The sequence below is a fragment of the Balneola sp. EhC07 genome, assembly GCF_001650905.1.
GTDB lineage: Bacteria > Bacteroidota > Rhodothermia > Balneolales > Balneolaceae > Balneola.
The window spans coordinates 1-196,723 of record NZ_LXYG01000015.1 but is presented as its reverse complement, the minus strand read 5'-3'; the positions used below and the strand labels follow the sequence as shown (position 1 = coordinate 196,723).

General features: G+C 37.7%; 153 protein-coding genes, 1 tRNA gene and 1 pseudogene. 80 read left to right on the top strand and 75 right to left on the bottom strand.

Annotated elements, in window-relative coordinates:
- A pseudogene (locus tag A8B79_RS16145) lies at window positions 1-452 on the top strand (hypothetical protein); the annotation flags it as partial.
- 289 nt (window positions 453-741) lie between these two features.
- On the opposite strand, the gene A8B79_RS07480 reads toward A8B79_RS16145, so the two are convergent.
- From A8B79_RS07480 to A8B79_RS07435, 9 genes are all read right to left on the bottom strand, one after another.
- Entirely contained in the window at window positions 742-4,212 is a 3,471-nt protein-coding gene (locus A8B79_RS07480) for a methylmalonyl-CoA mutase family protein (RefSeq protein WP_082894105.1), read from the bottom strand.
- Between the two features lie 187 nt (window positions 4,213-4,399).
- On the bottom strand, window positions 4,400-4,681 hold the full coding sequence (locus tag A8B79_RS07475) for a helix-turn-helix domain-containing protein (RefSeq protein WP_066220362.1): 282 nt from the start codon (window positions 4,679-4,681) through the stop codon (window positions 4,400-4,402).
- Entirely contained in the window at window positions 4,678-5,028 is a 351-nt protein-coding gene (locus A8B79_RS07470; protein WP_066220360.1) for a type II toxin-antitoxin system RelE/ParE family toxin, read from the bottom strand. Before A8B79_RS07470 ends, A8B79_RS07475 begins: the two co-directional genes overlap by 4 nt.
- Before the next feature lie 163 nt (window positions 5,029-5,191).
- Entirely contained in the window at window positions 5,192-5,800 is a 609-nt protein-coding gene (locus A8B79_RS07465; RefSeq protein WP_066220357.1) for a hypothetical protein, read from the bottom strand.
- Window positions 5,801-5,930: 130 nt separating this feature from the next.
- Entirely contained in the window at window positions 5,931-6,806 is an 876-nt protein-coding gene (locus tag A8B79_RS07460) for a 6-bladed beta-propeller (protein ID WP_066220354.1), read from the bottom strand.
- Between the two features lie 284 nt (window positions 6,807-7,090).
- On the bottom strand, window positions 7,091-7,750 hold the full coding sequence (locus A8B79_RS07450) for a hypothetical protein (RefSeq protein WP_066220348.1): 660 nt from the start codon (window positions 7,748-7,750) through the stop codon (window positions 7,091-7,093).
- Window positions 7,751-7,920: 170 nt separating this feature from the next.
- Window positions 7,921-8,427 (bottom strand): hypothetical protein, encoded by a 507-nt coding sequence (locus A8B79_RS07445; protein ID WP_153038387.1) that lies wholly within the window; start codon window positions 8,425-8,427, stop codon window positions 7,921-7,923.
- A gap of 50 nt (window positions 8,428-8,477) precedes the next feature.
- The gene (locus A8B79_RS07440) at window positions 8,478-9,353 is read right to left on the bottom strand and encodes a mechanosensitive ion channel family protein (RefSeq protein WP_066220342.1); all 876 of its coding nucleotides are present in this window, start codon (window positions 9,351-9,353) and stop codon (window positions 8,478-8,480) included.
- Window positions 9,353-10,960 carry an Ig-like domain-containing protein gene (locus A8B79_RS07435; RefSeq protein WP_161485150.1) on the bottom strand — a complete coding sequence of 536 codons (1,608 nt, stop codon included), beginning with the start codon at window positions 10,958-10,960 and terminating at the stop codon, window positions 9,353-9,355. Before A8B79_RS07435 ends, A8B79_RS07440 begins: the two co-directional genes overlap by 1 nt.
- 148 nt (window positions 10,961-11,108) lie before the next feature.
- Here A8B79_RS07435 and A8B79_RS07430 point away from each other — a divergent pair, with 148 nt between their 5' ends.
- From A8B79_RS07430 to A8B79_RS07410, 5 genes are all read left to right on the top strand, one after another.
- On the top strand, window positions 11,109-12,404 hold the full coding sequence (locus tag A8B79_RS07430) for a hypothetical protein (protein ID WP_066220336.1): 1,296 nt from the start codon (window positions 11,109-11,111) through the stop codon (window positions 12,402-12,404).
- 30 nt (window positions 12,405-12,434) lie between these two features.
- Window positions 12,435-13,046: a penicillin-binding protein activator LpoB gene (locus A8B79_RS07425; RefSeq protein WP_066220334.1), complete on the top strand. Its 612-nt coding sequence runs from the start codon at window positions 12,435-12,437 to the stop codon at window positions 13,044-13,046.
- 85 nt (window positions 13,047-13,131) lie between these two features.
- Complete coding sequence (locus tag A8B79_RS07420; RefSeq protein WP_066220331.1) at window positions 13,132-14,535, top strand: nicotinate phosphoribosyltransferase; 1,404 nt, start codon at window positions 13,132-13,134, stop codon at window positions 14,533-14,535.
- A gap of 1 nt (window position 14,536) precedes the next feature.
- Window positions 14,537-15,163, top strand: coding sequence for a bifunctional nicotinamidase/pyrazinamidase (gene pncA / locus A8B79_RS07415; RefSeq protein ID WP_066220328.1), 627 nt, complete (start codon window positions 14,537-14,539; stop codon window positions 15,161-15,163).
- Window position 15,164: 1 nt separating this feature from the next.
- Window positions 15,165-16,256: an NAD(P)/FAD-dependent oxidoreductase gene (locus A8B79_RS07410; protein ID WP_066220326.1), complete on the top strand. Its 1,092-nt coding sequence runs from the start codon at window positions 15,165-15,167 to the stop codon at window positions 16,254-16,256.
- Between the two features lie 61 nt (window positions 16,257-16,317).
- On the opposite strand, the gene A8B79_RS07405 is transcribed toward A8B79_RS07410, so the two are convergent.
- The 8 genes from A8B79_RS07405 to A8B79_RS07370 all read right to left on the bottom strand — a co-directional run bounded on the left by A8B79_RS07405 (window position 16,318) and on the right by A8B79_RS07370 (window position 25,405).
- Window positions 16,318-17,829, bottom strand: a complete 1,512-nt coding sequence (locus A8B79_RS07405) for a DUF5723 family protein (protein ID WP_235603620.1) — start codon at window positions 17,827-17,829, stop codon at window positions 16,318-16,320.
- Between the two features lie 6 nt (window positions 17,830-17,835).
- Window positions 17,836-20,088, bottom strand: a complete 2,253-nt coding sequence (locus A8B79_RS07400) for a hypothetical protein (protein WP_066220323.1) — start codon at window positions 20,086-20,088, stop codon at window positions 17,836-17,838.
- A gap of 310 nt (window positions 20,089-20,398) precedes the next feature.
- A tRNA-Ser gene (locus tag A8B79_RS07395) sits at window positions 20,399-20,486 on the bottom strand.
- A 61-nt stretch (window positions 20,487-20,547) separates the two neighbouring features.
- Window positions 20,548-21,228: an energy transducer TonB gene (locus tag A8B79_RS07390; RefSeq protein WP_066220319.1), complete on the bottom strand. Its 681-nt coding sequence runs from the start codon at window positions 21,226-21,228 to the stop codon at window positions 20,548-20,550.
- Complete coding sequence (locus A8B79_RS07385; RefSeq protein WP_082894102.1) at window positions 21,225-21,950, bottom strand: lysophospholipid acyltransferase family protein; 726 nt, start codon at window positions 21,948-21,950, stop codon at window positions 21,225-21,227. The genes A8B79_RS07390 and A8B79_RS07385 overlap by 4 nt, the downstream gene beginning before the upstream one ends.
- 4 nt (window positions 21,951-21,954) lie before the next feature.
- Window positions 21,955-22,875, bottom strand: a complete 921-nt coding sequence (gene murQ, locus A8B79_RS07380) for an N-acetylmuramic acid 6-phosphate etherase (RefSeq protein ID WP_066220313.1) — start codon at window positions 22,873-22,875, stop codon at window positions 21,955-21,957.
- Between the two features lie 9 nt (window positions 22,876-22,884).
- On the bottom strand, window positions 22,885-24,369 hold the full coding sequence (accC, locus tag A8B79_RS07375) for an acetyl-CoA carboxylase biotin carboxylase subunit (RefSeq protein ID WP_201118518.1): 1,485 nt from the start codon (window positions 24,367-24,369) through the stop codon (window positions 22,885-22,887).
- A gap of 61 nt (window positions 24,370-24,430) precedes the next feature.
- The gene (locus A8B79_RS07370; protein ID WP_082894101.1) at window positions 24,431-25,405 is read right to left on the bottom strand and encodes a phytoene/squalene synthase family protein; all 975 of its coding nucleotides are present in this window, start codon (window positions 25,403-25,405) and stop codon (window positions 24,431-24,433) included.
- A 173-nt stretch (window positions 25,406-25,578) separates the two neighbouring features.
- Here A8B79_RS07370 and A8B79_RS07365 point away from each other — a divergent pair, with 173 nt between their 5' ends.
- The 14 genes from A8B79_RS07365 (at window position 25,579) to A8B79_RS15950 (ending at window position 36,047) form a co-directional block, all read left to right on the top strand.
- Window positions 25,579-26,595, top strand: a complete 1,017-nt coding sequence (locus tag A8B79_RS07365; protein ID WP_066220306.1) for a LacI family DNA-binding transcriptional regulator — start codon at window positions 25,579-25,581, stop codon at window positions 26,593-26,595.
- A gap of 1 nt (window position 26,596) precedes the next feature.
- Window positions 26,597-27,553, top strand: coding sequence for a phosphoribosylaminoimidazolesuccinocarboxamide synthase (locus A8B79_RS07360; RefSeq protein WP_066220303.1), 957 nt, complete (start codon window positions 26,597-26,599; stop codon window positions 27,551-27,553).
- Window positions 27,554-27,628: 75 nt separating this feature from the next.
- Window positions 27,629-28,108, top strand: coding sequence for a hypothetical protein (locus A8B79_RS07355; protein ID WP_066220300.1), 480 nt, complete (start codon window positions 27,629-27,631; stop codon window positions 28,106-28,108).
- Between the two features lie 250 nt (window positions 28,109-28,358).
- Window positions 28,359-29,411, top strand: a complete 1,053-nt coding sequence (locus A8B79_RS07350) for an adenylate/guanylate cyclase domain-containing protein (protein ID WP_082894100.1) — start codon at window positions 28,359-28,361, stop codon at window positions 29,409-29,411.
- A gap of 123 nt (window positions 29,412-29,534) precedes the next feature.
- Window positions 29,535-29,969, top strand: a complete 435-nt coding sequence (locus A8B79_RS07345) for a hypothetical protein (protein WP_153038384.1) — start codon at window positions 29,535-29,537, stop codon at window positions 29,967-29,969.
- A 177-nt stretch (window positions 29,970-30,146) separates the two neighbouring features.
- Window positions 30,147-30,620 (top strand): Crp/Fnr family transcriptional regulator, encoded by a 474-nt coding sequence (locus tag A8B79_RS07340; RefSeq protein WP_066220294.1) that lies wholly within the window; start codon window positions 30,147-30,149, stop codon window positions 30,618-30,620.
- A 120-nt stretch (window positions 30,621-30,740) separates the two neighbouring features.
- Window positions 30,741-31,118 carry a DoxX family protein gene (locus A8B79_RS07335; protein WP_066220290.1) on the top strand — a complete coding sequence of 126 codons (378 nt, stop codon included), beginning with the start codon at window positions 30,741-30,743 and terminating at the stop codon, window positions 31,116-31,118.
- Window positions 31,119-31,137: 19 nt separating this feature from the next.
- On the top strand, window positions 31,138-31,593 hold the full coding sequence (locus A8B79_RS07330) for a hypothetical protein (RefSeq protein WP_066220287.1): 456 nt from the start codon (window positions 31,138-31,140) through the stop codon (window positions 31,591-31,593).
- A 256-nt stretch (window positions 31,594-31,849) separates the two neighbouring features.
- Window positions 31,850-32,581: a DUF6090 family protein gene (locus A8B79_RS07325; protein WP_153038383.1), complete on the top strand. Its 732-nt coding sequence runs from the start codon at window positions 31,850-31,852 to the stop codon at window positions 32,579-32,581.
- 80 nt (window positions 32,582-32,661) lie between these two features.
- Entirely contained in the window at window positions 32,662-33,636 is a 975-nt protein-coding gene (locus A8B79_RS07320; RefSeq protein ID WP_066220281.1) for a Gfo/Idh/MocA family protein, read from the top strand.
- 146 nt (window positions 33,637-33,782) lie between these two features.
- Window positions 33,783-34,358, top strand: a complete 576-nt coding sequence (locus A8B79_RS07315; protein WP_066220278.1) for a YdeI/OmpD-associated family protein — start codon at window positions 33,783-33,785, stop codon at window positions 34,356-34,358.
- Window positions 34,359-34,384: 26 nt separating this feature from the next.
- Complete coding sequence (locus A8B79_RS07310) at window positions 34,385-35,413, top strand: serine hydrolase domain-containing protein (protein ID WP_066220274.1); 1,029 nt, start codon at window positions 34,385-34,387, stop codon at window positions 35,411-35,413.
- A gap of 187 nt (window positions 35,414-35,600) precedes the next feature.
- A complete protein-coding gene (locus tag A8B79_RS16025) occupies window positions 35,601-35,804 on the top strand; it encodes a hypothetical protein (RefSeq protein ID WP_153038382.1) in 204 nt (67 codons plus the stop codon).
- A 51-nt stretch (window positions 35,805-35,855) separates the two neighbouring features.
- Window positions 35,856-36,047: a hypothetical protein gene (locus A8B79_RS15950; RefSeq protein ID WP_082894099.1), complete on the top strand. Its 192-nt coding sequence runs from the start codon at window positions 35,856-35,858 to the stop codon at window positions 36,045-36,047.
- Between the two features lie 160 nt (window positions 36,048-36,207).
- Here the strand turns inward: A8B79_RS15950 and A8B79_RS07300 are convergent, their stop codons facing one another.
- From A8B79_RS07300 to A8B79_RS07270, 7 genes are all read right to left on the bottom strand, one after another.
- A complete protein-coding gene (locus tag A8B79_RS07300) occupies window positions 36,208-37,920 on the bottom strand; it encodes an ATP-binding protein (protein ID WP_066220272.1) in 1,713 nt (570 codons plus the stop codon).
- Between the two features lie 5 nt (window positions 37,921-37,925).
- Window positions 37,926-39,200: a hemolysin family protein gene (locus tag A8B79_RS07295; protein WP_066220267.1), complete on the bottom strand. Its 1,275-nt coding sequence runs from the start codon at window positions 39,198-39,200 to the stop codon at window positions 37,926-37,928.
- 83 nt (window positions 39,201-39,283) lie between these two features.
- Window positions 39,284-40,063 (bottom strand): enoyl-CoA hydratase/isomerase family protein, encoded by a 780-nt coding sequence (locus A8B79_RS07290; RefSeq protein ID WP_066220264.1) that lies wholly within the window; start codon window positions 40,061-40,063, stop codon window positions 39,284-39,286.
- A 3-nt stretch (window positions 40,064-40,066) separates the two neighbouring features.
- The gene (locus A8B79_RS07285) at window positions 40,067-40,954 is read right to left on the bottom strand and encodes a hypothetical protein (RefSeq protein ID WP_235603618.1); all 888 of its coding nucleotides are present in this window, start codon (window positions 40,952-40,954) and stop codon (window positions 40,067-40,069) included.
- A complete protein-coding gene (locus A8B79_RS07280; protein WP_066220261.1) occupies window positions 40,954-41,430 on the bottom strand; it encodes a hypothetical protein in 477 nt (158 codons plus the stop codon). The genes A8B79_RS07285 and A8B79_RS07280 overlap by 1 nt, the downstream gene beginning before the upstream one ends.
- Window positions 41,431-41,441: 11 nt before the next feature.
- The gene (locus A8B79_RS07275; protein WP_066220256.1) at window positions 41,442-42,185 is read right to left on the bottom strand and encodes a PspA/IM30 family protein; all 744 of its coding nucleotides are present in this window, start codon (window positions 42,183-42,185) and stop codon (window positions 41,442-41,444) included.
- Window positions 42,186-42,257: 72 nt separating this feature from the next.
- Window positions 42,258-43,601: a thymidine phosphorylase gene (locus tag A8B79_RS07270; RefSeq protein ID WP_082894098.1), complete on the bottom strand. Its 1,344-nt coding sequence runs from the start codon at window positions 43,599-43,601 to the stop codon at window positions 42,258-42,260.
- Window positions 43,602-43,638: 37 nt separating this feature from the next.
- Between A8B79_RS07270 and A8B79_RS07265 the strand changes: the two genes are divergently transcribed.
- Together A8B79_RS07265 and A8B79_RS07260 are read left to right on the top strand one after the other, a co-directional pair.
- On the top strand, window positions 43,639-44,460 hold the full coding sequence (locus A8B79_RS07265) for a hypothetical protein (RefSeq protein WP_066220253.1): 822 nt from the start codon (window positions 43,639-43,641) through the stop codon (window positions 44,458-44,460).
- A 23-nt stretch (window positions 44,461-44,483) separates the two neighbouring features.
- Window positions 44,484-45,605: an NAD(P)-dependent oxidoreductase gene (locus A8B79_RS07260; protein ID WP_066220250.1), complete on the top strand. Its 1,122-nt coding sequence runs from the start codon at window positions 44,484-44,486 to the stop codon at window positions 45,603-45,605.
- Here the strand turns inward: A8B79_RS07260 and A8B79_RS07255 are convergent.
- From A8B79_RS07255 to A8B79_RS07225, 7 genes are all read right to left on the bottom strand, one after another.
- Window positions 45,595-45,972 carry a hypothetical protein gene (locus A8B79_RS07255; RefSeq protein WP_066220247.1) on the bottom strand — a complete coding sequence of 126 codons (378 nt, stop codon included), beginning with the start codon at window positions 45,970-45,972 and terminating at the stop codon, window positions 45,595-45,597. The genes A8B79_RS07260 and A8B79_RS07255 overlap by 11 nt on opposite strands.
- On the bottom strand, window positions 45,973-47,463 hold the full coding sequence (locus tag A8B79_RS07250) for a M48 family metalloprotease (protein ID WP_066220244.1): 1,491 nt from the start codon (window positions 47,461-47,463) through the stop codon (window positions 45,973-45,975).
- An 18-nt stretch (window positions 47,464-47,481) separates the two neighbouring features.
- On the bottom strand, window positions 47,482-48,501 hold the full coding sequence (murB, locus tag A8B79_RS07245; RefSeq protein ID WP_066220243.1) for a UDP-N-acetylmuramate dehydrogenase: 1,020 nt from the start codon (window positions 48,499-48,501) through the stop codon (window positions 47,482-47,484).
- A gap of 5 nt (window positions 48,502-48,506) precedes the next feature.
- Window positions 48,507-49,892 (bottom strand): hemolysin family protein, encoded by a 1,386-nt coding sequence (locus tag A8B79_RS07240; protein ID WP_235603617.1) that lies wholly within the window; start codon window positions 49,890-49,892, stop codon window positions 48,507-48,509.
- 111 nt (window positions 49,893-50,003) lie between these two features.
- Window positions 50,004-50,465, bottom strand: a complete 462-nt coding sequence (locus A8B79_RS07235) for a single-stranded DNA-binding protein (RefSeq protein WP_066220238.1) — start codon at window positions 50,463-50,465, stop codon at window positions 50,004-50,006.
- A gap of 109 nt (window positions 50,466-50,574) precedes the next feature.
- Window positions 50,575-52,509: a DUF3857 domain-containing protein gene (locus A8B79_RS07230; protein ID WP_066220236.1), complete on the bottom strand. Its 1,935-nt coding sequence runs from the start codon at window positions 52,507-52,509 to the stop codon at window positions 50,575-50,577.
- On the bottom strand, window positions 52,499-54,415 hold the full coding sequence (locus A8B79_RS07225) for a DUF3857 domain-containing protein (protein ID WP_161485149.1): 1,917 nt from the start codon (window positions 54,413-54,415) through the stop codon (window positions 52,499-52,501). The genes A8B79_RS07230 and A8B79_RS07225 overlap by 11 nt, the downstream gene beginning before the upstream one ends.
- Before the next feature lie 201 nt (window positions 54,416-54,616).
- Here A8B79_RS07225 and A8B79_RS07220 point away from each other — a divergent pair, with 201 nt between their 5' ends.
- Together A8B79_RS07220 and A8B79_RS07215 are read left to right on the top strand one after the other, a co-directional pair.
- Entirely contained in the window at window positions 54,617-55,207 is a 591-nt protein-coding gene (locus tag A8B79_RS07220; protein WP_066220231.1) for a DinB family protein, read from the top strand.
- 131 nt (window positions 55,208-55,338) lie between these two features.
- Window positions 55,339-56,271 (top strand): S1/P1 nuclease, encoded by a 933-nt coding sequence (locus A8B79_RS07215; protein ID WP_066220228.1) that lies wholly within the window; start codon window positions 55,339-55,341, stop codon window positions 56,269-56,271.
- 14 nt (window positions 56,272-56,285) lie between these two features.
- Here A8B79_RS07215 and A8B79_RS07210 read toward each other — a convergent pair whose 3' ends face one another.
- Genes A8B79_RS07210 through A8B79_RS07200 form a run of 3 tightly spaced genes read right to left on the bottom strand, consistent with a single transcriptional unit; the run spans window position 56,286 to window position 61,421 of the window.
- On the bottom strand, window positions 56,286-58,133 hold the full coding sequence (locus tag A8B79_RS07210) for a DUF3857 domain-containing protein (protein ID WP_066220225.1): 1,848 nt from the start codon (window positions 58,131-58,133) through the stop codon (window positions 56,286-56,288).
- A 55-nt stretch (window positions 58,134-58,188) separates the two neighbouring features.
- Window positions 58,189-60,183 (bottom strand): DUF3857 domain-containing protein, encoded by a 1,995-nt coding sequence (locus tag A8B79_RS07205; RefSeq protein WP_066220222.1) that lies wholly within the window; start codon window positions 60,181-60,183, stop codon window positions 58,189-58,191.
- 44 nt (window positions 60,184-60,227) lie between these two features.
- On the bottom strand, window positions 60,228-61,421 hold the full coding sequence (locus A8B79_RS07200; RefSeq protein ID WP_066220216.1) for a phosphoglycerate kinase: 1,194 nt from the start codon (window positions 61,419-61,421) through the stop codon (window positions 60,228-60,230).
- Between the two features lie 164 nt (window positions 61,422-61,585).
- Between A8B79_RS07200 and A8B79_RS07195 the strand changes: the two genes are divergently transcribed.
- The 5 genes from A8B79_RS07195 (at window position 61,586) to A8B79_RS07175 (ending at window position 68,060) form a co-directional block, all read left to right on the top strand.
- Window positions 61,586-65,338, top strand: coding sequence for a T9SS type A sorting domain-containing protein (locus A8B79_RS07195; RefSeq protein WP_066220213.1), 3,753 nt, complete (start codon window positions 61,586-61,588; stop codon window positions 65,336-65,338).
- Window positions 65,339-65,450: 112 nt separating this feature from the next.
- Entirely contained in the window at window positions 65,451-66,611 is a 1,161-nt protein-coding gene (locus A8B79_RS07190) for a cysteine desulfurase family protein (protein ID WP_066220210.1), read from the top strand.
- Complete coding sequence (locus A8B79_RS07185) at window positions 66,608-67,153, top strand: TIGR00730 family Rossman fold protein (protein ID WP_066220207.1); 546 nt, start codon at window positions 66,608-66,610, stop codon at window positions 67,151-67,153. Before A8B79_RS07190 ends, A8B79_RS07185 begins: the two co-directional genes overlap by 4 nt.
- Before the next feature lie 2 nt (window positions 67,154-67,155).
- The gene (locus A8B79_RS07180; protein WP_066220204.1) at window positions 67,156-67,614 is read left to right on the top strand and encodes a DUF1499 domain-containing protein; all 459 of its coding nucleotides are present in this window, start codon (window positions 67,156-67,158) and stop codon (window positions 67,612-67,614) included.
- 5 nt (window positions 67,615-67,619) lie between these two features.
- Window positions 67,620-68,060, top strand: a complete 441-nt coding sequence (locus A8B79_RS07175; RefSeq protein ID WP_066220201.1) for a cytochrome B — start codon at window positions 67,620-67,622, stop codon at window positions 68,058-68,060.
- Here the strand turns inward: A8B79_RS07175 and A8B79_RS07170 are convergent.
- Entirely contained in the window at window positions 68,057-69,037 is a 981-nt protein-coding gene (locus tag A8B79_RS07170; protein ID WP_066220198.1) for a DUF4915 domain-containing protein, read from the bottom strand. The two genes, A8B79_RS07175 and A8B79_RS07170, sit on opposite strands and share 4 nt — an antisense overlap.
- Window positions 69,038-69,040: 3 nt before the next feature.
- On the bottom strand, window positions 69,041-70,924 hold the full coding sequence (locus A8B79_RS07165) for an AMP-dependent synthetase/ligase (RefSeq protein WP_066220196.1): 1,884 nt from the start codon (window positions 70,922-70,924) through the stop codon (window positions 69,041-69,043).
- Window positions 70,925-71,037: 113 nt separating this feature from the next.
- Here A8B79_RS07165 and A8B79_RS07160 point away from each other — a divergent pair, with 113 nt between their 5' ends.
- Entirely contained in the window at window positions 71,038-71,541 is a 504-nt protein-coding gene (locus A8B79_RS07160) for a Fur family transcriptional regulator (RefSeq protein ID WP_066220193.1), read from the top strand.
- Window positions 71,542-71,621: 80 nt separating this feature from the next.
- On the opposite strand, the gene A8B79_RS07155 is transcribed toward A8B79_RS07160, so the two are convergent.
- Genes A8B79_RS07155 through A8B79_RS07145 form a run of 3 tightly spaced genes read right to left on the bottom strand, consistent with a single transcriptional unit; the run spans window position 71,622 to window position 75,797 of the window.
- The gene (locus A8B79_RS07155; RefSeq protein ID WP_066220189.1) at window positions 71,622-72,503 is read right to left on the bottom strand and encodes a cell division protein FtsX; all 882 of its coding nucleotides are present in this window, start codon (window positions 72,501-72,503) and stop codon (window positions 71,622-71,624) included.
- Window position 72,504: 1 nt separating this feature from the next.
- Window positions 72,505-74,484 carry a putative porin gene (locus A8B79_RS07150; protein WP_066220186.1) on the bottom strand — a complete coding sequence of 660 codons (1,980 nt, stop codon included), beginning with the start codon at window positions 74,482-74,484 and terminating at the stop codon, window positions 72,505-72,507.
- Window positions 74,481-75,797, bottom strand: a complete 1,317-nt coding sequence (locus A8B79_RS07145) for a competence/damage-inducible protein A (protein ID WP_082894096.1) — start codon at window positions 75,795-75,797, stop codon at window positions 74,481-74,483. The genes A8B79_RS07150 and A8B79_RS07145 overlap by 4 nt, the downstream gene beginning before the upstream one ends.
- Window positions 75,798-75,846: 49 nt before the next feature.
- Here A8B79_RS07145 and pgsA point away from each other — a divergent pair, with 49 nt between their 5' ends.
- From pgsA to A8B79_RS07120, 5 genes are read left to right on the top strand one after another with little or no spacing between them, the layout of a single operon-like run.
- Window positions 75,847-76,437, top strand: a complete 591-nt coding sequence (gene pgsA, locus A8B79_RS07140) for a CDP-diacylglycerol--glycerol-3-phosphate 3-phosphatidyltransferase (protein ID WP_066220184.1) — start codon at window positions 75,847-75,849, stop codon at window positions 76,435-76,437.
- Window positions 76,434-76,901: a phosphatidylglycerophosphatase A family protein gene (locus tag A8B79_RS07135; protein ID WP_066220181.1), complete on the top strand. Its 468-nt coding sequence runs from the start codon at window positions 76,434-76,436 to the stop codon at window positions 76,899-76,901. Before pgsA ends, A8B79_RS07135 begins: the two co-directional genes overlap by 4 nt.
- A gap of 52 nt (window positions 76,902-76,953) precedes the next feature.
- Complete coding sequence (gene pyrE / locus A8B79_RS07130) at window positions 76,954-77,595, top strand: orotate phosphoribosyltransferase (protein WP_066220179.1); 642 nt, start codon at window positions 76,954-76,956, stop codon at window positions 77,593-77,595.
- A gap of 26 nt (window positions 77,596-77,621) precedes the next feature.
- Window positions 77,622-78,980 carry a tRNA (N6-isopentenyl adenosine(37)-C2)-methylthiotransferase MiaB gene (gene miaB / locus A8B79_RS07125; RefSeq protein WP_076782551.1) on the top strand — a complete coding sequence of 453 codons (1,359 nt, stop codon included), beginning with the start codon at window positions 77,622-77,624 and terminating at the stop codon, window positions 78,978-78,980.
- Window positions 78,981-80,384, top strand: a complete 1,404-nt coding sequence (locus tag A8B79_RS07120) for a hypothetical protein (RefSeq protein WP_066220173.1) — start codon at window positions 78,981-78,983, stop codon at window positions 80,382-80,384.
- A 272-nt stretch (window positions 80,385-80,656) separates the two neighbouring features.
- Here A8B79_RS07120 and A8B79_RS07115 read toward each other — a convergent pair whose 3' ends face one another.
- From A8B79_RS07115 to A8B79_RS07080, 8 genes are all read right to left on the bottom strand, one after another.
- Entirely contained in the window at window positions 80,657-83,809 is a 3,153-nt protein-coding gene (locus A8B79_RS07115; protein WP_066220170.1) for an efflux RND transporter permease subunit, read from the bottom strand.
- Between the two features lie 4 nt (window positions 83,810-83,813).
- Window positions 83,814-84,875 (bottom strand): efflux RND transporter periplasmic adaptor subunit, encoded by a 1,062-nt coding sequence (locus tag A8B79_RS07110; RefSeq protein WP_066220167.1) that lies wholly within the window; start codon window positions 84,873-84,875, stop codon window positions 83,814-83,816.
- 206 nt (window positions 84,876-85,081) lie between these two features.
- Window positions 85,082-88,156 (bottom strand): efflux RND transporter permease subunit, encoded by a 3,075-nt coding sequence (locus tag A8B79_RS07105; RefSeq protein WP_066220164.1) that lies wholly within the window; start codon window positions 88,154-88,156, stop codon window positions 85,082-85,084.
- Window positions 88,157-88,311: 155 nt separating this feature from the next.
- Entirely contained in the window at window positions 88,312-89,343 is a 1,032-nt protein-coding gene (locus tag A8B79_RS07100; protein ID WP_066220161.1) for a hypothetical protein, read from the bottom strand.
- A 431-nt stretch (window positions 89,344-89,774) separates the two neighbouring features.
- Window positions 89,775-90,935, bottom strand: a complete 1,161-nt coding sequence (locus A8B79_RS07095) for a 6-bladed beta-propeller (protein WP_066220158.1) — start codon at window positions 90,933-90,935, stop codon at window positions 89,775-89,777.
- A gap of 167 nt (window positions 90,936-91,102) precedes the next feature.
- Entirely contained in the window at window positions 91,103-92,167 is a 1,065-nt protein-coding gene (locus A8B79_RS07090; RefSeq protein WP_153038380.1) for a hypothetical protein, read from the bottom strand.
- A gap of 506 nt (window positions 92,168-92,673) precedes the next feature.
- Window positions 92,674-94,179 carry an RNA polymerase factor sigma-54 gene (gene rpoN, locus A8B79_RS07085; RefSeq protein WP_066220153.1) on the bottom strand — a complete coding sequence of 502 codons (1,506 nt, stop codon included), beginning with the start codon at window positions 94,177-94,179 and terminating at the stop codon, window positions 92,674-92,676.
- 2 nt (window positions 94,180-94,181) lie between these two features.
- Complete coding sequence (locus A8B79_RS07080) at window positions 94,182-94,766, bottom strand: DUF3109 family protein (RefSeq protein WP_066220151.1); 585 nt, start codon at window positions 94,764-94,766, stop codon at window positions 94,182-94,184.
- Between the two features lie 515 nt (window positions 94,767-95,281).
- Here A8B79_RS07080 and A8B79_RS07075 point away from each other — a divergent pair.
- The 8 genes from A8B79_RS07075 (at window position 95,282) to lon (ending at window position 109,769) form a co-directional block, all read left to right on the top strand.
- Window positions 95,282-97,180, top strand: a complete 1,899-nt coding sequence (locus A8B79_RS07075) for a mucoidy inhibitor MuiA family protein (protein ID WP_066220149.1) — start codon at window positions 95,282-95,284, stop codon at window positions 97,178-97,180.
- Window positions 97,181-97,248: 68 nt separating this feature from the next.
- The gene (gene creD / locus A8B79_RS07070) at window positions 97,249-98,583 is read left to right on the top strand and encodes a cell envelope integrity protein CreD (RefSeq protein WP_066220146.1); all 1,335 of its coding nucleotides are present in this window, start codon (window positions 97,249-97,251) and stop codon (window positions 98,581-98,583) included.
- Window positions 98,584-98,741: 158 nt separating this feature from the next.
- Window positions 98,742-100,064 (top strand): 16S rRNA (cytosine(967)-C(5))-methyltransferase RsmB, encoded by a 1,323-nt coding sequence (rsmB, locus tag A8B79_RS07065; RefSeq protein ID WP_066220143.1) that lies wholly within the window; start codon window positions 98,742-98,744, stop codon window positions 100,062-100,064.
- Window positions 100,065-100,178: 114 nt separating this feature from the next.
- Window positions 100,179-102,857 (top strand): valine--tRNA ligase, encoded by a 2,679-nt coding sequence (locus A8B79_RS07060; protein ID WP_076782548.1) that lies wholly within the window; start codon window positions 100,179-100,181, stop codon window positions 102,855-102,857.
- A gap of 46 nt (window positions 102,858-102,903) precedes the next feature.
- Window positions 102,904-103,263, top strand: a complete 360-nt coding sequence (locus tag A8B79_RS07055) for a hypothetical protein (RefSeq protein WP_066220140.1) — start codon at window positions 102,904-102,906, stop codon at window positions 103,261-103,263.
- Between the two features lie 10 nt (window positions 103,264-103,273).
- The gene (locus A8B79_RS07050; protein ID WP_066220137.1) at window positions 103,274-105,577 is read left to right on the top strand and encodes an ATP-dependent helicase; all 2,304 of its coding nucleotides are present in this window, start codon (window positions 103,274-103,276) and stop codon (window positions 105,575-105,577) included.
- 22 nt (window positions 105,578-105,599) lie between these two features.
- Window positions 105,600-107,123, top strand: a complete 1,524-nt coding sequence (locus A8B79_RS07045) for a DUF5723 family protein (RefSeq protein ID WP_066220135.1) — start codon at window positions 105,600-105,602, stop codon at window positions 107,121-107,123.
- A 120-nt stretch (window positions 107,124-107,243) separates the two neighbouring features.
- Entirely contained in the window at window positions 107,244-109,769 is a 2,526-nt protein-coding gene (gene lon, locus A8B79_RS07040) for an endopeptidase La (protein ID WP_066220132.1), read from the top strand.
- A 34-nt stretch (window positions 109,770-109,803) separates the two neighbouring features.
- On the opposite strand, the gene A8B79_RS07035 is transcribed toward lon, so the two are convergent.
- On the bottom strand, window positions 109,804-110,277 hold the full coding sequence (locus tag A8B79_RS07035) for a hypothetical protein (protein ID WP_066220129.1): 474 nt from the start codon (window positions 110,275-110,277) through the stop codon (window positions 109,804-109,806).
- A gap of 77 nt (window positions 110,278-110,354) precedes the next feature.
- Between A8B79_RS07035 and rsgA the strand changes: the two genes are divergently transcribed.
- Window positions 110,355-111,299 carry a ribosome small subunit-dependent GTPase A gene (gene rsgA, locus A8B79_RS07030; RefSeq protein WP_235603614.1) on the top strand — a complete coding sequence of 315 codons (945 nt, stop codon included), beginning with the start codon at window positions 110,355-110,357 and terminating at the stop codon, window positions 111,297-111,299.
- A gap of 84 nt (window positions 111,300-111,383) precedes the next feature.
- Window positions 111,384-112,490 (top strand): DUF6588 family protein, encoded by a 1,107-nt coding sequence (locus A8B79_RS07025; protein WP_066220126.1) that lies wholly within the window; start codon window positions 111,384-111,386, stop codon window positions 112,488-112,490.
- A 77-nt stretch (window positions 112,491-112,567) separates the two neighbouring features.
- Here A8B79_RS07025 and A8B79_RS07020 read toward each other — a convergent pair whose 3' ends face one another.
- The 8 genes from A8B79_RS07020 to A8B79_RS06985 all read right to left on the bottom strand — a co-directional run bounded on the left by A8B79_RS07020 (window position 112,568) and on the right by A8B79_RS06985 (window position 119,670).
- Window positions 112,568-113,281 (bottom strand): ABC transporter ATP-binding protein, encoded by a 714-nt coding sequence (locus A8B79_RS07020; protein WP_066220123.1) that lies wholly within the window; start codon window positions 113,279-113,281, stop codon window positions 112,568-112,570.
- An 8-nt stretch (window positions 113,282-113,289) separates the two neighbouring features.
- Entirely contained in the window at window positions 113,290-114,684 is a 1,395-nt protein-coding gene (locus A8B79_RS07015; RefSeq protein ID WP_066220120.1) for an efflux RND transporter periplasmic adaptor subunit, read from the bottom strand.
- 41 nt (window positions 114,685-114,725) lie between these two features.
- On the bottom strand, window positions 114,726-116,078 hold the full coding sequence (locus A8B79_RS07010; RefSeq protein ID WP_066220118.1) for a TolC family protein: 1,353 nt from the start codon (window positions 116,076-116,078) through the stop codon (window positions 114,726-114,728).
- A 120-nt stretch (window positions 116,079-116,198) separates the two neighbouring features.
- Complete coding sequence (locus A8B79_RS07005) at window positions 116,199-116,528, bottom strand: hypothetical protein (RefSeq protein ID WP_066220115.1); 330 nt, start codon at window positions 116,526-116,528, stop codon at window positions 116,199-116,201.
- Window position 116,529: 1 nt separating this feature from the next.
- Window positions 116,530-116,937 carry a phage holin family protein gene (locus A8B79_RS07000; RefSeq protein WP_066220113.1) on the bottom strand — a complete coding sequence of 136 codons (408 nt, stop codon included), beginning with the start codon at window positions 116,935-116,937 and terminating at the stop codon, window positions 116,530-116,532.
- 2 nt (window positions 116,938-116,939) lie between these two features.
- The gene (locus tag A8B79_RS06995; protein ID WP_066220111.1) at window positions 116,940-117,155 is read right to left on the bottom strand and encodes a hypothetical protein; all 216 of its coding nucleotides are present in this window, start codon (window positions 117,153-117,155) and stop codon (window positions 116,940-116,942) included.
- 68 nt (window positions 117,156-117,223) lie between these two features.
- Entirely contained in the window at window positions 117,224-118,447 is a 1,224-nt protein-coding gene (locus tag A8B79_RS06990) for an ABC transporter permease (RefSeq protein ID WP_066220107.1), read from the bottom strand.
- Entirely contained in the window at window positions 118,447-119,670 is a 1,224-nt protein-coding gene (locus tag A8B79_RS06985) for an ABC transporter permease (RefSeq protein ID WP_066220104.1), read from the bottom strand. The genes A8B79_RS06990 and A8B79_RS06985 overlap by 1 nt, the downstream gene beginning before the upstream one ends.
- Window positions 119,671-119,763: 93 nt before the next feature.
- Between A8B79_RS06985 and bshB1 the strand changes: the two genes are divergently transcribed.
- Both bshB1 and A8B79_RS06975 read left to right on the top strand, forming a co-directional pair.
- The gene (gene bshB1 / locus A8B79_RS06980; RefSeq protein WP_066220100.1) at window positions 119,764-120,492 is read left to right on the top strand and encodes a bacillithiol biosynthesis deacetylase BshB1; all 729 of its coding nucleotides are present in this window, start codon (window positions 119,764-119,766) and stop codon (window positions 120,490-120,492) included.
- Window positions 120,492-122,123, top strand: a complete 1,632-nt coding sequence (locus A8B79_RS06975) for a class I SAM-dependent methyltransferase (RefSeq protein ID WP_066220095.1) — start codon at window positions 120,492-120,494, stop codon at window positions 122,121-122,123. Before bshB1 ends, A8B79_RS06975 begins: the two co-directional genes overlap by 1 nt.
- Here A8B79_RS06975 and A8B79_RS06970 read toward each other — a convergent pair.
- Window positions 122,116-122,913 (bottom strand): inositol monophosphatase family protein, encoded by a 798-nt coding sequence (locus tag A8B79_RS06970; protein ID WP_066220092.1) that lies wholly within the window; start codon window positions 122,911-122,913, stop codon window positions 122,116-122,118. The two genes, A8B79_RS06975 and A8B79_RS06970, sit on opposite strands and share 8 nt — an antisense overlap.
- Window positions 122,914-123,008: 95 nt before the next feature.
- Here A8B79_RS06970 and rpiB point away from each other — a divergent pair, with 95 nt between their 5' ends.
- From rpiB to A8B79_RS06950, 4 genes are read left to right on the top strand one after another with little or no spacing between them, the layout of a single operon-like run.
- The gene (rpiB, locus tag A8B79_RS06965; RefSeq protein ID WP_066220089.1) at window positions 123,009-123,449 is read left to right on the top strand and encodes a ribose 5-phosphate isomerase B; all 441 of its coding nucleotides are present in this window, start codon (window positions 123,009-123,011) and stop codon (window positions 123,447-123,449) included.
- Between the two features lie 8 nt (window positions 123,450-123,457).
- Entirely contained in the window at window positions 123,458-124,756 is a 1,299-nt protein-coding gene (glyA, locus tag A8B79_RS06960) for a serine hydroxymethyltransferase (protein ID WP_066220086.1), read from the top strand.
- Window positions 124,757-124,783: 27 nt separating this feature from the next.
- Complete coding sequence (gene tatC, locus A8B79_RS06955; RefSeq protein WP_066220083.1) at window positions 124,784-125,611, top strand: twin-arginine translocase subunit TatC; 828 nt, start codon at window positions 124,784-124,786, stop codon at window positions 125,609-125,611.
- A 53-nt stretch (window positions 125,612-125,664) separates the two neighbouring features.
- Window positions 125,665-126,183, top strand: a complete 519-nt coding sequence (locus A8B79_RS06950) for an FKBP-type peptidyl-prolyl cis-trans isomerase (protein ID WP_161485148.1) — start codon at window positions 125,665-125,667, stop codon at window positions 126,181-126,183.
- On the opposite strand, the gene alr is transcribed toward A8B79_RS06950, so the two are convergent.
- Window positions 126,163-127,236 carry an alanine racemase gene (gene alr, locus A8B79_RS06945; protein WP_066220077.1) on the bottom strand — a complete coding sequence of 358 codons (1,074 nt, stop codon included), beginning with the start codon at window positions 127,234-127,236 and terminating at the stop codon, window positions 126,163-126,165. The two genes, A8B79_RS06950 and alr, sit on opposite strands and share 21 nt — an antisense overlap.
- Before the next feature lie 12 nt (window positions 127,237-127,248).
- Window positions 127,249-128,844, bottom strand: coding sequence for a phytoene desaturase family protein (locus A8B79_RS06940; protein WP_066220072.1), 1,596 nt, complete (start codon window positions 128,842-128,844; stop codon window positions 127,249-127,251).
- A 952-nt stretch (window positions 128,845-129,796) separates the two neighbouring features.
- On the opposite strand from A8B79_RS06940, the gene A8B79_RS06935 reads away from it, so the two are divergent.
- The 9 genes from A8B79_RS06935 (at window position 129,797) to A8B79_RS06895 (ending at window position 140,087) form a co-directional block, all read left to right on the top strand.
- Window positions 129,797-130,645, top strand: a complete 849-nt coding sequence (locus A8B79_RS06935; protein WP_066220070.1) for an MBL fold metallo-hydrolase — start codon at window positions 129,797-129,799, stop codon at window positions 130,643-130,645.
- 43 nt (window positions 130,646-130,688) lie between these two features.
- Window positions 130,689-131,663: a class I SAM-dependent methyltransferase gene (locus A8B79_RS06930; RefSeq protein WP_066220067.1), complete on the top strand. Its 975-nt coding sequence runs from the start codon at window positions 130,689-130,691 to the stop codon at window positions 131,661-131,663.
- A 288-nt stretch (window positions 131,664-131,951) separates the two neighbouring features.
- Complete coding sequence (locus A8B79_RS06925) at window positions 131,952-132,557, top strand: hypothetical protein (protein ID WP_066220065.1); 606 nt, start codon at window positions 131,952-131,954, stop codon at window positions 132,555-132,557.
- A gap of 222 nt (window positions 132,558-132,779) precedes the next feature.
- Window positions 132,780-133,571 carry a hypothetical protein gene (locus A8B79_RS06920; RefSeq protein WP_066220062.1) on the top strand — a complete coding sequence of 264 codons (792 nt, stop codon included), beginning with the start codon at window positions 132,780-132,782 and terminating at the stop codon, window positions 133,569-133,571.
- Between the two features lie 189 nt (window positions 133,572-133,760).
- Window positions 133,761-134,516, top strand: coding sequence for an isocitrate lyase/PEP mutase family protein (locus A8B79_RS06915; protein ID WP_066220059.1), 756 nt, complete (start codon window positions 133,761-133,763; stop codon window positions 134,514-134,516).
- Window positions 134,517-135,575, top strand: coding sequence for a bifunctional transcriptional activator/DNA repair enzyme AdaA (locus tag A8B79_RS06910; RefSeq protein ID WP_066220056.1), 1,059 nt, complete (start codon window positions 134,517-134,519; stop codon window positions 135,573-135,575).
- Between the two features lie 133 nt (window positions 135,576-135,708).
- Complete coding sequence (gene xrtK / locus A8B79_RS06905) at window positions 135,709-136,248, top strand: exosortase K (RefSeq protein WP_066220053.1); 540 nt, start codon at window positions 135,709-135,711, stop codon at window positions 136,246-136,248.
- Entirely contained in the window at window positions 136,232-139,051 is a 2,820-nt protein-coding gene (locus tag A8B79_RS06900) for an MSEP-CTERM sorting domain-containing protein (RefSeq protein ID WP_066220050.1), read from the top strand. Before xrtK ends, A8B79_RS06900 begins: the two co-directional genes overlap by 17 nt.
- A 130-nt stretch (window positions 139,052-139,181) precedes the next feature.
- Window positions 139,182-140,087 (top strand): DUF6263 family protein, encoded by a 906-nt coding sequence (locus A8B79_RS06895; protein WP_066220047.1) that lies wholly within the window; start codon window positions 139,182-139,184, stop codon window positions 140,085-140,087.
- 76 nt (window positions 140,088-140,163) lie between these two features.
- Here A8B79_RS06895 and A8B79_RS06890 read toward each other — a convergent pair whose 3' ends face one another.
- From A8B79_RS06890 to A8B79_RS06870, 5 genes are all read right to left on the bottom strand, one after another.
- Window positions 140,164-140,631 carry an EVE domain-containing protein gene (locus A8B79_RS06890; protein ID WP_066220042.1) on the bottom strand — a complete coding sequence of 156 codons (468 nt, stop codon included), beginning with the start codon at window positions 140,629-140,631 and terminating at the stop codon, window positions 140,164-140,166.
- Between the two features lie 102 nt (window positions 140,632-140,733).
- Window positions 140,734-141,735 (bottom strand): dTDP-glucose 4,6-dehydratase, encoded by a 1,002-nt coding sequence (gene rfbB, locus A8B79_RS06885; protein WP_066220039.1) that lies wholly within the window; start codon window positions 141,733-141,735, stop codon window positions 140,734-140,736.
- Entirely contained in the window at window positions 141,732-142,277 is a 546-nt protein-coding gene (gene rfbC, locus A8B79_RS06880; RefSeq protein WP_066220036.1) for a dTDP-4-dehydrorhamnose 3,5-epimerase, read from the bottom strand. Before rfbC ends, rfbB begins: the two co-directional genes overlap by 4 nt.
- A 2-nt stretch (window positions 142,278-142,279) precedes the next feature.
- Window positions 142,280-143,137: a dTDP-4-dehydrorhamnose reductase gene (gene rfbD, locus A8B79_RS06875; RefSeq protein WP_066220034.1), complete on the bottom strand. Its 858-nt coding sequence runs from the start codon at window positions 143,135-143,137 to the stop codon at window positions 142,280-142,282.
- A gap of 3 nt (window positions 143,138-143,140) precedes the next feature.
- A complete protein-coding gene (locus A8B79_RS06870) occupies window positions 143,141-143,842 on the bottom strand; it encodes a sugar phosphate nucleotidyltransferase (protein WP_066220030.1) in 702 nt (233 codons plus the stop codon).
- Window positions 143,843-144,040: 198 nt separating this feature from the next.
- Between A8B79_RS06870 and A8B79_RS06865 the strand changes: the two genes are divergently transcribed.
- The 13 genes from A8B79_RS06865 to A8B79_RS06805 all read left to right on the top strand — a co-directional run bounded on the left by A8B79_RS06865 (window position 144,041) and on the right by A8B79_RS06805 (window position 174,813).
- Complete coding sequence (locus A8B79_RS06865; protein WP_066220027.1) at window positions 144,041-147,685, top strand: T9SS type A sorting domain-containing protein; 3,645 nt, start codon at window positions 144,041-144,043, stop codon at window positions 147,683-147,685.
- Between the two features lie 102 nt (window positions 147,686-147,787).
- Complete coding sequence (locus tag A8B79_RS06860) at window positions 147,788-155,773, top strand: DUF2341 domain-containing protein (protein WP_153038379.1); 7,986 nt, start codon at window positions 147,788-147,790, stop codon at window positions 155,771-155,773.
- A gap of 115 nt (window positions 155,774-155,888) precedes the next feature.
- A complete protein-coding gene (locus tag A8B79_RS06855; protein WP_066220022.1) occupies window positions 155,889-163,403 on the top strand; it encodes a DUF2341 domain-containing protein in 7,515 nt (2,504 codons plus the stop codon).
- A gap of 101 nt (window positions 163,404-163,504) precedes the next feature.
- Window positions 163,505-164,008, top strand: a complete 504-nt coding sequence (locus A8B79_RS06850; RefSeq protein ID WP_066220370.1) for a DUF4402 domain-containing protein — start codon at window positions 163,505-163,507, stop codon at window positions 164,006-164,008.
- Window positions 164,009-164,048: 40 nt separating this feature from the next.
- Complete coding sequence (locus A8B79_RS06845; RefSeq protein WP_066220019.1) at window positions 164,049-164,699, top strand: hypothetical protein; 651 nt, start codon at window positions 164,049-164,051, stop codon at window positions 164,697-164,699.
- Complete coding sequence (locus A8B79_RS06840; RefSeq protein ID WP_066220016.1) at window positions 164,692-165,225, top strand: hypothetical protein; 534 nt, start codon at window positions 164,692-164,694, stop codon at window positions 165,223-165,225. The genes A8B79_RS06845 and A8B79_RS06840 overlap by 8 nt, the downstream gene beginning before the upstream one ends.
- Window positions 165,226-165,345: 120 nt before the next feature.
- Window positions 165,346-165,897 (top strand): hypothetical protein, encoded by a 552-nt coding sequence (locus tag A8B79_RS06835; RefSeq protein WP_066220012.1) that lies wholly within the window; start codon window positions 165,346-165,348, stop codon window positions 165,895-165,897.
- A gap of 125 nt (window positions 165,898-166,022) precedes the next feature.
- A complete protein-coding gene (locus A8B79_RS06830) occupies window positions 166,023-166,856 on the top strand; it encodes a hypothetical protein (protein WP_153038378.1) in 834 nt (277 codons plus the stop codon).
- A gap of 36 nt (window positions 166,857-166,892) precedes the next feature.
- Complete coding sequence (locus tag A8B79_RS06825) at window positions 166,893-169,874, top strand: tetratricopeptide repeat protein (RefSeq protein ID WP_066220007.1); 2,982 nt, start codon at window positions 166,893-166,895, stop codon at window positions 169,872-169,874.
- A 68-nt stretch (window positions 169,875-169,942) separates the two neighbouring features.
- Window positions 169,943-171,718 carry a FliG C-terminal domain-containing protein gene (locus A8B79_RS06820; protein ID WP_066220004.1) on the top strand — a complete coding sequence of 592 codons (1,776 nt, stop codon included), beginning with the start codon at window positions 169,943-169,945 and terminating at the stop codon, window positions 171,716-171,718.
- A 37-nt stretch (window positions 171,719-171,755) separates the two neighbouring features.
- Window positions 171,756-172,235 (top strand): hypothetical protein, encoded by a 480-nt coding sequence (locus tag A8B79_RS06815; RefSeq protein WP_153038377.1) that lies wholly within the window; start codon window positions 171,756-171,758, stop codon window positions 172,233-172,235.
- Window positions 172,236-172,270: 35 nt separating this feature from the next.
- Window positions 172,271-173,068 (top strand): motility protein A, encoded by a 798-nt coding sequence (locus A8B79_RS06810; protein WP_066219998.1) that lies wholly within the window; start codon window positions 172,271-172,273, stop codon window positions 173,066-173,068.
- 11 nt (window positions 173,069-173,079) lie between these two features.
- A complete protein-coding gene (locus A8B79_RS06805; RefSeq protein WP_066219995.1) occupies window positions 173,080-174,813 on the top strand; it encodes an OmpA/MotB family protein in 1,734 nt (577 codons plus the stop codon).
- Between the two features lie 55 nt (window positions 174,814-174,868).
- Here A8B79_RS06805 and A8B79_RS06800 read toward each other — a convergent pair whose 3' ends face one another.
- The 4 genes from A8B79_RS06800 to alaS form a co-directional block, all read right to left on the bottom strand.
- Window positions 174,869-176,137: a pyruvate dehydrogenase complex dihydrolipoamide acetyltransferase gene (locus tag A8B79_RS06800; protein WP_066219992.1), complete on the bottom strand. Its 1,269-nt coding sequence runs from the start codon at window positions 176,135-176,137 to the stop codon at window positions 174,869-174,871.
- Between the two features lie 24 nt (window positions 176,138-176,161).
- A complete protein-coding gene (locus tag A8B79_RS06795) occupies window positions 176,162-177,148 on the bottom strand; it encodes a pyruvate dehydrogenase complex E1 component subunit beta (RefSeq protein ID WP_268872933.1) in 987 nt (328 codons plus the stop codon).
- A gap of 20 nt (window positions 177,149-177,168) precedes the next feature.
- Window positions 177,169-178,269, bottom strand: a complete 1,101-nt coding sequence (pdhA, locus tag A8B79_RS06790) for a pyruvate dehydrogenase (acetyl-transferring) E1 component subunit alpha (RefSeq protein ID WP_082894093.1) — start codon at window positions 178,267-178,269, stop codon at window positions 177,169-177,171.
- Window positions 178,270-178,359: 90 nt separating this feature from the next.
- Entirely contained in the window at window positions 178,360-181,035 is a 2,676-nt protein-coding gene (gene alaS / locus A8B79_RS06785; protein ID WP_066219986.1) for an alanine--tRNA ligase, read from the bottom strand.
- A gap of 187 nt (window positions 181,036-181,222) precedes the next feature.
- On the opposite strand from alaS, the gene A8B79_RS06780 reads away from it, so the two are divergent.
- A complete protein-coding gene (locus tag A8B79_RS06780) occupies window positions 181,223-181,798 on the top strand; it encodes a DUF502 domain-containing protein (protein WP_066219983.1) in 576 nt (191 codons plus the stop codon).
- Window positions 181,799-181,826: 28 nt separating this feature from the next.
- Here the strand turns inward: A8B79_RS06780 and A8B79_RS06775 are convergent, their stop codons facing one another.
- The 5 genes from A8B79_RS06775 to A8B79_RS06755 form a co-directional block, all read right to left on the bottom strand.
- The gene (locus tag A8B79_RS06775; RefSeq protein ID WP_066219980.1) at window positions 181,827-182,750 is read right to left on the bottom strand and encodes an FAD-binding oxidoreductase; all 924 of its coding nucleotides are present in this window, start codon (window positions 182,748-182,750) and stop codon (window positions 181,827-181,829) included.
- Window positions 182,751-182,830: 80 nt separating this feature from the next.
- Window positions 182,831-183,403 (bottom strand): outer membrane protein, encoded by a 573-nt coding sequence (locus A8B79_RS06770; RefSeq protein ID WP_066219977.1) that lies wholly within the window; start codon window positions 183,401-183,403, stop codon window positions 182,831-182,833.
- Window positions 183,404-183,490: 87 nt separating this feature from the next.
- The gene (locus A8B79_RS06765) at window positions 183,491-184,174 is read right to left on the bottom strand and encodes a hypothetical protein (RefSeq protein ID WP_066219972.1); all 684 of its coding nucleotides are present in this window, start codon (window positions 184,172-184,174) and stop codon (window positions 183,491-183,493) included.
- A 66-nt stretch (window positions 184,175-184,240) separates the two neighbouring features.
- Window positions 184,241-184,606 (bottom strand): response regulator, encoded by a 366-nt coding sequence (locus A8B79_RS06760; protein WP_066219966.1) that lies wholly within the window; start codon window positions 184,604-184,606, stop codon window positions 184,241-184,243.
- 80 nt (window positions 184,607-184,686) lie between these two features.
- Window positions 184,687-185,535 (bottom strand): hypothetical protein, encoded by an 849-nt coding sequence (locus tag A8B79_RS06755; protein WP_066219964.1) that lies wholly within the window; start codon window positions 185,533-185,535, stop codon window positions 184,687-184,689.
- Between the two features lie 94 nt (window positions 185,536-185,629).
- Between A8B79_RS06755 and A8B79_RS06750 the strand changes: the two genes are divergently transcribed.
- A complete protein-coding gene (locus tag A8B79_RS06750; protein WP_066219961.1) occupies window positions 185,630-186,778 on the top strand; it encodes an FAD-dependent oxidoreductase in 1,149 nt (382 codons plus the stop codon).
- Here the strand turns inward: A8B79_RS06750 and A8B79_RS06745 are convergent.
- A complete protein-coding gene (locus A8B79_RS06745; protein ID WP_082894092.1) occupies window positions 186,768-187,172 on the bottom strand; it encodes a MerC domain-containing protein in 405 nt (134 codons plus the stop codon). The two genes, A8B79_RS06750 and A8B79_RS06745, sit on opposite strands and share 11 nt — an antisense overlap.
- 167 nt (window positions 187,173-187,339) lie before the next feature.
- On the opposite strand from A8B79_RS06745, the gene A8B79_RS06740 reads away from it, so the two are divergent.
- A complete protein-coding gene (locus A8B79_RS06740) occupies window positions 187,340-188,212 on the top strand; it encodes an alpha/beta fold hydrolase (protein ID WP_066219953.1) in 873 nt (290 codons plus the stop codon).
- Window positions 188,213-188,339: 127 nt separating this feature from the next.
- On the top strand, window positions 188,340-190,265 hold the full coding sequence (nagB, locus tag A8B79_RS06735) for a glucosamine-6-phosphate deaminase (protein WP_066219950.1): 1,926 nt from the start codon (window positions 188,340-188,342) through the stop codon (window positions 190,263-190,265).
- Window positions 190,266-190,276: 11 nt separating this feature from the next.
- Here the strand turns inward: nagB and A8B79_RS06730 are convergent, their stop codons facing one another.
- Complete coding sequence (locus A8B79_RS06730; protein WP_066219945.1) at window positions 190,277-191,365, bottom strand: GntR family transcriptional regulator; 1,089 nt, start codon at window positions 191,363-191,365, stop codon at window positions 190,277-190,279.
- A gap of 245 nt (window positions 191,366-191,610) precedes the next feature.
- Between A8B79_RS06730 and A8B79_RS06720 the strand changes: the two genes are divergently transcribed.
- The 3 genes from A8B79_RS06720 to A8B79_RS15945 are packed head-to-tail and all read left to right on the top strand — an operon-like array spanning window position 191,611 to window position 196,508.
- Window positions 191,611-192,906 (top strand): MFS transporter, encoded by a 1,296-nt coding sequence (locus tag A8B79_RS06720; protein WP_066219940.1) that lies wholly within the window; start codon window positions 191,611-191,613, stop codon window positions 192,904-192,906.
- A gap of 60 nt (window positions 192,907-192,966) precedes the next feature.
- Window positions 192,967-193,926 carry a PD40 domain-containing protein gene (locus A8B79_RS06715; RefSeq protein ID WP_066219938.1) on the top strand — a complete coding sequence of 320 codons (960 nt, stop codon included), beginning with the start codon at window positions 192,967-192,969 and terminating at the stop codon, window positions 193,924-193,926.
- 50 nt (window positions 193,927-193,976) lie between these two features.
- On the top strand, window positions 193,977-196,508 hold the full coding sequence (locus A8B79_RS15945; RefSeq protein WP_161485147.1) for an N-acetylmuramoyl-L-alanine amidase: 2,532 nt from the start codon (window positions 193,977-193,979) through the stop codon (window positions 196,506-196,508).
- Window positions 196,509-196,723 lie beyond the last annotated feature (215 nt).

The following is a 196,723-nucleotide window of genomic DNA, read 5'->3' as shown; positions in this document are numbered from 1 at the left end:
CCCTTACTGGAATAAGTTTACGAGATGAAGATTATATAGAAAGAATGAAAATATTCTTGGATACTTTTTCTCCAAATAGATTAAATTTTAGGCTTCTTCCGTTTAAAGAAAGAATTGATTTTCAAATTCTATCAAACTTAAAAGAAAAATATATCGTCGATGGAAATTTTGAGAATATAATCTATACATATGGTTCTAAACCCAATATAAAATTATCTATAATTGGTATTATTACTTCTGCTCCTAAAAAAGTAGATGATAGAGTAAATCCGAACGAAGAATTTGACTCACTTGATGATAATCTTACTGAAGAGCAAACTTATGACAGAGCTTTTAGAAATGTATTTGACTCATTTGAGAATTTCGAAAAATTTTTCTTTGTTCCTTCATACCCTAAAATTGCTATAAGTCCACTCGCAATTTACAGAGAGATCTTAATTAATAAAGACTAGAAAGCTTCCCCAACCTGGCGCCAGCGTATCGCTGGTGCGGTAAAGCATAATAAACAAGCGTATTGCTTAAACTAGTTCAAAGCTTTAAGCTAAATCCAGATTCCAGGCATACGCCGCGGAATGAGACAGTCTTATTCGAGTAGATTGCCGCGTCGGGTATTTTAAAACCCTCACTATTTCCAAGGCCTCCTCGCAAATGGGGCATCCTAAGTATGAATTTTGGATATCGTGAGGTTTACCAATTCCTAAACTTCACAAAGATCCTGAAACAAGTTCAGGATGACGGTCTTTACATATTACGCCTGTACTGCCCACCAACTTCATACAAAGCATGAGAGATCTGTCCCAGCGAAGCTACTTTCACGGTTTCCATGAGTTCATCGAATAAGTTTCCGTTGTTTCGGGCAACTTCCTTCAAGCGCTCAATAGCTTCAGCATTTCTGTCTTCATTTCGTTTCCAGAAGGCTTCTAAGTTGTCGATCTGTTGCTTCTTCTCTTCTTCAGTAGAACGGATCAGCTCGATCGGCTTTTGCTCTTCCTCACCGGCTCCTTCCTTCAGGAAAGTATTTACGCCGATGATCGGCAGTTCGCCGGTATGTTTCTTGGTTTCGTAATACAGGCTTTCATCCTGGATCTTTCCGCGTTGGTACATACTTTCCATTGCTCCGAGAACTCCACCACGTTCCGTGATTCGATCGAACTCGGTAAGAATGGCTTCTTCCACCATATCGGTCAATTCAGAAATGAAATAAGAACCTTGATTGATGTTCTCATTTTTCGCCGTTCCCATCTCTTTGTTAATGATCATCTGAATAGCTAATGCACGACGTACAGACTCTTCAGTCGGTGTTGTAATTGCTTCATCGTAAGCGTTGGTGTGCAATGAATTACAATTATCATAAATTGCTAATAATGCTTGTAATGTAGTACGGATATCATTGAACTGAATCTCCTGCGCATGCAACGAACGACCACTGGTTTGAATATGATATTTCAACTTCTGAGAACGATCATTGGCTTCGTATTTCTTTCTCATCGCTACCGCCCAAATGCGACGCGCTACACGCCCGATCACTGCATATTCAGGATCTAATCCATTACTGAAAAAGAACGACAGATTATGAGCGAAATCATCGATATTTAATCCGCGAGCTAAATAATACTCCACATAAGTAAATCCGTTTGCCAGTGTAAGTGCAGCCTGGGTGACCGGATTGGCTCCCGCTTCAGCGATATGATATCCCGAGATTGAAACAGAGTAATAATTACGAACTTTGTGCTCTGTAAAGTATTCCTGTATGTCTCCCATCATTTTAAGAGCAAATTCTGTAGAGAAAATACAAGTGTTCTGCGCCTGATCTTCTTTCAGGATATCAGCCTGAACAGTTCCACGAACTGACGAAAGTGTTTTTTCCTTGATCTGATTGTAGGTTTCAGCATCAATAACTTCGTCGCCTGTCATTCCAAGTAAACCTAAACCGAACTCATCATTCCCTGCAGGAATCTCATTTGAGTACTTCGGAACCGGTAATCCAAGCTTCTCATACTTCGCTTTAACATCCTTGATCGCTTGCTCCCATTTCCCTTCTGACTTCAGATATCTTTCTACTTCCTGATCGATAGCTGTATTCATAAACATAGCTAAGATCATTGGTGCCGGACCGTTGATAGTCATTGATACAGAAGTAGTTGGCTTGGTAAGCTCAAAACCGGAGTAAAGTTTCTTCATGTCATCCAGTGTACAAATGCTTACACCTGAATTACCGACCTTTCCGTAAATATCAGGACGATAACCGGGATCTTCTCCATACAATGTCACTGAATCAAATGCAGTGGAAAGTCGTGCTGCTTCCAATCCTTCGCTAACAAAATGGAATCGCTTATTGGTTCGCTCCGGAGTTCCTTCCCCTGCAAACATTCTGGTTGGATCCTCTCCTTCGCGCTTGAATGGAAATACACCTGCGGTATACGGAAAATAACCGGGGAGATTTTCTTTTAATGCAAACTTAAGCCTCTCTCCTTCGTGTTTGGTATCCGGCATTGCTACGCGAGGAATTTTTAAACCGCTTAAAGATTCTCTGTACAATTCATTTTTGATAACCCGATCTCGGATCTTTACATCAAAAGTCTCTTGTTTGTATCGTTCATACAGATCATCCCAACCATCTAAGATCTTTTTTGGAGCCACATCCAACTTAGAGATCCAGTGTTCTTTCATTTTCGAAAGATCGTTTTCCAATAATTCTTTATTATCTGGCTTCCAATTACTTAGTTGATTCAGCGTACCATTAACCTCAGATAATCTGGAGGCTATTTCAGATTGTTGTTCTGCCCAATCATGGTAATTTCTGATCGTCTCTGAAATCTCACTTAAATAACGAACTCTCTTTCCGGGAATGATCGCCTGGGCCTGAATATCTTCTGCAGGTGAAGCATCGGTATAGAGTTTAGGCTCCCATTCAAAGCTGTATCTTTCGTTGATCTTTTCAACAATAGCAGCAAACAGATTGTTAACTCCTTTGTCATTGAACTGAGCAGCTATCGTTGGATACACCGGCATATCTTCAGGTTTAGCATGCCATTCGCCACGATTACGAATCATTTGCTTACGAATATCTCTGTAAGCATCTAACGAACCTTTCTTTTCAAATTTGTTTAACACCACAATTTCAGCGAGATCTAACATATTGATCTTCTCTAGCTGTGTGGCTGCACCATATTCGCTGGTCATCACATAAATTGGTATATCTGATATATCTACGATCTCAGTACCACTTTGACCAATTCCACTGGTTTCTACGATGATCAGATCGAAACCAGCTTGTTTGTACAATTCAATTGCTCCTGTAAGAGCTGCACTTGTGCTTCTGTTCGACGCCCTGGTCGCCAGACTTCGCATATACACGCGTTCTGTGTCGATACTGTTCATTCTTATGCGATCACCAAGCAGCGCTCCTCCTGTCTTAATTTTGGAAGGATCTACAGAAATAATTCCGATGGTGATGTCTTCAAACTCTGTTAGAAAGCGTAATACGATTTCGTCTGTCAATGAACTCTTTCCTGCACCACCTGTTCCTGTGATTCCCAGTACAGGAATCGTTTTCTCAGATTTTGCTTTAAGAGGTTTTCCGTCTTCCTTTAACAGCTGTTTATCAGAGAAACTTAATAACTCTCCATTTCCGTTTTCCAGCGCAGTGATAGCTCTTGCAATCGCTTTTGGCTCTTTATCGAGTACTTTTTCAATATCTATCTCAGTTTTTGTAACCGGGTCATAATCGCACTCATGGATCATGTAATTGATCATTCCCTGCAATCCCATTTCACTTCCGTCGTCCACAGAAAAGATCCGGGAAACTCCTGCATTATGAAGATCGTCGATTTCATCCTGAACGATCACTCCGCCGCCGCCACCAAATACTTTGATATGTCCCGCTCCTTGCTCTTCCAACAATTCGATCATGTATTTGAAATACTCAACGTGCCCACCCTGATACGAGCTAATGGCAATTCCCTGAACATCTTCCTGAATAGCGCAATTAACAATTTCATGCACAGAGCGATTGTGGCCGAGATGAATAACCTCTACCCCACTGCTTTGCAAAATTCTACGCATGATATTGATACTGGCATCATGACCATCAAATAAACTGGCAGCCGTTACAAAACGAACCTTATGTGTAGGTTTATGAGGCTTTGTTAAGCTAAATGGATACTTATCTTCTTTAAGTTCTGTAGATTTTTTTTCTGTCTTGATCGACATACGTATGCTTTAATTATGATTTCATGGAAGCGATTCCAAAATACCAAAAAAAAGCCCCTTATTAAATAAGAAGCTGTAAAATGATTATCGAATAATCTATTGATAAAAAATGTGGAGGTGAGCTCCCATATTGAGTTCCGCAGCGGAGCTACGAAACGAGGCTAAAACGCCTTGTTATGTTTTGAATTTACTGGATTTCGAGCTTCACTTTTTTACCTAATGCCTTCGCATATTTGGTAAGCGTAGAAAGTTTAATATCCTCGGCATGATTTTCCATTCTGGAAATCACTGATTTCGTGGTGTTCAACTTCTCGGCGACATCAGCCTGAGTTGCTCCCATATTTTCACGGGCCTGACGAAGAATTACTCCAATCTTGAAATTGAGGTATCCTTCCTCAAAGTTTTCAGCAAACTCCGGGCTTTCGGCTTTCTTTTGATCAATAAAAATTTCTAAATCATCTTTACTCATTGTTCTTTCCTCCGGTAATAATCATGTTTACGTTCTTCGGCAGTCTCAATTTCCTGTTTTGGGACTTTATTTGTCTTCTTAGCAAAACCACTAGTTAATACAATTAGTTTTGGCCCGTCAAAGAATCCCAACAATCGAAAAGTGTTGTTTCCAAGCGTTGCACGAACTTCCCAAATATCATCGGTGCTTTTAAGCTTCTTCAAATACTGAGCGGGAACCTGTTCTAAATCACGAACAACACGAAGTGTCCAGGCCACTTTCTTGGATTGCTTATCAGGAAGACTTTGTAAAAAATCTTCGACAGGACAATTCCCGGTTTTTGTTCGGTAAAACTTGATAACGCGCATTTCTTAAAGTTAGCATATATGCGAACATTATCAAATAAATTTTATAGCGAAAGAATGGGGACGTAAATGAAGAACATAACGGCCCGGCGTTTATTCGGCAAGTCTGGTTTTAATTATTAAAGCTTTGTACCCTAAGTTAAAACACTTTTTAGGCATTTTCTCATTACTCTTCAAAGCAAAGGAGCTCAGTGTTTTCATAAGTGGTTTTCTCATTTATTATATGAAATTCCCGGGCGGGATAAAGCCCATAACTACCCGTTAATTCTTCAATAGTGATTACTGTTTTATTAGAATCAAGGTCTAGTTTCATAACTCCTTTTCCTTTCTCGATCATAACACTAATATCAAATGTCGCAAAAGTATAAGCATCAAAGTCCGATGAGTAGAGACTTTCGCTCCACTCTCCCAAAATTGTATATGCAGAATCATTAGATAAAAAATGTATTTCCAAACCAGATGGAATAATTTTAAAACTTGAACCGGACTCAGAAAAGAAATTTAAATGGGTATCATCAACCAATATAGAATCTTCAATTCCATCAGTTATACACGCGTCAATGTAGTCTTGGCGAGACAGTGTTTTTAACGAGGATAGCTCTTTTGGCATTTCTCCATGTTTTTTTTGAAATACTAATACAGCATCAATTAGATCACTAAAAGGTGTGTAGGGAATAAACTTTGGTTCGCCAAAAGGAGAAGTATCAAAATCCTCTTTTGATTCAGTGCAAGCAAAAGAGAATACCATTAAAAGTAAAAGAATAAGCTTGGGCATATTTAAAATAGCTAACGACCCTGCGTTTAAGCGGCGAGTCGTGTTAAAATTAAAAAAGTTTCGAACCAGCCTGCCCCGAGCATTCGGGGAGTCCGCTTGAAACGCTTGTTATTCGCAGAAATTAATTGGTTTAGTTTCTTGATATTGGAAATTTATAAATCTGAGCTTTATTATAATTAACTAGAAATATGTCAGATTTTGTATTAAACACAGGTTGATAATAAACCTGTTCTCTTTTGTGGTCAACTAACGTATGCTTGATTATCTCTGAACTTCGATCAAGTGGTATTTCATATAAATTCGATTTATATGCAACCCAGATCATATCGTCTTTATAAAAAATCTCTCTTATTAAAACTGAAACGGTAGTCGCTTCATTAATTGGACGAAGGTCAAATGTTGTATTCAATTCATCTAATTCAGATTCAGGTTCTAGATTAATCATTATTTTTCTACCATCGATATTCCCAAAAATAATTGGCGTGCCTTGATATGCGTATAATAAGATATTTTTAGACGGGACAATGTCATACGTAATATTATTATGCATACTTGGGTGATGTCCTTGAGGTATTAAACGTTTAATTAAATTCTTTTGAATATTTCCCAAAGAATCACGTATTGACAAAACATAAGGTTGGCGATAAGTAGGCCAAAGTAATTCGTTATTACTTAATATGGTTAACTTATTACCACCAAATGAATTCGGTAAATTCTTTAAATGATAACGAGTTTTTTCCACACCATTAGTATCTGAGACCATTATCAACTGCTGGTCAGTATCTAAAATATAGATATCGGAAGTTTGACTTAACGCAAGTGAAACCGGCCTCAGTATTTCAGATGGGCCTTTTCCTCGTCTAAACAATTCACGATTAAATTTTCCATCTGAATGAAACTCGAAAAGTTTTCCAGTGGTTAAGTCAGAAATCCAATACATCCCATTTGAAGTATATAGGATATCTGTTACCATGGATAAAATGGCATCATTATCATTATCATACAAAAATCGATGATTGTAGTATCAGTCTGAACATTAGCCCAATCTTGTGGAGTTAAATATTCAAAAGATTCAGAATCAGGTATTAATGAAATGTACTCAGGTACATGCTCTTTACAACTCAAAAAAAAAGCAATAAAGAAATAACAGCCAAAGAGGATGATAATAATTTTGACAATTTCTTCATTAGTAAGCACCTAACGACCCAGCGCTTAAACGGTGAGTCTGGTTTAGTTATTAAAGTTTCGAACCCTAAACGAGTCCGACTTGAAACACTTGTTATCTGTACTTTATAAATGTGTTTCAAATTTACTCTGTATTTCATTGATAACTTTATTAAAGCGTTCTTGAAATCCACCATTAGTGTTGTCTAAACCTGTGTCTTTCTCATATTTTCCAGGATAAATACCATATATGATGTTTTCGTATTTTTTGTGTTTAGTATCATCAAAGTTATTGTGATACTTATTTTCATGAAATAACTTTATTGCCCACCATAAATCAGAACAAATTTCGTCTAATTTGTCTAACAACTGCCTGTGATCTTTTCCAAATATAGCTTCTGCTTCAATTTTTAAAGAATACCACTCATCAAGTTGTTTTTGGAGTTCATTGAATCTATTTGTAAATGCAAAAAATGAATCAGAGGCTCTTTCTTGATACTGAGTTTCGTAACCTTTTTTTTCTCTGTCCTTAAATTCATGAATTGATACAAATGGATTTCGTACTTGATTGATACGATCTCGTATTTTGTAGGCAGTGGCTATTATATTTTTAGAAAGCTCAAATTTTGTTTTGCCCTTTAATTCAATTCTCCAAGTTCTAAATCCATAGATTGAGAGAACTGTAGCTAGTATTAAAATAATAGTGTCAAGAATATTCAGGAGAACATCTATAATGTCTTTATTCTGAATTAAGAAGTTTACAGGATGGTGAAGAAGTAAAATCATATCGCTTTAATTGTACACATAACATATTAATTACAACACAGGTTATCTTATAAGACGTCGCATAAAATTGAACCTCAAGATAGCAAAAGCATCAAATAAAACAAGCACTAAGAGCGACTGTAAATGTTTAGTCTTACTTAGTTAGGATTATTTAGAAATGAGATAATAAATCACTCTATAGTTGGCGGGTCAGAGATATTGCCGGCCATCCAATCGTTTAGCACTCTTATTTTCTCACGATATGGTTTTACTGCGGGCCAATTGTGCTTTGTAGCATCCACCATTTCCTGGCGTATTTCAAAAACCTTATACATTCCGTCCACGATCTCTTTTTTTTGCTCAGCAGTTAAATATTCATTCTTATTTACTGCGTCTACCTCAGATTGCAACTCTTTTTTTTCTTCGTCGATGGATTCCTGTTCGTCTATACCGGTTATGGTATCATAGATCGCGCTTTCAATATCTTTAAACTCCTGAACATCCCAACCATTCTTCACCAGATATTCATCTCTGGCTTTAAAGTAAGCTTCTACCACACTGTCATACTTCTCTGCGTTAGCCCTATATTCTCTCTCTAGTTTATGAGTTTCGATTCTGGTTTTCATCCAACTTTCAACTTCAGCGGTGCTAAGTGATCTAATTTCATGCTGTGCATTAACGTTCGTAGTCAGGACCATTAAAAATGCTACACATATTCCTGATTTGAAAAATTGTACACCCACCCTCATCATATCTTTTTGTTATTCTTGTTCTCTTTATAAACCAATGTCCTGTATGGGAACGGAATTTCAATTCCTTCTTTGTCGAAACGTTTTTTGATGCTTTCATTAAGATCTGTTCCCAATACAAATGCCTTCGGAGGATCTTCTGCCCATGCCCAGGCTCTGAGGTTTACGGATGAATCCCCAAAAGAAATAACTCTGACCGGTACTAAAGGTTCTCCCGCCTCTTTTTGTTCAGCATTTCTGCCATCAATAAAATTGGGATGAGCTTCTACCTCTTCCTGCATGATTTTTCGAGCCAGATCAATATCAGAGTCGTAGCTAATACCGAGATCGATCCATTTTATGATCTTATCATCTCCGTAATTCGAATTAATGAGCACTTCGTTACTGATTACCGAATTAGGAATAATAATGCGCTTGTTTTCAAAATTACGAATAACAGTATGTCTTAGGTTGATGTCCTCTACAACTCCATTTAAAGTAGTTTGCAGTGATAGTCTGTCGCCAATTTTATACGGTTTAAAAATGACTATAAAAATACCACTTACAATATTCGCAAGCGCTTGTTGAGCCGCAAAACCAATGGCAATAGCCAATAAACCGGCACTGGCAAACATCCCTTTTGCAACCACTCTGAACTCAGGAACTATGTAGATTGAAAAACCGATCCCAACCAAATAGATCAGAACGGTTACTCCTCTTTTCAGGAATTTTAAGTTGGTGAGATCTGAAAGCCCCTCTTCTTTTTCCGAGATCTTAATTGCTCTTCTGAAAAGTCTGGCTGATACAGCTGCAGCTAATATTGTTAAAAAGAGAATTATCCCGATGGATACAAGTATCAAGTACTGTTCCGGTATCAAGTCTTTAATCGCGTCCATTATCTAAAATCTATTTTTACTTCTGAAGTAAATCCACGCTGGATGTTAATGTTTTGCTGAATATAGTAAGGCTCCGGCTTTATATAGGGATCAACAGAACCGTAATCCCAGATCCCATTTCCATTCATGTCCTGAAATAGAACCAATGTATATTTTATGGGAGGTATATCTTCTATTGAGATAAAATTCGAGAAGGTAGAATCAATTGAAAATGTATTCTTATCATCATATAACTGAAGCCTGAATGCCTTTGTTGAATCTGGAGATGTTACATCGATTTCAATGCCCCCAAAATTAACCGGATCCCAGATATTAGGATCAATAAGTTGACGTCTTCTGCTTTTGGGATTCCAGACAAGGAATTTATAATCTACACCCTCTAACCAATTTTGCTGTGGCGGAATAGTGAGTTTATTATCCTGAACAGTGATATTCGGCCAATTCTTAAAATCTACATCTCCTTCAATTACTACCGTGGAATCAACAACTTCCTGTTGCGAAATTGGACGAATAAATTCCACAATCAAACTTTGATCAGGATAAAGACCGTTTTCACCATTAAAAGTTAAAATATCCTGACTTACCGTGTCTTCCTGATCACTTCCTAAAAAGCTTTCTTCCAGGCCTATTGCTTCATTTCCCGAAGGATCTGAAATTCCGGTAATATTCAGTCTGTAACTTGAATTGGCAGTTAGCGGTTGCCTTGCATATGCAAAAGCGATAAATGGTTCCTCTTCAGGAATATAAAGAGGGAAAGCTGTTGTATACTCATTTCCGGATGAGTCTTCAATTGAAATACTTGTTTGTGGCGTAAATCTGACTTCTTCCCCAAAACGCAATCTCATTCGCTGAGTAGAAAGCAAGCCTATGGCCTGTAGCTTTGGCTTTAATGTGTCTACCTCAAACCAGTATGCAACATCCAGCGTGTCTTTTCCATTATCAGATAAAGTGATGAACTCGGCATTCAACGGACGCGCAATTTCATTTTCAGCATCCCATATCTTATTTCTGTTTCTGTCTTCCAGAGCAAACGCCTTGTACCTTCCTTCACGTAAATACCCGAATCTGAAAACTCCACCGGTATCAGGTTCGGACGAATAATTGGCCGGCTTAGTTAGATCAAATGGCTCCCTGTATAATAAAACCTTTACTCCAGTTTGAGCTTCTCCTGTCTCAGCGTTTCGCAATCTACCTAATATCTCACCTTTGTCGATCTCATCCCCTGTTGATACCGCTAGTTGAATTGGCGCTCCAATTTTATTACTTCGCGTATCAGTAGTATTTCCTCCAACCGTTATGATCACTGTTGTTGAATCAGGGAGATCACTTTTAAATTCAACGGTAGCCGTTTTTCTTCTCCATTTAACTTCGTAATCAATACTCAGATCAGGCTCTATAATTAATTCTTTTTCGAAAGAAGATCTGTTAACAAATTCAGAAAACTCGAAACTGACTTCCCTTCCATCAAAGTTAACGGTTCCTGTTCTTGGGGAGGTTTCTTCTACCTTGGGACCAACTTTATCCGCCGGACCACCAGTTGGGGCAATGGGCGTAGCACAGGAAAAAAATAATGTTACAACAAGTAACACGTTTATGTGATGTATCAATCTCAATGATTTATCGTACTATGGTTTTGGGATTTATCTCGCTAATATAACAAGCGGTCAACAACTTATTTAATTTAGATTGCAACAACTTCGGAATTACATACTGAACCTCATTGAGTTAAAAAAATTGGGTATTCCCTGCTTTTTAATGATCGGACTTGTTTTTACAGGATGCCATTCTTACTTGCTTGATGATGCTCAATTCGATCTAAGAGATAGTTTTACCGCAGCAGATTATCAATCCTCTGAAGAACTGCTAAAGAAATTTAAGAAAAAAGATATCTACCGCTCCAAAGATCAGGTTTTATATAATCTTGAAAGCGGGATGATCTATCACTTTTCAAACAAATATGACTCCAGTAGTTTTTATTTATCCAATGCAGAAAATGAAATCGATCAGAATTACACAAAAAGTGTGAGCCGTGGAGTCGGTGCTTTTTTAACCAATGACAATAAGCTGGTATATGACGGCGAACCTTACGAAGATGTATACCTAAATGCATTTAAAGCTCTAAATTTTATTCATCTTCAGGATTGGGATGCGGCATTGGTGGAAACTCGTCGGATGACGCACAAAATGACTCAACTTGATGTAAAGATAAAAGGGTTGGCAAGTTCTTTCGCAAAATCCGATTCCACAGGTAAAACAGATTGGGAAACAGGTGATGTGAATATTCAGAATAGTGCTATGGGACATTATCTTTCAACTGTTCTTTATGCTAAAGCAGGCGATATTGATGATGCACGCATCGAAAGAGAGAAACTTGAAATTGCTTTAAAGGAACAAGCTAATTTAAGTTCAGGTAGAAATCATGTAAAAAGCGATCTATCAAAATTGCAGAACCCGAATTCATATAATGTACTGCTTGCCGGTTTTACAGGGAGAGCACCTTATAAAGTTCAGGAAGATGCCCGGGTCTTTATGGATGATTACGATGATAAAAAAGATGATGAATTCTATTTAAAATTCTCATTCCCTGTCCTCAAGACATATCATTCCGAAGTAAATTATGTACGTGCTGTAGTAAATGATTCTATTACCACCCAACTTGACCTTATTGAGCAAATGGATAAAGTGTCTGCTGAAGTATATAAAGCAAAGCAACCGATTATTTATTCCAGGGCTTTAGTACGTGCAAGCACAAAAGCCATTGGCACTAAATTAATTTCGGGAGCCGTCAGAGAAAAGAATGAGTTTCTGGGAGATTTGTTACAGATTTTAGGCTTTATAGCTCAGGAAACCACTGAAAAAGCGGATCTGAGAAGCTGGCAAACAATGCCCGGACAATCCTGGATGAAAACCATCAAACTTCCGGAAGGCATAAATACTGTACGCATCGAATATATCGGGAGAAATGGAAGAGTACGATATTTCGATGAATTTGAAGTAACCATTACTCCTAACACAGAGCTTGAATTGGTAGAATCTATCTACGCTAATTAAGAACTTAACTTTAAAACAAAACCTACTACTATGAAATATTCACTATTAACCGGATTGCTGCTAGCTTTTGTACTAGTTGGATGCCGGCCATCTCAAAAAATAACCCGTATAAATCCTAACACAACAACAGACCTTTCAGGCAAATGGAATGATACCGATGCACGTTTGGTAGCAGAAGAAATGATCACTGATGCTTTATCAAAGCCTTGGCTGAATCAATTCAACAGAAACAATCAGAAACCGCCTGTGGTAATTGTAGGACGTGTTCGCAACGAAAGCATGGAGCATATCGAAACCGAAGTATTCACTAAAGAACTTGAGCGGTCATTCGTGAACTCCGGGGAAATTTCTGTGGTAGCTAGTTCAGAAGAACGTGCAGATATTCGTGATGAAAGATTAGATCAGCAAGCCAATGCGTCTTATGAAACAACTAAGAAATTAGGACAGGAACTCGGTGCTGACTTCATGTTGATCGGAAACATAAACTCTATTGTTGATGAAGCCGTTGACAGCAGAACGCTTGCAGTATTCTACACTGTAAATCTGGAATTTGTAAATATTCAAACCAATCAAAAAGTTTGGATCGGTAACAAAAAGATCAAGAAATTCATAGAGCGTAGAAATTACAGAGGCATGCCATAAATTTTATAACTCTTTTTTTAAAGAATTAAATCAAAGGCTTTCAGTTTCTGGAAGTCTTTGTTTATTTTGGCATAATATTACAGATATGCTAAAAAACTACCCCGCCATTTATACCGACTATTATGAGCTTACAATGGCTCAGGGATATTTTTTATCCGGTCGTAAATCAGATACTGCCTGCTTTGATTATTTTTTCCGAAAACTCCCCTTTAAAGGTGGATATGCTGTGTTTGCAGGACTAGGTGATCTGCTGGAAATTCTAAAAGATTTTAAGTTTAGTGATACCGAAATAGATTATTTACGCTCACAGGGTTTTAAAAATGAATTTTTAGAATATCTGAAAAACTTTGAGTTAACCTGTGATATTCACGCAGCCAAAGAAGGAGAAATTGTATTTAATAATACACCTCTAGTCAGAGTAGAAGGAAATGTAATTGAAGCTCAAATTATTGAAACACTCCTGCTTAACATTCTGAATTTTGAATCTTTGATAGCTACAAAAGCTTCGAGACTTCGTGAAGTAGCAGGTGAAAGAGCTGTTCTTGATTTTGGGCTCAGACGTTCTCAAGGGTTCGGAGGTATACAAGCCAGCAAAGCATCTGTCATTGGCGGGCTAAATGGAAGCTCTAATGTTTATGCTGGATTGGTACATGGTTTGAACGTGAGTGGAACTATGGCTCATTCCTGGATTCAGTCTTTTCCGGATGAACTCACAGCTTTCCGTACATATGCGGAACACTTTCCTGAAAACACGATACTTCTCGTAGACACTTATGATACTTTGAATCAGGGTATCCCAAATGCTATTACCGTAGCAAAAGAGTTGGAAGAGTCCGGACACTCATTAAAAGCAATCCGCCTTGATAGTGGTGATCTGGCTTATCTATCCAAAAAAGCAAGAAAGCTACTTGATAAGGAAGGATTTAAAGATGTTAAGATCGCCGTTTCTAACCAATTGGATGAATATCTGATCAAAAGTTTACTGGACCAGAAAGCGCCTATTGACATTTTTGGTGTTGGCACAAAACTGGTAACCGCTTACGACGACCCTGCTTTGGATGGAGTTTATAAATTGGCTTCTGTTAACAGCCGGCCTACTTTAAAAATATCTGAAAATGTAGAAAAAATAACACTCCCCGGAATCAAAAAAGTAACCAGGTATTTCAACAAAGATGGTTCTTTCTATGCGGATGGTATTTCACTAAATCATGAAGATGAATTTTCAGTAATTGAGCATCCACATTTTCCGATTAAAAAAACCAAGGTTAATGATCTTGACTCTTCCCCCATTATGGAACGAGTGATGCAAAAAGGAAAAATAGAAATTGATATTCCATCTGCTAAGGAAAGTACTGAGTATTGCAAACAACAGTTACAAAAGTTAAATCCTGAGTATAAGCGATTTGATAATCCTCATGTATATAAAGTGGGAATCAGTCGTGAATTAAAATCGCTCAGAGATCAATTAATCGAAACAAATTCGAATTGATATGTACGCACTATTGATCATAGATGTTCAAAATGATTTCTGTCCGGGCGGGAAACTCGCAGTCCCCGATGGTGATGAAGTAGTTGCACCTATTAACAAACTGTCTCCTTTTTTTGAAAATGTAATTCAAACTCAGGACTGGCATCCCAATAACCATACAAGTTTTGCCTCAAATCATATGAACAAAGATCCATACGATACTATAGATCTGAATTACGGAGAGCAGGTTTTATGGCCCAATCACTGCGTACAGGAAAGCCGTGGAGCTGAATTCCATCCCGATCTCGAAACCATTCATACAAATATCATTATCAGAAAAGGATTCAGACCGGAAGTAGATTCCTATTCTGCTTTTTTTGAAAATGACAAAGCCACTAGCACCGGACTTAAAGGATATCTGGATTCATTAAATATTAGTACTGTTTTTATTTGTGGGTTGGCTACTGATTTCTGTGTTAAATGGACCGCTTTGGATTCCATAAAATCCGGATATAACACCTATTTAATTTGCGATGCTATCAAAGGAATAGATATTGATAATTCAGTACAAATTGCAATGAAAGAAATGTACGACGCCGGTGTAGAATTTATCTTGTCGGACTACTTAATTCCTCTTTTGGACAACTGATATGAAATATGACTTCTGCGTCTTAGGAGCTGGTTTAGCAGGACTATCCGTAGCTAAAGAAATAAGCTCTATTCCTGGTGTAAGTGTGATTGTTATTGACCCTCTTGGAATTGGAGGTGGAGCCTCCGGGTCTCCGATCGGACTGGCTAACCCTGCAACCGGACGATTTGCAACGAAATCGTGGAGAGCAGAAGAATCATTAGAGGCTATAAGATCAAATTTGAAGGAAGTCTCCCCATACAGTTCAGAGAAATTATTTTCTCGATCCGGTGTAATGAGACCTGCCATGGATTCCAAAATTGCCCGACGTATGCAGGAAAATCTTGAATCAAACAATTGGCCTGAAGATTGGTGTGAATGGCTTTCAGAAGATGAAATTAAAACCCGTTTTCCCGATTTACAATCTGAGTATGGTGGAGTTTGGGTTTCAACAGGAATCACGGTCGCTATTCCAAAATATCTTCAGGCTTTATCCGGTTATTTGAAAGAAAATGGAGTACAAGTACAGGAAAACAAGAAATTTGAACTTGATCGCTCGTCCGGTAACTGGAATTTCAAACTTAGTGATGGCACCCAATTTGAGGCTCAACATTTAATAACTACAGCTGGTATCAAAACCAAAGAATTCGATTTCTGGAAAGGACTACCTCTCCATCCTGTAAAAGGTCAGGTTGCCATATTTGAGTGCGAAGATAGCTTTCCTTATAAAGCTGCTATTTCTGCTTTAGGATATTTTGCATCACTAGATTCAAAGACCTTTGTGGCAGGCAGTACTTACGAACATAACTTTACTCATGAAGAAGTCGATCTGCAGGGAAAGGAATATATAGAGAAGAGAATGCTTAGAGTGATGCCTCAGCTTAAAGGAAAGTATAAATTAATTGATCAATGGTCTGGAGTAAGGGCTTCTACCCCTGACAGAATGCCTATAATTGGTCGTCATCCTTCTATAGAGAATTGTACTGTATTTACAGGATTGGGATCGAAAGGTTTACTCTACAGTAGTTTACTGGCTAACGAAATATCCCGATTTCTGATAGATGACTCACCTCTGTCTTCCGAAATATCACTGGAAAGGTTTAACTCAAAATAGTTGAAATAAAAAAAGGCTCAACTTTAAAAAAGATGAGCCTTTAAAAACATAACCAGTTCTTTTAGAATCTCAGAACCAGTCCACTAAAAGCAGCGGCAACAGAACCACCATTCTCGGTATCTTTACCAACTATAGAAGCACCAAATGATAATTCCAAAAAGTTAAGATCTATACCTGCTCCGGCAGAGTACACTGTTGAAGAATAACCACCAACTCTTGTACCAAAACGTAGAGGTACCAAGCCCAGTAGTCTGTATTCTAAACCAAGGTTTAATGTACTTCTTTTAGAATTATTACCACTTTCGTTGAAACCTACACCGTAATCAATAGAAGTTGTAAGTTTTCCCATGGTTAAAGAAGCTCCAAAATTATACATAGCCGGAAGTTCATATACTACACCTTCATTATCCTGAGCATCAAAATCACCATAGACTTCATTTTTCAGACTATCCGCAAGATCACTGTAAAAATCTCCGGGCTCGTCATCATTGCCTGCACCGGTGAAATCAAATCTTCCGCTTGCAACAAACGAAGTTGGGTTTTGGTCGTAGGTTATTTTTCCGATATCAGTAACAGACATTGAAACACGTAATGTTTTAGTCTTACCGAAAAACCCATCTATAATAGGTACACCGGAAATATCCATCTCCAATGTAGCTCCCATATCCAAGCCAAACCCGGAAGCATTTACGTTGGCATACTCGCCGCTTAAATAATCTCCCGGAGTTACTGAATTATCTTGTTCAAAAGCTGCTTCAAATTCTCTTAAATCAGCTGATACGTTGCCCACAGTATTCAATCGATAATCGAAATCATGGATTATTCTGTTTGCGTATTGACTATTTGTAGCTCGTTGTATTTCAATACTTGAATTGAAGTCGAGTGTAGAGTTTTGAATACCAATAATATATTTAGGCGCTACACCTGCATACAGCTTTACATTTTTTGCAAACAGAAGGTTTGGCAAACTTAATATTTGACGAGCATAGCCAACAGATATTTCTGAAAAAGCTACTGCACCAAAATCAAAGTTTACAGGTGTTACATCGTTCAACTCCTGAGGATCAAGTCCATACACTCCAACCTCAGCAAAACCTCTGTTCATAGTAAAGTTTTCTGTAACTCTAACTCTTGTTGCTAAACTTACAGCTGACTTTTTACCTCGATTCGAGAAACCAAAAGGAACAATACTAAACGTAGTTGATTGATTCCTTGTAAGGTCAGAGCTTGTTCCTCCAAAAAGGTCAGTAAGCATATTTTCTGCTACAGCTCCTTCTAAAGTTAAACCTTGTGTAAAGTACTCATCATAAACATCCAGGTTTATTAAGGTACCACCTGCTCTGAATCCTACCCCACCTACAAGCCCTAAACTTCTTTTAGGTCTTTTCTTAGTAGAATTGATCATCAGGTTAGCCGGGTTTACAAAGTTTGCATGATACCCGTCTAAATATGCGGTTCCTCCGCCTCCCATCCCTAAACTTCTGGAATCGTAATGTCTTGATTGGCTTAATCCCTCAAAAGAGGCCGCCAAAATAACTAATAAACTAACTGTTAAAACTTTTTTCATTTTCATAGTCCCCTATTTGCCACCAAATTTGTTTTCAATTTTTATCCGAGCTCCTAAGCTAATTCTGAATGAATCACTTGCTCTCAATCTCACAGCCTTGTTTTCAGATGATCTGAGGTTAATTGAAAACTCAACTATATCAGCTGTTTTTAACAGTCTTAACTGCTCCTCGGTTAAAGTTGCAACAAAGCTATTGTTTTCCGGTCCTCCGGTTGCAAATCCGGTTACATCATCTACAGGGGAGGCAACCAATCTATATTCATTGCCCGGATTAGGTAATGTAAATAATTCGGTATTGGTAGAATCCTGAAACGATAAAAAGACATTTAGCCCAATAGGAAGATCATTAGTATATAAAAAGAATATCTGTCCTTCTGTTATATCAGTGTCTTCTCCAAGATCCAAACTTATATCTGTGGTATCTGTAAAACTAGCAGGATTTCCAAGCTCAGTACTAAAAGCTAACGGAAGGTCTACATTAAGCCCCGGGTCAAATTCCAGCGGTGTAGTAATGGAAGCTTCGTTTTCACTTTCGTTCACTACGGCTCTTCCTACAAATCGAATATCGCTTGGAAGATTATTTAAGAAATCATCTACGTTAGTTGTATTGATATCAAATGGAATCTGACAAATATTATTTTGGCAATCACTAACATTGTCAATTGAGAATTTGATTAATTGGCTAGGTTGTAATTGTTGTCCATTTGCTACCAAACCTGTAATAGGATCTCCTGCAGTAACTTCGTTAGGACTTCCAGCCTTTCCTGATAAATAAACACTATTTCCATCTCCATCTACTCCAACCATAGCAGCATAGATCGTGGTCTCAATTTTTATATTGGTATTGTAATTGATGTTTATCGTTGGCTCAGTAAATTTAAAACCATCAATTTGTTCAGAAAAATCATCTAAACCATCTATAGTAGTAATCTCTGCCTCATTATCATTGAAAATATCAAGAATTTCTGATCCTGTATCATTACTAACGTCGTTATCGCCAAGTAAAACAGTTTGGGCAAGTACAATCCCAAAAGCAGATTCAATTGTTAAACCTGAAATATCAACACTAGCTGTAATTTCATCTGTTTCTGAAATTGTAACAGGACCGGCGTTTGGTCCGCTCTGAGTGTTCTCAGTAGCTGCTACAATGTTGTAACTAACTTCATTATTCTCCGCAAAAATTCTATAACCGGATAAGTCAATATTCATATCAGTTGCAGTAGAATTTGCAGCAATAAAAGGGTAACTCAACACAAGGCTATCTTCTACCCCAAAATCATCATTTCTGATTCCCGGAAAAGAGATCACAAGTGTTTCTATCCCAATCCCCATATTGTTAACAAGATTATTTACAGAAATCAGACCTGCATTCAACTCAACATAATGAGAAGGGTCAGTAAACCTGAATTCGGCATCATCAAAGGTAGATGTGCTCGTTGTACTGAAATCCTGTGGCTCAAGGTTTGCTGTAACAGAGGAAGCAAAAAGATCGTTACCACTTGCAGTATTAATGAGTAAGTCACCATCGTCTGCAGGATAATTAAATGCATCCCATGTTATAACTACATCAACCGTTATGTTATTCAGTTCATCCCCTTCCGAAAAAACTATACTTGCAGTCTCAGAAGCACCGTTAGAAAGGTTATTAAAAGTTGCAACTGAACCAACTTGTACCCCGGATGATAGTAAAGTTATATTTAAGCTTTGAATATCAAATCCAAGTTCATTGGTAACTCCAATATCAAGTGAACCATCTCTGATAGTTGCACTTGTAAAGAAATCCGAGCTTGCACCAATATCTATATTAACTGGCATTGCAGAGTTATCACCAGCAGGAACAGGAGTACCGGGGGGTGGAGTAGCACCACCCGTAATTTCTGCAAAGTTAGTGGAACCTAAGTCGCCCCCTCCGGATGAAAAGTCGCCGATCTCAATTTCGCCAACCTCAGAATTGAAAGAAGCACTCGTTCCATCTATTTCAGGAACAGCGTCATCCAAACTACCGAAATCAAACTCTTCATCTGTTGTAATTGAAATTAACCCGCTAGTGGGATCAACCACAAACAAAGAATCCAAATCTTCACTTGTAGAATCTACTAAAGCCCCTGTACTATCCCCTAGAAATACATAGGTCTTATTATTTATTATTGGTATTTCTACCGTGTGCGCCGTTGTAAAGTCCGGTTTTTCGGGTACACTTAGATCACAAGAAGCAAAAAGGCCTGTTATGATAAATGCAAATCCGAGTAATTTGAATTTAGCCATCTATATATTTTAATTTAAATTAGAGTCTAATTTATGATTGAAACCATATCAAAAAATTATACGTAGTTTTTTTTAGCAAATACATTAAGAATATGTAATAAAAAAAGGTACTGCCTTTTTAGGTGGTATCTAAGATTTATTTCAGATTACTCATCCTTAAAAAATTAAATGCCAACGATTAAATATAATTTTTAGGAATATCTTTTATCTATTCGGCTTAATCAATGGGAACACCTTCCCATTTCTATGGGTACTAGTACCTAGACAGAGTTGAATGAGGTGAGATCAAATTAACTTAACTTGATAAGTGCGGAGAGGGAGGGATTCGAACCCTCGGTACCCTTGTGAGGCACACACGCTTTCCAGGCGAGCCCGTTCGACCGCTCCGGCACCTCTCCGTTTAATCTATCAATTAGATTGGGCGTCAATGATATAGCTATTCTTAACTTATATCAACCTTTAAAAACCAAAAGAAAAAACCTGAGTTGTGTAGGCCTTAACAGGCTTTCCGTTATCTATAGCAGGATTAAACCGCCATTTCTTTGCAGCGGTAAGAGAAGCACCCATTATTCCATATCCAATTTGCTGAACAATTTCATAATCCCGAGCGTTTTTCTCGTATTTTCGGATACTTGAGATAAATATCTCCTCTACAATTCCTTGTTTGTCAACCAAAAATGTAACATACACTTCCGCTATCACTTCTGCATTTCGTGCTTCTTCCGGGGTGGCGGGTTCTATAATTTTCAGAGGCGTAGGTGATCTTTGAGGACTTGCCACCGGTTGATCCGAATCTCCTGTTTGGCCAACCTCTCCCTCTCCTAACTTTTCCAACGACAACATATCTTCAAAGTCTAGCAATTCGATATCTTCTTCTATTACTTCGTCTGTAGGGACGGGAACCGGAATCTGAGGTTTTGGCGGGCTGGCGGGAGTTGTCTCTTGTTTTGTTGCTATAGATTGCTCTACAAAAATTTCCTGAGTAGGTTCAATATAAACTTTATCAGTGTTTTCTGTTGCAAGGTGAGGCCATAATTTGAAGATCAGGATCATAATAATAAGCGAAAACATCAAACATAGCATTAACCTATGCTGATATTCCATTTGCTTATATATTTTATCAGGATCAAAAAAGCTCACTTAGACCTAATTCGTTTCAATTCTCGATCTATTAACTGATAAGTATGGTCTTTTAATATGTTAATATCTTCAAAATCAGAAGTATTTATTGGATCCAGAATAGAAATCGAAAATTTCACATTTGGTTCAACGATCTTGGAACCGGATTTCATTGCTAAATGTCCACCTTCTAAAACAATTGGTTGAATATTAAATCCGTATTCATGAGCTAACAGAAAAGCTCCGTTCTTAAATCGTCTAATTTGCCCATCTAATGTTCTGGTTCCTTCCGGGAATATCATTACGGGGATTTTATCTTTCAGTGGTTGAACCAGATTGTCTAATTTTTTTAATGCTGACTTACTACTTCTGTTGATTGTCAGGTGCCCAGTTAGCCATACTAACCACCCCATAACAGGAATCAAAGCAAGACTTCTTTTAGAAACCCATTTCATTTGCCATGGTAAATGATACGCCAGTGCCATATCCAAAAAGCTCTGGTGGTTTGCAACAAAAACAGTAGGCACTTCGGGATCAAACTTCTCTGTTCCCTCAATATCGATCTTCCATTTTGGACTGGCTTTCATCATAAGTTTTGCCATTATAGCAAGCACTCTGTTGGGAAGCTTTCTGTATGGGTCAAAAGGAAATGTAAATACAAACACGATCGAGATCAGTACAAAAAAGACAGCGAAAAGAAATGAAAAGTAAAGCCAGAGAAAAACACTGAATAATGCTTTCATTAATCTAGATATCTTTGATTGCTTTACGGATAAAGCCATTATGTTTTTTCAAAAGGGTTTCTGCGTGTTCCTTTTCAGTCTTCCCTAGCGCCATTACTATCGCTGTTTTAACATGATTATCAGCTTTTTTCAAATATTCAGTTGCCTCTTCGTAGTTCAGATCTGTGAATATCATAATGATCTTCTTAGCTCTTTCAACCAACTTTTTGTTAGTAAGCTGAAGGTCTACCATCACATTTTCGTACACTTTTCCTTGTCTGATCATCGCGCCGGTTGTAAGCATATTCAGAACCATTTTCTGAGCAGTTCCGCTTTTCATTCTTGTACTTCCCATAACTACTTCGGGACCTACAGGAACATCTATTATATAATCTGCATCCACATCAATTTGTTCTTTCGGAACTGTAGAAACCATTATTGTTTTACAGCCTCTCTTTTTTGCTTCATTCAAAGCTCCTACAACATAAGGCGTTCTGCCACTGGCAGCTAATCCGCAAACAACATCGGGTGGGAAGATCTCATTGTCTCTGATATCAGTGGCTCCGTTCTCCTCAAAATCTTCAGCGCCTTCCTTTGCCTCATACATAGCGTCTTTACCTCCCGCTATAAAACCCTGCACAAGTTCAGGATCTGATCCAAAAGTGGGTGGACATTCTGAAGCATCCACTACACCTAACCTGCCGCTGGTTCCTGCTCCGAAATAAAGTAGCCTGCCACCAAGGTTAAAGCTTTCACTGATTGCTTCAACGGCTTCCGCAATAATCTCAGAACGCAGGGAAACAAGTTTTGCTACTTTTTGATCTTCTTCATTAATAATGCGAACAATTTCTTCAGGTGAAGCAACATCTATTTTCATGCTGGCCTCATTTCTTTGTTCAGTTGCCAGCTTTGATATTTTATTGAATAGTGCTTGTTCTTCAGTCATATAATTTTGTTATCTCCTGTTTAGCCACCAATCGGAAGTACTGTTTCCGGCTGATAACATTTCCTTGGGGTCTTCTGTTTCAACTTGTTTTAATAATGTAGCGGCCAATGCCAGAATATCTTCGTCCACTTTGCTTTCAAGCTCTTCAGGATTGAAGTGATCTTTAACAAAGTGAGTATCATATTTGGCTTCAACAAAATCTTCGTGTCTTAATGTAAACTCGCAAAAAGGGATCGTTGTTTTACAACCAACTATTTCATATTCATCCAGGGCTCTGAGCATTTTACTGATTGCAGATTTTCTGTCTTTGCCATGCACAGTGAGCTTTGAGATCATCGGATCATAATTGATGGTTACCTCCTGCCCTTCTTCAACACCCGCATCTACACGAATTCCATCTCCTGTTGGTACACGATGTTTATGCAACATTCCGGTACTTGGTAAAAAATTATCTTCAGGATCTTCTGCATAAATTCTGCACTCGATAGAATGGCCATTGATCTTCAGGTCTTCCTGAGTAAAAGGAAGTTTTTTCCCTTCAGCTACTAAGATCTGAGTTGCAACCAGATCAACTCCCGAGATCATTTCCGTAACAGGATGTTCTACCTGTAGCCTGGTATTCATTTCCAGAAAATAAAAATCCAGGTGTTTATCTACTAAGAACTCAATGGTTCCTGCTCCGATATAATCACAACCTTTTGTAGCTTTTATCGCAGCTTCAGCCATTTTTTCTCTTAACTCCGGAGTAAGTAATGCACAAGGAGCTTCTTCGATTACTTTTTGATGTCTTCGTTGTATAGAACACTCCCTGTCAAAAACATGAACTACATTTCCGTGCATATCAGCCACTACCTGAAATTCTACGTGTCTTGGCTCTTCCAGATATTTCTCGATGTAGATCCTGTCGTCACCAAACGCATTCTTTGCTTCCGACTTAGCTGCCTTAATACTGCTTTCGAATTCATCCTTTTTATGAACAATTCTCATTCCCTTACCACCACCACCTGCAGCCGCCTTCACCAATATTGGATAACCGATCTCATCAGCGATGGTTGATGCTTCTTCCAGATCCTTTAATTCAGACTTCAATCCCGGCGGTGTTGGAATACCAAGCTTTGTAACCAATTCTCGTGCAGCCGTTTTATCACCCATAACTGTAATAGCATGTGGTTTCGGGCCGATAAAGATAATTCCTTCTTTTTCACAACGCTCAGAAAAAGCAGCGTTTTCGCTCAAAAAGCCGTATCCCGGATGAACAGCATCAGCGCCTGTTTTTTTAACTGCATCAATGATCTTATCCATTACCAGATAACTTTCTGATGAAGCTGCTTCACCTATAAATACAGATTCATCTGCGTGCAGGACGTGTGGCGAAGCTGCATCAGGTCTTGAATAAACGGCAACTGTTTTAATTCCTAGTTCTTTACAAGAATGAATTACTCGTAGTGCAATTTCACCACGGTTTGCAATAAGTACTTTCTTTATTTCTGGCATTTAAAAACGGTTTTTTATTTAAGGAATAATACCGCTTTACTAAGAGATTCTCCAAGTGGATTTATACTGCTTTTTTTAAGTCGAGCAACACTTTGGGAAGAATGTATAGTTTCTCCGATTGATTCAGATAGGCACGTTTATTAAAAACATCATAATCGTTTTCTTCAATCTTTTCGAGAATTCGACTATAATTTCTATGAGCAAGGTAAACAGGTAGACGACTATCTTTGTTCAGCATCTCAATTCCAGCAAAAGCACGATCATAATATTCACGGGCTCTTACAATCTGAAATTTCATAAGCTCAATAAAATTATCACTTTTATTTTTAGAAAAGAGCTCCTCTTCAGTAATGTTGAACTTTAAGAGGTCTTCTTTTGGAAGATAAATTCGTCCGCGTTCAAGATCCTCTCCAACATCTCTGAGAATATTTGTGAGTTGCATAGCTATTCCAAGATCAGTAGCTCTTTCAATAGCCTCATCAGAAGTATATCCAAAAACTTCGATAGTCATCAATCCCACTACAGAAGCAACCTTAAAAGAGTAATCGTATATCTCCTGAAAGTTTTTAAATCTTGTTATTTCAAGATCCTGGCGAACTCCATCTATTAGCAACAGAGGTAATTCTTTAGAAACTTTATATCTCTTTAAAGAATCGGCATATGCGCTAAGGATTGGATCATGAACAGTATACCCGTTGTAAACTTTATCCAGATCTTTTTTAAACTCATCCAACTTTTCATCTATTTGTGAGAGCGTGAGTTTTTCTTCTTTGATGAGATCTTCAGCTTCATCAACAAGGTTATCCAGATACCTGCACATTCCGTAGATTGCGAAAATACCTCTTTGCTTGTCGTTTGGCAGAAATCGGGTAGCTAAATAAAAAGTCTTTGCGTGATAACGGGTTATAGCTCTGCAATGACTATAGGCTTGCTTCAGCTCTTCATCGCTTACATCTTCAATCACTGATCTGTGAAACGAAGTCATTTCATAGATCGGCCTGAAAAGAGAATATGGTATTTGTAGAAGGTTTGTCATTTTACAGTAACTATAATGCTAAATTCTACGAAAAAAGTTCCTCTTCAGATTTAAAATTACCGTAATAAATATCTTTCAAAAAGTTCACTATCTTCATGCTCATTCAAAAGTGTGTTTTACAGCTTTGAAAATTAAAGATTAATGGGTGAGTTCATCTTACATCAGGAGTGTCTATGAATAAAAAAGTGACAATTTATGAGGTAGCTAAAAGAGCCGGAGTTGCTATCTCTACCGTATCGAGAGTATTGAATGGTTCTCAAAATGTATCTGAGGACACTAAAGTGAAGGTAAACGATGTAATTAAGGAACTGAATTTCCGTCCACAGGTAAATGCACGGAAACTGGCCAGCAAAGAACCACAGATGCTTGCTATTGCTGTACCTTCTTTTACCACTCCGTTCTTCAATGAAGTTTTGAAAGGTGTAAAAGATGAGATCAGTAAAATGGATCTGGATATCATCCTGTATAACACAGGATCAAAGAATCCTGAAGAAGCTGTTCACAATTTCTTTGACAGAGGAACAGCCGATGCACTCATACTTCTTTCCATTGATGTAACTGACAAAATTCATGAAGTTATGCAAGCCACACAAACACCCGTTGTATTGGTAAACTCTGCTCATGAAAGTTATAACTATTTTATGCTGAATGATTACAAAGGCGGATATATGTCTGGTGAACATTTGGTGAAAAATGGATTCCAAAACATTGGAATGATCAGTACGGTTACCAAAAACAAATCTTCTTCTGAACGAGAGCGAGGTTTTATTGACGCTTTAAAGAATTATAAAATGAATATTGATGATAGCCTTTTCATTACAGGCGATTCTGAAAAGCATGGTGGCTTTACGGAAGAAGCCGGATTTGAAGCCATAAATAAATATGCTGAAATGGGTAAATTTCCGGATGCTATTTTTTGCGCTAATGATACCCAGGCACTTGGAGCTATTCATGCCATCAATAAACTAGGAATGAGCGTGCCGGAAGACATCGCTTTGATGGGCTATGATAACATCAAGTTTTCAAAGTATATGGATCTGACTACAGTAAATCAGAAAATGTATTCCACGGGAGTTCAGGCTACTTCCAGATTAGCAGAAATTATTCGAAATCCTGATCAGGATCTCATTCAAACAACTATAGATCCGGAACTCATAGAACGAGGATCAACTAAAAATTCTAAAAAATAAAGTGAACGCAAACTTTACTACTCAGGAAGCACTCGATCATTGTATTACAGAAACAGCTGTTGAAGGATTACAATCCTACAAAGGAAAAGTCCGCGAGGTATATGATCTTGGATCAGATAAGCTAGGCATTGTTGTAACTGATCGCATCTCTGCTTTCGATTACATCATGAAACAAGCCATTCCTTTTAAAGGACAGATCCTGAATCAAATGGCTGCTTTTTCTTTTGATAAAGTAAAAGATATCGTTGCAACTCACATTATTGATGTACCTCATCCGAATGTGACGATCGCCAAAAAATGTGATCCGGTTCCTATTGAAGTTGTGATCCGTGGTTATTTAACCGGACATGCATGGAGAACTTACAAGTCAGGCTTGAGAGAATTATGCGGAGCACCGCTTCCCGAAGGATTGAAAGAGCATGATAAGTTTCCGGTACCTCTCCTCACCCCTGCTACCAAAGCTACGGAAGGTCATGATGAAGACATCTCAGAAGCCGATATTCTGAAGCGCGGAATCGTTGAGGAAAAACTTTGGAATCAGATCAGAGAAACTGCTTTTGAACTTTTTCAGCGAGGTACTGAAGTTGCAGCCAAACAAGGATTGATCCTAGTAGATACTAAATACGAATTTGGATTGTACAACGGTGAACTCACATTGATCGATGAAGTTCATACCACCGATTCTTCCCGTTATTTTTATTCAGATGGGTATGAGGAACGTCAGGCCAAAGGTGAGCCACAGAAACAGCTCTCTAAGGAATTTCTTCGGGAATGGCTGATGGAACACAACTTTCAAGGTTTAGACGGACAAACGCTACCCGATCTCCCCGACTCATTCCGAATGGAAGTATATGAGCGTTATGCTGAATTATTTGGTTTACTCACCGGAGATGAATTCGAGCCTAAGTTGGAGAAGGATTTTGATACGGTGCTGGGCGAGATTTTGAGTAAAACTTAAACATCAAACCGGGATATGATGAACAAAATGCGTCATATTCTTATGTTGTGTATAATTTGAGAAAAACTCACGAAAATGAAAAAAATAGTCGGAATAATATTAATAATTTTAGTGTTTATTTCCTGTAAGAATACGCCGAAAACCATAGCCGAAAACCAATCTTACTCTGAAAACTCAATCACTCAATCGGAATTAATAAAATCGGAATCGAATCAGACCGAATTGATTGCTCAAAAAATACTTGACCTTCCCAAACTTCAATGGATTTATCATCCAGAAGTAAAAGAAAGATTACCCGTAAAAGTTTTGGAATCTGAACTGATTGACAAAAGTTTGAATTTAAATAAATTCGGACAAAAAGTTAGAATATTATCAATGTCGGAATTGGAAAACGAAGGAATCAAAGACTATGTAATATTTGACAAAATAAAAATAGGAAAAGATACAACTGATTTTGAACTTCACTATAAAATAGAAGGTGCAGGTTGTAGTGGAAAGCTCTTAAACGAAAACGGAAAATGGAAAATTATCGATTATTCTGTTTGGGAAAATTAAAAAACTATGCACAACACCGTGTATAATTAATGGCTGGTTCTCGCCTACTTACGAAAATCCTCGCGGATTTTCTATTCGGTTTTTATTTGCTAAATTAGTTGCTTAAACCCCGCCACTAATCATACACAAAACCGTTGAAGATTATAAATCATCATTCGTATTTACCTAACATCGTCAACTTAATGTGAGAATATCCCCAAAAGCGAAAAGGAACATTTCAAGGATCATCCCCTTTGCGATTATCTGGTTATTGATTGGATGGATTATTGATATAACGGTGTTCGATGCAACGCGTAACCAAAATCTCAATCCAGATACTGATATTACATTCACCTTCCCGGTGCTGATTTTTGCTAGCCTGGCAAATGTCGTGGTTGGGCTTATTGTAGGAACTCTGGAAGTGGTTTATTTAGAAAAGAGATTCTCGAACCGAACATTGAGTGCCAAGTTTTTTTACAAATTCTTAATCTACCTTAGCTTATTTCTTACTGTTATAGTCATCTTATATCCTGTCGCATTTACGCTCGAAACAGGCACAAGTTTGCTGGAAATTGATACTTGGCAACAATTGTACAGATTCCTGATAAGTATTTCTTTCCTTATCACCTTATTTCATTTGTCTGTAAAGCTTATGGTTAGTTTGATATATTCAGCTATAAGTGAAAACTTAGGACATCAGGTGCTGTTAAATTTTTTTTCCGGTAAATATCATCAACCCAAAATTGAAAAGCGGATTTTTATGTTCCTGGATATGAAATCTTCGACTACCATAGCCGAAACTCTAGGACACATAAGATACTTCAAGTTACTGGACACCTATTACAATATTATGTCAGACCCCATCATCAATTCATTCGGTGAAGTCTACCAGTACATAGGAGATGAAATCGTGATTTCATGGAAACCCGGCAAGGGAACTAACCAGGCAAACTGCATCAAATGCTTCTTTGACATACAAGATCATCTCAATGAACAAAAAGAAGTTTTATTTCATGAATTTGGCTTTGAAATTGGTTTCAAAGCAGGGATTCATTTTGGTGAAGTCACTATTGGAGAAATTGGAGCCTTAAAAAAGGAAATCGTATTTACCGGGGATGTCTTAAATACGACCGCTAGAATCCAAAGTCTATGTAAGGAATTAGAATCTGACTTACTGATCTCAGGAGCAATTAAAGAATTATTACCCCATACTAACTATCAATATTTCTCTCAAGGAGAGATAGAACTGAAAGGAAGAAATAAGAAAGAAGAACTGTTTAGCGTAACTTTAGAAAAGAAGCCGACAATCACTTACAATATGTAAACAGAACGAAAAGAAACAATTATGTTCATTAATCTTAATTTTAACATCCAAAAAATGAAGAAAAAATATAATACTATCACATGTCTTCTGTTCATCTCATTATTTTTATGTAATACCTCAGGTATGGCTCAAAACAAAACCAGTAATGCTCTTAATGTATTACCGTCCGAAATAAATTCGGAAATATACTTTGGAATGAATTTGGCCGATTTCAAGAATGTAATTGGAAGCGATCTGGTATTAGAAACTAAGAACGATACTGATTTTAGACTTGTATACTCGCAAAAAACTACAATTCCTGAAATACCAACCGTGGTTTATTACTTTGATAATGAACAAAACAAACCACTCTACGAGATAATCATAAATTATCAAAACGAAGAGCAAGCTAAAAAGGCTGCTACCCTTCTTTTTGGACAACCTAACTTTAATCAAACCGAATGGAGAATTAAGATCCAGGGTTTTCCAGAAATTTGGAGTTGGGTTTATAAAAACAAACTTATAGTAGTCGCTAAAATTTATGGCAGCGAATGGATTGATGAATGGAATAAGGAATAGCTATTAAATTAATAATAGGACTTGTTGTTATCGGAATTTTGATTGATATCGAAAAGCAAATATAAGAGTACAAAAGCTAACGAAGTCATACCAAGTACTTAACATGTCAATCTCTCCCATTCGGTCGCCACATAAACTCCATTCACCCTTGAAGCATATTAAAACTATCCCGAGAACTTGAATAAAATTGAAGTAAAAAAAGGACAAATTCTACAAAGAAAAGGTGACTTAAACACTAAGGTTTATCAAGTTGAATCCGGGTTGTTGCGTAGTTATTCCATCGACGAAAAAGGAAAAGAACATATTTATATGTTTGCTCCTGAAAATTGGATCGTAGCAGATAGCCTTCCTCCGGAAAAACCCTGTGAATTGTTTATTGATGCTTTAGAGGATTCGGTCGTCATTCTAAATGATAAGAATGACCTATCCATCAACGATACAGAATCGAAAAAAATAATTAAACGATTTGGCGTACTTCAAAAACGAATAATTATGTTAATGAGTGCTTCAGCAATCGAGCGCTACGAACATTTTATCGAAACCTACCCGGATATCGTACAACGAGTTCCGCAAAAACTGATTGCCTCCTACTTGGGTATAACCCCTGAAGCACTTTCCGCTGCTAAAAGAACAAGAGCGCTCAAAAAGTAACTCGTACACCTCTTTTATTTCTTAATGTACATTAATGACATTGGTTGCTCTATGCCTGACATTTGTTTCTAGTTAAACAAAACGATCAATGATATTAATCAATCAAAAAAAATAGAAAATATGAATACAGCACTTTGGATTGTTCAAGGACTATTGGCTGCTATGTTTCTCATGGCCGGCCTGATGAAACTGGCTAAATCGAAAGAAGAACTAAAGCCCAAAATGGGTGACTGGGTAGATGTCGTTTCGACACCCGGATTCAAGCTAATAGGATTATTAGAATTTTTAGGTGCCGTTGGTATCGTATTGCCTATGGCGATTGATGTGCTACCGATACTAACACCTGTTGCAGCAATCGGTCTTGTCATGACCATGCTGGGCGCCATGGGTTTGCATATTCAACGAAAGGAATATGATGCAATCAAGAAAAACATACCGCTATTGCTTCTTGCACTATTTGTAGCCGTAGGCAGACTCATCATAATTCCTATTTCATAAGTTATAAATCACAAACAAAATGAAAACTTCTATACTGCTAAAGGCCTCTTCAATCTTGTGGATCATCTGGGGCATTGTTCACATATTAGCCGGAATAATGACCATGAAAGGAGTTTTAACTAATGATATTTCTTCCTCTGTGGCAGGTATTGCAGATGCAGTTGAACCAAGTCTTGTACAGATGGAATATTCAGAAGCATCAGGAGCAATAATTGGACAACACGGATTCAACCTTTTTTGGATTGGGATCGTGACTTTCATTGCAGCATTCTTTGTGTGGAAAGGAAACCGAAATGCAATTTTCCTTGCAGCTATTACCGGCGGACTTGCAGATTTAGGTTATTTCCTTTTTATGGATCTGGGTGGGTTTGTGAATTTCGTACCGGGAACTGTGATGACGATTGTTTCTTCATTAGCAATCATTTTGAGTTTTTACGTTTATTTTAAAACTAGGAATAAGGAACTTACCCAATAAAAAACGTGATTCAACATTGAGTTGATTTCTTTCACGATCAGTATTGGACGTTCCAAAGTACTCCCCTACTTTTTGGAAGCAATGACATTTTACTACTTATCGGTCAGACGGCTCTAAGCCGTCCGACCGATGCTAATTGATTCGGTCTTGGTAATTGAATTGCATTTATCCATATTAGCTCCACTATTTTAAAAATTACATAAAAAGAGTGGGTATAATGCCTTTGTTGTGCTTCATTATGACTAACCGATAACCAATGATAAAATTCTTTAGAAAAATTAGACAAAAGATGCTGACTGAAAACAAATTCAGTAAGTATCTTATTTATGCAGTTGGAGAAATCTTCCTTGTTGTTATTGGAATTCTGATAGCCCTGCAAATTAACAATTGGAATGAAGATCAGAAAAAGACTGCATTGGAAGTTCAATATTTAATTCGCTTAAAAGAAGAAGCAACATGGAATATCCAGCAAATAGAATCAAATAAGGAATTATATTTACATCTATCAAAAGAATTAAATGCTTTAATTAATAAAATTGAAAACAATTCTCAAGATTCTTCAAAAATTATAGCCAGACCTAATTATATCCATCCTTGGCAGTTAAAAACTGACACATATAATGAACTAGTTTCTACCGGAACATTAAATAATATAACTGATTTGAAATTACGAGACTTATTAAATCAAGCGGAATCTTTTTCAAATTTCAGTGATAAACAATTAGAAAATTGGAGGAATATTGCTGTTTCTCACGAAGCTGCTTTTATTCCATATAGAAATAGTGTTCTCATTAAAGAATCTGATAGTACATATTACGAGACTTTTATGGATTTTAATGAAATAGAGAATGATTCAAACATAATTGAACTTTTAAAATATTGGTCACAAGGTAATATGGTATTCTATGAAGGAATTAATAATCTTAAGACGATTTATACTGATATTCTGGATAGAATTGATTGTATTGAACTCAAAAACTGCCAATAAAATAACGAAAGTACAACAATGGTTATAAGTAATTGCTTGTTCTCGCCTACTTAGGAGAAGCATAAGGATAATTTTACCAAATGAATTCGGAAACTATACGTTGGGGAATTATTGGCTGCGGTAATGTAACAGAAGTTAAAAGTGGTCCGGCATACCAAAAAGTTGATGGCTTTGAGCTAATCGCTGTAATGAGGCGTGATGAAGAAAAAGTGAAAGATTACGCTGAGCGTCATAAAGTTAAAAAGCATTACACCGATGCTGATCTATTGATCAATGATGACGACGTTGATGCTGTTTATATCGCAACTCCTCCCGACTCCCATTTAGAATATGCGCTCAAAGTTGCAAAAGCCGGAAAACTGTGCTGTATTGAAAAACCAATGGCACCAAGCTATGAGGAATGCAAAGAGATTACACTGGCTTTCGAAATCGAAAAAATCCCTTTGTTTGTAGCTTATTATCGCCGGTCATTACCTCGTTTTCTTAAAATCAAAGAATGGCTTGATCAAAAGTATATCGGAGAGGTCAGGCATATAAACTGGAACTACTCCTGTCCTCCAAAGGATATCGATCTTCTTGGCACTTATAATTGGCGCACCGATGCCAAAATAGCCAAAGCCGGTTATTTCGATGATCTGGCTTGCCATGGACTAGATCTGTTCAGTTACTATTTCGGTTCTGTTCGAACAACTGAAGGAATAAGCACCAATCAACTCGGTTTATACACTGCTAAAGATGCGGTTACGGGTTCGTGGATTTACGAAAATGGAATCACCGGATCGGGAAGCTGGAATTTTGGAAGTTATCGTTATGAAGATGAAGTTGAGATCATCGGCAGTAAAGGAACGATCCGATTTTCTGTTTTTAAGAACGAAGCTATTGAACTAGATAGCGAAACCAAACAAGAGAAAGTCTTTATAGAACATCCCGAACACATTCAGTTTTATCATATTGAAAATATGAAAAGAGCGTTGATGGACAGGGACTTTTTGCACCCTTCTTCCGGAAATTCAGCTACTCATACTGCCTGGGTGATGGATCAGATCTTGAAATAGAGGATTCTTCTAAACTCCATACTACAATTCCTGTTAATTCAGATTTACTTTTCGGTTCTAACTAGACAAGATCAGATCAAACCCTTAAAATATTAGTAACAATTATTGGGTATTGGAGTATCCTTAGCGAAAATGCGAAACACAGTATGAAAGATGTTGAAGAGTTTTGTCCTAATGACAAAAAGGATTGGAGAGATTGGCTCGAATTGAATCACAATAAAAAAGAAGCTGTTTGGCTTATCTTTTATAAGAAAAAATCTCCGAACTATAATTTAAGCTGGAGTGAATCAGTAGATGAAGCGCTTTGTTTTGGCTGGATAGACAGCACCAAAAAAGCCATAGATAATGAAAAATACAGACAGTATTTCTGTAAGCGAAAATCAAAAAGTAATTGGTCTAAGATCAATAAGGATAAAGTTAAAACTTTAATGGATCTGGGACTTATGAAAGAAGCAGGTTACAAAACTATTGAAGTCGCAAAAGAAAACGGCTCCTGGACAATTTTAGATGAAGTTGAAGCACTTGTAATTCCTGAGGATCTGAAATCAGCATTTGAAAAGTATAATGGCTCAATGGAATACTTTAACAGCCTGAGTAAATCTGTTAAAAAACAACTCTTGTACTGGATAGTTTCTGCTAAAAGAGATGAGACAAGGCAAAAAAGAATTCAACAGATCGTAGAAGATGCCGGTCAAAACATGAAGCCAAAACAATTCCGGTAACAAAAAGATAAAAGCCCTGAAATCACATGAAAAAGAAACCCAAAAAACTTGTACTCAGAATAGTATTGCTGGTTGGCACTATAACTTCCTTATTCTTTGTGCCCTGGCTTTTAGTGTGGGCGTGGATATTACCTCTGCCCGACTCGGTTCAGGATCAAGCAAATGAAGCGATCGAACATGGTTTTGATGGAATAATAGTTTATGTAGATGAGGGGGGCAAACCTCCCGCTTTTTATGCAGCGGGCTTTCACAATAAGGAAAATAGAATACCCGCCAATCCTAAAGCTTTATTCAAGATCGCCAGTATCAGCAAGCTCTACACTGCGGTTTCTGTTACTAAACTGGTCAATGACGGTCGTTTGGATCTCGATGAAACTCTTGCTGATTACCTACCCGAACTTGATGGAAGGATCGAAAATGCAAGTACAATCACTTTGAGAATGATGGTAAAGCATCGAAGCGGTATTCCCAATTTTACAGATGCCCCGAATTTTTGGGCTGCTCCAACACAAACCTACGAAGAAAGTCTTGCACTGATTCTGGACAAACCGGCTAACTTTGAACCCGATGAAGACTACGAATATTGCAATACTAATTATCTGTTGCTCAATAAGATCATGGAAAATATTCTGGGTTATGAGACCTTTCAGTTCATTCAGAAAGAAGTTCTGACACCGCTGAATCTTAACAATACTTTCGCATCACTAGATGAAGTAAATATTGACAGCGTGATGAGCGGATATCACGTTGGACATCCTTTTGATTTAAAAGAAGACGAGCATGGTATGCTGGCCACCGCTGAAGATGTCGGGATCTTTCTGCGTGCATTGAATAATGGGACATTATTTGAAGAAGGAGAACAGGAAATCTACTCTTCAATTTATCAATATGATCACAAAGGATGGGTTCCCGGTTATCAGAGTATTGCCGAATACGACGAAGATATTGATGCAGTGGTTATTCAGTTTACAAGCACAACTGATCCCAAGTTATACAACTGGAATTTAGCGGATATTGTATATGGTCGAATTATTAAAATATTGGGCAAAAATTAGAAACTTAGGATTTATAAAGTAAACAGCTTGCTGCTCCGGAATCCAGACTTTCATTAAATCAATTACTTTTTTTAAACGATTACTTTCCGAATGTGATTAGAAATGATCAGATCAATTCCGTACAATATTAAACGTTATTTATTGGGAGCAGGAGCTCCTTTATTGCCATCCCAAGCAAGAACTTGGGATGGAAAAACTAAAATTAAGAAATGTGATTGAAATAGAATTCAGTAAACCAGTCAAAAATAAATGTGAATGTTTTGGGCATAAATCTACTACATTAACTCGATTTGTTTACAGTAACGGAAATGCCCATTCCGTTTATTACATTAAATTCACAGAGAATCATGATGATAAATTTGCCTTTGGGGTTATTAGTTTAGGTGATTGAGGAATCAATGAAATTCCTGAACATAGATTTGCATTCCCATTTGAAATAAGAATGGATCACGATAACTTTCAAATAGGAATGGTAAATAAAGAAAACTCCCCTTGGTCAAATGTTGAATTGCTTGGGAGATTCTTAGATCGTGAAGAATCACTTGAACATGAATGGATCGATGAAGTCTTTCACCTTACTGATCATATTTTGACGGAGGACAAGATAGTATTAGACTACTTTCAGAATCCATAGAGTAATCAAAAAAAGTATTGGGAGCAGGAGCTCCCTTCTAATAATCCCAAGCAAGAGCTTGGGATGGAGAAACATTCCAAACAAACGCTTTTGATGCAGAACCCGAAAACTACACTTTTGTAATTTGAAATTTGGGTTTTGTCTTTTGTTTCTAGAAACTTTAGCCTACTCTAAACTTCAATTCCTCGATTGTAGAAAGAATCTCATTTCTGTCCATCTCGCGATAGCGCTCTGGTAACAGTTCTTTTGAAGTACATTCGATCACTGCATTCAAAGTTTGTAATTCCACTTCCTCCGGATAGGTTGGTGGGATGAAATCTGCTAATGCTGCATCCAGAATTTCCGGTGTGACTTTCTTCCTGCCTTCTGCCGCTGCACGGAATTTTGCTCGTGTTAAAGCCGCTTCCATATCGGCTCCCGAGAATGTTTTTAAACCTTGCTGAACAACTGCAGGAATATAATCCTCAGTAAGCTTCAAGCTAGTCTTCTTAGCCATTGCTTCATACAGCTCAATTCGCTCTTCTTTGGTATGAGGTGGGAACAATGCTAAATGCTCTTCCGCCCTACCCTGTCGCTTTAAATCGATAGGCATCAGATCCGGACGAGCCGTCATCAAAAACCAAACAATTTTACCACGATTGGTGGTATCACTCATAAAAGTAGCGATCTGCGAAAACACACGGCTGGAAACTCCGCTGTCTCCTCCGGATGATCTATCGCCTAAATATGCGTCGGCTTCATCGATCATCACCGCTACCGGCGACATCGCTTTCAACAACGACAAGATCTTTTCGAGATTTCCTTCCGTTACACCCTGCCATTGGCTTCTGAAATTCTTCAGTTTTACCATTGGTATTCCAACTTCGCTTGCAAAACAAGTCACTAAAAAGGTTTTTCCCGTTCCTACCGGACCACAAACCAGATAACCCATCGGCATTACATCCTGTCGGCCTGCTTTAAGGGCTTTAACCGCCTGACGAAGGTGTTGCTTCACATGAGTATGTCCCGCTACGTTATCGAGCGAATACGGCGTTTCCACAAATTCTAACAATCCATATGCTTCCGCTTCGATCAGATCTTTCTTGTTTTCCGATAATCCATCGAAGGTGATCTTCTCCTGATTTTCACGAGCGTTCGAAAGCACACTTCGGATATTCACGTAATTCAATCCGGCCGTTTGCTGAGCTATGATCGCAGGAGAAACATCCGATAACTTTTTGAAATCGTCGTTTTGCGTCTCATATTTTACAAACGCCAGACGATCTTCCTCTCCCGGAATATTTATCTTGATCTCTGTGGTGTATGGATTCTGAACAATGGTTTTATTCAGATCTGCAAGATTTTCGGTGATCATCACACAAGTAAAATCTGAAGCTAAAAACATAGGGTCATGTGCCCATCGTGATAAATAAACCTGAGAAGTTCTGTCCTCGTTTCCGGTTGAACCGGCATCACTCATCGGTATGATGGTTTCTGCATAATCGATTATAAGCGCTATGCTTTTCTTTTGATCTAAACGAAGTCGGAAGTACTGTTCCAGTAAAGACATCACACGGACAGGATCCTTAGGCATCTTTTTGGCATAATCAGTTCCAACAATGCTGTCTCGGCCTGCTATAGCCTGATTAAAATCCTGTTGAGATTCTTTGTCTCTGAAGTAAATTCCGGAAGCTCTGTCGTAGAACACAACAAAATCACGGGCTCCAAAAAATTCATCTGACAGAAACGACTTCAAACGATTGAATTCTGTTCCTTCATCGGTTTTGAGTGCAACCATATCGTGCACGTTTCCGTGAATCAAAAAAGTATTTATGGTTCTGCTAAGGTATTTTCTCGCAAATTCCTGCGACCACTTCGGATAATGATCAAACATATGCCCTACTCAATAATAGTTAGTCTTATTGTCTCAATTCGGCTTTGAGTTGCCTTACTAATTATGAATTTATTGCCTTCAATCAGCACTTCTTCATTCACTTTTGGAATGCGCCCCAAATGATTGATAACATAACCCGCTACGGTATCATACTGAGAAGGTTCCAAAGGAATTTTAATTTCTTCGAAGGCATTCATTAACTCATCAATTTCAACATTTCCGCTTACCACAAAGTTGTTTGGCGCGATTCGTTTCATTACCTCACTATCGGTATCGTATTCATCCTGAATATCACCAACTACTTCTTCGAGGAGATCTTCGATGGTGATCATTCCTGCTGTTCCGCCATACTCGTCCAGAACAATTGCTACAGATAAATTAGACTGACGAAATTCCTGCATCAGATCTTTGGACTTTTTACTGGAAGGAACCAATTTTATTGGACGAATGATCTCATGCAACGACTTTGGGTTTTTGAAAAAATCGTGAGCAAATACAACACCAATGACATCGTCAATACTATCTCGGTACACCGGTAATTTTGAATGACCCGATTCGATCATGGTATTCAGCACATCTTCAATTGGCGTAGATTTATCCACAGCTTCAATATCGATGCGTGGGATCATGGATTCCTTAACGCGCATATTTGAAAGCTCCAGTACATTATGCAAGATCTCAGAATCATCTTCATCAATATCTTCACTTCCTCCGCTTTCCCTGAGTTCCTTTACGATCAGCTCCACATCCTGCCTTCGATAAAATTGTTCGGTTTTTTCAGCATCAGGAACCAACCATTTGATCAGCACATTGGAAGATCCGTTTGCAATAGCAATCAACGGTCTTAATATCCAGTAAAATAATCTCAATGGAAGTGCTATCACATTAACCATGATATCTGCTTGTGCTCTGAAAATAGCTTTAGGGAGTATCTCGCCAAAAAGCATAATAATGAGCGAAGCTATAAATGTTTGTATTGCCAATATCTGAAATGATGACGGCTCAACACCAAACCACAATTCAGTGTAATGCATAATGGGTTCTACAAGAAACAGAGCCATTAAAGTAGCATAAACAACATTTACGATGTTATTTCCAACAAGAGTAGTTGTGAGAAAAGTGTCCGGATTTTTAGTAAAAAAACCTATCGAACTTGAGATGAGATTGTTTTTTCTGGAAGCTACTTCAAGTTTGAGTTTGTTTGCCGTTACAAATGCAATTTCGGATCCCGAAAAAAATCCACTCAATAAAATAGTTCCGGTAATGAGAAGCCATTCCATAATTTATTTGGCTCCCTTTTCTACTTCTTTACAATATGTGAAACTCGATGGAGGTTCGTCTTTCATTAACGAAATGTTAGTTCTTATTTACCGGTAAAAGATGGTTTCCTTTTTTCCAGAAACGCACTTGTACCTTCTTTAAAATCATCAGTGTTGTACAATTCTCCAAATAAATTTGCTTCGGAATTATACCCTGACTCATTACCTGATTCCTTAATTGCCAAGATAGCATTTTTTAAAGCAAGTGGTCCTTGTTTAAGCATGCTTTTGACCATTTCTTTGGCTGACTCTAAAGCTGATTCTTCTGCTATCTGATTCACCAATCCAATTTCCTTGGCTTCTTCAGCTTTTACAAATCTACCTGTCAATGTCAATTCAAGAGCTTTAGCTTCTCCTACTAATTTAGGTAAACGCTGAGTCCCTCCATATCCCGGAATTAATCCCAGACTGACTTCAGGTAAGCCCAACAATGCATTTTCAGAAGCAATACGAACATGACAAGCCATTGCAAATTCACATCCTCCACCCAAAGCATAACCATTAACGGCTGCAATTACAGGTATAGTCAGGTCTTCCAGTTTCTGAAAAACTCTTTGCCCGCGAAGTGATTTCTTTTTTGCCTCAGAATCTCCCAAAGTGTTTAATTCTTTGATATCAGCTCCGGCTACAAAAGCTTTATCGCCGGCACCGGTTACAATAAGTGCCTTAATTTCTTTGCTCTCTCTGATATGATCCAGCGCTGAATCAAGTTCTTCAAAAACCTGATTATTTAACGCATTCATTTTATCGGGACGGTTTACAGTAAGTACACACACTCCAGATTCATCTACATCCAGAAGTAGTGTTTCAAATGATAAGCTCATGAATTATTCTTTAACTTGTTTCTTTGTGCTTGACACGTTTGATACATCATCAGAAAGTTCATCTAAAATAGAATCAAAGTCCAGTTCAGTTTCCCATTCCGTGGTATACTCAGGTAAGATATCCTGATCTAAGTCGTCAATCAATTGCGAAGTTTCATCCACTTCGGTTAACAAGTTATCTAATTGGAAGCCAATTTCTTCCGGATTACTCATGGTCATAGATTGCTCATAGATATATCTGACAGCATCTTCTATGGTTTCCAAATGAGTTTCACACACTAAATATTTCTCTTTAGCGATCTTAAATTTCTGAAGCCTTTTTTGCATGATCGCCACACGTCGTGCTTTTGTACGCTTCAGTTTTTCTGATTCGATCGTCTTAATTTCTTCTATTTGTCGGATTACTTCTTCCTTAAGATTTGTTTCCAGAGAAGTATTCAGATACACTTCATAGCGTTTTATCAGATCCAGAAGTGTGAGATAATTCCCCAACAGTTCTTCAATTTTCTTACCAATATTATCCAGCAATCCCTGTGAGCTGTACGGAAGTTTTTCGAAGTTTTCCTGCACCATTTTAGCAAGATGCTTAAGTACTAAAAAGCGTTTCTGGCTTGCAGAATCCAGCGATTGAAACAGATCTTTTTCATTACTGGAAGCGTGACGCTCCTTGATCTTTTTAAGTTCCGTCTTTTTTCTGAAACGAGGCAGCTTAGGAACTATACCCAAGTACATCAGCTCCAAACCAAACACTGTGGTTAGCATCACACTAGAAGCATCTCCAAAATCGCTGATGAAAAAAGCGGTAAGTGTTGCGATCAATAATCCTCCCAGGTTAATGGGATTCATAAATGCTTCGCGAGTATAATTGATGTTTAGTTCGTCTGCTGACATTACTCTTTTTCTGTATCGTTGCCTGGTGATGAATCGGTTTCTTTATTCTTTACCTGATCCTTTTTTGTCCCGATCGTTTTTTCCGTTTTTATTTCGTCTGCGGTTTTTTCGATCTCGGAATAAAGCATCCCCATTTCAGCCTTAACCTGTTGTAAAGTTTGTTTGGCCTTTTGCTTTTTTAACTCAGCTTCGTGCTGTTCATTCTTTATTTCTGTTTCAAGTTCAGAATCTTCATCCATGCTATCCATAGCAACGTCTAGCCTGGCTTCCGCATGAGTAACTTTATCGCGAACTTTTCCCAGAAACTCATCAACTGATTCCAGTAAATTATCCGGATTCATGTTGTTGACAGCCTGAGCGATCTTTCCTTTTTGCTCAGCCCTTTTACCACGCTCTTTTATTTCTTTGATGCGACGGTAATGCTCCTTGTATTCCTGCTTCAGGCGTTCGCGTTCTTCTTCACTTTTGTTACTCATAAGAGTCTCCGTTAGTTTTTCTCTTTATTACCAACAGATTTTTTTGGAGATTCTTCAGCAACAGGTTCTTCATCTATGTTGATCGAACCGGAAGATTCACCCATTTCTAACTTGAATTGCTCTACCAATGATTGAGCACGGATCTTTTCGGCATTCGCTTCAATTTCCATGGTCTCAGTATCGATACCATCTAACGCAATTTCCATTCGAGCTTCGTTCTTAGCCGTTTTTTCGTTTAATCGGTTGATCATCTCATCATGAGTCTGATCCATGCCACCAACTTCAAACTGCTCTAAAGTATCAGCAATTTTAGACTGCCATTCAGCTCTTTCGCTTGCACGCAAAGCTTCTTTAGCTTCCTGAATTTTGCGATCTTTTTCACGCATGAAAACTTTCTTCACTTTCAGTGCTTTGTCGTACGCTTTTTCAGCAAATACTAACTGATCTTTTGTGTGTGCAAAATTCTCTTTCGCCTTTTCTAGTTGAAGTGCATATCCCTCAGCAATATCATCACGATTTGCCTGAATTGCAGATTTGATCTTAGAAGTTAATTCACCGATCAGTTTTTCATTTCGGTTAGACTCCTTCTGAAGCATAATCAAGTTTGCTTTAACCGTCGCAATGTTTTCATTCATTTGCGGTATTTGATCGTTCAGATCACGAATGTTTTGCTCTAAAATTAATTTTGGGTCTTCCATGGAGCTTATTACTCCACCAAACATTGATTTTAATGCACGTATGAATCTTTTAAACATGATTTTTTTCCTTTTTTTAATGCCCTATGTTCATAGATACAAATTAACTGATTATTAGTGTAATTCAACATTTTAAAGCCGGAAATCCCGAACCCCGTTTTTGTCAACTACTTTCGTAACCAGAAACTCCTTTTCAGGTTTTGTATCTGAGATCGTTACTGCTCCATACAACTGTGCGGTCACAGGCTCGATCGTGGTTGGCTTGTTCGTATATGCCACTAAAATTGTTTCACCTTTTGTGATTTTATCTCCTACTTTCTTTTTTAACACAATTCCGGCCTGAGGATCCACGTCATCTTCTTTGACTTTTCTCCCAGCTCCCAGTTCAACAGTAGCGGTTCCTATCTCGAAAGCATCCATCTCAGAGATATATCCATCTTCAGATGATTTCAATTCAAACTCGTAATCAGCAGTCGGATATTTACCGGGATTGTTGATGTATGAAATATCTCCGCCCTGCTCTTCTACAATATCCAGCCACTTTTGAAAAGCTTCACCTTTTTCTACTTGTTGTTTACTGATTTCTATTCCTTTTTCAACTGAATCTGCTTTTCCGCCTAAATAGATCATAGTTCCGGAAAGCAGGTGTGAGATCTCCATTATATCTTCGGGTCCTTCACCTTTCAGAGCATCTATGGATTCCTCCACTTCAAACCAATTACCTATCTTGTATCCCAAAGGCTGTTTCATATTGGTAAGATACGCGATGGTTTCTTTTTCGAATTGCTCTCCAATACCAACCAAAGCCTGAGCGAGTTTTGTGGCATCTTCTTCTGTCTTCATAAATGCTCCGGAACCATATTTCACATCCAGTACTAAGGCATCAATTCCTTCGGCAAGTTTCTTACTCATAATACTGCCGGCAATTAACGGAATGGATTCTACCGTTGCAGTCACATCACGTAGTGCATAAAGTCTTTTATCAGCAGGTGCAATTTCTTCAGTTTGCCCAACGAGCACCAGATTCTGTTTTTCCAAAATCTCTTTATAACGAGCCAGATCTACATCCACATAAAATCCGGGAATAGATTCTAATTTATCCAAAGTGCCACCGGTATGTCCAAGTCCTCGACCTGATATCATAGGAACCGGAACTCCGGCACTTGCTACAATTGGTGCGAGTATAAGAGATAGTTTATCACCCACTCCACCGGTAGAATGTTTATCTACTTTCTTTCCTGATACATGCGAAAGATCCACAACTATACCTGAATGAAGCATAGATTCTGTTAATGCAGCGGATTCTTCGTCATTCAGTCCGTTGAGGAAAGCTGCCATCAGAAATGAACTGATCTGATAATCAGGAATTTCATCAGCAGTGTAAGAGTCAATTAAAAAACGGATCTCTTCTTTAGTAAGAACTTTTCCGTCTCGTTTTTTGCGAATTAGGGAAACAATATTGTACTTTGAATTCATAGCCCAAGTATAGCCAAAAAACTAATATTTCTTCTACATGAAGAGAGATTTTTCATACTTCAATTCCGGAAAAGCTTATACGCTCTTATTTTTTGGGATCTTATTTTCAACAGGATGTAGTTTTAAAACAATAGTTCATCCCTATCCTCAGAAATTAGAAGAAAGCATAAAGAGCTATAAAGACGACATAACGCTCCATAAAGATGGTAAACTTAAATATTTACCAAACAAAGATGATGCTGATACTTTTGAAGATCTGAATTATAAAGAAGGAACTTTATATGTTGATGCAGGACGTTTTTACCGTTTAAAAAAAGAAGATCAATTTTCAGATCCTTTTACGAACTCCGATTTTATTGTAACCTCAGAAGCATATTTTGATGACCAATTGAGAGAAGATGTATTCAAGGTGACTCTCCAAAAAAAAGAAAGATCAGAGTACAAATATATAGTTACAGGCACCTCTCAAAGCGCAACTATTACAAGATCAGATTCAATTAATTATCAAATTATTGCTAGGGATTTTTGGCCTCCATCAGTGAAGAAAGTAAAAGCAGAGGAAGGAAATGAATGGCACCACTATCCTTTGGGGGGAAGTTGGGATTACTTTGATGACTTGAATGAACAATATCTTGTGGTTCAGGGAAGTCCTGTTAAAAAGCGATTGGGAGCGGAAGCTAATTATGGACAATCCTTTACTTTATTTTCTAATACCGAACTTCCCAATGAATTTAAATCTGAATTTATAATTGTATTTTTAGGCTATTGGCATCTTTCCAACATTCAGTACTATTATGAAGTATGTGATTTTGAAGATCTATCTTCTGATGCCTGCCCGGGATCTGTAATCATTAAATAACCTTTTCACTCAACAGAGTAAATTTGCTTAAAATTATTGCTGATAAAAACATCTATAAGTTAGATCAATTTTTGAACGACAATGTGAAACTAACCACATTCGATCCAAATGATCCGTTACCGGGCTTAGAAACATACGATGCCCTCTTTGTCAGAACGGTGACAAAACTCAATTCTCAAAACTTAGAAAGAATACCCGAATCCTTAAAGCTCATTGGAACCGGCTCATCCGGAAGCGATCATATTGAGAAAGAGTATTTCAAATCAAGAGGTGTACAGGTTATTGATGCTAAAGGCTCAAATGCTGATGCAGTAAGTGAATATGTGATCACATCACTTTTACTCTGGTCTATAAAAAGAGGCAAGAAACTCACCAATTTAAAAGTTGGCATTATTGGAGCCGGAGCAACAGGAAGTGCCGTTGCTAATCAACTTTCCCGGTTCGAAATTCCTTTTCTGAGTTATGACCCTCCAAGAGAACAAAGAGACAAAAACTATAGCTCGGCTTCACTTAAAGATATTCTTGAGTGTGACATTCTTACTTTCCATGTTCCATTGGAAAAAGAAGGGGCTCATCCCACATTTCACTGGTTGGGTGACTCTAAACTCTCTGCCAATTCTTTTGAACTGATCATTAATGCCTCCCGAGGTGGAGTAATTGATGAACTAGCCCTTCTTAATGCCGTCCGTGAAAATACAGTTGGGGATATAATTATAGATGTTTGGGAAGCTGAACCGGACTTTAATACAGCAGTTGCTGAAGCAGCATTTATTGCTACTCCCCATATAGCCGGTTATTCCGAACAAGCAAAATTAAATGCGTCAAAAATGCTTATCGAACAGTTTTCTGAATTTTTTGATGTAGAAGTTCCCGATTCCTCAAAGCTTTACCGGTCAAAAGAAATAGATCTGGCTAATTTAAATTACACAGCTTATGAGTTACTTCTCAGATTACATCCCCTGAGAGAATATGATGCTGATCTTAGAGATCTGAATTTACGCCCGGATAAATCTATACTCTTCCAGAAGCTGAGAACAGATCGTCCATACAGATATGAATATCCCTATATCAGTTTGGATAAAACTTTGCTGGATGAATTTAATATCCTTAAAAAGCTGGGTGTTAAACCTCTGACTAATACTTAAGTTCTTTCAGCGATTTGTTCTTGTGATCCGGCTCAGGATCTTCCAGAAACTGAACTACTTTGATAGTTTCTTTCCCTTTCATCATAGCTTTCAGAATACGGTGCATGCCATCCATTACACTCCCATCTGAAGAAAGAATAACAGGATATTTAAAACTAGTTTTTTCTGCATATTCAATATGCTTCGCTATTTCACGTACTGATGGCACATCATCTTTACCCTGAAACCAAAAATTTTTGTCGATATCGTCAATCGATTCGATCATCACTTCTTTCGGCAAATAGTGTTCTGAAATTTTTACGAGTTTATCCACGTCCCATGCCAGAGTATCGCCATTAACTTCTCGAATATGATATTGTTTTCTCATTTATTGCTTTGGTATTTTTATCCAACTGCCAGCAGAGATATTCTGGTCCAATTGAACTTGATTAATAATTGCTATGTCTAACGGTTCAATATTCATCGGCAGGTTTGAAGGCAGAAAACTGGAAAAAGAACCTGATCTAGTTGTTTTTACCAGTTCCAGTCTTACAGGTTTTATATTCAGAATTGACGAGTCAGTAAGTCGGTCAAAACCATCAGGAACTGCAGCAAATTGTTTTTCATATTCGCCGAACTGCTGAGATGTAGTATAACTCAGAAACCTGTAAATATTTCCATTATAACTCAGAGCGGTGATATCTATGGTCAATGAAGTTCCGTCTTCCTGTTGGAGGTTAGCTTCGGCTTCGTAACCATTCAAACCGTTAGGATTGGTTGAGCTTTGCTTAGTAGTATTCACTCCTTCCTGATTCAAAAATGCCTTAACAGAAGCTTCCGGAGTTGAATTCTCATTGTCAATGGAAAATTGCACAATAGCATCCTGACTTTCATTTACCAATATAACCGCTGAAGCCTGATTGATGACACTGAAACCTGCAGGTACCGGAAATTGAAATTTTAGATCCGGATGGTAAAATATTCCATTCCGTTCAAACCCTTCTCTTGGGTTGGGGCCATACATGATGTTGTCGATCATGTTTAAATATTCTTCATTATCAACAATAGTTTGTTCGTATCCTTTTTGAGCCCATTCAGCAGCTAATTCAGGAATATTTTTTTCTCTTTCACCGGGATCAGGATGTGAAGATAAATGCGAAGGGATGCTCTGACCTGATTTCTCGGAAATTCTTTTCAGGGAAGTAAAAAACTCTCCTCCTTCTGCTGCTTTGTATCCTTTCATTGCAGAATACTCAACCCCTAGCTGATCAGATTCTCTTTCGTCATCTCTGCTATAGCTTAGAAATAATAATTGTGCAGTCTGACTACTTAACTGAAGAATATTCCCTCCATCTAATCCAATTGACTCTCCCAATACTGCGCCACCAATTATAGCTAATTGCCCAAATTGCTGTTCTGCAGCGCGTTGAGAAGCATGTCTTGCAGCTACATGACCGATCTCATGCCCCAATACAACCATTAACTGTGCTTCATTTTCTAAATGAGCCATTAAGCCTCTTGTCACATAAACGTATCCTCCGGGAAGTGCAAAAGCATTTACAACGGGACTCCCAAGTACTCTAAAAGTAAAATCCGTGTTTTTATATTCGTTTGGAGTGTCCTCTCTGCTGAAATGACTTACTTCAAGAAGTTCATTTCCCAATTTAGTCACATAATTCGCAAGTTCTTCATCATCATATAATCCATATTGCGCAATTATTTCTGCATCTGCTTCTTTACCGAGTTGTAATTCCTGTTCCCATGAATAACCATAAGCTCTTTTATTCCCGGAAACCGGGCTGGTTTGAATAGATACGCAGCTAGGAAGCACCAAAGCTGTAATTACAACAAGTATTGTTGTTTTAATAAATGAATTCATAATACCTTTTTGTTAATCTTAACCTATCAAATTTACTTCCGGAATTAGGTTTATTTCAAATTCAGTACTTATAGAAAGGCAAATTTCCGTTGCTAAGTTCCAAATTTCTTCTCCGGTGGCATTTCCATGATTTACGAGTACCAGAGCCTGCTTATCATGCACACCTGCATCTCCAATTCGTTTACCTTTCCATCCTGCTTTTTCAATCAACCAGCCTGCCGGAACTTTAACCTGTCTTTCAGTAACTGGATAACTTGGGAGATCCTGATATTCAGACTTTAACTGATTGAAGTGCTGCACAGAGATCACCGGATTCTTGAAAAAACTGCCCGTATTACCAATTTGCTTAGGATCAGGAAGTTTACTCTGACGAATTTCTATCACACAATCACTTATATCCTTGATATCAGGTTCGGAAATTCCTTTTTCTAACAACTTCTCCGATAAAGCTTTGTATGAAGTATTCACGGTGTGGTCTTTTGATAAGCGTAAAGTCACTGATGTAATAACGGCTTTTCCTTTAAGCTCTTTTTTAAAGATGCTTTCTCTATAACCAAACTTACACTCATCCTTGGTGAAAGTTTTTAATTCACCGGAATCGATCATAAATGCTTCAAGACTTAAAAACACATTTTCTAGTTCTACTCCATACGCCCCGATATTTTGGATTGGAGCTGCACCAACTGACCCGGGAATAAGTGACAGATTTTCGATACCACCCAAGCCATTTTCTACGCAAAATAAAACGAGTTCATGCCAGTTTTCACCTGAAGCAATTTTCAAATCTATTTCTGATAGAAAATCTCTTCCTTTGAGTGCATTATAAATTACCAGGCCATCAAAATCCTTTTTAAAAAGGATATTGCTCCCTCCTCCCAGAACCAAGATCTCCAGATTCTTGTCTTTAGCAAACTTAATGGCTTCCTGAAGTTCTGGAACAGAAGCTACTTCTGCGAAAAATGCAGCTTTTGAAGAAACTCCCATCGTGTTAAAGGAAGACAGGTCAAAATCTTTGTGAATAGAAAGCTTAGTAGACATTGAGGCTAATCTTCTTTTTCAGAGATTTCTTTTTGTCCCTCTACGAGCTTTACACGAACTTTTTTAATTCTGTTATTCTGAACGGAGTGAACTGTACATTCCAATCCTTTGTAGATCACTCTTTCTCCTACCGTTGGCAAGCTTTCCGTCAGATGATAGATCAACCCGCCTAAAGTTTCAAAATCATCATTTTCAGTACTCAACTCTAAATCTACGACGTCTTCCATATCATCAAGATCGATCTGTGCGTCAAAAATATAGATACCGTTTTTGAATTGTGTATATAACTGCTGGTCATCAGATGATTCGTCTGTGATATCACCTACTAATTCCTCCAGAATATCGTCCATGGTAACTATCCCTTCCGTGCCACCATATTCATCTACCACAACTGCTATGTGAGTTTTCTCTTGCTGAAAATCTCTCAAAAGATCGTCCAATTTTTTTGTGGCAGGTATAAACAGCGCGTTTCTGGAAATAGTCTTCCAGTTAAATGAGGGCTCCTCTCTCTGATCATTCAGGTATGGCAAAATGTCTTTTGCGTAAATTACACCCAGAATATTATCCAGATCATTTTCATATAGCGGCATTCTTGAGAGCGCTTTATCCTGAATAACACTTAGTATATCCGACAGTGAATCCTGAGTCGAGACTGCACTTATATTCACCCTTGAGGTCATGATCTCCCGAACGGTTATATTTCCGAACTCTATAACATTCTCAATAATTTCTCTTTCATCTTCTTTAATTGAACCGTCTTGTTCGCTCACCTCAGCCATAGTCCGGATATCATCAGTAGTCATCTTGTTTGATGGCTTTGGAAGATATTTTTCCATAAAAATAGTGCTGTCAGCAATCAATTTTGAAAACGGCTTAAGCAAAACAAAAAGCACATATATAAAAGTACTCCATCTTCTGGAAACTGTGAGAGGATCATTTATGGCAATAATTTTTGGGGTGATTTCACTGATGATCAAAATCATAAAAGTTAACACAACAACTTCAGCAGTAAATACAACTACTTCCGACAACCCAAAGTGAGCCACAAAAGAGCCTGTTATTACAGCAGCCATTACTGAAGCCACTATATTTGCAAAAGTATTCCCTATCAAAATGGTAGCTAACAATCGTCTTGGTTTATCCAGCATTGTTAAAATCCGGGAATCAGCTACGTGAGGGACTTCTGCACCAGTCAAACTTTCCAGTCGTGAGGAAAGAGAAAAGAAAGCGACTTCAGATCCCGAGAATATTGCTGATACCGCAAGCCCGAATATCATTACCACAAACTGTATGGAAATCACAACATAATCTATTTCTGCAGAAATGCCGGACACAGAAATATCTAAAAAAAGTGCTGAAATAAAATTATGAAACTCTAAGAGGGTGCTCAATTATATATAATTTTGATTGGGGGGAATTTAACTAGGTGAACGCTTCCTAACAAAAATAAAAAAAGGCGGTGAAAGTATGACTTCGCACCGCCTGAAATGTTTCAATTTTTACTAAAATGGAAGATCATCATCCATATTATCAAAATCTTTCCCAAGCTCAACATTGCTGGACATCTGTTGTTTTTGATTGCCGGCATTTTGATTTCCACCTTGATTACCACCCGGGTTTCCTCCGCCACTGCCTTTGCTGTCAAGCATGGTCATTTGAAGGGCTTTAATTTCAGTGGTATATCTTTTTTGACCTTGGTTGTCTTCCCATGATCTGGTTTGAATCGGTCCTTCAATATAAACCAATGAACCTTTAGTTAAATACTGCTGACAAATTTCAGCCAGTCTTCCCCATGCAACCACACGATGCCATTCAGTTTTTTCTTGCTGCTCGCCGTTACTGTCTTTATAACGCTCGCTTGTAGCTATGCTTAATGTAGCCACAGCTGTGTTTGATTGCGTGTATCTTACTTCAGGATCTTGCCCGAGTCTTCCGATTAATTGTGCTTTATTTAGTGAACTCATTACGTATTGGATTAAGTTATTTTGTTTGTAAAGTAAGACAAGCTCAGAAGAATTCCTTACAAAAAAAGTTTAAAAAAAAAATTCAAGTATTAATACTTGGGTATACATTTTATTCCAATACAAGTACCATTTGTTGATTATCTAATCGTGAAACTTCGTTCATAAAGTCTATAAAATCCGGATACTGTTCAGGTTTTAATTTTCTTGACTTAATACTGAAGATCCTTGTAAAAAGAACTTTGTTTGAGTCTAATTTTTCAAATGATCCATTGTAAGAAGCAAAACTGTTCTCAATATTTTCTGATTTCGGAATTCCTTCAAGGACAAAGCCTTCAGGTATATTAAAAATTGTGCTGTCTTTTTCCTGAAAAGTAACAGGTAACCAAACATCAAACTTTCGGTCTTCTTCATTAGAAAAACTAACGTTCCAATTGCTCAATACATTAACCGGCACAAACAAACGCTTTGAAGAAGCTGAAGCATAACTCTCTTTTTTAAAAGAAAAATCAAAATTGTAGTTAGGATCATCGTCTATAAGATCTTCAAAATTGATACCTATAATATCAGAATTGGGAATATCATAACTAGTTGATAACCATTCTACTCTTTCTTTTTCTGATTTGGGTAAGATTTCATGTAAAACCTGATCGCGAACAACCCCTTCACTTTTAATATTAACATTTATACTCGCTTCGCCATTTTTTGATAATAATACATGCGAGACGATTTCCTGATTATTTAGAGAATAAGGTCTTTTAGGCGTTTCAATTAGTTCTCCTCCTGTTGGAGTAACTAACAGAGCTTGTTTATTTTCATTCCCATTACCAATACTGCCAAAAGGCATGTATGCGCTTGTACACTCAAGCCAAATATGTTCTCCATCAGAAAGAGTAACTCTTAGAATAACGTGGTTGAACTGACTGCTTGGAAAGTCTGCTATTAGATCCGGTTCATCAGCACCATTTCTAATAAGTGCCGGATGAGATTCTATTCCTGCATACTCAAGTACAGCCTGCATAAAATTAGTTAAAGCTTTACAATCTCCGTATTCGTTATTAAAAACATAATCTGCAGAAAATGGTTTCCACCCCCCGATACCTAATTGAATGCTAACATACCTCGTTTTTTGCTGCAGGTATTTGTAAAGAGCTTTTACCTTCTGTTTTTCGTTTTCCACTCCATCAAGGACTGCATCTACCTCCTTTTTTGCTGCATCGCTCAATTCTCTCTCATTTTTACCCAAAAGATAATACCATTGACCAAATTCTTCCCATGAGCTGGTTGATCCATAGGTATTCTCTATTTCAAAAATTATGGGAGCAACTAAAACTTTTGGTAAGACCTCAGGTGCAGGCGGACTTAAAGGCTCATTCGTCATTGGCTCATCATTACTAAAATTCCATGTATAGATCTTCCCAATTGTGGAATCAGAAATGGTAGGCTTTTCATCAAAACCATCTGCATGATATTTTAAACTTCCATTGGTTCTATCTATGATCCTCAATTCTGACTGCTCTACAATTTGGTCATACCACAACGGATACCAAGTCGGTAAATTCAACAACCCGTTGTACTTGATCTGATAATCAGTAACTATTGTATATGGAAAGTCATTATGAAACAGCTCTAAAAGTTTTACCCTGCTATCAGAAAAGAAGGTGTAGCCATCTGCCGAACTGAAATCATAGGCATCATCCGAAGTAAATGATCTGACGAGATTACCATCTTTATCAATTATATTAGCATTTATGAAGTCGATACTTCTGAATTTATCATAGTGTAGATAGACATTAGCAAGATGTTTATCCTCTTTATCCAGAATTGTTATGGCTTCCTTCACTCTTAGAACAGCACTATTTTGGTTGATATATTCCAGTTCTGTTTCATGATTTCTGACAACTGAATTTACATCTTTATCCCATTCAGACATCTCGTAAGAATATGAAAGTGTTTCAGCTTCATAAATTTCTTGAGTTCCACCACAATTCAATACAAACAGAAATATCAGAATTGTGCTTAAACGGACATTAATTTTATTCTTCATTTTTCTTTAAAACTATTTGCTCAGATTGGTTTTCAATTAATGCTTTAAAAAAGTCTTTTAAGAACAAGTAGTCCTCAGGATTATAATTATGCTTACTGATACTAAATTTATACTGCATCATAATAGTATTTCCCGCTACCTGGAAAAGCTTTCTGTAATTTGCACTTTCATCAGGGGTTCTGAAAATTTTTGATGATGGAACTTCATCCACACTCCAGCCTTCCGGTATTGTGAATCTCAAAGTAACGGTTTCATCAAATGTATAATCAAAATCGATAGGAAATACGCGTTCTTCTTCCTTAAATGGATTGTCTAATAAACGCTCTACGATCATGGGATTTAAATAGATCACGTTTCCTGATATATTTGCTGAAACCTCAAAATGCGCACTGAATCTTAGATCCTCATGTAGTTCACTCTCTTTAACATTCGCAGAGTCAATTACAGTATTAACAGGGTCACTAAAAGTATTTTGCTTAATGCTTTCTTTTATATCGTCTTCATCTTCAAATTCTTCTCTGGTGTAATGTGCATAATATCCATTTGATTTGGAATTCAACACTCCAACCAATTTCCCATCTTCATTCAGCGAAGCATCTATATAAATACTCAGGTTGTTTTCATCCTTGTTTTCAATATTTATCCACTTAAACTGCTTTTTTGGAATATCGATCAAAAACCCAACACTATTTATAGAATTTGCGGGAAGTAAATTAAATGGCCTTTTCTCATTTTTTGCATCTAAAAAATAGAAGTCATTACCAATTTCTACATAACCAATAACATGATTGAACTGTGAAATCAAAGGGAACATCCGGATCACATCTCCATGATCAGTTGTACTCAAAACCACACTATGAGCACTTAACCCTGCCTCTTTAAGCATATTAACAAGCATCAAGTTGATGTCAGCACTATTCCCATCTCCTTCTTTATAAGAATCTTCCAGATCCTGTGAAGCATTAAATGAAAGCATCTCATTCCAATTCATATGGCTTGAAACATGACTATATATCTTTTTCATTTTCTCCAATTCAGAATCTTCCTCTGAAATAATGTCTTCCAAGACATTGGCTAAAAACTTATTCCTCTTGAGTGTTTTACCGTGGCTCGATGATTCCGCTAAAGCTCCCCCTACTCTTGGCCAATCAGATAAATAATCTTCATAAACAACACCCGGCACTGTTATATTGGCTAGTTGAAATTTAATTGCTGATCTATAATTATCTATAGATTTCATATAAGGAGCTTCTTCTATCGCGGGTATATCTTTCATGACCCAGGTAGATTCAGTACCAACATAATTTTGACGTCCTCCACTTTGGTAAGGTTTCTCTTCAATACTGAAGAATGGTTCATATCCTCTTGATACTTTTAAATATCTGAACCATTCCGGAATTCTGATCATGTATTCACTCCACATACTTGGGATTGACTTTTGAAAGTCCCAATCCGGTAGATCAAGTGGAGATTCAGATTCAAATAGATATTCATATTCTATAATTGAGCCCGGACGTAAGGCTGGCATCGTAAACTTTACTTCAGTATACCCATCCCCTTCTTTATCAATTAAGATGTCATCTTTATCCAGTTCAGTTTTTATAATCTCACCATTTTCCAGATTGTAAGTAGCTGCTTTTATCTTTGATATATCCTGTTCAGGTTTCTTTTCTATATACCTTTTTGAAAAATCTCCATATGTAAATCCTTCATCAGTCAAAATTTTGATCCTGATATGTCTTCTGAATTGAACTTCCAACCTATTGTCCAGCTCTGCGTCTCCTACGTCAAAGATCACAACTGCACTGGCTGTTGAATCTTTTTCGTATACATCCATTTCGATCATTTGCTTTGAAATATCGCCGAAATCCCTTTTTTGAGCTTCTGTTAGGTGCGGGATAAACATGAACAATACAATCAAGAACAGGGTAAAATTTTTAATCATCACAAGAGTAGTTAGCATATTTTTTTAGTTGATAGGCGAACATAATTAATTATTTACAGTTTTTCTTTAAGTTTTTTGTGTTCATAGTTATCTCTTTTTTTGTTTGTCCCCTTTTTATATAGTTAATTGTTACTCAGGTAACTATTAACTAATTCGAGCATCATGAAAAAACTACTACTAATTATTGGATTTGGGGTTTTAACAATGCCTTTAACGGCTCAGTTAAGTCAAGCCGAAAAAGATTTTGCTATCAATTATCTTGAAACAACGCATGCAAATATTGTTGAAGCTGTAAAAGATCTTCCGGAAGAGTCTTTTAACTATAAACCTGAAGATGGCGGCTGGTCTGTTTCGAATGCTTTAGAACATATCCTGCTTACTGAAACAGCATTCTTTGGAATGGCACAAGGAACATTAGCTAATGACGAAACAATGTCGGAGAAAGATCTTTCCGCTCAGGATGGAGCGCTGATCGGTATGCTGGCAAACAGAGGGACTAAAGTTAAAACAGCTCCACCATTCGAGCCTTCAGGGAAATGGTCTTCCAAAGCTGAAATGTTATCAGAATTAGAAAAGTCGAGAACTAAACTCGTTGAGTTCTTAAGCTCTACAGATGCTGATCTCAGAGGTCATGTTACGGCTCTTCCTTTCGGCGATGCAGATGTCTACCAGATCATGCTAATTATTGCCGCTCACAGCCAGAGACACACATTCCAGATGCAGGAAGTATTGGCAGAAATGAATGCGATGTAATTAGTTCTGGATCAATTCCTTTAAGCTCATTGTGAAAACAGTGAGCTTTTTTTATATAATTTTTGCCTTCTTTTAATGTTTTGATAATGGTTGTTTCGTATCCTTAGTGAAATTGAAATTAAATCAGGCTCATGAAAAAAATTCTAGCTTCTACACTCGCACTCTCATTTCTTCTAACGCTAACGTTAAATCCAACATCGGGTATTTCCTGGAATGCAACCGGTCATCGTGTAATTGCTGCTATTGCCTGGGATAATCTTACTCCTGTTGCTAAAGAGAATATTATGTTTATCCTCAAGCAAGCACCAGAGGACTCTGACCTGATGGAATTCTATGATGAGGAAAGTGAACATGCGGATAAATATTATTTTATGAACGCTGCGTATTGGCCTGATGTAGTTCGTGACAGAGATGAAAAAGCTCGTTATGACAAATACCATAAAGGTCCGTGGCATTATGTTGGCAGTTACTGGAAGCAGACAGAGGACGGTCCGGTTGATGCAGAAGGCTTTGTTGATGATGAGCACATTGTGGAGCGTATCGCTTTATTCAGAGAAACCCTCAACAGTTCTGAAGTATCTGCAGAAGAAAAAGCTATTCAAATTGCATGGGTTCTTCATTTAGTTGGTGATATTCATATGCCGTTGCATAATACTTCACGCGTGACTGAAGATACACCTGACGGGGACCGTGGCGGAAATAGTTTCAGATTTGGTGACAGCTGGCCATGGAATTTACACGCGTACTGGGATGGAATCATAGATGTAGCAAACCCTAAAGATGATGATGTTGACGATTTCGACTACTATCTTGCCAATGCTGAAATGATCGAAAAAAAGCATCCAAAATCAGAATTTAAAGTCTTAATAGATCTTCAGAATTCAACAGTTTGGAATAAGGAAGGAAAAGAGATCACAATGGAAAAAGTATATCCGGAAGATCTGAAACAAGATGAACAGCCTTCTCAGGAATACAAAGAAATGGCCTATAAGATCGCTCAAAAGAGAATGGCACTTTCTGGCTACCGTATGGCCGAATACCTAAATCAGATTTTTGGGGAGTGATTTAAATTCCTTGGTTAATCCTGATCGATCAATTTTTTAAATATTATATCCTTTTCATCTAATACATCTATTCGCTTTAAAGAAGCTTGAAGTTCTTCTATTTCGAATTTACTCTGTATTTCTTTTTTTAGAATAAAAGTTCTAATAATGGATAAAATATTTTTCTTTGTATCAACTTTTATGTGTAAAGAATAATCTACGAACCGGTTACTGATGCTAGTGTCCTTAGGGAGAACTTCAATTTTATAACCCACTGGTATTTTTACAGAGATAGAATCAACTTCTTTGGAGGGGTAATAAATTACTTTAGTATGTTCATTATATGCCCCCGGTTCTTTAAACTGATAGGTTGAAAAAAATATCCTGTCCCCCGATTTCCTGAAATAATCGTCAGTAGTTATTGAATAAGAAAATGAAACAGGGTTTTCTTTTCTATCAATAGCAGATGTTTCAATAGAAAAATAACGATCGGCCTTAATTTTAAAATTTTCATTGAGCCAACCTACTTTTTGCTGTTCTGTTTTATTAGCAAAACCGAAATAATATTTCTCTAAGTATTCTCCACTGGCTTTACTAATATTTCTTTGTATTACAGCATTGTTACTTTCTTCTAAGGATACAAAAGTAGATGAAAAAACATAGTTCGTTTCAGAAGTTAAAGATGGTGTTTTAATTAGCTCTCCACCTTCATTTGTAATCTTTAAACCATATCTATTTGCATTATAAGATGTTATATAATTGAAAGGCATTATTTGGCTTGTACATTCGAGCCATATCTCATCCCCTTTATTAGGGAGATATAAAATTACATGATTAAATTGATTGCTTGGAAAGTCCTCAATAAGTGGTTCTACATCCAATCCACTATTGATCAAAACAGGATATGCTTCAATACCCGCATACTCATACATAGCAAAAGTAAAATTGGTTAAAGCTTTACAATCTCCATACCCATTTTTTTCTACAAAGCTAGCCGGAAAAGTCTGCCATCCACCAATTCCCAATTGAATACTTATATATCTGGAATTCTCTTGAAGGTGATTATAAATTGTTTCTATTTTTTCTGATCGAGTTTTAGCTTTTGCAAGTATTTTATCTAGTTCTTTCTTTTTTTCATCGCTTAGTTCTTGTCGTCCCTGGTTTAATGTATGATACCAGTGTCCAAAACTCTCCCAATCTTTAAAACTCCCCTTATTGTTTGATACACTAAATTTTAGAGGCTGAATCAGTACCCTTTCTAATCCTTCACCTAATGCTCTGTTTTTAATACCCTTAGATTTTTTCCATTCAAGAATTTCTGATTTTTTTGTCTCAAATTCATTCAGGTTAAAACTTTTAGTCAAATCCTTGATATTAACTTTTAATCCTTTCGGGTATTCAAGCCTTAAAGAAACAGAATTTGTATAAATGTTTTGTTCTTCAGGAACCCAGTTTAATTTATAAAGAAAATTAGTACTGCTCTCTTCATACTCATATGCAATTATGTAAGGATATTTGTTATGATTAAAAGAGATATATTTAATTCTACTGTCACCAAAAGAGGATGCAGATTCTAATATTGGTAAGTCTCGTATATCATCAGCATCAATATCTTTGATCTTCACTCCATCAACTGAATAAATACTTGCTTTAATTTCTTCTATTTTAATAAATGAATCATAAAATAAAACTAGCTCAGACTCTCTTCTACCATTTTCATTAAGTACTACTATTTCTTTCCTGACAGTTTTTGTAACCTTATCGTCAGCTTTTATTTTAATTTCAGTTTCAGAGTTATTTACAAAAAAATCTTCTTCCTGAAATGCGCCAACTCTTTTATTCAATTCATTGATATACTGACTATCGTAAACTTTTTCCGTCATCCCATGATTCGAAGAGCATGTTACCAGAAAAAGTATTGAAATGAATATTGCGGACTTATTCACCAACTTTTTTAATTACTATTGTTTTCGGTGGTTTAGAAATAATAGAGAAAATTGACTTTACAGTAGGATAAGAATCACGAGGTAATTGATTATCCAAGCCCACTAAATTCTTTTCAACGATTACTACATTCTCTCTTTCACCATAATATTCCACATAATTGAAAATTTTATCCGGTACAACAATTGTTGTGTCATCGGGCAATCCATCAACTTGATACCCCTCTGGTAACTCAATTCTAAAATCAATTTTGCGAATAAATTTTGATGGGAATTCGATAGGTGAAACTCGATAACTATTAGTCAGTTCTTCTAATCCTAGAAATTGAAAAGATGCTGGATCAATATAAATACTTTCTTTGTTGCTTTCATTTGGTAAGGCTGTAACATTAAAATCAGCAGAGAAATTAATTGTCGGTTTATAAAAAGTACCACCCTCGAAATTGGTTTCCTCTATAACCAAATCTCTTCCTTCAAAACCCAAATATTCTTTTAATAGAGCCACAGAATCTTGATAAAATGACTTTTTAAAGTATAAGGCGTCCTCTCCTTCTAAAATTAGATTTATTGAGCCCTGTACTGAACTATCGTCTTTCAGTTTATAATCTACATCAACTTCTGTTTTACTTATGTCTGAATTGACAAGAGGTTCCCAAACTGCATTAAACTCTTTTACCCGTAAGCCTGCTTCATTTAAATTTTCTCGGCTAAGCATTGTAGTTTTAAATTCACTTGTAGCATCAAGAAAATATTTTTCTTCGTTTAAATTTACTACCGCAATAGTTTTATTGAACTGATCGGGGAGTATAAAGCCTTTAATAATTCGCCCATTGCTTCTTGTACTAAGAATTAATGGATCGGCATTAAACCCTGCTTCCCTTAATAAAAGAACCAACAAAAGATTTAGTTCTACAGAGTTACCACTCTTATCCTTATTTACATCTTGTAGATTTTTTGTTGTGTAAATTCTATTCGAACCATTCCAGTTGAAAGAATTTACATAACTAAAAATACTCTCTAATTGATGTTTTTTTGATTCAAAATCACCAATATTTTCTAAAACAGGTATTACCCAATTCCCTGTATTTAAACGTCCGCCATAATCTTCATCTTCGAGTAATGTATTACTTACTTCCTGCCATGAACTAGTATAATCTTCTTTAATACTATAATTTGGAATATCAATTCCCGTAAATTGAAGTAAAATATAAGACCTGTAGTTTTCATAAGAACTTAAATATGGTTCCGAAATTATAGGAGGAACATCTTTCATAGCCCATCTGAATTTCTGTGCAGGAGAAGACATTCTTAATTTCTTTGTTACGTAATTCGTATTTTCTGGCTTGTATTCATATCTGATCCCAATTTCAGTAGGTTTAGCTTCGTTTATATCTAGTTTGCTTGATATCCGGGATATTATATCAAACCTGTGGAAATTAGGAATTTCAGCAACTAATTCGCTCCATTTAACAGGTATGCTATCATCAAAATACCAGTTCGGAAGCTGTCCGGCGCTTCCTAATTCAAGTATGTAACGAATGTCTATAATTGTACCGGCCTTAGCTTGTGGCATCGTAAAAGAAACGCTTTTAAAACCACCTTCCATATCCTGAACAATCAAATTTTTATCGTCGAATTTAATTCTATCTACTTTACGTTTAGAATTAAGATTGAATGTAAAGGCTTCAACTTTATCTAATTTTTGATCATAGTCCCTGGTTGGATTATATACAAACCTAAAACTAGCTTCTCCTAATCCGTTTTCATTTAAAATTTTAATTCTTTTATGTCTTTCAACTGTATAAACGAAATCTTTTTCAATTGAATACTGACCGTAATCAAATAAAACAACCGCATTAAAATTTGAATCTGCTGCGCTAAATTTCTGGGTTAGCTCAGTAGCTGAAACTTTTCCAAACTTTTTAGGTTGCGCAACCAAAACTCCGGAGATTAAAAGAAAAAGAAATATAAAATTGATACGTGTTTTCATTAGGGCACTAGTTTTTAAATAATTAATAATAAATTACTTGATTATTAATTATCAGTCAACGAACTAACACCCGGAAGTTCCTTACCTTCCAGATACTCTAAACTGGCTCCACCTCCGGTTGATACATGAGAAACCTGATCATTCAATCCGGATTTTTTAATAGCGGCAGCTGAGTCTCCCCCACCTATGATCGTTGTTGCTCCAAACTTTGTAGCCTCAGCAAGCGATTCTGCAACGGCAAATGTACCATCCGCAAAATTACTCATTTCAAAAACACCCATCGGTCCATTCCAAAGTACCGTTTTCGCCATCTTGATCACATTACCATACGAAATAGCTGACTGTGGGCCAATATCAAGTGCCATCCAACCATCTTCTATCCCATTGTCATTTACAACTTTATGTTCGGCATCATTGTCAAATTCTTTGGCTACTACTGAGTCCATCGGCAACATTAATTTAACACCTGCTGTTTTAGCTTTTTGGATCAATTCTTTAGCCAGTTCGATTTTGTCTTCCTCTAACAAAGAATTACCAATTGGCAAACCTAACGCTTTATAAAATGTGTACGTCATTCCCCCGCCAATAATAATGGTATCTACTTTGTTCAGAAGATTTTCGATCACTCCGATCTTATCAGAAACTTTAGCTCCACCTAAAATTGCCACAAAAGGTCTATCGGGATTGTTTACGCTTTCACTTAAATATTTGATCTCTTTTTCCAGTAAAAAACCCGAAGCAGACTGCTCCATAAACTGAGTTACCCCTGCTACAGAAGCATGTGCTCTGTGAGAACTTCCAAATGCATCATTTACAAAAATATCAGCATGGCTGGCTAATTGACCACTAAAGATCTCATCGTTATCAGTTTCTTCTTTATGGAATCGAACATTTTCGAGTAAAACGATCTCACCAAAATTAGCTTGTTCTATTACCTTTTTAGCTTCATCTCCGATGCAATCAGTAGCAAAATGAACTTTAGCATCAACCAATGAAGCCAAATGATCCGCAACAGCTTTTAATGAAAACTCAGCATTTGGTTTACCATCAGGACGTCCTAAATGACTTGTTAATATCAATAAACCGCCATGTTCTACTACATAATTTATTGATGGTAAAGCCTGTACTATCCGATTGTCATCTGTGATCACTCCATCTTTCAAAGGCACGTTAAAATCAACGCGCATAAGTACTTTTTTATCTTTTACTTGAATATCGGTAAGGGTAAGTTTTTTCATTTTTTTTGTAAGGAATGTTGTTTTTAACTGTCTTATTTGATTAAATAAGATTCAATAACTCAATTGTACACTTTACTCATCAGCGACAACTTCGGGGTAAAATACACAGTTGTATTGTTCTTTGTGTTTTATTTTAGTTAATAAATCAAACTTATGGAGATCAAATGAAAAAACTGATACTATTTTTCCTTTTTATTGGAATTGGAACAAGTCTTTCAGCTCAAAACTTATTTGTAACAAGTACCAGCCCCGCCCACGGAGCTGAAGATGTTGATCAGGATTCGATCATGATCACTTTCAACAAAAAGATCGCTTTCAATGACAGCTCTTTTACAGAAGGATTTCAAATTCCTTTTCTAATCCTTCCTTTTGATTCAATTCAAATAAACCAGTTGAGACTAAGTGAGGATTCTTTATCCATGATCATTGATGGAGGTCTTGCTGACAATACAGACTTCACCTTTATTGTACTGGATGCGCACGCAAAAGATGGAGATAAACTTGGAGCGCCCTATCTGTTCAGATTTACTACTAATCCTACTGCAGGTGAGTTTGTTGTAAATGGTAAAATAACAGAAGAAGAAATGTCAAAATTGAAAGCTAATTCTTCAGCAGATCATTTAGGAGGATTAACGGTTATTCTAAGCGAAGAAACTCTGGATATCGGTTTAGATTTTGAAGGAACTGAAGAAGAGCCGAATGAAGAGGATGAAAATGATCCATTAGATGCAGCTCACATAGCATTCGTAAATCCGGAAACAGGAGAATATTCTATTGACGGTATCAGAGAAGGAGATTTTTTCGCATTTGGCCTTAATATCTTTTCTATTGAACAAGAGCAAGAAGGATTTCCGGAGCTATTTATTCACGATCCGAATGAAGACTACTCGTTGGATACTGTCAAAGTTAATAGTACTGATGTACCAACTGACACCCTACATAACATCGATCTGAGGAAGTTGCTTTTTGAACCGTTTACTTTTGGAGAAGCTTACAATCGAACTTCCAGTTTGAATTTTAGTGGCGATGTAGAAGCTAAAGCAGGAATCGCAGAAATACCCTTAGTTTTTGATTCTTTTGATAACCCTCAGCCAAAACAACTTTTCAAAGGAATTCCGGTAACTGCTTCTTTAGATGATCACCAGAATCCATTTTTTGATCCTGAAAAAGGAAAAAGCATAATCTGGAGTATGTTCTTTTACGATTCTGTAAAAGACTCTGTTCATTTAGTGGGAATCTCTCCATTCGGAGCACAATTAATTGAAACCGTTGCATCTGACGAACTCGATATACCCGTTTCAATCAGTACGGTAAACTCTTTACCTGAAAATATGATAGATAGTGATTCTGTGGCTGCTATAGCTGAAATGAATGGTGGTGCTCAGTTCAGACAGGAAGCGGGTAATGCCACTTTTGCCAGCGTTGAATTTGTTGCTGCTCAAGCATATTGGGAATATCCTTTAGATAATACTACTTCGGCTCCTACACATTGGAGAGTGGAGTATGAAGCTCAGAATTTTAATTTTGAATTCAAACAAACTAACGATCATGACGGTTTCGGTGAAGATTCTCTTGTTTTCTATATTGATATATCAACCGGAGACATTCTATACAAAGCCGGAAATAAAGTAGAAAACGGACCTTCCTTTAATGTTGTGAGTAGCTCTCCCTCTGATGGCGATGTTGCAGTCAGTAGCGACACTTCAACTGTTAGTATTACCTTTGACGCACCCGTAAAACTAAATGAATATGGGTTTTTCGGGGATGGGCTCGAAATAATACCATTCCCTCTTGATTCAATTGAGGTTGTAGATTTTACTTTAACGGATGTGGGCAGAACTCTCAACTTTAAGGTACTTCACTCCGCTGATACTGACTATACATGGTTAGTAAGTAAAGCCGAAAATACTGCAGGTGGAGTTCTCGAAAGACCTTATGTATTCAATTATACAACTTCATCTAGCTCAGTAAATCAATCTGTTTCAGGTTCTATTAATACAAATACTGATGCACCGGCCAAGACTGTTGAAAATGAATATGAGGGAGTAATGGTTGCGTTATTTACTTCAAACCCGTTTGTGGAAAATAAAAATGAGAGCGACTCTGAAGGGCCTGGCTTTACAATTGCTAAGGCAACTCTTGCAGATACCACAACAGGAACATATACTCTAAATGGTGTCCGAGACGGAGTTTATTTCCCTCTTTCAATTAATCTTATTAAAGATGGCTTTGATGACACACCTTCCGCCATTGGAATTTACGATCCTGATAGTGATGGCTCTTTGAACTCGATTACCGTTTCAGGTGGAAATCTGATAGATATTGATATTCAGTTCAAAGCATTTGAACCAATTTCTGCAAGTACTGCTGTTTCATTAGCAAATTCAGTAGCTGCAGAGTTAGATCCCGGATTGGAACTTTACTTCATGTTTACCGAAGAGGATCTGGTAGATTATGATGACTTCAATGATGAAGTCAATCAGAAAAAAGGACTACAGAAATATTCTTTCAGCCATTTTAAAATTGATGATGAGATAAACACTCCAACCGGTACCGGCGAAGAATGGGGTTTACTTTATTATAACTCTACAACTGAGGTAGCTTTAGCATTTAGAGTAAATCCTTTTGGAGTTGGATTCGTTGATACATTGGATACAGAAGAATTCCTTTACGATCTTGAATTAGAGGATGCCACTTTTGATGATCTGTCTCCACTCCCTTCTTCTTTCTTTGATTCCGATTCTGCAGCATTTGTAGCTGAAGAAAATGGTGGTAGCGACTTCAGGCAAGGAGATGCAGAATATCTTTACGTTGAATATATAGCAATAAATGCTCCTTCTCTTTTACCAGATGGTATTACTGCCGATGGTGCAGTTTGGGGGGTGATCTATTCCAAAGAGAGCTTTAATGAGCAAACCTTCAATTACGAATTTACCGGATTTGAAGTATTCCTGGATTTTGAAGACGGAACATTCCTGGGTTCAAATATTGATCAGGATGAACCAATTACTGCATTAGATGGCAGAGCTGCGGCCGACACCTTAGCTATAAATATCTATGATGATAACAAGCTTTACTTTATTGACGCCAGTGGAAATATATTTTCAAACCCAGCGCTCGATCAGCAGGAAAAAGCTCTGAAGAATAATGAGGAAAACTCTGACCTTCTTGAAGGAAAGTTCTTCTTTGTAGAATATAGATTTTACTCTGAAATAAATGATTCTGAGACACCAATATTTGTTGACGCAAGCGGTGAAGCATACTTCTCAGGAAATTCATTTGATATTATTCCTGAAGGAGTCAGTTACGCTGATCTGGCAAGCATTTCTGAAACTATTATTGATAGCGACTCTGCAGTGGCCATTGCAGATGCAGCCGGAGCCGCTGATTTCAGAGATGATCTGGGTGTTGATTTCGATCTGGTTCGACTCGACATTGAAGTTCAGGCAGGTAATCGCTTCTGGCTACACCCTGAAGGAGTTGATAGCTCATTGGTTACTTGGACTGTTCGCTTCTTAAGAACTTCAAGACACAAAACTACTGAGGAATACGAACATGAAAGTGCTGAATACCTTATCAATGCAGAAACAGGCGCTGTGATTGATGCAATGGTTATCACTTCGAATGAAGATGAACAGCTTACAGATATTCCAAATGAAACCACACTTGGACAGAATTATCCAAACCCTTTCAATCCTACCACAACTATTCCTTTCAGTTTAAAGGAAGCTGTGAATGTAGAAATCACTATCTACAATATGTTAGGCCAGAAAGTTACTTCTCTCGTTAATGAGAAATTCTCAGCAGGAAATCATTTTGCTACATGGGATGCTTCCTCTTTGGCCAGTGGAATGTATATATATCGTCTGAAAGCCGGGAATGTGGTAAAAACCAAAAAGTTAATGCTCATTAAATAATCATATTTGATCAGAGCTTCTAAAAGCCTTCTTCGGAAGGCTTTTTTTATGGGTGATATTCAACGCTATTTTGAATATTTTCACTGGTGATTTTAACTCTACATTCCGATCTATGAAAACAGTTTACTTCGACAATGCAGCAACCACTCCAATTGATGAGCGAGTACTGGAAACAATGCTTCCGTTTATGCGGGAAGATTTCGGGAATGCAAATTCTGCTCATCATTTAGGCCAAAAAGCCAAAGTCGCTGTAGAAGATGCCAGAGAGTTTGTAGCTTCAGTAATTGGTGCAGAACCGTCTGAAGTGATTTTTACTAGCGGTGGTACTGAAAGTGATAATGCAGCGATCAAAGGAGTTTTGGCTGTTGCCGGAGAAAAAGATGAGATCATTACTTCAGAACTTGAACATCATGCTGTTCTTCATCCTGTTGAAATGTCCAAAATGAAGGGATTTAAAAACCTTTTTGCTGAACCAATACAGTGTGGAACTATTACAGCATCGGCTGTAGAAGAAAAGATATCAGACAAAACTGCTCTTGTAAGCATAATGCATGTTAATAATGAGATCGGTTGTATAAATCATATCAAAGAGATCGCAGAATTATGCAGAGGCAAAAACATACCTTTTCATACTGATGCTGTTCAAAGCTTAGGTAAAATTCCTGTTGATGTGAAAGACTTGGGAATCGATCTTCTGAGTGGTAGCGGACATAAGATCTATGGGCCTAAAGGCGTAGGCATCATGTACGTAAGAAACGGAGCCAGATGGATGCCCTGGATGACAGGAGGATCACAGGAACGCAGACGTCGGGGAGGAACCTTAAATGTTCCCGGAATAGTTGGTTTTGCAAAAGCACTTGAGCTTATGACCAATGAAATGGAAGAGAATACTGATCACTATAAAAAATTAAGATCTCTCCTACTTTCGAAGATGGACGATGAATTAGATGTTGATTATAAGATCAATGGAAATCCTGAAACCGGTGTTGCTCATATTCTAAACCTTTCATTCTCGAATAAAGATGGACACTTTATTGACGGAGAGATGCTTCTACTGAATCTGGATATTGATGGTATTTGTGTTTCCAATGGTTCGGCTTGTACTTCCGGAGCTGTTGAGCCATCACATGTTTTGGCAGGAATTGGATTAAATGACAATCTGGCTAAATCAAGCATCCGGGTTAGCTTTGGAAAAAAGAACACCGAAGAGGATGTAATTTACTTTGTTGAGAAATTAAATAATGTATTAACCCGAATGTTCGCCACAGCATGAATATAAATATATGTGTGTACTGCGGATCAAGAATACCGGAAGACAAAAAATTTGAAAACCTCGCAAAACAAATAGGCTCCACAATAGCTTCTAAAAACTGGGGACTGGTGTACGGTGGTGGCAAGGTTGGTATGATGGGTGTAATAGCTGATGCAGCACTTGAAAAGAAAGGCGAAGTGATTGGTATCATTCCTACTGCTTTAAAGAGAGCAGAAGTCGTTCATACAGGTGTTTCAGAGATAATAGAAACTCCTGATATGCATACTAGAAAAGCTTTAATGGAGAAAAGATCATCAGCTTTTGTTGTGCTTCCGGGAGGCTTCGGAACTCTTGATGAGTTTTTCGAAATTCTTACATGGAGACAATTGGGAATTCATGATAAACCGATCATCCTTGTAAACGCTTTCGGATATTTTGATGGATTGTCTTCCTTTGTGGATACAGCTATAGATCACGATTTTGTTAGAGGAAATAACCGTGAACTATTTTCGATTACTTCAAATCTTGAGGAAACGATTTCAGTACTTGAGCAAAAGCTATAACCATGAAAATATTCTTCGCAGTTTTGGTTTTTCTGTCTTTTACTGTGATTATTAGCTGTAATAACTCTATTAAACCTATAAACTCAGAATTGAAAATTCCTGAAAACACTTTAGATCCCTGTCCGGAAAGTCCGAATTGCTTCAGGACAACTCAGACTCTTAAAGCCGCGCCTGAAACTGTTCAGGAAGCATTCCTGAAATCACTTAGCTCAAATAATGCTGAGAAAATAGAAGAAGTAAATATTTCTGATAAAAAACTGATCAATGCTGTTTTTAAAATCCCGATATTCGGATGGTTAGATGATGTTGTTATTCATGTTGATTCAAATTCATCGAATGCAGACATTACATTCGTCCATATTAAAAGCTCCAGCAGAGAAGGTTACTACGATCTGGGAGTTAACAAAAGAAGAGTAAACAAAATTTTAAAACACGCTCGAAAAGAGATTAACAAACCATAAAAGCCATGTATAATATACTATTACACTTACATTCAGTAAACAGATGGATCGTTTTAATATTGATAGTTTTGGCTTTGTATAAGGCTTTTTCAGGTTGGTTCGGAAAAAAAGAATTCACATCTTCAGATAAAAAAAGTGCTTTGTTTGCACTCATATTTACCCATATTCAATTGATACTCGGACTTGGCCTCTACTTCATTAGTCCTTTGGTCTCTTTTGAAGAGGGAGCTATCAAAAGTGAAATATTCAGATTTTATACAATTGAGCATTTTTCTATGATGATCATTGCAATTGTGTTGATTACACTAGGATTTTCATTATCCAAAAGAGCTCCGGAAAGTATTACAAAATTCAAAAGAGTAGCTGTATTCTACCTCATAGGTTTACTGATCATGCTATCCTCTATTCCATGGCCTTTCAGAATTACCGGTGCGGGCTGGTTCTAGGATAGAGATTCAAATTTAGACAACATTTCATTGTCTAAAATATACACGTTGTCTACTTGTTCGATGTTTGGGATTACAATTTCTCCTGAAGTCTTCCTTTTCTCCAAATCGACAGTAACTACTCGGTTGTGAAGATATTTACCGGTAGGAATTACCTTTAAATATCTTTTTCTGGTGGCAGAAAGTCCTATATAGCCAACGTTATCTTTTTCTGAAAAAGCCATTCCTCTTCCAAATCCGCCGAGTTCTATAGTTGACAATAACTTCCATTTCTGATCAAATATCTTAACAGATCTATCTCCACTATCCTGAATCCAATAATTTCCATTTATTAACCGAACTGAATGTGGACTTTGCAGTTTTAGCGGGAATACTTCTTGTGTATCCAGATTTAAAACACCTCCATCCCCTTGTTGTTTAACCAGCGCTTCAAAAAGAATCCTGTAGTACTGCCAGCCACTAACGTGATGAATTAATGCACACTTCTCATTTTTATAGTTCAGAAAGATCTGATTACAGTGAAATCTGTCTATTACTTTTTCCAGATCATCGCTCTTCTCATACTCTGTTCTAAACGAAGCTAAAGAAATTCTCTCTTTTACTTTATTAGTCTCAGGACTAAATCCAATTGCTTCATCGTGCTCAGTGTTAGATATCCACAGAATATCATCTAGAAAATGTATGTCATGGATATCCCCGGCTTTGCCGATGTCTAGAGATTTAAAAGATCTTGAAGCTACATTAAGCCTTCTTATTTCTTCATTTTCGGAAACAAAAAGTTCATCAGCATATCTTGAATCCCAGGCAATAGAGCTTACACCAACTTCACCCCAGGAATTGAAAAAATTCACTGGTTTAATTGAGCCATCTCTGTATAAAATTTGTACAGGCCTGACTTGCTCTCTGGTTAATTTTTGATCTTGTTCCTTAGCATTCTGAGATCCAAGAACAAGTAAGTCATGCTTTATTAAACCCATTGATCAGTTTTTGTCATCTTTATAGATATCAGCAATCTGATCTGCATATTTTTCTGCAATAACTCTGCGCTTTACTTTCATGGTTGGAGTGATCTCTCCTGTTTCCACTGTAAATTCATCGGGGAGTAATCTGAAATCCCGGATCTTCTCATGAGACGCCAGATCTTTCGAGAAAGCCCGAATCTCTTTTTTGAATAGTTCATTCACTTCAGGATGCGAGATCAACACTTCATTGGTTTTATATTCAAGTCCATTGTCTTTGGCATACTTTGCCAGAATTTCAAAGTCAGGCACTATCAATCCGGCCATAAAATTTTGAGCTTCTCCTACAACAACCATTTGATCGATCCACTTACTGGTCTTAAACATATCCTCAATTGGACCTGGATAAATATTTTTACCACCTGCATTAACGATCATATGCTTAATACGATCCGTAATCTTCAAATTTCCTTTTACAAAACGTCCGACATCACCGGTATGTAACCAGCCGTCTTCATTGATCATTTCTTTGGTAGCTTCTTCGTTACGCCAGTAACCTTTCATTACATTCGGCCCTTTACAAAGTATCTCTCCGGGCTCAGAAGAAAGTTCCGTAGGATAATCTTCTCCACTTATTTGAGCTATGATCTCGCCGGATTCCAGATCTTTAATTCCTACAGTAACTCCCGGTATCACGGCTCCAACAACTCCGGTTACTTCTTCACCTACTCTGTTTGCAGCCATTACCGGTGAAGTTTCTGTCAATCCATATCCCTGCAAAATGGTTAAACCCGCAGCTTTAAAGAAATCATCGATCTCAGGTGGCAAAGCCGCTCCCCCGGAAACGAATATCCTTACTTGCCCGCCTGTTCTTTCTTTCAGCTTATCAAAAACCAGTTTATCAGCGATCTTCTTTTGAATCGAAACCAAGCCTCTTTTCCCTGATGAGTACTTTCTTCCGGTATCAACAGCCCAGTTAAAAATCTTTTTCTTGGTGTCGCTACCCTCCTCTACACTTTTAACGATCAGATTATAGATCTTTTCGAAAAGTCTTGGCACACTTATCATTACCGTTGGCTTCACTTCAGGCATATTTTTTGAAACGGTATCTACACTTTCGGCATAATAGATCTCAGCTCCACAAGAAATTATTGCATAATAGCCGGCTGTTCTCTCAAAAGAATGACATAGTGGAAGAAATGAGAGAAGTCGATCTTTATCATCCCAATAAATATGTTGTGTAGCTGCTTTAACATTGCTTACAATATTTTGATGGGTAAGCATCGCTCCTTTTGGTCTTCCTGTTGTACCTGAAGTGTAGATCAACGTCGAGATATCTTCTACCGAAACAGCCTGTACTCTTTTTCTGATCTCATCTTTAAATTTCTCAGCTTGCTTTGCACCTTCATTCAGTACATCTTCGAAAAGAAGAACAAATTCCTTTTCGGCATGTTTTTTATTCTTCGGATTATCGAATGCAATAATCGTTTTTAAATGCTCACAATTATCATAAACCTCCACAGCTTTCTTTAACTGTATTCCTGTAGAAACGAAGAACATCTTAGCTTCCGAATCCTGTAAGATATATTCGCACTGACCCGCAGGAAGTGTAGTGTATAAAGATACATTGATTCCTCCGATCATTTGGATCGCAAGATCAACAACAGCCCATTCATATCTGTTTTCGCTTAGAATCCCTACTCTGTCTCCATGTTCAATTCCTTCAGAAAGCATATAAGATGCTAAAGAATGGACATCCTCGATCACCTGATCCCAATAAATGGGCGTGTACTCAGATTTAGGATCTGTTTTACGATGAAATACAGCTTTGTTATTTCCGGCAAATTTATTTGCCAGGTTTACAGGAAGTTCTGCTAATGTCTCGAACGGTACGATTGTAGGCATGCTTGTAAATTTTGATCAATATTTTTCCGATTGGAATATACTATATATAGAAAGAAATTCTTGTGTTTCAAATGCACCTATACAAGTCTTATATTAAAAGAAAAATTTCACAGATGGCACACCCGGCACACGAAGAAACAATTCAGTTAGTAAAAGAGATCTTCAGATCTTATTTGAAAGAGCATAAACAACGCCAAACACCTGAAAGGTTTATGGTTTTAGAAGAAATTTACCGTGCCGACGGCCACTTTGATGCGGATGATATTTTCTATCGAATGGAAGAAGTTGGGACTCGTGTATCACGCGCTACGGTGTACAACACACTTGATCTTTTAGTTGAATGCGGACTGGTTCAGCGTCAACAGTTTGGTAAAAGTCAGTACTACTATGAGCGCGCTTATGCTTACCAACAGCACGATCATATTATCTGTAATGATTGTGGGCATGTGTTGGAATTTTGTGATCCCAGAATTGGGGAAATACAGGAATTACTAGGTAAGATCCACGGTATGAATATCGACTCTCACTCTCTGCATTTCTACGGAACCTGTAAGGACGAAAAAGCCTGTGAAGCTCGTCAAGAAGAAAACACTAAAAAGGAAAGCGCTGAAGCGTAAAAGGATTAACAATGTTCAATTACCAATTAAGAATTGACATAAATCAATACTTAATTGAGCCATTGTTAATTCTTAATTGCTTATCCAGAGATATAAGTTTCAGCAATATACTTTCTTGAAGCGAGTCTGCTGCCCCACCAGCCCATCAAAACTGATAAACCGACCATCGCTCCAACTAAGAAGTACCAACGTCCGAATGGCCATGCTACAATTCCCACGTCAGGAATATAGATCGGGACCAAAAACTCAAAGATCGCAAATACACTCAGCACCGCTAAAGTACCGGCAATCAATCCCTGAATAATTCCTTCCACAATAAATGGACTTCTTATAAAACCATTCGTAGCTCCAACAAGCTTCATCGCTCTGATAAGATCCTTTTTTGCGTAGATAGTCAAGCGGATAGTATTGTAGACCAAAACCACAGCTGCCAATAAAATTAAGATTCCCAAACCGCTGCCAATCAAGCTGAAAATACTCAGGTTTGATTCCAGCGCTTTCAGCAGTGCTCTGTTATACTCTACTTCGTCTACTCCGCGGATGTTTTGAATTCGGGAGGCTAAACTTTCTACCAATTCAGATCCCGAATCAGTATTCACTTCTACTTTAAAAGAAGCAGGTAAAAAGTTCAATTCAATCAGTTCTGTAACGCCCGCCCCTAATTCTTTAGCTGCAATAACCGACGCACTATCTTTGGAAATATAAACCACATTCGTAACCAGCTCTTCGCCCTCGATTTGGTTACGCACTTCTTCTACCGAGCGCTCATCCATATCAAAAAGGAAAACTTCAATCTGGATCTCCTTCAAACTCATCGCTTGTGTATACACGTTGTACGATACACGCCCGAGAATACCCAGTAACAGCACTGCTATAAACAAGGAGAATATAGATGTAGTAACAGCCAATTTAGCGCGTTTAAAGCCTGCTGTTCCTTCCTTTATTACATATTTTAGACTCATATTAGTTCCTGAATTGGGCTCTTATTCCAACAATTAATCTTCGAGGTGGCATCGGAAATGATGACGCCTCAAAGTAGCCTGCCTGACCTAAACCGTCAAGTGCATTTTCCCATCTTATCACTACCATTATTGCACGAACTCTGGCAGAAAGTTCCGCATCCATTCTGAAAAATGCAGGTACAAATGATTGCATGCTTCCGTCATTGGTTAATGAATTGGATTGCCAATAGTCTAACTCTGTATTATAAAACTGACTTTCATAAGCGAATGGTGAGAGCAGCGTGCGCACACCGATCTTAACAAAAGCTGCCCTGTTGAACGCATAGTTCTTGTAAAATAGCGCATTTCTGATCCATAATTTTGTATCAACAGAACCAAATGTTGAGTGACTTTGATCTGATTCAAAACTCAACGTTGTTTCAAAAGCCGCGGAACTTTCGATCTCAAAATTGGGATTCTGAAATCTGACAAATCCTGAAATAAAAGCCAGATCCTGAGAATTTGTATTACTGAAAGTACTGTCTTCATCTAATACTATCCGGTTTTCAGTAAACTTGAGTCTACCCGAAGCTCCAGCTTTCCAGTAACTTCCAAGGGAAGAATTTACTTCACCATATAGAGATGTTATTTTCTCATTTTTAAGATTTGAATTCCCTGAGTAATCCTTCGATGACCAGTATAAAGTCTGAATGGTCGGAATCCTGCTTTCCACACCCACAGTTAACTTCAGATTCAAGTTATCAGGATCTCCGATGTTTATACCTGATGAAAATTCCGAACCGGAATGACCTGTATTTCTCGATATTACATTTCCTGAACCGATCAATTTTAATCCATCAAACAGCTCTAATTCAGTTGTTATTTTTGCTTCTGATGTAAACCAATTGTTCCTAGTAATGGAATTGCCCGACCTCATATCCGACATATTAATTGCGGCACCACCCTGTATTGAGAGTAAACCCAATTCCACTTTCTTGAAGATTTGAGCACCATGTGTTAGCAACTCTCTACTGAGTGTATCTGCACTAATTCGAACTACTCTGTCGTTCTTAGTTCTGTTAAATATCAATCCACCTGACTCAGCCGAAGCTGTATCCGATCTTTGGTAGAGACTCAGCTTTATATCATTTCTAAGTGTTTCTGAGTTTCCGGAACTGCTTACAGGATTTGAAGTAAACTCACCAAAACTAAAACTTGCAGGGTCATTAACTACATAACCACCGGATTCATCGTTATTAAAATCATTTCGTAGGATCAATCCCTGAATCTGATATTTCTCTCCTAAATGGTGGTAAATCCGTCCCATGATCTGACTTCCTTGAACGGAATTATTTGGATAAAAACCTCCGTCTCTCCTATCCCAGTACGACAGCTCAATATTAGTTCCGGGCGCCGTATTCTGTGCTACAAAAAACTCCAGATTCCTGTAATCATTAGAAGCTTCATCAAAGTTCAGGTAACTTACAGGTTCATTTATGTAGTAATCACGAATGTTCACATATGAATTTAGATCTCCGCTATAAGTCTGATACACTGTTCCGATCTTGTGATGCGGCACATAGTTGTAATTGATTAGCCCCGTAACCGGATCGTTCAGAAGAATATCATCCAGCCATAAGTTCTGTTCATATTGATCGTAGCCATTGATATTATATGCATCAGTCCTTCCGATTGTACCTTGCCTGTATGAAATCACGTTACCTTGATAGGCGTAAAAATCTCCCCAGTTCGGATAAATATTCCATCGCAAAAGACTGTCGGTAGTTATTTTCTCTGAAAATGCCGGGATACGATTCTTCCAGAGATTTATAGTTTTTACTTTTACTTCCTTTTTCTGCGATGCGATCACACTGTCGTTTTTGGCTTTTGTGTTAGAAGAAGTGATCTTAACCGAATCTGTTTTGGCAGAATCTGCAACCTGTGCAAATAATGCTGTTGAGCTTACAATCAATGCGATATAAAAGGATATAATAACTCTCAAGGATATTGTTTCTCCAGATTATAAGGCATTTCATCTATTCCCTTTAACTCTCTGCGCGCCATTTCCAAAGCCGTTCGCATACTTCGTTCCTTATTCAGCAACCGATCTTTTGTAAACAAAGCTTTTATGGCAAAATGTTCATCCTTGCTCCAGTATCCCATCCACACGGTACCCACCGGTTTTTCTTCCGATCCTCCGTCCGGACCGGCAACTCCAGTAGTTGAAATACCGATATCAGAATCAATTTTTTCTGCTGCTCCTTTTGCCATCTGTAATGCGACTTCTCTGCTTACTGCACCGTGATCATTCAAATCGTTTTCTGAGACACCTAATTGATTTATTTTTACTGAATTGGCATAAGAAACAATTCCACCCAACATATACGCGCTACTTCCGGCGATATTCGTAAGTTCATTTGCAATCATCCCACCCGTACAACTTTCTGCAGTAGCAATTGTTTTGTTTTGTTCGATCAAAATTTTACCAATAGCTTCTGATATGGTCAGGTGTTTGCCTTCTCCGATAATATACTTAGAAGCTTTTTTATAAATATGATCCGCAAGTTTATTTACTGATTCTTCTGCCTCCGATCTTGTTGCCCCTTTACCGTTCAATCTGAGAGTCACTCCTCCCGGCATCGGCAAGTAAGCCAGACTTACACCGTTGTTAAAAAAAGAATTCAGATCGCCTATAATATTATCACTTAAAGTACTTTCCCCGATTCCAACAGTTTTCAGATATCTGGAATGTAAGAAACCAACGTCGCCAAATACTTTTCTTAATTTCTGAGAAACTGCATTTTCCATCAAATATTTCATTTCATAAGGCACTCCCGGCATCGAAACCAGATAGCAATCGTTCTCATAAAACCACATTCCGGGCGCTGTTCCCATCTTGTTAAACAATACCTCGCAATTTTCAGGCACTTCAGCCTGTATCTTATTCGACTCCGAAAAAGGGATATTCCTGCTCTCAAATAATTTTTTAATATAATCCAGAACCTTTTTATCCGACTTCATGGTCACCCCGAACAATTCAGCGATCGCTGCTTTCGTAATATCGTCGTGTGTGGGACCTAATCCTCCGGTACAAAGCACAACATCAGCATGCTTCATTGAATAAGAGATCGTCGATTTGATGAGATTCAGTTCATCCGAGATAGTATGCACTTCTGTAACCTCAAAACCTAAACCGGTCATGAACTCGCCCATCCAGGTAGCATTGGTGTTTACAGTGTCTCCAATAAGTAATTCGTTGCCGATTGAGATGATCTGAACTTTCATACCTGTAAAATTCACAATTCCTTTGTCCAAAAGCTAGTTTTCATATTATTATATCCAATCTATTTCCTATCTTCGTTCAATGAAAAGTCTTCCGAACATTCTCAGCTCCCTTCGCATCATCCTTGCGCCGATATTTCTGTATCTGTATTTGCAGGGAGGACTGATCTGGGGAGGGTTAAGCATCCTGATCTTTACTATCGCTGCAATCACTGATTATTTTGACGGCCACTATGCCCGGAAATATCAGGTTGAATCTTCTCTGGGAGTATTTCTCGATCCGCTTGCAGATAAAGTGCTCACATTCAGTGCCTTTATTGTACTCCCATTTATCGATCCTTCTCAGTTTCCATGGTGGGCAGTTATTTTGATCATCATCCGTGATGTATTTATGACCGGATTACGTGTTTATGCAAATAAGAAGGATATGCAGATGAAAACCCGTTCTTTTGCAAAAACAAAAACGACCATTCAGCTTACATTCCTGTATATCGCTTTATTCCTTGGTGTATTTGAAGGAACAGGAAATATTCTGGCAGACTGGTCCGAAATCATTCTTTCAACCGGTGTTATGTTCTGGTTGATGATGTTTGTGACTTTCATCACAGTTTATTCCGGAATAGAATATGTGTTTACTAATAAAAAGCTATTTCGCAATTCGGCATCTTCATGAGATCGCTTAAACTTTTCATTGGGTCAGGATTCGGCTCGGGATTAATTCCTTTTGCACCCGGCACTTGGGGCAGTTTACTTTCATTAGTTCCCATCTACTTTCTGATGATATCCGGTAACATTTTTTTGGTACCGCTGTTTGTGCTAATAACTTCTCTCCTTTCGCTATGGGTGACTTCAGCTTGTGTAGAACAATGGGGTGAAGATCCCGGAAAACTTGTTATGGACGAATGGGCTGGTCAGGCGCTCACATTTTTATCAATTTCATCGACCGGTGTACTCGATTCAGATTTAATGATTTTAGGGATTGGTTTCATATTATTCCGGATTTTTGACATTTTAAAGCCTTTAGGTATCAATAAGCTACAAAAATACGACGGTGGAGCCGGTATTTTACTCGATGATTTACTTGCAGGATTATATGCGCTTATCTGTCTAAAAAGCCTTATTTTCTTTTGGTCGTAAAAAAAGACCTATTCTCGGGATTTCAGAAGAGAAAACAAGATTACAGACATTTATGATTATTAACGATTCATTTGCACGCGAACTAGCGGCAGACTTATTAGATATTGACGCAGTTATACTAAGACCGAATAATCCTTTTACCTGGTCGTCAGGATGGAATTCGCCAATTTATTGCGATAACAGATTAACTTTAAGACATCCGGAAGTACGAAAGAAGATCGCTCAGCAGTTTACTGTTTTTATCAGTGAAAAATTTCCAAATGTGGATGTCATCACCGGAACAGCAACTGCCGGTATACCTCATGCCGCATGGGTTTCGGAAGCTTTGGATAAACCAATGGCTTACGTTCGCGCTAAAGCGAAAGCTCATGGAATGGGAAATCAAATTGAAGGTGGTGTGGATAAAGGACAAAGCACTATCGTTCTCGAAGACCTGATCTCAACCGGTGGCTCGGCAATCTCTGTGCTTGAAGCGCTTCAGTTTGTTGGAGCTAATGTTGAAGCAGTGTTATCTATATTCACCTATGGATTTGCAAAAGCAGATGAACGTTTCCAAAAAGTGAACGTTCCTGTGTACAGCCTTACCGATTATAAAACACTGATCAATGTAGCTATTGAAAAAGGTATCGTTACAGGCGATGATCTGGATCTGCTTTCCAGCTGGAGAGACAACCCGGACACTTGGCCAAAATAGAATTTTAGTTTGAAAAGAGAAGTACAGTGAGTAACAAGAAATTTTTTATTGAAACCTACGGCTGCCAGATGAATTTCGCAGATTCGGAGGTGGTAAATTCAATTCTGATCGAAGACGGAATGCAGTTGGCCGAAAATCCGGAAAGCGCCGATGTTGTATTGGTTAACACCTGCTCTATCCGTGAGAATGCTGAAACCAAGGTGTGGAACCGGTTAAAAGAGCTTCGGAAGATCAAAAAATCGAATAAAGAACTTACCGTTGGTGTACTTGGCTGTATGGCTGAGCGTATTAAAGACAGAATTCTGGAACAGGAGCACTTGGTTGATATCGTAGTTGGCCCTGATGCTTATCGCGACATCCCCCGCCTGTTAGAAGAAGTGGACGACGGCAGAAAAGCAGTAAATGTATTGCTTTCTCTTGAAGAGACCTATGCTGATATCACTCCGGTAAGAACTGTCGGTAACGGCGTTTCTGCATTTGTTTCGATTATGCGTGGTTGCGACAATATGTGTTCTTTTTGTGTGGTTCCGTTTACACGTGGTCGCGAAAGAAGCCGACCGATGGAAAGTATTTTAAGAGAAGTTCGTCAGTTAAGTGAAGAAGGAATTAAAGAAATCACTCTGCTTGGACAGAACGTAAATTCCTACAAAGATGGTGAGAACTCTTTTGCTAAACTGATGTTGGCTTGTAGTCAGGTTAATCCTGAAATTCGCTTCAGATTCTCCTCTCCGCATCCAAAGGACTTCCCAATCGAATTACTTCATATCATAGCTGAGCAGCCAAATTTATGCAACTATATTCACATTCCGGCACAAGCTGGAAGTGATTCTATGCTGGAAAGAATGCGTCGCCCTTACACCCGTGAGCAATATTTGGAACTGATCGATCAGATGAGAGCCATTATCCCGGGAGTTTCTTTCTCTACCGATATCATTGCAGGTTTCTGCCACGAAACTGAAGAAGAACATCAGCAAACACTAAGCTTGATGAAAGAAGTTGGCTATGACCTGGCATATATGTTCGCATATTCTGAACGAGAACGAACATTAGCTCATCGTAAATTTGAAGATGACGTACCTGAAGAAGTTAAAAAGAGACGTCTATCCGAGATCATTACTCAGCAAATGAATATTCAGGGTGAACGAAACAAGAATGAGATCGGAGAACGCCATCTAGTGCTTGTAGAAGGAACCAGTAAGAAATCTGAAGAACAAATGAGCGGTCGTACCGATACAAATAAGATCTGTGTATTTGACCGAAGAGATTTTGAGTCTGGCGATTATGTAGAAGTTGAGATTACAGATTGTACATCTGCTACCCTTCTTGCTAAACCGATCAAAAAAAGCAGTATTTCTGAATTTTTCGGAGTAGCTGTAGAAGCATAAGTGAAAACCCGCAGAACATATCTTTTGCGGTGGGTGCTTTTTGTATTCTTTTTGATGTTCGGTCATTCCTTAAGCTATGCTCAAAAAAAGGTAGCTGTAGATTGGGAAAAGCCTGCTGATTCAGAAGCTTTTAATAGGGAGCTGGATTTCTTCAGCAATCACAATGTCTCATATCTGTTTGTCAGCCATCCGTTAACTGCAGATGAAATAGCTTCATTAGACAGCGCAGGAATCTCTTTCTTTGTAAAATTGGATCACAAATTTATAACTGAAAATGAATTTATTAACAATTCTGATCAGTATCTGAAATCTGTAAACGATGCCAAGGCTTATTACGATTCTTCTTCCGCTTTTAATGGGATCGTAGCTTTTACTCACAGCAATATTTCTCAAGCATATTTAGGTTCACATACATATTTAAATACAGAAGACTTTTTTGAAATAACTGGTAATAAGGTTTATTCTGTAAATATTCACTCACAACCACTCTTCAGTGTTGTTGAAACATCCAATTCATACGCAGAAAGTCTTTCCCGTTTAAAAGAACAGCTTATTAATTCAGAACTGATTCTGTTATTAGATAGTGAGTGGTACAAATCTGTATTAGCTCAGAATACCGATCTAAAAAGTACTTTTGAAGGCACTTCCGGAATGGATCCGACTACTATCGCAGTGCCTGACATCCCCGACCAAACTCCTCTTATTCATTGGTCAGTGTTGGTTCTGGTTTTGCTTTGGATTAGTCTTGCAGTAAACGTCGCTACCAATCCTACATATCTGGAAACTATTCCTCGTTATTTCACAGCGCATCGCTTTTATGTGGATGATATTATGAGCTACAGAGAGCGTTCATCTGCAAGTGCAGTATTTCTTTTATTTCAACATGCCATTTTTGGTGGCTTGGTAGTTTATATACTCTCTAAGATATTTATAAGTGATACCGGCTTAGAAGCTTTGTATTACTACATTCCTTATATAGCTATAATGGGAAAAAACTATTTCTCATTGTTTGTACTAAGCTCTGTTTTGGTTCTGATTGTAGAGCTCATTGCGCTGATCTGGTTGTATGTCCCGAATAAAGAAATGACACATTTTAATCAGGGATTGAATTTGTTTACCTCCATATTCCATCTTGATTTCATTATAGTAACCGCAATTGTAACCGGCTATTTTGGAGATTGGAATACTACTTTAATTTCTTTTCTGGCTTTGAGTTATCTGCTTATCTGGTTCTCAAGTTTTAATATCACTGCTTTTGATGCCTCCAAAAGACTGGGAATGCACCGCAATTCTTACCTTTTCAAAACCATTGGACTACATACTCTGGTAAGTGGTGCCCTTGTTGTACTGCTGGTTGTGTTTAATGAATGGTGGGATATTTTGAAATTAGCCGTCTCGGTTTAGGTTTTTGATGGTATCTCGTCCCGTACCTCAGGTGCGGAATGCCCCGGGAAGCTCTGCTTCCATTCGTCTTAGCTGCTTCAGGTGCATACCGCCGAGCCTGAAGGCTCTACTAGTTTAAAGCTACATATATATCACCGCTGAGCTTGATCTAATTAATGGAATCTAGGCTTCACAAAGATCCTGAAACAAGTTCAGGATGACCCGTATTTTTAGAAATTGAATAGTCCCAATCGAATGACTTTCCTCGTTCCATACCACCCGAAGCTCTGCTCCTACTTATCACGAATCAATTTTCTATCCCATAATCCCGAGAATAGAAATAATAATGTTGTACTGAATAACAGTCCCCAGATCACCACAATTGCTAAGTTTTCCCAGAATTCATCGGTTCCGAAAATAACCATGGGCAGCAATCCCATTACCGTTGTTGTGGTTGTGATCAAAACAGGTCTTAGCTTTTGCCGGAATACTTTGTACCAGGCTCTCACTCCTCCTATTCCTCTTTCGCTTTCCGTTTTCCTTTGATGAATTAACAGTATTGCATTGTTAACGACTACACCCACACACAACAAAGCTCCTGCTATTGCTCCGCGATCAAAACTTAAATCGTTAGCAAGTGTTCCCAACATAATTCCAACAGCGCTGAATGGAATGGTTAGTATAACAAACAATGATCCGGACCAGCTTTCCAATAATGCAGATATGATCATCCACACACTTAGAATACTTAGCATAGCAATCAGCCAAAGATTCTTTGTTTGTTCGTCATCGTTAAAGCTGAATCCTGAAAAACCATACTTTATTTTAGCTCCAACAGGAACCGGAACTTCTTCGAGCATTGTTTCCGTAAAGTTCTGAGCCATTCGATAATTGCCTAAGAAGTTAAATGTAATCACCCGCTCATAGGACTGATTCGCTCTGCGAATTTCAGTGAGCGCTCTTTCTTTGGTGATGGTTCCAAAAGCCTCCAGATCAAAGCTCAGATCCTTACTCTTCCGCATTCTTTCCATCAGATCCTCTTCATATAAACGATCGTTCTCGGTTCGGCTGATCAAATACATTTCCTGATCTTCAAATTCTACCTTTCCCAAAGAGTTCTCTCGGTTAATATCCATTGCTAAAGCACTCAACATTGTTCGTCTGTCGAGTCCGCTTGCAAGCAATTTTTTATCATTGAGTTCCAGATTATACTGATAGAAATCATCTCTGCTGTAATAAGAACTGTTGTTTATATCTACTTCTCTGACCCGTCGGTTTTTTTCGAGCCTGCGTTGAATTTCGCGTGCCAAATCATATAGTTCGTTATAAGCATATCCTGTAAGCGTAATTCTTTGGGATGATGAACCTCCTCCGAAGCCTGTACTGTGATTCTGCGCCAATCCGGATACAGATGTGGCAAAATTCCCGGTTTGAGCCGAGAGGTAAATGGCTTCAAATAAAAAATAGTATGGATCTACTTCACTCAAATACTCATTTTCCACCGAAAAAGTAAGATAGGCTCCAAAATCTTCAGAAAGTTGTGCCTCGTAATAGGAAAATGCATTGGTATATGGCTTAGCGATCGCTTCGTAATTCTTTACGATCTTATCAATTTCGCTCAATGGAGTTCCTTGGGGACTACGGATATACACCGATATCTTTTCCTCTGTATCACGCCTCCATGGACTTCCAAAATAGGTTTCTTTAGCAAATTTATATGTTAATCCACCAATCAGCGGATCAATATCATCCCGATTATCAAAATAGATCTGGGTCAATTCCGGCCATGAGGTATCCTCCCAATCATCCGGAGTTTCTATTACAAAAAGTGGATTTCCTATTACAGCAATTAGTAAAACCGGTAAAATCCATCTCAGTCTGCTTCTGAAGATCAGAGTCCGAAGCGCTATATGCTTTAAGCGACTGCTGATGGATTTCTTTTTGACCTTCGTTTTCTCTTTTTTTGAAACAGGTGTTAACCATATCAGTGCATAAGGAATCCAGGTAAATGCAATGATCACAGAGCATAATAAAGTAATAGTAAGAGCGACCGCTAATGGTACCAGAAACAGTCTCAATTCCTCCATAGCAAATAGAAGCGGAACAAAAATTCCGACTGTGGTTAGCGTACTGCCCAATACCGGAACAAATGATCCGGGCAACTCTTTCTTCACATGCTCCACTCTATCCAGGCGATCTTTTGGTAATCCCGGGTTAACCTGTTCAAAAACGACTACAGCATTGTCAATTAGCATTCCCAAAGCAATAGTTAACCCTGCCAGAGTGATCACATTCAGTGTATAATCAAATAGGTACAAAGCAATTATGCTCATAAGAATGGAAAAGAACACGCTTCCGACTATTACAATCGGAGCACGGATCTTTCTTATAAAAAGAAGCACCACCAGAAATACCAATAACGCACTGAAAATTGCCTGATTTGACAACTGATCGAATTGTTCGCGTAACTCTTCGGTAGAATCAACTTGTAATCTCAGTTCCATTCCATCCGGAAGAACACGTTCTATTTCTTCCATCTCTGCCAGCACTAATTCTGCTAAACCCATCGCATCAGCGCCCGGTTCTTTATTCAAGCGAATAGTGAGAGCTGTACTTCCATTTACTCTTCTGATGCTTTTCGAGGGATAATCGCTTACATAAACGGTAGCTATGTCGCTAAGTCTTAACTGACGAATGCTCCCCGGAAGAGAAAGCTTCAAATTTGAGATTTCTGTTGCATTTCGGAAATCAGGAGGCAACACTAAACCAAAGCGTGAACTTCCGGAATCAATATATCCTGAAGTTCTCCAACTAAGCTTCTCTCTTATTTCATTTGAAATTACAGATGCGACCAAGTTGTATTTTTCAAGTGCCTGCCGGTCATATTCAATGATCAAAGCCGGATCGTCTACTCCTTCAAGAACAACCTCTGAAATACCTTCAATACCCAGCAACTTTGTTTTTATAGACTGCCGGGCATATTCCAGCAATGCTTTGCCGTCCATATCCCCACTGAGTGTATATACAATAAACGTTTGTTGATCTTCCAGCTCTTCCGGTACACTTCTGGTGATTTGAGCAGGAGAAACGCTCGGAGGTAATGCTTGTTCAATGGAGACTAATTGTTCGCGCAATTCCAGCGATCGGAATTCAACCGGAGCATTCTTGTTAAATTCGATTGTGACTCTGGATCTTCCTGACTGTGTTAAAGACCGGATCTCTTTAACATCCCTCAAATTATTAGAAACGCTTTCAACTTTACGAGTGATCTCCTGCTCAACAATTTCCGGGGCTGTATTTCCCCAGCTGTAAAACACCGTAATTCTTGGGAGATTAAGTTCCGGTGCATTCTCAACAGGAATGATCATCCACGTAGAAAGCCCGACGATACAAACGATCAAATAAAAGAATGAGATCAGATATTTACGTCGCAGCAATTCTCTCATCACATTAGTTATCCATTAATGGAATTACCTTCTGTTGGTGGCTGATACTAAAATGTTTGTCGACAGCCAGAGTGTCGCCCGGGTTTATCTCTTCATGATCGATAAGCACCCATTCCGTATTCATTTCTTCCGGAGTTACATAGATCCATTCCACTTCGCCTTTGTTCAGCTTAAACACGAGCGTTCTGCCATCTCTGGCCAGCAAACTTTCTCTCGGCATTCTCACTTTGGATGTAGCACTTCGTACAAAAATTCTTCCTTCGATCGTCATTCCTGTTTTAAGTGAGCCATCAGGATTATCAACTTCAACGATTGCCTGTCCCGTTTTTGATTCCTGATCGATCTCAGGAGAAATGGCTGTGATCTTTCCAGTGTATTTTTCCTGAGCAGGCCCTTCCAGTTCTACTTCCATTCCGGGTTTCAGATCAACGATTTCTTTTTCAAGTACATCGAAGCGGATCTTTACGGTATTGGTATTAACAAAACTTCCCAATTCCTTACCTGCTCCTACATATGCCCCGTTTGTTACAACTTCTTTGGTTGAAATATATCCTGAAAACGGAGCCTTAATAGTTGTGTAACTAAGATCGAGTTTAGCTCTGTCGTAATTCAGTTCTGCTTCAGATAATCCCGTGTTTATCTTCATCAAAGAGTTCTGAGTGGTATCCTGATTGAGTTCTCCCCTTAGTCTGAGTTCTGTTTCGTACTCATTTTTCGCTTTTAGATATTTATTGTAGGCATCATTCTTTCTGAATTCCCATTCTTCTTTATCAAACTGAAGAATGATGTCACCTTTTTCCAGCCACTTACCGTCTGTAACATTATGAGTTTCCACAAAACCGCCGATACGAGGAGTGATCAATATTTTTTTGTCGGGCTCTACAACTCCTCTGCTTTCGATATAATAGCGAAGTGGCTCATCGTCAACAACGGTAAACACCACTTCCGGGAGAATCTCGATGCTGTCCAGATCCGGAGTTTCCACTTTTTCTTTTTTCCCTTTACAGGAGATCAATAGTCCTCCAAGGAATATTATTAAAAATGATGCTCTGAATATTTTTTCCATTTCGTATCCTTTACAATGCGGGTTAAAACCCTTTCCGGTTTACTGCTAAAATTTGATTTAATTCCATCGACCCTGAAAAGATCTCATGGTTTAAATTCATTCATAACTAACAAATTCCTGATTGAACCAATCTTAATTGATACATTCTTAATTGATACATTCTTAATTCTTAATTGACACATTCTTAATTCTTAATTGACACATTCTTAATTCTTAATTGACACATTCTTAATTGAACCATTCTTAATTCTCTTCCTCCCTTCAATCCATTTAAAAACCATTGGAATTAAATACAGAGTTAAAAGCGTGCTTGTTACCATCCCTCCCATCAAAGCAATTGCCAACGATTGTCTTAAAACATAGCCATCGCCGAACGGAATCAACATGGGGATCAGTCCTAAAATAGTTGTTAAACTGGTCATCACAACCGGACGGAATCTGTTTTTTCCTGCTTCTCTTACCGCTTCTTCCAGATTTCCGGTTTCTTCATAATAGCGTCGCATAAAATCCACTTTCAGGATGGAATCGTTTACCGCAATTCCGGTCAGGATCAGAATTCCCATAAAAGACAGTGCGTTTAAACTTACACCGCCAAGATAAAGTGCGAATACAGAACCAATCCAGGCAAATGGAATTGCCAGAATAATGATAAACGGATATTTTAGGTTTTCATACTGAATGGCAAGGATCAAATAGATCAACAGTACACTTATGGACAACAAAAGACCTAATTCTTTCAATAGGTTTATTAACTGAAGCGCGGTTCCTCCTATTTTGATTTCATGTCCTGTTCGTTGCATAAAATCATTTACCTGCTCTTGGATCTCATCCGAATTCCACCACCAATCCACAAAAGTAAAATCAGAATTGTATGTTAAGATCGCCGATTGTTCCAGCCGCTCTATCTGTTCTGCTTCATCTACAACGTTAATAATTGCAATTTCGGAAAGTGGAATCACTTTATTTTTTATGTTCAGCTTTATTTCCTGTGGATCTGTAAGATTTTCACCCTCTCCCAATAGCCGGATAGCAATTTGCTCATCCTGCCTGTTCCAGTCCGTTACATACATTCCCCGCGTTAGTGATTCCAGATAAGCAATTACATCCCGTTCACTGATCTCATAAAACAGCAAACGATCATTTTTAAGCTGTAATTGATAAGCTTCTACGGTCTGAGGAAATTTTTCTGAAAGTGACACTTCTTTAAAGCCCTTACTCATGTAATCTTCCAAAGCCAAACCGATCCTTTTACTGAAATTACGATCTATCCCAACTACACTGAACTGTACCGGGGCTTCTACAGATGAACTGCTCCCTCCAATACGTGAATCTCCTTGTTTACTGAACGACCACGTCTGATAAGTTTTCTGCAAGGATGAAAAAAGATCTTCAACCCGGTAAGCTTCCTGCCAGTTTTGTACCGGCACTGTGATCTTAAATTTATTGAGACCCTCATCCTGTATAGAACTTAAACTTGTGTTGTCGGTGTATCCACCAACCGACAGAATTTGAACAGAATCCGTCTCTCTTTTTATGAAATCTGTAATGGTTTTAGAAGCGTCTTTTGAAGATCGTAAAGAAGTATTTCCGGGTAGAGTTACCAGATATTCAACGCGTTCCGGTTCTCCTTCGGGCAAGGCATTTTTTTGAATATTTAAAAAAGCGAATCCGGCAATTACGCTTACTACTAAAGTAAAAAGAATAGGTAGAAGTGGTTTATTTATAGCCTTAGCTAAACTCCTCTCGTACTTTTGGATCACGGTGTCTAATCCGTAAGATATCCTCGAAAGAAAACCCGAAGTCCCTTTTCCACTGAATTGAACAACAAAAACCGGCAAGATCACTAAGGCAATCAGCAGTGATGAAAGTAAACTTATGGAAAGAGTGGCTGCAAGGTCCCTGAAAAAAGCACCCTCAAATCCACCCAAAAAAATGAGCGGAAGAAATACAGAAATAGTAGTAAACGTGGACGCTGTTACTGCCAATGCTATTTCTTTAGTCCCTTTGGATGCCGCTTCGTATTTATCTAATCCTTGTTTTTTATAACGATTGATATTCTCTAAAACCACAATGGAGTTATCCAGCAAAAGGCCGATCCCAAGAGTTAAACCACTCAGAGAAATGATATTCAATTGAATATCAAATAAATACATAATCACGAAAGTGAGAAAAATGCTGACAGGAATCGAAATCCCGATAGTAAAAGGGCTCCGAATATCATCCAGAAACAAAAACAGAACGATAAAAGCCAGTATTCCTCCAATGATCAGCGTTTGAAGCAGATTAGAAATGGAATTTTCGATGTACGTAGCGTCTTCACGGATGATCTGAATATCGAATTCAGGGTTTTGGGTTTTGATCTCGTTTACGGCATTCTGTAAAGTCTCAAACACTGTAACCGTATTGGCTCCGTATTCTTTTTTAACCAAAACATTCAAGACTTCCTGATTATCTAACAAAGCAAAAGAAGAAGGATCGGCTTCTCTGATCTCAACATCTGCAATTTCTGATAGTGTAAGTACGCGGCCGTTTGCCAATGAAATAACCGGAATCGATTCAATATCTTCGATGGTCTCAATTCGGCTTTGGATCTTTATTGCATAGCGATACCAGCCATCCCGAAGTTCCCCTGTGGAAGAAAACACGTTTGCATTGCTGATGATTTGCTGAACCTGAGTAAGTGTTAGCCCATAGCGATCCAATAATTTGGGATCGTAATTGATTTGTACTTCCGGTTCCACTTCTCCTACCAACAGTGCCTGCGCAATTCCATCCTGTTGCTCCAACCGACGCGTAAAAACTTGCTCTGCCCATCGCTTTGTAGCCAAGCGATTTCCGAAACTTTGGTTTTCTGCATCTTTTAAAGTGACTGCGATCGTAGCTATAGGCTCATCAGAAGCTGAAGAATATACCAGTTGAGGTCGTTCTGCATTTTGAGGAAGCAACGGTCTTGCCTGATCTAGTTTCTCCCTGACATTCAGAAATGCCAGATCCATATCCGTTCCCCATTTGAAAGTGAGGAAAATGAGACTTTGTCCCTGTCTGGAAAGACTTCGGGTTTCCTGAACTCCACGAACGGAGCCAAGCGTCCCTTCCAGCCGCTCATTGATTCGATATTCAACGTCAGCAGCGGGAGCACCTTTATATTCGGTACTGATTAACAGCGTGGGTGGGTTCACATTCGGAAGCAGCTCAATAGAAAGTCGTGACAGCGTAATCCCACCAAAAATGAGCACCGCTAAAACAAGAATAATAGAAGCTATTGGCTTTCGTAAGAGCAAACGAGATGATTAATTTATAGGCACTTAGGAGTATAGTATAAATTAATTGTATTTGAAAGCTTTTGAAAGAATTCCTAGTAGATTACATCTCATTCCAAACGCACCCTTCGGAACACTGTTATGAGGCCTTGTCTCTTTTGCATTCTCATTTGATACTAATAGCTATACTTTCTGAATACGGGCTTTTCCAGATCCCCTACTTTTTCTATAGTCAATATAGATCTCTCCTCTTCATATACATTGATTTTGTCAGGCACATCTATAGTTCGAAATGATTTAATATAAGAACCATCTTTGGAAGCATATACATCAATAAATGAAAAATCATTATCGCCATTGCTATATGGTATAACAAAAATGGATCCCTTTTTTACGTCAAAGTCTCTGGAAGAAAAGATTGCAGCAGGGCTTAAGCTGGTAGATCGACTATCATTGCTAATTACGGTAATATAATTAACCGATGTATCATAATTATCTAATGTAGATCTTGAATATATCTGTTCTCCATTTAGGTACTTTTTTATAAAAGGTTCGTAAGCTCCTAAATAATAAACAGTGTCTTTAACACTCTTAATATTTCCTTCTGTGCCAAAAGGATGTAAATCTTTTAAGTTTTCTTTAGCATAAGTATAATTTTTATCACCTAAGATTGTAATATTTTCTAGAAACCCATCTTTTAGATCATCAAAAAAAACTTCGTTCATTATATGCATAGAATTATCAGATGACAAACTTAGTCTATGTGGAATTTTTTCCTTTGTTTTAAATTCACGAATCAGATTACCATCATGATCAAATTGTAATATTTTTAATAGTTTATTATCCGCAACTACGATCATATCTTCGTTAGCATCAAAAGCCATGATATACTCAACCTCTTTAGGGCCTCTTCCTTCTTTTATTCTAAAAGACTTATTCAAATTCAGCGTAGTTTTATCCAAAAAAACTAATTCCGAACTTTCTTTTTTAGCAAGTAGGAAACTTGAATCAAGTTCAACGATGTTTTTATAGTTAAAAATATCTACATCATCTAAGTCTTTTTCGAATTCGAGATTAAGCTCACCAGACACCAAATTCCTTTGTTCCATATGTTGAACTTTAGTATCTAAAAAATGAGACTGTTCTTTCCTACTTTGACAAGAAATAAATTGTCCTAAAACGAGAAGTACTAAAAAGGCTTTTTTCATCTAAGTTTTTAAATTTGAAAAGGACACTTTATTGTGCCCTTTTATCTCTTCCAAACAAAATAAGTACAAGGGTAATATTGACGCTTATTTTGAAATCTATATTTTGTATGTCCTCCCTATTGTATTTACTTCAATTAAAATTAATTTAATCTTATATGCAAGTCATAGTTATACTTAGCTGATAGAGTTATGTTGTGTCCAAGCATATTTCTCTTAAATCTATGCTCACTTTCTCTTTCTTCTTACCCTCGTTCCGTACCTCCGGTGCGGAATGCCCCCGGAAGCTCTGCTTCCATTAGTAAAAAAGCTATTTCATGTGTATAGCGCCGATCCTGAAGGCTCTACTAGTTTAAAACCTACGTTACTAAATTATTATTGGAAAACAAGTAGGTCCACAGTCCGTTTGGTTGTGTTGATTATAATGCGGAAAATTATTCGTTCATTAGAATCTGATATTGGACCACTTCCTTTTCAAATGTTTTTGGATTTTCTTCAATAGTGTACAGCTTATTATTCCTAACGGTTTGAATTGGTTGATTTCTTGGCCATTCAAATTTATGTATTAGTTCCCCTGAGTTATCTAAAATCCACCATTCATATACTTCATCATTATCAACAATAGTTGAAACCCAAATACGATTTTCGTCATCAATAAACATATGATCTATCGCCGGCCAGATTTCAGGAAGGTTTTCTGCCTGCTCTATCATTTTTAAAGCTACTCCATCACCCAGATTGTATCCGTAATCCGTTTCCTTGTACCGATCTAAAACTTTACTCTTACTAAATATTCTATTCTCGAATTTATGTTCAATAGACCTTAAATAACCTCCGTTTGAATCATAAATATCGATCTTAAATTCTTTCGATTTCAATGCATATAAATATTCATCTTCTGAAATATCAAGAATTGTTTTTCCAAAAAAAGGAAAAGAATGTATAGCTATATATGGATACTCATCCTTCACTAAATAAGTTAAATTAGTGCGATCTTTCTGTTTGAAAATCGGCCCGGAAACAATTTTACCGAAAATATCCTGTACATAATACTTAATGTAACTTGTGCTGTCTTTATACTGATGTGGCGTTTTGTGGTAAGACACTAAAAAAGTCCCATCTTTTTGAGGAATCACTCTTTTGGGATAATGTCCTTTTAATTCTTCGTAATCGCCTCTGTTTTCAGCCAGGAGCTTTAGTGTATAATCGAATGAGAAATCCTGTAATGAAAAAACATGAGCTCTATGCGGAAAAAAGGTTTGGGTGTCTGTAATGAATAGTTTGTCTTGATGAATTTCTATTGAGGTATTAAAAGTAATAGCAGAAAATTCTCCCGGACCTTTACCTTCCCTGCCCATTGATTGGATATATGTACCATCAGGACTAAAAATGTGGATCGTTGTTTGAGTTCCGTCAGCGATAAAGACTTGTCCTTTAGCATCAACTGACAACGCAGTGACATCTCCTACAATTATTTCGTTGTTGGTCCCAAACTCAACTTGTTTTTGAAATTGTACGTCTGAATATTCGTTACCCTTTTTGGGTAAACCTGTTAGCAAAAGACTTACTAGAAAGGATGTAATTATTAATCTCATACTATACAGTATATCATTCTATGGATTAGAAGCAAATATCAATTAATAATAAACTTGACAATACGACTCTAGTTCGGAATGTGGTTTTGAGGCTCTGCCTTATCTTTTCAAGGTTTTTACTACATTCCAGAATTGAAATTAAGAAAGTTTGATTGGAGTCCTCATAATCATAAGTTTATCCAGAACAAATAATTATAATTATGTATGAAAACTCTTTCACCATCCGATCCAATTACCTTATTATAAATTCCGAAATACTTTTGATCAATTGATTCAGATGTAGGGTTGAATACCAATCTTTTAACAGGTTCATACATATCTGATTTATTCTTAGACAAAACTAACAACTCATTTCTTAGCCCTATAAATATATCCCCATTATCTACGACTTTAATATTTGTAATCGGGTTTCTCCCAAAATAACTTTTCCCCATTACTTCTTTCTCTATTTTCAATTGCCATGTATTGAGTGTATCAAAACTCGATTTAGAAAAAACAATCGTCTGCTTCGGTTCGAATTGATCATCAAATATAAATATCCAAGGAATAGCTGAATAAGCAGTAACTAAAACATTGTTATCATTAAATGAAAAATGTGTTCCATTAAGTGATCTTGGTTGATAACCTAATGGAACCAACCTTGGCATTAAAGTAGCTTTGTTTATATTAAAATCATCAATTTCCTTAACTATTATTAAGTCTCTAGCCCCATTGTATAGGGAGTTTTCTGATACAAAAAAGCTATCATTCACATAAAACTCATTTGAGTATATCTCTGTTTCAGTTCTAAAGAAATTAAGCTGCTGATCGTAAATATTTATCCTACGGTTTCCGCTATCCGACACATAGATATATTCCGAGTTTTCGTCTATGTGTCTTACATTGTTTACTTCTCCGGGACCTCTCCCTTCGTTTGCAAATGGTTTTGCTTCTTTCCCTTCAGTACTATAATTATATAGCCTTTTAGTACCCAAATCATAAAATACAAACCCATTAGTTACTTTAATGACAGAACCTAGTGTGGTAAGACTGTCAACTTCTTCGTCTAAATAGAACAGTATATTTTTAGCATCAATATTAATCTCAGTAATTGGTATATCATCTATGTTCACACTAGATACATTTACTTCATTAATAAAGGGCTCTAATTGTTTAAATGGCACCTCAATATCGTTATTGTTTGAAGTACAATTCATTAAGTATAAAACCAATACTATGTAATAGAATTTCATATAGAAGAGTTTATAGGTAAGAGAGAGAACCCGCACTAAGTTAATAAATAAATTTATAGACATTGTCCTCGTCCCGTACCTCCGGTGCGGAATGCCCCCGGAAGCTTTGCTTCCATTAGTAATAACTATTTCATGTGTATAACGCCGAGCTTGAAGGCTCTACTAGTTTAAATTCCTCAGTTACAGTTGGATCGTTCAAGCTTGTTAAGGAGTTTTTTGATCTAGTTAATGGAATCTAGGCTTCACAAAGATCCTGAAACAAGTTCAGGATGACCCTTCTTTTTATTGAGATTGAACAATCCCAATCAAACGATTTTCCTCGTTCCGAACGTCCCGTTCGGAATGCGGTTTTGAGGCTCTGCCTCATCTTTTTACCGCTTTTGCTACATTTCTGGAGCTGAGCTCCAACCGTTAGTTCCGCAGCGGAGCTACGGAACTAGGAAAATGGGCCTTACCAGATTACGCTGATGCAATCAGCGTAAAAGAAAATCAGCGCAATCAGTGATCTATATTTGTTTTCGAAGTCTTGCCACGGGCTCATTCAATTGCTCCCGATATTTGCTTACCGTTCTGCGGGCAACTTTATATCCCTTTTCATTGAGCTGATTTGCAAGATCCTGATCACTCATCGGACTTCGTTTATCTTCTTCATCAATAATAGTTTGAAGAATATTTTTAACCTCTCTGTTGGAAACCTCTTCCCCACTGTCCGTTTCCATTCCTTCATTAAAGAAATACTTTAGTTCATGCACTCCGAAATTGGTTTGCACATATTTCCCGTTTACTACTCTTGAGATCGTGGAGATATCCATCCCGATCCGCTCTGCAATATCTTTCAGGATCATAGGCTTCAGACTGTCGCCGTACTTGAAGAAATCTTCCTGAAGAGCAACCATGGTCTTCATCACATTCATCAACGTATTTTGTCGCTGTTTGATGGATTCAATGAACCAGTTAGCCGAATCGATCTTTCCTTTTATAAAATTCTGTGTTTGCTGATCCGGCTTCTCTCTTTTTTCTTTGATATCATTCCACATCTCTTTGTAGTCAGGGGAAATCCTAAGCGAGGGTGAATTTCTTTGATTCAGATTTATGAGGAATTCTCCTTTATCCAGATTCGATTCATCCGTATTTCTCCAGTACACTTCAAAATCGGGTTCAATGTAATTCTGGGATTCTTCCATTCCGGTTGATACTGCTCCGGGACGTGGATCCATTCCCTTGATCACATCAAAAGCGTCTTTTAGTTCTTCTTCTGATACATTGAATTTCTGAAGCAGTTTATTGAAGTGTTTCTTCTCAAAGGCTTGCCACGCATCTTTAACAATGTCGATAGCCAGCTCTCTTCCATCCAGTTCATTGGAGGATTGCTCTATCTGTACCAACAAACAATCCTGTAAACTCATAGATGCTATTCCGATGGGATCAAGCAACTGGATTTGCTTTCGGATTCGGTCTACATCTTCCACTTCCACATACACGCTGTGATTAAAAGCAATGTTGTCTGCCACAGCTTCAAGTTCTCGCCTGAAATAGCCGTCTTCGTCCAGCGATCCAAGGATCTGATCGGCTATCAATTCTTCTTCCTCGGTCAGATCTAGCAAACTCACCTGTTCTTCCAGTTCTTCCAAAAAGGATGCATGATAAGGATCGGGAAGATCCTGCCACTCCTGCATATCCGGATGTGTGGGAGTGGAATATGATTCTCCCTCAAATTCAGTATTGGTATCAAAATCATCCCAATCTACTTCGTGTTCTTCAAGCGTTTCCAGTCCGTCTTCTTTTTCCTGAGAAATCGGTTTTTCATCTTCAATTTCCACTCTCTCCTGACGAATTTCCCCCGGTTCCGCTTCTTCCAAAATGGGATTCAGTTCCAGCTCTTCTTTGATCCGTTGCTCCAGAGCTATAGTCGGTAACTGAAGCAACTTGATGAACTGTAATTGCTGTGGCGACAGTTTTTGCTGCTGCCCCAGTTGCTGCTTTTGGCTAATATTTTGTTGATTCCGAAGCATGCCTAGTCTACTTCCTGTTCTCGTATATAGTTACAAGCAGCTTTAAATTCGTCGTACCAATCTTCACCATAACGCCTGGTGAGTGGTTTTTCAAGAAAATCGGATAAATAAATTCCTTCTTTGCTTCCCTTGTCACATGCAGCCGAACACAAACTGTCTACATACTCGAAATTGGCGTAATCAAAGTCGGATATCTTCTTTAACCGTACCGGAAACAAGTGGCAACTCAATGGCTTTTCCCAGTCAATGCGTCCGTCAAAATAAGCTTGTTGGATGGAGCAATAAGACACATCGTCCTCACCGTATTTCACGAAAATGCATTCAGCTTCATTTACACAAGCGATCTCATATCCGGCTTTTTCACTTCCGATGACCACTCCATCTCGTTCGGCGACTTCTACCGCTTCCGGTCTCAGTTCATCTTTTAATAACCGATAGGCTTTATGTAATACAGGAATTTCGTCTTTTACAACAGGAGCTCCGGCATCTCCCACTACACAACATGCTCCTTTGCATCGCGGCAGATCGCATGCGAATTTCGTGGTTGCAATCTCTTCTGTAAGAATGGTGTCTTTGACTTTGAACATATCCAAAGATACAAATAGTGGATGGAATTTCTGTTGTTATTCATTAATGATTTTACCCTCACAAAACGCAGAGATAAATCCCATTCATTGCACCAATCGGACCAAAGTCCTCTCTGGTTAACTCGATGATCTTGAAACAATCAACAAATTCCATCAGGTTCACTAGCCAGGGATTCATCCCGCAGCTTTAAGAAACTATTCTAGTCTAAACTCCAACTTCCCTCCAATCGGACTGAAGTCCTCTCTGGTTAACTCGGTGACATTGAAACAATCAACAAATTCTATCAGGTTCACTAGCAAGGGATTTATCCCGCAGCTTTAAGAAACTATTCTTGTCTAAATCNNCATCTGGTTCACTAGCCAGGGATTTATCCCGCAGCTTTAAGAAAACGCATGCTCATTTTTTCTTCGTGAATCCCCGAAGCATACAACTAAGAATCTCGATAAAATTTATTTATGTAAAATATTACTGATTTCTTTTAAGTTAATGATCAAACTCAACCAAGTCTTCAGCTATGCTTTCATTGATTCTCCTATTGTTTACTATTTCGCCTTTTCAGCAAACCACATCAGATAGTGTGATCGTAAAATCAGAAATTGAAAATGTCACAGTTTTCAGGTCTCAGGCTCAAATTGAACGGGTTTCTGATGTTCAATTATCTCCCGGAAAAAATGTTGTAGTATTTACTGAATTGTCCGAATCAATGATTCCAAACAGTATTCAACTGAAAGGAAAAGATGCTTTTACTTTGCTCTCGATCACCCATCGTAATAATTTTATTGAGGAGACATCCAATAGTAAACTTGTTAATCAATTAACCTCACAAAGAGATAGTCTTCAGCGTTTGATTACATCAAAAAGAGCCCGAATAAATGTTATAAACAGCAATGTTTCTTTATTGAATTCAACCAATAACATTGCAAATAATCATAAACTATCGGCTTCAGAACTAGACGCTCTTCTGGATCTTAACTCAAAGCGATTATTGGAATTTGAAGAACAAAAGATCCTGCTTAATAATGAGATCAGTAACATTAATGATCGGGTTAGATTACTCAATAACCGAATACGGGAACAAGGCGGGAGTATCAGAAACAGGTTTAAAGAAGTAGTTGCTGAGATCGAAGTGGAATCCGCAAAAGAAATCGAATTTTCGCTTCAGTATTTGGTTTACAATTCCGGCTGGAATCCAAGCTACGATATTCGCTCGGAGAACATAAATGAACCTTTGGAATTCACTTATAAAGCCAACATTTATCAAAATACAGGATATGATTGGAATGATGTTCAATTTACCATCAACTCCGGCGATCCTTCTCAAAACGTGCAGAAACCGGAACTAGCTCCCAATTATGTAGGGTTTTACAATACCAGACAAAAGCCAAACAGAAGTTCCGGCGGAAACTCGGTAGCAACATTTAAACGCTCTGAAGATAATGGTCTGATTGAAGGAATAGTGATGGATCAAACTACAGGTGAGCCGTTACCCGGAGCAGTTGTGTTTATACCTGAACTCCAAAAAGGAATGAGTACCACTGTAGACGGTCTTTTTGAAATAGATAATGTTCCAAATGGCACCTATACGTTAAGGATCAATTATATTGGATATAAATCTTTGAATAAGAGATTCTCGGTAAATAATTCCGGACTAAACGTGTTTGCTTTATTAGCAGAAGATATTGTTGGTTTGGATGAAGTAGTTGTTACCGGCATTTCTGATCAATTACGTGGAAGAGTTTCCGGAGTTGCCATAGAGAATGAACAATTTGAAAGCTCAGCTCCAATTCAAAACCAAGAGATATCTAACCAAACTTCTTTCAGTTATAAAATAGAGCGTCCGTATTCGGTCCCTTCAGATGGCAAGGAACATACACTAGAGATCAAGAAAGAAACACCGCAAACTGACTACCTCTATGCATCGGTTCCGAAGTTGTCTTCCAATGCTTATCTGATAGGAAATTTAACGGATTGGGATGACCTGAACCTGATCGAGGGCGACGCAAATGTATATTTTGAAAACAGCTTTGTGGGTAGCACTTACTTAGATCCCTCTTCTCTTCTGGATACTTTGGAAATATCTCTCGGTAAAGATGAGCGCATTGTTATCGAAAGAAAAAAACTCAAAGACTTTGAAGAACGTCGCTTTTTCGGAAGTAAAACAAGAGAAAGTTTATCGTTTGAGATCAGCATCAGAAATACAAAATCTGAACCCATTGAAATCATAGTTGAAGATCAGATACCCGTTTCCACTGATGAAAGCATAAAGGTATCTCCTAAACAACTTTCCGGCGGAGAACTGGATGAACAAACCGGAATTATAAACTGGAAATTGAATCTGACACCGAATGAAACACGAAAAATAAAACTGAATTATCAAATTGAATATCCAAAAGGGAAAAGGATAAATCATTAATCTCAGGGAACTTCCTTGAAAATTAAAGGTACTAAAAGCTCACTAAAATAATATTAAATGGAGCTTTTATGCCTGAAAATAATCAAGAAGATGTACGTACTGACAGAGACTATTCTGTTCTGTGGAAAATGGGTACAATATTTGTAATTACACTCATTCTGCTGATACCCGCTTCACTGATCAAAGGGTTGGTTAATGAACGACAAAACACTAAATCAGAAGCAGTGGCTGAAGTCGGTGATAAATGGGGAACTGATCAAATAATTACCGGCCCTATACTGAGTATTCCCTACAAAACAAATCATTCAAATAGCTTTACCAATTACTTACACGTTCTTCCTGAAAGCTTGAATGTTAATGGAAAAATTATTCCCGAGACACTTAATAGGGGGATCTTTGAAGTTGCTGTTTACGATTCACAGTCGACTCTAACCGGACAGTTTCAGTTACCTGATCTTAAAAAACTGGAGATACAACCAGAAAACCTGATACTTGATCAGGCGAGGCTTAACCTTGGTATTTCTGATATGAAAGGTATTCAAGACGATGTAAAAGTGAAGTGGAACAATGCCGATATTTCTTTTGAACCCGGAATTAGCCACCTACATAAAGATGTTCTGAAAACCGGGATTTCAGCACCAATTGAGCTTTCACTTTCCCCCGTCGAACAAAACCTGAACAGCACTAATTTTCAAATTCAACTAAATATCAAAGGCAGCGAGAGCATCGCATTTGTACCTGTAGGAAAAGAAACGAACGTTCGTTTACTCTCTTCATGGAACTCTCCAAGTTTTAATGGCGATTTTGTTCCAAAAGAAAGAACCATAACGGAATCAGGGTTTAACGCGTCTTGGGTTGTAACTCATCTCAACAGAAACTTTCCTCAGTACTGGCAAAATTCCAGACCTGATCTGAACTCCGCTGCTTTTGGAGTTGATCTTTTTATTCCTGTGGATAATTATCAGAAATCTGAGCGCAGTATTAAATATGCTATTTTATTTATTGGATTAACATTTCTGGTCTTCTTTTTTATTGAAGTAAGAAATAAGCGCCCTGTCCATCCTGTTCAGTATTCCCTTATTGGGATTGCACTATGCTTCTTCTATTTATTACTCTTATCTGTTTCTGAACATCTGTCTTTCAATCTTTCCTATCTGATTGCCGGATCTTCAACCATAATTTTGGTTACCGGATTCACAAAATCAATACTAAAAAATACAAACCTTACCCTGATGATGGGCAGTATTCTGTCAACTCTTTACCTGTTTATCTTTATGCTTATACAGCTTGAAGAATATGCTTTGTTAACCGGAAGTGTAGGACTGTTTCTAATACTTGGGTTGATCATGTTCTTTTCGAGGAAAATCGACTGGTATAGATTAAATAATACAATGAAAATCTAAGTTCTAATTAGCAACTCCCCTCTTAATATTTTATCTTTAGGGATTCTACAAGCTGGCAAAAAACCAGCTTGTTTTATTTGACGCATTTATGCAACTAAAGGTGATTGGATCACCTTTTTTTATAAGCACCTAACTTGAATATTTAAATCCTGAGCATCTTGGAACCCGAATTATCAGCACGATCAGTCAGCGTAGAAATCTTAATTGAATTCGACCGTGAAAAAAACCTGGACTATTCACTTGCAAACGAGCTGGACACTCGTGAAAAAGCTCAGGTAAGAGAATACGTACAGAATATACTCCGAAAAAGAAGTTACCTAGATTTTATCATCGATCATTTCTCTTCAATCGGAATTGAAGAAATGAAGCCGGAACTTAAGAACATTCTTCGTCTTTCTATTTATGATATGCTGTTTATGGACAGCACTCCTGATTATGCCGCTATCAATGAAGCCGTTGAAATAGCTAAATTTATGCTCGGTTCTAAAACCGGCGACCTCGTAAATGCTATTCTCCGTAACATGCAACGTGAGGAAGGCGCTCTGCCAAAACCGGCTTTCAAAGACAGAACCAAATTAGTAGCTACTACTTTCTCTCATCCGGAGTGGCTGGTAGCCAGATGGAATAAACGTTTTGGAGAAAGAGAAGCGTTTCAGTTGTATCAGGCAAACAACAGCCGACCAAATTATTATGTTCGTGTAAATACGATCCGTACCAAGCCGGAAAATTTTGAGCTGCGTATGGAAAAAATGGGCATCGACTTTGAAGCAAGTGACTGGTTACCAAATTTCTATAAAGTAGATTCTGTTCAGCCGTTCATTGAAAAAGGCTTGTTTTCAAAAGGATTGTGCCACGTGCAGGATCTTGCAGCAGGATTTGCTCCGTTTATCTTAGATCCTCAGCCTGATGAGAAAATTTATGATCTCTGTGCTGCTCCCGGTACAAAATCAATTATGATCGCTGATCTGACTGAAGCTAAAAGTGATATCCTTTCTGTGGATATTTCAGCTGAAAGACTGGAGCTACTTGCAGAAAATGCGCTGAACTTTGGTGCTGAAAATATTAAAATTCGTCGCGGTGATATTCTGGAATTATCACTTCCTCTTGCGGATGCCGTTCTTTTAGACGCTCCTTGTACTGGAACCGGAGTATTGAGTAAACGTGCTGACCTTCGTTGGAGAAGAGACGAGCAAGGCCTTAAAAATGCAGTGGAACTTCAGGAGAAATTACTGGAAGAAGCAGCAAATATGGTAAAACTTGGCGGACGTTTAGTATACAGCACCTGTTCATTGGAGCCGGAAGAGAACATGGAGCAGATCCATAAGCTTCTGGAAAAAATGGACGATAACTTTGAGCTGCAACCGCTTGAGGATTTTGTTCCTGAAGAAATTCTTATTGAAGACGGTAAAGCGTATCAAACTTATCCTCACAAACACGGATGTGACGGACATTTTGGTGTATTATTGAAAAGAGTAAAGTAAGAAGAAGTGACAGAGTGATTTAGTTGCAAAGTAACAATGCACTCTGTCACTTTGATACTTAATAACTATGTCACCTAATTTTATAAAAGAGAAATTCCTTAATTAGTAGCTGAAGTGAGCGATTCAACGAACACAAAAAAAGAAATTCCCGCACAGTACGATCCTTCGCAAGTTGAAGACAAATGGTATCAGTATTGGATGGACAATAATTACTTCCATTCCACACCTGACGAAAGAGAACCATTTACAGTCGTAATTCCTCCTCCAAATGTAACCGGTGTTCTACACATGGGGCACATGTTGAACAATACCATTCAGGATGTATTGGTTCGTAAAGCCAGAATGCAAGGTTACAACGCCTGTTGGGTTCCCGGAACAGATCATGCTTCTATTGCCACTGAAGCAAAAGTAGTACGAAAGCTCCGTGAAAAAGGTGTTACCAAAAAAGATCTTACCCGTGACGAGTTCATGGAACATGCCTGGGAATGGACGCACGAACATGGCGGCATCATCCTTGAGCAACTTAAGAAATTAGGCGCCAGTTGTGATTGGGATCGCACCACTTTCACCATGGATGAGAAGTATTCTGAAAGTGTGATTGATACTTTTATCGATCTTTTTAACAAAGGAAAGATCTACCGTGGTGCCAGAATGATCAACTGGGATCCGGCTGCGAAAACAGCGCTCAGTGATGAAGAAGTAATTCATAAGGAAGTTAATTCCAAGCTGTATCACGTTCGCTACAAGATCGTTGACTCCGATGAATATGTAACTATTGCCACTACTCGTCCTGAAACTATTCTGGGCGATACTGCGGTTTGTATCAATCCTGATGATGAACGCTACACTCATCTTCACGGTAAAAAAGCGATCGTTCCGTTGGTAAATCGTGAAATTCCTATTATTCTGGATGACTACGTGGATATGGAATTCGGAACAGGTTGCCTGAAAGTAACTCCTGCTCACGATTTGAATGATTATGATCTGGGACAGCGACATAATCTGGAAACCATCAACATGATGAATGCCGATGGGACTGTCAGCGAAGAAGGCGAACTCTATATTGGAATGGACCGGTTTGATGTTCGTAAGCAGATCTCGAAAGATCTGGATGAAGCGGGCAATCTTGTTGAAGTAGAAGATTACAAGAACAAAGTTGGTTATTCTGAAAGAACGGACGCAGTTATTGAACCACGTCTTTCTCTTCAATGGTGGGTTGCAATGAAAGAGTTAAGCGAACCCGCTCTTGAAAATGTAATGAACGATAACATTCAGTTTCATCCGGAGAAATTCAAGAACACCTATCGTCATTGGATGGAAAACGTTCGTGACTGGTGTATTTCTCGTCAGCTTTGGTGGGGACACAGAATTCCTGCTTATTATTACGGCGAAGGTGATGATGACTTTGTTGTTGCTAAAACTTTGAAAGAAGCAGTAAAAGCTGCTAAAGAAAAATCCGGAAACAAAAAGCTTACAGCTGGTGACCTGAAACAGGAAGAAGATGTACTCGATACTTGGTTTTCATCATGGTTATGGCCTATTTCTGTGTTTGACGGATTCTATAAAAAAGATGAAGTAGATTACTACTACCCTACCAATGATCTGGTTACGGCTCCGGAGATCATGTTCTTCTGGGTAGCCAGAATGATCATTGCCGGATATGAATATCGCGGTGAATTACCATTCAAAAATGTGTATTACACCGGAATAGTTAGAGACAAACAAGGTCGCAAGATGAGCAAGAGTTTAGGAAACTCTCCTGATCCTTTAGAGCTTATCTCACAATATGGAGCGGATGGAATTCGGATGGGAATGTTATTTGCAACTCCTGCAGGAAACGACCTCCCCTTTGATTCGAAACTTTGTGAACAGGGAAGTAAATTCAGTAATAAGATCTGGAATGCATTCCGCTTTTTATCCATGAATATGGAAGAAGATGTGGAATACAATCCTACTACTGAAATAGATTCCGAAAATCTGGTTGACCGCTGGATGATGTCTCGAATCCATCAAACCATCAAAGAAGTTGAAGAGGATTTTCAGAACTATAAACTGAATGATGCTCTCAAGAAAGTATATTCATTGATCTGGGATGATTTCTGCGATTGGTACATCGAACTTGCTAAACCTGCGAATTACGGTGATAAGTTTGATAACGAACGACTCAATGTTGCATTAGGGATGTTTGAGCAATTGATGAAGCTACTCCATCCTTTTATGCCGTTTATCAGTGAAGAGATCTGGCAGCATATTGACGAAAGATCATCAGAAGAAGCATTGTGTATTTCAGATTGGCCTGAGTTCGATGACAGCAAGATCAATACTGAAGATGTAACTCTGTTCGAAAGTATGCAGGGAATGATTTCTGCGTTGAGAAATATCCGTTCAGAAATGGGTGTTTCACCTAAAAAAGACATTGAAGTACTTATTAAGACATCCAATGCTCAAAAAATTGAAGAAAACGAATGGATCCTCAGAAAGCTACAAGTTTTAAAGTCCTTGTTTATAGCTACTGATCTTAAAAAACCAAAAGCTTGTGCTTCTGCTCTTGTTGGAAATGATGAGATCTACGTTCAGATGTTTGATCTGGTTGATGTAGATAAAGAGATCGAAAGGATCCAAAAAGAAATACAACGAGTTGAAGGTTTCTTGAAAGGTGTAAACGGAAAGCTTAACAATTCGAATTTTGTAGACAACGCACCTGAAGCGGTTGTTCAAAATGAACGTAACAAAAAACGAGATGGTGAAGCCAATCTCGAAAAGCTTAAAGAACAGCTGAAAGATTTTCAGTAATTTAGCTCAGAACTATAAAATATAAATTCGGAGTGTTTTTCTGTTTATGAAAAACCTGTTGATCTTTTTACTAGCACTTTTAATTCTAAATGGTTGTTCATCTTCCGGAGATGATAGCTGTGCGGGTGAAATTATTGAGCTTGCACCACTTCCTGATATAGAACTTGTATTAGAGGAAAGCATTGATATAGATTTCTCCGAATATTTCGGTCAATCTGAAGATAAAATACTTAGCTTTAGAGCTTCCGAATCAAGTGGTTTCGTTGCTCTTAAGATTACTGATATTTCAGCAAATATCATTCGATTTAAAGCAATAAGAGACCTTAATACATCTGCTAATGTCATCATTTCTGATGGTTGCAATCAGAAAACAGATTCTTTTTTAATTGAGATAAGCTCAGAATAATTTTAGCTCGTTGAAAACTTTTACCCTACAATCTGAAGAACCTCAAGGAAAACCTGATTTCCTGAAAGGTCTTAACAAACAACAGAGAAAAGCTGTTACTCATACTAATGGACCGCTGTTAATTATAGCAGGTGCCGGTAGTGGTAAAACCCGGGTATTAACCTTTCGGATAGCTTACCTCCTTCAGCAATTTAAAGCTGCACCTAATGAAATTTTAGCTCTTACATTCACAAATAAAGCAGCTCGTGAAATGAAAGACAGGATCAAAGGATTGATCGGCGACAAAGCTTCCAAGCTCTGGATGGGTACCTTTCACTCTATTTTTTCAAAGATATTAAGGTTTGAGGCAGACAGGTTAGGCTATGGTAAAGACTTCACTATTTATGACACCAGTGATTCTGAAACAGTTATTAAACAGATCCTTCAGGAACTGAATTTTAATCCCAAGGAGATCAAGCCGAAAACTATCCGTAATAAGATCAGTGATGCAAAGAATCAACTTATCGATGCTGATACTTATCAAAACAAGTTTGTCGGCAGTACACTGGATGACATTACAGCACGAGTCTACAAGATCTACATCACGCGTTTAAAAGAAAGTAATGCCATGGATTTTGATGATCTGTTGATAAAGCCTATTCAACTGTTTGAAGAGTTTCCTGAAGTGCTGGAAGTGTATCAGAATCGCTTCAAATATATTATGATAGATGAGTATCAGGATACCAATCATGCTCAGTATAAGGTCACCAAAATGCTGGCTAAGAAGTACGGAAATATTTGCGTGGTTGGTGATGATGCACAAAGTATTTACTCGTTCCGTGGTGCTGATATTTCAAATATCCTGAATTTTCAGGAGGATTATGAGGATGCTGAAAGAGTTCCATTGGAACAAAACTATCGTTCCACAAAATCTATTCTTCAGTGTGCCGATTCTATCATCAAAAAGAACTCAAAGCAACTGGATAAAACTCTCTGGACCGAACAGGATTACGGCGATCCGGTTATTCTTTTGGATAACTATGATGAACGCGATGAAGCAAACAGAGTTGCCAGTTACATTCATGAGCTGAAAATAAGGCACGGATACAATAACAATGATTTTGCTATTCTTTATCGCACAAATTATCAATCCCGTGTTTTTGAAGAAGCACTGAGAAGACGTGATCTTGCTTATCAATTGGTTGGAGGTCTCTCCTTCTATCAACGTAAAGAGATCAAGGACGTACTTGCCTATCTGACTTTGTTGGTAAATCCAAACGATGAAACTAATCTCATCCGGATCATCAATGAGCCCTCAAGGGGAATTGGGAACAAATCAATTCAAGACCTTAGAAAAAAAGCACGCTCTGAAGGACGTTCTGTCTGGACCATTCTTCAGGATGTTGAAAACACAGATGTTTATAAACCGGCTAAAGTGCGCATTCGCGAATTTGTGGATATGATCAACCGGTTGCGTTCAGAAATGGAAAACGGTTTAAGTTTAACCGAATCGACCCGTGCAGTTCTGGAACAGTCGGGCTATGTAAAAGCTTTGGTTGAAGAAAATTCTCAACAATCTATGATGAGAAGAGATAACATCCTGGAATTCCAGAATGCGATCGCATATTATGAAAAAGGAAACTCTAATCCTTCTCTGAGTGCGTTTTTGCAGGAAATCAGCTTGATCACTGATGCTGATAAATTTGATGAGAATAAACCAGCCATTACACTTATGACTGTTCACGGTTCCAAAGGTCTGGAATTCCCTACTGTATTTGTAGTTGGGCTGGAAGAAAACCTCTTCCCTGTTGGAGCACGTGTTGGATTTGAAGTTGATATAGAAGAAGAACGTCGGTTGTTTTATGTTGCCATAACAAGAGCTGAAGAACGTTTATATTTCAGCCATGCCAGAAACAGGTATAAATTCGGAGAAGAACAACGACAGATTCGCTCCCGTTTTATCGATGAAGTTGATTCGGGAGTAGTTCGAACTGAAACCGGAGCAACTATCACTCAAAAAGCAGACCGATTTTCTTTGGATGAGTCTTCTTCATCCAATAAATCTACAGGTGCAACTTCTATAGAATATGATTGGGAAACACCCGTTAGTGGCAAGACTTACAAATCTGCCAGCGGAAATACTATTGAGTATGATCTGCAGGATGGAGACGATCCGTTTCAGGTTGGAGCTGTTGTTGAGCATGCAAAATTCGGCCCGGGAAAGATCATAAGCAGAACCGGATTAGGAATGGATACAAAAGTTGTTGTATTTTTCAAGTCAAGAGGACAAAAGAAGTTGATGCTGAAAGCAGCACCTCTTCAGGTAATAGGTTAGTAAAAGGACGGCTTTTAATACTATGTGGAAGGTTTTAACAACCATTTTTATGGGCTTTATGTGTGCAATTAATATTTTTGCGCAACCCGTTGTTACACCAAAGAATTTGGCTCTTGGTGGTGGTGGGACTACTTATATTACCGACTTCCATGCCAACTTCTATAACCCCGCAAACCTGTTAATTAATGACAGAACAAAAAAGGTGGATATTGGTTTTCTTTCAGGAACTTCTACTTTTAACGGGGTTTTGAACTTTGAGAATCCGTTAGATCAAAAAGATAATTATCTGAAGTATTTTAATAAATTCTCTTCCGGCGACTTTGATCTTACTCAGGCAAACAAAGATCTTATCATTGATACCCATTATAAAAGAGAAAGATTAAACTCTGTACATCAATCTCGATTTGATGCAACTACTTTTGGAGTTAACTGGATAAGTAATAACCGAGCTTATTCTATTGCTACCAGAACCAGAGTTGGTTCAACATTTGAAGCCGGACGAAACTGGTATACTGATCAATTGGTAGTAGAAAACAATGTCTCAATGTCTAATCAAGATCTCGTTCACCGATATCAGGTTCTGCACGAATTTTCTTTTGGTTATTCTGAGTCTGTTGGTCTAATCAATGGATTAAGCTCTCGTTTAGATAATTTCTTAATCGGATTTGCTCCAAAATTCATCCTTGCGGGACCTTATCAAAATACAGAATGGAGAAACGAGTATTCCCGAGAAAGTGGATCGACTGATATTAACAGATCTCAAGTTTTCAATCATCAGTCAGCCGGTAACTTAACTGAAGCCACGCAATCCTATATGAATGGGGTATTAGCAAATCAAGCAGTTAATCAGTCTCTGGAACCTTTTCAAGATGAACTTACCAATATTCATGGCTACGGAGCCGGCGTAGATGTCGGTTTTACTTACCTGTTAACTTTTGGAAGTGATCTATCCACTCTAAATAACAACCAACAGCCAATAAAGCGATCTGTCCGACTTTCATTCTCGATAAACGATATTGGCTTTGTACATTATTCAGACAAAACGCTACATCTTGAAGAAACCACGAATAATGGTACAACTGCTTCCTTTCCTTCCGAAGCTGATGAATACTTTGCAGGCGCTCCCGGACAATATCTGAGTTTTGTAGAACAACACGGTGATGGAGATCCCTTTGCAGATAATTCATCGAATTTTGAGACGGGTTCTTTTTCAACATTGTTGCCTACTTCATTCAATGGAGGAATTTTAATCGAACTAAACCGGATCAAGATCATGGGAGACATGAGTATCGGTATATCCAATAATGCTTTTAATTCTACCCGACTGGTTACGTCTTTAGGCGCAGAGCTCAGACCTTTAAACTTCCTTCCGTTACGAGGAGGATTACAATTTGGCCCAGGATTGCCAGGTTCTTTTAATGTAGGAAGTGCTATTGAAACCAGATTTTGGGATCTTTCTTTAGGACTAACTGTGTCTGCAAGATCTTTTACTACTGCTACAAATTTGTCGGGTGCGGGTGTAGCGGTACTCCAGTTTCATCTGTAACTGACACTTTGCCTTGGCTTACTGCCAGCAACTAAAAAAGTATGACGCTTTGCATTACTCCTGAGTTTGGCTTTGTATTTGCGTTAATTTGACTAATAAAGAAATTTTGAAATAATATTTATGAAAGACCGATTTAATACGTTTGATAGTTTTGATGAATCAGACGCTAGTTTTGATGATTTTGAACAAGCCATTCCATTAATGTCTGAGGAAGAGGAAAAGGAACTCACTGAATCTGTGATTCCTGATGAACTTCCTATACTTCCGTTAAAAAATACAGTTCTGTTTCCCGGAGTTGTAGTTCCAATTACCGTTGGCAGAGACCGTTCGCTTGCATTAGTGAAAGAAGCATATGCGGGTGATAAGATCATTGGTGTGGTTACACAGAAAGATGAAGATATTGAAGAACCGGAAGATAAAGATCTTCACCGCATCGGAACCATGGCTCGCATCATCAAGCTAATAAAAATGCCTGATGGCAGTAAGAGTATTGTGATTCAGGGAAAGTCCGGTTTTGAAGTGGAAGAATTCACTCAAAGCAGTCCTTTCTTTAAAGCCAAAGTGAAAGCATTTCCGAAAGAAATGGATATTCAGGGTGTAGAGCTGGATGCTTCTATCAGAAACATCAAAGAAACAGCAACGAGGATAATTAACCTGTCCCCTAATATTCCTTCTGAGGCGACAATTGCTGTAAATAATATCAACAGTCCTACTTTTCTGTTGAATTTTATTTCTTCAAACCTGAATGTAGGTATTGAGAAAAAGCAACAGTTGCTTGAAATTCAGAAATTCTCTGATAACCTTAATAAGGTAATGGAATTCCTTGAGCAGGAAGTTCAGGTGCTGGATATGAGTGAAAAGATCAGAACTAAGGTAAAATCTGATATTGATGATCAGCAGCGCGAATTTTATCTCCGTCAGCAAATGAAAGCCATTCAAGAAGAGCTGGGTGAAGACGCTGAACATCAGGAAGTAGAAAAGCTCAAAGAGAAATTAGCAGCCAAAAAACTTCCTGAAAACGTAAGAGAAGAAGCTGAAAAAGAGCTTCGAAGATTAGAAATGACTCCTAATGCATCCCCTAATTATGGAATCATTCACAGTTATGTAGAATGGATTCTGGATCTTCCCTGGGATGAATATTCTGAAGACAAATTGGATCTTAAATTTGCCAAAGAAGTTCTGGATGAAGATCACTACGGTCTTGATAAGGTAAAGAAACGTATTATTGAATATCTGGCGGTCTTGAAGTTGAAAGAAGATATGAAGGCTCCAATTCTGTGTTTCTACGGCCCTCCCGGTGTTGGTAAAACATCCTTGGGGAAATCTATTGCCAGATCCTTAAACCGTGAATTTGAACGTTTCAGCTTAGGTGGAATCAGAGACGAAGCAGAAATTCGAGGTCACAGACGAACGTATATTGGCGCCCTTCCGGGAAGAATTATCCGCTCTATGAAAAAAGCAGGAAAAGGTAATCCGGTTATCATGCTTGATGAGATCGATAAAGTAGGCTCTGACTATCGCGGAGATCCAACATCAGCTCTGCTTGAAGTTCTTGACCCTGAGCAGAACGACACGTTTAGTGATAACTATTTAGAGTTGGAATATGATCTTTCAAAGGTGATGTTTATTGCAACTGCGAATAGTCTGGATACGATCCCTGCTCCATTAAAAGACAGAATGGAGATCATAAACATAAGCGGTTATACTCTTGAAGAGAAAACTGAAATTGCTAAAAAATATCTGATCCCTAAACAGATCAAAGAAAACGGACTCAAATCTGAGCAAATTTCTATAGATGAAAAGTCTATCCACAAAGTGATCGATCAGTATACTCGTGAGTCTGGTGTAAGAAATCTTGAACGTCAGGTTGCGGGAGTATGCCGTGGAGTAGCGGCAAAAATTGCAAAAGGCGAAATAGAAGAATTTTCCGTAACCGAAGATGATGTTGAGGAGTTTCTTGGAAAACAGAAGTACTTCAGTGATGCTGCAGAAAGAACAACTGTTCCCGGCGTAGCCACAGGATTGGCATGGACCCCTTTTGGTGGAGATATCCTCTTTATTGAGGCAAGTGTATCCAAAGGTTCAGGAAAGCTTAACATTACCGGACAACTTGGTGATGTTATGAAAGAGTCAGCAATGCTGGCTATTTCTTATTTAAAAGCTCATGCTGAAGAAGTTGGTATCCCTGAGGAAGCTTTCAAATACTGGGATCTTCATATTCACGTTCCTGCCGGTGCTGTTCCAAAAGACGGCCCTTCTGCCGGTGTTTCACTGATGTCAGCCATTGCCTCTATTTTTACTCAAAGAAAAGTAAAAGGAACTATAGCTCTAACCGGAGAAATTACACTTCGTGGATTGGTATTGCCTGTTGGTGGTATTAAAGAAAAAGTTCTTGCAGCAAAAAGAGCGGGTATCAAACAAGTACTACTTCCTAAGAAAAACGAAAAAGATGTTGCTGAGATCGAAAAAGATGTGATCGGCGATCTAAAAGTGAACTATCTGGAAAGAATGGAAGAATTACTGGATCAGATGCTTGATAAAGATCCTGAAAACGATCCTAAAGAGTTTTTTAAAGTGAGTGATGCTCATAAAAGCTCCGTTTCAGGTAAAAACGGTAAATTAGAAAATGTAACCGTTTCAAAATAATTCGAACTAAAAAGACCCTTAATTGGGTCTTTTTTTATTTAATACTATTCCATTCATCTTCTGTAGCTACCGAAACCTGGTGCTCCATCAACAGCTTCCATTTTCCGCTCGCTTTTGTTAGTAACGCCTCAAAGTGAATATACACTGTGCTTTCTTGTTCACCTTTATTTTGAGAAGAATATTTAAATATTCCGGTTTCAAAAGATGTGGTTTCACTATAAAATCGCTCTGAAAATCTAAATTCAACACTGGCTTTCATCTTCCCTGCTTTAGTGTCTTCAAATCCTTTCTTCCAACCTTCCAAAGCATTAGAGATCGGATAACTATTCCCGGAAATTCCATTCACCAAAACCGCATCTTTATGAAAAGTATAGGCGTAACCTTTGAAATCTCCATCTTGTACAGTTCTTGAAGCTTCTTCCCAGAATTTGGTTAACTCTGATTCAGGATCTTGTACAGCGCTAAAAAGAACCAATATTATTAAAGGCAGAAATGAAATCTTGAACATAGTATCGATTTAAATGATAGAATTGATTCTTAAAGAACTTAAAAATCCGGAATTATCCAATATTATAAGTTTTCTTCTTGCCTATAGCATACTCTTCCGTATTTTCAGGAATGCAAAAAGGACGAGTATTAGAATCTACAGGAAGTTGGTATAAGGTCGATACCGGAAACGAGATCATAAACAGCAGACTACCGGGTAAATTCCGCTTAGATAAAAAAGAAGTCACCAATCCCATCACTGTCGGTGATATAGTTGATTTGGAAGTCAATAATGATGGTTCAGGTAACATTTTAAAGATTCATGATCGCGAAAATTATATCACAAGACAGGCAACCCATGGAAAGCGAGGCGAACATATTCTGGTTTCCAATCTGGATCAGGCTTTTGTGGTTCAATCCATCAGAAAACCAAAGCTGAATGAAGGATTTATAAACCGATTTCTGGTCACCTGTGAAGCATATGATGTATCTGCAGGAATCATCATAAACAAAATGGATCTGGCTAAAAAAGGAGATCATGATTTCGTGGAAGATATGATCGAAGTATATAAATCCATTGGTTACCCAGTGTATACTTGTTCAATAGAAGATAATAAGTCAATAGAGCAGCTTAAATCTTTATTTAGAGATAAAATATCTGCATTTATTGGTCCTTCAGGGGTTGGTAAGACAAGTATCTTAAATGCTATTGATCCAGATTATAACTTAAAAGTCGGAGAGATTTCCAGCTCATCCAATAAGGGAAAGCACACCACCACTTTTGCCCGTTTAATTCCTTTGGAAATAGGAGGATTCGTTGCTGATACTCCCGGAATCCGGGAATTCGGTCTGGTAAATATTGAAGACTGGGAATTATCGCTTTACTTCCCGGAGATGTTAGAGCCCAGAGAAACATGCAAATTCAATACCTGTACTCATATTCATGAACCAGGTTGTGGTGTGATTGCTGCTTTTGAAAATGGGGAAATAGATCCTAACAGATATCATTCATATATCAATATGTTGGAATCGCTGGAAGATTAAGATTTTCAAATACCTCAAAAAGGGTATTCAAACTCTCAAAAATAATACGGATATTAGCCTGTAAACATTAAAACAGGAGATTACATGATTCATCGCTACAAGACTATTACAAAACTTATTCTGAGCACATTGGTGCTGGGATTTATGGCCATTACCCCGGCCAAAGCGCAATTTGGAGATATCGGTGCATTCTTGGAAGCCGGTGCAAATGACGCATCCATTCTTACCAGAGAATACATTAAACCTTTTCCAACCGGTTTTGGAACTGGATTAAACGCTGGTTTCACTGAAAGTGCGGCACCAAAGAAACTATTTGGATTCAGCATTCAATTAAGACCTTCTGTTGCCGTAGTGCCTTCAGGCGACCAAAGTTTTGATATTTCAACTCTTAACTTAGAAAAAATACGAGTAGCATCAGGCGAAAACCCTGTTACTCAAACTATTTCCGGAAGTAAGGACGGTGGTCCACTTTTAGAGATCTTTGCTGATCCTAATGATCCCAATACAAAAATAGGTGAATTTGAAATGCCCGGAGGAACCGGATTCGCATTTGTTCCAGCACCAATCGTACAGGCAAGCATTGGCCTTATCAAGAAAACCGATGTTACTGTAAGATATCTTCCTGAAACTGATGTAAGTGATTTCGGAAGTATGAGTGTTTTAGGTGGTGCTGTTAAACATGAACTAACTCAATATGTACCCGGTGGAAAGCTACTTCCTGTAGATGTTTCCCTGATGGTAGGTTTTAATCAAATCTCTGTAGATGCTAACCTTGATCTCCAGCCTGATCAAAATGCTACCCGTGACCCTAATGACCCAGCTTTAACTTCCAATCCAAACCCTGATTTTTCAGCTCAGGAAGTTACAACCACTACTAATACATTTGTTGTTAATGCTTTAGTTGGAAAGTCATTGCCATTCATTTCAATATATGGTGGTGTTGGATACCAAAAAGCTGATTTTGAGCTAAGCATGGTAGGTGATTATCCGGTTGCTTCCTTCAATCCTACTACTCCACAGGAAGATTATAATGTAATTACTGATCCGTTTGCTCTTGAAATTGAAAGCGAAAGTAATGTCCACTTGTTAGGTGGTTTCAGACTTAGACTTGGTATTTTAGCATTCTATGGTGAAGCTACTTTAGCAAACTACTTTACTGCAAATGCTGGTGTTGGTATCAGTTTCAGATAATTTAATGCTGAATTAAGATCATAAAAAAAGCCGCTTATCAAATGATAAGCGGCTTTTTTTTTACTATTTCTTTTTGATCAATGTGCAGCTAGTACCGGGTTTGCAACTTTTTCATCCGACTCAATTACCCCATCTCTCAGTCTTACAATTCTTCGGGAATATTCTGCGATTTCGTTTTCATGAGTTACCAAGATGATGGTATTTCCTGCTTTGTAGAGTTCTTCAAACAAAAGCATGATCTCATCCCCTGTTTTTGTGTCCAGGTTACCTGTTGGCTCATCTGCCAATAATATTGACGGACTATTTACAAGAGCTCTTGCAATAGCAACACGTTGTCTCTGTCCACCCGATAATTCATTGGGTTTGTGATCTAATCTGTCACCTAATCCTACTTTAGACAGCACCTCAGAAGCTCGTTCTTTACGCTCTGAAGCCTTTACACCGGCGTAGATCAATGGTAGCTCTACATTTGCCAAACAAGTTGTTCTGGGAAGTAAATTGAAGGTCTGGAACACAAATCCGATCTCTCTGTTTCTTACTTCAGCAAGTTCAGCATCGTCCATTTGACTTACACGGTTATTGTTCAGAATATATTCTCCACCTGTGGGAGTATCCAAACAACCGATCATGTTCATCAATGTTGATTTACCTGATCCCGACGGCCCCATAATTGCAATATATTCATTCTCGAGTACATCAAAAGTCACGCCGTTGAGAGCTCTTACTTCGGTCTCTCCCATTTGATAAAATCTGGTAAGATCTTTGATCTGAATTATTGGTCTATTTGACATTGTGCCCTTTAGTTTATTGAAGCGAATGAATTTGAATTGTTATCCACTTTCACTTTATCGCCATTTTCTAAGTTTTTGGATAAGGTACGATAACTTCCGATCACAATTTCATCACCTGCATTTACGCCCGTCAGAATTTGAGTATGAGTGTTATCGCTGATCCCGGTTTCAACTTCATATCTTACTGCTGTTCCATTCTCTACGATAAACACCACCTTTCTGATATCTTCTTTCTTAATGATCAGGTTATCATCCATTTCTTCAGACGATTCTTCTTCTGAATTAGTTGAATCATCTTCAGAATTATCTTTCCTGTCTTTCTTATCCTTTGCAAAATCTCTTACAGTAACAGCCTGTATCGGAACAGATACCACATTCTTAGCTGTTTTGGTTTCAATATCAACTGTAGCTGACATTCCCGGCTTAAAGTTGGGCGAAAAATTCTCTTCAGGGTTCTCTGCAGTTTCAGATTGAACTAACTCTGCTCCCGACATTGAAAGGTTGTGAGGAGTGATAATTCTAACTTTAACCTGATAATTAGTTACTTGTTCATTAGATCCTGCACCGGTTATTCTGGCAGAATTTGCGATTTCAGTAACAATACCATTAAATCTTCTTTCCGGATAAGCATCCACTTCTATTCTTGTAGTATCAAGTGAAGAGATATTTACGATATCATTTTCGTTCACCTCAACCAGAACTTCCATTTTATCAAGTAAGGAAACACGCATCATCTCAGTTCCTGCCATTTGCGAGTTACCCAAAACTCTTTCTCCAAATTCTACAGCTAAGCCTGTAACCGTTCCATCCTGAGGGGCGCGGATAACCGTTTGCTGAAGTTCTTCTTCAGCTTTTCTCAACTGCGCTTCTGCACTCTGAACCTGATACTCAGAAGCTTTCAGACTTGCTTTTTGTGAGTCGTAATTCGATTTAGTTTGAATAAAATCCAACTCAGAAATAATGTCCTTCTCATAAAGCTCTTTGTTCTTTAAATGAGCTGCTTCAGCTTGAATCAGACTAGCTCTTGTTTGTTCTAAACGAGCCTTCTGGGTTAACAATGCAGCGGTTAACTCATCAATTCGGGCTTTAAAAATATCCGGCTTAAGACGAACCAAAAGATCTCCCTTACGAACAAAGTCGCCTTCGTTCACAGCAAGTTCAATGATCTCTCCGGAAACATCCGGACGTATAATAACTTCTACTTCAGGTTGAATTTTTCCGGAAGCTGATACAAGCTGAGTTATCGTTTTAAGTTTCGCCTTTTCTGTTTCTACTGAAGTCCCTTCCTCAGCTCCACCAATTACACCGGCTGCTCTTAATCCAAAGCCTGCACCAACTATAACTATCAAAAAAATTCCGAAGTATAAAAGTACTTTACCCGTTGATGATCCTTTTTTTGCCATTATTTCCCTACCCTCTTACTTAATTTGTATTAATTAATTTATTAAAAATTGATGTCGTCGCCGGAAAGTTTACCTACATAGTAGTCCAATAGTTTTTCCTGAAAGATCAGATTATAAAGAGCGCTCGTTCTTGCCGATTGAGCGTTAAAATATTGAGTTTGAGCCTGACTTAATTCTATAAGTGTACTTGCTCCAACATTATATCTTTCTTGTTGTGTTTCAAAAGCCTTTTCAGAGAATATTAACGACTTTTCAGCTGCTTTAAGCTGTGATGAGTATGATGAATAATCATTTAAAGCTTGAGTAATTTCTTGTATAACCTGCAATTTTGTGTTTTCCAGTCCGAGTTCAGCATTTTTTAAGTTCACTTGAGCAGATTGAATTTGCGTCATTCTGTTCCAGTTATTAAAAATTGGAAGATTCAATGAAAGACCAAGGGATTTATTCACTCTTTGATCAAAGAATTGCTCACTGAAATCACCTCTTGGATCCTGATCACTATAGCTTGATGAGATTGAAGCACTACCGCTTAAGGTAGGTAATAAACTTCCCTTAGAAATTTGAAGCTGATATTCTAAAGACTCAATATTAAACTCAGAACTTCGTATATCAGAACGATTTAATAATGCTTGTTCAACTAACGAATTAACATCCTGAGATACAGAAACAGAATTTTTTGCAGTTTCAGGGTCGAAATCAGGTACTGCAAATTCATAATCTTGTAAAGGATCGATCTGCAGAGATCGTATTAACTGAAGTTTTGATAATTTTAATGCATTCTCGCGTTGAGTTACGGTAAATTCATCATTTGCAACAGTAGCTTCCTGATTGTATAAATCTACGCTTGGTCTTGAACCTACTTCTACTTGAGCTTTAGTCTGTTCCAGTAATTTATTTGAAGTCTCAAGACTTTCTTTGGCATCTTCTAACTGTTGTTTATTTAATAAAACGGTTAGGAAACGTGTTGCCGTTTCAAAAATAATATTCTCTTTAGCTCTTTTAAGCGTTTCTTCATTAGACAATTTGTTTCTTTCACTTGACCTAAGTGTCAGTATATTTGAAAAACCGGTAAAAATAGGCACACTTGCACTTATTCTACCGTTCGCTCCTGATGAGGTAACATCAGTAAATGATAATGTTTCTTGTACAAACTGCTGTCCTGTTTGAGTTGAATATCCTGCACTGGAACTTATACTTGGAAGAAAATCAGCCTTCTCACTAATAATTCTGTATTCAGCCAGATCCAGATTATTTTCTGCTTGTTTAAGCTGATAGTTGTTTTCTAAAGCAAGTTGAATTGCTTCGTTAAGAGTAATAGTTCTTTTTTGTTGTGCTGTAATGGATGTGCTGATGAAGAGCACAGAAAATGCTGCTAAAAGAAAAAGTTTTTTCATTGAAATATTCTTTTTGTGTTTATGATTCGCTTTCACGAATTGATAAATATATAGTTTCAGTTTTTGAGGATATTTTTAAATAAAACTAAAACATCCCCATTGTTTAGGCGAGATTTATCTCTATTTCTCTCGGGAATTCATTTTTCCTTCGATGAGGTCACTAAGCATTGACAGCCCTTTTTTGGCAAGAGCTTTTTTTAGTTCCGAAGCAAGTAAAGAATTTGATGAAGATCCTGACGATTTTGGCTTCCCTATCAGAAAACCAACTAAAACAGAAGCACCCAACACATGAAGAGGATACTTTCTTATAATCGTTTTGGGATCAAGATTTTCTACTACTTCTTCCTTAACTCCGTCAATAGATTTATCTATTCCTTCTTGAATTCGTGCCAGTTCGTTTTCTAACTCGATTTTCTTTTTCTCTATTTCTGATACTCTTGAACTGCCCATTTTACGATTCCCTGTTTTTATTTTCTTCAAGAAATTTAATTTCTTCGGTATCTTTCTTAGCGTCTAAAGCTTCAATTACGTCATGCATGATCTGAGATTGAATTTTTCTGGATATATTTTTTGGTTTGGAGAGTATAAGGATCAATCCAACTAAAAATAAAAAGCCACCTATAATTCCAAAACCTACCGGCATACTATTTAAAAGTTCTCCTAAATAGAATCCAAGTGCTATCAATCCAAATAACAATCCGGTTCCGAGAATGATTAAATTGAAAGTATGCTGTATCAGATCACCTAACCAAAGCGTTCCTTTATCACTCAGATTTAGAATTAAAAGTTCAATGCGTGTTTCCACATATCCTTTTAATTCGTTTGACACTTGCTTAATACGTTGAGCTAGTTGGTCCATAATCACTCATCATCTCCTGAAAGAGCTTTACCCACTAAAAATCCAACCGCCAGACCTACTACAATACTTTTGATTGGATGTTTCCTGACAGTTTCCTCGGCTACATTTTTCAGGTCCTGAATTCTTTGCTGCACTTCTTCATCTTCAATAAGTTGTTTACCTCTTTCAAGCGCTAAATCAAGCTTATCGGTCACATTTTTTACAATTTCATCATTCATATTGATTGCCCTTTTTCTCTTAAGATAACAAATACGAACGGAAGCTTAAATCGTTCCTTTGCAAAAAGTTATTCGTAGCGTAAACTTTCGATCGGATCCAGCTTTGAGGCTTTAAAAGCAGGGTAAACACCAAAAATCAACCCTACAATCAACATGCCAAAAAAGCTAAGTAAAACCGAATAAATAGGAATTACCACTTCGGTATCAATTATAATGGCCATGACATTTCCTCCTGCTACACCCAAAATAAGACCAATTAAGCCTCCCAGCTGACAAATAAACACCGCTTCCATCAGGAATTGATTCACGATTGCTTTCCGAGTAGCCCCAACTGCTTTTCTGACTCCGATCTCTCTTGTTCTTTCAGTTACAGAAACTAACATAATATTCATAACCCCTACCCCCGCTCCAAGCAGTGTGATAAACCCAACAGCGAAACCGGCCAAATAGAGTATGGAAGTAAATTGATCAAAAGTTCCGGTAAGTGAATCATTGGTAACGATCTCAAAATCATTGTCTTCTGCCGGGTTTACTTTTCTGATCACCCTCATTATTCCGGTTACTTCGTCTATTGTTTGTTGAATCATTGATATCTCAGGAGATCGTAACTGAATTCCAATTCCTCTGTTTCCGCCATATGCATTAATTCCGGCTGTGTAAGGAATTACAACCATATTATCGAATGATTGTCCGAATATTTGACCCTTTTTCTCAAGAACAGCTATTACAGTATATGGACGCCCATCAATTCTTATTGTTTTCTGAAGGGGATATTCTGTTTTAAAAATCTCATTCTGAATATCTTTTCCAATAATGGCTACTTGTCGAGCGTACTGAATATCCTCTTCATTGAAATTTCTTCCATCTTCGATCTCGTATGCATTATTTGCAAAATACTCATTATTTCCACCCCTGATACTTACATTCGGATCCGTTTCATTGTCTTTGTAAACAACCTTTGTGAAACTAAAACTGGTAGCCGGTGTCATTCCTTCTCCGATTCTCATTCGCTCGTCCAGTTCTTCAGCATCTTCAAATTTGATCTGCTTTCTGTTTCTTAAACTGGCGTCTCTTGGCCCCATTTGAACGGCCGGGTTTCTCTGAACGGTGATCACATCACTTCCCAGAATACTCATAGTATTATTGAAGAAATTATCTAATACCGCCACAGCAGTAGTAGACACGATTACCGAAAAAACTCCTATAACCAACGCGAGAAGAGTTAGGAAGGAACGTATTTTATTTGCTCTTAGTGAGCTTGACGCTTGAGAAAAAGTTTCTTTAAAATTCATTATTCAAATCTAAGTGATTCTATTGGGTCCGATTTAGCGGCTCTGTACGCAGGTATAAAACCAAATACTACACCAACCATTGTGCAAATTAAGAACGCAAATCCAACCACTCCAAAATTCATCGTAGCAGTAAATGCTTTATCTATAAAAAATGTTGCTATTGCGGCAAGTCCCACACCAATTACCCCACCAGATACACAAATAGCAATCGCTTCAATTAAAAACTGACTCAGGATCTCCCAAGATTTTGCTCCTACTGCTTTACGAATTCCGATTTCTTTAGTACGCTCCCTCACGGATACAAACATTATATTCATAACTCCGATTCCTCCTATTAACAAAGAAAGCCCTACCAGCCCGAACCCAACTAAGTATAGAATTCTTTTAAATCCTTCCAGTAATTCTTTAAAAGCTTCGGGTTTATTTATAGCAAAATCATTTTCCGCTGTAGCATCTAATTGTCGAACCTGTCGCATAAGCCCTTCAATTTCATATTCTCCTTCTTGTAAAGCTGCTTCATCAGGAAATTTAACTCCCAATTGTATCCCTCTTCTTAAGCCATAAACCTCATTAAATGCATAAATTGGAATCAGAGCTACATTATCAGCATCCCCAAGCCCTAAAAAACTACCTTGCTTTTCCAATACTCCAATAACTATGAATCTTTGCCCTCCGATTCGAATTTGTTTTCCAAGTGCATCTTGTTCTTCAAAAAGAGCTTCTTTTAGTGACGCTCCCACTACAACTACATTTGCAGCAGTTCTTACCTCTTCCTGGGTGTACATTCTGCCCTCAGCAATATCCAATCCTTGCACATCCAGATGATTTGATGTAGTACCAGATAACTGTACACGTTCTGCATTTTTATCCTTATACCTGATATTCACATTAGTATTTGCAGAAGCGGAAATATTTGAGGCGTATTTAGTTCGTTCCGCCAAAAAATCTACATATTCAATTTTCATCTCTTTACGACCTGCAATTTCCCACCAATCCATATCATCATCCCAAGGCCATTTCTCAATATAAACCACATTAGTACCCAGCATTGCCATACTGTTATCGAAAGATTCATCCATTCCTGTAGTTACTGCATCAACCACAGAAACCATAGTAATTCCAATAATGATACAAAGCGCGGTAAGAAAAGATCTGGTTTTATTGATACTAAGTGCTAAAAAAGCAATCTTGATCCCTTCGAGCAAGCTATTTAAAAATCTCATAAGATAATTTGGTATAATTGTCGAGTTAGTACGGGCGTATTTCAATAACGTTACACTAACTTATGAATTAATTTTAGATGAAATTCTCATTTTATGAAATTAGACGTTTTGGTATTTGCAGCTCATCCGGATGACGCTGAATTAAATATTGGAGGAACCATTTGTGCGCTAACAGATCAGGGGAAAAAAGTTGGGGTAATTGATCTTACACTAGGTGAAATGGGAACCAGGGGAACTACCGAAACCAGGAAAAAAGAAGCTGAGCTTGCTTCCGAAATTTTGGGATTGTCATACAGACAAAATCTTAACCTTGGAGATTCAATACTTGAAAATACCAGAGCCAATCAATTAAAGATTATAGCCGAGGTAAGAAAAACACAGCCTTCTGTCTGTATTACCGGAGCTCCTCATGACCGTCATCCTGATCATGGAAAGTCTACTCAACTTGTTTTGGATTCTTTGTTCTATTCAGGGCTTAGGAAAATTGAAACCGATGGACTCAAAGAATGGCGCCCGAAGCATCTCTTACATTATATGCAGGACCGACCATTTGAACCGGATTTTATTTTTGATATTTCTGAGACTTGGGAATCTAAAAAGAAAGCGGTGTTAGCTTTTGATACACAATTCAATGTTGAGAGTGCAGGGCAAGAACCTGAGACTTATATCTCAACTCCATCTTACTTCAAACAGCTTGAAGCACGAGCCCGTTATTTTGGTCACTTGGCAGGATTCGAATTCGGTGAACCTCTGAAATACTATAACGGACCTGCTCCTTTATCTTCTTTTGATGAATTCTTTAGTAATAAAGCTAACAGCTGATGCTTAGCAAAGACGAACAAAAAATACACCGGAGCACAATTTTTCGACACTTAGATGGAATTGGAACCGCTCCTTCGGCTTTGATCCTTTTCAAAAAAGGGATTCTGGATCATCTGATCAAAAATGGAGAGGTATCGCTTTCTGATATTTCTGAGAAATTCGATGCTAATGAAGGGTACATGAATATTGCACTCAGAATACTCGCTTCACAAGGTTGGTTAGTTCAAAATATTGACAACAAAGCTGATAAAATTACTTTTGCTGTAAATGATAAAACCGAACTCGCTTGTAAATATATTCCCCTTTATGAAAACGCAGTAGAGCTCATCAATTATTACGAAGGGCTTCATCCCAAAAACTTCGGAGATGTACCTTTATCCAAGATGGGAAAAGCTTTCTCCGGATATCAGGAAAGCTATGGTATAGATCAAACCGTAAAAGGAATTGAAAAAGAAGTACAGCAGCAGATTTTAAAACATATTGAGGGAGTTCTTTTAGGGCCGGTTATCGTTTTTCTGGGAATGAGTGGAATGTTTCATAAATATTTTATGGAGGCAAACTTCCGTCCTGAGGAGTTTCATGAAGAACCGGAAAGATTCAAGAAGATCCTTGATATGTTACGATACTTGGGATGGTTCAAGGAAAAAAATGGCACTTATCAGTTTACAGATATTGGATTGTTTTTCGCAAAAAGAGCGAGTGCATACGGAGTTACTGTTTCTTACTTACCCATGTTCAGAAATATTGAAGAACTCATTTTCGGAGATCCTGAAAAAATTAGAGATACAAAGCCGGGTGAACCTGAAAAGCATGTGGATCGTGAAATGAATGTTTGGGGCAGCGGAGGAGCACATTCCGCTTATTTTAAAGTTGTGGATGAAATTATTATTGAGATTTTTAATCAACCCATAACCGATCAACCCAAGGGTGTGCTGGATATGGGTTGTGGTAACGGAGCTTTTATTCAGCATTTATTTGATGTGATCGAAAAGCATACTCTTCGCGGAAAAATGTTGGATGAACATCCGCTGATACTTGTAGGGTCAGATTATAACGAAGCTGCTTTAAAGATCACAAAGGCCAATCTTATTCAAGCTGATATCTGGGCAAAAGTTATCTGGGGAGACATTGGAAAACCAGACCTTCTTGCCAAAGAGTTAATAGAGAACTATGATGTTGATCTTAAATATCTTTTGAATGTCAGAACTTTTCTGGACCACAACAGGATCTACGAAGAACCTGAAATTAAAACTCAAAACAGAGTGAGTGAGTCCACGGGTGCTTTTGCATTTCGGGGAGAATGCATAAGCAACAATACAATTGAAGATTCTTTACTCGAGCATTTCAAAAAATGGGAGCCTTACATTAAAAAGTTTGGCTTACTGGTTATTGAACTTCATACCGTTCCGCCAAATGTAACAGCTAACAACCTTGGCAAGACTGCTGCAACAGCGTACGATGCCACTCATGGTTTTTCTGATCAATATATAGTAGAAGTTGAAGTGTTCAACAAAATTATTAATGAAGCAGGCTTGGTTGCCAATAACAAACTTTGTCAAAAATTCCCGGATACTGATTATGCAACAGTAACCATCAATTTATTACAAGGCAAAAACACCACACTTATTTGAAATACTGATTTATTTGAGTTTGTAAAAACTGAACTATTTCGGGGTTCCCGGAAATTATACTTTGTCCGAATAACCAGTCTTCTCCACTGTTCCAATCTGTTACTAACCCACCGGCTTCTTGTATGATTAATGCTCCGGCTGCCACATCCCACGGACTGAGTCCATATTCGAAAAAGCCGTCAAACCGCCCAGCTGCAACACAACAAAGATCATATGAAGCGGCTCCTGGTCTCCTTAATCCGTGTGTATTTTTCATAAGACTTTTTAGAAGATTTAAATAATCATCTACATGCTCAAAAGCAGTGTACGGAAAGCCCGTTCCAATTAAAGATCTAGAAGGGTCGGTTTGGTCTGATATTTTTATTTCTTTTCCATCCAGAAAAGCCCCTTCCCCTTCTATTGCACAAAACAACTCACCTTTTGCTACTTCTTTGACTAAACCAACTTTGGGAACACCGTCTACCCAAAGCGCAATTGAAATACAATAGATCGGAAAACCATGAGCGAAATTAGTAGTACCATCAATAGGATCTATGATCCAAACTCTCCCATCCGGCAATTTCGTTTTCGTATTCGATTCCTCAGCTAAGAAATCATCTTCAGGAAATTCATTTTTTATGATACGAATGATTTCTTTTTCTGAAGCCACATCTGCTTCTGTAACAAGATCATTTTTTCCTTTCAACTCTACACTAAATGATCTTGAAGAAGAATATTGGTGAATTATTTCAGAAGCTTTTTTAGCTGCTTCTTTAGCTGTTTCAAGTTCTTTCTGATATTTTTTTGACACTAGCCTGACTGTTAAACTATTTCCGAATTGAGTTCTTTAAACTAAGTGAAATTTTAGAGATATTTGAACTAATCATTTCACATTAATCTGATCCCATGATCATACCCATAGCAAGCGATCACGCAGGATACCCCGGCAAAGAAACCGTTAGAAAAATACTTGAAGAGATGGGACACACTCCTGTTGATTTTGGTACTCATTCTGAAGACTCAGTGGACTACCCTGATTTTGCTGTACAAGTAGCTAAAAGAGTAAATGACGGTGAATACGATCAGGGAATTCTGGTCTGTGGAAGCGGCCAAGGTGTATGTATGACTGCAAACAAGTATCCAAAAGTACGAGCGGGTTTAGTGTACTCTTCTCAATCTGCTGAGATGACCCGATTACATAACAATGCAAATATAATGTGTCTTCCGGGTCGCGAATTAGACGAAAATCAGATAAAAGAAATTTTAAAAATTTGGCTAGATACTGAATTTGAAGGTGGGCGACATGAGCGTCGTGTAAATAAAATTGAAACTCTTACGCAAAAGTAATTCTTGGAATGAAATCATTAAAGCAGCAGGATCCGGCAATCTTTGAACAACTCGAAAAAGAAACAAACCGACAAAATTTTAATCTGGAATTAATTGCTTCTGAAAACTTTGCTTCAAAAGCAGTGATGCAAGCTGCCGGTAGTGTTTTAACCAATAAATACGCTGAGGGTTATCCCGGAAAACGATATTACGGCGGTTGTGAATATGCTGATGTTGTAGAAGATATTGCCAGAGATCGTGCTAAAAAGCTATTTAATGCTGATTGGGTAAACGTTCAGCCGCATTCCGGTGCAACTGCAAATGCTGCCGTTTATCTTGCTTTCATGAAACCGGGCGACACACTGCTTGGTTTTGATCTTTCTCATGGCGGTCATCTAACTCATGGTTCTCATGTAAATTTTTCCGGAATTTATTTTAAGCCTGAATTTTATGGTGTAGAGAAAGAAACCGGAAGACTTGATTACAACAAGATCCGTGAAAAAGCTAAAGCTGTAAACCCAAAGATGATATCAATTGGAGCCTCTGCTTATTCCAGAGATTATGATTACGAAGCTTTCAGAAGTATTGCAGATGAGGTAGGCGCTTTTTTATGGATGGATATGGCTCATACTGCCGGATTGATAGCTGTCGGTAATTTAAAGAATCCCCTTCCACATGCTCATGTTGTAACTACTACCACGCATAAAACTTTACGCGGACCACGTGGCGGAATGATCCTGGTTGGTAAAGATGGTGAAAATGAATTAGGTGTGGTAGCTCCCAAATCAGGCAGAGTTAAAAACTGGAGTGAAGTGTTGGATTCAGCAGTGTTCCCGGGAACTCAGGGCGGTCCGCTGATGCATATTATTGCAGCAAAGGCAGTGTCGTATGGTGAGGCATTACAGGAAGATTTCAAAGAGTATCAAACTCAGGTTCAGAAAAATGCCAAGGCCATGTCAGCTCAGTTCGTGGAAATGGGTTACGAAATAGTAAGTGGCGGAACGGATAATCATCTCATACTGATCGATTTGAGAAATAAAGGAGTAACAGGAAAGATTGCAGAAGAAGCGCTCGGAAAAGCTGCTATCACTGTCAATAAAAACATGGTACCATTCGATACAGAAAGTCCTTTCGTAACTTCAGGTATCCGAATAGGATCGCCCGCAATGACAACCAGAGGATTTGGTGAAGCTGAGTTCAAACAAGTTGCAAAACTGGTAGATAAAGTGATACAAAGCCCAAACGATGAATCAGTTCACAATTCTGTTGCCAAAGAAGTAGAAGCACTTTGTGAAAATTTTCCATTGTATGATTTTGCAACTGTTTAAGGGGTAGATTTGGCAGAACGACAAATAATGGAAAAAAACCTCCCTAAAGCTCCAAAAGTGGAAGATCGAACTAAAGATATGTCGTTTCTGGAGCACTTAGAGGAACTCCGCTGGCGAATCATAAAAGGTATGGCTGGAGTTCTATTTGGAGTAATTATTGCGTTCTTCTTCTCAGACTTTTTTGTGAATGATATTCTGTTAGGTCCTACTAAATCAACTTTTTTCATGTATGATCTGATCCGGATCGATGCAATTGATCTTACTTTGCAAAGCAGAAGGTTGCCGGGACAATTTTTCACCTTTTGGGGAGTCTTATTTGTGGTTGGGTTTGTGATCGGATCTCCTGTCTTCTTTTATCAGATCTGGTCGTTCATTGAACCTGCATTTGAAGTTACGACCAAAAGAAAAACCTTTTTAACAGCTTTCTTTATCACTTTCTTTTTTGTGATCGGAATTTCATTCGGTTACTTAATTCTGGTTCCATTTGCGCTCCAGTTCTTTACTCAATTCCAGATCTCCGATGTGATAAGAAACGATTTTGATATAAACGCTTACTTTAGTTCTCTCACTACTTGGGTGATTTCCTGCGGAATGATTTTCCAAATTCCGATTATCAGTTATTCACTTAGCAAGATCGGCTTGTTAACCCCTGAACTCCTCAGAAAATTCAGAAGGCATGCTGTGATTGCCAGTTTGGTATTAGCTGCTTTTTTAACCCCACCTGATCCGGTATCTCAGATCCTGATCGGGATTCCTTTGCTTGTACTTTATGAGTTTTCTATTCTCATAAGCAGAGTTGCTGTTAAGCAAAGAAAGAAGAAGCTGGATAAAGCTTTTTCAGATAATGAAGACTAACCTTTTTCAGTTTCTTAATTATAATCCTTTTATCTTTCTGTGTAATAAACATCGTGCAGAAATGTTATACAGCACGAACTAATAATCAAAATACTTCTACACTCTTGAATCTTAGAAATACTTTTTTTGGCATCTTACTATTAGCACTGATCAGCTCTTGTGGCGACGATGATCCTTTCAGTTTTGAAGATGATTACTCTCTTGTTCCGGATCCATTTTCTGTTGAAAATATAACTCCTGACACCACTGAATCAGGACTAATTGTATATAGCTTGGAAGAAGGCAGCAGCGAATTAGAAGTAACTATTCGAGATATAGTAAGAGTATATTACACCGGCAGAAAAACAAACGGAGATATTTTTGACAGCTCTTATAAAAATCTTCAATTAGACCCTGCTCAGTTTGTTGTTTCTAATTTAATAGATGGGTTTACAGAAGGTCTGATTGGAATGAAAGAAGGTGAAAAAAGAGTGTTAGTTGTACCTCCTGAATTAGGTTATGCAGGTACAACCAACTCACTTAGAGAAGACACTTTGGTATTTGATGTAGAATTAGAGTCTATTATTTTTTAAATAACTCCTGTTAATTCTACTGTTTAAGCTTGTCGTAATTTCATAAGGTATCGTCTGCAGTACCTTTGCCCAGTTTTTTGGATTCAGCGTTTTTTCGTTAAAGATGTAGACTATATCTCCTTGTTTGATATTTGATTTCGAAGAATAGATGCCAAAGTAATCCATGCTGATTCGACCTACCTGATCGACCAGTATGCCGTTTACCTCAACTTGGAACTTCCCTCCTATTAATCTTTGAACACCATCCGAATAGCCTATCGGTATCGTTCCTACAATTCCATCCTCAGGAGCTTTCCAGGTTCCGCCGTATCCTACCGGTTCCCCCTTTTTAACAGCTCTGGTTTGCATAAAATACGATTTCCATTCAATAATGGGAGTTAGATCAGATGTCTCCGATTCTCCGGCCAGATAACCATATAAACAAACTCCGGGCCTAACCGCATCAAACTGAACATCCAGATCCTGATAATAAAAAATAGCTCCCGTATTGGCGGTGTGTTTCATCAACTGATCAGGAAAGCGACCAGCAAATGATCTGAATTTGTCTAATTGCTTAGTCACACTTTCATTATTCGGTTCATCCGCAGATGAAAAATGAGTGTATAATCCCGTGCAGATTAATTCGGTATGTTTATTGAATAAACCTAAAGCTGATTCAAGGTCTTCTTCAGGAATACCCAATCGTCTCATTCCGGTATCAAAATTGAGCTGATATTCTGTTCCTGCTTTTAAAATTTCAAATGTCGAAATATCTGCAACTGTAGCCGTAATACAATAGTCCAGATATTTGTCAGCATCTTGTACTTCCGGAATCTCAAATACAAGTATTGGAATTTCTATTCCTCCTTCCCGAAGCTCAATCGCTTCCGATAACGTAGCCACACAGAACCAGTCAACCTGTGAGCTTAAATGTCTTGCAATTGGAACAGCCCCATGACCGTACGCATTATCCTTAATTACAGCCATCACTTTTACGCCCGATCTTAATCTGGACTTTATAGCATTAAGATTTCCATCTAACTTTGCCAGATCAACGATAATTTCTGATCTCAATTATTCACTCCTTTAAAACCATTTCTTTTTGTGTTTTTTTAATATCACCGAAGCTGCATTTAGTCCCGCTGCTCCAAATACCCCGCCTCCGGGATGGCAAGAAGCGCTGGACAGATATAAATTCTCTATCGGTGTTTCATACTGACTCATTTCCGGTATCGGACGAAACATAAACATCTGATCAAAACTCATTTCAACGTGCATCACATTTCCACGAAGTAACCCGTGTTTTCGCTCTATATCCAACGGAGACTGAATATACCAATCTATGAGTTTATCTTTCATATTCGGAGCATAATCTACAACAACATCGTAAATTTTTTGAGCTTCTTTTTCTCTGATGTCATCCCAATTCATCCCGTTTGCCAATTCATAAGGATGCCACTGCGCCCATACAAACATGGTGTGGTTTCCATCAAGCGCTACGTCAGAATCGATTGCTGAGAAAGTCATAGCTAATGCAGCAGGTTTTTCAGGGGGAAACCCCTTGGTGTAATCACCGATCGCATTTTTCATGTATTGTACTGATGGAGCCAGTAACTGAATTCCGTTGTGAATATAAGGATCGTCAGGAGCTGCAGTGTATTGTGGCAGTTCTTTTACGGCACAACGAATCACCATTCCAAAACCATTACCAACATGAATATTTTCCACTTTTTTGAAGAGCGAATCATCCAGGTGATCCCGACCGACCATTTTCATCATGGTAGTTTGCACATGAGCGTTAGAGACGATGATCTCGGCTCTGAACTCCTCTCCACTTTCTGTTCTGGCACCAAATGCCTTGCCATTTTCAACCAGGATCTTTTCTACCGGATGGTCTGACCTTACTTCTCCGCCATGAGCTTCAATAAAATTCTTCATAGCCTGAGTGAGCATTCCACTCCCTCCTCTCGGATGTTTAGCTCCACTTTCATGAAGCATGGATTGCCACCCAACAAAATCCCCGGTAGCAGAATGATCCGGCAATGGTCCCGATTGGGCAGCAAACCACAGTAAAGCTGCCTTCATGTACGGATTTTCAAATGAGTCCTCCACTACTTTTCCATAGCTGGATAAGATCTTTTGCAATCCGGAAACCTGTTCCCCTTTTTTGAACATAGCTCCATCTTTGATCTGATTGAGTGCCATTTCAGCAAAAATATTCTTAGTAGAAGGGGGCGTCGTAAAGATCTTAAGAACGCCTTTATTGATCTTTCCCCAGAATTCTACGAACTCTTTGTAATTCTTAACGTCTTCAGGAGCTACTTTTGAAATGGATTCTAGTGTTCTGTCCAGATCTTTAAAAAAATGAATAACGCCTTTTCCTGTCGGCACGGGATACGACATGATGGGATCCATCTCAATATACTCAAGTCCATATTTCTCGAGTTCCAGTTCCTCTATAATTCCAGTTTGATGGATCATAATATGAACAGATGACCCAACATCCATTCTAAAACCATTGGGGTTTTCAGGCGATTTAAACATGGTCTCTGTACGAACTGCACCACCAATGGTATCGCATTTTTCCAGCACCAAAACTTTCTTGCCCGCCTTAGCCAGATAGCAACCTGTCGTTAATCCGTTGTGGCCTGAACCAATAATTATTGCGTCGTATTTATTCATGCGTCAAAGATAAAATGAATTGATCGAAACCAAAGATTTATTAAGCTGTTTAATAATCTTTTTTATAATAATGTCATCCTTGGAGATGTTAGGAAATTCGTTGACCGTTTAACGTGATAGCTCAAGAATAATTCGCCCTTAGTATTTAAGACGGAGAAGAGAGCGTGATCCGGACGCGTCTGCGAAGCAGGAATAATCCTTTCAGGTGAAGAGTGAAGTAATTTTCTCAGGATGAACGAAGACCTTTAGGATTATTCAGCGCAGGATCAGTGAACCCGTCTTAAATACTTCGGCTTGATCTTTTGCTACTTTTGTATCAAGACAAAAGTAGGTACCCTATTCTAATCTAAATGTGTATACAGGATTCAGTTACTTTGATGATGTACTTTTGTGCCGACAAAAGTACCAAAAGCTCCCGACAAGAATTATTGGCGCGAACTCCATTGCATCGACTAATCATTACAAAAGGTCGACGGTCGTATGATGCATATTCAAAAATCTGCCTGAGTGTAATGATTGCTCCTTCGGAGCCGTCGATTTCATTGCGTTCTTTTCTCGCCAATAATTCTAAAGGTCGGATTTAATTGTATTTTTTAAAAATCCAGAAGATTAATCTCTGTTATAAGACACAATAACTCAATATTGAGCTTATACATAGAGTTGGAGTCATCCTGAACTTGTTTCAGGATCTTCGTGAGGTTTATTTCTGGCTGTTATATCTAACACACCGATCAACGCTATGAGAACTTCCTTCACCCCGCTTTATGGTCATTCCTGCGAAGGCAGGAACCTGGATAGTTATCAAGAGTACAGCCTTCATATAAATCCAGATCTCGGGCATACGCCGCGAGATGACTGACTCGTTTTATATATAAGTCCTTTTCAACAAAACAGAACTATTTTTGTAAGTGAAATATCTAACATCTATTATCCCGAAAACAAAACAACTACAATGAAGATCGGAACATTCGAAATTGAACATTTAAGTGAGGGCATCTTTGAAGCCTTTGAAGATGGTACGTTTCGGAAAGTAGACTCAGGGACTATCACCGGTTCAAATGAAGATGGATACGGTAAAAATCTGACTGCTAAAATCGGTATTGATCCCATTCTTATTAAAACCGGAAAACAAAACATTTTAGTTGATACAGGCTTGGGCTGGGGACTGGATGCTAAAAGTTCTTATGTAAATACCTCAAACCTTAAAACCAATCTGGATATTTTTGGTTTGAATCCCGAAGATATCACACATGTTGTGCTCACGCATTTACATTTCGATCATGCCGGAGGATCCACTTATGTGGATAAATCAACCAGTACTCAGCCGACCATGTCCTATGCTAATTACTTTGTGCAAAAGAAAGAATGGGCGTACGCACTTCAGCAGATCGGACAAGAACAACTGCAGAAAGGCGGTCATTACGATCTGGATGAATTCTACAAACTTGCTGCAGATGAAAAACTGGTTTTTGTAGTAGATGCTCACTTTGAATTGGTTCCCGGAATTGAGTTAATACGAACCGGTGGCCATACACCCGGACATCAAATCGTTAAAATTCAGAGCGAAGGTGATACTGCATATATTTTAGGAGATCTGGTTCCAAGCGAAGATCATCTGAATCACTATGCCATGAAGCAGATGGACGTGGAGCCGTTGCAATCCAAAAAAGCCAAAACGCTTTTACTCCGACAAGCTTATGAGGAAAATGCCGTATTACTTTTCTATCACTCCATTCATACCAAAGCCGGAAGATTATTGAAGGATGTAGATCGAAAGTATGTACTGGAAGATGTTAAGTGATTCAGTTGAGAAGATTTAATGCCTTACTTGCAATAATTATAAAATGAAAAGAATTTTAACATTAGACGATATAATTGATGTTCTGCATAAGTTTAAACAAAGAGGATTGGGTTTTCTACTATCTAAACTCAACATCTATGGAATAAAGAGAACTGAGAAATCTTTTAACCAATTAGAATACGAAAGTGCAGATTGGTGGATAATTCCTAAAGTTAGGCAACGTTGGAACCTGCTTCTCACCGGTAGTAAAGATCTAGACTACAAAGAGTATTTAGTTAAAAATCATCTGCAACACAGAACTGGACTTAGATTAATTTCCTTAGGTAGTGGCACTTGTCATCATGAGATTGAATTAGCTAAGTATTCTATTTTTGAAGAAATCATATGTGTTGACATTGCAAAAGACAGAATGCTTGAAGCCGAAGCCAGAGCAAACAAACTTAAGCTTAAAAATATAGAGTTCGTTTGTGCTGATTTTAATGATTACAGTATTCCGAAAGAATATTTCGATATTGTTTTTTTCCATGCATCACTACATCATTTTGATAATATCGCGAGCTTCGTAGGGTCCACTATTAAAAACAGTTTAAAAACAAATGGACTACTGGTTATAAATGAATTTGTAGGGGCAACCAGACTTCAATTTCCAAAACATCAAATAAAAAAGATTAATGAGGCTTTAAAAATAATACCAAGAGAGTATAAAACCAGATACAAATCTAATCTGTTAAAAAAGAAGTATTATGGTTCGGGTATTATAAGAATGATTATAGCAGATCCTTCAGAATGTGTTGATTCTGCAAGCATATTACCAGCTATTCATTCAAATTTTCATACAATTATTGAAAAGCCTTATGGCGGAAACCTACTGATGAACGTGTTAAAAGACATCTCTCATCATTTTATAGATCTAGATTTGGAAAAAAATCAAATTTTAGAAAAACTCTTCTCACTAGAAGATGAATATTTAGCTAACAATTCTTCAGATTTCATTTTCGGAGTATATCAGAAACTTTAGTCCAAAAAAGATAAAACGCTTTTGCTCTGACAAGCTTATGAAGAAAATGAAGTGCTACTTTTTTATCACTCCATTTATACCAACACCGGAAGATTACTGAAGTATGTAGACCGAAAGTATGTATTGGAAGATGTTAAGTGATTTCGATGAAGGGATATAGCTGATAGAATAATTAATACTTATTAGTGATATTCTGCTATTATATTGGGATAACATAAATAGAACTTAACCATTAAACTGGGATATGATGAATACAATGCGTCATATTCTTATGTTAGGTATCATTAAATGAAACGAAGTATCAACATAGAAGATGAATTGAAAAGATTAAAAACTTCATTTCCAAAAACATTGGAGAATGAGATTGATAATCTTCTATCATTGATTAAAATTAAATCAGAACATAATGCTCACTGGGGTTATGAATTTAATCTTGAAGATAACCCATTTGAAATGCCTTCTAGAATTTATTGGGAAGAGCATAGACTATTGGAACCAAAAAGTTTATCACAGACATCAAGAACAATTTTAGCCTGTATATTGACTCGTCATCATAATGGATATGTAAGAGAAAAGTATTTAAATCAAATAATTGACAGTGATGAATACTGGACAACTCCTTATCTGGTTCAATTATTAGGAGAATATGTGGTCGAAATTCTCGAATTAGTCTGGGACAATTTTGACTCGGTTAACTCAAGTCATTTGGTTGATTTTGTTGAAGAAAATGAGATATACTGGTATAAAACAAAACAAAGAATTTCGAGTTATTGGGATTGTTATCACAGATACAAAAATCGCCCAAAAGAAGATTATATAGGTTTCAAGTTGATTGATAGGATTGAGGAATTAATAAAAAGAAAAACGATACCTAACACGGTATATAGCAAATAGGGCGTTTGGTGGTTTTCGAAAGTTCAGTGCTATTTACCAACACCGCCAAATCGTTGATTTGGCTTTTAAAATGAAAAAGATAAAAACAAAATACAACGTTTTGGCTCAGTGCAAACTTGAAAGTTTATCGCTTTCTACTGCCCTACTTGCCATATACTAAACGTTGAAGAAGAATTCGCTCCGCTCTTCTTCTTCAACGTGGCTAATTAAAAAATCTACCCATTGAGGAAAGTATTTAAGTTTATAATAATCATTTCACTTTTCGTTTTTCTAACAATTACGACTCAAATTGGCGGACTGATTTTACTACTAAGCCTATTCATTTCAGCTAAATGGAAAACACATTTTAAGTTTAAAAAAATGACAGTTTTTACGACTGTTTATTTACTTTCTACTTACATCATTATTCCTGTTTTAGCTCCAATGTTTGGTCGTCAAAAAATTCAAACAACCAATAACTTAAAACCTGCAACATATATGACTGTTTTGCTTAATCGCAATTATGTAAAACCACAGTTAAATAATGTATTACAACAGATTTCAAAGAATAGACAGATTCGTTTCTTAGACGCAAACTTTCCATTTATTAATAAATTCCCTTTACTACCGCATCTAAGTCATAATGACGGTAATAAAATTGACCTAAGTTTCATTTATGAAAAACAAAATGGAGAAATTACTGACTTGACTAAATCCACAAGTGGTTATGGTGTATTTGAATCTCCAAGAAAATCAGAATTTGACCAAATATCTGAATGTAAAAAACTAGGCTATTTCCAGTACGATTACCCTAAGTACTTGACTTTTGGAAAGAAAAACTCAGAGTTAAAATTTTCTGAAACAGAAAATAAAAAACTGATAAATGAAATTGTAAATAATAACCTGATTGACAAAGTGTTTATCGAACCACATTTAGTAAAGAGATTAAACTTAAAAAATGACAAAATTAGATATCACGGATGCAGAGCTGTTAGACACGATGATCATATTCACATTCAAATAAAAAATAACTAGGCGCAACAATGGCTATAAATAATGCGGGCTTTAGTGGTAAATCAAAGCTCCTACTCCCTCTTCCATCAAAACGTTGAAGAAGAATCCGCTCCGTTCTTCTTCTCCAACATTCCAAACAGAAAAATACTCGTCCAATTTTCGGTTGCCCACTAAATTTCATCGTGTTTACTTTGGATCAAAAATAGAAGGATGAGATTTAAAAACTTACACAATCAAAAAAAACCATTGCTAATCGGAAATGTTTGGGATGTTCCAAGTACAAGAACAGCCGAAAAATTAAACTTTCAAGCAATTGGAACTTCAAGTTCTGCCATCGCATCAATTTTGGGATATAACGATGGTGAAGAAATGGAATTTTCCGAATTGGAATATTTCGTAAAGAGAATTGCAGTTAACACAAATCTGCCTTTGTCTGTGGATTTGGAATCAGGATATAGTCGTAATCCAAAACAAATATTCGATCACATTAAAAGGTTAGTAGAATTAGGAGTAGTCGGAATTAACATTGAAGACAGTGTGGTCAACGAAAAACGGGTTCTATTAAACGCGACTAGTTTTGCGCAGACATTAACTGAAATAAAGGAATGTTTAGAAAAAGAAAGCATTGACTTATTTATAAACGTACGAACAGACACATTTATCCTGCTAAAAGAAAATGTAATTGAAGAAACAAAAAATAGAATTGAACTTTATCAAAAAGCAGGAGCAAACGGAATTTTCGTGCCTTGTATTGAGAGAGAAAATGATATTAAAACTATTGTCGATTCAACGAATTTACCAATTAACGTAATGTGTATGCCTGATCTTCCGGATTTTGAGACATTATCAAAATTAGGTGTAAAACGAATAAGTATGGGTAATTTTCTCTTTGACAAAATGTACAGCCAGTTTGAACAAACAACGAAAACAGTATTAAACCAAAAAACATTTAATTCAATTTTTTAAATGCTCATAACAGATAAAAAGAAAATAGAAGCCTATTACAAAGCATTGTTAGAAAGAAAAGAAAACTTTGTTGGAATCTTTTTTGTCGGTGTAAAAACTACATCTGTTTTTTGTATTTCAACGTGCCGTGCAAGGAAACCTAAAAGAGAGAATGTTGAGTTTTATACAACTTTTAAAGAAGCATTGAACAATGGCTACAGACCCTGTAAGGTTTGTAAACCAACAGAAAACGCAAATAAAGCACCTGAACAAGTTGAAAATGCGATCATTTTGGTTAAAGAAAACCCGAAAGAGAAAATAACTGACAATGATTTAAGACTAAAAGGAATTAGTCCGGAAGTTGTACGTAGATGGTTTAAGAAAAATTTTGGGATGACTTTCCAGACATACCAAAGAATGTATAGAATTAACAATGCATTTCAAGAACTAAAACAGGGAAAAAGTGCTACTACTACCGCGTTTGATACAGGTTATGAATCATTAAGTGGTTTTGGCTACACTTTTAAAAAACTTGTAGGCAAATCACCAAAACAAATAAAAGAAAAAGGCATAATCCTCATAAGTCGACTTACAACACCTTTGGGTCCAATGTTTGTTTGTGCCACCAAAAATGGAGTTTGTTTATTGGAATTTGTTGACCGACGAATGCTCGAAACCGAATTTAAAGATTTACAAAAACGTTTGAATGCCAACATCATTGCAGGAGAAAATGAACACATTAAACAAACGAAAAAGGAAATTGACGAATATTTTCAAGGAACAAGAAAAGCGTTTGACGTAAAACTTGAAACACCTGGAACTGACTTTCAAAATTTGGTTTGGAACAATTTGCAAAAAATAGACTACGGTAAAACATCTACATATCAACAACAAGCCGATAATATCAATAATCCAAAAGGAGTAAGAGCCGTAGCTTCAGCAAATGGTTATAATCGAATTTCAATCATCATTCCTTGTCATAGAGTAATTGGAAAAGATGGGAAACTAACAGGTTATGGAGGAGGATTAGAGCGAAAAGAATGGCTCCTGCAACACGAGAAGGAAAATGCCGGTATTTAACATTTTGAATATGTAATAGTGAGGAATTTAGAAGTTCAAAATTTTTCTTTTTATCCATTTTTGTATCAACTTTAACATTTAATACATAAAACCTGATACAGCTAGTACACATGATCGTTACCCACATACAAAAATGACAGTGCTCAGAAACACAAACATAACTTATTATTTTATAGCAGTAGGCCTTTTTATCTCACTGAAATTTGGTTTTACTCTTGCTGACAATAACGACTTGATCTTCCTTCTCAAACCGACCGACAAACTTGTTGGGCTTTTGACAGGCTCACATTCTATTTATCTCCCGGTTAGTGGATATTATCACGAACATCTGGATATCATTATTGACAAATCTTGCTCGGGTTTCAACTTTTGGGTTTTATCCTTTCTGCTATTTACTTATCTGACGTTAAAATACGTTGAAAGGACTTTAAGCAGAATTCTGACTATCCCGATTGCTTTAATTGGAGCTTATCTGCTGACGATATTTGTAAATACATCCCGAATATTTGCTTCAATCGTTGTGCAGAATCAGACAAAGAACATTTTTCTGAACCAACAACATATTGTACACGAAGCTATTGGCATAATTACTAATCTGTCATTTCTGATCTTGGCTTATGTACTAATTGAGAAATTATTAATCCACAAACGACAAAATGCGAAATTTGCTTAACCCAAAATGGCTATTTGTTATAAACACGCTGCCGTTGGTCGTGCTGTTTTTCATCTTCATTGGTCAGTTCAATATTATTAAAACTTTACTGGAAGAAAGCAGCATCCAACTCTGGAAGTCTTTTGGTATTTGGTTAGGAGTTCTTGGATCACTGAATTTTGCTTATACAGTTTATCTGAGTTTAAAGAAAAAGAATGTTTCTCTATGGTTTGGATTGGTAGCCCCGCTTTGCTACATCCCTTTCATTTATCTCTATAGTTATCATTTTGATAAATTCATTCCTTTTTCAATACCTCAATGGATGGTTTCGGATAACATCTTTTTATACGTTGGAACATTTCTGATGCCAACACTTGCTTATTCATTATTCGTTTTGGTTTCACATTTTACAGCTGAAAACAAAGAACACAAAGCTTGGGTAAATTTTCTAATAGCAATTTGTATACCGATTACCGGTTACTTATTTGCTCAAATCATCCTTCCTTTATGGCAACCAATTGACCAGGAGTTTAGCGTTCATGCAATGGTTGTTTTGGTTATTACTGCCACTTTAGTTTTCCTTTTCTTTTTAATTAGAGGCGTATTTATACTCGCCACTAAAAAAGCAGAAGCTTGGCAGAAATACCAACTAGCATGGAAAATTCCGATTGCAATAATTCTTCCATTAATTGGATTAGGAGTAAACAATGGACACTTATTTACTGATTTTGGATCCAGCGAATCAGGAATTTTTGGAGAATTTTATAATGCTTGGTTTTATATACTTGCCATTGTCAATGGGATAATGGTTTGCTTACCCAACCTTGAAAACAAAACATACCGTCTGCTTGTATTCATTGGAAGAAGCATAACATTTGCTTACACATTCTATTTCTTTTTAGTGTTTCTCCCCTTTTTGCCTTTATCAGTAATTGCAATTATTGCAATTGGAACAGGGTTTTTAATGCTAACACCTCTAGTTCTTTTCGTGATTCACATCAACGAACTTTCAAAAGATTTCGATCACCTAAAAAAATTGTTTTCCAAAAAACTCCTTATCGGAATTTCGATATTGTGCTTTTTGGTAATTCCTTCATTTATCACTGCGACGTATCTGAAAGACAAAAGCGTTTTAAATGAAACACTATCTTATTTATATAATCCTGACTACTCAAAGCAATATGAAATTGATAAAGTTTCGCTTCAAAAAACGCTCGATGTTATAAAAGGTCATAAAGACGGTAGAGGTGGAATATTTGGCAATGGCTCCCCTTATTTGTCATCGTATTTTAATTGGTTGGTAATGGATAATCTCACTTTGTCTGATTCAAAAATTAACACCATTGAAAAAATATTTTTTGATAAAACTTCTTTTGAGTTAAGACCTGAAAATATTCAAAACAACAATGTTCAAATAAGTAATATTTCCACAAGCAGTACGTACGACAAAACTCAGAATGCATGGAAAAGTTGGGTTAACTTGGAAATAACAAACAAAAACGAAAATGCTTGGTTTTCAGAATATGCCACAACGATCGATCTGCCTGAAGGCTGTTGGATCAGTGATTACTATCTATATGTTGGAGACGTAAAAGAACCAGGTATTTTAGCGGAGAAAAAATCGGCGACATGGATATTCTCACAAATCCGAAATGGAAACCGTGACCCGGGAATTCTATACTATTTGACGGGAAATAAAGTTGCCTTCAGGGTTTTTCCGTTTGCAAAAAATGAAGTAAGGAAAACCGGAATAGAGTTCTTACATAAAGAGCCTTTAAGACTCAATATTGACGATAACATAGTTGAATTAGGGAATATAGAAGAAACCATTTATGAGAATATTGAAACCGAAAACATCGTTTATGTTTCATCCCAAAACAAACAAAAACTGAGTACTGTTAAACGTAAACCTTACTTTCATTTTTTGGTTGACGCTTCTAAAAACAGTAATTCAACTGAGTTTATCCAAAGAATTGAACAAGCAATTGAAGCCAATAAACCGCTTTCAGAAAATGCAAAAATCAGTTTTGTAAACAGCTATGTGACTTCCTTAACGATAGATAATGATTGGAAAGGAGATTATAAGAATCAAACTTTTGAAGGTGGCTTTTACTTGGATAGAGCCATAAGAAAAACCTTGTTTAATGCATATCAAGATAAATCGAAAGCTTATCCTGTAATTGTGGTCGTAACTGACAGTCTTCAAAATGCGGTTTTAGACAAAGATTTTGCAGACTTAAAGTTTACATTTCCGGAAAGTAACTTGTTTTTTAACCTTGATCAAAACGGAAATTTAAGAGAACATTCTTTAGTCGGAAACCCGGTAAAGGAACTACCCGAAGTAAGGCGAGAATGCATATTTTGCGAAACTGTTTTGGAGTACAAAAGCTCCGACAATTCAGTTACCTATTTGCCGAATAACAATGAGCCAAGCGTCATTTTAATGAGGGATGAATTTGAAGTAAACGAAATAGAAATTAAAGAAAAGGAATGGAGATCTGCATTGATGATGCAAGCTCAATGGAATTCACAAATTCTTCATCCGGAAAACTCTGACAGAGAATGGCTGAATTTGGTAAAGCTTAGTTTCATCTCAAAAGTAATGACACCTGTAACATCTTACTTGGTAGTAGAAAATGAAGCACAAAAAGAAATGCTGAAAAAGAAACAAGAACAAGTATTGTCGGGTAACAAATCTTTAGACCTTGGCGAAGACACTCAACGTATGAGCGAACCAAGTATGATTTTGTTGGTAATTCTTCTTGGACTAATATTATGGTTCAGAGAAAAAAGAAACGACAATGGATATAATAAAATTACCTGAATAACATAATAGCCGAAATATTGGTAAAATCATGGCTTTGGTTCATATCAGTCTTTTTTTCTTAACCGAAAGTTTGTGCTTTGTAACCACCTACTACTCATATACTAAACGTTGTAAACATCAATAACTCATGAAATACATATTAGCAGCAATTATTCTAATTTTCTCAGCCAACGAAAAAAAGGCTGATTTGGGCTTAAACCTGAAAACGGGTGAAACGTACTCACAAATCTATATTTCTAATACCACCATCACTCAAACGATCTATGGTATGGAACAAGTAATCAAGATGGATATTACCGGGGGGATGGACTTTCATGTTAACGAAAATCTTGGTGAGAGTTATTTAATGAGCGCATCTTATTCAAGTCTGATCATGAAAATGAATACTCCTATGGGGGAAATGTTATTTTCTTCTGAAAGTGAGGGAGTCGATGTTTTCTCGACTCTGATAAAAACTATGATCGGCAAGGAATTTACATTAGAGATGTCAAGAGATGGAACTATTTCGAGAATTGAAAACTTAGATAACATCTTTAAAGGTATGTTCGAATCTTTTCCCCAACTGTCTGAACCTCAAAAGCAGCAGATACTTACTCAGCTTCGACAAGCTTATGGAGAAAAATCATTTAAGGGAAATATTGAAATGATTACAGCTATATTTCCTAATAAAGAAGTGAAGGTTGGCGAAAAATGGGAAAACTCAGTAAAACTTGAATCAGGAATGTCCGGCTTTATGAACAACACTTTTACTCTAGTTGATCTCAATTCTGATGCTATTATCATTGAAGGAACTTCTCAAATTTCTACTGAAGATAAAGATGCGTACGTTGATGTAAATGGAATGCCAACAAGGTATAATTTAACCGGAAAGATGCAGAGTAGCTATAAACTGGACCCTGAATCTAACTGGGTAGTAGAAGGAAAAATCGAACAAGAAATTTCTGGAGATGCTCAAATCAAAGACAGCCCAAATCTACCGGGAGGTATCACTATTCCAATGGTTATAAAAAACGATATGACTATTGGTCAATAAACTCTATACCAACCAACTATTATCCATATGCTTACTTCACTAATTGGAGAATCTAGTTTATGGATGATAGATGTTTTTACTCCTCCCCGGCCATTTCCATAATTTTATTCCATTCCGCTTCTCTAACCGGAGTGATGGATAATCGAGACAATCTGAACAATTCCATATCATCTAAAGCCGATTCTTTTTTCATGGCTTCACGATCCACAGGTTTATCAAATTTCTGAAGGAACTTAACGTCTACCAAGATCCAAGTGGGGTCTTCTTCACTGCTTTTCGCATCAAAATATTTTGAGTCAGGATCGAATTGGGTCGGATCAGGATATGGCTCACTAGCTACTTCCATCGTTCCTACAATTTCAGGTGGAGAAATACGGGAATGGTAAAACAATACTTTGTCTCCTACTTTCATTTCATCCCGCATGTAATTTCGGGCTGCATAATTTCGAATTCCATCCCAGGGCTCAACCTGATCTCTTTCCAGATCATCAATGCTGTACGCATCAGGCTCAGATTTCATTAACCAATACTTACGTTCGCTCATCGCTCACTAATTATAAATTAAAAATTAATAATTAAGAATGCAGTTTAGAGTTAGGTAAAACTAATCTGCATTCTTAATTGATATTTGAATCATTGTTGATTGTTATTTGTACTTCTGTACATACCACAAAACTGTGTGTCTCAACATTCCATCAAAATCAGTTGACGGCTCCCAGCCCAGTTCATTTTTAATTTTTGAGGCGTCAATGGCATATCGGAAATCGTGACCTAACCGATCGGTAACAAAACTGATGAGATTCTTGTAATCACCATCAGGCCCGTTGCCCACTTCTTCATTCAAGAAATCACAAAGTTTGTGAACCAGTTCAATATTTTTCCACTCGTTATTTCCACCAATGTTATACACTTCTCCGGCTTTCCCTTTCAGAAATGCTGTTTCCAGCGCCGAACAGTGATCGATCACATTCAGCCAATCACGAACATTTTCTCCTTTACCATACACCGGTATCGGATTGTGATTGATCGCATTTCGGATCACAGTTGGTATCAACTTTTCATCATGTTGATGCGGTCCATAGTTATTAGAGCAATTAGTTGTAACCACGTTCATTCCATAAGTATGGAAATATGCTCTTACAATCATATCACTGCTAGCCTTTGAAGCACTGTATGGAGAATTCGGAGCATAAGGAGTTTGCTCGGTAAAGAAACCATCATCTTCCAGTTCACCGTAAACTTCATCAGTTGAAACATGCACAAATCGATTGTTCTTCCAGCTTTCTTCATCTTCCTGCCAAAGCTGTCTGCATTCTTCCAGAATATTGAAAGTCCCGACCACGTTGGATAAAATAAACGGTTCCGGTCCCGAAATGGAGTTATCTACATGTGATTCTGCAGCCAAGTGTAAAACTCCGTCCGGCTGAAAGGTTTTTACGATGTCCTTAACCTCATCACGATCAACCAGGTCAATTTTTTTGAAATAGTATCGCTCAGAATCCCGAAGAGGTTTCAAATAACCTGTATCTGAAGCGTATGTCAGTTTATCAATATTCATGATGGTCCAGTCAGGATGTTCCTTGAATAATTTCAGTATCAAATTTGAACCAATAAAACCGGCACCTCCGGTTACTATGATCTTCTTCAAAATGTATCCTCTTCTTTAAGTGATGAAAATAGTGGGAGCTTTCTGTCTTTTTCGGAAAGAACAGGCTTAGTCACATCCCAGTTGATTCTTATGAGTGGGTCATCCCAACGTATTCCCCTCTCTCCTTCTTTGTTATAATAATCTGAACATTTATAAGAAATGATGGCTTCTTCGCTTAAAACTGAAAAACCGTGAGCAAAACCTTTCGGAACCAGTAAGGAACGGTGGTTCTTCTCTGACAGCTTATACGCAACATAATTTCCGAAGGTGGGAGATTCCTTTCTGATATCAACAGCTACATCTAAAACTTCGCCTTTTAAACAGGTAATCAGTTTATCCTGTGGACTTTCGATCTGATAGTGTAACCCTCTGATCGTTCCTTCATAAGATTTAGATACGTTATCCTGTATAAATTCTAAATCAAATCCTATTTGTTCTAAATGAGTTTTTCTAAAGGACTCGAAGAAATATCCTCTGTCATCTTCAAATACATTGGGTTCAAAAACGAACACTCCTTTTATTCTGCTTTCTGAGATTTTCATCCTTATAACTGTTTTAACAATCTTTGTAAACCTACTTTCCAATCCAAGATCAGAACGCCGTCAACATTACTAATTTTTTGAGTACTTAACTTGGAAAAAAATGGTCTTTTGGCTTTTGTGGGAAAGTCTGCTGAACTAACCGGATTTACCTTTACATTCATTCCCTTCTGTTCGAATATCTCCTTAGAAAAATGATACCATGTTGTCATTCCTTCAGAGCTTAAATGATAGGTCCCGGTTTTGTTTTGTTGAAGTAATTCAAAGGTTTGTTCCACAACCTGATCCGCAAAAGTCGGGCTACCAAATTGATCATTTACTACCTTTAATTCATCTCTTTCAGCCCCCAGCCTCAACATCGTTTTAACAAAATTATGCCCATACTTCCCGCATAACCAGGAAACACGTAATAACAAAAACTTACAACCGGAATCTTTGATAGCCTCTTCCCCTTTTAATTTAGAATATCCGTATGCATTTACAGGATCTGTAGAGTCTTCTTCCTTATAACCTTCGGGACTATTTTCTTTATCTGATTTATTACCTGCAAACACATAATCCGTAGAATAATGAACCAGTTTTACATTATTTCTATTACAAATATTGGCGAGTTTTTTTACGGATTTCGCATTGATCTTTAGCGCAATTTGTTTGTTTTCTTCAGCTTCATCTACTTTTGTATAAGCAGCACAATTTATCAACACATCCGGTGCTAAATCGGCTATTGTTTTTGCCACTTTATCTTCATCAGTAATATCCAGTTCATTTGAAGAAAAGCTATTGTAACTAACCCCATGATCTTTGCAGAAATCAACCCATTCCTTTCCAAGCTGACCTCCGGCTCCGGTGATCAAAACCTTCATAAATTAACCCTGCACCAGTTTGTTTGCATGTTTATAAGAATCAGGAGTTCCGGCATCAGTCCACCAACCTTCCAATACCGAACTTTTCATTTGTCCCTGTGTTATATAAAAATTATTAACATCGGTAATTTCTAACTCTCCTCTGCCGGAAGGCTTCAGAGTTTTAATGCATTCAAAGACTTTAGCATCATAAAAGTAAATACCTGTTACCGCAAAATTGGATTTGGGTTCTTGCGGCTTTTCATCAATAGAAATTACTTTATCTCCATCTAATTCAGCCACCCCATAACGTTCAGGGTCTTCTACTTCCTGAATAAGAATCTGAGCTCCGGAACCATCATAGTTCTTAACAGCAGTTTTAAGTGAATTTTCAAAAATGTTATCTCCCAATATTACAATTACCGGATCATTGCCTGCGAAATTTTCTGCGAGTCCTAAAGCTTGTGCGATTCCTCCGGCTTCGTCTTGAACTTTGTAAGTAAACCTGCAATTAAAATCTTTACCGGAACCTAACAGATTTACAACATCTCCCATATGCTCTGTACCCGTAACAATTAAGATCTCTTCAATACCGACCTCTGTCAGTTTTTCAATAGGATGATAAATCATTGGTTTTTCACCAACCGGTAATAAATGTTTATTCGTCACTTTGGTTAAAGGATAAAGTCTGGATCCTGTACCACCTGCCAAAATAATGCCTTTCATAACGTAGATCTGATGTCAATAATTTTACTTATCACTCAAGGTACAAATAGAATTGAAGTTTGGCTAAAACTACTCTTTCTAAACTTAATTATAAACTAATATTAGAGTTGATTAATCCTTATCAAATTTGATTAAATAATTCTTATACAGACGTTTAAAGTATTTAATGGTTCGTTCTTTCAGTATATTTATTGATGCATGAAAGTTAAAGTTACATATCTGCTTTTAGTCGTTTTTGCTTTTTTCTCCTCTGAACAGAGCAAAGCCCAAGACAAGGTATGGACTGGAGCGGTTGATTCCTCTTGGCATGTTGCCGGTAACTGGAATCCTTCCGGAGTTCCTACTTCAGGACAAACGGTTTCAATGAGAGGAAATACCACTCCTTATCCGGTAATCACTTCTAACGTTACTGTACGCTCAGTTACCATAAATCAATATTATTCCAATCCGGGAGACGAACTAACTATTCGTAACAATGCAACGCTAACCATTACTGATGATTTCACCCTTAATGGCGCCGGAGTACTCAATATTGTAAACGGTCATCTGGAAATGACAGCAACTCAAAGTGGTCAGAATAATCTTAATCTGAATTCAGCTCAATCGGTAGTAAATATAACTAATGGTAGTTTTACGGTAGGAACGGCTTCGGAGGATGTTGATGCTGAAATAATCGGTACATTCAATCTTGGAAACGGAGATTTTACTGTTTTTGGAGATTTTGATGTCTCTAACAGCGATACTTTCAATGCAGAAGATGGGACTGTGATTATAAATGGAAACTCTACCATCAATGGAACTTATAACGGAAATGATGGAACCACTACTTTTAATGGCGAGGTAGATGTGCGTAGTGGTGGGGTTTTAAATCTCGATTCCGGAACCATAAATTTTAATGGCGAGACATTCGTAGGAAACAGTGGAGTCGCAAATCTGGGAACCGGAACTGTTTTTGTTAATAACAATATTGAGGTTAAAAGTGGCGGTTACTTTAACGTTGAAGATGCTACTGTAACAGTAACCGGAAATGCAGATTTTACCAGTAATGGAAACCTTTCTATCGACAATGGAACTATAAATATTACCGGTAATGCTAACCTGAGTAGTGGCGGAAGTTTTGATCTTAATGATGGGAATCTGAACGTCGGTGGAGACGCTTCTTTTACATCAGGAGGAACTGTAAATGCCGGGAATGCAAATATAGAACTGGAAGGCGATTTCACTGTTCAAAATGGAAGTAATTTTAATGCAGATTCAAGTACGGTTACTTTCAGTGGCGATTCAACTCAAACTGTAAGTTCAAGCGGAGATGTAACTTTTTATAACGTAGTGGTTGACTCAGGTGCGGTTTTAAACACAGACGGTGGTTCAGGGAATACAATTGTTATCGAGAACAATTTGGTAGTGGAAAATGGTGGTGGCGTTGATGTAGAGGGTGATGATCAAATCGATGTACAAGGAGAAGTTCAAGGTGATGAAGAAGCTGTTAGTAGTCCAAACCCTTTTGCAGTTTCAGCAACTGCTCCTACTCTTACTTCGGTAGCTATTACCTTCAATAAAGCAATGGATGAAGCAATTTCAGAAAATACAGGGAATTACAGCATTCGTAGGGTTAGTAATTCTGCTTCTGTTGCTATTAGTAATGCTGTTCTAAATACAGGCGGTAATAGCCGGGTGGTAACGTTAACAGTTTCTACAATCACTGAAGATGTAGAATACGAAATCACCATGAATAATTTAGAAAGTGAAGATGGTGGTGAAATTTCTGATAACCATAAAAAGCGATTCACTAAAGTTGGCGCTGTTATCTTTTATTCAAGACAGTCCGGAAACTGGGCCACAAATAGCACCTGGTCTCGAACCAGCCATAGCGGATCAGCTGCAACTTCGAATCCCGGAAATACTAACAACGCTACTATAATTGTTGGAGATGGTGATATGGTTACTATTGCAAGCTCAACTTCTATAGTGAATCAAACTTCTGTTCAGGTGAATGTCAGTTCTACATTAAGAGTTGGAAGCGGAGGGATTTTAACCACAGGATCAAAATCCATAACCGGAACCGGAACTTTTGAAGTCACTTCAGGAACACTTCAAATTGGCTCATCGGCCGGTATTGCGTCATCAGGTTCTACGGGGAATATTCAAACTAATTCTCGTTCTTTTTCAACTTCGGGATCTTATACATATAACGGATCTGTTGCCCAAATTGCAGGCACAGGTCTTCCTTCATCTGTAAATAATCTTACCATTAATAATTCTTTGGATGTAACTCTCGATAATAATGTTGAAGTAAATGGAACGCTAAGTTTGACATCCGGCGTCCTGATTATTGAATCCGGAAATAATTTAATTGCCAATACTAAATCTATCGGCTCAGGTAAACTTAGAATGAAGCAAACTATTTCAGGTTCAATTGGTTGGAGATTGCTCTCCTCCCCACTTTCTTCAGATTATGTTGATCTATTTGATGCTATTACTACACAAGGTTATACAGGATCTTCTTTAGGAAATGCTCCTGTTGACAGTCTTCAGCCTAGCGTACTTTATTATGTTGAGTCTTATCCCGGAACCGATAATCAACGATGGAGAGCTCCTTCAAACGCATCTGCTTCCACTCAGAATGGTCTCGGTTTATATACTTATATATTTGGAAATATCGCCTCTGACTCCCGTTATAATAATCCTCTTCCTGTAGATCTCACTGTTGAGGGTCAGGAACCTTCAGGTACAGTAGATTTCGGTGTTACATATACAGTTGCTGCCGATTCCGGCTGGAACCTCGTTGGGAACCCTTACACTGCCACTATTGACTGGGATGATTCAGGAAACTGGACGAAAACAAATATTGATAACACCATTTATATATGGGATTACACCACAAGCCAATATAAAACCTGGAACGGAACAACCGGAGATTTAGGAAACGGATTGATTTCTCCTTTTCAGGGATTTTGGGTAAAAGCCAATGATACAAGCCCTGCATTAATTATTGATGAAGATGCAAAAACTACGAATGGTAATTTTGTAGGTAAAATAGTATCAGGAAACAACAACCCGGAACCAAAATTCTCAATAGAACTTTCTGATGATGTAAACAGAACCTCCACTCACTTTATGTTTTCAAAGTCAGCGAAGCTTAACAAGGATTCCAAAGATGCCTACAGGTTAGTCCCCCCACCAGGAATATCTTCATATCTGGATTTAGCTTCTGTGTCAGAGAATAAAAACCGGTTTTCTATTAATAATCTTCCCAGAGATTTTGGTATTCCGATTAAAATTCCATTGACAATAGATGCCTATGAAAAGGGATTTTCAGCTGACAAACCGCTTCATTTTGTATTCAAAGACTTTAAAAATATTCCAGTTGGCTGGTCGGTTTATCTTGTAGATACTAAATCAAATACTGAGATTAATATACTTACTGAACGCACTTATTTATTCAACCACACTGGTGAGAGAAGTAAAGCAGCTCCAAACAATGTTTTAGGAAGCAAACCAAAAATTACTGTTAAAGCTACTTCAAAAAACAGATTTTATTTAAGAATTGATCCCGGTACTGATGCTAGTGATCTCCCCGATGAATTTATGCTCAGTCAAAATTATCCAAACCCATTTAATCCTTCAACCAAGATCAAATTCACACTACCGGTGCAAAGTAACGCCGTACTGGAAGTTTTTGATATTCTAGGTAGAAAAATTGCCACTTTAGCATCAGAAGAATTACCGGCCGGTCAACACATTTATGAGTGGGATGCAAGCAGGCAATCAAGTGGGGTGTACTTATACCGTTTGGTAACTTCTCAGGGAATACAGATTAAAAGAATGACCCTAATCAAATAAATTCCCCTCTTTAAATTCAGTAGTTAGAATTGTTTAATGAAACCAATTAAGTATTAATAATTGGTATATTTAATCAACTTCATCTGCAAAAAAGAGCTTTTTTTGAATTCACACAAGAGAAACATACTTCGAGTCTTATCAGCATTAGCACTGATTGTTATTTTCTCAGAAATCGCTTTGTCGCAAATATCCGGCTATACCAACAGGTTAAAAGGACAGGTAAATAGTGCTCAGGTAAGTGGTTCATCAGACTTAAGCAACTTCCCTGTATTGATGAGTTTTACCCTTCCAGATCTTAGGTCGACAGGGAATGGTGGATTGGTTCAGAATGTAAACGGATACGATATACTTTTTACTTCAGCAAATGGTACTTCTATTCTTTCACATCAGATTGAGACATATGACCCTACAACCGGTCAAATTGAGATTTGGGTAAGGTTCCCTACACTTTCAGCAACTTCCAATACAGAGTTCTATATGTATTACGGAAATTCCGGTATAGTATCTGATCCATCTTCTGCTAATGTTTGGGATTCGAATTACAAGATGGTGTTGCATATGAACAACAACACTAATGATGCATCCGGAGAAGGAACAGACGCTACTGATTCAGGAACTTCAGATGCTGCAGGACAAATCGGAAGAGCTCGTAATTATGGGACTAATCAAGGAGATTTAATTCAGGTTCCGGATCCCGGTTCTTCTCCTTTGGATATTACAGGAAATATTACAATCTCATTCTGGATAAATATTTCAAATCGCAATGATGGACCCGACCTTATTACAAAAGGAACTTATACTGACGGTTATTCAATCTGGATTACCAACAATGGAAATTTAAGATTCCAGATTAACAATAATGCTTTAAACGGATCATCCAATAATCAAATCAGCAACGGAACCTGGAGCTATCTGACTTTTACAAGATCTGCATCCGGAAGGAATATATACGTTAATGGGTCATTAGATGCCTCCGATGGTTCTGGTGTATCTTTCAACACTAACAACGACCCACTTTATATCTCTACTACTGCTTTCGATTTTGAAGGTAGTATGGATGAAGTTCGAATTTCCAATACAACCCGAAGTGCTGATTGGATTGCCACAGAATACAACAACCAAAATTCACCACTGTTTTTTGTTTCTCAATTAAATGCGGAACCTGTTCTGCAAACCATTGAAGGTTCAACCATTACTTTTAATTCAGGTGACTCGCCCAAAAACATTACATCTACAATTGATGTCTCCGATGGTGATGATGTTAACCTTGAAAGTGCTGAAATATCTATTTCTAACAATTTTGCGCTAACTGAAGACGAACTGCTTTTCACAGATCAGCTGGGTATTACGGGTAGTTATGCTTCGGGTACAGGAGTTCTGACCCTTACCGGCACAACTACAAGCGCTAATTATGAAACAGCGATTCGGAGCATCACTTACAGAAATGCTGATACTTCTCCTACAGAAAATACCAGAACTATAAGCATCACCGTAAGTGACGGAACAGACGATAGTAATACGCTAACGAGAAATATCAATGTTGTAAAAGTTAACAACGATCCTGTTCTCTCAAATATTGAATCTTCTTCATTGTTCTTTTTCTCAGGAAGCTCAGCAAAACAAGTTAGTAATACCATCGAAATTTCTGATATTGATGATACAAATATGGAAAGTGCCAGTCTTCAGATAACAGGAAATTATCTTAGCTCTGAGGACACTCTGGAATTTGTATCTCAAAATGGAATTACATCTTCATGGAATGATATTTCTGGTACGTTGACCCTAACGGGTTCTGCTACTAAAACAAATTATGAAAATGCTATCCGAAGTGTCACTTACCTGAATTCAAATCCAACTCCTGATATGTCCGTAAGGACCCTCAGCTTCACCGTCAGCGATGGAAGCGATAACAGTTCTACCCTTACCCGGGATATTGAAATACCGGATTCAATCTCTGACCCCTCTACTGACCTTTCGAATACGGTTTTTCATTTTGATGCATTTGATGTGGACGGAGATTTACTAACCAATGACCAACCCGGGGATGGCACCGGTGTTTCAACTTGGGGAGACAGATCTGATAACGCCGGAGGAAGTTCAGTAGATCTTTCAGGTACAACGAGTCCCGCCAGTGATGAGCCCATCTTTGATTCTGATTATTTCGGAGAAAGAGGCGGATTACTTTTCGATGGTACAAACGACAAGTTTGATGTTCCAGATAACGCTATAAATAATACAGGGACATATACTGAAAAATCATACGCAGTAGTTTTCAGAACAGGATCAACCACCGCAGGATTACAGATAATTTATGAACAAGGTGGTGGAACCAGAGGTTATCAAATAAGCATTAAAGATGGTATTGCTTATGCCTTTGTTTGGAACAATAGTGAGTGGGGATCAGGCAATCAATACAAATCAATTAATCTTGGTGCTGTTTCAGCTAATACCAACTACATTCTGATTGCAAGCCATGATGCAACATCTGGAACTCTAGCTGCAAAAACCTGGTCTGCAAACATAAACGGCGGTAGCATTATTACGCAAGCTAATGTCGATTTTCAGAGAGCCCATAGTGGTGATGCCGTTATTGGTGAAGAAGACGGAACAAGAGACCCTGCTACAACCGGTAACAACCCTGCGGGAACTAATAATTTCAATGGTATCATTGGTGAATTTATTGCCTGGAATGATGCTTTATCAGCAGGTGATTTCACGAACTTATATGCTTATTTAAGTGATAAATGGTTCAATAAAGCTCCTTTATTATCCTCAATTGAGGGTTCAGCACTTTCTTATTCAGAAGGTGATCCTGCAACAATAATATCTTCATCGTTAGTAGTATCAGATTCGGATAATTCTGTTTTGGAAAGTGCGGAGGTGAGTATATCAGAAGGATTTAATAATTCTGAAGATGTTCTTGCCTTCACTAATCAATTAGGAATTACAGGAAACTGGAACTCAACCACCGGGATCCTGACCCTATCAGGTTCTTCATCTGTTGCAAATTATCAAACAGCACTTCGTTCTGTAACTTATGAAAATACAAATGGATTAAATCCGTCAACAGTTACCAGAGAAATTTCTTTTCAGGTTTTTGATTTTGAAGATGCAAGCGGATTAATATCTCGAGAAATTGAGATAGTACCTTCCAACGCAACTCCTGTTTTAGCAGCCATTGAAGGCGCTACAATTTCGTTTACTGAAGCTGACGGTCCTACTTCATTAACGTCAACTATTACAATTTCCGATTCTGATGATATAAATCTGGAAGAAGCAACCATTCAGGTCACAAATAATTACTTTTTAGGAGAGGATGTACTTGATTTTGTTAACGCAAATGGAATAACATCCAATTTTGATTCAGGTACCGGAACATTAACTCTTTCAGGAACAGCAACAGTTGCAAACTATCAAGCAGCCCTCCGAGCAGTTACTTTTGAGAATATCAGTACCGACCCGGTCACCGGTTTAGACCGCACTATAACCATTTCTGTGAATGACGGTTTAGATGATAGTAACTCGCAAACCAGAGACATTTCAGTTTCAAGTATAAACACTCCTCCTGTTCTTGATGATATTGAGCAAGATGCGATCCTGTACACAACGGGAGACTCTCTCGAAGTTTCTGATGATATTACTGTTTCTGATTCTGATGATACAAATATAGAGACCGTTACTTTTCAAATAACCGGAAACTATGACAGCTCTGAGGATACTCTTGTTTTCGCTGATATCTTCGGAGTTACAGATTCCTGGACTGATGGGACTGGAACACTGACATTAACCGGCCCTGCAACAAAAGCCGATTTTCAAAGTGCCCTTAGAACGGTACGATATGCCAATACTTCTTCCAACCCCTCCGATCAGCAAAGAACTATTTCTATTACAGCAAATGATGGAGATGATAACAGTAATATTGTTACCAGAAATGTAACCGTAAGTGTTCCCGCAACCATTAATGACCTTACGGTTTGGCTAAAAGGTGATGACGGAACATTCAATGCCACATCAGGTGGTAGTGCAAGTACAAATGGTGGAAATGTAAGACGATGGGAAGATCAAAGTGGGAATAATCACCATTTTATAACATCAGGAACTGCACCAACCTTCCGAACTAGTGTTGGAAGTATCAATTCACAAAACGCTATTGAATTTCCGGGCGGCGGAACTGTTGTTCGTTTAGAAGATGCCGATGCAGAAACTCAGTATTTGAATGGCCTGGATGAGTTCACCATATTCTTTGTGATCGAATCTGATATTACGAATACTGACAGAGGCTTTTGGACAACCTACCAACCCGATGGAAGTGGAGATGATAAATTCTTCAACATCAGATATGACGCAACCGGAACAAGTGGTACCAATATTATCACTGCCGGATTAAGGGAAGGTGAATCTTCAGATTTTTTACTTCAGAGTTTCTCTGATGCACAAACTACTTCAGGACAAATAATCGCTTTAAAGTGGCAGTCTGAAGAATTATTCGATATGTATGTGGATGGTGTTCTGAACAACCCTTCCGCCTCAGGTAATATCCCTACAGGTTTACTAACCAACTTAACTACTGCTATACTTGGACAAAGCAGTAAAGACCAAAACAATAGCTGGGATGGATTAATCGCTGAAATGCTGTTCTATTCTCGAGAACTTTCTATTTCCGAACAACAAAATATAGAAGATTACCTCTCCTTAAAATATAGTATTCCTATAAGGAATCTTACTGCTGCTACCGGTGGAGAAGCTATATCCGCAGACGATGCTTCAACAACTTACACTACTTTATCAGGGCCAAGAGTTCAGGAAAGCTTTATCGGTGAATACACTTCGAGCGGCACTTTTGTATTTAAAGCTCCTACCGGATTTGAATGGGATACCGGCGGTGCTAATCCCTCTGCAACAGTCGCTCCTGCTTTTGGTGGAAGTACAAATCTGGCGATTTCCTTTACAAGCAGGACTTCAACTGAGATAACATTTACTGTCACTACAGCTTCCTCGACTAATCCCGCTGAAATCACTTTCAATGGATTCAGAGTAAGGCCAACAACTGGAACTCTCCCAAATGAGGGAAATATCAGGAACATTGGAACTACAGGCTCCGGAGGTACAACCAATTACGGGACATTGACAATGGTTGCCGGAACTCAAATTGCAATGGCTTATTCACAACAACCGGGAACATCAACTGTAAATTCACCTATTTCTCCATCAGTACGGATACAACTTGTTGATCAATTTGGAAATTCTGTGGAAGAAGGTGGCGTCGATATTGATGTAGCTTTGAATGTAGTTAGTGGTTCAGGGGCTTTAACCGGAGGATCAACTACTACTATCAGGACAAATTCACTTGGAATTGCTGACTTCACAAACCTTCTTATTGATGATACTGGTTCATATACTCTTACTGCTACTTCTGCAGGATTGGCCTCAGAACTTAGCAACGAATTTGATGTAGTAGTGCTTGGACAACTTACAGAGTTTAAAATTGAGAGAGTTCCTTCCGGAAATATTTCCAACAAACTGGCAGGACAAAGCTTTAACATTAAAATTTCAGCTGTTGATGGAACAGATGCCGTAGTTACAGACTTTTCAGGAACAGTTGATATTTCTTCTTCCTGTACATTAGATGCCGGACAAGGTACTTCTCCTGCATTCACGTCCGGAGTATTATCCTCACATACCGTTAGTATTAGCAGTGTGGGTTCCTGCACCATCACAGCAACCAATTCTGCCGGTTCCGAAACAGGTGTAAGTAATAGTTTTAATGTTACTCCCGGTGCAGCATCCGCTGCATCTACACAAATAACAGCAAGCCCAACGGTGATCTTTAATGATGGATTTTCTACCTCAACTATAACAGTACAGGCACGAGATGCATCCGGAAATAACGTAACTGTTGGAGGTGCAACTATTGCTCTTTCAGCAACTGATGGTTCTCTGGGAAGTGTAACAGATAATTCTAATGGCACTTATACTGCAACTCTTACTTCATCTATTATTGAAGGAACTGCAACCATTACAGGAACTTTAAACGGTAATGCCATTTCTGATAATGCTCAGGTTGAATTTGCAGCTTTCAATAAAATCTGGAGATCTCAGGTGGGTTCAGTTGCAGATGCAAGAAACTGGGACGACCCCGTAAACTGGTCTTCCGGAAGCGTGCCACTTTCAACTGATAAAGTTCTTATACCCGCAAACCCATCCGTTGGTAATCAACAGCCGGTTGTGGATGTTACCAATACTACTGTTGCCCAAATATCGATCGAAACCAGCGCTACTGTTACTGTTTCCGGAGGGGTCAACTTTGTCGTAACCGGTGAAGCATCCGGAGGGGGAAAAATACTTGGGAGTAATGCCGATTCTTTGACTGTAGGTGGAAATCTGGATTTACTTGATATTACTCTGGGAAATGTGATTCTAAACGGTTCCTCTAAGCAGATCGTAACAAGCCCTAATGATTTTGTAGATCTTGAACTAGACAACTCTGCAGGTGCTGATTTCTCCTCAGATCTGACTGTAACCGGAGATTTAAACCTTACAGATGGTACTTTGTTTATACCAACAGGAAAAAACCTTATTGCCAATTCAAAAACCTATGGACCCGGTGGATCTTTAAGATTTCAAAGAAGAATTTCTGGAGTAAGAGGTTGGAGAATGATTTCATCTCCTGTTAACACAACTTATGGAGATTTCCTGGATGGAACTTTAACTCAGGGATATACCGGTTCAACATTAGGAAATGCAGCTCTGGATAGTCTGCAACCCAATGTATTAACATATCTGGAAACTGTAGTTGGTACTGATAACCAAAGATACCGTGCTCCTTCTAATGCCACACAATCTGTGTCTCAGGGGCAAGGAGTTTTTGTGTTCGTCTTTGGTAACATTGCTGCAGATTCCCGATACAATGATCCGCTTCCTGATACACTTGACGTTGAAGGTCAGGAATGGGAAGGCGACGGTACAGAAGTTGATTTTGGAATTACTTACACTGCTGCAGCTGATACCGGTTGGAACCTGATCGGAAACCCATTTGCTGCTACTATTGATTGGGATGATAATACCAATTGGACAAAAACTAATGTTGAAAACACTATCTATGTTTGGGATCCTTCGGCAAACGGTGGAAATGGTGAATATTTGACATGGAACGGCACAACCGGAACTCTTGGCGGTGGTCTGATCTCCCCTTTTCAGGGATTTTGGGTAAAAGCCAACGCTGTAGCTCCTGTTCTTAAAGTAAATAAAGAAGTTAAAACAACAGGCGGTAGTTTTCTCCGCAAAGAAAATACAGAAGGGCAAAACGATCCTCAGTTGGAGCTTTCTTTGAAAGCAGATGGATTGAACAAGAAAACAAATATTATGTTTTCCAATAGCGCCAGAAAGTCAAAAGACAACAGCGACGGGTATCGTCTTCTTCCTTTTTCATTAACACATTTGGAGCTTCATACTTTTCTGGAAGATGGTACAGAACTAGCTATTAATAACCTACCGCTTGACTTCAATTCCAGATATAAGATTCCGTTACATGTAGCTGCATATCGAGACGGAATCCCTGTTTCAGGTGAAATGGAACTTGTTTGGAGTGGGCTTAGAAATATTCCTGATGATTGGATAATTACCTTGATCGATAATGACACTCAGGAAGAAATCAACATAAAGGAACAAAATTCTTATACTTTTAATCATTCAACAAAAGCTAAAATCTCTAAAACAGATCCATTTTCTCCAAGTTTTAAGTTGAAATCAAAAGGCAAAAGTACTTCAGAAAGTGCCCGGTTCACTCTAAAAATAAGTACAGAACAAATTGAACTCGAAGTTCCTGAAGAAGTATTTTTGGCTCAAAACTATCCAAATCCTTTTAATCCCAGAACTACAATTCCATTTGGTATCGACGAAGATGCTGATGTAAGTATTATTGTATATGATATACTTGGAAGAAAAGTGCATACTTTGGTTAATAAAAGGCTTACAGCAGGTACCTACGATGTCACTTTCAACGCCAATCACCTTGCCAGCGGAGTTTATTTTTATCGTTTGATCACTGATTCAAAAGTACTTGTGGAAAAATTCACTTTAATTAAGTAATAACTTCCTCCTATTCAAAAAGGGTTAGAATTACCTAATCCTGGTTTACTCATTAACGTTTAGTAGTATATTAGTCTATCTGTTACAAGCAGTTAATCCGGCTTTATATGTAGATATGACAAATCTTTCAATCAAATACCTTTTCATATCTGTAGCGCTTTTTTTGGGTCTTAGTGAGATAGCAATTGCTCAGTTAGGATCCTTTGCTGAAAGAAAAAAATTCAATATAGAAAGCGACAGTGTAGGTGGAGCTTCAGATCTAATAAATTTTCCGGTTCTGGTAAACGTAACTTTGCCATCAGGGGATGTAGAAAATGCAAACGGATTTGATATTGCTTTTACAGCTACTGATGGAACTACACAGCTGGACCATGATCTTGAATCTTATAATTCCGGTACCGGCGAACTTGTAGCATGGGTCAGGTTTCCTTCTTTAAGTGCCACAACCGATACCCAATTTTTTATCTATTACGGTGACTCAGGGATTACTACTGATCAAAGTACTTCCGATACCTGGAACTCAGATTACCAACTCGTAATGCATATGGATGGTGGTGCTACCGAAGATGACGCAACTTCTAATGCTAATGATGGTACCGAAAATGGGACGGGCGGAATTCCAACAACTACGGGTATAATCGGGGACGGTCGCGATTTTGAACGAGGTGATTCAGACTTCATCTCTGTTCCCGATGATAACAGCTTAGATATTACCGATGAAATTACAATATCGTTCTGGTACAACCCGGAGTCTACTAATGCTCCGGATATGGTTACAAAGGGAACCAACACTTCTTATGAGGCTTCGATTAGAGGTGGTCCCAGAATGCAATTCAAAAAAGAAGGTGGATCAAATCTAACAGCTGATGCAGCTTTCTCGCTTTCAACTTCAACTTGGTATTATTTAACTTATGTTCAGGGAACTTCTGGTAGAACTATTTATCAGAATGGTCTTTCTATAAATACCGATGGTAATACAACAGCTTTTTCCACTAATGGAGACGCTTTACAAATTTCCAGATCAGGTGATGCCGCTGACGGGATTATTGATGAAGTCAGAATTTCTGATGTAGGTCTAAGCGAGGATTGGATTGCCACTGAATATGCAAATCAATTAAATCCTTCAACTTTTATTACAGAACTGGACGACCTGCCTAGTTTACAGAATATTGAATCAACTGCTGCAACTTATATGGCTGGTGGCTCAGCAATATTTGTTACATCCGATTTAACGATTGGAAGTCACCCCACTGTCACAACATTAGATAGTGCAGTAATTCAAATATCTAACAATCTGGATAATCCGGACGATCAACTTGGCTTTTCTGATCAATTGGGAATTACCGGAACATATACTGCTGCAACCGGAAAGCTTTTACTTTCCGGAACTACTTCTTTAGCCAATTACCAAACAGCACTTAGAGCTGTTACTTTCAGTAGCCTTGCCGGAACTCCCAGCCAGCTCACAAGAACTGTATCAATAACAGGATATAAAGGATCTTCAGCTACCAACACTCCAGTTAGAGATATTGATATTATCAGCACATTAACTGATTTAACTACTGACATTTCAAATATCGTTTTCCATTTTGATGCACAAGATATGGATGGAGACGGTACTGCAAATTCAGCCGAAGGCTCTCCTCCAACCAATAATTCATCTGTTACTTTATGGGGAGATCTCAGCACCAATAATTTTGATTTCTCTACGGGTACAGCGCCGACATTTGATTCTTTAGGCTTTGGCGAACGTGGTGCAGTTACCTATGATGGAGCAAACGATGAATTAATAAAAGGCGGAGAAGTTCTGATTAATAATGATGATTTCAGCCAAAAATCTTTTGCGATTACCTTAAGAACAGGAAATTCTACCGCCGGATTTCAGGTAATATATGAACAATCCAGTGGCGGCCTCGGTTATAATTTTAGCATCATTGATGGCAATTTATATGCTCACGCTTACAACAGAAGCAGTGCAAATTGGGGTGCTTCAAATTCTTTGAGACATAGGGTAATAGATCTTGGATCTGTGCTACCAAATGAATCCTATATAATCATAGCGTATCACGATTCTAACGTATGGGCAGCTGAGTTAAACAACGGTTTACTAGAATCATTTACCGATGCCGCCGACATGAATTCTAATAACAACAGCATAGGTTTGGGTGGCAATGATGGTTCCCAAACCCGAAATCCAATTACACTTTCAAATGAAAACGGAAACTTTGATGGGCAAATTGCAGAATTTGCTTCCTGGAACACATCACTAAACGGCGGACAAAGAGCTAGTTTATATAACTATTTTAATGAAAAGTGGGGAAACGTCCCTCCTGTTTTAGCCTCTGTTGAAGGAACTAATATCGACTTTACAGAAGGCGATCCGGATACTCAAATTACTAATACCATTACAGTTTCAGATAGCGACCCTCATAATAACATGGACAGTGCAAAAGTGTCTATAACTACAAACTTTATAGCCGGTCAAGACTCTCTCGTCTTTGCTAATACTGCAAAAATTACTGGTACTTATAATGGAACTACAGGTGTATTGTTACTTTCAGGAAGTGATACAAAAGCAAACTATCAAGCTGCATTACGATCTGTTAATTATAGAAATACCCAACTAAATCCTTCCACTAATACCCGAACTGTTGAATTCGAAATTTATGATTGGGATGATGTAAGCAACACTGTAAGCAGAAACATAAATATCACCAATCCTGATGCAACCCCAATACTTGCAGATATTGAAAGTGGCGATTTAGCTTATACAGAAGGTAACGGTGCTGTAGAAATCACTTCTGCCATTACAGTATCTGACATAGATGACACAAACATTGAGAGTGCAACTATTTCCATTACCGCTAACTATTTTCTTGGTGAAGATTTTCTCGACTTTACGGATACCGGAAATATTTCAGGAAGCTTTGCTTCAGGAAGCGGGATATTAACTCTGACCGGAAGCGATACCAAAGCGAATTACCAAACAGCGCTTAGGGCTGTAACGTATGAGAATACCAGCTCAGATCCGGTAGACCTTGACCGTACCATTTCTTTTGTTATCAACGACGGTGATAATAACAGTAACACTCAATCCAGAGATGTGACAGTAGCAACAGTAAACTCAAAGCCTGTTCTTAGCTCTATTGAATCATCAAATATTCCTTATCCTGATGCTGCAGTTCAGATTACAAATACTATCATAGTTTCTGACCCTGACGACACCAGGCTTGACAGCGCATTGGTTATTATCACCGAAAACTTAAAACCAGCCGAAGATTCTCTTATCTATTCTACCCTATTCGGAATTACAGGCAACTGGAATCCAAATACAGGGATCCTCAAACTTACCGGGAATAATTTATTAAGCGATTATGAAGCAGCTCTAAGATCAGTGGACTATATAAATACTGCAACTATAGCGTCAGGTCCCGAGCGAGTAGTTAGTTTTATTGTTAGTGATGGAGAACTCAAAAGTGATACTCTAAAACGTACCATCGATGTAAGCCCGGTAGAAACCATTCCCGATCTTGAGGTTTGGCTTAGAGCCGATGCAGGCATTTCAGAGGGTAACGGAGTTGCTGTTTCAACTTGGGCTGATCAAAGCGGAAATGGAAATGATTATACCGGTACATCAGGCTCAGGAACCGCTCCTACTTTTGTAGCAAGTTCAGCAACATTGAACAGTAAACCTTCCGTTAACTTTGTAGGAAATGGAGATCATTTTCTTGATAGTGATGGTCAAACAAATTACATCAACAGTAACACTGAATTCAGCTTGTTTATAGTTTATAAATCTGATGTTACAAATTCAGATAAAGGACTTTTTATTGCGGACTCTCCTTCAGGAGCTGATGAAATTTTAACTATCAGATATGATGCTTCAGGAGCAAACGGGGGCGGATCTTTCAGCGATGTAATAAAAACAGGTATTCTTGGAAACGATCCTGATAACCAATTAGAAAGCTTTTCTGATATCCAAACTACAGGTGCTCAAATAATCAGTTTGCAATGGGAAAGTGGTACAACTTACGATCTATATGTTGATGGAATTTTGAATAATCCCAGTTCTGCAGCTGATCCTCCTCCATCCGGATCGATTACAACTGCCACTACTGCCTTATTGGGAAAAGGAGGAAAAGATTCCGGAAATAATAGTTGGGATGGCGAAATCGCAGAGTTTATTTTTTACAGCCGTAGTATTTCTCAAACCGAGCGGGAAAGCATTGAGGACTATCTCGCCGATAAATATGATCAGGCAATTCGTAAGTTAACTCCGGCAACAGGAGGAGCCACTATTTCTGCTGATGATGCCAACACGACTTTTACTTCTTTGACAGGTCCATTTGTACAAGAAGGTTTTATAGGTGAGTATACTTCAAGTGGAACATTTGTACTTACTGCCCCAACTGGTTTCGAGTGGAATACAGGTGGAACCATTGGTATTACTGAATCTCCCGCATTTGGGGGATCTACAGAATTAGACGCTTCATTTACCAGTGTTAGCTCATCTGCTGTAACTTTTACAATAGACGCGGCTTCATCCACCAATCCCGGACAACTTGAATTTACAGGACTCGAAATACGGCCAACAACAGGGACTATCCCAAATACCGGAAACATTACCAACACTGGTACTACCGGGCAAGGTGGAGCAACAAACTATGGAATCATTAATATGATTCCGGGAGTCTCCGATAGTTTAATATTTGTTCAGCAGCCTTCAACTACTAATATAGATAGCTCTATTACTCCTGCTGTTAGAGTACAGCTGGTAGACCAATTTGGGAACAGCATTGAACAATCAGGAGTAGATATTTCTATTGCACTTTCGCCGGAAAGCAGTGGTAATCTGAACCAATCCACATCAATAGAAACTAATGCATTAGGTATATCAGAATTTGACACTTTGGCTATCGATGCTATTGGTACAAAAAGACTTGTATCGACCAGCACAGGATTAAATTCAGATACAAGTTCTACATTTGATATAGTAAATGCTGGTACGCTTACGTCTTTTCTGATAGAACGTATTCCTTCAGGGAATATCAGTTCTAAAACTGCCGGCCAAACTTTTAGTATTAAAATTACTGCTATTGATGGCACCTCAACCACCGTTACTACTTTTAATGGCACTGTAGTTATTTCATCCAGTTGTACGATGGATACCGGACAAGGAACTTCTGCCAATTTCTCTTCCGGAGTATTGTCTTCTACAAGTGTGAGCATTTCCAGTGTAGGATCATGTACAATCACTGCTACAAATTCTGCTGGGTCTGAATTCGGGACGAGTAACAGTTTTTTGGTTAGTGCCGGAGCTGCATCAGAAACAACATCTTTAATTACCGCTTCACCAACTGTTATTCTAAATGATGGGACAAGTACATCTATTATTACTGTTAATCTGAAAGACGAATTTGGTAATAATATAACTACAGGTGGAGATGCCATAACCTTATCAACTACGACAGGTACTCTTGCCAGTACAAGTGGTTCTATAATTGATAATAGTGACGGAAGCTATTCTGATACTTTAACTTCAACTATGGTAGCCGAGACTGCTACTATAACCGGAACAGTAAATGCTGTGTCAATTACTGACAATGCTACTGTAGAATTTGCTGCTTTTACTCATATCTGGGAAAGCCAGTTAGGTTCTGCAAGTTTAGCCTCTGACTGGGAAGATACAGGCAATTGGAATGTTGGTACTGTTCCCGGACCGTCTTCCGTTGTTTTTATACCTGTTACACCGGGGGGAGGAAATGAACTACCTGTTGTAGATGTAACAGGAGCAAGTGTCTCATCCGTTTCTATGGAAACCGGTGCTTCTTTAACCATTTCCGGAGGTATAAATTTCACAATTACAGGCAACTTATCTGGCGGAAGTGTACTTGGAACCAATGCTGACAGCATCACTGTTGGAGGTGATATTCTGGATGTAAGTGCTATAAATGTTGGAACAGTTGTTATGAACGGGGTTTCAGCCCAAAGTATTACTAACCCTCATGCATACACCAATCTTGTAATTGATAATGCTAATGGCGTAACTGTAGAAGAGAACCTCGCTATCAATGACAGTCTTATTATGACATCCGGCGAGTTACTGATACCAAGTGGAAAGAATCTAGTCGTGGAAGGTATTAGATATGGAACCGGAACTTTACGTTTTCAAAGAAAAATATCAGGTGTAAGAGGATGGCGTATTCTCTCCTCTCCTGTTTCTTCTACATTTGGTGATCTTTTGGACGGGACATTAACTCAGGGCTTTACAGGCTCAACACTTGGAAATGCGGCTCTTGACAGTTTACAACCCAATGTACTCACTTATTTAGAAAGCTTTGAAGGCACTGATAATCAACGATACAGAGCTCCAGGAAATGCTACTGACCCTTTAGTAGAAGGTCAGGGTATTTTTGTATTTTTCTTTGGAGATATTGCTGCAGATGCCAGATATAACAACCCTCTTCCGGATACTTTAGATGTTAGTGGACAAGAATTTAACGGAACAGCTGGTGAAGTAGACTTTGGAGTAACTTACACCGCTAACGCAGATACTGGCTGGAATTTAGTGGGTAATCCTTTTGGTGCCACCATTGACTGGGATGATTCTCCAAGCTGGACAAAAACGAATATCGAAAACACTATTTATGTTTGGGATCCGGCAGCTAATGGTGGTAATGGAGAGTATCTAACCTGGAATGGAACTACAGGAACAATCGGAAGTGGTTTAATTGCTCCATTCCAGGGATTCTGGATTAAAGCAAATGCTTCAAGCCCTGTTTTAAAAGTTACTACTGATGCTAAAACAACAGGTGGGGCATTTCTCAGAAAAGAAATAAGAACAGAACAAACAGATGATATTCCATTACTTACTTTGGAACTTACCTCAAACGGATTAAAAAAAGATGTAAGCTTTATGTTTACTAAAAATGCATCTGAAGCAAAAGATAATTTTGATGCATTTGAACTGCTTCCTTTTACTTCAAATCGTTTAGAAATCTTTAGTTTGTTAGATGACGGAACTCCGTTAGTCATAAACAATCTTCCATTGGAGTTTACAAACAGGTATTTGCTTCCTGTTAATATAAACGGGTATAAAGAAGGGTTTCCGATTTCAGGCGATTTCAAAATTAGAGGTATAAACTTTGATAATATCCCTGATGAATGGTTGATCTCATTGATTGACAATGAAACTGACAAGGAAATAGATCTAATTGATCAGGAAGAATATACATTCTTTCACTCAACCAAAAGCAAAGCCAAAGTTGCTAATCCATATACAAAACAAAAAGTTATCCGAAAAAAAGCCGATGATGCGCGGTTCACTCTGAAAATTACTACAGAAGAAATCGAACTTAATATCCCGGAAAAATCTTTCTTATCACAAAACTATCCAAACCCCTTCAATCCAACAACTACAATTCCGTTTGGCTTGGATGTAGATTCTGAAGTAAGCTTGGTTGTATACGATATTCTTGGAAGGAAAATTTCCACGTTGTTAAATAAACGAATGACTGCAGGCACTTATAACATAAACTATAGAGCTGAGCACTTAGCAAGTGGGATTTACTTCTATCGTCTTCAAACAGATTCTCAAATTTACACTGAGCGATTTACTCTTATAAAATAATTTCGACTTTTGAATGATTTACGAAATTATTCAAAACATTAGAACGTTCTTATTAAAAAGAATTAACTGGTAATTATTAATTTTATATGCAATTATTCAGCATGAAAAAATTAGTCGTATCCCTCATTATTTTAGTTAGTACAAATCATTTTCTATTTGCTCAAGAACAAAATATTCAGGTTTCTGGAGATATTAAGGTAGGCGCTAATATAGTTTCCAGTATTGATTTAATTACAGTTCAGTCTATGACGTTCGGAAATGTACAGCCCGGACAACAAGAACTATACGTAAATCCGATCAACAGTATTAATGCGGGCTTTATGATTGCTACCGGTAATCCCGAAGCAGCTTTCAGACTCACATATCTTCCGGAAATTGTATTAACTCAAGTTGATGGTACATCAACATTAACTTTTATGTATGAAATTTCCGGCAACTCTATTGAAAACCAATCTACATCAGAACTTTTAGATACAGAGAACAGATCTATTCAATTTAGTCTTGAGGGCCGATATTACTTTTGGATTGGTGGAAGAATTAATATTACAAATGCAGTTCCAGGTAATTACGAAGGAGACTTTACCATAGAGATTGATTACATATGATGTTGGCATTGTAATTTTAATGATCGTAGACATTAATTAAATGAATAGCATTTTAATAAAAATAGCTTCTTATCAAAAATCACCGGCATATCTTAAATATTCTGTTTTTTGTTGCATTGTCTTTTTAATTACAAGTATAAGTAGCTCTACATCTGTTTCTGCTCAGGAAATTGACTTTGGTCAGTATAGTAGTGCATATAGCATTTCATTATCAGAATTTAATCCATCTGAAGAATTAGAATTCGGCACGTTGATACAAAATCAAGGCCCGGCGTCTATCGATTTAGTTAATGCAAAAATATTGACCCTCGAGGGTGTTAAATATCTGGATGTGTTAGTAGACATTACAGCTGATAACTATCTTTTGCTAAATGGAGATCTTGGATGTGAAACGGACCCCTCTTGCAGAATCCCTTTTACCTTAGAAGCTGCTTATGCTAATCGGGGTAATAACAATGTTAATGAATCAGTTAACATCACGGTGTTATCTAATGTAGCAAGTGCTCAGTTTCAGATATTACAAAGAACTAATGGTCCTCCAGGCCCTCCCCCAACCCCTGTTTATGAAGGATATGATCCGAGCATATTCAATGAAACTGCATATCTATATATATATGGATCAATTAATATAGGCAACGTTGACGCAGGCAGTTACAATTCAAGTATTTCTGTAACGATAAATTATGATTAAGTCATCGATCATAATGCTAATAAGCTTTATTTGGGTAACGCTTGACCTTATACCAGCTAATAGCCAGTTTATCAATCTACGCCTTAAAATTGAACCTGAATTAAATGTGACCGTTGAACAATCACTCGATTTTGGAAACGTGGTTTCAAATTCGGGGTACAGAGAAGTTCGGATTGGCGATGTAAGAATGGGAGTGTTTTCTATAAGAGCTTATTATACTCAAAATATACAAATTAACATGTTGGTTCCTGAAGAGCTCATTAATATTAATCCTGCAGTAACAGAACGTATCCCTTTGCAATTAGAAGCCTCTTATAATAATTCAGGAGTAAATAATATCAACAATGCTGTGCCTTTATCTAATAATCAAGGATTAATATCAATCTATGACGGAGATGAAAATCTTTCCAACTCCGGAGATGTATGGCAGGAAATGTTCCTTTATGTGTATGGAGGTATTGATGTAGGAAACATCCCTAATGGAATATACACTGCAGAAGTGGTTGTAAGTGTTACTTATGAATAACCACACTCTTTATTTAGAAACATTAAGAAATCTTCATTAAAACACTCTAATTTGAAACAAATCAGATAGTCGTTAGCTTGAATAAAGAATACAACTCTACTTCACACAAATTAAAAAACTATGAAAAATTTAAAATATATCATTACTGCTTTAGCTCTTGTTGCTTTTGCTAATCCTGTAGCTAATGCACAGGAAACACAAGATATTAACACATCTGCTGTTATTCTTGCTGACATTGCACTTACCTTCGTTTCTGATGTAAGTTTCGGAAACATTCAGGATACAGGTTCTCCTGTTCTTGATCCTCAAGGTACTAACACTGCTGATGTTGGTGGTGGCGCAACTTTTGGAAAATTCTCCATTTCTGCTGCTAACACAACTCAGTTAGTTATTGACTGGGATCAAGCAACTGTTACATTAAGTGACGGAACTAATTCAATGACTTTCACTCCTGATGTTTCTGCGAATAGTACAGATGCAATTGCAAGTTCAAGTGATGTAACTAAAGCAACTGCAGGTGCAGCTACTGAAACTTCTGCTGGCGGTGCATTATTTGTATACATCGGTGGTAACTTAGGTGCACTTTCAGGTCAAGCTGCCGGAACTTATACTTCTGACAGTGGTACTGCAGGTGCTTCCGGAGATTTAACTTTCACTGTTAACTATCAGTGATAGATTAGTCTTAAACGAATTAAAAGTCTCGTTAAAAGCGGGACTTTTTTTTTATTAAAACTATCCAAAATATATTTGATTTTAATTCTTTACTTTACTGCATCATTTACAACTAAAAAGCAGTCATGAATATAATAAGGGTTATTACAGGCGGGTTATTTTTATGTGTGATTTTATCTGCAACAGTTCTGTCGCAGGTTACAATTGCACCTACAAACATGTTTCTTGATGACAATTCCAGATTTGGAACATTTATGGTTATCAATAATTCTCAACAACCACAAGAAATCTCTGTAGATTTTCTATTTGGATATTTTGATACTAACGAATTTGGTGATAAAAGTTTTGTGAGGGATAGTTCAGAAATTGCACAAAATTATTCCATAGCGGAAAACGTAAGGGCCTTTCCTCAAAATTTTGTACTTCAAAGTGGTAGTCGTCAAATCGTTCGTTTAAGAATAAACGCTTCACAAGATTTGGTTGAACAGACTTATTGGGCTCGCATAAGAACTACTTCAACACCGGAAAGCCCTCCATTAGAGCTTGGAGCCTCTGACGCTGTAAATGCTCAAATTGGAGTGAAATTTGAACAAATTACCGGGTTATTTTATAAAGTTGGAGAAACAAATACCGGTATTAACATCAATCAAATCAGAACAAGAATGATTGATGAAAATACGATACAGATATTATCTGATTTTGAACGCACTGGAAACTCGCCTTTTTTAGGTACGGTTACTACGTCCATAATTAAAGATGGGAAAATTATGAGAACTTCATCATTATCAACCAGCTTTTATTTTGACGGCACTCATGGGCAAAATTTTAACATTGAAGATATGGAGCCTGGTAGCTATCAGGTTAAAGTAGAATTTGTATCAGAACGTAACGACGTATCTGAACAAGATCTAGTCCAAATGTCGCCCTCAGCTTCCAGTACCACCGTTCAAATACAATAAATTTGAAGAAGTATATAAAACATAAAAGTAATTTTTTTGAGAGATTGGTTCAAAATAACTGTAAAGATATGCTTCTTTCTCTTTTGTGTACTTCTAACACAACCTGAAGCTTCCGCTCAGAATACTTCTGACGAATCCGAAGTATATCTTGAATTCAGGCATCGCGGAATAATAAATACTGTTGTTATCTCTTATTATAAAGATGACAATTTTTACCTCCCTGTAAATGAAATCTTCAATCTCCTTGGTATAGAAAATAATCAGGATGGTTTGATTATATCGGGAAATTTCTCTTCAGAACAAACTCCATATTCCATAAATCTCCAGGACAATTTTATCAGATTCGGAAACGAAACTCATCAAATTTCTTCAGAGGATTTTTTAATCAAAGAAATAGATTTCTATTTAAAGCCTGAATTTTTCTATGATATATTTCAGTTGGATTTTATGGTTGACTTCGGGAATCTAAGACTTAGTTTGATTACACAGAAAGAACTCCCCGTAATACAGAAAGTATTAAGAAACCAAAAACGAAGAGTTGCCGACAACAACCGTTTCTCTGAAAATAATTATGACCTTAAATTTAAGAGGAAGAAACCTTTCTTGGATGGTGGATTTGTCGACTATAACCTTTCTGCAAACTTATCTGATCAAGTTAATATATACAACTATAATAGTAATATTGGTTTACAACTTTATGGAGGAGATCTTCAGGGCTCGTTATTTGGGAGCTTTTCTGAAAACTTTTCAAACTTTTCCACTAATAATCTTAGGTGGAGAAGATACTTTAGAGATCAAAATATAATTACAAAATTGACCATTGGTCAAACTCTTACAGATGGTGTAAATAAAAGCCCATACAGCGGAGTTCGTTTTTCAAATGAACCGGTAGAGCCTAGACGACTATTTGATGAATTTGAGGTTCAGGGCACTACTATTCCTCAATCAGAAGTGGAACTCTACCTTAATAATGCACTAATAGATTTTCAAATTTCTGATCAAGCCGGTGACTACAGGTTCTTAGCCCCGCTTACTTATGGTGCAACTCAACTAGATCTAAGAATTTATGGTCCTACCGGTCAAATCATAGAAAGGTCAAATCGTATTCAGGTTCCTTTTAACTTCCAGCCGGCCGGCGAGTTTAACTACATAGTAAACCTCGGTGAACTAGATAATCCTTTGATAGGCACGTCCAACCGAGTACTAACAGCACAAGGATCGGGATCATATGGATTGACTGATTGGCTTACTGCTAAGGCTGGTATTGAATATTATGAAGGATTTCATACTACTTTGCCAACTTTTATTTCGTCTCTTTCTTCCAGAATATCCACGAATTATATTTTTACTCTTGAAGGAGCAACCGATGCTTTCTATCGATCTACATTAAATGCTGTTTATCCTAATTCAGCAAGTTTTAATGTTGATTTTATAAATTACTCATCCGGATTTAGTATTTATAATCCTTCTAATGATGATAAACGAATAAGCAGCACTCTGTTCTACCCTTTTTCATTCGGCTCTACCCCTCTTAATGTAAGAGTTTCTGCCTTTTCTCGTTTTGGTGAATCATCCAGTATTACAACGTTCAGAGCGGATGCAAATTCTCGATTTAATAAATTTAATGTCCGAATAGGTTATATCGATAGATATTTTGGGCGGTTTGATATTCTTTCTCCAACAAGTTTAGCTGCAATTGAAAACTCAGTTACATATACAATTTCGCGTAATCGAAATATCCCCTCCTACTTAAAAGGAACTTTTTTGAGAGCTCAAATGCGTTATTTGCCTATTCAAAAAGAAATTGAATCTGCACAATTATTTATCTCAAGAAGCATTTTCAAAAATGGAAGATTTCAATTTTCAGTAGGTAGAAATTTCTTTAATAAGTTTAACTCTGTCAGATTTAGCTTTAGTATCGATTTCAACAAGGTAAGGTCCAGTTCTAACTTTAGTTCTATTCGAGACAATTACAATTTAACGCAAAACCTCAGAGGGTCTATAGGTTACGATACAAATTATAATAATTTCTTATTTACCAGTAGAGAACAAGTTGGCAGATCAGGTACTGCCGTTAAACTTTTCGTTGATAACAATAATAACGGAACTTTTGATGAAGAAGATGACCTGATAAATGAAAATGCTCTGCGTGTCACAAGATCAGGTGCAATGAACTTTTCCAAAAATGGAGTCCATTATTTCACGCAGATGCAGCCTTATTTTTACTACAATATGGAATTGAATAAAGGAGCTATAAGAAATCCTATGCTAGTACCGGAGTTTGAAAATTTTGGTTTGATTACCGATCCAAATCGATTCAAGAAAGTGGAAATTCCATTTTATATGTCCGGTGTTGTTGAAGGAACAGTTGAACGATTTTTTGAAAATGGAAGAAAATCCGGAATAGCCGGCCTTAAAGTTATAATTTCTTCAATTGATAGTGACTTTTTTAAAGAGATCAGGACATTTTCAGATGGGAGTTTTTATTCTTTTGAGATACCTCCCGGAAAGTATAAACTAAGCATTGATCAGAGTCAGTTAGATATTTTAGATTCAAAAATACGCGATAGTTTACCTAACTTTGAGGTAAGGTCTATACCGGAAGGAGATTTCATAGAAGGGCTTAGCATAGTGCTTGTTCCAAAAGACTTTGACATCCGTAACATTGAAATAGTACCTGATACAAGCATATTAGCAGAAATCAGCCAATCGGATGAAATAATTCAACTTCAGGAAGAATATGATGAAAATATTGATCGGACATTAAGATTGATTATCCAGGCACAAACTGCTTTTTATAACAGAGATATTGACAGGGCTCTGACATTAGTCAACGAGTCTTTGAGCCTATTTGAAACCGCTCAGGGTTATGCTTTAAAAGGAAGTCTGTATTACTTACAAGGTGATAAAAAAGAAGCTCAAAAAAACTGGGATACAGCATTAGAATTTAATCCTGATATCTTTATTCCGGATATTGAAGTATTAGACCAATTAATAAGAACTCAACCAGGAAACTAGGAGTATAAAAAGTTCCTATGATATGTAAAATGAATACGTTGGTTAAAAAAAATTTGAGGAAGTATTTAATGCTGAGATATCTGTTCTCTCTCTTAATAGTCTTATGCATTTCAGGCTTATCAGCAAGAGCTCAATCTTCCGGTGTCATCTCTCAATCCGGACAGCTACAAATTGCTTCACTTGAACAGGCTTACGATTCACAGATTATTCTAATACTTTCTAATCACTTTGACAGAAAGAAATTTTTTGTAGACGTTAATATTGAAGCTGAATTTATAGAAGAAACTTTACAAACACCCGGTACTCAAACTGTAACAAGAAATTCACAAAGCTTTTTGCCCGGCCTCCCTTTTCTTCCGGATGAAAACCTCCAAAATTCCCAAACTGTACAAACAACTCCTCAAAATACTACAAACCAAACTACTTATAAGACTTTACAGCTTAATAGCCTTGCTGTTAATATATATGCCGATACCTCCCTGTCTGATACTGATTTAGACTTTATGAGACGTGTAACTGGTTTTGCTGCTAAAATTGATTTCACCAGAGGTGATGTAATAAATATTACTCAACTTGCTATCCCTGATCCGGATTTTGAACCTGCTGTTGTAATAACTAATACCGAAGAGCCGGAGCCTAAACCCCTCTTAAGTTCTTTCAAAGACTATTTGGTTGAAATAATTTTACTTGCAGTATTTTTACTTGGATTATTTGGATACGGAATATTTAGAAACTCCAGAGATAAATCTGATTTCCAGTCTCAAAGAGATAATCTTAAAAGTGACATTACGGTGGAAGGAAGTTTAAACCCCGATAGTAATCTTTCCTTCTTCGGAAGTTCTAAAGAACATTCCCGGGATATAGTTTCTGAGTTCGAATTAGTTTCAGAAAACTTTTTCAAATATCCACAGGAGGTTTCTTTGGTTTTCGAATTCTGGATTGATAGTGACGAAAAAAATGGACCTTCAAATGTTGCTGAAGTTGTTTCATCTATTGATTCCAGCTCTCTTAAATTACTCCAAAATCATATAGACGAAGAAAAACTAGAGACTATTAAGGTAGCTATACGAAATCTACCCCCAATGTCTATTGATGAAAAATACAGAGCTGCCAAGTACTTTAATTCTATTATTAAGGATGAAAGCACCGATGAAAAATCACAAAAAAAACATGCTAAGCTTGGGCTGTTCAAGTTTCTGACTCACCTATCTGATGATCTGTTAACTGAGCTTATAAAAACTGAAAACAATGTAAGTGCAGCCCTCATAATTGATTACTTACCTGAGGATAAAGCCGCTTCTATCTTAAATACGTTTGAAAGATCCAGAGCCGCAGAAATTATGCTTAAAATGTCTACTCTGCATACGCTCTCCTATAAAGAACAGAGTAAAATTTCCAGCGGATTGTTTGAAAAAGCAATCTTAGTAAGAGACAATGTACATGAGCAGGATTTTGGTGTTGAAAATATTTTACCAATTCTTGAAAATCTTCCTGTAGACGAACAGCGAAGATATATCGAGCAGTTGAAATCTACAGGCTCACAAGTAGGTATAATATTAGAAAAAGAATTCTTTACTATAGACCAGATTCCTGAATTAGAAGACGAAGTAGTCAAAAATGGTGTTGAAGAACTAGACACTTCCACATTACTGGAAGCATTAATTGGGCTTGAAACAGCATCTATAGATAAAATTTTAAATGGAAGGCCAAAACGCGAGCAACAATTAATTCGCCTTGAGCTTGAATCTATAAACGGTGAACATCAAATTAATGCAGAGGCCAAAAAGAAATTGGTCAGTTCTCTTAGAAAATCGTTAAAACTAAGCAAAGCAGATCAAGAATAAGCAATACATATCGAATGCAACCTTTATCTGCATTTCTATGATGTGGATATCGTTTCTGTTTTCTTGCAGAAGTACTAAAAGTACATCGGTTAATGGCCCCGTTGAATCAGATCAAAATGAAAGTCCTTTAACTCAAACGGAGAGTTCTGATACAAACGATCCTGAGGAAATAGATCTTGAAAAGGCCCGAAGAGATTCATTGATGCAGGTATATAAAGAAGAACTTCATAAAGACTATCAAACGAAAGCCAACAGGATTACCACGCTTTATATTCTCTCTCAACAGAAATTTTATAGTGGAGAGTATCAGGACGCTCTATTTTTAATTAACCGTGCTTTACAGGTAAAGGAAACTGCGGATCTGCTTGCTTTGAAAGGGAGCATCTATTTGGGATTGGGTTCTACTGAGAACTTCGTGGCTTTTTGGAGAAGAGCTCTCGAAATGGATGAGAACTTACCCATACCCCCCTCTCCTGCTATAATCGATGAGTTAAAGAGACAAGGCTTAATAGAATGAAAACAATGAAAGAATTATTAAACCATAACTAAAACATGCGCACATCATTTTTAAACATTTTTTGTTTCTTAGTTTCCTTAGCAATTTTAGTATGGGGAGCTCTACTTGTGGTTGGGTTCGCTCAATACAATATGATTCCATCAAAATATGAGTTTCTTAACCTTCCAAGTCTTGCAATAGTATTTGGAGGTATATCAGCAAGTGTATTCATTAGCTATCCCTTTAAGAAAGTCATTAGAGCACTACGAGAAAGTACAAGGCTTTTTTCTCAAAGCAATATAGATGATCAGTTACTTGAAACAGACATTGAAAAAATCTTAGAGTGGCAAAAAAGAATTCGGATCAATAAAATTAAAGCTGTTTCTGAATTAAGTGAGGAGTATGGAAATCGTTTTGAAGGGTATCTCTTTTCAATTTTAGATACCAATTATTCAACAGAAGATCTTCGTGAGTTAGCCGAAATAAATATTCAGGAAACATTTACACGACAACAGCAGATCAATCAAATAATTGCAAGTATGGGGAAAACAGCACCCGTCTTCGGTATGCTGGGAACACTATTTGGACTTATCGTTATTCTGTCCGGTTTTAATGAAATGGATTCTTTATTAACAGGACTTGCAGCTGCACTTATGACCACTCTTTATGGTATCATAATTGGGAATTTCATCTTTATTCCAATGGCAAAAAAGATGAATAATATTGCTTCTCTTCAATTTTTCAGAGAAAAACTGATTTTGGAAGGAATTCTGTTGATTCAACAGCAAAAATCTTCGCTTCAGATCTACGACAAACTCAAAGCTCATATGCATAGAACAAGTCAACAATTTTAGGGTAGCGGAAATTGAGTTTAGATCAGTCAAATAATACAAAGAATTCACTGTATCCTAAGCAGGAAATTGAAAGTGAAGATGACGACAGTTGGCAGGTAAGTTATCTTGATATTATTACCATTCTTCTTGGTTTTTTGGTCATTTTACTTTCTTTCTCAGATTTAAATGATGGAGAGCCCTTTTCTGTTTCTGATTTATTCAAATCTTCTTTGAATGAAACCGAGTTTATCACTACACCGATTGAAAACATTAAAGAAGAACTTGAAGGATTGCTGGCACCAGAAATTGAACAAGGTAAGCTTGAGATATTCAGAGAACTAAATGATGTACGCATTAGATTCAAAAGTGATGATCTATACAGCTCAGGAAGCGCTACTTTAGAAAACGAAGCATCAGAAATCCTTAACCGTGTTTTGGCAGCTTTCAGGATCATATCCTATAACGATTTTGAAATAGACGTTGAAGGCCACACAGATAATGTTCCTATTTCTTCCGCTAACTTTGATTCGAATTGGGAGTTATCTACCTCAAGAGCATCTAATATTGTAAAGTATTTCAGTGAAATGGGAATTGCTCAGGAACGTTTAAAAGCATCCGGTTATGCTGACTCCCGACCTTTAGTTGAATTTGATGAACAGGGCAATCCTTATCCTGCCAGTAAAGATAAGAACAGAAGAGTTGTTCTCAGATTATTTTATTCAAGCCCTGAACAAATGGCAAAAGCAGATTCTGTTTCTACTGATCAGGAATCCTCCGAGCCTGAATTGGGATCAAATGATGAATCGACTAATGCTGAGGCTGAAGTACCGGAAGAATCAGATGCAGTAAATAGTTCTGATGATTTAGCAAGAACAGATGTACAAGCTGAATCGAATGAAGAGGCTATTGCTGAAGAAACAGAAGAGCCCCCTGTACAAATCTCTGCACCTACCTCTACCCCAACTGTTCCTGTTTCAAAAGCGGAAATCAGAAACGTAAACACCGGAAATTTTGAAAACGGTTGCAGGTATTCAGTTCAGGCCGGAGGCTTTGAATCCTTTTTTAACAGCTTAGCTTTTTCCAAAGAAACGGAACAAAAAACCGGTTACGAATTTGAGATAATGTATAATAACTCCTTGTTCTCAACCAGAACGGCCAGTAGTACTTCCTTTTCTGAAACTATGGCTTTGCAAAGTACTATCGAAGAGAAACTGGGAAAAAGCCAAATAACAGGTTTTGTTCAACAATGCTATAACAATGGAAAGGAACGGCCTCAGGCTCTTAAATATCAAATTCAACTGGCTTTCTTTCAAAATGAACAAGGAGCTTTATCATTTAAAGAAACCCTTGCTCAGGAATACAATATTGAAGCAGTTGTAGAAGAAAAATCTCTTCAGGCATATACAGTACTAACTGCTTCTATAAACGATATTTCAACAGCCTTACAAAGATTAGAGGCTATACAGAATATCGAAATACTTAAAGATGCTTTTATAAAGTATGACCCCTCTACTGTCTCAGAATATACGTTTACTTACCAGATACAATTGGGTTCTTTTTCTTCTAAACAGGAAGTAGATCAACTTTCCGAACGACTTAGAAGTGAAATGAATGTACAAAGTAGTATCAGGACCTTTAGCAACGGACGTTATTATTTGCTAACAAGACCGTTTTCAGATTGGGATGAAATAAACGAACTTTATACAATTCTCGATCGTGATAGTTCAGAATTATCTCCTGTTATGTATCTGAATGAACGGATATAAAAAAAGCCCTGATTTTCATCAGAGCTTTTAAATTCAGAATTAAAATAAACGTGCTTTAGAGCAGCATTGATAATGGGTTTTCCAGTAAATTCTTAACTGTATTTAAGAATTGAGCTGCTTTGGCTCCATCAACAATTCTATGATCACTTGAAAGAGTGATCTTCATACGCTTACCCGGAACTACTGCACCGTTTTCTACCACAGGAACATCACGGATAGCTCCAACAGCAAGTATACAAGCATTTGGTGGATTAATAATAGCTGTAAACTCTTCTATGCCAAACATTCCCAAATTAGAGATAGTGAAAGTGCTTCCTTCCATTTGTTCGGGTTGTAGTTTACGATCTCTTGCTAATCCGGCTAATTCTCTGGTTTCGGATGAAATCTCTGACAAGCCTTTCTTATCCGCATGAGTAATAACAGGAGTCATTAAACCTTCATCAATAGCTACAGCGACCGCTACATGAACGTCTCCGTGCTCTTTGATCACATCGTCATGCCACGAACTGTTAATTGCCTGGTGACGCGTTAGAGCGATCGCACAAGCTTTCACTACGATATCGTTGAAACTGATCTTCACATCATTCGCTTCATTCATTGAAGAACGAGCTGCCATTGCAGCCTTCATGTCAATGTCTATAGTTTCATAGAAATGTGGATTGGTGAATTTGCTTTCAGAAAGTCTGCGAGCAATCACTTTTCTCATTTGAGAAACTTTCACTTCTTTGCTTTCTAAACTCTCGAAAGATTTAGATGCAGTTGAAGAGCTCGATGGTTTAGACAAACTACTTCCACCTTTATAATCTTCAATATCTTTCTTAACAACTCTGCCATCAGGACCTGAGCCCTGAACTGAAGTGAGATCAATTCCTTTATCTTCAGCCATTTTTTTGGCTAATGGAGAAGCTTTTACTCTTCCGTTATCAGATTCGGATGAAGTCTCTTTAGTTTCTGTTTTCTCCTCTGATTTATCCTCTTTAGATTCTTCAGACTTTTTTTCTTCTTTTTTGTCAGAATCATCAGACGAAGAACTTTCAGAACTTCCGCTCCCTCCTGCTCCGTCAAGAATATCAGAAATATCTTCACCTTCTTCACCGATCACAGCGATAAGTCCACCTAAAGGCACCGCATCTCCTTCCTGAGGAATGATCTTTAAAAGCGTTCCGTCATCAAAAGCTTCCACATCCATCGTGGCTTTATCAGTTTCAACTTCAGCGATGATATCACCGGCAGAAATCTTGTCGCCTTCTTTAACATTCCATTTAGCGATCACACCTTCTTCCATAGTGTCGCTCAGCTTCGGCATTTCTATCTTAATAGCCATAATTTCTTCGAGTTAGTGAGTTTATTAATTTCTGTAAGTAACTTGATTCACAGCATCTACAACCTGCTTAACAGAAGGATACCAAAGATCAAAAAGGTTTTTAGCAAATGGTGCACAAACATCAGGAAGTGTTACACGCTGTACCGGTGCATCCAAATAATCAAAAGCTTCGCGTTGAATTAAGAATCCAACTTCAGCAGCCAATCCACCAAAGGGATGAGCTTCATCCAGAATTACGCATCTGTTTGTTTTCTTGATCGATTCAATGATCAGCGGAAGATCCAAAGGCTTTACTGTTCTCGGATCAATAATTTCACATTCCACACCGTCTTTTGCCAGCTCTTTAGCAGCCTGAACTGCTAAGTGATACATTTTTCCGTGAGCTACTAAAGTCACATGTTCGCCTTCCCGTTTGATCTTTCCTTTCCCGATTGGGATAATGTAATCTTCTTCATCAGATACTTCTCCTTTCAAGCCGTACATTTGCTCTGACTCCATAAACAAAACCGGATTATCATCGCGAATGGCAGATTTAAGCAATCCTTTTGCGTCATCTGGTTCGGAAGTATAAATAACTTTCAAACCCGGGAAGTGAGCGTACATGGAATCGTAAGCAACAGAATGCGTAGCTCCTAACTGTCCTGCTGATGCGTTAGGGCCTCTGAATACGATCGGACAATTAATTTGTCCACCGGTCATGTACTTCACCTTAGAAGCGTGATTTATGATCTGATCAGCAGCTAATACTGCAAAGTTGAACGTCATGAACTCTACAATTGGTCTCAAACCGTTCATAGCAGCTCCCACTCCGATACCGGCAAAGCCAAGCTCAGAAATTGGAGTATCGATCACTCTTTTATATCCGTATTTATCGAGAAGTCCTTCGGTGGTTTTGTAAGCGCCGTTGTATTCAGCTACTTCCTCACCCATTATCAGGACTTTCTCATCTTTTGCCATTTCTTCATCGATGGCAGCTTTTATTGCTTCTCTAAATTGTAATTCAGCCATTATTCTATTCTTTGAAATTCTTTTTAGGTATGGAAATATGGATCGTCTTCTACAAACATATCCTCGTAGAGCTCTTCATCTTTCGGGAAGTCAGAATTATCTGCAAATTCGACTGCATCTAATACTTCCTGCTCTACTTTTTCTTCGATCTTCTCAAGCGCCGCTTCTTTGGCGATGTCATTTTCGAGAATATATGTTTTCAATCTTTCGATCGGATCATTCTTCTGATATTCTTCCAATTCCTCTTTAGTTCTGTACTTTTGAGGATCTGACATTGAGTGTCCACGATATCTGTACGTTCTGATCTCAACAAACCAAGGTTCTGAGTTTTTGCGCACATCATCAGCGATCTCTTTCATCTTCTCATACACAGAGAACACATCCATACCGTTGATCACAGCACTTTTCATTCCGTAACCATCAGCTCTGTCCACAATATCTGCAACTGTATGACGTCGGGCAGCTGTTCCCATAGAATATCCGTTATTTTCTACAACGAAAATTGCCGGAAGTTTCCAAAGTTGAGCAATATTAAAAGTTTCGTGTAGTGCTCCCTGATCTACTGCTCCATCACCAAAAAAGCAGGTAGAAATTCGGCCATTCTGCTCATATTTATTAGCGAATGCAAGACCACCACCAATTGGAATATGTCCACCAACGATTCCGTAACCGCCCCAAAAATGATTTTCTGCTTTAGCGAAATGCATTGATCCGCCTTTACCTCTGGAGCATCCTGTTGCTTTACCAAAAAGTTCAGCCATTCCTTCGTTTGCTGAAATTCCTCTGCAAAGTCCCCAACCATGGTCACGATATGCTGTAATGATATCGTCGTCATCATTCAATGCAAAAGTTGTTCCGGTCGAGATCGCTTCCTGACCAATATAAAGGTGAAGAAATCCGCCAAATTTTCCTTTTTGATACTGCTGCATCGCTCTTTCTTCAAAACGACGCTGCAAATACATTTGCTCATACATCGCTTTTAGCTTTGCAGCTGAAAGTCCCAGATCTTTATGTTTTGATTTTGTAGCAGCCGGAAGATCAACCCCTTTCTGTACTGCACCTGATTTTTCATCTCCAATACCTCTTGGAGCAAATTCAACATTACCGCTTTTCTTTTTTGCCATAGTTCGTTTTTTATAACCTTAACCCTTCAAAAATGGGCTTGAATATATTCAATTTTTAGGAAGATTTCGTAATTCTCTGGACTACAAGTGTTAAATGGTATTTAAAATGATTTCATTCACTTTAGATAGTGCTTCTTCTAGCTTTTCAGGTTGACGTCCACCAGCAGTAGCAAGACTTGGTTGTCCACCACCGCCACCACCTACTAACCGTCCAAGTTGCCCAACTAATGCTCCTGCCTTTAATCCTTTTTCTTTTATCAGATCATCAGTGACTGATACCATCAGATATACTTTTCCTTCTTCTTCATCTTTTGAACCTAGAACTGTAACTGTATTTGAAGAAGATTTTTCCAAAGCATCGTAACCCAGTTGCTTTAGCACATCCATGTCAGCGCCGGGAATTTCTCCTTTTACAAGTGTGATATTTCCGTCTAATGATTCCGGATTTGAAAATAATTCAGTTAGTTTAGCTCCGGTGTTCTGAAGATTCTGAGCAGAAAGTTCTTTTTCTAAAGCTTTCTTTTCTTCCTGAAGTTTCTTGATGTCTGCAACCAGATCGGTGCTTTGTCCAATTACTCCTTTAATTTCTTTTAGAAGTGATTGTTCATTCCTCAAAATCTGATCTGCAGCTTTACCGCACACAGCTTCGATTCTTCTCACTCCTGCAGCTACCGAAGTTTCCTGAGTAAATCTGAAGTAACCGATTTCGCCGGTAGCTTGTACATGAGTTCCACCGCATAATTCTCTGGAAAATTCAGGATCAAAAGTAATTACCCTAACTTCATCTCCGTATTTCTCTCCGAAAAGCATCATCGCTCCCATTTCTTTAGCTTCTTCGATAGGAACACTTCTCTGTTCATCTAACGGGATATTTTCCTGAATTTTTTCGTTAACTCTTTGCTCGATCACTTTGAGTTCTTCATCCGTAACTGCTTCAAAGTGTGAGAAATCAAATCGTAAATGATGATCATCTACCAAAGAACCTTTTTGAGCTACATGATCGCCTAGTTCTTCTCTTAAAACTGCATGAACTAAATGAGTAGCTGAATGGTGTTTTTGAATTTCTTTTCTTCTGGATGTATCAATCTGAGCAAGCCAACCACCTGAAAGGTCTTCAGGAAGGTTTTCTGTGTAATGAACAAACTCTCCATTTACTTTTTGTACATCAATAACATGAATGTATTCATTTCCATTTGTTACTAAACCTGTATCAGCAACCTGACCACCGCTCTCTGCATAAAATGGGGTCTTAGCAAGTTTGAAAGCAAAACGCTTTCCTTCTTTTCTGAACGAAGTAAATTCTGTTTCTACTTTAAGGTCATCATATCCAACAAAGTGAGTCTCGCTGACTTCTTTACTATTAACTAATACCCAATCACCACCCCCACTCTGATCAACAGAAAACTTACCGGCTGCTCGTGCGCGATCTTTCTGTTTTTTCATCAACTCGTTAAATCGATCTACATCAACTTCGATGTCTTCTTCTCTAGCCATTAGCTGAGTAAGATCGATTGGGAATCCATACGTATCATGAAGTTTAAAAGCGTCGTCACCGGAAATAACGTCTTTTCCTTTTGAGACTTCCTTAAAGAGTTGGATTCCTTGTCCTAATGTTTTTAAGAAGCTTTTTTCTTCTGATTTGATCACATTGATGACATATTCTTTCTGAGCTTCCATTTCCGGGAATACATCCTTGAACTGATCAGCAAGAACATCAACCAGTTTGTAGAAAAATGGTTCTTTGAAACCTAATTTATCCCAACCATATCTGATCGCTCTTCTTAGAATTCTTCGAATAACATATCCACGACCATCATTTCCGGGAGAAGCACCGTCCGCAATAGAAAAAGCTACAGCACGAATATGATCAGCAATAACTCTCATAGCGATATCTTTCTCACTGTCGGAACTGCTGTACTTCATTCCTGCAAATTCAGAAATTGTGTTCAATAACGGTGTAAAAACATCAGAATCGTAATTTGAAGTCTTACCCTGAAGGACAGCGCAAACTCTTTCGAAACCCATTCCGGTATCCACATGCATATCCGGTAATGGTTGAAGTGAACCGTCTTTCTGACGATTAAACTGAATAAATACCAGATTCCAGATCTCCATCACTCTGGGATCATCTGCGTTTACTAAAGTAGCTCCATCAACTTCTTTGCGTTCTTCTTCTGATCTCAGATCAATATGGATTTCTGAACATGGGCCACATGGTCCGGTGTCTCCCATTTCCCAGAAATTGTCTTTCTTACCGCATTTCAAAATATGAGCGTGGTCAATTGAAGTTTCGCTTTTCCAAAGTTCAATTGCTTCTTCATCAACCGGAAGTCTGTCTTCATCATCGCCACCAAAAACAGTAGCGTATAATTGATCAGGATTTAAGCCCCACTTATCAACCAATAATTCCCAAGCCCAACCAATGGCTTCTTTTTTGAAATAGTCACCAAACGACCAGTTTCCCAACATCTCAAACAAAGTATGATGATAGGTGTCGTATCCAACCTCTTCCAGATCATTGTGTTTCCCACTTACTCGAATACATTTTTGGGTATCTGCAGCGCGATTCCATTCCTTTCCTTCATGAGAAAGCGTCTTCTCTTCCCCTAGAAATATTGGTTTGAACTGGTTCATCCCTGCATTGGTGAACAATAATGTTGGATCATTTTTAGGAGCTACCGGTGCGCTTTCTACAATAGCGTGATCCTTTTCTTTAAAAAATTCCAGGAATTCCTGACGTATTTGGGATGAAGTCTTAGTGGACATCAATTTGAATTAAAAAATCGGTTGAAAATTAAGATGGTGAAGATAAAAAAAATCTGCTTCACACTCGATGTTAGATTTATGTTTACAGATTTAATTGAAATGTCTGAATTAAAAACCTGAAATAAACATTTTGTGCTTTATGAATTAGTGGCGACATTTATTCCGACTTTAAACTTATCAGACAGCTATGAAAACTATTCTCAATTTTTTCTTCCGCGGAATGCTAATTGTGTTTCCTGTTGGCGCCACCATTTATTTGGTTTCAATAGCAATTGGATGGGCTAATGAATCTCTCAATTATCTGTTTTACAGCTGGTTCGATTATAATATTCCCGGCTTAGGGATAATTACCGGCTTTATAGCCATCACTCTTATCGGATTTGTATTTACAAGAGCTTTCACAAAACCCATTGTTCATTTATTCGAGAAGCTTCTTACCAGAACCCCTTTGGTGAGTATTATTTATAGCTCATTAAGAGATCTTACCGAAGCTTTTGTTGGGGATAAAAAGAAATTTACAGCTCCTGTTGTTGTAGATTTCGGAGTTCCGGGCGTAAAACGTTTAGGTTTTATAACACAGGAATCTCTTACTGATCTTGGACTAGAGGACGAAGTAGCGGTGTATTGCCCACATTCATACAATTTCTCCGGAAATCTTTACATAGTGGATAAAATTCATGTGAAACCAATCAAGAAAGATCCGGCTACTTTTATGAAATTTGTGGTTTCAGGAGGTGTATCAAATTTAAATAAGCTAGAGTAATACTCAATGCTCACTATTCACCTTTCACTTAATATACTTCCTCAAAAGTACGGGCCGAAGGCTTAATATTCTTTTTAAGATCTTCCCAACTCCATTCTTTAGGATCTATTTCTGCAAGATCTCCTCTTACCTGCAAATACTCTGTATGCCCCTGAAGTGCAAGATTCTGATAGATACCCGTTTCCATTCCCTTCATTCCACAAATATAGATTAGCGTATTTTCTTTTTCAAAAATTGGATTCAAAGTATCAGCATGATCATTGATCACACTTTGAACATAATATTTACTTCCGTCGCTACGTCTGTCTTCTCTGGATACACAACTCAAATAATGAAAATTAGAGTGCTTCTCGGTCATTTCCTTTATAAAATCCGGATACAGTATATCCGTTCTGTAAGCACAACCAAAAACCAGAGCTACATCACCTTTATAGCCCGACTCAAACAATTCCATGATCATACCTCTGAAAGGAGCTATTCCTGTTCCGGTAGCAAAAAATACGTAATTGAAATCCTGAGCATTTTCCGGTAGCAAATATCTTTTTCCACTTGGTCCTGTAAGTTGAACTTTATCCCCCGGCTTCAAGTCAGAAAGATAATTTGAAGCAACACCCAGATAAAGTTTGCCATCTATTTCATCTATAGACCTTTTAACAGTAGTGGAAACCAGATGTGATTTTCCTCCTTCTCCCTTTGTAGGGGATGAAACCGAATATAAACGTAATTTATGCGGACGCCCTTTTTCATTCTCACCGGGAGGAAGTACTCCAACAGATTGTCCAACTCTGATCCTGTCTACTAAATCAGTACCCGAAATATCAAAAGTAATATGTCGAACTATATTTGGGCTGTTTTCTGCCGTGCAAACATAATTCTCTACAATAGTTGCTTCAACAGGGGCTTTTGGTGAATAAATATTCAGTTCTACTTCCGGTAGGATAATCTCTGCCATTCCAATAATTAGATTTAAGTGCATAAAAAAATCCGGTACTCTGATTGAATACCGGATCTGTAAAGTAAGGTTTTTCTAGTTTAGAAATAAAACGTTAATCCTGCGGATATAACATTACCGCTAAACTCAGTATCGTCAAGATCGTCTCCCTGATCATCCAGAAATAAATATCTGTAATCGACATTTAAACCGGCACTTTCATTAAGAGGAAGATCAAGTCCGAATCCTAAATGATAACCAATGTTGAATTCTGCGTCATCACCGGGAGAAACGAATCCACCGTCGTAGTCATAAAAAGTATAATAAGCCCCTAAACCGGCAAGACCATAAGGTTGAAAATTAGAAGCTAAAGGTACATGCATTAATAATGTAGCTGTAACCGGAATTTGCTTGATCGTTAAATCGCCGTTTGTAGTAGAATAGCTTTGTTCTCCTCTGTACTCAGCGGCAAATTCAAATCCGAATACTTCACCACGGGTTCTTGTCTGAAATCCAATAAACATGGTTCCATCATCAGCATCAGGAGCTTTGTAATACCCGATCTTTGGCCCAATTCCCGATCTGTCTTTAGTTGGAGCCGATGTTTGGGCGTTTGTATGAGATGAAAATGTCAATAAAACTGCTAATGTTAGCGTAGATATAAAAAATTTCATAATTAGTATTAGTTGTTGTTAGATAATACTTTAATGGATATAGGGCTTCGTAAGTTCCATTAAATAATACTAATACTACATATTCAGCTATTGATTGCTGATCCTGTATCTTACTAACTCATCGATTGTTGGTCTTTCTCCTCTTTGTTCGATTAGCCGGGCAGCCGTTCTATCCGTCACTTCCACTCCGCTCATCCGCATTAGATTTTCTTTGGTCAATTCCTCTTTTGTATATCCCAAATCCATCATTCTGCTTGTAAAGTATGCGGTAACACCCGCCCTTCTTGTTTCTGCTAATTCCTCAATCGACAGATAATAACCAAGCTCTTTCATCATTCGGGCGTAATCTGCACTAACTCTCGCATTTTGAAATTCAACCAATTGATCTAAGGTAATATCTGTATAACCAATATCGTGCAATTTTTGAGTTTCTGTAGGAGTAACCCCCGCCCTTCTGAGATCTATTAGTTCTTCTCTGCTAAGTTCACCGTACCCCATATCTGCCATCAAGGTTCCCAAATCCTGTAACAATTCTTCACTAGGTTCACTTATAGCCTGTTCAATTCTCTCTGGTAATTCATTAATCCCGGAATAATCGATTCTGGAACCAACATAGAATACAAGGGTAGCTATAAAAGCAAAAAGAAGTATATAATTGGAAAGTTTTCCTGAATTGGAATTCTTATTTAATGTTCCCTGATTGAGCTGGGAAACTGTGTCGTCCTCAAGATCTTTAAGATCATTTTTTAAATTTCTGAATTTTGTACTCATAATCGCCCTTTTTATTTACCAAAACAGTTACGGAAGCTTAGTTAAAAAGATGCAATTTTTTTATGATCAAGCAATTAGCTTTAGCGACTTATCAAGGTCACTTATTGTAAATGGCTTAACGATAAGGTCAGCAAAATCGGTATCTTTTGCCCGTTCAAAATTCAAGCGATCTGAATTTCCAGTTAAATAAATTACTTGTGAATCTATAGTTTCTTTTATCTTTGCCACGGTTTCAATACCATCCATTTCGCCTTTCAAGCGGATATCCATAAGCAAAATATCAGGTTTTTCTTTATTGGCAATAACAATGGCTTCTTCACCTGAAACAGCTTTTCCAACTACAGTATGGCCAAGCTCTTTAATCATATTTTCTACTACCAGGGAAATGATCATATCATCTTCCACTATTAGTACTTTTTTACTATTGCTCATTTATTTGAACTGATTTTTAAAACCCTTATCGAACTTTATTTCGAAACCTTAAGCTAAGGTACAAAAATTATTAACCTCTTCTACAATAATTTAACCTTTAAAACATCACCAGTAACCGTGCTTATAAAAACATTCCATCTCACCTCTTGAGTATTCTCCTGTAATACGTTGAACACCCATGCCTTATGGATCTCCAGTCTTTCTTCAATTTCAATAGGAACAAATTTCAATTCAGGCTCTCCGGATAAATGTTCTTGAGCTATTTCCTGTTCAAATATCTGATTCTTTGAATTTGCATACCTCACTTTCATACCAAGAGCTTTTTCCTTAGCTGCAACAGAACCAAATTCAACAAAGCCGGGATCTGTTACAGGGAACCAGTTACCCCAGATTCTGTTTACACCGTTTTTATCCATATAAACCAAAATCTCGCTGTCCATTACTTCTATATCATTAATTACCTGAAGTTGAAATGTGAACTTCCATTGTAACGGAACACTATTAATATCCCCTTCACAAATTGTACAACCATTTAATGAAGTAACATCCTCTAATACCAAACTTTCTATAACTTCAACACCGGTATACTCAGCATTTTCTTTAAGTACTTCCTTTGCCAGATATAAAAGGTCGTTACTGAAAGGGATTTCCTGCTTTAATTCACTCCGGCTTAAACATGGATTTACATTATCAGGAAAAAGAACTCTGCTATAACCTGTGAATCCATATTCATTGAGAGTTGAACAGATCAGATTGTTATTTTTTTCGTGATATTGTTGGTTTAATACCTGAAGATCTGAAATAGTTAACCTTTCAATTATAACCGGGTATTCATCAACTTTTTCATCAAGAGATAAAGAATCACAACCCCATAAACAGGCTGTAAAAAATATAAATAGATAAATAATTTCTTTTCTAATCACATTCATTCGTCCTTAACAGAAGTTACCTAAACCTCATATTTACCACAATAATCTTACTAAAGTTCTTTACCTTTGTGCATTATATTTTTTTAAAGTTTAGATGAAAAAAAAAGTAGCAGTTATTGGTGCGGGCATTTCCGGGATAACAACAGCCGTGTTGTTACAACAAAATGGTTTTGAAGTATCCGTTTATACAAACGAGCACCCTTTAAAAGAAATTAAAAACCCATATTTTGGAAGTCAGTTTCCCTCCGCTTCAATTATTCCTCATTCGGTCTTCCACCCTGATATAAATGAAATTTTTAAACTGAGTCAGCTTTTTTTTTCAAAACTGTATGAAATCTCTTTTTCAGGATTAACCAAGCATGAACATTATGAACTTTTTGCTTTTGAGAAATCAATAGATGATTATCCTAATTTAATAAACGGCTATGAAGCTCTACCTGATTTAAAATGGCATCCAAAACATCCTGATATTGCAATTAAAAGCGGATGGAAGTTTAATTGTTTTTTTGCTGACTGGACTGATTATTTCCCTCAACTGATACGTATTTTTTTACAAAATAACGGGACTTTTATATATGGAACTGTTGATCTTAATTCATACGCCTCAATAAATGAAGATATCGTTATAAATTGTTCGGGTCTTGGATCAGCTCAATTGATAGATGAAGAAAGCAAACCATTAATTTTAAAAGGACACTTACTAAAGATCAACAACACCGTTGATCTAAAATCGCCAAATGGAAATACCGTTTCTTATAATTTTAGTGCCGGACCTGATATTTATGCAGACTCTTTCGGCACTCCTTTAGATGTGTATTGTTATCCCCGTAAACATGACTGGATTCTTGGTGGGAGTCGCTTTAAAGGAACTCTTGATAATCAAGGTAACTGGGTTTCTGAAGACGAACTTTCACAACAATTTCCTCCACAAATTGAATCTCTAAATTCAGAAATCATCAAAGAAACTTTCGGTATAGAAATCTCAGAGTTTAGAGAGAAAGAATATCAGTACTCCTATCGATATGTTCGGAATAAAAAGAATGGTCTTCGAATAGAATCAGAAAATGCTCCCGACAGATTAATAATTCACAACTATGGTCACGGAGGTGCCGGAGTTACATTAAGCTGGGGATGTGCTTTCTCTGTGCTTCAAATGATTAGTGAAAAGTCGGGAATTTTAAACACTGATATTACCCCAGAACAAGCACTGATCAGTTTAGCTGATGGATTAACTAATCTTTGATTGTGGATTTGGATTTATAATTCAACCAATGTCCTGTTATCAAGAGTATGCTACCAATTAAAGTGATCCCGGCTTCACCGTACTCACCGAGTGTTTCATTGAAATACCAAGCTAAAAAAATCACAAACAGTCCGGAAAGCAGTAGAATTGTAATTTTGGGAGATCGATGTCGTTTTCTCAATGACAAATATACAGCAGGCGCAATAGCGATAAAGAAAATAAAGTGTGTATACTCATGAAACTCCTCAAAAGCAGGCCATAATGGTATTAGTGCAACAATAACCGGCACCAGCAAACAATGAATTGCACAAATACCCGATAAGCCAATTCCTACTCTATCCCAAAATCCGGGTTTTGTTTCTTTAGATTGCTTATTCAACTTTTGATAACTCAATTATATTCACGGTTAGATTTATGCCCCTCAAAGATATCAATATATCTAATGATTTCTTGATAGAATTAAACTGATCGAAATTTTTGATCATTCACTTTGTTTGTTTACAAAATGTTATCTCTTTTCCTTTTGGTGATGATTAACTTATTGCAATAATTATTTTGCATATGAAAAGATTTGGAAAAATTTTAAAGTGGACATTTCTATCATTTGGGTTATTCATTGCCGTTGCGTTGATATATATTCATAACCTCGATTTTTCGATGAGTGATGAAGATATCAACTCTGCGCTCTCTGGCCTTCCATTTAAGCCTGAAACTAATATCGCCTCCTTTGAGGACAGAGAAATTCATTACGTAGCAATTGGCGACACTTCAAAACCTTCCGTTCTTTTCGTACACGGTTCACCGGGCTCTTGGGATAATTTTCTGAGTTTTATGCGAAACCCGGTTCTTCTGAGTAAATTCAGACTTATTTCGGTAGACCGTCCAGGATTTGGTAAATCCGGAATTGGAAAACCTGAACGCTCGTTAGAAAAACAGGCGCAGCTTATTAATAGAGTTCTTGAAATTGAACAGTCGTCCTCGTCCATTTTGGTTGGACATTCTTATGGAGGTCCCGTAATTGCAAAAATGGCGATTGAATACCCCGATAAAATTGACGGGATTATTTTTGTAGCTGCTTCCATTGATCCTGAACTTGAAAAAACGAAATGGTTTCAAATTCCTGTACACTATAAAGTGCTTTCATGGATATTACCTGATATACTTTATTCTACTAACGAAGAGATCATAGCTTTAAAAAAAGAGCTTGAAGATTTAATACCGCTATGGAGTTCTATCACTCAACCTACATCCATCATACAAGGTAAGAACGATAATCTAGTTCCATATAAAAATGCCTTATTTGGTAAAAAAATGCTTGTTAACACATCCCCAAGGATGGTAATCGAGGATATAAATCATTTTATTCCATGGGAAAATCCGGACCTGATCACTCAGGAGATCCTGAGAGTGAATTCATTGACAGATCATCGATAACCAACTTCTGAAATTCCGAAAGGTCACAATGTTCTCAATGTGACTTTGAACAGAGTTAACGTTATTATTCCTGTTCCGTCTAAAAGTGGCAGAAAATGCCCTCAAATAATAAACTGTAAAAAAAGAAATGTCTCAATTTAGTACGAATCCTGAGTCACAGAAATTTGAAAAAATACCAACTTCAATTTTTTCTACTGCAAAAGATGCTTCCATTCATGTAGCACATCAGATTGCAGATCTTATAAAAGAAAAAGCCAAGAAAGGTGAACAGGCTGTTCTGGGCCTTGCTACCGGTTCAACACCTACACAGGTATATGATGAATTGGTAAGAATGCACCGTGAAGAAGGTTTGAGTTTTAAAAACGTAGTAACCTTTAACCTTGATGAATACTACCCAATGGATCCTGATTCGATCCATAGTTATGTGTATTTCATGAAGGAATACTTATTCGATCATATTGACATCAAGCCTGAAAATATTCATATACCTGACGGCACCTTAGAAAGAGAAGACATCTATACTTTTTGTAAGGAATACGAGAATAAGATCAACAGCCTAGGTGGGCTTGATATTCAGGTTCTCGGAATTGGTCGTACCGGTCATGTTGGATTTAATGAACCGGGATCAGCAATTACATCTCAAACAAGATTAATTGCCTTAGACAGTCTTACCATTTTAGATGCAGCCAGCGGTTTTTTCGGTGTTGAAAACGTTCCAAAACGTGCCATTACAATGGGTGTTGGAACTATTATGAATGCAGATAAAATCTTTTTGATGGCTTGGGGAGAGTCAAAGTCTTCCATTATCCAAAAAACTGTTGAAGGAGATCAAACTCCTCATATTCCGGCAACATTTCTACAACAACACGATAATGTAGAAATAATACTTGATGAAGCTTCTTCAGCTGATTTAACACGAGTAAAAACCCCTTGGTTGGTTGGCCCGATTGGTTGGGATGACGCCACACTCAGAAAAGCAGTTGTTTGGTTAAGTCTCTTTTTAGAAAAACCAATACTTAAGCTTCGGGAAGAAGATTACAGTGAACACGGCATGAATGATGTTCTTACCACTATCGGAAGTGCATACAATGTAAATATCAGGATCTTTAACGAAGTTCAGCATACTATAACCGGGTGGCCTGGTGGTAAACCAAATGAAGATGACACCTACAGACCGGAGCGAAAATCACCGTTTCCAAAAAGAGTATTAATATTCAGTCCTCATCCCGATGATGACATCATCTCGATGGGAGGTACTTTTATTCGACTTGCCGATCAGGGACATGAAGTTCATGTAGCGTATCAAACTTCAGGAAATATCGCTGTTTTTGATGACGAAGCTTTACGCTTTGCTGATTTTGTTATGGATTATCACAATAACTTTGGTTCTGGTTCTGATGAGATAAGTAAGCTTTATGAAGAAGTAAGAACCTCTATCGAAAACAAGCAACCCGGACAAGTTGATTCTGAAAGCGTAAAAACTATTAAGGGAATGATAAGACGTGGAGAAGCAAAAGCAACTGCACGTTATGTTGGTTTACCTGATGAAAATATTCATTTCCTGGATCTTCCCTTTTATGAAACCGGTAAAGTTCGAAAAAATCCTATAGGACCAGAGGATATAAAAATTACCAAGGATCTTATTTCTAAAATAAAACCTCATCAAATTTATGCTGCAGGAGATCTTTCTGATCCTCATGGAACTCACAGAGTTTGTTTAAATGCCGTATTTGACTCATTGAGAGAATTAAAAGACGAGCCTTGGATGAAAGACTGTTGGACCTGGCTTTACAGAGGTGCTTGGCAAGAATGGGGAATTGAAGAAATTGAAATGGCAGTTCCATTAAGTCCGGAAGAAACGGATCGTAAAAGAACAGGGATATTTAAACATCAGTCGCAAAAAGACAGACCTTTATTTCCCGGTACTGATAAAAGAGAATTCTGGCAACGTGCCGACGACAGAACAAAGACAACAGCAAAACTATATGACAAACTAGGACTTGCTGAGTACGAAGCGATGGAAGCTTTTGTAAGGTGGAAAGAACTGGATTAATCCCAGTTCTTTTACCTTATAATCAATTTTGGTTCAATTAAAACTTTAGACGGCACTTTGTATTCACTTTCTTCAAATATGATTTTAAAATTGTTAAAGAGAACTTTTCCTAGTTCTTTTGAATCAATACCAATTGTATCTAAAGAAGAATCTTGTTCTAGTGTCTGTTTTACATTCCCAAAACCCAGGATCGAAATATCGCGTGGAAATGCATATCCCTTTTCGATCAAGGCATTTTTGAAGCCTCTGGCTACTTCATCGTTAGAGGCAAAAATGGCGTCGATCTCTGAGTTTGCGAAGTCTAAAACTATTCCAATATTGAAACCATCTTCATATGTGGATCCTTTATTTTTGAAAGAGTTCCTGATTACTACGCAACGTCCGCTAGCTCCCTGCTCTTCAAGTTCATCCAGGAAGCCTTCCAGTTTTAGATCGTCCGATTTATATCCATTTTCGTCCAAAACGATACAGATCTTTTTCTCTGATTTCTTTAATAGCTCCTGGGCAGCTAACCGACCAACTTTATAATTATCTATCGTAACAATTGGAACCGTTGAATCATAAATATCATGGCAGAAAAAAGCAGGAACTTGCTTTAAGATCTTGTTATACAGTTTTACCCCGAACACAGATTTTCTGGAAGTCCCTAATATCAATCCATCAACTTCCTTGTTTGAAACAAGCTTAGAAATTAATTCCTCATGAGCATTGATACTATCAGATACATGAACTTCCAATTCCTTTCCAAGTTGTTTGGTCAACTTTTCCACTTCGGTAAGGATGTCAAAAAAATTAGCGTCGTTATAATTAATAAGTGCAAAAACGATCTTGTTGGCAGGTTGTCTTTGCTCCTCATTAAATTTTAAATGTTTTTTATTTATGAATGTACCTTTTCCAACTCTACTAACCAGATATCCTTTATCATTAAGCAGTTGCATTGCTTTTTTGATCGTGGACATACTTACATCATACATCTCAGTGAGTTGTAAATAATTAGGCAATCTTCCACTTTTTCCAAAATGATCATCAAGAATTTTCTCAATAAGGTCTTCAGTAATAATCTCGTAAAGATGTTTATTCGTATCGTTTTTGTCGATCATTCTAACTCAATGAATTTTTCTAAATCTATTTATCCAATACTAACAAATAATTGGGTCAAAATGTGCTCTATTGTTAAAGAATTTGGACTAAAATCTAAAAATTTTTCAGAAACTTATTCTATCGATCGGGAACTCTTTTTTGGTGCTTGTGAAGTTTGTTTAATAAAAAGTAAAAGCAGAAAACAGTACAGGAAGTTTTACCGATATTCAGAAAGTAACATTAATAAAATAGAAGGAATCCATTTATGAGTTCTCTTGCCACTTTTAAACAGAATCCCTGGTCCTGGATTCCAACACTTTATTACACTCAGGGAATTCCCTACATAATGGTGGTAACAGTTTCTGTGATCATGTATAAAGATCTTGGAATCGATAACGCTGAAATTGCTCTTTATACAAGTTTGTTATCTGCACCTTGGGTTTTTAAGCCTGCCTGGAGTCCTTTCATTGATATTTTTAAAACTAAACGTTGGTGGACGTATTTAATGCAAGGTTTGATAGGTGTTTCTTTTGCGGGTGCGGCAATTACCTTGAATACTCCCAACTTTTTCGAAACTTCACTCATATTTTTATTTGTCGTAGCATTCTGTTCTTCTACCCATGATATTGCCGCAGATGGTTTTTACATGTTGGCTCTGAATGAAGAACGGCAGTCCTTCTTTGTAGGGATTCGATCTACCTTTTTTAGGTTGGCTATGTGGAGCGGTGAAGGTGTTTTTATAGTATTAGCAGGAGTTATAGCTGCAAAAACAAGTGACCCTACCTTCTCATGGACGTCAATTCTGGCAATTGTCGCCGTTTTAATGATCGTAATGTCAGCATATCATGGATTTATACTTCCAAAACCTGACGAAGATGTTCCTGTTAAATCTGAAGGTGAATCTCAGGTTAAAGCTGTACTAAATACTTTTGTTGAGTTTATGAAGAAGGAACAGATCATTCTTTCGATTCTTTTCATCTTACTATACAGATTAGGTGAAGGTCAACTGGTTAAATTGGCTGGACCTTTTCTTTTGGATGCAAGAGAAGCAGGAGGACTTGGTTTATCAGTAACTGAAGTTGGAGTAGTGAATGGAATTATTGGACTACTTGCTTTAACAGTTGGTGGAATTCTTGGTGGAATAGTTATTTCCCGACATGGATTGAAGAAATGGCTATGGCCAATGATATTTATTATCAACCTCCCAAATGTCGCGTATTGGTTTCTCGCCCATTACCAACCTGAATCATTTATAACAATCAGTACACTTGTGGGAGTTGAAAAATTTGGATATGGCTTTGGATTTGCAGCCTTCCTTATGTTTATGATCTATGTTGCTAAAGGAAGCCACAAAACTGCTCATTATGCTTTTTGTACTGCTTTAATGGCGTTAGGTATGCTGTTATCAGGTGCTGTTTCAGGATTTATACAGGAACAAGTAGGATATGAGCAATTCTTTATTTGGGTACTAATATCAGCCATTCCGGTAATGATCGTTACCCCATTTATCAAAATTGAAAACGACTTCGGTAAGAAAAAAGAAAATCCGACTACCGAGTAAAAGGAACTAAAATAAACTTCGTAATTATACATTAAGAGCATACAAAAAAACTATTTAACTATGAGATTCAAGAAATTTACATCTATAGCATTTCTACTTTTAATCACTGCGTTTGTCAGTTTTAAAGTACAAGCCCAACCCCAAGCAGTCGGGGAACCTCAAATTCTGTTGAAACAAGATGGAGTTAACTTCCAGGCTCCGGTCTGGTCACCTGATGGTAATACCATAGCTGTAACGGCAGACCGCTATGTTGGTATCTGGCTTGCAAATGCTGACGGTTCAAACCTGAAACAACTGACTGATGCAGATGCCGGATATGGCTTTTCCTGGTCTAACGATTCTCGATCTATTTTAACGCGTCTTAATACAGTAGAAAACCGTCGAAGAAACCATGCCATTGCCATTTTTCATACGGATGGAAGCGCTCCCGACCAAATCACAGATTTTCGTCCAACCATGGAAGCGTTACCAAAATGGGCTCAATACGGAGAAAAAGTTGTTCTCATTCAGAATGACAAAATTGAAGCATTTGATTCCGGAATGGAAATGCCTCAACAATTTAAGTCTAAGCCAAGCCAAGCTTTTTATGTTCTGAAAAGTAATGAGATCGCGAAAGGAAAGGTCCCGACTAATTCTACAGAAAACATCTCTCCTTTTGATGATGCACAATATTTAAATCTGGAAGTTTCTCCTGATGGACAAAAACTCGCTTTTGAAGTGTACGGAGGAAATCTGTACGTAATGAATGTGGATGGCTCTGATCTTGTAGATCTGGGAAAAGCAAATCGACCTGATTGGTCACCTGACAGCAGATACGTGGTAGCATCCGTAAGCGAAGACAATGGATACAACATCACTAAAGGTGACCTGTTTGCTTTCAGTATTGATGGAAATGAAAAGGTTAACCTTACCGAACAATCCGGTTTGATAGCGCAGAATCCCAACTGGTCACCGGATGGTTCTAAGATTGCTTTCGATGTACCGAATGAAGGCGCCGTCTATGTAATCAATATTCAGTAGTAAGTTTAAGAGAAATAATAACCATGAATTTTAGATCAGTAAAACACATAATGAAATCATTCGCGCTCTATTCCCTGCTGAGTATTGTTTTTATCAGCTTTTCAACATCAACAAAAGCTCAGCAAGTAACCGGACTTGATGGAGTCTCCATCTTTATAGATCCCGGACATAGCCAAACAGAAAATCAAGGGCTTTACGGGTATTCTGAACCTGAAAAAGTACTCAGGATTGGATTAGCTTTACAGGAAATGTTACTTACCCAAACCGACATTGATACCGTTTATATTGCAAGAACAAATGATTCTCAATTCGTTGATCTAGGTCAAAGAGATGATCTTGCAAATGCTACCGGAGCTGATTTTTATTACTCAATTCATAGTAACGCTCCAAATACTTCAAATAATTATACACTTACCCTTTATGGTGGATGGAGATCAAACGGTAGTACGGTAGAAAAATCTCCGAATGGTGGTAAAGCCTACGGTGATGCACTGATCGTAGAACTTACTGATGCGATGAGAATTCCAACCATTGGTAATTTTGCAGACCGAAATTTTTATACGGGAGGTTCTGTAACTAATCACTCTACTAAAGGTCCGTGGTTATTTGTGAATAGAACTACAAATATGGCTTCACTACTAAGTGAAGGTGGTTTTCATACTGTTCCCTTTCAGCAAAAAAGAAACTTAAATACCGAATATAAACGATTAGAAGCACAAGCTGCATTCTGGAGTTTCCTTGAGTATTTTGGGGTCCGAGATCAACAACCTGTAGTTGGAATTGCTACCGGAGTTATATCAGACAATGATGACGGTGAACCACTGAATGGTGCAACTATATCTATTGATGGCCAATCCTATACCACCGATACTTTTGAGTCTTTGTTTAATCAGTATTCTTCTGATCCTGAAGAACTTAAAAATGGATTCTACTATCTGGAAGATCTATCTAATGGAGATCAGCAAGTAATTGTAAGTGCAGAAGGTTTTTATTCTGATACAGCTACTGTGGATGTTCTTACAGATGATTTCACTTTTCATGATGTGAGTTTAGTTTCAGCTACACCTCCTTCTATCACCGGTCTTGATGTAACGGACACACTTTTGGTTAATCCCGGAGAAAACCTCGTACTTCAATTCAGTAGAAAAATGGTTAAAGAAACCGTAGAAGACGCTTTTTCCTTCATGCCTGCTGATAGTATCAGACTTATATGGAGAACCGATTCCAGAATGGAGATCATTACTAACGAACTTGAATTTGAAAGCAATTATGTATTAAAAATTGATTCTACTGCTATCGATCGGTCTTCTTATATGCATCAATTAGATGGTAATAGTGATGGTGTTGGTGGAGATTCTTTCGTACTAAATATTGAAACCGGAAATGCTGATATACAGTCTCCGGTCGTTTCTGATATAAGACCAACTAATACCCGGTTAAACGAACTTAATCCAATAGCTTCTGCTTCATTCAATGAATTTCTGGATAATTCAAATCTGAGCTCCGCAATTGAGATCAAAAAAGGAACATATTCTGTTCCCGGAACGGTAAAGTATTATGAAGTTTTTGGAAAAAGTGTGATCAATTTCTTTCCTTCTCAAAGATTGGATAAGAGTACAAATTATATACTAAAACTAAGCGGGTCTATAAGTGATACCGTTGGCAATGCACTTGGATCTGATATAAACAGAACATTCCCAACCACAGACCAGGAAATTCACAACCAGGTTGATGTTGACAAAATGGAAGGCTTAACCAGAAATGAAATTTCCGGTGGAGCCGGTGCATGGTGGTCTCCAACAGCTTCGGGAAGTACAGCCGGAATTGTTGCTGAAGAAACCAATTTGCAAATTGAAACAGATATCGTAAACCTACTTACTAATAGTACACAATCTCTGCGAATAAATTATGGCTGGAGAACTTCCGACACTGAACACCTCATTCGCGAATACAGAGGGCAAACTACAACGCCTAAATTCAGTAATTCCAGAATTCTTCAATCGTATGTATTTGGAGACGGAAATGGTAATAAATTCAGGTTTGTAGTTCGTGACGGTAACGGAGAGCTTGAAGCCAGTGAATGGTATACGGTTGACTGGTTAGGCTGGAAACTAATTTCCTGGGATATGGCAAACGATCCTGTTGTGGCATGGGTAAATGGTAACGGAACGCTGAATGGCACTCTGTATCTAGACAGCTACCAACTTACTTATACTCCGGGTCAACCTTCTACAGGTTTTATTCTTTTTGATGATCTTAGAGCCGTTGAAATGGGGCTTGCAACTTCTAATGAAGAAGAACTTCTTGCAGATATTCCATCCGATATAAAATTGAACCAGAATTACCCGAATCCGTTTAACCCAAGTACTAACATTACTTTTGGATTACCACAGCACAGCAAGGTAGATATAACGGTTTATGACATGTTGGGAAGAAAAGTAGCCACTGTATTTGCCGGCACAAAGCCTCAGGGCTTCCATTCTGTTCAGTTTGATGCCTCCAACCTTTCTAGTGGAATTTACATCTATCAGCTGAGAACTGATTTTGGTATGATATCCAAACAGATGACTTTATTGAAATAACATATTTAGGTCGATTAATATGGCATGGATAATTCATGAATTGTCCCTGTTACCACAAACAAATCCTGTAGGGGGAATTCATGAATTCCCCCTACAGGTTTTATATATAGGGTCATCCCGAACTTGTTTCGGGATCTTTGTAAGGAATTGCTCTTGAAACAGTCTTACTTTCTATGAACAAAGGCTATGTGTACTTTCTTACTAACTATCGAAGA

Coding starts and splice junctions, on each gene's coding strand:
- A8B79_RS07450 (WP_066220348.1), bottom strand. CDS start 7,750: ATGATTTTACTTCTTCACCATCCTGTAAACTTCTTAATTCAGAATAAA.
- A8B79_RS06930 (WP_066220067.1), top strand. CDS start 130,689: ATGAAAAGAATTTTAACATTAGACGATATAATTGATGTTCTGCATAAG.
- A8B79_RS06935 (WP_066220070.1), top strand. CDS start 129,797: ATGAAGATCGGAACATTCGAAATTGAACATTTAAGTGAGGGCATCTTT.
- A8B79_RS07210 (WP_066220225.1), bottom strand. CDS start 58,133: ATGACGGAAAAAGTTTACGATAGTCAGTATATCAATGAATTGAATAAA.
- A8B79_RS16025 (WP_153038382.1), top strand. CDS start 35,601: ATGGAAAAACTAAAATTAAGAAATGTGATTGAAATAGAATTCAGTAAA.
- A8B79_RS07420 (WP_066220331.1), top strand. CDS start 13,132: ATGCTAAAAAACTACCCCGCCATTTATACCGACTATTATGAGCTTACA.
- A8B79_RS07180 (WP_066220204.1), top strand. CDS start 67,156: ATGAAAATATTCTTCGCAGTTTTGGTTTTTCTGTCTTTTACTGTGATT.
- A8B79_RS07215 (WP_066220228.1), top strand. CDS start 55,339: ATGAAAAAAATTCTAGCTTCTACACTCGCACTCTCATTTCTTCTAACG.
- A8B79_RS07115 (WP_066220170.1), bottom strand. CDS start 83,809: ATGAGAGAATTGCTGCGACGTAAATATCTGATCTCATTCTTTTATTTG.
- A8B79_RS07025 (WP_066220126.1), top strand. CDS start 111,384: ATGATTCATCGCTACAAGACTATTACAAAACTTATTCTGAGCACATTG.
- A8B79_RS06740 (WP_066219953.1), top strand. CDS start 187,340: ATGAAAAGATTTGGAAAAATTTTAAAGTGGACATTTCTATCATTTGGG.
- rfbC (WP_066220036.1), bottom strand. CDS start 142,277: ATGAAAATCTCAGAAAGCAGAATAAAAGGAGTGTTCGTTTTTGAACCC.
- A8B79_RS07160 (WP_066220193.1), top strand. CDS start 71,038: ATGGCACACCCGGCACACGAAGAAACAATTCAGTTAGTAAAAGAGATC.
- A8B79_RS07475 (WP_066220362.1), bottom strand. CDS start 4,681: ATGAGTAAAGATGATTTAGAAATTTTTATTGATCAAAAGAAAGCCGAA.
- A8B79_RS07275 (WP_066220256.1), bottom strand. CDS start 42,185: ATGTTTAAAAGATTCATACGTGCATTAAAATCAATGTTTGGTGGAGTA.
- pyrE (WP_066220179.1), top strand. CDS start 76,954: ATGATTATTAACGATTCATTTGCACGCGAACTAGCGGCAGACTTATTA.
- A8B79_RS06770 (WP_066219977.1), bottom strand. CDS start 183,403: ATGAAATTTTTTATATCTACGCTAACATTAGCAGTTTTATTGACATTT.
- A8B79_RS06940 (WP_066220072.1), bottom strand. CDS start 128,844: ATGAATAAATACGACGCAATAATTATTGGTTCAGGCCACAACGGATTA.
- A8B79_RS06810 (WP_066219998.1), top strand. CDS start 172,271: ATGCGCACATCATTTTTAAACATTTTTTGTTTCTTAGTTTCCTTAGCA.
- A8B79_RS07355 (WP_066220300.1), top strand. CDS start 27,629: ATGAAAAAAATAGTCGGAATAATATTAATAATTTTAGTGTTTATTTCC.
- A8B79_RS07465 (WP_066220357.1), bottom strand. CDS start 5,800: ATGCCCAAGCTTATTCTTTTACTTTTAATGGTATTCTCTTTTGCTTGC.
- A8B79_RS07410 (WP_066220326.1), top strand. CDS start 15,165: ATGAAATATGACTTCTGCGTCTTAGGAGCTGGTTTAGCAGGACTATCC.
- A8B79_RS07155 (WP_066220189.1), bottom strand. CDS start 72,503: ATGAGTCTAAAATATGTAATAAAGGAAGGAACAGCAGGCTTTAAACGC.
- A8B79_RS07370 (WP_082894101.1), bottom strand. CDS start 25,405: ATGACAAACCTTCTACAAATACCATATTCTCTTTTCAGGCCGATCTAT.
- A8B79_RS07005 (WP_066220115.1), bottom strand. CDS start 116,528: ATGGGCAGTTCAAGAGTATCAGAAATAGAGAAAAAGAAAATCGAGTTA.
- A8B79_RS07265 (WP_066220253.1), top strand. CDS start 43,639: ATGAAGAGAGATTTTTCATACTTCAATTCCGGAAAAGCTTATACGCTC.
- pdhA (WP_082894093.1), bottom strand. CDS start 178,269: ATGGCAAAAAAGAAAAGCGGTAATGTTGAATTTGCTCCAAGAGGTATT.
- A8B79_RS15950 (WP_082894099.1), top strand. CDS start 35,856: ATGGATCACGATAACTTTCAAATAGGAATGGTAAATAAAGAAAACTCC.
- A8B79_RS07100 (WP_066220161.1), bottom strand. CDS start 89,343: ATGAAAAAAGCCTTTTTAGTACTTCTCGTTTTAGGACAATTTATTTCT.
- A8B79_RS07480 (WP_082894105.1), bottom strand. CDS start 4,212: ATGTCGATCAAGACAGAAAAAAAATCTACAGAACTTAAAGAAGATAAG.
- A8B79_RS06760 (WP_066219966.1), bottom strand. CDS start 184,606: ATGAGCAATAGTAAAAAAGTACTAATAGTGGAAGATGATATGATCATT.
- A8B79_RS06755 (WP_066219964.1), bottom strand. CDS start 185,535: ATGAATGTGATTAGAAAAGAAATTATTTATCTATTTATATTTTTTACA.
- A8B79_RS06890 (WP_066220042.1), bottom strand. CDS start 140,631: ATGAGCGAACGTAAGTATTGGTTAATGAAATCTGAGCCTGATGCGTAC.
- A8B79_RS07300 (WP_066220272.1), bottom strand. CDS start 37,920: ATGTTTGATCATTATCCGAAGTGGTCGCAGGAATTTGCGAGAAAATAC.
- A8B79_RS07200 (WP_066220216.1), bottom strand. CDS start 61,421: ATGAAAAAACTTACCCTTACCGATATTCAAGTAAAAGATAAAAAAGTA.
- tatC (WP_066220083.1), top strand. CDS start 124,784: ATGGAAAAAAACCTCCCTAAAGCTCCAAAAGTGGAAGATCGAACTAAA.
- nagB (WP_066219950.1), top strand. CDS start 188,340: ATGTCTCAATTTAGTACGAATCCTGAGTCACAGAAATTTGAAAAAATA.
- A8B79_RS07165 (WP_066220196.1), bottom strand. CDS start 70,924: ATGCCTACAATCGTACCGTTCGAGACATTAGCAGAACTTCCTGTAAAC.
- A8B79_RS06715 (WP_066219938.1), top strand. CDS start 192,967: ATGAGATTCAAGAAATTTACATCTATAGCATTTCTACTTTTAATCACT.
- A8B79_RS07170 (WP_066220198.1), bottom strand. CDS start 69,037: ATGGGTTTAATAAAGCATGACTTACTTGTTCTTGGATCTCAGAATGCT.
- murB (WP_066220243.1), bottom strand. CDS start 48,501: ATGTCTACTAAGCTTTCTATTCACAAAGATTTTGACCTGTCTTCCTTT.
- A8B79_RS07405 (WP_235603620.1), bottom strand. CDS start 17,829: ATGAAAATGAAAAAAGTTTTAACAGTTAGTTTATTAGTTATTTTGGCG.
- A8B79_RS07320 (WP_066220281.1), top strand. CDS start 32,662: ATGAATTCGGAAACTATACGTTGGGGAATTATTGGCTGCGGTAATGTA.
- A8B79_RS07250 (WP_066220244.1), bottom strand. CDS start 47,463: ATGAATTCATTTATTAAAACAACAATACTTGTTGTAATTACAGCTTTG.
- A8B79_RS07330 (WP_066220287.1), top strand. CDS start 31,138: ATGAAAACTTCTATACTGCTAAAGGCCTCTTCAATCTTGTGGATCATC.
- A8B79_RS06990 (WP_066220107.1), bottom strand. CDS start 118,447: ATGAATTTTAAAGAAACTTTTTCTCAAGCGTCAAGCTCACTAAGAGCA.
- A8B79_RS07015 (WP_066220120.1), bottom strand. CDS start 114,684: ATGGCAAAAAAAGGATCATCAACGGGTAAAGTACTTTTATACTTCGGA.
- A8B79_RS07225 (WP_161485149.1), bottom strand. CDS start 54,415: ATGTTTATCCCGCACCTAACAGAAGCTCAAAAAAGGGATTTCGGCGAT.
- A8B79_RS07365 (WP_066220306.1), top strand. CDS start 25,579: ATGAATAAAAAAGTGACAATTTATGAGGTAGCTAAAAGAGCCGGAGTT.
- rpoN (WP_066220153.1), bottom strand. CDS start 94,179: ATGCTTCGGAATCAACAAAATATTAGCCAAAAGCAGCAACTGGGGCAG.
- A8B79_RS07230 (WP_066220236.1), bottom strand. CDS start 52,509: ATGAAGAATAAAATTAATGTCCGTTTAAGCACAATTCTGATATTTCTG.
- A8B79_RS07295 (WP_066220267.1), bottom strand. CDS start 39,200: ATGGAATGGCTTCTCATTACCGGAACTATTTTATTGAGTGGATTTTTT.
- rpiB (WP_066220089.1), top strand. CDS start 123,009: ATGATCATACCCATAGCAAGCGATCACGCAGGATACCCCGGCAAAGAA.
- A8B79_RS06870 (WP_066220030.1), bottom strand. CDS start 143,842: ATGAAAGGCATTATTTTGGCAGGTGGTACAGGATCCAGACTTTATCCT.
- A8B79_RS06840 (WP_066220016.1), top strand. CDS start 164,692: ATGATTAAGTCATCGATCATAATGCTAATAAGCTTTATTTGGGTAACG.
- A8B79_RS06820 (WP_066220004.1), top strand. CDS start 169,943: ATGCTGAGATATCTGTTCTCTCTCTTAATAGTCTTATGCATTTCAGGC.
- A8B79_RS06865 (WP_066220027.1), top strand. CDS start 144,041: ATGAAAGTTAAAGTTACATATCTGCTTTTAGTCGTTTTTGCTTTTTTC.
- A8B79_RS07285 (WP_235603618.1), bottom strand. CDS start 40,954: ATGTCAGCAGACGAACTAAACATCAATTATACTCGCGAAGCATTTATG.
- A8B79_RS06800 (WP_066219992.1), bottom strand. CDS start 176,137: ATGGCTATTAAGATAGAAATGCCGAAGCTGAGCGACACTATGGAAGAA.
- murQ (WP_066220313.1), bottom strand. CDS start 22,875: ATGACTGAAGAACAAGCACTATTCAATAAAATATCAAAGCTGGCAACT.
- A8B79_RS06915 (WP_066220059.1), top strand. CDS start 133,761: ATGAGATTTAAAAACTTACACAATCAAAAAAAACCATTGCTAATCGGA.
- A8B79_RS07440 (WP_066220342.1), bottom strand. CDS start 9,353: ATGGACGCGATTAAAGACTTGATACCGGAACAGTACTTGATACTTGTA.
- xrtK (WP_066220053.1), top strand. CDS start 135,709: ATGACAGTGCTCAGAAACACAAACATAACTTATTATTTTATAGCAGTA.
- A8B79_RS06830 (WP_153038378.1), top strand. CDS start 166,023: ATGAATATAATAAGGGTTATTACAGGCGGGTTATTTTTATGTGTGATT.
- A8B79_RS07205 (WP_066220222.1), bottom strand. CDS start 60,183: ATGAAAACACGTATCAATTTTATATTTCTTTTTCTTTTAATCTCCGGA.
- A8B79_RS07325 (WP_153038383.1), top strand. CDS start 31,850: ATGATAAAATTCTTTAGAAAAATTAGACAAAAGATGCTGACTGAAAAC.
- A8B79_RS07045 (WP_066220135.1), top strand. CDS start 105,600: ATGTGGAAGGTTTTAACAACCATTTTTATGGGCTTTATGTGTGCAATT.
- A8B79_RS07020 (WP_066220123.1), bottom strand. CDS start 113,281: ATGTCAAATAGACCAATAATTCAGATCAAAGATCTTACCAGATTTTAT.
- A8B79_RS06850 (WP_066220370.1), top strand. CDS start 163,505: ATGAAAAAATTAGTCGTATCCCTCATTATTTTAGTTAGTACAAATCAT.
- A8B79_RS07290 (WP_066220264.1), bottom strand. CDS start 40,063: ATGAGCTTATCATTTGAAACACTACTTCTGGATGTAGATGAATCTGGA.
- A8B79_RS07055 (WP_066220140.1), top strand. CDS start 102,904: ATGAAAAACCTGTTGATCTTTTTACTAGCACTTTTAATTCTAAATGGT.
- A8B79_RS06925 (WP_066220065.1), top strand. CDS start 131,952: ATGAAACGAAGTATCAACATAGAAGATGAATTGAAAAGATTAAAAACT.
- A8B79_RS06815 (WP_153038377.1), top strand. CDS start 171,756: ATGATGTGGATATCGTTTCTGTTTTCTTGCAGAAGTACTAAAAGTACA.
- A8B79_RS07190 (WP_066220210.1), top strand. CDS start 65,451: ATGAAAACAGTTTACTTCGACAATGCAGCAACCACTCCAATTGATGAG.
- A8B79_RS06775 (WP_066219980.1), bottom strand. CDS start 182,750: ATGGCAGAGATTATCCTACCGGAAGTAGAACTGAATATTTATTCACCA.
- lon (WP_066220132.1), top strand. CDS start 107,244: ATGAAAGACCGATTTAATACGTTTGATAGTTTTGATGAATCAGACGCT.
- A8B79_RS07220 (WP_066220231.1), top strand. CDS start 54,617: ATGAAAAAACTACTACTAATTATTGGATTTGGGGTTTTAACAATGCCT.
- A8B79_RS07010 (WP_066220118.1), bottom strand. CDS start 116,078: ATGAAAAAACTTTTTCTTTTAGCAGCATTTTCTGTGCTCTTCATCAGC.
- A8B79_RS07235 (WP_066220238.1), bottom strand. CDS start 50,465: ATGAGTTCACTAAATAAAGCACAATTAATCGGAAGACTCGGGCAAGAT.
- pgsA (WP_066220184.1), top strand. CDS start 75,847: ATGAAAAGTCTTCCGAACATTCTCAGCTCCCTTCGCATCATCCTTGCG.
- A8B79_RS07430 (WP_066220336.1), top strand. CDS start 11,109: ATGATCGGACTTGTTTTTACAGGATGCCATTCTTACTTGCTTGATGAT.
- A8B79_RS06780 (WP_066219983.1), top strand. CDS start 181,223: ATGAAAACTATTCTCAATTTTTTCTTCCGCGGAATGCTAATTGTGTTT.
- A8B79_RS07400 (WP_066220323.1), bottom strand. CDS start 20,088: ATGGCTAAATTCAAATTACTCGGATTTGCATTTATCATAACAGGCCTT.
- accC (WP_201118518.1), bottom strand. CDS start 24,369: ATGCCAGAAATAAAGAAAGTACTTATTGCAAACCGTGGTGAAATTGCA.
- A8B79_RS06845 (WP_066220019.1), top strand. CDS start 164,049: ATGAATAGCATTTTAATAAAAATAGCTTCTTATCAAAAATCACCGGCA.
- A8B79_RS07135 (WP_066220181.1), top strand. CDS start 76,434: ATGAGATCGCTTAAACTTTTCATTGGGTCAGGATTCGGCTCGGGATTA.
- A8B79_RS07110 (WP_066220167.1), bottom strand. CDS start 84,875: ATGGAAAAAATATTCAGAGCATCATTTTTAATAATATTCCTTGGAGGA.
- bshB1 (WP_066220100.1), top strand. CDS start 119,764: ATGAAATTAGACGTTTTGGTATTTGCAGCTCATCCGGATGACGCTGAA.
- A8B79_RS07175 (WP_066220201.1), top strand. CDS start 67,620: ATGTATAATATACTATTACACTTACATTCAGTAAACAGATGGATCGTT.
- A8B79_RS06985 (WP_066220104.1), bottom strand. CDS start 119,670: ATGAGATTTTTAAATAGCTTGCTCGAAGGGATCAAGATTGCTTTTTTA.
- A8B79_RS07310 (WP_066220274.1), top strand. CDS start 34,385: ATGAAAAAGAAACCCAAAAAACTTGTACTCAGAATAGTATTGCTGGTT.
- A8B79_RS07280 (WP_066220261.1), bottom strand. CDS start 41,430: ATGAGTAACAAAAGTGAAGAAGAACGCGAACGCCTGAAGCAGGAATAC.
- A8B79_RS06765 (WP_066219972.1), bottom strand. CDS start 184,174: ATGAGTACAAAATTCAGAAATTTAAAAAATGATCTTAAAGATCTTGAG.
- A8B79_RS07080 (WP_066220151.1), bottom strand. CDS start 94,766: ATGTTCAAAGTCAAAGACACCATTCTTACAGAAGAGATTGCAACCACG.
- A8B79_RS07035 (WP_066220129.1), bottom strand. CDS start 110,277: ATGTTCAAGATTTCATTTCTGCCTTTAATAATATTGGTTCTTTTTAGC.
- A8B79_RS06900 (WP_066220050.1), top strand. CDS start 136,232: ATGCGAAATTTGCTTAACCCAAAATGGCTATTTGTTATAAACACGCTG.
- rfbD (WP_066220034.1), bottom strand. CDS start 143,137: ATGAAGGTTTTGATCACCGGAGCCGGAGGTCAGCTTGGAAAGGAATGG.
- A8B79_RS06855 (WP_066220022.1), top strand. CDS start 155,889: ATGACAAATCTTTCAATCAAATACCTTTTCATATCTGTAGCGCTTTTT.
- A8B79_RS07345 (WP_153038384.1), top strand. CDS start 29,535: ATGGCTCAAAACAAAACCAGTAATGCTCTTAATGTATTACCGTCCGAA.
- A8B79_RS07255 (WP_066220247.1), bottom strand. CDS start 45,972: ATGAGAAAACAATATCATATTCGAGAAGTTAATGGCGATACTCTGGCA.
- A8B79_RS06730 (WP_066219945.1), bottom strand. CDS start 191,365: ATGATCGACAAAAACGATACGAATAAACATCTTTACGAGATTATTACT.
- A8B79_RS07090 (WP_153038380.1), bottom strand. CDS start 92,167: ATGAAATTCTATTACATAGTATTGGTTTTATACTTAATGAATTGTACT.
- A8B79_RS06910 (WP_066220056.1), top strand. CDS start 134,517: ATGCTCATAACAGATAAAAAGAAAATAGAAGCCTATTACAAAGCATTG.
- A8B79_RS07270 (WP_082894098.1), bottom strand. CDS start 43,601: ATGAATTCAAAGTACAATATTGTTTCCCTAATTCGCAAAAAACGAGAC.
- pncA (WP_066220328.1), top strand. CDS start 14,537: ATGTACGCACTATTGATCATAGATGTTCAAAATGATTTCTGTCCGGGC.
- A8B79_RS07445 (WP_153038387.1), bottom strand. CDS start 8,427: ATGGTCCTGACTACGAACGTTAATGCACAGCATGAAATTAGATCACTT.
- A8B79_RS06720 (WP_066219940.1), top strand. CDS start 191,611: ATGAGTTCTCTTGCCACTTTTAAACAGAATCCCTGGTCCTGGATTCCA.
- A8B79_RS07470 (WP_066220360.1), bottom strand. CDS start 5,028: ATGCGCGTTATCAAGTTTTACCGAACAAAAACCGGGAATTGTCCTGTC.
- A8B79_RS07425 (WP_066220334.1), top strand. CDS start 12,435: ATGAAATATTCACTATTAACCGGATTGCTGCTAGCTTTTGTACTAGTT.
- creD (WP_066220146.1), top strand. CDS start 97,249: ATGCCTGAAAATAATCAAGAAGATGTACGTACTGACAGAGACTATTCT.
- alaS (WP_066219986.1), bottom strand. CDS start 181,035: ATGTCCACTAAGACTTCATCCCAAATACGTCAGGAATTCCTGGAATTT.
- A8B79_RS07095 (WP_066220158.1), bottom strand. CDS start 90,935: ATGAGATTAATAATTACATCCTTTCTAGTAAGTCTTTTGCTAACAGGT.
- A8B79_RS07000 (WP_066220113.1), bottom strand. CDS start 116,937: ATGGACCAACTAGCTCAACGTATTAAGCAAGTGTCAAACGAATTAAAA.
- A8B79_RS06975 (WP_066220095.1), top strand. CDS start 120,492: ATGCTTAGCAAAGACGAACAAAAAATACACCGGAGCACAATTTTTCGA.
- A8B79_RS07185 (WP_066220207.1), top strand. CDS start 66,608: ATGAATATAAATATATGTGTGTACTGCGGATCAAGAATACCGGAAGAC.
- A8B79_RS06750 (WP_066219961.1), top strand. CDS start 185,630: ATGAAAAAAAAAGTAGCAGTTATTGGTGCGGGCATTTCCGGGATAACA.
- A8B79_RS15945 (WP_161485147.1), top strand. CDS start 193,977: ATGAAATCATTCGCGCTCTATTCCCTGCTGAGTATTGTTTTTATCAGC.
- A8B79_RS07195 (WP_066220213.1), top strand. CDS start 61,586: ATGAAAAAACTGATACTATTTTTCCTTTTTATTGGAATTGGAACAAGT.
- A8B79_RS06895 (WP_066220047.1), top strand. CDS start 139,182: ATGAAATACATATTAGCAGCAATTATTCTAATTTTCTCAGCCAACGAA.
- A8B79_RS07075 (WP_066220149.1), top strand. CDS start 95,282: ATGCTTTCATTGATTCTCCTATTGTTTACTATTTCGCCTTTTCAGCAA.
- A8B79_RS07385 (WP_082894102.1), bottom strand. CDS start 21,950: ATGAAAGCATTATTCAGTGTTTTTCTCTGGCTTTACTTTTCATTTCTT.
- A8B79_RS07315 (WP_066220278.1), top strand. CDS start 33,783: ATGAAAGATGTTGAAGAGTTTTGTCCTAATGACAAAAAGGATTGGAGA.
- A8B79_RS06835 (WP_066220012.1), top strand. CDS start 165,346: ATGAAAAATTTAAAATATATCATTACTGCTTTAGCTCTTGTTGCTTTT.
- glyA (WP_066220086.1), top strand. CDS start 123,458: ATGAAATCATTAAAGCAGCAGGATCCGGCAATCTTTGAACAACTCGAA.
- A8B79_RS07335 (WP_066220290.1), top strand. CDS start 30,741: ATGAATACAGCACTTTGGATTGTTCAAGGACTATTGGCTGCTATGTTT.
- A8B79_RS06995 (WP_066220111.1), bottom strand. CDS start 117,155: ATGAATGATGAAATTGTAAAAAATGTGACCGATAAGCTTGATTTAGCG.